Source organism: Amycolatopsis sp. NPDC114505 (genome assembly GCF_055633615.1).
On the sequence record NZ_JBVKDV010000004.1, the window covers coordinates 1 to 222,678 of the forward strand.

At 71.5% G+C, this 222,678-nt stretch carries 215 protein-coding genes, 1 tRNA gene and 1 pseudogene (1 of these 217 only partly in view); 110 read left to right on the plus strand and 107 right to left on the minus strand.

Going from position 1 to position 222,678, the window contains the following annotated elements; translation table 11 throughout:
- Window positions 1-268: 268 nt before the first annotated feature.
- Complete coding sequence (gene tyrS / locus ACZ7OU_RS38185) at window positions 269-1,543, minus strand: tyrosine--tRNA ligase (protein ID WP_470259050.1); 1,275 nt, start codon at window positions 1,541-1,543, stop codon at window positions 269-271.
- A 32-nt stretch (window positions 1,544-1,575) separates the two neighbouring features.
- Window positions 1,576-2,214 carry a DNA-3-methyladenine glycosylase gene (locus ACZ7OU_RS38190; RefSeq protein ID WP_470259051.1) on the minus strand — a complete coding sequence of 213 codons (639 nt, stop codon included), beginning with the start codon at window positions 2,212-2,214 and terminating at the stop codon, window positions 1,576-1,578.
- A 104-nt stretch (window positions 2,215-2,318) separates the two neighbouring features.
- Between ACZ7OU_RS38190 and ACZ7OU_RS38195 the strand changes: the two genes are divergently transcribed.
- From ACZ7OU_RS38195 to ACZ7OU_RS38205, 3 genes are read left to right on the plus strand one after another with little or no spacing between them, the layout of a single operon-like run.
- Window positions 2,319-2,879, plus strand: a complete 561-nt coding sequence (locus ACZ7OU_RS38195; protein WP_470259052.1) for a hypothetical protein — start codon at window positions 2,319-2,321, stop codon at window positions 2,877-2,879.
- The gene (locus ACZ7OU_RS38200; RefSeq protein ID WP_470259053.1) at window positions 2,876-3,541 is read left to right on the plus strand and encodes a DUF4166 domain-containing protein; all 666 of its coding nucleotides are present in this window, start codon (window positions 2,876-2,878) and stop codon (window positions 3,539-3,541) included. The genes ACZ7OU_RS38195 and ACZ7OU_RS38200 overlap by 4 nt, the downstream gene beginning before the upstream one ends.
- Window positions 3,541-4,191 carry a TetR/AcrR family transcriptional regulator gene (locus ACZ7OU_RS38205; RefSeq protein WP_470259054.1) on the plus strand — a complete coding sequence of 217 codons (651 nt, stop codon included), beginning with the start codon at window positions 3,541-3,543 and terminating at the stop codon, window positions 4,189-4,191. Before ACZ7OU_RS38200 ends, ACZ7OU_RS38205 begins: the two co-directional genes overlap by 1 nt.
- On the opposite strand, the gene argH is transcribed toward ACZ7OU_RS38205, so the two are convergent.
- Genes argH through argC form a run of 8 tightly spaced genes read right to left on the minus strand, consistent with a single transcriptional unit; the run spans window position 4,184 to window position 11,611 of the window.
- Window positions 4,184-5,599 (minus strand): argininosuccinate lyase, encoded by a 1,416-nt coding sequence (argH, locus tag ACZ7OU_RS38210; protein WP_470259055.1) that lies wholly within the window; start codon window positions 5,597-5,599, stop codon window positions 4,184-4,186. The two genes, ACZ7OU_RS38205 and argH, sit on opposite strands and share 8 nt — an antisense overlap.
- 30 nt (window positions 5,600-5,629) lie before the next feature.
- Window positions 5,630-5,893, minus strand: a complete 264-nt coding sequence (locus ACZ7OU_RS38215; RefSeq protein WP_470259056.1) for an argininosuccinate synthase — start codon at window positions 5,891-5,893, stop codon at window positions 5,630-5,632.
- The gene (locus tag ACZ7OU_RS38220; RefSeq protein WP_155546218.1) at window positions 5,890-6,390 is read right to left on the minus strand and encodes an arginine repressor; all 501 of its coding nucleotides are present in this window, start codon (window positions 6,388-6,390) and stop codon (window positions 5,890-5,892) included. Before ACZ7OU_RS38220 ends, ACZ7OU_RS38215 begins: the two co-directional genes overlap by 4 nt.
- Window positions 6,387-7,313 carry an ornithine carbamoyltransferase gene (gene argF / locus ACZ7OU_RS38225; protein ID WP_470259057.1) on the minus strand — a complete coding sequence of 309 codons (927 nt, stop codon included), beginning with the start codon at window positions 7,311-7,313 and terminating at the stop codon, window positions 6,387-6,389. Before argF ends, ACZ7OU_RS38220 begins: the two co-directional genes overlap by 4 nt.
- Window positions 7,313-8,515, minus strand: coding sequence for an acetylornithine transaminase (locus ACZ7OU_RS38230; protein ID WP_470259058.1), 1,203 nt, complete (start codon window positions 8,513-8,515; stop codon window positions 7,313-7,315). Before ACZ7OU_RS38230 ends, argF begins: the two co-directional genes overlap by 1 nt.
- Complete coding sequence (gene argB / locus ACZ7OU_RS38235; RefSeq protein ID WP_470246465.1) at window positions 8,512-9,429, minus strand: acetylglutamate kinase; 918 nt, start codon at window positions 9,427-9,429, stop codon at window positions 8,512-8,514. Before argB ends, ACZ7OU_RS38230 begins: the two co-directional genes overlap by 4 nt.
- A complete protein-coding gene (gene argJ / locus ACZ7OU_RS38240; RefSeq protein WP_470259059.1) occupies window positions 9,426-10,586 on the minus strand; it encodes a bifunctional glutamate N-acetyltransferase/amino-acid acetyltransferase ArgJ in 1,161 nt (386 codons plus the stop codon). Before argJ ends, argB begins: the two co-directional genes overlap by 4 nt.
- Window positions 10,583-11,611 carry an N-acetyl-gamma-glutamyl-phosphate reductase gene (gene argC / locus ACZ7OU_RS38245; RefSeq protein ID WP_470259060.1) on the minus strand — a complete coding sequence of 343 codons (1,029 nt, stop codon included), beginning with the start codon at window positions 11,609-11,611 and terminating at the stop codon, window positions 10,583-10,585. The genes argJ and argC overlap by 4 nt, the downstream gene beginning before the upstream one ends.
- A gap of 209 nt (window positions 11,612-11,820) precedes the next feature.
- On the opposite strand from argC, the gene ACZ7OU_RS38250 reads away from it, so the two are divergent.
- Window positions 11,821-12,786, plus strand: coding sequence for a helix-turn-helix transcriptional regulator (locus tag ACZ7OU_RS38250; protein WP_470259061.1), 966 nt, complete (start codon window positions 11,821-11,823; stop codon window positions 12,784-12,786).
- A gap of 197 nt (window positions 12,787-12,983) precedes the next feature.
- Here the strand turns inward: ACZ7OU_RS38250 and ACZ7OU_RS38255 are convergent, their stop codons facing one another.
- Window positions 12,984-13,481 (minus strand): helix-turn-helix domain containing protein, encoded by a 498-nt coding sequence (locus ACZ7OU_RS38255; RefSeq protein WP_470246461.1) that lies wholly within the window; start codon window positions 13,479-13,481, stop codon window positions 12,984-12,986.
- A gap of 213 nt (window positions 13,482-13,694) precedes the next feature.
- Entirely contained in the window at window positions 13,695-15,278 is a 1,584-nt protein-coding gene (locus tag ACZ7OU_RS38260) for an alpha/beta hydrolase (protein ID WP_470246460.1), read from the minus strand.
- Between the two features lie 193 nt (window positions 15,279-15,471).
- On the opposite strand from ACZ7OU_RS38260, the gene ACZ7OU_RS38265 reads away from it, so the two are divergent.
- Window positions 15,472-16,161, plus strand: coding sequence for a DNA alkylation repair protein (locus ACZ7OU_RS38265; protein WP_470246459.1), 690 nt, complete (start codon window positions 15,472-15,474; stop codon window positions 16,159-16,161).
- A gap of 305 nt (window positions 16,162-16,466) precedes the next feature.
- Here the strand turns inward: ACZ7OU_RS38265 and pheT are convergent, their stop codons facing one another.
- The 7 genes from pheT to infC all read right to left on the minus strand — a co-directional run bounded on the left by pheT (window position 16,467) and on the right by infC (window position 23,255).
- Window positions 16,467-19,037, minus strand: coding sequence for a phenylalanine--tRNA ligase subunit beta (pheT, locus tag ACZ7OU_RS38270; RefSeq protein WP_470259062.1), 2,571 nt, complete (start codon window positions 19,035-19,037; stop codon window positions 16,467-16,469).
- Window positions 19,037-20,098 carry a phenylalanine--tRNA ligase subunit alpha gene (gene pheS, locus ACZ7OU_RS38275; RefSeq protein ID WP_470259063.1) on the minus strand — a complete coding sequence of 354 codons (1,062 nt, stop codon included), beginning with the start codon at window positions 20,096-20,098 and terminating at the stop codon, window positions 19,037-19,039. Before pheS ends, pheT begins: the two co-directional genes overlap by 1 nt.
- Before the next feature lie 135 nt (window positions 20,099-20,233).
- A complete protein-coding gene (locus ACZ7OU_RS38280; RefSeq protein WP_470259064.1) occupies window positions 20,234-21,067 on the minus strand; it encodes a DUF6159 family protein in 834 nt (277 codons plus the stop codon).
- A 49-nt stretch (window positions 21,068-21,116) separates the two neighbouring features.
- On the minus strand, window positions 21,117-21,932 hold the full coding sequence (locus tag ACZ7OU_RS38285; protein ID WP_470259669.1) for a TrmH family RNA methyltransferase: 816 nt from the start codon (window positions 21,930-21,932) through the stop codon (window positions 21,117-21,119).
- Entirely contained in the window at window positions 21,929-22,306 is a 378-nt protein-coding gene (rplT, locus tag ACZ7OU_RS38290) for a 50S ribosomal protein L20 (protein ID WP_004559056.1), read from the minus strand. The genes ACZ7OU_RS38285 and rplT overlap by 4 nt, the downstream gene beginning before the upstream one ends.
- A 69-nt stretch (window positions 22,307-22,375) precedes the next feature.
- Window positions 22,376-22,570: a 50S ribosomal protein L35 gene (gene rpmI / locus ACZ7OU_RS38295; RefSeq protein WP_220241959.1), complete on the minus strand. Its 195-nt coding sequence runs from the start codon at window positions 22,568-22,570 to the stop codon at window positions 22,376-22,378.
- Window positions 22,571-22,637: 67 nt separating this feature from the next.
- Window positions 22,638-23,255 carry a translation initiation factor IF-3 gene (gene infC, locus ACZ7OU_RS38300; protein WP_364630984.1) on the minus strand — a complete coding sequence of 206 codons (618 nt, stop codon included), beginning with the start codon at window positions 23,253-23,255 and terminating at the stop codon, window positions 22,638-22,640.
- A 205-nt stretch (window positions 23,256-23,460) separates the two neighbouring features.
- On the opposite strand from infC, the gene ACZ7OU_RS38305 reads away from it, so the two are divergent.
- The 3 genes from ACZ7OU_RS38305 to ACZ7OU_RS38315 are packed head-to-tail and all read left to right on the plus strand — an operon-like array spanning window position 23,461 to window position 25,506.
- Window positions 23,461-23,820, plus strand: coding sequence for a DUF1844 domain-containing protein (locus tag ACZ7OU_RS38305; RefSeq protein ID WP_470246455.1), 360 nt, complete (start codon window positions 23,461-23,463; stop codon window positions 23,818-23,820).
- Between the two features lie 49 nt (window positions 23,821-23,869).
- Window positions 23,870-24,514, plus strand: a complete 645-nt coding sequence (locus tag ACZ7OU_RS38310; RefSeq protein ID WP_470259065.1) for a GntR family transcriptional regulator — start codon at window positions 23,870-23,872, stop codon at window positions 24,512-24,514.
- Window positions 24,511-25,506: a 1-aminocyclopropane-1-carboxylate deaminase gene (locus ACZ7OU_RS38315; RefSeq protein WP_470246454.1), complete on the plus strand. Its 996-nt coding sequence runs from the start codon at window positions 24,511-24,513 to the stop codon at window positions 25,504-25,506. Before ACZ7OU_RS38310 ends, ACZ7OU_RS38315 begins: the two co-directional genes overlap by 4 nt.
- Before the next feature lie 34 nt (window positions 25,507-25,540).
- Here ACZ7OU_RS38315 and ACZ7OU_RS38320 read toward each other — a convergent pair whose 3' ends face one another.
- The 3 genes from ACZ7OU_RS38320 to ACZ7OU_RS38330 are packed head-to-tail and all read right to left on the minus strand — an operon-like array spanning window position 25,541 to window position 27,653.
- The gene (locus ACZ7OU_RS38320) at window positions 25,541-25,924 is read right to left on the minus strand and encodes a RidA family protein (RefSeq protein WP_086672334.1); all 384 of its coding nucleotides are present in this window, start codon (window positions 25,922-25,924) and stop codon (window positions 25,541-25,543) included.
- A complete protein-coding gene (locus tag ACZ7OU_RS38325) occupies window positions 25,924-26,682 on the minus strand; it encodes an IclR family transcriptional regulator (RefSeq protein WP_470246453.1) in 759 nt (252 codons plus the stop codon). Before ACZ7OU_RS38325 ends, ACZ7OU_RS38320 begins: the two co-directional genes overlap by 1 nt.
- Window positions 26,679-27,653, minus strand: coding sequence for a sugar kinase (locus ACZ7OU_RS38330; RefSeq protein WP_470246452.1), 975 nt, complete (start codon window positions 27,651-27,653; stop codon window positions 26,679-26,681). The genes ACZ7OU_RS38325 and ACZ7OU_RS38330 overlap by 4 nt, the downstream gene beginning before the upstream one ends.
- 113 nt (window positions 27,654-27,766) lie before the next feature.
- Here ACZ7OU_RS38330 and ACZ7OU_RS38335 point away from each other — a divergent pair, with 113 nt between their 5' ends.
- The 8 genes from ACZ7OU_RS38335 (at window position 27,767) to ACZ7OU_RS38370 (ending at window position 37,736) form a co-directional block, all read left to right on the plus strand.
- Entirely contained in the window at window positions 27,767-29,065 is a 1,299-nt protein-coding gene (locus ACZ7OU_RS38335; protein WP_470246451.1) for an amino acid deaminase, read from the plus strand.
- Window positions 29,065-30,660, plus strand: coding sequence for an N-acyl-D-amino-acid deacylase family protein (locus ACZ7OU_RS38340; protein ID WP_470259066.1), 1,596 nt, complete (start codon window positions 29,065-29,067; stop codon window positions 30,658-30,660). Before ACZ7OU_RS38335 ends, ACZ7OU_RS38340 begins: the two co-directional genes overlap by 1 nt.
- On the plus strand, window positions 30,657-32,045 hold the full coding sequence (locus tag ACZ7OU_RS38345; protein ID WP_470259067.1) for a GntP family permease: 1,389 nt from the start codon (window positions 30,657-30,659) through the stop codon (window positions 32,043-32,045). The genes ACZ7OU_RS38340 and ACZ7OU_RS38345 overlap by 4 nt, the downstream gene beginning before the upstream one ends.
- A 48-nt stretch (window positions 32,046-32,093) precedes the next feature.
- The gene (locus ACZ7OU_RS38350) at window positions 32,094-33,221 is read left to right on the plus strand and encodes a lactonase family protein (RefSeq protein WP_470259068.1); all 1,128 of its coding nucleotides are present in this window, start codon (window positions 32,094-32,096) and stop codon (window positions 33,219-33,221) included.
- A 73-nt stretch (window positions 33,222-33,294) separates the two neighbouring features.
- Window positions 33,295-34,578, plus strand: a complete 1,284-nt coding sequence (locus ACZ7OU_RS38355) for an extracellular solute-binding protein (protein WP_470259069.1) — start codon at window positions 33,295-33,297, stop codon at window positions 34,576-34,578.
- On the plus strand, window positions 34,578-35,525 hold the full coding sequence (locus ACZ7OU_RS38360; protein ID WP_470259070.1) for a carbohydrate ABC transporter permease: 948 nt from the start codon (window positions 34,578-34,580) through the stop codon (window positions 35,523-35,525). Before ACZ7OU_RS38355 ends, ACZ7OU_RS38360 begins: the two co-directional genes overlap by 1 nt.
- The gene (locus ACZ7OU_RS38365) at window positions 35,516-36,364 is read left to right on the plus strand and encodes a carbohydrate ABC transporter permease (RefSeq protein ID WP_470259071.1); all 849 of its coding nucleotides are present in this window, start codon (window positions 35,516-35,518) and stop codon (window positions 36,362-36,364) included. The genes ACZ7OU_RS38360 and ACZ7OU_RS38365 overlap by 10 nt, the downstream gene beginning before the upstream one ends.
- Window position 36,365: 1 nt before the next feature.
- Window positions 36,366-37,736 (plus strand): beta-N-acetylhexosaminidase, encoded by a 1,371-nt coding sequence (locus tag ACZ7OU_RS38370; protein ID WP_470259072.1) that lies wholly within the window; start codon window positions 36,366-36,368, stop codon window positions 37,734-37,736.
- Here the strand turns inward: ACZ7OU_RS38370 and ACZ7OU_RS38375 are convergent, their stop codons facing one another.
- From ACZ7OU_RS38375 to ACZ7OU_RS38385, 3 genes are all read right to left on the minus strand, one after another.
- Entirely contained in the window at window positions 37,737-39,485 is a 1,749-nt protein-coding gene (locus ACZ7OU_RS38375; protein WP_470259073.1) for a M64 family metallopeptidase, read from the minus strand.
- A gap of 68 nt (window positions 39,486-39,553) precedes the next feature.
- A complete protein-coding gene (locus tag ACZ7OU_RS38380) occupies window positions 39,554-40,222 on the minus strand; it encodes a response regulator (protein ID WP_284750118.1) in 669 nt (222 codons plus the stop codon).
- On the minus strand, window positions 40,219-41,856 hold the full coding sequence (locus tag ACZ7OU_RS38385; protein ID WP_470259074.1) for a sensor histidine kinase: 1,638 nt from the start codon (window positions 41,854-41,856) through the stop codon (window positions 40,219-40,221). The genes ACZ7OU_RS38380 and ACZ7OU_RS38385 overlap by 4 nt, the downstream gene beginning before the upstream one ends.
- Before the next feature lie 91 nt (window positions 41,857-41,947).
- On the opposite strand from ACZ7OU_RS38385, the gene ACZ7OU_RS38390 reads away from it, so the two are divergent.
- The gene (locus ACZ7OU_RS38390; RefSeq protein ID WP_470246441.1) at window positions 41,948-43,315 is read left to right on the plus strand and encodes a cation:dicarboxylate symporter family transporter; all 1,368 of its coding nucleotides are present in this window, start codon (window positions 41,948-41,950) and stop codon (window positions 43,313-43,315) included.
- Between the two features lie 99 nt (window positions 43,316-43,414).
- On the opposite strand, the gene ACZ7OU_RS38395 is transcribed toward ACZ7OU_RS38390, so the two are convergent.
- Window positions 43,415-43,816, minus strand: a complete 402-nt coding sequence (locus ACZ7OU_RS38395) for a winged helix-turn-helix transcriptional regulator (protein WP_285479989.1) — start codon at window positions 43,814-43,816, stop codon at window positions 43,415-43,417.
- Between the two features lie 122 nt (window positions 43,817-43,938).
- Between ACZ7OU_RS38395 and ACZ7OU_RS38400 the strand changes: the two genes are divergently transcribed.
- Window positions 43,939-45,354, plus strand: coding sequence for an MFS transporter (locus tag ACZ7OU_RS38400; protein WP_470259670.1), 1,416 nt, complete (start codon window positions 43,939-43,941; stop codon window positions 45,352-45,354).
- A 128-nt stretch (window positions 45,355-45,482) separates the two neighbouring features.
- Here ACZ7OU_RS38400 and ACZ7OU_RS38405 read toward each other — a convergent pair whose 3' ends face one another.
- The 4 genes from ACZ7OU_RS38405 to ACZ7OU_RS38420 form a co-directional block, all read right to left on the minus strand.
- Window positions 45,483-45,926, minus strand: a complete 444-nt coding sequence (locus ACZ7OU_RS38405) for an SRPBCC family protein (protein ID WP_470246439.1) — start codon at window positions 45,924-45,926, stop codon at window positions 45,483-45,485.
- Window positions 45,923-46,648, minus strand: a complete 726-nt coding sequence (locus ACZ7OU_RS38410; RefSeq protein WP_470259075.1) for an anti-sigma factor family protein — start codon at window positions 46,646-46,648, stop codon at window positions 45,923-45,925. The genes ACZ7OU_RS38405 and ACZ7OU_RS38410 overlap by 4 nt, the downstream gene beginning before the upstream one ends.
- Window positions 46,645-47,196: a sigma-70 family RNA polymerase sigma factor gene (locus ACZ7OU_RS38415; protein ID WP_410597193.1), complete on the minus strand. Its 552-nt coding sequence runs from the start codon at window positions 47,194-47,196 to the stop codon at window positions 46,645-46,647. The genes ACZ7OU_RS38410 and ACZ7OU_RS38415 overlap by 4 nt, the downstream gene beginning before the upstream one ends.
- Before the next feature lie 144 nt (window positions 47,197-47,340).
- Window positions 47,341-47,850 (minus strand): hypothetical protein, encoded by a 510-nt coding sequence (locus ACZ7OU_RS38420; protein ID WP_470246437.1) that lies wholly within the window; start codon window positions 47,848-47,850, stop codon window positions 47,341-47,343.
- Window positions 47,851-48,071: 221 nt separating this feature from the next.
- On the opposite strand from ACZ7OU_RS38420, the gene ACZ7OU_RS38425 reads away from it, so the two are divergent.
- Window positions 48,072-48,614 carry a fibronectin type III domain-containing protein gene (locus ACZ7OU_RS38425; protein ID WP_470259076.1) on the plus strand — a complete coding sequence of 181 codons (543 nt, stop codon included), beginning with the start codon at window positions 48,072-48,074 and terminating at the stop codon, window positions 48,612-48,614.
- 4 nt (window positions 48,615-48,618) lie between these two features.
- Here ACZ7OU_RS38425 and uvrA read toward each other — a convergent pair whose 3' ends face one another.
- Together uvrA and ACZ7OU_RS38435 are read right to left on the minus strand one after the other, a co-directional pair.
- Window positions 48,619-51,480, minus strand: coding sequence for an excinuclease ABC subunit UvrA (uvrA, locus tag ACZ7OU_RS38430; protein WP_470259077.1), 2,862 nt, complete (start codon window positions 51,478-51,480; stop codon window positions 48,619-48,621).
- Between the two features lie 75 nt (window positions 51,481-51,555).
- Window positions 51,556-52,761 carry an acyltransferase family protein gene (locus ACZ7OU_RS38435; RefSeq protein WP_470259078.1) on the minus strand — a complete coding sequence of 402 codons (1,206 nt, stop codon included), beginning with the start codon at window positions 52,759-52,761 and terminating at the stop codon, window positions 51,556-51,558.
- 110 nt (window positions 52,762-52,871) lie between these two features.
- Between ACZ7OU_RS38435 and ACZ7OU_RS38440 the strand changes: the two genes are divergently transcribed.
- From ACZ7OU_RS38440 to ACZ7OU_RS38450, 3 genes are all read left to right on the plus strand, one after another.
- On the plus strand, window positions 52,872-53,549 hold the full coding sequence (locus ACZ7OU_RS38440) for an MBL fold metallo-hydrolase (RefSeq protein ID WP_470259079.1): 678 nt from the start codon (window positions 52,872-52,874) through the stop codon (window positions 53,547-53,549).
- A 266-nt stretch (window positions 53,550-53,815) separates the two neighbouring features.
- Complete coding sequence (locus tag ACZ7OU_RS38445) at window positions 53,816-56,416, plus strand: protein kinase domain-containing protein (protein WP_470259080.1); 2,601 nt, start codon at window positions 53,816-53,818, stop codon at window positions 56,414-56,416.
- A 208-nt stretch (window positions 56,417-56,624) separates the two neighbouring features.
- Window positions 56,625-57,107, plus strand: coding sequence for an AMIN-like domain-containing (lipo)protein (locus tag ACZ7OU_RS38450; RefSeq protein ID WP_470259081.1), 483 nt, complete (start codon window positions 56,625-56,627; stop codon window positions 57,105-57,107).
- Window positions 57,108-57,122: 15 nt separating this feature from the next.
- Here ACZ7OU_RS38450 and ACZ7OU_RS38455 read toward each other — a convergent pair whose 3' ends face one another.
- The 4 genes from ACZ7OU_RS38455 to ACZ7OU_RS38470 form a co-directional block, all read right to left on the minus strand.
- Window positions 57,123-57,905, minus strand: a complete 783-nt coding sequence (locus ACZ7OU_RS38455) for a DUF1684 domain-containing protein (protein WP_470259082.1) — start codon at window positions 57,903-57,905, stop codon at window positions 57,123-57,125.
- A gap of 20 nt (window positions 57,906-57,925) precedes the next feature.
- Complete coding sequence (locus ACZ7OU_RS38460) at window positions 57,926-58,531, minus strand: hypothetical protein (RefSeq protein ID WP_470259083.1); 606 nt, start codon at window positions 58,529-58,531, stop codon at window positions 57,926-57,928.
- 4 nt (window positions 58,532-58,535) lie between these two features.
- The gene (locus ACZ7OU_RS38465) at window positions 58,536-59,501 is read right to left on the minus strand and encodes a hypothetical protein (RefSeq protein ID WP_470246428.1); all 966 of its coding nucleotides are present in this window, start codon (window positions 59,499-59,501) and stop codon (window positions 58,536-58,538) included.
- Window positions 59,502-59,907: 406 nt separating this feature from the next.
- Complete coding sequence (locus ACZ7OU_RS38470; RefSeq protein ID WP_470259084.1) at window positions 59,908-60,609, minus strand: Crp/Fnr family transcriptional regulator; 702 nt, start codon at window positions 60,607-60,609, stop codon at window positions 59,908-59,910.
- A 176-nt stretch (window positions 60,610-60,785) separates the two neighbouring features.
- On the opposite strand from ACZ7OU_RS38470, the gene rnhA reads away from it, so the two are divergent.
- The 5 genes from rnhA (at window position 60,786) to ACZ7OU_RS38495 (ending at window position 66,544) form a co-directional block, all read left to right on the plus strand.
- Window positions 60,786-61,247, plus strand: coding sequence for a ribonuclease HI (gene rnhA / locus ACZ7OU_RS38475; RefSeq protein WP_470246426.1), 462 nt, complete (start codon window positions 60,786-60,788; stop codon window positions 61,245-61,247).
- A 41-nt stretch (window positions 61,248-61,288) separates the two neighbouring features.
- A complete protein-coding gene (locus ACZ7OU_RS38480) occupies window positions 61,289-61,669 on the plus strand; it encodes a YchJ family protein (RefSeq protein WP_470246425.1) in 381 nt (126 codons plus the stop codon).
- A complete protein-coding gene (locus ACZ7OU_RS38485; RefSeq protein WP_470246424.1) occupies window positions 61,669-62,088 on the plus strand; it encodes a hypothetical protein in 420 nt (139 codons plus the stop codon). The genes ACZ7OU_RS38480 and ACZ7OU_RS38485 overlap by 1 nt, the downstream gene beginning before the upstream one ends.
- Before the next feature lie 32 nt (window positions 62,089-62,120).
- Window positions 62,121-63,353 carry a hypothetical protein gene (locus ACZ7OU_RS38490; RefSeq protein WP_470259085.1) on the plus strand — a complete coding sequence of 411 codons (1,233 nt, stop codon included), beginning with the start codon at window positions 62,121-62,123 and terminating at the stop codon, window positions 63,351-63,353.
- A gap of 119 nt (window positions 63,354-63,472) precedes the next feature.
- Window positions 63,473-66,544 carry a glycosyl hydrolase 2 galactose-binding domain-containing protein gene (locus ACZ7OU_RS38495; protein ID WP_470259086.1) on the plus strand — a complete coding sequence of 1,024 codons (3,072 nt, stop codon included), beginning with the start codon at window positions 63,473-63,475 and terminating at the stop codon, window positions 66,542-66,544.
- 33 nt (window positions 66,545-66,577) lie between these two features.
- Here ACZ7OU_RS38495 and ACZ7OU_RS38500 read toward each other — a convergent pair whose 3' ends face one another.
- A complete protein-coding gene (locus ACZ7OU_RS38500) occupies window positions 66,578-67,963 on the minus strand; it encodes a carboxylesterase/lipase family protein (RefSeq protein WP_470259087.1) in 1,386 nt (461 codons plus the stop codon).
- 73 nt (window positions 67,964-68,036) lie between these two features.
- Here ACZ7OU_RS38500 and ACZ7OU_RS38505 point away from each other — a divergent pair, with 73 nt between their 5' ends.
- The 3 genes from ACZ7OU_RS38505 to ACZ7OU_RS38515 are packed head-to-tail and all read left to right on the plus strand — an operon-like array spanning window position 68,037 to window position 71,058.
- Window positions 68,037-68,444, plus strand: a complete 408-nt coding sequence (locus ACZ7OU_RS38505; RefSeq protein ID WP_470246420.1) for a nuclear transport factor 2 family protein — start codon at window positions 68,037-68,039, stop codon at window positions 68,442-68,444.
- A gap of 33 nt (window positions 68,445-68,477) precedes the next feature.
- Window positions 68,478-70,361: a Na+/H+ antiporter gene (locus tag ACZ7OU_RS38510; RefSeq protein ID WP_470246418.1), complete on the plus strand. Its 1,884-nt coding sequence runs from the start codon at window positions 68,478-68,480 to the stop codon at window positions 70,359-70,361.
- Window positions 70,362-70,371: 10 nt separating this feature from the next.
- Window positions 70,372-71,058 carry a histidine phosphatase family protein gene (locus tag ACZ7OU_RS38515; RefSeq protein ID WP_470259088.1) on the plus strand — a complete coding sequence of 229 codons (687 nt, stop codon included), beginning with the start codon at window positions 70,372-70,374 and terminating at the stop codon, window positions 71,056-71,058.
- A gap of 10 nt (window positions 71,059-71,068) precedes the next feature.
- On the opposite strand, the gene ACZ7OU_RS38520 is transcribed toward ACZ7OU_RS38515, so the two are convergent.
- A complete protein-coding gene (locus tag ACZ7OU_RS38520) occupies window positions 71,069-71,533 on the minus strand; it encodes an MmpS family transport accessory protein (protein ID WP_470259089.1) in 465 nt (154 codons plus the stop codon).
- Between the two features lie 168 nt (window positions 71,534-71,701).
- Between ACZ7OU_RS38520 and ACZ7OU_RS38525 the strand changes: the two genes are divergently transcribed.
- From ACZ7OU_RS38525 to ACZ7OU_RS38540, 4 genes are all read left to right on the plus strand, one after another.
- On the plus strand, window positions 71,702-72,994 hold the full coding sequence (locus ACZ7OU_RS38525; protein WP_470259090.1) for a helix-turn-helix domain-containing protein: 1,293 nt from the start codon (window positions 71,702-71,704) through the stop codon (window positions 72,992-72,994).
- 105 nt (window positions 72,995-73,099) lie between these two features.
- Window positions 73,100-74,077, plus strand: coding sequence for a LacI family DNA-binding transcriptional regulator (locus ACZ7OU_RS38530; RefSeq protein WP_470246414.1), 978 nt, complete (start codon window positions 73,100-73,102; stop codon window positions 74,075-74,077).
- A 509-nt stretch (window positions 74,078-74,586) separates the two neighbouring features.
- Window positions 74,587-75,168 carry a MerR family transcriptional regulator gene (locus ACZ7OU_RS38535; RefSeq protein ID WP_470246413.1) on the plus strand — a complete coding sequence of 194 codons (582 nt, stop codon included), beginning with the start codon at window positions 74,587-74,589 and terminating at the stop codon, window positions 75,166-75,168.
- Between the two features lie 51 nt (window positions 75,169-75,219).
- Window positions 75,220-75,876, plus strand: a complete 657-nt coding sequence (locus ACZ7OU_RS38540) for an RES family NAD+ phosphorylase (RefSeq protein WP_470246412.1) — start codon at window positions 75,220-75,222, stop codon at window positions 75,874-75,876.
- On the opposite strand, the gene ACZ7OU_RS38545 is transcribed toward ACZ7OU_RS38540, so the two are convergent.
- Genes ACZ7OU_RS38545 through ACZ7OU_RS38555 form a run of 3 tightly spaced genes read right to left on the minus strand, consistent with a single transcriptional unit; the run spans window position 75,858 to window position 79,461 of the window.
- Window positions 75,858-76,502, minus strand: a complete 645-nt coding sequence (locus ACZ7OU_RS38545; protein WP_470259091.1) for an HAD family hydrolase — start codon at window positions 76,500-76,502, stop codon at window positions 75,858-75,860. The genes ACZ7OU_RS38540 and ACZ7OU_RS38545 overlap by 19 nt on opposite strands.
- Window positions 76,503-78,446 carry a S9 family peptidase gene (locus ACZ7OU_RS38550; protein WP_470259092.1) on the minus strand — a complete coding sequence of 648 codons (1,944 nt, stop codon included), beginning with the start codon at window positions 78,444-78,446 and terminating at the stop codon, window positions 76,503-76,505.
- Window positions 78,447-78,498: 52 nt separating this feature from the next.
- Window positions 78,499-79,461 carry a TerC family protein gene (locus ACZ7OU_RS38555; RefSeq protein WP_470246409.1) on the minus strand — a complete coding sequence of 321 codons (963 nt, stop codon included), beginning with the start codon at window positions 79,459-79,461 and terminating at the stop codon, window positions 78,499-78,501.
- A 304-nt stretch (window positions 79,462-79,765) separates the two neighbouring features.
- On the opposite strand from ACZ7OU_RS38555, the gene ACZ7OU_RS38560 reads away from it, so the two are divergent.
- From ACZ7OU_RS38560 to ACZ7OU_RS38575, 4 genes are read left to right on the plus strand one after another with little or no spacing between them, the layout of a single operon-like run.
- Window positions 79,766-82,630 carry an alpha/beta fold hydrolase gene (locus tag ACZ7OU_RS38560; RefSeq protein WP_470259093.1) on the plus strand — a complete coding sequence of 955 codons (2,865 nt, stop codon included), beginning with the start codon at window positions 79,766-79,768 and terminating at the stop codon, window positions 82,628-82,630.
- The gene (locus ACZ7OU_RS38565; RefSeq protein WP_470259094.1) at window positions 82,627-83,550 is read left to right on the plus strand and encodes an ABC transporter permease; all 924 of its coding nucleotides are present in this window, start codon (window positions 82,627-82,629) and stop codon (window positions 83,548-83,550) included. Before ACZ7OU_RS38560 ends, ACZ7OU_RS38565 begins: the two co-directional genes overlap by 4 nt.
- The gene (locus tag ACZ7OU_RS38570) at window positions 83,550-84,023 is read left to right on the plus strand and encodes a hypothetical protein (RefSeq protein WP_470246406.1); all 474 of its coding nucleotides are present in this window, start codon (window positions 83,550-83,552) and stop codon (window positions 84,021-84,023) included. The genes ACZ7OU_RS38565 and ACZ7OU_RS38570 overlap by 1 nt, the downstream gene beginning before the upstream one ends.
- 32 nt (window positions 84,024-84,055) lie before the next feature.
- A complete protein-coding gene (locus ACZ7OU_RS38575) occupies window positions 84,056-84,796 on the plus strand; it encodes an enoyl-CoA hydratase/isomerase family protein (protein ID WP_470259095.1) in 741 nt (246 codons plus the stop codon).
- Here ACZ7OU_RS38575 and ACZ7OU_RS38580 read toward each other — a convergent pair.
- A complete protein-coding gene (locus tag ACZ7OU_RS38580; protein ID WP_470259096.1) occupies window positions 84,793-85,296 on the minus strand; it encodes an SRPBCC family protein in 504 nt (167 codons plus the stop codon). The two genes, ACZ7OU_RS38575 and ACZ7OU_RS38580, sit on opposite strands and share 4 nt — an antisense overlap.
- A gap of 226 nt (window positions 85,297-85,522) precedes the next feature.
- Between ACZ7OU_RS38580 and ACZ7OU_RS38585 the strand changes: the two genes are divergently transcribed.
- Both ACZ7OU_RS38585 and ACZ7OU_RS38590 read left to right on the plus strand, forming a co-directional pair.
- Window positions 85,523-86,914 (plus strand): S28 family serine protease, encoded by a 1,392-nt coding sequence (locus tag ACZ7OU_RS38585; protein WP_470259097.1) that lies wholly within the window; start codon window positions 85,523-85,525, stop codon window positions 86,912-86,914.
- A gap of 74 nt (window positions 86,915-86,988) precedes the next feature.
- A complete protein-coding gene (locus ACZ7OU_RS38590; protein WP_470246402.1) occupies window positions 86,989-87,378 on the plus strand; it encodes a VOC family protein in 390 nt (129 codons plus the stop codon).
- Here ACZ7OU_RS38590 and ACZ7OU_RS38595 read toward each other — a convergent pair.
- The 4 genes from ACZ7OU_RS38595 to ACZ7OU_RS38610 are packed head-to-tail and all read right to left on the minus strand — an operon-like array spanning window position 87,375 to window position 92,022.
- Window positions 87,375-87,722 carry an MmcQ/YjbR family DNA-binding protein gene (locus ACZ7OU_RS38595; protein WP_470259098.1) on the minus strand — a complete coding sequence of 116 codons (348 nt, stop codon included), beginning with the start codon at window positions 87,720-87,722 and terminating at the stop codon, window positions 87,375-87,377. The two genes, ACZ7OU_RS38590 and ACZ7OU_RS38595, sit on opposite strands and share 4 nt — an antisense overlap.
- On the minus strand, window positions 87,722-89,878 hold the full coding sequence (uvrB, locus tag ACZ7OU_RS38600; RefSeq protein WP_470246400.1) for an excinuclease ABC subunit UvrB: 2,157 nt from the start codon (window positions 89,876-89,878) through the stop codon (window positions 87,722-87,724). Before uvrB ends, ACZ7OU_RS38595 begins: the two co-directional genes overlap by 1 nt.
- A 46-nt stretch (window positions 89,879-89,924) precedes the next feature.
- On the minus strand, window positions 89,925-90,530 hold the full coding sequence (locus tag ACZ7OU_RS38605; protein WP_470259099.1) for a carboxymuconolactone decarboxylase family protein: 606 nt from the start codon (window positions 90,528-90,530) through the stop codon (window positions 89,925-89,927).
- Window positions 90,531-90,543: 13 nt separating this feature from the next.
- Window positions 90,544-92,022: a DUF5685 family protein gene (locus ACZ7OU_RS38610; RefSeq protein WP_470259100.1), complete on the minus strand. Its 1,479-nt coding sequence runs from the start codon at window positions 92,020-92,022 to the stop codon at window positions 90,544-90,546.
- A 100-nt stretch (window positions 92,023-92,122) separates the two neighbouring features.
- Between ACZ7OU_RS38610 and ACZ7OU_RS38615 the strand changes: the two genes are divergently transcribed.
- The 7 genes from ACZ7OU_RS38615 to ACZ7OU_RS38645 all read left to right on the plus strand — a co-directional run bounded on the left by ACZ7OU_RS38615 (window position 92,123) and on the right by ACZ7OU_RS38645 (window position 99,390).
- Entirely contained in the window at window positions 92,123-92,641 is a 519-nt protein-coding gene (locus tag ACZ7OU_RS38615) for a ribonuclease FAU-1 family protein (protein ID WP_470259101.1), read from the plus strand.
- Between the two features lie 117 nt (window positions 92,642-92,758).
- Window positions 92,759-93,664: an ABC transporter ATP-binding protein gene (locus tag ACZ7OU_RS38620; RefSeq protein ID WP_470259102.1), complete on the plus strand. Its 906-nt coding sequence runs from the start codon at window positions 92,759-92,761 to the stop codon at window positions 93,662-93,664.
- Between the two features lie 11 nt (window positions 93,665-93,675).
- Entirely contained in the window at window positions 93,676-94,419 is a 744-nt protein-coding gene (locus ACZ7OU_RS38625; RefSeq protein ID WP_470259103.1) for an ABC transporter permease, read from the plus strand.
- Window positions 94,410-95,906, plus strand: coding sequence for an ArnT family glycosyltransferase (locus ACZ7OU_RS38630; protein ID WP_470259104.1), 1,497 nt, complete (start codon window positions 94,410-94,412; stop codon window positions 95,904-95,906). Before ACZ7OU_RS38625 ends, ACZ7OU_RS38630 begins: the two co-directional genes overlap by 10 nt.
- Before the next feature lie 87 nt (window positions 95,907-95,993).
- A complete protein-coding gene (locus ACZ7OU_RS38635) occupies window positions 95,994-97,502 on the plus strand; it encodes an ArnT family glycosyltransferase (protein WP_470259105.1) in 1,509 nt (502 codons plus the stop codon).
- Complete coding sequence (locus ACZ7OU_RS38640; protein ID WP_470259106.1) at window positions 97,499-98,770, plus strand: histidine kinase; 1,272 nt, start codon at window positions 97,499-97,501, stop codon at window positions 98,768-98,770. Before ACZ7OU_RS38635 ends, ACZ7OU_RS38640 begins: the two co-directional genes overlap by 4 nt.
- Window positions 98,767-99,390, plus strand: a complete 624-nt coding sequence (locus ACZ7OU_RS38645; protein ID WP_470259107.1) for a response regulator — start codon at window positions 98,767-98,769, stop codon at window positions 99,388-99,390. Before ACZ7OU_RS38640 ends, ACZ7OU_RS38645 begins: the two co-directional genes overlap by 4 nt.
- On the opposite strand, the gene coaE is transcribed toward ACZ7OU_RS38645, so the two are convergent.
- Window positions 99,387-100,571, minus strand: coding sequence for a dephospho-CoA kinase (gene coaE / locus ACZ7OU_RS38650; protein ID WP_470259108.1), 1,185 nt, complete (start codon window positions 100,569-100,571; stop codon window positions 99,387-99,389). The two genes, ACZ7OU_RS38645 and coaE, sit on opposite strands and share 4 nt — an antisense overlap.
- Before the next feature lie 204 nt (window positions 100,572-100,775).
- Here coaE and ACZ7OU_RS38655 point away from each other — a divergent pair, with 204 nt between their 5' ends.
- A complete protein-coding gene (locus tag ACZ7OU_RS38655) occupies window positions 100,776-101,024 on the plus strand; it encodes a hypothetical protein (protein WP_470246391.1) in 249 nt (82 codons plus the stop codon).
- Between the two features lie 22 nt (window positions 101,025-101,046).
- Here the strand turns inward: ACZ7OU_RS38655 and ACZ7OU_RS38660 are convergent, their stop codons facing one another.
- Together ACZ7OU_RS38660 and ACZ7OU_RS38665 are read right to left on the minus strand one after the other, a co-directional pair.
- A complete protein-coding gene (locus tag ACZ7OU_RS38660; protein WP_470259109.1) occupies window positions 101,047-101,493 on the minus strand; it encodes an OsmC family protein in 447 nt (148 codons plus the stop codon).
- Between the two features lie 5 nt (window positions 101,494-101,498).
- Entirely contained in the window at window positions 101,499-102,119 is a 621-nt protein-coding gene (locus tag ACZ7OU_RS38665) for an HD domain-containing protein (RefSeq protein ID WP_470259110.1), read from the minus strand.
- A gap of 160 nt (window positions 102,120-102,279) precedes the next feature.
- On the opposite strand from ACZ7OU_RS38665, the gene ACZ7OU_RS38670 reads away from it, so the two are divergent.
- A complete protein-coding gene (locus ACZ7OU_RS38670; RefSeq protein ID WP_470259111.1) occupies window positions 102,280-102,915 on the plus strand; it encodes a TetR/AcrR family transcriptional regulator in 636 nt (211 codons plus the stop codon).
- 95 nt (window positions 102,916-103,010) lie between these two features.
- Here the strand turns inward: ACZ7OU_RS38670 and rpsA are convergent, their stop codons facing one another.
- A complete protein-coding gene (gene rpsA, locus ACZ7OU_RS38675; protein ID WP_470246387.1) occupies window positions 103,011-104,510 on the minus strand; it encodes a 30S ribosomal protein S1 in 1,500 nt (499 codons plus the stop codon).
- Between the two features lie 305 nt (window positions 104,511-104,815).
- On the opposite strand from rpsA, the gene ACZ7OU_RS38680 reads away from it, so the two are divergent.
- The 6 genes from ACZ7OU_RS38680 to ACZ7OU_RS38705 all read left to right on the plus strand — a co-directional run bounded on the left by ACZ7OU_RS38680 (window position 104,816) and on the right by ACZ7OU_RS38705 (window position 110,942).
- Window positions 104,816-105,667 carry a class I SAM-dependent methyltransferase gene (locus ACZ7OU_RS38680; RefSeq protein ID WP_470259112.1) on the plus strand — a complete coding sequence of 284 codons (852 nt, stop codon included), beginning with the start codon at window positions 104,816-104,818 and terminating at the stop codon, window positions 105,665-105,667.
- Complete coding sequence (locus ACZ7OU_RS38685; RefSeq protein WP_470259113.1) at window positions 105,664-106,575, plus strand: GNAT family N-acetyltransferase; 912 nt, start codon at window positions 105,664-105,666, stop codon at window positions 106,573-106,575. The genes ACZ7OU_RS38680 and ACZ7OU_RS38685 overlap by 4 nt, the downstream gene beginning before the upstream one ends.
- Window positions 106,576-106,596: 21 nt before the next feature.
- A complete protein-coding gene (locus ACZ7OU_RS38690; protein ID WP_470259114.1) occupies window positions 106,597-107,517 on the plus strand; it encodes a GNAT family N-acetyltransferase in 921 nt (306 codons plus the stop codon).
- A 274-nt stretch (window positions 107,518-107,791) separates the two neighbouring features.
- Complete coding sequence (locus ACZ7OU_RS38695) at window positions 107,792-108,481, plus strand: P-loop NTPase family protein (protein ID WP_470259115.1); 690 nt, start codon at window positions 107,792-107,794, stop codon at window positions 108,479-108,481.
- Complete coding sequence (locus ACZ7OU_RS38700) at window positions 108,478-110,373, plus strand: YhgE/Pip family protein (RefSeq protein ID WP_470259116.1); 1,896 nt, start codon at window positions 108,478-108,480, stop codon at window positions 110,371-110,373. The genes ACZ7OU_RS38695 and ACZ7OU_RS38700 overlap by 4 nt, the downstream gene beginning before the upstream one ends.
- A complete protein-coding gene (locus ACZ7OU_RS38705; RefSeq protein WP_470259117.1) occupies window positions 110,370-110,942 on the plus strand; it encodes a TetR/AcrR family transcriptional regulator in 573 nt (190 codons plus the stop codon). The genes ACZ7OU_RS38700 and ACZ7OU_RS38705 overlap by 4 nt, the downstream gene beginning before the upstream one ends.
- A 324-nt stretch (window positions 110,943-111,266) precedes the next feature.
- Here ACZ7OU_RS38705 and ACZ7OU_RS38710 read toward each other — a convergent pair whose 3' ends face one another.
- From ACZ7OU_RS38710 to polA, 3 genes are all read right to left on the minus strand, one after another.
- Window positions 111,267-112,877, minus strand: coding sequence for a S1 family peptidase (locus ACZ7OU_RS38710; RefSeq protein WP_470259118.1), 1,611 nt, complete (start codon window positions 112,875-112,877; stop codon window positions 111,267-111,269).
- Window positions 112,878-113,086: 209 nt separating this feature from the next.
- Window positions 113,087-113,620 carry an EF-hand domain-containing protein gene (locus ACZ7OU_RS38715; protein WP_470259119.1) on the minus strand — a complete coding sequence of 178 codons (534 nt, stop codon included), beginning with the start codon at window positions 113,618-113,620 and terminating at the stop codon, window positions 113,087-113,089.
- 97 nt (window positions 113,621-113,717) lie between these two features.
- Window positions 113,718-116,459 (minus strand): DNA polymerase I, encoded by a 2,742-nt coding sequence (gene polA / locus ACZ7OU_RS38720; protein ID WP_470259120.1) that lies wholly within the window; start codon window positions 116,457-116,459, stop codon window positions 113,718-113,720.
- Window positions 116,460-116,521: 62 nt separating this feature from the next.
- Between polA and ACZ7OU_RS38725 the strand changes: the two genes are divergently transcribed.
- Together ACZ7OU_RS38725 and ACZ7OU_RS38730 are read left to right on the plus strand one after the other, a co-directional pair.
- The gene (locus tag ACZ7OU_RS38725) at window positions 116,522-116,962 is read left to right on the plus strand and encodes a PaaI family thioesterase (RefSeq protein WP_020646636.1); all 441 of its coding nucleotides are present in this window, start codon (window positions 116,522-116,524) and stop codon (window positions 116,960-116,962) included.
- Window positions 116,963-116,966: 4 nt separating this feature from the next.
- A complete protein-coding gene (locus ACZ7OU_RS38730; RefSeq protein ID WP_470259121.1) occupies window positions 116,967-117,938 on the plus strand; it encodes a LysR family transcriptional regulator in 972 nt (323 codons plus the stop codon).
- On the opposite strand, the gene ACZ7OU_RS38735 is transcribed toward ACZ7OU_RS38730, so the two are convergent.
- Entirely contained in the window at window positions 117,904-118,674 is a 771-nt protein-coding gene (locus ACZ7OU_RS38735; protein WP_470259122.1) for an alpha/beta hydrolase family protein, read from the minus strand. The two genes, ACZ7OU_RS38730 and ACZ7OU_RS38735, sit on opposite strands and share 35 nt — an antisense overlap.
- Window positions 118,675-119,224: 550 nt before the next feature.
- Here ACZ7OU_RS38735 and ACZ7OU_RS38740 point away from each other — a divergent pair.
- The 5 genes from ACZ7OU_RS38740 to ACZ7OU_RS38760 all read left to right on the plus strand — a co-directional run bounded on the left by ACZ7OU_RS38740 (window position 119,225) and on the right by ACZ7OU_RS38760 (window position 124,060).
- Entirely contained in the window at window positions 119,225-120,379 is a 1,155-nt protein-coding gene (locus ACZ7OU_RS38740; protein WP_470246375.1) for a branched-chain amino acid ABC transporter substrate-binding protein, read from the plus strand.
- A 112-nt stretch (window positions 120,380-120,491) separates the two neighbouring features.
- The gene (locus ACZ7OU_RS38745; protein ID WP_155546125.1) at window positions 120,492-121,463 is read left to right on the plus strand and encodes a branched-chain amino acid ABC transporter permease; all 972 of its coding nucleotides are present in this window, start codon (window positions 120,492-120,494) and stop codon (window positions 121,461-121,463) included.
- Window positions 121,460-122,587, plus strand: coding sequence for a branched-chain amino acid ABC transporter permease (locus ACZ7OU_RS38750; protein ID WP_470259123.1), 1,128 nt, complete (start codon window positions 121,460-121,462; stop codon window positions 122,585-122,587). Before ACZ7OU_RS38745 ends, ACZ7OU_RS38750 begins: the two co-directional genes overlap by 4 nt.
- Window positions 122,584-123,357 (plus strand): ABC transporter ATP-binding protein, encoded by a 774-nt coding sequence (locus ACZ7OU_RS38755; protein WP_470246373.1) that lies wholly within the window; start codon window positions 122,584-122,586, stop codon window positions 123,355-123,357. The genes ACZ7OU_RS38750 and ACZ7OU_RS38755 overlap by 4 nt, the downstream gene beginning before the upstream one ends.
- Complete coding sequence (locus tag ACZ7OU_RS38760) at window positions 123,347-124,060, plus strand: ABC transporter ATP-binding protein (protein ID WP_470246372.1); 714 nt, start codon at window positions 123,347-123,349, stop codon at window positions 124,058-124,060. The genes ACZ7OU_RS38755 and ACZ7OU_RS38760 overlap by 11 nt, the downstream gene beginning before the upstream one ends.
- A 42-nt stretch (window positions 124,061-124,102) precedes the next feature.
- Here the strand turns inward: ACZ7OU_RS38760 and ACZ7OU_RS38765 are convergent, their stop codons facing one another.
- Window positions 124,103-124,627 carry a DUF4352 domain-containing protein gene (locus ACZ7OU_RS38765; protein WP_470259124.1) on the minus strand — a complete coding sequence of 175 codons (525 nt, stop codon included), beginning with the start codon at window positions 124,625-124,627 and terminating at the stop codon, window positions 124,103-124,105.
- 33 nt (window positions 124,628-124,660) lie between these two features.
- Window positions 124,661-125,275 (minus strand): ANTAR domain-containing response regulator, encoded by a 615-nt coding sequence (locus ACZ7OU_RS38770; protein WP_155546120.1) that lies wholly within the window; start codon window positions 125,273-125,275, stop codon window positions 124,661-124,663.
- 172 nt (window positions 125,276-125,447) lie between these two features.
- On the opposite strand from ACZ7OU_RS38770, the gene ACZ7OU_RS38775 reads away from it, so the two are divergent.
- Window positions 125,448-125,521 (plus strand) — tRNA-Leu (locus tag ACZ7OU_RS38775).
- A gap of 144 nt (window positions 125,522-125,665) precedes the next feature.
- Here ACZ7OU_RS38775 and ACZ7OU_RS38780 read toward each other — a convergent pair.
- The 3 genes from ACZ7OU_RS38780 to ACZ7OU_RS38790 form a co-directional block, all read right to left on the minus strand.
- Window positions 125,666-126,061, minus strand: a complete 396-nt coding sequence (locus ACZ7OU_RS38780) for a DUF6069 family protein (protein ID WP_470259125.1) — start codon at window positions 126,059-126,061, stop codon at window positions 125,666-125,668.
- 501 nt (window positions 126,062-126,562) lie between these two features.
- Complete coding sequence (locus tag ACZ7OU_RS38785; RefSeq protein ID WP_470259126.1) at window positions 126,563-127,228, minus strand: TetR/AcrR family transcriptional regulator; 666 nt, start codon at window positions 127,226-127,228, stop codon at window positions 126,563-126,565.
- Entirely contained in the window at window positions 127,225-128,448 is a 1,224-nt protein-coding gene (locus ACZ7OU_RS38790; protein ID WP_470259127.1) for a cytochrome P450, read from the minus strand. The genes ACZ7OU_RS38785 and ACZ7OU_RS38790 overlap by 4 nt, the downstream gene beginning before the upstream one ends.
- A gap of 240 nt (window positions 128,449-128,688) precedes the next feature.
- Here ACZ7OU_RS38790 and ACZ7OU_RS38795 point away from each other — a divergent pair, with 240 nt between their 5' ends.
- The 3 genes from ACZ7OU_RS38795 to ACZ7OU_RS38805 all read left to right on the plus strand — a co-directional run bounded on the left by ACZ7OU_RS38795 (window position 128,689) and on the right by ACZ7OU_RS38805 (window position 130,396).
- Entirely contained in the window at window positions 128,689-129,078 is a 390-nt protein-coding gene (locus ACZ7OU_RS38795) for a hypothetical protein (RefSeq protein WP_470259128.1), read from the plus strand.
- A 68-nt stretch (window positions 129,079-129,146) separates the two neighbouring features.
- A complete protein-coding gene (locus ACZ7OU_RS38800; protein ID WP_470246366.1) occupies window positions 129,147-129,458 on the plus strand; it encodes a PadR family transcriptional regulator in 312 nt (103 codons plus the stop codon).
- Window positions 129,455-130,396: an HD domain-containing protein gene (locus tag ACZ7OU_RS38805; protein WP_470259129.1), complete on the plus strand. Its 942-nt coding sequence runs from the start codon at window positions 129,455-129,457 to the stop codon at window positions 130,394-130,396. The genes ACZ7OU_RS38800 and ACZ7OU_RS38805 overlap by 4 nt, the downstream gene beginning before the upstream one ends.
- Here ACZ7OU_RS38805 and ACZ7OU_RS38810 read toward each other — a convergent pair whose 3' ends face one another.
- The 9 genes from ACZ7OU_RS38810 to ACZ7OU_RS38850 all read right to left on the minus strand — a co-directional run bounded on the left by ACZ7OU_RS38810 (window position 130,397) and on the right by ACZ7OU_RS38850 (window position 139,303).
- Window positions 130,397-131,344, minus strand: a complete 948-nt coding sequence (locus ACZ7OU_RS38810; protein ID WP_470259130.1) for a PDR/VanB family oxidoreductase — start codon at window positions 131,342-131,344, stop codon at window positions 130,397-130,399.
- Window positions 131,341-132,369: a phosphotriesterase family protein gene (locus tag ACZ7OU_RS38815; RefSeq protein ID WP_470259131.1), complete on the minus strand. Its 1,029-nt coding sequence runs from the start codon at window positions 132,367-132,369 to the stop codon at window positions 131,341-131,343. The genes ACZ7OU_RS38810 and ACZ7OU_RS38815 overlap by 4 nt, the downstream gene beginning before the upstream one ends.
- Entirely contained in the window at window positions 132,366-133,154 is a 789-nt protein-coding gene (locus tag ACZ7OU_RS38820; RefSeq protein ID WP_470259132.1) for an HpcH/HpaI aldolase family protein, read from the minus strand. The genes ACZ7OU_RS38815 and ACZ7OU_RS38820 overlap by 4 nt, the downstream gene beginning before the upstream one ends.
- The gene (locus ACZ7OU_RS38825; protein WP_470259133.1) at window positions 133,151-134,254 is read right to left on the minus strand and encodes an amidohydrolase family protein; all 1,104 of its coding nucleotides are present in this window, start codon (window positions 134,252-134,254) and stop codon (window positions 133,151-133,153) included. The genes ACZ7OU_RS38820 and ACZ7OU_RS38825 overlap by 4 nt, the downstream gene beginning before the upstream one ends.
- Entirely contained in the window at window positions 134,251-134,748 is a 498-nt protein-coding gene (locus tag ACZ7OU_RS38830) for a Rieske (2Fe-2S) protein (protein ID WP_470259134.1), read from the minus strand. The genes ACZ7OU_RS38825 and ACZ7OU_RS38830 overlap by 4 nt, the downstream gene beginning before the upstream one ends.
- On the minus strand, window positions 134,745-135,962 hold the full coding sequence (locus tag ACZ7OU_RS38835; RefSeq protein ID WP_470259135.1) for an alpha-hydroxy acid oxidase: 1,218 nt from the start codon (window positions 135,960-135,962) through the stop codon (window positions 134,745-134,747). The genes ACZ7OU_RS38830 and ACZ7OU_RS38835 overlap by 4 nt, the downstream gene beginning before the upstream one ends.
- A complete protein-coding gene (locus tag ACZ7OU_RS38840; RefSeq protein ID WP_470259136.1) occupies window positions 135,959-137,116 on the minus strand; it encodes an amidohydrolase family protein in 1,158 nt (385 codons plus the stop codon). The genes ACZ7OU_RS38835 and ACZ7OU_RS38840 overlap by 4 nt, the downstream gene beginning before the upstream one ends.
- Window positions 137,117-137,132: 16 nt before the next feature.
- Window positions 137,133-138,449 (minus strand): MFS transporter, encoded by a 1,317-nt coding sequence (locus tag ACZ7OU_RS38845; RefSeq protein WP_470246357.1) that lies wholly within the window; start codon window positions 138,447-138,449, stop codon window positions 137,133-137,135.
- Between the two features lie 140 nt (window positions 138,450-138,589).
- Window positions 138,590-139,303, minus strand: coding sequence for a GntR family transcriptional regulator (locus ACZ7OU_RS38850; RefSeq protein ID WP_470259137.1), 714 nt, complete (start codon window positions 139,301-139,303; stop codon window positions 138,590-138,592).
- Between the two features lie 160 nt (window positions 139,304-139,463).
- Between ACZ7OU_RS38850 and ACZ7OU_RS38855 the strand changes: the two genes are divergently transcribed.
- Window positions 139,464-140,498, plus strand: coding sequence for a helix-turn-helix domain-containing protein (locus tag ACZ7OU_RS38855; protein ID WP_470259138.1), 1,035 nt, complete (start codon window positions 139,464-139,466; stop codon window positions 140,496-140,498).
- On the opposite strand, the gene ACZ7OU_RS38860 is transcribed toward ACZ7OU_RS38855, so the two are convergent.
- From ACZ7OU_RS38860 to ACZ7OU_RS38880, 5 genes are all read right to left on the minus strand, one after another.
- Complete coding sequence (locus ACZ7OU_RS38860; protein WP_470259139.1) at window positions 140,485-144,186, minus strand: S8 family serine peptidase; 3,702 nt, start codon at window positions 144,184-144,186, stop codon at window positions 140,485-140,487. The genes ACZ7OU_RS38855 and ACZ7OU_RS38860 overlap by 14 nt on opposite strands.
- A gap of 83 nt (window positions 144,187-144,269) precedes the next feature.
- Window positions 144,270-145,004, minus strand: a complete 735-nt coding sequence (locus ACZ7OU_RS38865) for an SWIM zinc finger family protein (protein ID WP_470259140.1) — start codon at window positions 145,002-145,004, stop codon at window positions 144,270-144,272.
- Window positions 144,997-148,017, minus strand: coding sequence for a DEAD/DEAH box helicase (locus tag ACZ7OU_RS38870; protein WP_470259141.1), 3,021 nt, complete (start codon window positions 148,015-148,017; stop codon window positions 144,997-144,999). Before ACZ7OU_RS38870 ends, ACZ7OU_RS38865 begins: the two co-directional genes overlap by 8 nt.
- Before the next feature lie 60 nt (window positions 148,018-148,077).
- On the minus strand, window positions 148,078-151,983 hold the full coding sequence (locus ACZ7OU_RS38875; protein WP_470259142.1) for a family 78 glycoside hydrolase catalytic domain: 3,906 nt from the start codon (window positions 151,981-151,983) through the stop codon (window positions 148,078-148,080).
- Between the two features lie 146 nt (window positions 151,984-152,129).
- Window positions 152,130-152,480, minus strand: a complete 351-nt coding sequence (locus ACZ7OU_RS38880) for a TraR/DksA family transcriptional regulator (RefSeq protein ID WP_470246350.1) — start codon at window positions 152,478-152,480, stop codon at window positions 152,130-152,132.
- Between the two features lie 123 nt (window positions 152,481-152,603).
- Between ACZ7OU_RS38880 and ACZ7OU_RS38885 the strand changes: the two genes are divergently transcribed.
- Genes ACZ7OU_RS38885 through ACZ7OU_RS38895 form a run of 3 tightly spaced genes read left to right on the plus strand, consistent with a single transcriptional unit; the run spans window position 152,604 to window position 154,893 of the window.
- Window positions 152,604-153,314, plus strand: coding sequence for a dihydrofolate reductase family protein (locus ACZ7OU_RS38885; RefSeq protein ID WP_470259143.1), 711 nt, complete (start codon window positions 152,604-152,606; stop codon window positions 153,312-153,314).
- A 23-nt stretch (window positions 153,315-153,337) separates the two neighbouring features.
- Window positions 153,338-153,691: a YciI family protein gene (locus ACZ7OU_RS38890; RefSeq protein WP_470259671.1), complete on the plus strand. Its 354-nt coding sequence runs from the start codon at window positions 153,338-153,340 to the stop codon at window positions 153,689-153,691.
- Window positions 153,688-154,893 (plus strand): RNA polymerase sigma factor, encoded by a 1,206-nt coding sequence (locus tag ACZ7OU_RS38895; RefSeq protein WP_470259144.1) that lies wholly within the window; start codon window positions 153,688-153,690, stop codon window positions 154,891-154,893. The genes ACZ7OU_RS38890 and ACZ7OU_RS38895 overlap by 4 nt, the downstream gene beginning before the upstream one ends.
- Window positions 154,894-154,912: 19 nt before the next feature.
- On the opposite strand, the gene ACZ7OU_RS38900 is transcribed toward ACZ7OU_RS38895, so the two are convergent.
- The 8 genes from ACZ7OU_RS38900 to ACZ7OU_RS38935 all read right to left on the minus strand — a co-directional run bounded on the left by ACZ7OU_RS38900 (window position 154,913) and on the right by ACZ7OU_RS38935 (window position 165,992).
- Window positions 154,913-157,279 (minus strand): penicillin acylase family protein, encoded by a 2,367-nt coding sequence (locus ACZ7OU_RS38900; protein ID WP_470259145.1) that lies wholly within the window; start codon window positions 157,277-157,279, stop codon window positions 154,913-154,915.
- A 92-nt stretch (window positions 157,280-157,371) separates the two neighbouring features.
- Entirely contained in the window at window positions 157,372-158,205 is an 834-nt protein-coding gene (locus ACZ7OU_RS38905) for a DUF3592 domain-containing protein (protein WP_470259146.1), read from the minus strand.
- A 9-nt stretch (window positions 158,206-158,214) separates the two neighbouring features.
- Window positions 158,215-158,742, minus strand: a complete 528-nt coding sequence (locus tag ACZ7OU_RS38910; protein ID WP_470259147.1) for a hypothetical protein — start codon at window positions 158,740-158,742, stop codon at window positions 158,215-158,217.
- A gap of 52 nt (window positions 158,743-158,794) precedes the next feature.
- Complete coding sequence (locus tag ACZ7OU_RS38915) at window positions 158,795-161,755, minus strand: ATP-binding protein (protein ID WP_470259148.1); 2,961 nt, start codon at window positions 161,753-161,755, stop codon at window positions 158,795-158,797.
- A gap of 1 nt (window position 161,756) precedes the next feature.
- On the minus strand, window positions 161,757-162,758 hold the full coding sequence (locus ACZ7OU_RS38920) for a hypothetical protein (RefSeq protein ID WP_470259149.1): 1,002 nt from the start codon (window positions 162,756-162,758) through the stop codon (window positions 161,757-161,759).
- The gene (locus ACZ7OU_RS38925; protein WP_470259150.1) at window positions 162,755-164,065 is read right to left on the minus strand and encodes a hypothetical protein; all 1,311 of its coding nucleotides are present in this window, start codon (window positions 164,063-164,065) and stop codon (window positions 162,755-162,757) included. Before ACZ7OU_RS38925 ends, ACZ7OU_RS38920 begins: the two co-directional genes overlap by 4 nt.
- Window positions 164,066-164,112: 47 nt before the next feature.
- Window positions 164,113-165,135 (minus strand): ferritin-like domain-containing protein, encoded by a 1,023-nt coding sequence (locus ACZ7OU_RS38930; RefSeq protein ID WP_470259151.1) that lies wholly within the window; start codon window positions 165,133-165,135, stop codon window positions 164,113-164,115.
- 62 nt (window positions 165,136-165,197) lie between these two features.
- Window positions 165,198-165,992: a GntR family transcriptional regulator gene (locus ACZ7OU_RS38935; RefSeq protein ID WP_470246340.1), complete on the minus strand. Its 795-nt coding sequence runs from the start codon at window positions 165,990-165,992 to the stop codon at window positions 165,198-165,200.
- Between the two features lie 133 nt (window positions 165,993-166,125).
- Between ACZ7OU_RS38935 and ACZ7OU_RS38940 the strand changes: the two genes are divergently transcribed.
- The 3 genes from ACZ7OU_RS38940 to ACZ7OU_RS38950 are packed head-to-tail and all read left to right on the plus strand — an operon-like array spanning window position 166,126 to window position 168,923.
- A complete protein-coding gene (locus ACZ7OU_RS38940) occupies window positions 166,126-166,995 on the plus strand; it encodes a Cgl0159 family (beta/alpha)8-fold protein (protein WP_470259152.1) in 870 nt (289 codons plus the stop codon).
- A 32-nt stretch (window positions 166,996-167,027) separates the two neighbouring features.
- Window positions 167,028-168,518: a CoA-acylating methylmalonate-semialdehyde dehydrogenase gene (locus tag ACZ7OU_RS38945; RefSeq protein ID WP_470259153.1), complete on the plus strand. Its 1,491-nt coding sequence runs from the start codon at window positions 167,028-167,030 to the stop codon at window positions 168,516-168,518.
- Between the two features lie 39 nt (window positions 168,519-168,557).
- Window positions 168,558-168,923 carry a hypothetical protein gene (locus tag ACZ7OU_RS38950; protein ID WP_470246337.1) on the plus strand — a complete coding sequence of 122 codons (366 nt, stop codon included), beginning with the start codon at window positions 168,558-168,560 and terminating at the stop codon, window positions 168,921-168,923.
- On the opposite strand, the gene ACZ7OU_RS38955 is transcribed toward ACZ7OU_RS38950, so the two are convergent.
- Window positions 168,920-169,486 carry a TetR/AcrR family transcriptional regulator gene (locus ACZ7OU_RS38955; RefSeq protein ID WP_470246336.1) on the minus strand — a complete coding sequence of 189 codons (567 nt, stop codon included), beginning with the start codon at window positions 169,484-169,486 and terminating at the stop codon, window positions 168,920-168,922. The two genes, ACZ7OU_RS38950 and ACZ7OU_RS38955, sit on opposite strands and share 4 nt — an antisense overlap.
- A gap of 193 nt (window positions 169,487-169,679) precedes the next feature.
- On the opposite strand from ACZ7OU_RS38955, the gene ACZ7OU_RS38960 reads away from it, so the two are divergent.
- From ACZ7OU_RS38960 to ACZ7OU_RS38990, 7 genes are all read left to right on the plus strand, one after another.
- Complete coding sequence (locus tag ACZ7OU_RS38960) at window positions 169,680-170,132, plus strand: (2Fe-2S)-binding protein (protein WP_470246335.1); 453 nt, start codon at window positions 169,680-169,682, stop codon at window positions 170,130-170,132.
- The gene (locus ACZ7OU_RS38965) at window positions 170,119-171,081 is read left to right on the plus strand and encodes an FAD binding domain-containing protein (RefSeq protein ID WP_470259154.1); all 963 of its coding nucleotides are present in this window, start codon (window positions 170,119-170,121) and stop codon (window positions 171,079-171,081) included. Before ACZ7OU_RS38960 ends, ACZ7OU_RS38965 begins: the two co-directional genes overlap by 14 nt.
- Window positions 171,078-173,252 carry a xanthine dehydrogenase family protein molybdopterin-binding subunit gene (locus tag ACZ7OU_RS38970; protein WP_470259155.1) on the plus strand — a complete coding sequence of 725 codons (2,175 nt, stop codon included), beginning with the start codon at window positions 171,078-171,080 and terminating at the stop codon, window positions 173,250-173,252. Before ACZ7OU_RS38965 ends, ACZ7OU_RS38970 begins: the two co-directional genes overlap by 4 nt.
- Before the next feature lie 179 nt (window positions 173,253-173,431).
- A complete protein-coding gene (locus ACZ7OU_RS38975; protein ID WP_470259156.1) occupies window positions 173,432-174,862 on the plus strand; it encodes a carboxylesterase/lipase family protein in 1,431 nt (476 codons plus the stop codon).
- A 99-nt stretch (window positions 174,863-174,961) separates the two neighbouring features.
- Window positions 174,962-176,239 (plus strand): sensor histidine kinase, encoded by a 1,278-nt coding sequence (locus ACZ7OU_RS38980; protein WP_470246331.1) that lies wholly within the window; start codon window positions 174,962-174,964, stop codon window positions 176,237-176,239.
- Window positions 176,240-176,666: 427 nt separating this feature from the next.
- Window positions 176,667-176,966 carry a hypothetical protein gene (locus ACZ7OU_RS38985; protein WP_470259157.1) on the plus strand — a complete coding sequence of 100 codons (300 nt, stop codon included), beginning with the start codon at window positions 176,667-176,669 and terminating at the stop codon, window positions 176,964-176,966.
- Window positions 176,918-177,535 carry an amino acid permease gene (locus tag ACZ7OU_RS38990; RefSeq protein ID WP_470259158.1) on the plus strand — a complete coding sequence of 206 codons (618 nt, stop codon included), beginning with the start codon at window positions 176,918-176,920 and terminating at the stop codon, window positions 177,533-177,535. The genes ACZ7OU_RS38985 and ACZ7OU_RS38990 overlap by 49 nt, the downstream gene beginning before the upstream one ends.
- On the opposite strand, the gene ACZ7OU_RS38995 is transcribed toward ACZ7OU_RS38990, so the two are convergent.
- Window positions 177,532-177,888: a hypothetical protein gene (locus tag ACZ7OU_RS38995; RefSeq protein WP_470259159.1), complete on the minus strand. Its 357-nt coding sequence runs from the start codon at window positions 177,886-177,888 to the stop codon at window positions 177,532-177,534. The genes ACZ7OU_RS38990 and ACZ7OU_RS38995 overlap by 4 nt on opposite strands.
- A 135-nt stretch (window positions 177,889-178,023) precedes the next feature.
- On the opposite strand from ACZ7OU_RS38995, the gene ACZ7OU_RS39000 reads away from it, so the two are divergent.
- Window positions 178,024-178,449 (plus strand): DUF2269 family protein, encoded by a 426-nt coding sequence (locus ACZ7OU_RS39000; protein WP_470259160.1) that lies wholly within the window; start codon window positions 178,024-178,026, stop codon window positions 178,447-178,449.
- Between the two features lie 1,087 nt (window positions 178,450-179,536).
- On the opposite strand, the gene ACZ7OU_RS39005 is transcribed toward ACZ7OU_RS39000, so the two are convergent.
- The 5 genes from ACZ7OU_RS39005 to ACZ7OU_RS39025 all read right to left on the minus strand — a co-directional run bounded on the left by ACZ7OU_RS39005 (window position 179,537) and on the right by ACZ7OU_RS39025 (window position 183,223).
- The gene (locus ACZ7OU_RS39005; RefSeq protein ID WP_470259161.1) at window positions 179,537-180,214 is read right to left on the minus strand and encodes a GNAT family N-acetyltransferase; all 678 of its coding nucleotides are present in this window, start codon (window positions 180,212-180,214) and stop codon (window positions 179,537-179,539) included.
- A 61-nt stretch (window positions 180,215-180,275) separates the two neighbouring features.
- Complete coding sequence (locus tag ACZ7OU_RS39010) at window positions 180,276-180,914, minus strand: hypothetical protein (protein ID WP_470246325.1); 639 nt, start codon at window positions 180,912-180,914, stop codon at window positions 180,276-180,278.
- Between the two features lie 57 nt (window positions 180,915-180,971).
- On the minus strand, window positions 180,972-181,382 hold the full coding sequence (locus tag ACZ7OU_RS39015) for a VOC family protein (RefSeq protein WP_470246324.1): 411 nt from the start codon (window positions 181,380-181,382) through the stop codon (window positions 180,972-180,974).
- A gap of 71 nt (window positions 181,383-181,453) precedes the next feature.
- Window positions 181,454-182,011, minus strand: a complete 558-nt coding sequence (gene pspAB / locus ACZ7OU_RS39020; protein WP_470246323.1) for a PspA-associated protein PspAB — start codon at window positions 182,009-182,011, stop codon at window positions 181,454-181,456.
- 222 nt (window positions 182,012-182,233) lie between these two features.
- Window positions 182,234-183,223: a zinc-dependent alcohol dehydrogenase family protein gene (locus ACZ7OU_RS39025; RefSeq protein ID WP_470259162.1), complete on the minus strand. Its 990-nt coding sequence runs from the start codon at window positions 183,221-183,223 to the stop codon at window positions 182,234-182,236.
- A gap of 85 nt (window positions 183,224-183,308) precedes the next feature.
- Here ACZ7OU_RS39025 and ACZ7OU_RS39030 point away from each other — a divergent pair, with 85 nt between their 5' ends.
- The 5 genes from ACZ7OU_RS39030 to ACZ7OU_RS39050 all read left to right on the plus strand — a co-directional run bounded on the left by ACZ7OU_RS39030 (window position 183,309) and on the right by ACZ7OU_RS39050 (window position 187,878).
- On the plus strand, window positions 183,309-183,629 hold the full coding sequence (locus tag ACZ7OU_RS39030; protein WP_470259163.1) for an ArsR/SmtB family transcription factor: 321 nt from the start codon (window positions 183,309-183,311) through the stop codon (window positions 183,627-183,629).
- A gap of 70 nt (window positions 183,630-183,699) precedes the next feature.
- On the plus strand, window positions 183,700-184,140 hold the full coding sequence (locus ACZ7OU_RS39035) for a MarR family winged helix-turn-helix transcriptional regulator (protein WP_470246320.1): 441 nt from the start codon (window positions 183,700-183,702) through the stop codon (window positions 184,138-184,140).
- A complete protein-coding gene (locus tag ACZ7OU_RS39040; RefSeq protein WP_470259164.1) occupies window positions 184,137-184,940 on the plus strand; it encodes an ABC transporter ATP-binding protein in 804 nt (267 codons plus the stop codon). The genes ACZ7OU_RS39035 and ACZ7OU_RS39040 overlap by 4 nt, the downstream gene beginning before the upstream one ends.
- A complete protein-coding gene (locus tag ACZ7OU_RS39045; RefSeq protein ID WP_470246318.1) occupies window positions 184,900-185,721 on the plus strand; it encodes an ABC transporter permease in 822 nt (273 codons plus the stop codon). The genes ACZ7OU_RS39040 and ACZ7OU_RS39045 overlap by 41 nt, the downstream gene beginning before the upstream one ends.
- 36 nt (window positions 185,722-185,757) lie before the next feature.
- The gene (locus ACZ7OU_RS39050) at window positions 185,758-187,878 is read left to right on the plus strand and encodes a transglycosylase domain-containing protein (RefSeq protein ID WP_470259165.1); all 2,121 of its coding nucleotides are present in this window, start codon (window positions 185,758-185,760) and stop codon (window positions 187,876-187,878) included.
- On the opposite strand, the gene ACZ7OU_RS39055 is transcribed toward ACZ7OU_RS39050, so the two are convergent.
- Window positions 187,875-188,300 carry a nitroreductase/quinone reductase family protein gene (locus ACZ7OU_RS39055; protein WP_470259166.1) on the minus strand — a complete coding sequence of 142 codons (426 nt, stop codon included), beginning with the start codon at window positions 188,298-188,300 and terminating at the stop codon, window positions 187,875-187,877. The genes ACZ7OU_RS39050 and ACZ7OU_RS39055 overlap by 4 nt on opposite strands.
- 101 nt (window positions 188,301-188,401) lie before the next feature.
- Here ACZ7OU_RS39055 and ACZ7OU_RS39060 point away from each other — a divergent pair, with 101 nt between their 5' ends.
- On the plus strand, window positions 188,402-188,803 hold the full coding sequence (locus ACZ7OU_RS39060) for a zinc ribbon domain-containing protein (RefSeq protein WP_470259167.1): 402 nt from the start codon (window positions 188,402-188,404) through the stop codon (window positions 188,801-188,803).
- A gap of 49 nt (window positions 188,804-188,852) precedes the next feature.
- Here the strand turns inward: ACZ7OU_RS39060 and ACZ7OU_RS39065 are convergent, their stop codons facing one another.
- Window positions 188,853-189,470 (minus strand): PhoU domain-containing protein, encoded by a 618-nt coding sequence (locus tag ACZ7OU_RS39065; RefSeq protein ID WP_470259168.1) that lies wholly within the window; start codon window positions 189,468-189,470, stop codon window positions 188,853-188,855.
- A 125-nt stretch (window positions 189,471-189,595) separates the two neighbouring features.
- Here ACZ7OU_RS39065 and ACZ7OU_RS39070 point away from each other — a divergent pair, with 125 nt between their 5' ends.
- The 3 genes from ACZ7OU_RS39070 to ACZ7OU_RS39080 all read left to right on the plus strand — a co-directional run bounded on the left by ACZ7OU_RS39070 (window position 189,596) and on the right by ACZ7OU_RS39080 (window position 192,033).
- Window positions 189,596-190,039, plus strand: a complete 444-nt coding sequence (locus ACZ7OU_RS39070; RefSeq protein ID WP_470246313.1) for a single-stranded DNA-binding protein — start codon at window positions 189,596-189,598, stop codon at window positions 190,037-190,039.
- 140 nt (window positions 190,040-190,179) lie between these two features.
- Window positions 190,180-190,476 (plus strand): hypothetical protein, encoded by a 297-nt coding sequence (locus tag ACZ7OU_RS39075; RefSeq protein ID WP_470246312.1) that lies wholly within the window; start codon window positions 190,180-190,182, stop codon window positions 190,474-190,476.
- Between the two features lie 552 nt (window positions 190,477-191,028).
- On the plus strand, window positions 191,029-192,033 hold the full coding sequence (locus ACZ7OU_RS39080) for a pirin family protein (RefSeq protein ID WP_470259169.1): 1,005 nt from the start codon (window positions 191,029-191,031) through the stop codon (window positions 192,031-192,033).
- Here the strand turns inward: ACZ7OU_RS39080 and ACZ7OU_RS39085 are convergent.
- Window positions 192,007-192,849: an alpha/beta fold hydrolase gene (locus ACZ7OU_RS39085; protein WP_470259170.1), complete on the minus strand. Its 843-nt coding sequence runs from the start codon at window positions 192,847-192,849 to the stop codon at window positions 192,007-192,009. The genes ACZ7OU_RS39080 and ACZ7OU_RS39085 overlap by 27 nt on opposite strands.
- A 220-nt stretch (window positions 192,850-193,069) precedes the next feature.
- A complete protein-coding gene (locus tag ACZ7OU_RS39090) occupies window positions 193,070-193,744 on the minus strand; it encodes a GntR family transcriptional regulator (protein WP_470259171.1) in 675 nt (224 codons plus the stop codon).
- A gap of 2 nt (window positions 193,745-193,746) precedes the next feature.
- On the opposite strand from ACZ7OU_RS39090, the gene ACZ7OU_RS39095 reads away from it, so the two are divergent.
- Entirely contained in the window at window positions 193,747-195,417 is a 1,671-nt protein-coding gene (locus ACZ7OU_RS39095) for a thiamine pyrophosphate-dependent enzyme (protein WP_470259172.1), read from the plus strand.
- Here the strand turns inward: ACZ7OU_RS39095 and ACZ7OU_RS39100 are convergent.
- Both ACZ7OU_RS39100 and ACZ7OU_RS39105 read right to left on the minus strand, forming a co-directional pair.
- A pseudogene (locus ACZ7OU_RS39100) lies at window positions 195,414-196,867 on the minus strand (pyridoxal phosphate-dependent decarboxylase family protein). The gene ACZ7OU_RS39095 and the pseudogene ACZ7OU_RS39100 overlap by 4 nt on opposite strands.
- A gap of 339 nt (window positions 196,868-197,206) precedes the next feature.
- Complete coding sequence (locus ACZ7OU_RS39105) at window positions 197,207-198,112, minus strand: phosphatase PAP2 family protein (RefSeq protein ID WP_470259173.1); 906 nt, start codon at window positions 198,110-198,112, stop codon at window positions 197,207-197,209.
- A 110-nt stretch (window positions 198,113-198,222) separates the two neighbouring features.
- Between ACZ7OU_RS39105 and ACZ7OU_RS39110 the strand changes: the two genes are divergently transcribed.
- The 3 genes from ACZ7OU_RS39110 (at window position 198,223) to ACZ7OU_RS39120 (ending at window position 200,842) form a co-directional block, all read left to right on the plus strand.
- On the plus strand, window positions 198,223-198,924 hold the full coding sequence (locus tag ACZ7OU_RS39110) for a response regulator (RefSeq protein ID WP_470259174.1): 702 nt from the start codon (window positions 198,223-198,225) through the stop codon (window positions 198,922-198,924).
- A gap of 65 nt (window positions 198,925-198,989) precedes the next feature.
- Window positions 198,990-200,351, plus strand: coding sequence for an ATP-binding protein (locus ACZ7OU_RS39115; protein ID WP_470259672.1), 1,362 nt, complete (start codon window positions 198,990-198,992; stop codon window positions 200,349-200,351).
- Window positions 200,348-200,842 (plus strand): hypothetical protein, encoded by a 495-nt coding sequence (locus ACZ7OU_RS39120; RefSeq protein WP_470259175.1) that lies wholly within the window; start codon window positions 200,348-200,350, stop codon window positions 200,840-200,842. Before ACZ7OU_RS39115 ends, ACZ7OU_RS39120 begins: the two co-directional genes overlap by 4 nt.
- 7 nt (window positions 200,843-200,849) lie before the next feature.
- On the opposite strand, the gene ACZ7OU_RS39125 is transcribed toward ACZ7OU_RS39120, so the two are convergent.
- Together ACZ7OU_RS39125 and ACZ7OU_RS39130 are read right to left on the minus strand one after the other, a co-directional pair.
- Window positions 200,850-201,635, minus strand: coding sequence for a methyltransferase domain-containing protein (locus tag ACZ7OU_RS39125; protein ID WP_470259176.1), 786 nt, complete (start codon window positions 201,633-201,635; stop codon window positions 200,850-200,852).
- 34 nt (window positions 201,636-201,669) lie between these two features.
- Entirely contained in the window at window positions 201,670-202,263 is a 594-nt protein-coding gene (locus ACZ7OU_RS39130; protein WP_470246301.1) for an NADPH-dependent FMN reductase, read from the minus strand.
- Window positions 202,264-202,361: 98 nt separating this feature from the next.
- Here ACZ7OU_RS39130 and soxR point away from each other — a divergent pair, with 98 nt between their 5' ends.
- On the plus strand, window positions 202,362-202,841 hold the full coding sequence (gene soxR / locus ACZ7OU_RS39135) for a redox-sensitive transcriptional activator SoxR (RefSeq protein WP_470246300.1): 480 nt from the start codon (window positions 202,362-202,364) through the stop codon (window positions 202,839-202,841).
- Here soxR and ACZ7OU_RS39140 read toward each other — a convergent pair.
- The 3 genes from ACZ7OU_RS39140 to ACZ7OU_RS39150 all read right to left on the minus strand — a co-directional run bounded on the left by ACZ7OU_RS39140 (window position 202,838) and on the right by ACZ7OU_RS39150 (window position 204,638).
- Window positions 202,838-203,347, minus strand: coding sequence for a mycothiol transferase (locus ACZ7OU_RS39140; RefSeq protein ID WP_470246299.1), 510 nt, complete (start codon window positions 203,345-203,347; stop codon window positions 202,838-202,840). The two genes, soxR and ACZ7OU_RS39140, sit on opposite strands and share 4 nt — an antisense overlap.
- 71 nt (window positions 203,348-203,418) lie before the next feature.
- Complete coding sequence (locus ACZ7OU_RS39145) at window positions 203,419-203,931, minus strand: hypothetical protein (protein WP_470246298.1); 513 nt, start codon at window positions 203,929-203,931, stop codon at window positions 203,419-203,421.
- A 2-nt stretch (window positions 203,932-203,933) separates the two neighbouring features.
- Window positions 203,934-204,638, minus strand: a complete 705-nt coding sequence (locus ACZ7OU_RS39150) for a hypothetical protein (RefSeq protein ID WP_470259177.1) — start codon at window positions 204,636-204,638, stop codon at window positions 203,934-203,936.
- 245 nt (window positions 204,639-204,883) lie between these two features.
- On the opposite strand from ACZ7OU_RS39150, the gene ACZ7OU_RS39155 reads away from it, so the two are divergent.
- Both ACZ7OU_RS39155 and ACZ7OU_RS39160 read left to right on the plus strand, forming a co-directional pair.
- Window positions 204,884-205,624: an SDR family oxidoreductase gene (locus ACZ7OU_RS39155; RefSeq protein WP_470259178.1), complete on the plus strand. Its 741-nt coding sequence runs from the start codon at window positions 204,884-204,886 to the stop codon at window positions 205,622-205,624.
- A 29-nt stretch (window positions 205,625-205,653) separates the two neighbouring features.
- Window positions 205,654-206,541, plus strand: a complete 888-nt coding sequence (locus tag ACZ7OU_RS39160; RefSeq protein ID WP_470259179.1) for an SDR family NAD(P)-dependent oxidoreductase — start codon at window positions 205,654-205,656, stop codon at window positions 206,539-206,541.
- Here ACZ7OU_RS39160 and ACZ7OU_RS39165 read toward each other — a convergent pair.
- Window positions 206,522-206,962 (minus strand): DUF6314 family protein, encoded by a 441-nt coding sequence (locus tag ACZ7OU_RS39165; RefSeq protein ID WP_470246294.1) that lies wholly within the window; start codon window positions 206,960-206,962, stop codon window positions 206,522-206,524. The two genes, ACZ7OU_RS39160 and ACZ7OU_RS39165, sit on opposite strands and share 20 nt — an antisense overlap.
- A gap of 50 nt (window positions 206,963-207,012) precedes the next feature.
- Between ACZ7OU_RS39165 and ACZ7OU_RS39170 the strand changes: the two genes are divergently transcribed.
- Together ACZ7OU_RS39170 and recQ are read left to right on the plus strand one after the other, a co-directional pair.
- Complete coding sequence (locus tag ACZ7OU_RS39170; RefSeq protein WP_470259180.1) at window positions 207,013-207,609, plus strand: hypothetical protein; 597 nt, start codon at window positions 207,013-207,015, stop codon at window positions 207,607-207,609.
- A 65-nt stretch (window positions 207,610-207,674) separates the two neighbouring features.
- Window positions 207,675-209,510, plus strand: a complete 1,836-nt coding sequence (recQ, locus tag ACZ7OU_RS39175; RefSeq protein WP_470259181.1) for a DNA helicase RecQ — start codon at window positions 207,675-207,677, stop codon at window positions 209,508-209,510.
- 1 nt (window position 209,511) lies between these two features.
- Here recQ and ACZ7OU_RS39180 read toward each other — a convergent pair whose 3' ends face one another.
- Window positions 209,512-209,736 carry an antitoxin gene (locus ACZ7OU_RS39180; protein ID WP_470246291.1) on the minus strand — a complete coding sequence of 75 codons (225 nt, stop codon included), beginning with the start codon at window positions 209,734-209,736 and terminating at the stop codon, window positions 209,512-209,514.
- 128 nt (window positions 209,737-209,864) lie between these two features.
- On the opposite strand from ACZ7OU_RS39180, the gene add reads away from it, so the two are divergent.
- Window positions 209,865-210,830 carry an adenosine deaminase gene (gene add / locus ACZ7OU_RS39185; protein ID WP_470259182.1) on the plus strand — a complete coding sequence of 322 codons (966 nt, stop codon included), beginning with the start codon at window positions 209,865-209,867 and terminating at the stop codon, window positions 210,828-210,830.
- Here add and ACZ7OU_RS39190 read toward each other — a convergent pair.
- Window positions 210,808-212,175 carry a vWA domain-containing protein gene (locus tag ACZ7OU_RS39190; protein WP_470259183.1) on the minus strand — a complete coding sequence of 456 codons (1,368 nt, stop codon included), beginning with the start codon at window positions 212,173-212,175 and terminating at the stop codon, window positions 210,808-210,810. The genes add and ACZ7OU_RS39190 overlap by 23 nt on opposite strands.
- Entirely contained in the window at window positions 212,172-213,053 is an 882-nt protein-coding gene (locus tag ACZ7OU_RS39195) for an AAA family ATPase (RefSeq protein WP_470259184.1), read from the minus strand. Before ACZ7OU_RS39195 ends, ACZ7OU_RS39190 begins: the two co-directional genes overlap by 4 nt.
- Window positions 213,054-213,116: 63 nt before the next feature.
- Between ACZ7OU_RS39195 and mgrA the strand changes: the two genes are divergently transcribed.
- The 4 genes from mgrA (at window position 213,117) to ACZ7OU_RS39215 (ending at window position 216,059) form a co-directional block, all read left to right on the plus strand.
- Entirely contained in the window at window positions 213,117-214,145 is a 1,029-nt protein-coding gene (gene mgrA, locus ACZ7OU_RS39200; RefSeq protein ID WP_470259185.1) for an L-glyceraldehyde 3-phosphate reductase, read from the plus strand.
- A gap of 90 nt (window positions 214,146-214,235) precedes the next feature.
- Window positions 214,236-214,901, plus strand: a complete 666-nt coding sequence (locus tag ACZ7OU_RS39205) for a TetR/AcrR family transcriptional regulator (protein WP_470259186.1) — start codon at window positions 214,236-214,238, stop codon at window positions 214,899-214,901.
- Between the two features lie 16 nt (window positions 214,902-214,917).
- Window positions 214,918-215,787, plus strand: a complete 870-nt coding sequence (locus ACZ7OU_RS39210; protein WP_470259187.1) for a TIGR03564 family F420-dependent LLM class oxidoreductase — start codon at window positions 214,918-214,920, stop codon at window positions 215,785-215,787.
- A complete protein-coding gene (locus tag ACZ7OU_RS39215) occupies window positions 215,784-216,059 on the plus strand; it encodes a cyclic-phosphate processing receiver domain-containing protein (RefSeq protein WP_470246284.1) in 276 nt (91 codons plus the stop codon). Before ACZ7OU_RS39210 ends, ACZ7OU_RS39215 begins: the two co-directional genes overlap by 4 nt.
- On the opposite strand, the gene ACZ7OU_RS39220 is transcribed toward ACZ7OU_RS39215, so the two are convergent.
- Together ACZ7OU_RS39220 and ACZ7OU_RS39225 are read right to left on the minus strand one after the other, a co-directional pair.
- Complete coding sequence (locus ACZ7OU_RS39220) at window positions 216,056-216,607, minus strand: sigma-70 family RNA polymerase sigma factor (protein ID WP_470259188.1); 552 nt, start codon at window positions 216,605-216,607, stop codon at window positions 216,056-216,058. The genes ACZ7OU_RS39215 and ACZ7OU_RS39220 overlap by 4 nt on opposite strands.
- Window positions 216,608-216,695: 88 nt before the next feature.
- Window positions 216,696-217,208, minus strand: coding sequence for a PadR family transcriptional regulator (locus ACZ7OU_RS39225; RefSeq protein WP_470259189.1), 513 nt, complete (start codon window positions 217,206-217,208; stop codon window positions 216,696-216,698).
- A 92-nt stretch (window positions 217,209-217,300) separates the two neighbouring features.
- On the opposite strand from ACZ7OU_RS39225, the gene ACZ7OU_RS39230 reads away from it, so the two are divergent.
- Together ACZ7OU_RS39230 and ACZ7OU_RS39235 are read left to right on the plus strand one after the other, a co-directional pair.
- Complete coding sequence (locus ACZ7OU_RS39230) at window positions 217,301-217,861, plus strand: hypothetical protein (protein ID WP_470259190.1); 561 nt, start codon at window positions 217,301-217,303, stop codon at window positions 217,859-217,861.
- Window position 217,862: 1 nt separating this feature from the next.
- On the plus strand, window positions 217,863-219,143 hold the full coding sequence (locus ACZ7OU_RS39235; RefSeq protein WP_470259191.1) for a carotenoid oxygenase family protein: 1,281 nt from the start codon (window positions 217,863-217,865) through the stop codon (window positions 219,141-219,143).
- Here the strand turns inward: ACZ7OU_RS39235 and ACZ7OU_RS39240 are convergent.
- Complete coding sequence (locus ACZ7OU_RS39240; protein WP_470259192.1) at window positions 219,140-219,880, minus strand: DUF427 domain-containing protein; 741 nt, start codon at window positions 219,878-219,880, stop codon at window positions 219,140-219,142. The genes ACZ7OU_RS39235 and ACZ7OU_RS39240 overlap by 4 nt on opposite strands.
- Window positions 219,881-220,022: 142 nt before the next feature.
- Here ACZ7OU_RS39240 and ACZ7OU_RS39245 point away from each other — a divergent pair, with 142 nt between their 5' ends.
- Window positions 220,023-221,180 carry an ROK family protein gene (locus ACZ7OU_RS39245; protein WP_470246278.1) on the plus strand — a complete coding sequence of 386 codons (1,158 nt, stop codon included), beginning with the start codon at window positions 220,023-220,025 and terminating at the stop codon, window positions 221,178-221,180.
- The gene (locus tag ACZ7OU_RS39250; RefSeq protein ID WP_470259193.1) at window positions 221,180-221,470 is read left to right on the plus strand and encodes a hypothetical protein; all 291 of its coding nucleotides are present in this window, start codon (window positions 221,180-221,182) and stop codon (window positions 221,468-221,470) included. The genes ACZ7OU_RS39245 and ACZ7OU_RS39250 overlap by 1 nt, the downstream gene beginning before the upstream one ends.
- A gap of 10 nt (window positions 221,471-221,480) precedes the next feature.
- Here the strand turns inward: ACZ7OU_RS39250 and ACZ7OU_RS39255 are convergent, their stop codons facing one another.
- Window positions 221,481-221,942, minus strand: coding sequence for a pyridoxamine 5'-phosphate oxidase family protein (locus ACZ7OU_RS39255; RefSeq protein WP_470259194.1), 462 nt, complete (start codon window positions 221,940-221,942; stop codon window positions 221,481-221,483).
- On the opposite strand from ACZ7OU_RS39255, the gene ACZ7OU_RS39260 reads away from it, so the two are divergent.
- Together ACZ7OU_RS39260 and ACZ7OU_RS39265 are read left to right on the plus strand one after the other, a co-directional pair.
- Window positions 221,941-222,423 carry a MarR family winged helix-turn-helix transcriptional regulator gene (locus ACZ7OU_RS39260; RefSeq protein WP_470259195.1) on the plus strand — a complete coding sequence of 161 codons (483 nt, stop codon included), beginning with the start codon at window positions 221,941-221,943 and terminating at the stop codon, window positions 222,421-222,423. The genes ACZ7OU_RS39255 and ACZ7OU_RS39260 overlap by 2 nt on opposite strands.
- Window positions 222,424-222,474: 51 nt before the next feature.
- A protein-coding gene (locus ACZ7OU_RS39265; RefSeq protein WP_470246274.1) for a nuclear transport factor 2 family protein crosses the window boundary here: on the plus strand, window positions 222,475-222,678 show its 5' portion. It continues 114 nt past the right edge of the window; the window shows 204 of its 318 coding nt (coding positions 1-204); the start codon lies at window positions 222,475-222,477; the stop codon falls past the right edge of the window.

The window sequence follows — 222,678 nt, forward strand, 5'->3', positions numbered from 1 at the left end:
AGTTCACTAGCACACTGTTGAGTTCTCAAGCAACACACCTCGAGTCGCACCGCTTTCACGCGGCCTTACTCGAAGCGAGTATTCCTAGCAGTTTTTGGTGGGACACCCACTCAATCGCGGTGAGCGAGAGCTTGGTTCGTGTCCCGGCGGCCACCCGGTTTCCCTGGCGACTTGGAGAACTTTACACCCCGGATGAGGGCCCGAAACAGGGGGGTACCTTAACCGCGTTCCCGCAGGTCAGGCCCCTGTTTCGGGCCACCGGAGCCGGTCAGCCGCCGAGGGCGACGCCGGCGACGTTGCGGCGGCCCCGGCGGACCACCAGCCACTTGCCGTGCAGCGCGTCCCCGAGGGACGGCTTCCACTCCTCGTCGGCGACCTTCACGTTGTTCACGTACGCGCCGCCCTCCTTGACCGTCCGGCGTGCCGCGCCCTTGCTGTCCACCAGTCCCCCGGCGAGCAGCAGGTCGACGATCGTCACCTCGCCCGACGGGTCGACCTTGCCGTTCGGCACCTCGGCCATCGCCGCGTCGAGCGTGCGCTCGTCCAGCTCGCCGAGTTCGCCGCGGCCGAAGAGCGCCTGGCTGGCGTTGATCACCTGCCGGGTCTGCTCCTCGCCGTGGACGAGGATCGTGAACTCCTCGGCCAGCCGCTTCTGCGCGGCCCGCAGGTGGGGACGCTGTTCGGTGTCCTCGGCCAGCGAAGCGATCTCCTCCTGGCTCAGGAACGTGAACATCCGCAGGTAGCGGATGACGTCGGCGTCGCCCACGTTCACGAAGTACTGGTACCAGGCGTACGGCGAGGTCATCTCCGGGTCGAGCCAGAGGTTCCCGCCGCCGGTGGACTTGCCGAACTTGCGGCCCTCGGCGTCGGTGACCAGCGGCGCGGTCAGCGCGTGCGCGCCCGCCGCGTCGGTCCGGCGGATCAGGTCGACCCCGCCGACGAGGTTGCCCCACTGGTCGGAGCCGCCGACCTGCAGCTTGCAGCCGTACTTGCGGTGCAGCTGCAGGTAGTCCTGCGACTGCAGCAGCAGGTAGCTGAACTCGGTGTAGGACATGCCGTCACCCTCGAGCCGGCGCTTGACCGTCTCCCGGTTGAGCATGACGTTGACCGAGAAGTGCTTCCCGACGTCGCGCAGGAACTCCAGGACGTTCTGCTCGCCGGTCCAGTTGAGGTTGTTCTCGACGATCGCACCCGTCGGCGAGTCGTCGAAGTCGACGAACCGTTCGAGCTGGCCGCGGATGCGCCCGGCCCACTCGGCGACGACGTCGAGCGTGTTCAGCGTGCGCTCGCCGGTGTCGCGGGGGTCGCCGATCATCCCGGTCGCGCCACCGGCCAGCACGATCGGCCGGTGCCCGGCGCGCTGGAAGCGCTTGAGCATGAGCAGCGGGACCAGGTTGCCGGCGTGCAGGCTGGGTGCGGTGGGGTCGAAGCCGCAATAGAGCGTCACGGGACCCTGGTCGAGCTCGCGCCGGAGGGCGTCGATGTCGGTGGACTGCGCGATGAGGCCGCGCCAGGACAGCTCGTCGAGGATGTGTTCGCTCACGCCTGTAGATCCTCCCGCACCAGGTCAACCGACTAAACGGCGGGTCGGACCCGGCGCTTCCCGCCCCGGCGGTAGGTGGACACGGCCGGCGACGCGCCGTCCCAGAAGCGCCACGGCGTGTCCATCGCCATCGCGACGCCGACCCGGGGACCGACGCGGATCCGCTCGGGCGGCACGCGCTCGCCGACGCGCAGCCGGACCGGGGATGCCGGGTCGGTCAGGTCGACGCCGTTCTGCGCGCGGTCGACGCGCAGCACCGACGTCAGGATGGCCGGGCCCTTGGCCAGTTCACCGGTTCCCCGGGCGTTCGGGCGCCGCTTGCGGACGACGTCGAGACCCTCGACGACCTCGCCCGCGCGCAGCAGCACCGCGCCGGGCATGCCCTCGTGGGTGCCGACGACGTTCGCGCAGAAGTGCATCCCGTAGACGAAGTACACGTACAGGTGGCCTGCGGGCCCCCACATGACGGCGTTGCGCGGGGTGCGACCGCGGTAGCAGTGCGACGCCGGGTCGTCCTCGCCGCGGTAGGCCTCGACCTCCACGAGCCGGACGCCGACGGTGCCGTCGGGGCCGGTGGCCTCCAGTACCGAGCCGAGCAGCAGGTGCGCCAGGTCGACGGGGTCGAGCGCCAGCTCCTCACGGGTGAACAACCGGCTTGCGTCGCCGCTCAAGCGAGCCTCCCTCGGGGTCCCGGTCACCCTAGTACTTGAGCGATCGCTCAAACTTCACTACAGTCGGATTGAGCAGTCGCTCAAACTCTGAGGGGAGCCGGCAGATGCGACCGAACGCGCTCTACGTCGAGACCGTGATCCGCACGGACCTGGACACGTTGTGGCGGCACACGCAGGACCCGGACCTGCACCGTCGCTGGGACCTCCGCTTCGCCGACATCAGCTCGCTCGCCGGGCACGACGGCCACTTCCGCTACGCCTCGCGGTTCCTCGGGGTCACCGTCACCGGAGTCGGGGTGAGCGCGGCGTCGCGCACCTGGCCGGACGGCTCGCGCACATCGGTGCTGCGGTTCGCCTCCGCCGACCCGCTGTCGCTGATCAGCGCGGGTGCCGGGTTCTGGCGCTACACGCCGGTCGACGGCGGCGTCCGCTTCGTGACCGGCTTCGACTACGGCACCCGCTGGGGACGCTCCGGACAGCTGGCAGACCGGGTGTTCCGGCCGGTCTTCGGGTGGATGACGGCCTGGTCGTTCGACCGGTTGCGGCTCTGGCTGGAAACCGGGACCCCACCCGAGGACCAGCCCCTGACCGCGCCCTCGGCCGCCCGCTGCGGCCGGACGCGACCGCGTGACCGCGCGGACGGACCGGTCGGAGTGCCGGCATGAGCGTCTTCGCACGCGCGCTCGGCACGGACTTCGCGCTCCTGCACCCGCGGATGCGGGAACGGCTCGCCCTCGCGGACGGGCGCGGCATGATCGGCCACGGCGTGATGGACCGGATCTGGCGCGGGCCCGGGTTCACCCTGCCGTTCCTGTGGCTCGGGTCGACGCGGCACATCCTGTTCCCCGAGCGCGGGCGGAACGTGCCGTTCACCATCGAGAACTACCCGTACGTGGACAGCCACGGCCGCGAGACCGTGTCCTTCGTACGCACTTTCGAGCTCCCGAAACGGCGAAGGCGCTTCGACGCGCAGATGGTCTACAGCGCCGAGCGCGGGCTCGTCGACTACCTGGGGACGCACCAGCATCTGGCGGTGGACCTCGCCGTGTCGGCCCGGCCGGACGGCGGGTTCCGGATCCGCTCGGGCGAGTTCCGGCTGCGGGAAGGACCGTTCCGGGCCGGCCTGCCGCAGGCGCTTACCGGTACCGCGCAGGTCGAGGAGTGGTTCGACGAGTCGAGCGGGCAGTTCCGGATTGAAGTCGCGGTCGTGCACCCGCGGTTCGGGCCGCTGTTCGGCTACGAAGGCGGCTTCACCCCGAGATTCGTCGATGTCCGCGGCGGGGTCAGCGGGGCGGTCAAGCCGCTTCGTGAGAAGGTCATGGACTGATGGGCACCGGCCGGAACTCCAGCTCGCGGGACACGAAGCAGAAGCTCGTGGACGGCGTGCTCGAGATCGTCCGGCACCAGGGCATCACCGCGGTCTCCGCCCGGTCGGTCGCGACCGCGGCCGGCGCGAACCAGGCCCTGATCTTCTACCACTTCGGCAGCGTCGAGGAGCTCGTCGCGCAGGCGTGCATCCTCGCGACCGAAGCCCGGGTCTCGCTCTACCGGGAGCGCTTCGCCGCCGTGAACTCGGTCGGCGACCTGCTGCAGCTCGGCCGTGAGATTCGGGTCGCCGAACGCGCCGAGGGCAACCTCGCCGTGCTGGCCCAGACCCTGGCCGGGGCGCAGGGCAGCGAACGGCTCTCGGAGGCCACCCGCGAAGGCCTGGACAAGTGGATCACCGAGGTCCGGACGGCCCTCGAGCGCGTGCTCGACGGGTCGCCGCTGGCCGAGCTGGCGGACCCCGCCGGGCTGGCCCACGCCGTGTCGTCGGGGTTCCTCGGGCTGTCGCTGTTCGAGACCGTCGACCCCGAGGGCGCCGAGCAGGCCGTGACCGCGCTGGAGCAGCTGGCCGTGCTCGTCGACGTCCTGGACGGGCTCGGCCCGGTGGCCACGCGGGCCGTCCGGGCCAAGCTCCGCAAATCCCTCAGTTGAGCCACTGACGAGCGGCGGTCACGCGCTCTTCGAGCCGCGCGCGCTGCTCGGCCACGCGGACCGGCGCGGTGCCGCCGCGGGCGTCGCGGGACTTCACCGAACCTTCGACGGTCAGCACGGCCCGCACCTCCGGGGTGAGCGCCGGGTTGATCTTTTCGAACTCCTCGTCCGTCAGCTCGTCCAGACCGGCGCCGCGGGCCTCGGCGACACGGACGCTTTCGCCCGCGGCTTCGTGCGCGACGCGGAACGGGACGCCTTGGCGCACCAGCCATTCCGCGATGTCCGTGGCCAGCGTGAAGCCGGCCGGGGCCAGCTCGGCGAGCCGGTCGGTGTGGAAGGTCAGCGTGGCGAGCATGCCGGCGATCGCCGGGAACAGGAGCTCGAGCTGCTCGACCGAGTCGAACACCGGCTCCTTGTCCTCCTGCAGGTCGCGGTTGTAGGCCAGCGGCTGCGCCTTGAGCGTGGCCAGCAAGCCGGTGAGGTTGCCGATCAGCCGGCCCGCCTTGCCGCGGGTCAGCTCCGCGACGTCCGGGTTCTTCTTCTGCGGCATGATCGAGCTGCCGGTCGCCCAGGCGTCGTCCAGCGTGACGTAGCCGAACTCGGCGGTGTTCCAGATGATCACCTCTTCGGCGATCCGGGACAGGTTCACCGCGAGCATCGCGACGGCGAAGGCGAACTCGGCGACGAAGTCACGGGAAGCCGTGCCGTCGATGGAGTTCTCGACACTCGTCGCGAACCCCAGCTCCTCGGCGACGGCCTCGGGGTCGAGGCCCAGCGACGAGCCGGCGAGCGCGCCCGAGCCGTACGGCGACTCGGCCGTGCGCGCGTCCCAGTCCTGCAGCCGCGAGACGTCGCGCAGCAGCGCCTGGCCGTGGGCCATCAGGTGATGCGCGAGCAGCACCGGCTGGGCGTGCTGCAGGTGGGTGCGCCCGGGCAGGATCGCGTCCGGGTTCCGCTTCGCCTGCGACACCAGCGCGTCGATGACGTCGAGCGTGCCGGCGACGACCCGGCGGGACGCGTCGCGCAGCCACATCCGGAACAGCGTGGCCACCTGGTCGTTGCGCGAGCGGCCGGCGCGCAGCTTGCCGCCGAGGTCGGTGCCCGCCCGCTCGAGGAGGCCGCGTTCGAGGGCCGTGTGCACGTCCTCGTCGGCGATCGTCGGGGTGAACTCCCCCGCCGCGACGTCCTGCGCGAGCGTGTCCAGCGCGGTCAGCATGCCGGCCAGCTCGTCCTCGCTGAGCAGGCCCGCCTTGCTCAGCACGCGGGCGTGCGCGCGGGACCCGGCGATGTCGTAGGGCGCCAGTCGCCAGTCGAAGTGCGTCGACGCGCTCAGCGCCGCCATGGCCTCCGCCGGACCACTGGCGAACCGGCCGCCCCACAGCTGCACCGGCTGCTCGTTCCCGCTCACTGTTCTCGCTTCTCCTCGGTGTTCGTGTGTTCAGGCGACCGTGATCCGGCCGTCGTACAGGACCAGGCGGACACTGGCATATCCGCGGCAGGCCCGCCGTTCGAGCGCGGCGCAGGCTTCGCGGCGGCCGATTCTCTGTGCTTCACCGCGTGCGCCCAGCATCCGGTGTGCTTCGGCGACGGAGACGGTCTCGCCGTCGATCGCGACCGGCACCCCGCTGTCGTAGGTCACGACGACCTCGTCCGGCGCGAGGAATTCGCCCTCGGCCGGGAAGATATCGCCGATCGTGATCATGGTGGTCCCTCGTCCGCCGATCGTTGGGCGAGGGCGGCGAACCGTTCGGCCAGGCCCTTGCCCGTCAGGGGTTCGCGCGCGATCACCGCTACGGTGTCGTCACCCGCGATCGAGCCGACGACCTCTTCGAGCGCCGCCCGGTCGATGGCGCTGGCCAGGAACTGCGCGGCACCGGGTGGGGTCCGCAGCACCATCAGGTTGCCGGACGAGTCGGCCGAGACCATCAGCTCCGCGAGCAGCCGGGAGAGCCGCGACGTACCGCCCTGCACCCCGCGGACCGGGCTGCCGTCCTCGGGGATGACGTAGACCGGCGCGCCCGAGTCCGGCCCGCGCAGCTTGACCGCGCCCAGCTCGTCGAGGTCGCGCGACAGCGTCGCCTGGGTGACCTCGATGCCCTCGGCCGCCAGCAGCTTGGCCAGCTCGGTCTGGCTGCGGATCGTCATCGTCGACACGAGTTCGGTGATCCGCGCCTGCCGCCCCACCCGGCTGCTGGTCATCGCCGGCTCTCTTCGAACAACCAGACCAGCAGGGCCTTTTGGGCGTGCAGCCGGTTTTCGGCTTCGTCCCAGACCGCGCTGGCCGGACCGTCGATCACCTCGTCGGTGATCTCCCAGCCGCGGTGCGCGGGCAGGCAGTGCAGGACGATCGCGTCGTCCGCGGCCTTCTTCAGCAGCTCGGTGTTGACCTGCAGAGCCCGGAACGGGCCCACCCGGTCGAGCCCGTCGTTCTCCTGCCCCATCGACGTCCACGTGTCGGTGACGAGCACGTCCGCGCCGGCGACCGCCGCGTACGGGTCGGTGAACATCGTGGCGGTGCCGCCGGTCTCCTCGCCGCGCGTCTTGGCGTCGAGCATGACCTGCTGGTCGGGCTGGAACCCGAGCGGCGAGACCACGCGGACGTGCATCCCGGCGGTGACCCCGGCGAGCAGCAGCGAGTGCGCCATGTTGTTGGCGCCGTCACCGAGGTAGACGAGGGTGAGGCCCTCGAGCTTCCCCTTGCGCTCCCGGATGGTCATCAGGTCGGTGAGCGCCTGGCACGGGTGGAACTCGTCGGTCAGCGCGTTGACCACCGGGATCGACGCCGCCGACGCCATCGCCTCGATGCGCTTCTGCGCGAAGGTCCGCCACACGATCCCGTCGACGTAGCGCGACAGGACCCGCGAAGTGTCCTCGATCGTCTCTTCGCGGCCGAGCTGCATCGAACGGCCGTCGACGATCACCGGGTGCCCGCCGAGCTGGCTGATGCCCACCTCGAACGAGAACCGGGTGCGGGTCGAGTTCTTCTCGAAGATGGCCGTGATCGACTTGCCGGCCAGGGTCTTGGTGCCCAGCGGGTCGGCCTTCAGCGCGTCGGCGAGGTCGAGGATGGCCTTCTGCTCGGCGGGACTGACGTCGTCGTCGCGGAGGAAGTGGCGGAGCATCAGTCGGCGTCCTTCGTGGTGGAGTCGAGCGCGTTCGGGAGTGCGGCGAGGAAGCCGCCGGCCTGCTCGGCGTCGAGCACGAGCGGCGGCGCGAGCCGGATGGTGTCGGGCGCGACCGGGTTGACGAGGTAGCCCGCGTCCTGCACGGCCTTGGCGACCGCGCCCGAGACGGGCTTGCGCAGGGCGATGCCGAGCAGCAGGCCGGCGCCGCGCACCCCGGCGACGAGCGGGTGGCCGAGCGCCTCGACGCCCGCCGCGATGTCCTTGCCCAGCGTCGAGACGTGGTCGAGCAGGCCGTCCGCGGCGATGGTCTTCACCACGGCCAGGCCGGCCGCGCAGCACACGGGGTTGCCGCCGAAGGTGGTGCCGTGCTGGCCGGGCTTGAGCAGGTCGCCCGCCGCGCCGACGCCGATCACCGCGCCCAGCGGCAGCCCGCCGCCGAGGCCCTTGGCCAGCGTGATCACGTCCGGGACGACGCCGGCCTGCTGGAAGCCGAACCAGGTGCCGAGCCGCCCGAGGCCGGTCTGCACCTCGTCGAGCACCAGGAGCGTGCCGGTGGCCTTGGTGATCTCGCGGGCCGCCTGCAGGTAGCCGTCCGGCGCCGGGATGACGCCGGCCTCGCCGAGCACCGGCTCCAGGAAGACGGCCGCGGTCTCGGTGTCGACGGCCGCCTTCAGCGCCGCGACGTCCCCGAACGGCACGTGCTCCACCCCGGGCACCAAGGGCTTGAACGGGTCGCGCTTGCCGGGCTGGCCGGTCAGCGTCAGCGAGCCCATGGTCCGGCCGTGGAACGCGCCCTCGGCGGCGATCACCTTGGTGCGCCCGGTCAGCCGGCTGATCTTCAGCGCGGCTTCGTTGGCCTCGGCGCCGGAGTTGACGAAGAGCACCTTGCCGTTGCCGGTCAGGCCGGCGACGTCGAGCAGCGTCTCGGCGAGCTCGACGGCCACCGGGTTGACGTACAGGTTCGAGGTGTGGCCGAGCTGCCTGATCTGCGCGGTGACGGCTTCGACGACCGCCGGGTGCGCGTGGCCGAGCGCGTTGACGGCGATGCCGCCGACCAGGTCGAGGTACTCCTTGCCGTCGGCGTCCCACACCTTCGCGCCTTCGCCGCGGACGAGCGTCAGGCTGGGCGTGCCGTAGTTGTCCATGAGCGCGGACTGCCAGTGCTGCTGGCCGTCCACATTGGACTTGAGGTCGGTCACGGGAGCTCCGTTTCGGGGAAGACCATGGTGCCGATGCCGCGGGAGGTGAAGACCTCCAGCAGCACCGAGTGGGCGAGGCGGCCGTCGATCACGTGCGCCCGGCGCACACCGCCGCGGATGGCGCGCACGCACGCCTCCATCTTCGGGATCATGCCGCTGGCCAGGGTGGGCAGCATCGGCTCGAGGTGGTCGACGCGGATGCGGTCGATCAGCGACGACCGGTCCGGCCAGTTCGCGTACAGGCCTTCGACGTCGGTGAGCACGACGAGCTTTTCGGCGCCCAGCGCGGCCGCCAGCGCGCCCGCGGCGGTGTCGGCGTTGACGTTGTGCACCACACCTTCGACGTCCGGCGCGACGGTGGACACCACCGGGATGCGCCCGGCGTTGACGATGTCGAGCACCGCGTCCGGGTTGACCTCGGCGACCTCGCCGACGAGCCCGATGTCGACCTGCTCACCGTCCACAGTGGCCTGCTTGCGCTCGGCGGTGAACAGCCGGGCGTCCTCGCCGGAGATGCCGACCGCGTACGGCCCGTGGGCGTTGATCAGCCCGACCAGCTCGCGGCTGACCTGCCCGGTGAGCACCATCCGGACGATGTCCATTGTCTCCGGCGTGGTGACGCGCAGCCCACCCTTGAACTCGCCTTCGACGCCGAGCCGCTTGAGCATCGCGGTGATCTGCGGGCCGCCGCCGTGCACGACCACCGGCCGCAGGCCGGCCAGCCGGAGGAACACCATGTCCTCGGCGAAGGCCGCCTTCAGCTGGTCGTCGATCATGGCGTTGCCGCCGTACTTCACCACCACGGTGGCGCCGTGGAAGCGCTGCAGCCAGGGCAGCGCTTCGATGAGGACCCCGGCCTTCTCGGCCGCCGTCGCGAGTCTTTCGTCCGCGGAAATCAGTGCCTCCTGGGTCATGAGGAGTACGCGCTGTTCTCTTCGACGTAACCGTGCGAAAGGTCCGTGGTGTAGATCGTGGCCGCCTCGCCGCCGACCCCGAGGTCGACGACGATCTCGATGTCGCGCGCGGTGAGGTCGGCTTCCGACCGGTCGGCGGCGGGCATCCCCTGGGCGAAGAGGGTGACGCCGTTGATCGCGATCGACACGGTTTCCGGGTCGATGCGGGCCGGCACCCGGCCCAGCGCCATCGCGATCCGGCCCCAGTTCGGGTCGGAGCCGAACAGCGCGGTCTTGACCAGGTTGTCCTCGGCGATCGTGCGGGCGACCGCGATCGCGTCGGCCTCGGACTCGGCGCCCTGGATGGTGATGTTGACGTCCTTCGTCGCGCCTTCGGAGTCGGCGCGCAGCTGGAGGACGAGGTCGAGGCTGACCTTCGTGAGCAGCTCGGTGAGCTCCGCTTCGGTCGGCTCGACACCGCTCGCGCCGGAGGCGAGGACCAGGACGGTGTCATTGGTGGACGTGCCGCCGTCGACGTCGAGGCGGTCGAAGGTCACGTGCGTGGCCGCGCGCAGGGCCCGGTCGAGGGCTTCCTTGCTCACCACGGCGTCGGTGGTCAGCACCGAGAGCATGGTGGCGAGGTTCGGCGCGAGCATGCCCGCGCCCTTGGCGAAGCCGCCGACGCTCCAGCCGTCGTCGTGCTTCGCGAAGGCCTGCTTGGGCTTCGAGTCGGTGGTCATCACGCCGGTGGCGGCGTTCAGGCTCGCTTCGGCACTCGCGTCGAGGGCCTTGAACGCGGTGTCCACGCCGGACAGGACCGCGTCCATCGGCAGCCGTTCGCCGATCAGGCCGGTGGAGCAGACGGCGACCTCGATCGCGCCCGCCTGCAGCACTTCGGCGACCTTTTCGGCCGTGGCGTGGGTGTCCTGGAAGCCGCCGGGGCCGGTGGCCGCGTTGGCACCACCCGAGTTGAGGACGACGGCCTTGAGCCGCTGCTGCTTGAGCACCTCCTGCGACCACAGCACCGGCGCGGCCTTGATGACGTTGCGGGTGAACACGCCGGCCGCGACGTCGAGCGGGCCGTCGTTGACGACCAGCGTGAAGTCGAGCGCGCCGGATGCCTTGATCCCGGCGGCGACGCCGGCGGCGCGGAAGCCCTGGGGGCCGGTGACGGTCACGGTGCCACTCCTACGGTGGAAAGGCCGGTGGTCTCGGGGAGACCGAGGGCCAGGTTCATCGACTGGACGGCACCGCCGGCGGTGCCCTTGGTGAGGTTGTCGATCGCGGCGACGACGACCAGGCGCCGCGCGTCGGCGTCGACCGTGACCTGCAGCTGGACGTTGTTCGAGCCGAGCGTGGCCGAGGTGGTCGGCCAGGCGCCCGCGGGCAGCAGCTGGACGAACGGCTCGGCGTCGTAGGCCTTCTCGTACGCCGCGCGGGCGGCGGCCTCGTCGACGTCGGCCTTCAGCGGGGCACTCGCCGTGGTGAGGATGCCGCGGGGCATCGGCGCGAGCACCGGGGTGAAGGACACGGTGACCTTCTCCCCCGCGACGGCCGAGAGGTTCTGCGCGAACTCGGGGGTGTGGCGGTGGGCGCCGCCGACGCCGTACGCACTCGCCGAGCCCATCACCTCCGAGCCGAGCAGGTTCGGCTTGAGGCTCTTTCCGGCGCCGGAGGTGCCGGTGACGGCGACGACCGTGACGTCCGGCTCGATCAGCCCGGCGGTGAACGCGGGCGCGAGGGCCAGCGAGCCACCGGTCGGGAAGCAGCCGGGCACGGCGACGCGCTTGGTCCCGGTGAGCTTCTCGCGGGCGCCGGGGAGTTCGGGCAGGCCGTAGGGCCACTGGCCGGCGTGGTCGCCGCCGTACCAGCGGTGCCAGTCGGCCGGGTCGGCGAGGCGGTGGTCGGCGCCGAGGTCGACGACCAGGACGTCCGGGCCGAGCTGCGCCGCGATCTCCGCCGAGTGCCCGTGGGGCAGGGCGAGGAACACGACGTCGTGACCGGCCAGGGTCTCCGGTGTCGTCTCCGCGAGGACCCGGTCGGCGAGCGGGACGAGGTGTGGTTGGTGGACGCCGAGCTTCGTGCCGGCGCTGCTGGCGGCCGTGAGCGTGCCGATCTCGACCTCGGGATGGGCCAGGAGCAGACGCAGGAGTTCGCCGCCCGCGTACCCGCTGGCTCCGGCCACCGCGATGTTCACCGTCATACGCATGATTATGCACGCCCTTGCAAGGCTAAACAAACAGGATTACCGGGAAGTGGTGCCCGCCACCTCGGGGAGTTCGGGCCGCGAGTCGTCGCGCGCGCCCCACCGGCGACCTCCTTCGACGTGCCGCACCTCGTCGGGCGGGCCCGGCCTGGCGAGCCGCTCACCTCGCCGGCAGCATCGAGCCGGGGCCTTGGGATGCTGGGCGGATGACGGACACCCCGGCGCGGCTGCTCGGCCTGCTCTCGCTGCTCCAGACGCCCCGGGAGTGGCCGGGCAGCGAGCTCGCCGACCGGCTCGGCGTCAGCCCGCGGACGATCCGCCGCGACGTCGAGCGGCTGCGCGAGCTCGGCTACCCGGTCGAGGCCAGCCGCGGGGTCGCGGGTGGCTACCGGCTGGTGGCCGGCACCGCGATGCCGCCGCTGGTGCTCGAGGACGACGAAGCCGTCGCGATCGCGGTGGGGCTGCGGACCGCCGCGGGGCAGACCGTCGCCGGGATCGAGGAGGCGTCCGTGCGGGCGCTGGCCAAGCTGGAGCAGGTCCTGCCGGCGCGGCTGCGCCGCCGGGTGGGCACGATCGGCGCGGCGACGGTCGCCGTGCCGGCCGCGGGACCGGCGGTCGACCCGGCCCAGCTGACGGTGTTCGCCGGCGCGATCACCAACCACGAGACGGTCCGCTTCCGCTACCGCGCGAGCGACGGGGCCGAGACGCGGCGCCGGGCCGAACCGCTCCGGCTGGTCGCCACCGGGCGCCGCTGGTACCTGGTGGCCTACGACCTCGACCGCGCGGACTGGCGCGTCTTCCGCGCCGACCGGGTCCGCGACGCCCAGGCGACCGGCGGCCGTGCTGTTCCGCGGAAGCCACCCGCGGCGGACCTGGCCGCGTACGTCGTCGAACGGCTCTACGACCTCGTGCCGACGTACCGCGCGGTGGCCGTGCTGGCGGAACCCGCGGCACTGGTCGCACCCCGCCTCGGCGCGGCGGCCGGCGAGCTGACCGACCTGGACGGCGGCCGGTGCCGGTGGCGGAGCTCCGGGGACACGCTGGACTGGCTCGCGTTCCGGTTGCTGGGGGTGGGGTGCGCGTTCACCGTCGAGGAGCCACCCGAGCTGGTGGCGCACCTGCGGGTGCTCGCGGACCGCGCGACCGCAGCCGCCGGCGCGCGAAGCCGATGACACCTGGACGACACGAGCCCGGTCCGCGACCTCGACACAGAAATGCCGGGCGGGAGTACGCCGCATCGCTTGCGCCGCGGTGACGACCGCGGGTTCGAGCCACACAGCGAAATCGAAAGACATCGGGACGACTCCGTTCGAAGGGGGCGAAGGACGACGGAGGCGGGCCGGTCCACTGTGGACCGGCCCGCCGTCGGTCAGGTGGGCTCCTCCCCGTCCAGGTCCGTGCGCCTGCTCGGGGGCACGGGGAGGTAGCAGGCCGGGTTCTCCGGGTCGCAGCCCACGCGGGGCAGCCGGGCGCGGATGCCGCCGGGGGTGCGCTCGAAGAACGCCGCGATCTGCGCGACGCTCTCGCCCGCGATCCACCGGTTCTCCAGCTCCGCGTCCATCTCCTCGTTCCACGGGCGGCCCTGCTGGGCAGGACGGCCCGCGGATCTTCGTCTCGGCCCCCGGTTTCCGCCGGTCGCCGACAGCAGACCGTCGGCGACGAGGTCGGCGACCGTGGCCGCCACCGCGACGTCCAGGTCGAGGCTGCCCTCGGCGACCGGTTCGCCGCCGGGACCGCCGGCTTCCAGGGTGATCATCACCCGCGGAGTCGGTTCGGCGCGGTCGTCGTCCGTCCTGGTGGCGACCGCGATCTGGTAGGTGATTTCCTGTGCCCGGATCTCGGTCCGGCGCTCTTCGATGATCGACATGCCACGAAGCTAGCGCGCACCCCCGACAATTTTCGGCCACGCACTGCTCACGGGCGGTTTCGCTCCGAAACTGTCGGACCCCTCGCCTAACGTCCCTCCTCGACCACACCACGTGATCGGGAGGCCACGATGGACCAGCGGCGGATGAGCCGGCAAAGACACTGCCCCGGTCCGGGCGAACCGGACCGGGGCAGCGGACTGCGTCGATTTAGCTCAGAAGTGCAGCAGCTGGGCCAGCGTGCTCTGCTTCTCCTGCGCGGCCTTCGCGGAGCTGTCCGACTTCTGCGCCGAGGCACCGTCGGGCACCGGCGCCGGCACCGGGTCGCACTGGACGTCCGAGTGGTTGCCGGGCTGGCGCTTCGGCAGCTTGCCGGTCGCCAGGTAGTCGGCGATCTTGTCGTCCACACAGGACACCCCGGACAGCGAGCCGGCGTGCGTCGTGCCACCGGGCGCGCTGATCAGGCTCGAGTTCGGGAACCGCTTCCGGACCTCGAGGCTGCCGGCGTACGGCGTCGCCGCGTCCAGCTCCTCGCTGATCAGCAGCGCCCCGGCCACCTTGCGGCCGTCGATGTCCACCGGCTTGCCCGCCTTCGCCGGCCAGAACACGCAGGGCGCGTTGAACCAGGCGTTGCCCCAGGTCTCGAACGGGGCCTTGAAGTAGGTCAGCCAGTTGTCGGCGCGCCACTTGTTCCAGTTCGTCGGCCACTGGACGTCCGTGCACTGCACGCCCGCGTACACGGCGAAGCCGTTGTCTTCGCCGGGCGGGTTCGAGTCGTCGTAGAGCGACTTCAGCGTCTGCCAGTCACCCTTGTGGACGAAACCGTCGAAGGCCTCGGCCATGTCGACCCAGCCGAAGACGTAGTAGCCGGCCTGCAGGAAGATGTCCGTCCACTCGTCACCGCCGATGACGCCGCCCGCCGGCTTCTTGGTGAGCTTGCGCTGCGTGTCGTACCAGAGCTTCTCGACGGCGGAGCCGGTCTTGCCGAGGTGGTAGACGCTGTCGTAGGACGCGAGCCAGGCGAAGTAGGTCCTGATGTTCTTGTCGAACGCGACGTCCTGGTCGAGGTTGGCCTCGTACCAGACCTTCCGGGGGTCGACGTTGCCGTCCAGCACCATCCGGCGGACGTTCTTCGGGTACAGCGTGCTGTACACCTGGCCGAGGTAGGTGCCGTAGGAGAAGCCGTAGTAGTTGATCTGCTTCTCGCCCAGCGCCTTGCGCAGGCTGTCCATGTCCTGCGCGACGTCGGTCGTCTTGAGGTGGTCGAGGATCGCGCCGTTCTTCTTGCAGGCGTCGGCGTAGCCCTTGGAGCGGTCGAGCCAGGTCTTCTCGAGTCCCGGCTTGTTCGGCACGTACGCCGGGCGGTTGTAGCTGAAGTAGTTCCCGTCGCAGCTGACCGACGGCTTGCTGGACCCGACGCCCCGCGGGTCGAAGCCGATCCAGTCGTAGTTGTCCCCCGCGTGGTTCGGCACGTACTTGCCGAGCACCGAGAGCCCGAGGCCGGATCCGCCGGGGCCGCCCGGGTTCACCAGCATGATCCCCTGCGACTGCGGGGTCTTGTGCTTGATCCGCGACACCGCGACGGAGACCTTCGCCCCGCCCGGCTTCGCGTAGTCCATCGGCACGTCGAGGAAGCCGCACTCGGCACCCGCGGCCTTCAGGCTCGCCGACGCGCAGGGCCCCCAGGCGATCGGCGCGGGGCTGAACTGCACCCCGGGGTCCGCCGAAGCGGCGGGCGCGGCGGCCATCAGCCCGGCCGCGAGCCCCGCGGCGGCGACAGCGGCAACGATTCTCTTCACAGTCGTCCTTTTCATCCTCATCGGACAGAGTTCGCCGGATTCCGGCGAAACTACCGGCAACCTTCGCCAATCTCGTCGACCGGCGCGACTTCCGCCATCCGTCTTTCGTCGGGACCTGCGCCGGTCTCGGCGCACCGAAACTGTCGGTGCGCGGCAGTACGCTCCGGACCGCCGGAGCACGACGGGAGGGCGCATGAGCGCAGACGAACAGCTGGTCAAGGCGGTCCGCACCGGGCTGGCCGACCTGGCCGACCCGGTGAAGGCGCCGGCGATGCAGGCGTACATGAAGTCGGCGATGCCGTTCCGCGGGGTGGCTTCACCCGAGCGAAGCGTGCTTCTCAAGCGGGTCCTGGCCGACCACATACTGCCCGATCGGGTGACATACACGGAGACCGTGCTGGAGTTGTGGCGGGCAGCGGAATTCCGCGAAGAGCGCTACGCGGCCATCGCGCTTTCCGGGCACCGGGCGTACCGGCAGTGGCAGGACCCGGACCTGGTGCCGATGTACGAGGAGATGATCGTCAGCGGCGCGTGGTGGGACCACGTGGACGAGCTCGCCATCCGCCGGATCGGCCCGATCCTGCGCGCCGACCGGGACCGGGTCACGCCGATCATGCTGAGCTGGGCGGCCGACGAGGACCTGTGGCGCCGCCGCACGGCGATCATCTGCCAGATCGGCGCCAAGGAGGAAACGGACACCGACCTGCTCACCCGCGCGATCGAGCCGGCGATCCCCGAGCCGGAGTTCTTCCTGTGCAAGGGAATCGGCTGGGCCCTGCGCGACTACGCGAAGACGGCACCGGACTGGGTCCGGCCGTTTGTGGACGATCATCCCGGATTGTCGGGACTGTCCCGGCGGGAGGCGCTCAAGCACATCGGCTGAGGATCGGGCGCGGTCGGGCGGCGGATCCGGATGGACGACATGCGTACCTGAGCGGACGACTCGCGTACCCGGCTGGACGACACGCGTACCGGAGCGGACGACACGCGTACCTGGATGGACGACACGCGTACGTGGGCGGTAGGGGCGCGGGCCTGGGCGTCCCGGGATCCGGGTGGGGCGGCCGCGGTTGGCGGGGCGCGTCTTTGTGCGGGTTGGCTGGTGCGAAAGCCGGGGCTCGGTGGGTGGTTGGGGAAATGGCGGGAGGGGCCAGTTTCCTGGCCCCTCCCGGTGTGGCTTGCCGCTGGTCAGGCGCGCAGCGTTGCCTCGAAGCGCTCGCCGGCCGCTGCCACTGCCGCGTCGCGGGCCTTGGTTGCCTCGTCGACCGTCAGGGTGCGGTCCGCCGCTCGGAAGCGCAGCTTGTACGCCAGGGATCGCTTGCCCTCGCCGACCTGCTCGCCCGCGTACACGTCGAACAGCGTGATGTCCTCGAGCAGCTCGCCCGCGCCTTCGCGCAGGACCGCCGCCAGGTCCGCCGACGGCACGTCCGCCGCCGCGACCAGAGCCACGTCCAGCAGGACCGGCGGGTACCCCGACACGCTCGGCGCCGGGCGGGAGTCCGGCAGCGGGATCGCGTCCAGGTCCAGCTCCATCGCCACCGTCCGCGGCGGCAGGCCGAGGGCCTCGACCACCTTGGGGTGCAGCTCGCCGGCGTGGCCGACCGGCCAGTCGCCGACCCGCAGCTGGGCGCAGCGGCCCGGGTGCCACGGCGGCAGGTCGGTGGCCCGCACCGTCAGCTCGATCCCGGCGGCCTCGGCGATCGTCCGGGCGGCCTGCACCGCGTCGGCCCAGTTCGCCGGCTCGCCGGCGCCCCACCAGCCGGCGCGGTGACGCTTGCCGGCGAGCACCACGGCGACGTGCAGCGGCTGCTGCGGCACCGCGGCCTCCAGCAGGGCCAGCTCCTCGTCCGACGGCCGCCCGTCGACGCCGAGGTCCGGCACCTTCAGCGGGTTCGGCGCGGGCAGCACCACCTGGCCGATGTGGTAGAGCGCGACGTCCTTCATCCCGCGGGACACGTTGCGCTGCAGCGTGTCCAGCAGGCCCGGCAGCAGCGTGGTGGCCAGCCGGTTGCGGTCGGCCTCCAGCGGGTTGCGGACCACGACCGTATTGCGGCGGACGTCGTCCGCCGGCAGGCCGAAGGCGTCCCACACCGTATCGCTGATGAACGGGAACGGGCGCACCTCGACGTACCCGGCCTCGGCCAGCGCGCGGGAAACACTGCGGACGCGGCGCTGGACGTCGGTCAGGCCGCGGCCGGCCGGGGCGGCGGGCAGCGTCGACGGGATGCTGTCGTACCCCTCCAGCCGCAGCACCTCCTCGACGAGGTCGGCGGGCTGGCGCAGGTCGCCGCGCCAGCTCGGCGGGATCGCCGTGACCAGGCCGGTGCCGTCGTCGCCCGTGCTGACCGAGACCTTGCAGCCGATCTGGGACAGGCGCCGGACGGTCACGCCGCGCTGGTAGTTCACGCCCGCGACCTTGTCGGGCATGTTGATCGGCATCTTGACGGCCGGGTTCGGCTCGACCGAGCCCTCGTCGGTGCGGCCGGGCCGGATCGAGGCGTCGCCGTACTGGCGCAGCAGGCGCGCGGCCAGCTCGACGGCGGCCGCACACAGCTGCGGATCGGTGAACCGCTCGAACCGCTTCGCGGCCTCCGAGAACAGCTTGTGCCGGCGGGCGGTGCGGCTGATCGCGGCCGGGTTCCAGTGCGCCGCCTCGAGCAGCACGTCGGTGCTCTCCGGCGTGATCTCGGTGCTCGCGCCGCCCATCGTGCCGGCGAGCGAGATGACGCCACTGTCGTCGGCGATGACCACGTCGTCCGGGTCGAGCGTGCGCTCGACGTCGTCGAGCGTGGTCAGCTTCTCGCCCGGCTTCGCCCGGCGGACCACCAGGTCGCCCTGGATGGCCTTGGTGGCGAACGCGTGCAGCGGGTGCCCGAGCTCGAGCATCACGTAGTTGGTGACGTCGACGGCCAGGGAGATGGAGCGGATGCCGGCCAGCATCAGCCGCCGCCGCATCCACCACGGCGTCGGCGCGGTCGCGTCCAGGCCGGTGACGCGCCGGAGCACGAACCGCGGGCAGCCTTCCGGGTCCTCGACGTGGACCGGCCAGGCGTCGCCCTCGGCCGCCGGGACCTCCAGCAGCGCCGGGTCGCCGAAGGGCACGTCCAGCGCGTTCGACAGCTCGCGCGCGAGGCCGCGGACCGACAGCGCGTAGCCGCGGTCCGGGGTCGGCGTCAGCTCGATCACGGTGTCGCCGAGGCCGAGCAGCTCGGCCGCGTCGTCACCCGGGCTCGCGGTACCGGAAGGCAGCACGAGGATGCCGGTGTGGTCGTCGCCGAGGCCCAGCTCGCGGGCGGAGCAGATCATCCCGTCGCTGACCCGGCCGTAGGTCTTGCGGGACGCGATCGTGAAGTCGCCGGGCAGGACCGCGCCCGGCAGCGCGATGACGACCAGGTCGCCCTCGGTGAAGTTGCGGGCGCCGCAGACGATGCCGCGGGTCCGGATGCCGTGCGGGCCCTCGTCGAACTCGCCGGCTTCGTCGTCGTCCTCGTCCTCGTCGTCTTCGTCGACGACCGCCGCTTCGGGTTCTTCGGCCTCTTCGCCGACGTCGACGCGGCAGAACCGGATCGGCTTCTTGAACTCGGTGAGCTCCTCGATCTCGGCCACCCGGCCGACGACCAGCGGGCCGGTCACCGGCCCGAGCTGCTTCAGGTCGTCGACCTCGATGCCGATCCGGACGAACGCGTCGGCCAGGTCCTGCGGCGTGACCTCCTCGCCGATGTCGAGGTGCTCGGTCAGCCAGCTGACGGGGACTCGCACTACGCCTCCGTTCCGAAGGGAAGGGTGAAGCGGACGTCGCCCTCCACCATGTCGCGCATGTCCGGGATCCCGTTGCGGAACTGCAGGGTCCGCTCGATGCCCATGCCGAAGGCGAAGCCCGAGTACACCTCGGGGTCGACGCCGCAGGCGCGCAGGACGTTCGGGTTGACCATGCCGCAGCCGCCCCACTCGACCCAGCCGGGGCCGCCCTTCTTCTCCTCGAACCAGACGTCCACCTCGGCGGACGGCTCGGTGAACGGGAAGAAGTGCGGACGCAGCCGCGTCTTCGAGCTCTCGCCGAACATCGCGCGGGCGAAGGCGTCCAGCGTGCCCTTGAGGTGCGCCATGGTGATGCCCTTGTCCACCGCGAGGCCTTCGACCTGCGTGAACACCGGGGTGTGCGTCGAGTCGAGCTCGTCGGTGCGGTACGTCCGGCCGGGGCAGACGACGTACACGGGCAGGTCGCGGTGCAGCAGGGTGCGGGCCTGCACCGGCGAGGTGTGCGTGCGCAGCACCAGGCCGGAGTCCTCCTCGCCGACGTAGAACGTGTCCTGCAGCTGGCGGGCGGGGTGGTCCTTGCCGAAGTTCAGCGCGTCGAAGTTGAACCACTCGGCTTCGAGCTCCGGCCCCTCGGCGACCTCGTAGCCCATCGCGACGAACGCGTCGGCGACGCGCTCGGAAATGGTGCTGATCGGGTGCCGGGCGCCGCGGGGGACGCGGTCCCACGGGAGCGTGACGTCGACGGCCTCCTCGCGCAGCACGTGCTCGTCGCGCTCCACCTGGAGCTCGGCACGGCGCTTGTCGAAGGCCGCCTGGACGGCCTGGCGGGCCTCGTTGACGCGCTTGCCCGCCTCGGCCTTCTCCGACTTGGGCAGGGCGCCGATCTCACGGCGAGCCAGGCCCACCGGGGACTGGTCGCCGAGGTGAGCCGGCTTGACCTCGGCCAGCGCTTCGAGCCCGGTGGCGGCGGCGAACGCGGCTTCGGCGGCCTTGACCGCTACCTGCAGCGTCTCGGGGGCGAGCACCGCGCCCTGGGCTTCGTTCTCCTTGGCTCCGGACATAACTCCTCGGCGTCCGCTGGGACTGGTTCGTTCGCGCACCGCCGGACACGCGGCGCACGAGAGGTCAAAGGTGGGAAAAGTCTATGGGATCGGGTCCGCGTGCCCCCGGTCGCCCCGGGCCGCGCGGATGCGCGGTCAGCGCTCGCGGAACGCGTCCGCGAAGTCGACCGACGCAAATTCGCCGGGCACCACGCCGTCGGCGGCGTAGCGGTACAGCGCCGTCTGGTAGATACCGGACAAAGTCGTGGTGAAGACGGCGACGAGCAGGGTCCAGACGATCGCCAGCCCGACCGCGACGAACACGGTGGCCGTGCCGCCGAGCAGGAAGCCGGCGCCGAGGAACACGACGTACCCGGCCAGGGTGAGCAGGAAGCCGACCAGGCCGATGCCCGCGGTGCCCGCGACGTTCTCGCCCCAGGTGCGCCGGAACAGCTCGACCGAGCGCTTGACGCCCGCCTTCACCCCGACGCCCTCGAGCATGACGACTGGCAGCACGAGGAACGTCGTGAGTCGCCAGGCCAGGCCGACCAGGCCGCTGACGATGCTGCCGAGGAAGCCGAGCCGCTCCTCGATCGTGCGCAGCACCAGGCTGACCGTCGCGGTGAGACCGGCCCAGCCGAGCAGCGCCGGCCAGCGCCGGGCCGCCGCGGCCAGGCCCGTGCCGACGCCCGGGACGCCGCCGTCGCCGCGCAGCGCGAGGTCCGCCTGGGAGATCAGGGCGGCGTTGAAGAAGATCGTGGTGAACGCCGAGACGAGGTAGAACGCCGCCAGCAGCACGTACGTGTCGACGCTGGGCCGGAAATGCTCGCCCGCGAGATCGAGGGTGAAGAACGCCGGGGTGAGGAACGCCGCGGCGACCAGCAGCCCGGTGATGCCGGCGAGCACCGGGAACCACGCCAGGCCCTTGTGGGCGCGCAGCACCTTCAGCGAAGCGGAGAACAACGCGAACGAACGGGCGAGCCTGCCCATGATTTCCCCCAGGTGACCACAGTGGATACCGGGGCAGCCTAGCGGCTGGTCAGCGACGTGCCGCCATCGCGCTCGTGTACACGCAGACGGCCGCCGCGGTGGCCAGGTTGAGGCTTTCCGCCTTGCCGTACAGCGGGATCCGGACGGCGAGGTCGGTGCGCTCGAGGACGTCGGCGGGCAGGCCGTGGGCCTCGTTGCCGAAGACCCACGCCGTCGGCTCGGTGAGATCCACCCGATCGAGTTCGGCGTCGGCATAACCGTGCGCGGCGAACGTCCGCAGGCCCGCCGCCGAGCAGGCGGAGAGGGCGGCCGGGACGTCCCGCACGCGCGCGATCGGCAGGTGGAACAGGCTGCCGGCGGCCGCGCGGACGCACTTGCCGTTGTGGGGGTCGACGGTGTCGCCCGCCAGGACCACGGCGTCGGCGCCCGCCGCGTCGGCGACGCGGATCACCGTGCCCGCGTTGCCGGGGTCGGCGACGTCCACCAGCACCACGACGAGCCGGGCACCCGGCGTCACGGCCTCTTCGAGCGGACGGTCGAGCAGCGCGCAGACGGCCACGATGCCTTGGGGCGTCACGGTTTCGGACAGGCCGTCGGCGGCGCGGTCGGTGATCGGCGAAACCGGGACGCCGGCCGCGCGGGCCGCGTCCACGAGGTCCGCGTGCTGCTCCGCCGCGCGGGACGTGACGAACAGTTCGCGCACCGAGCCGCCGGCCAAGGCGGCCTCGACGGCGTTGGCGCCCTCGGCCAGGAAGCGGCCGGTCTTGTCGCGTTCCGCGCGCCGCGTCAGCTTGCGCGCAGCAACGACCCGGGGGGTCCGTTCGGTGAACGGATCCGCCCCGGGTCGGGGAAAGCTGCCGGTCAGGCCGACTTCGCTTCGCCGGTGTTCACGTTGGCCTTGGCGAGCTCGGCCAGCGCGGTGAAGGCGGCGGCGTCGTTGACGGCGAGGTCCGCGAGAATCTTGCGGTCGACCTCGACACCAGCGGCCTTGATGCCCTGGATGAACCGGTTGTAGGTCACGCCGTTCGCGCGGGCCGCCGCGTTGATGCGGGTGATCCACAGCTGGCGGAAGTCACCCTTGCGGGCACGACGGTCCCGGTAGGCGTAGTTGAGCGAGTGAAGCGTCTGCTCCTTGGCCTTGCGGTACAGCCGCGAACGCTGGCCGCGGTAGCCGCTGGCCAGTTCGAGAGTTGCGCGACGCTTCTTCTGGGCGTTGACCGCCCGCTTGACGCGTGCCACGGGTCCATCCTGTCGATCTCAGGGGGCGAGGGGGAAACGCCCCGGGTGGTTACAGCAAGTTCTGCGGGATCAGATGCCGAGAAGGCGCTTGACCCGGCCGGCCTCGGTCTTCGACAGCTCGGTGGTGCCCTCGAGCCGGCGGGTGAGGCGGTTGGACTTCTTCTCCATCAGGTGCCGGCGACCGGCCTTCTGGCGACGCAGCTTGCCCGTGCCCGTGACGCGGATCCGCTTGGACGTCCCACTGTGGGTCTTCATCTTCGGCATTTCAGTCCTCTTTCGTGCGGCGGCTCACCGGAGACTCCGGTGAGCCGCTGACTGTGCTGGTCGGCGCCTACGCCTCGGGGACCGGCTCGGGAGCCGTCTCTGCCTTGGCCTTCGGCTTCACGTTCTTGTGCGGGGCCAGCACCATGATCATGTTGCGACCGTCCTGCTTGGCCGACGACTCGACGAAGCCGAGCTCCGTGACGTCTTCGGCGAGCTTCTGCAGCAGCCGGTAGCCGAGCTCCGGCCGGGACTGCTCGCGGCCGCGGAACATGATCGTGACCTTGACCTTGTTGCCCGCCGCCAGGAACCGCGACACGTGACCCTTCTTGGTCTCGTAGTCGTGCTGGTCGATCTTGGGACGCAGCTTCTGTTCCTTGATGACGGTCAGCTGCTGGTTGCGACGCGACTCGCGGGCCTTCTGCGCGCTCTCGTACTTGAACTTGCCGAAGTCCATGAGCTTGCACACCGGCGGGCGGGCCTGCGGCGCGACCTCGACGAGGTCGAGATCGTTCTCCTGCGCCAGGCGCAGCGCATCCTCGATCCGGACGATGCCGACCTGTTCACCGGCGGGTCCGACGAGTCGGACCTCCGGCACCCGGATTCGGTCGTTGATGCGTGTCTCGGAGCTGATGGGGCCTCCTTGGTCCGAGGAATGTTTCCTGTTCTCGTTCGACCTGGTGCCCACATAGCGAAGGCCCCGACACCATTCCGGTGCGCGGGGCCCACTCTGTTTCCGATCGTGCTCGGCCGTGAGGCCTGGCACTTCACCCTGGACTTGCGTCCTGGCGAGACCGGACCCGGACACCTGTACGGTGACGCGGGTGGGAGCGGGGCTCCACTTGCGGCCCCCGATCGCTCAGGGGCTGGTCGCTCGTGGAAGGGTACCAGACGTGTCGGAACAACCTTCCCAACAGCCCCCGTATTCCCCGGACGACCGCCACCTGGAGGACATCCCCAGCGTGGAGGTGATCAGCCGCGCGGCCGTGATGCTGCTGTCGGCCGGCGCCGAACGGCTCGGCCTGGCCGACGCCGACCCGGACAACTCCCCGCACCGCGACCTCGACGAAGCGCGCCGGCTCATCACCGCGCTGGCCGGGCTCGTGACGGCGTCCGCCGAGTACCTGGGCCTGCACGCCGGGCCGTTGCGCGACGGGCTGCAGTCGCTCCAGAAGGCCTTCCGGGAGGCTTCGGCCGTCCCGGACGAGCCCGGCAAGGGCCCCGGCGAGAAGTACACCGGCCCCGTCTACTGACCCTCTCGACCCGCTCGGCTCTTGCCGGACGGGCTCGCCGACATCTAACATGTTAGATGTGAGTCTCTCAAAGGTCACTCGCCCGCTCCTGCGGGACGAGGCGTACGACCGCATCCGGCAGGCCATCGTCGACGGCACGCTGCCGCCCGGCACTCCCCTGCGGGACACCGACCTCGCCGAGCAGCTGGGCCTGTCCAAAGCCCCCGTCCGCGAGGCGCTCCGGAAGCTGGCCGACGACGGCCTCGTCGACTCCAAGCCGCAGAGCTACACGCGCGTCTCCGACGTGATGTCCCGCGACGTCATCGACGCCCGGCAGATCGTGCGCGTGCTGCACGAGTTCGCCGTGCGGGAGGCGGCCCGGAGGTGCCGCCCGGCCGACGTCGCCGCGATGCGCGCCGCCAACGACCGGTTCGCGAAAGCCATCGAAGCCGGCGACATCGCCGCCGCCGTCAAAGCGGACGACGAGCTGCACGACGTCCCGGTCCGGCTGGCCGGCAACGCCGCGGTGGCCGCGACCCTCGACCGCTACACGCCACTCCTGCGCCGCCTGGAGCACGCCCGCTTCAGCTCCGCGCTGGCCTGGAACTCCGTCGAGCGCCACACGAAGCTCATCGACGCGCTCGAAGCGCACGACACCGGCACCGCCGTCTCCGTGATCTCGACCATCTGGACCGACCTCCTGGAGGACCGATGACCCTCGCCGACTTCCCGCGCTACCCCCTGCTGTTCGGCCCGTCGCCGGTGCACCCCCTCGAACGCCTCACCGCGCACCTCGGCGGCGCGAACGTCTGGGCCAAGCGCGAGGACGTGAACTCGGGCCTCGCGTACGGCGGCAACAAGACCCGCAAGCTCGAATACCTCGTCGCGGACGCCCTGAAGGAGGGGGCCGACACGCTCGTCTCCATCGGCGGTGTCCAGTCCAACCACACCCGGCAGGTCGCGGCCGCCGCCGCGCGCGCCGGGCTGAAGGCCGTGCTGGTGCAGGAAAGCTGGGTCGACTGGCACGACCCGCTCTACGACAAGGTCGGCAACATCCAGCTCTCGCGGATCCTCGGCGCGGACGTCCGGCTCGTCGACGCCGGCTTCGGCATCGGGTTCAAGCAGGCCTGGGAGGACGCCGTCGCCGAGATCGAGGCCGGCGGCGGGAAGCCGTACGCCATCCCGGCCGGCGCGTCGGACCACCGGCTCGGCGGGCTCGGCTTCGCGAACTGGGTCGTGGAGCTGGAACAGCAGGAGAAGGAACTGGGCGTCTTCTTCGACACCGTGATCGTCTGCTCGGTCACCGGCAGCACCCAGGGTGGCATGGTCGCCGGGACGGCCCTGGGCAAGAAGCGCAGGATCCTCGGCATCGACGCCTCCGCGAAGCCCGACGAGACCCGCGAGCAGGTCACGCGCATCGCGCGCAACACCGCCGAGCTGATCGGCGCCGGGGAGATCGCGGACGTCGAGCTGGACGACCGCTACCACGCCGGGATCTACGGCATCCCGGACAAGTCCACTGTGGACGCGATCGAGACGTGCGCCCGGCTGGAAGGCATGATCACCGACCCGGTGTACGAAGGAAAATCCATGGCCGCGCTCATCGACCTGGTCGGCCGCGGGGAGATCGGCAAGGACTCGAACGTCCTCTACGCCCACCTCGGCGGGCAGCCCGCGCTCAACGGCTACACGAGCGTCCTCGGCTGAGCGCCCCGGGGCCCGCGGGCCCCGGGGCAAGACCTCAGTCCAGCACGCAGAGCACGTCGATCTCGACGAGGAGCTCGCCCGGGAGGCCGACGTACACCGTCGTGCGGGCGGCGTGCGGCGCGTCGCCGATCAGCTCGTTGTAGACCTCGTTGAACGGCGCGAAGTGCGCCGTGTCGGTCAGGTACACCCGCACCATGATCGCGTCGGCGAGGCTCGAGCCCGCCTCGGCGAGCACGGCTTCGATGTTCTTGAACGTCTGCCGGGTCTGGCCCACGACGTCGTCGCCGACGATCTCGTTCGTGGCCGGGTCGAACCCGACCTGGCCGGCGACCTGCAGCAGGTTCCCCTTGCGGACGGCCTGCGAGAACTTCGCCGGCGGCTTCGGCGCGTTCTCGGTGGAAACTGCCGTCTTGCTCATCAGTGCCCCTTTCCGTTCTCCGTCCATCCACTGTGGACGGAAGCTTCCGTGGTCGCCGCGCGCAGGTCCGGGACCAGCGCCAGCAGGCCTTCGTAGTCGAGCAGCACCTTCGGCACCGACATCGACGCGGCGGCCAGCACCTCGCCGTCGGCGCCGCGGACCGGCGCCGCGATGCAGTGGATGAAGTCCTCGTGCTCGGCGTTGTCGACGGCGTACCCCAGGCGCGCCACGCGTTCCAGCTCCGCCAGGTAGTCCGACGGTGTCGTGATCGTGTTCGGCGTCAGCACCGGGTACTCGATCGAGTGCGCGATCTCCTCGCGTCGCACCTCCGGCATGGCCGCGACCAGCACCTTGCCGACGGCCGTGCAGTGCAGCGGCGCGCGCTTGCCGACGCGCGAGTACATCCGCACCGAGTGCCGGCCCTCGTACTTGTCGATGTAGACGACTTCGCCGTCGTCGTAGCTGGCCAGGTGCACGGTGTGCCCGGTGCGCGCGTTGAGCGCGGCGAGCGCGGGCTGGGCGCTGCGGCGGACGTCGATCGAGTCGAGGGCCTGGTTGGCCAGGTCGAACATCGCGCTCCCGAGCCGGTAGTACCGCGTGCCTTCGCGCCGGACGAAGTGGTGCTGTTCGAGGGTGCGCAGCAGGCGCAGCACGGTCGACTTGTGGACGCCGATCTCCTCGGCGAGGTCGTCGAGCGTGCGCGCGTCCTTCGCGATGGAGTTCAGCAGCGTCAAGGCGCGGTCCAAGCTCTGACTCACGTGCGCACCAGACCTTCCCCGGTCAGCCGGGCCGAACGCCACTCGTCCGGATCCGCCCGAAGCAGGCTATCCACGACCGTGCGCGGCAGCGGCACCCCGACGTCGTCATGGGTCAGCAGGGTCGCGGCGGCCTGCAGGTGGCCCTGCCGCAGCCGGGCCAGGGGTGCGGCGCCCCGCAGCGTCGCGGCCAGGAAACCGGCGGCGAACGCGTCCCCGGCACCGACCGGCTCGACGACGTCGACGGCCAGCGCGGGCGCGAACAGCGGCTCCCCCTCGACGAGCGTCGCGCCGCGTTCGCCGTGCTTGACGACGAGCGTGCGCGGCCCCGGCAGCAGCGCGCGCAGCTCGGCCGGGTCACCGGTCCCCCAGACGTGCTGGGCTTCGTCGTCGCCGGTCAGGACGATGTCGGCCTGTCCGGCCAGCTCGGCGAGCAGCCGCGGGTCCCGGCCGGCCCAGAGCGCGGGGCGCAGGTTGACGTCGAACGAGATCAGCCGGTCGCCGCGGGGCATTTCCAAAAGCGCCCGGACGAGCGCGAGGCAGCTCCCGGACAGCGCGGGCGTGATGCCGGACAGGTGCAGGACGCGGACGCCGTCGAGGTCGAGCCGGTCCAGCAGCGACGGGCCCATCCCGGACGCCGCGGAGCCCGCCCGGTAGTAGCGCACCGGGCTGCCGCCGGCGCCGCTTTCCTTGATGTAGAGCCCGGTCGGGCGGGCCGGGTCGACGTAACAAGCGCTGACGTCGACGCCATGGGACGCGATCTCCCGCAGCATCGCGCGGCCGAACGGGTCGTCGCCGACCGCGCTGACCCAGCCGCTCGGCACACCGAGGGCCGGCAGGTGACTGGCCACGTTCGATTCGGCGCCGCCGATCGTGCGCAGCCACTGCTTCACCTCGTCCGGCGGACCGGGCTCGGCGGGCACGAACAGGGCCATCGTCTCGCCGACACAGAGCACTTCGGGCCCGCTTGTCACTTTCCGTCTCCCCTGTCCGTCACCCCGTTGACCTGTGGCGACCCGGATGCTACACCTATGGCACTCAAAATGCGCAACAGTCGTTGCAACATACGCAACCGAGGTCGCCGCCGATGAACCCTTGCCTGATGAACCCCGCCGCGCTCGCCGCCCTTCGCGACGAGCGGATCGACTGGCGCTTCCGTTCGGCCGCCCCCGCCCTGACCGGGCTCACGCTCACCGAAGCCGCGGACCGGCGGCTGAACCTGTTCACCGACGGGTTCTTCGCGCCGTTCGTCGTCCTCGACGACGACGCGCTCGAGCACAACCTGCGGACGATGGCCGCGTGGTGCGCCGACCGTGGTGTCGTGCTCGCCCCGCACGGCAAGACGACCATGGCACCGCAGCTGTTCGCCCGCCAGATCGAGCACGGCGCGTGGGGCATCACCTGCGCGAACGCCGGCCACCTGCGGATCTACCGCGCGTTCGGCGTCTCCCGGATCCTGCTGGCCAACCAGTTCCTGGACCCGGCGGGCCTGCGCTGGCTGGCCGCCGAACTGGCCGCGGACCCGACGTTCGAGTTCGTCTGCTGGGTCGACTCCGTCCGCGGTGTCGAGCTGATGACCGAGGCTCTCGAAGGCACCGAGCGGCCGGTCGACGTCCTCCTCGAACTGGGTGCCGACGGCGGCCGCACCGGAGTTCGCGACACCGCGACCGCGCTGGCCGTCGCCGAAGCCGTGCACGCGAGCCCGGCCCTGCGGCTGCGCGGCACCGGCGGCTACGAAGGCGCGCTCTCCCACCACACCGACGAAGCCGCGCTCGCCAAGATCAGCTCCTATGTGGACGGACTGCGCGACCTCGCGATCACGTTCGCGGACAAGGGGATGCTCGACGGCCAGATCATCGTCACCGCCGGCGGCAGCGCGTACTTCGACCAGGTCGCCAACGAGCTGACCAAGCCGTGGCCGGACGGCCTCGACGTGCTGCCGGTGCTGCGCAGCGGCGCGTACGTCACCCACGACGACGGCTTCTACCGCGAGATCTCCCCCCTCGGCGACCACCCGCGCATCGACGGCGTCGCGTCGTTCCGGCCGGCGTTGCGGGCGTGGGCACAGGTGACGTCGAAGCCGTCGGACGAGCTCGCGCTGCTGACCATCGGCAAGCGCGACACGTCCTTCGACGAGGGCATGCCCGAGCCGCAGCTGCGCCGCACCCCAAACGGCCCCGCCGAACCCCTCGACGGGCACGTCGTCGCGAAGATGAACGACCAGCACGCGTTTCTCACGCTGCCCGCCGGGTCGCCGGTCGAGGTCGGCGACTGGATCGGGCTCGGGCTCTCGCACCCGTGCACGGTGTTCGACAAGTGGCCGCTGCTGCCGGTGACCGCGGCCGACGGCGAAACCGTCGTCGACCTCGTGCGGACGTGGTTCTGATGGACGTCGTCATCAAGAACGCGCTGGTCGCCGACGGCACCGGGGACGCCATGACGCGCCACGACGTCGGCGTCACCGGCGGCCGGATCGCCAGCGTCGCCGAGGCGGGCTCGCTGGACGGGCGCCGGAACATCGACGCCGGCGGGCTGGTGCTCGCGCCCGGGTTCATCGACATGCACTCGCACTCCGACCTGCAGCTGCTGGCCAACCCGGACCACCCGGCCAAGATCACCCAGGGCGTCACGACCGAGGTGCTCGGGCAGGACGGGCTGTCGTACGCGCCGGTCGACGACGCGGTTCTCGAGGCACTGCGGCAGCAGCTCGCGGGCTGGAACGACGACCCGGCCGGCTTCGACTGGAACTGGCGCTCGGTCGGCGAGTACCTCGACCGGCTCGACCAGGGTGTCGCGGTCAACGCGGCCTACCTGGTACCGCAGGGCACGGTCCGGATGCTCGCCGTCGGCTTCGACGACCGGCCCGCGACCGACGCCGAGCTGACCCGGATGAAGGAGCTCGTCGCCACCGGTCTCGCGGAGGGCGCGATGGGGATGTCGTCCGGGCTGACCTACACGCCCGGGATGTACGCGGAGACGAGCGAACTGGTCGAGCTGTGCAAGGTCGTCGGCGAGGGCGGCGGCTTCTACAGCCCGCACCACCGCAGCTACGGCAAGGGCGCGCTGGAGGCGTTCGCCGAGATGATCGACGTCAGCAGGCGGTCCGGCTGCCCGCTGCACCTCGCGCACGCGACGATGAACTTCTCGGTGAACAAAGGCAAAGCGCCCGACCTGCTCAAGCTGCTGGACGACGCGCTCGACGACGGCTGCGACATCAGCCTCGACACCTACCCGTACCTGCCGGGCGCGACCTACCTCTCGGCGCTGCTGCCGAGCTGGGCCACCGAAGGCGGCCTCGAACCGACCCTCGCCCGGCTGTCCGATGTGGACGAACGTGAGAGGATCCGCGCCGCGATCGAAGAGTCCGGTTCGGACGGTGCCCACGGCGTCCCGATCGACTGGGACGCCATCGAAATCAACGGCGTCCGGAACGAGCACAACGCCCACCTCGTCGGGCACAGCGTCGCCACGTCCGCGCGTACGCAGGGCACCGAACCCGCCAAGTTGTACTTCGACACGCTGCTGGACGAAAAGCTCGGGACGTCGTGCCTGATGCACGTCGGGCACGAGGAGAACGTCCAGGCGATCATGCGGCACCGCACGCACACCGGCGGCAGCGACGGCCTCCTGGTCGGCGCCCGGCCGCACCCGCGCGCGTGGGGCACGTTCCCCCGCTACCTCGCCCGGTACGTCCGCGAACTGGGCGTGCTGGACCTCGCCGAGTGCGTCGCCCACCTGACCGGGCGGGCCGCGCAGCGGTTGCGGCTCACCGACCGCGGGCTCGTCCGCGCCGGGTACGCCGCCGACCTGGTGCTGTTCGACCCGGACGCGGTCGCCGACACCGCCACCTTCGACGACCCGCGGCAGCCCGCCGCGGGGATCACCCACGTCTTCGTCAACGGCGTCGCCGCCCTCGACGACGGCCGTCCCACCGGCGCCCTCGCCGGACACTCCCTGCGCAACCCCCGGAGAGCCCGATGATCCACTGGCTGCAACACACCACGGGTGGCCTGCTCACGCTCGCCGCCGTCTCGATCGCCGTCCTGCTGCTGTTGATCGTCAAGCTCAAGGTCGAGCCGTTCATCGCGCTGATCGTGGTCGGCCTGCTCACCGCGCTGGCCGCGGGGCTGCCGGTCGGCACGATCGTCGGCACGGCCCAGAAGTCGTCGGACTCCTTGCTGGAAAAGGGGTTCGGCAGCATCCTCGGGCACATCACGGCGATCATCGGGCTCGGCACGCTGCTCGGGTCGATCCTGGAACGCTCGGGTGGCGCGAAGGTGCTCACCGGGGCGCTGCTGCGGGGCTTCGGCGAGAAGCGGGCGCCGCTGGCCATGGGTGTCGCCGGGTTCATCTTCGGCATCCCGGTGTTCTTCGACATCGGCATCTTCGTGCTGGCGCCGCTGGTGTACGTCGCGGCGAAGCAGGGTAAGCGCTCGCTGGTGCTCTACGCGATGCCGCTGATCGCGGGCCTGTCGATCACGCACGCCTTCCTGCCGCCGCACCCCGGCCCGGTGGCCGCGGCCGGACTGCTGCACGTCGAGCTCGGCTGGATCATCCTGATGGGCCTGGCCTGCGGCATCCCGGCGTTCCTCGTCGGCGGCGTGCTGTACGCGACCTGGATCGGCAAGCGCATCAACGTCGAGGTGCCCCAGGAGATGATCGTCGCCGAAGAAGAAGGCGAAGAAGAGCAGGACGTGCCGTCGCTGGCGCTGGTCGGCTCGATCATCGCGGTGCCGCTGGTGCTGATCCTGGCCGGCACGTTCGGCAGCATCTGGCTGCCGAAGGGCTCCGCGCTTTCGGGTGTCGCCGCGTTCATCGGCACGCCGGCGGTCGCGCTGACGGTCGCCGTGCTGCTGGCGTCCTGGCTGCTCGGGCTGCGCCGCGGGTTCACCGGCAAGGACCTCAACGAACTGGCCTCGAAGTCGCTGCGGCCGGTCGCGATGATCCTGCTCGTCGTCGGCGCGGGCGCGTTCTTCGGCGCGGTGCTCTCGGCCACCGGTATCGGCAAGGCGGTCGCCGACTCGCTGCACGACGCGGGACTGCCGGTGCTGCTCGCGGCGTACGTCATCAGTTGCGGAATGCGCATCGCCCAGGGTTCGGCGACGGTCGCCATCGTTACCACGAGCGGGATCATCGCGCCGACCGTGGCGCAGCTCGGGTATTCGCAGGTGCAGCTGGCCTTGCTGGTCATGGCGATCTCCGCCGGCTCGATCATCGCGTCGCACGTCAACGACGGTGGTTTCTGGATCGTTTCGCGGTACTTCAACATGAGCGTGGTCCAGACGCTGAAGTCGTGGACGGCGCTGGAAACCGTGCTTTCCGTTTCCGGTTTCGCGGTTTCGGCATTGCTCATGGCCGTGGTCTAGACCATACTGGAGGGAAGCCGCCGCCCGAACCGTTGGGAGACAATGACGATGACCGGACTTTCCCGTCGTACGTTCCTCGGTGCCGCCGCTGGGGCCAGTGCCGCGACCGTGCTCGGCGCGCAGCTCGCGTCCGCGGCCACCACTCCGAAGGGCTGCATCGCCGGAGGGACCGTGTACATCGGCAGCTACACCAGCGGGGCGGGCGGCCACGGCCTCGACGTCTCGAGCCGGTCGGGCGCCACCCTGGGCCCGGTCCGGACGGTGCCGGGCATCACCGACACGTCGTGGTTCGACCGCGGCGCGGACGGCAAAACGTTGTACGTCACCAACGAAGGCGATCCGAACGGGTTCGTCTCCGCGCTGAACGTCAGTGACGCGGCGAACCCCAAGCTGCTCAACAAGGTTTCGTCGAAGGGCGGCGCGCCGACGCACCTGAGCGTGCATTCGAGCCAGAAGTACGTGCTGGCGGCGAACTACAGCTCGGGCAGCGTCGTCGTGCTGCCGATCCTGGCCGGCGGCAAGCTCGGCGCGGCCACGGATCTCGTGATGCACAAAGCCGGCTCCGGGCAGGCCCACGCCCACCAGGTCGTCAACGACCCGACCGGGCGCTGGGTGCTGTCGGTCGACCTCGGCGCCGACTCGGTGTACGTCTACTCCCTCGACGTCGGCACGGGAAAGCTCGCGCTGCACCAGCAGCTGAAGCTGCCCGCCGGTGCCGGGCCGCGGCACCTCGCGTTCGACAAGACCGGAGCGTTCGCCTACATCCTGCAGGAGCTGCGCCCGGAGGTGACGGTCGCGAGCTGGGACGCGGCCACCGGGAAGCTGAAGGCGCTTTCCGTCGTCCGCGCGGTGCCGCCGGGCAGCACCGGCGACCTGTTCCCCGGCGAGATCACCCTGTCGAAGGACGGGAAGTTCGCCTACGCGACCGTCCGCGGACCCAACACCCTGGCGACGTTCTCCGTCGCCGGTCCGACGCTGAAGCTGGTGTCCACTGTGTCCAGTGGTGGCAACTGGCCGCGGCACGTCGCCCTCGACCCCGGGGAGAACTGGTTCTACGTCTCGAACCAGCGTTCCGGCACCGTCACGTGGCTCCCGCGCGACCCGGCCACCGGCCTGCCCGGCGCGGTCGCCGGCAGCCTGGCCGTCCCCGACGTCAACTCGGTCTACTTCGCCTGAGCACCGGTCGTGAGTGCGTAACAGTGTTCTAGCACTGTTACGCACTCACGACCCTCCCCACTGGAGGATTCCCATGAGACTGCGCCGCACCCTGCCCGTCGTCGCCGGGCTGGCCCTGCTGGCCGGCTGCGCGCCCACCCAGTCCGCGCCCGCGGGCTCCGGCGGGGACGAGAAGACCGGCACCGTCCGGGTCTGGCTGTTCGACGAGGCCAACCGCGCGCCGAAGGAGGCCGCGGTCAAGGACGCCATCACCGAGTTCAAGGCCGCGCACCAGGGCGTCGAGGTCGACGTCCAGTGGGTGCCGGTCGAAGGCCGCGCCGACAAGTTCTCCGGCGCCTTCACCGACCAGGCCAGCGCCCCGGACGCCGCCGAGTTCGGCAACACCGACGTCTCCAGCTACGCCGCCACCGGCGCCCTCGCCGACCTGACCGGCGACCTCGCGTCGTGGAGCGAGGGCAAGGACCTGATCCCGACCGTCGTCGACACCGCGAAGTCCGGCGGCAAGACCTACGGACTGCCCTGGTACACCGGCATCCGCGCGTTGTACTACCGCACCGACGTCTTCACCGAGCTCGGTCTCAAGCCGCCGACGACGCTCTCGGAGCTCACCGAAGACGCCCGGAAGATCCGCGCCGCCAAGCCGGACCTCTACGGCATCTCCGTCGGCGGCAAGTACACCTACGCGATGCTCCCGTTCCTCTGGGCCAACGGCGGTGAGCTGGCGCAGGAGACCGACGGCAAGTGGAAGTCCGCCGTCACCGGCGAGCAGGCCAAGGCCGGCGTGACGCAGTACGCGAACCTGCTCAAGGACGACATCTGCCCGCCCGCGCAGTGCGCGAACCTGACCGGCACGCAGAGCGTCACCGCGTTCGCCGGCGGCAAGGCCGGGATGACCATCGGCGGCGACTTCAACCGCAAGGCCGTCGAGCAGGGCGCGGTCAAGGGCAAGTACGCCGTCGTCCCGATCCCGGGCACGGCCGCGGGCAGCGTCGCGCCCGCGTTCGCCGGCGGCAACCTCCTCGGCGTCTTCAACGCCTCCAAGCACCGCGGCCTGGCGCTCGAGTTCATCGAGCTGCTCGGCGGCGCGAAGTACCAGGAGAAGATGTACACGGCGATGGGGAACCTGCCGACGCTGAGCACCGTGCAGCAGAAGCTCGCCGCGAACGACCCGTTCCTCAAGCCGTTCGTGGACACCCTGAAGGCGGGCACGAAGTTCGTCCCGGCGACGCCGGCGTGGTCGAAGATCGACAGCCAGAACGTGCTGCCCACGGCCGTCCAGCAGATCGCGACCGGCGGCAAGGACCCGGCCGCCGCACTGACCGACGCGGCCGCGGCGATGGACAAGGCCTTCGGGTAGTGGTGACCGTCCAGGAAGCCCCTTCCGTCACGGCCCCCGCCCGGCGGCCGCGGCGGAAGGGGGACGGCCGGGCCGCCGCGCTCTACCTCGCCCCGGCGGGCATCCTGCTCGCGGCGATGCTGGCCTACCCGATCTACCAGCTGATCCTCATCTCGTTCTACGACTACGGCCAGCCCCAGGCCGCGGGCAACGCACCACTGGTGTTCCTCGGCTTCGCGAACTACACCGACCTGCTGTCCCAGGTGCAGTTCTGGACCGTGCTCGGCAACACGGTCGGGTTCGCCGCGGCCTGCGTCCTCGGTTCGCTCGTGCTCGGCACCGGGCTCGCGGTGCTGGCTTCGCGCGTGCGTTCGCTCCCCCGGACGCTGCTGTTCCTGGCCGCGCTCGGCGCGTGGTCGACCCCGGCGATCGCCGGCTCCTACGTCTGGCTCTTCCTCTTCGACACGGACTTCGGCCTGGTCAACGAGGTGCTCTCGGGGGTCGGGCTGCCGTTCGAGCACCACTCGTGGACCTTCGGCACGGTCGGCGCGTTCGGGCTGGTCGCCGCCGAGGTGATCTGGTGCTCGTTCCCGTTCGTGCTGGTCACGATGTACGCCGGGATCAAGGGCGTCCCCGACGAGGTGCTCGAAGCCGCGTCGCTCGACGGCGCGTCGGTGTGGCGGACCAGCTGGTCGATCGTGCTGCCGATGGTGCGGCCGCTGCTGATGATCGCGACCGTCCAGTCGATCATCTGGGACTTCAAGGTGTTCACCCAGATCTACGTGATGACCAACGGCGGCGGGGTCGCCGGCCGCAACCTGGTCCTCAACGTCTATGCGTACCAACAGGCTTTCGCCGGGCAGGAGTACGGCCTCGGCTCGGCGATCGGAGTCGTCATGACGCTGTTGCTGCTGTCGATCACCGGGCTGTACGTCCGGTCGCAGCGCCGGAGCGCGGCATGGTTGTGAAGCGTCCCGGTCGGCTGATCGCCGAGGTCATCACCGTCGTGATCGCCGGGATCGTCGCCTTCCCGCTGTACTGGATGCTGCTCTCGGCGTTCAAGCCGCCGGGCGAGATCCAGTCGGCGAACCCGAAGCCGTGGACGTTCAGCCCGTCGTTCGACAGCTTCCAGCGCGTGCTGACGGTGTCCGGCTTCGGGCGGTTCTTCGTGAACAGCCTGGTGGTCGCGCTGGTCGTCGTGGTGTTGTCGCTGCTGCTGTCGTTCCTCTCGGCGGTGGCGCTGACGCGGTTCTCGTTCAAGGGCCGGACCGTGCTGCTGGTGATGATCCTGGTCGCGCAGATGGTGCCGGTGGAGGCGCTGACCATCCCGCTGTTCTTCCTGATGCGCCAGATCGGCGGCGTCGCGCCGGCGTTCGGGCTCAACGAGCTGGGCTCGCTGGTGCTGGTGCACCTGGCGTTCAGCCTGCCGTTCGCGATCTGGATGCTGCGCGGGTTCGTCGCCGCGGTGCCGGTGGAGCTCGAAGAGGCCGCGAAGCTCGATGGCGCGTCCCGCATGCGGTTCACCTGGCAGATCCTGTTCCCGCTGGTGGCGCCCGGGCTGGTCGCGGTGAGCGTGCTCGCGTTCATCCACGCCTGGAACGACTTCCTCTTCGCCAAGACGTTCATCATCTCCAAGACCGAGAACCAGACGCTGCCCCAGGCGATCCTGGTGTTCTTCAAACCCGAGGACACCGACTGGGGCGCGGTCATGGCGTCTTCGACGCTGATGACCATCCCGGTCCTGGTGTTCTTCATTCTCGTCCAACGACGGCTGGTGTCCGGGATGGCCGGCGCCGTGAAGGGCTGACATGTCTTTCGATACCTTGCTCCCCCGCCCGGTTTCCGTGACACCCGGCGCGGGTTCGTGCCCGTGGCCGTCCACTGTGGACGTCCAGGCCGCGTCTTTGCCGGCCGAGGGCTACCGGCTGGAGATCTCTCCATCCGGGGTCGTGCTGCACTGCGGTGATCTTGCCGGGGAGGTTTACGGACGGCAGACGCTGCGGCAGCTAGCCGGGCCTTCCGCTTTTCGGGCGGCTTCTTTCGGCGAAGCGTTGTCGCTGCCGTGCGGTGTCGTCGAGGACCACCCGCGGTTCGGCTGGCGCGGGTGCCTGCTCGACGTCGCCCGGCACTACCGGACCAAGGCCGAGGTGCTGCGGTTCGTCGACCTGCTGGCCGCGCACAAGCTGAACGTGCTCAACCTGCACCTGACCGACGACCAGGGCTGGCGCTTCGAGGTCCCCGCGTATCCGGGGCTGACGTCGGTGGGCGGCTGGCGGCCGTCGTCGATGACGGGCAGCGGGGGCGAACAGGACGGCCGTCCGCACGGTGGCTTCTACACCGGCGAGGACCTGCGGGAGATCGTCGCTTACGCGGCGGCGCGCGCGATCACCGTGGTGCCGGAGATCGACATCCCCGGCCACGCCCGGGCGGCGCTGGCGGCCTATCCCTCGCTGGGGACTTCGCCGTCGTATGAGGTCTGGACCGGTTGGGGCATCAGCACTTCCCTGCTCGACCCGTCGGAGTCCACTTTGGACTTCTTCCGGACCGTGTTCGACCACCTGCTGGAGATCTTCCCGTCTCAGGTGATCGCGCTGGGCGGCGACGAAACGCCGGGCGCGACCGACGAGCACCGCACGTTCGTCCGGCTGCTCGCCGAGCACCTGGTGTCGCGCGGCCGCACGCCGATGGGCTGGGACGAGGTCCTCGACATCCCGGACCTGCCCCCGATGGTGATCGGCTCGTGGCAGAACGAAGAGGCGGGCGTCCGCGCCGCTTCGGAAGGGCACGACGTCGTGATGTGCCCGGAGCAGCACGTCTACCTGGACCACCGGCAGTCGTCGCACCCGGACGAGCCGATCCCGGTCGGCATGGTGCACACCCTGGAAGACGTGTACGCGTACGAGCCGGCGCTCACCGGAGAGCGGCTGCGCGGGGTGCAGGCGCAGGTGTGGAGCGAGCACCTCGACAGCGTGCGGCGCGTCGACTACATGGCCTTCCCGCGGCTGTCGGCGTTCGCCGAGGTGGCGTGGAGCGGCGGAACCCGGGACTACGCCGAGTTCCTGCCGCGCCTGCGCGACCACCACCTGCCCCGGCTGGACGCCCTCGGCGTCGAGTACCGGCCGCTGGACGGGCCACTCCCCTGGCAGACCCGGCCCGGGGTCCCGGGCCGGCCGCGCTGATCAGGGCAGCAGCGTCACCGTGAACGACCGCGTCGGGCCCACGTTGCCCGCCGCGTCGATCGAGCGGTACTCGACGCGGTGGCGGCCGTAACCCGGGGTGCGGTCGCTGAACGGGGACACCGTGAGCCCGCCCGAACCGAGGTTGCCGTACGCCAGGCCGTCGATCTCCGTGCCGCGCGGCGTGAACAGGTACGGCGCGTTCGGGTCCGTGGGCCAGCCGTAGTACTTGTGCCAGCCGTCGCCGTCCACGCGGAACTCCGGCATTCCGTCCGGTGACGTCAGCCGCATCGTGAACGAGCCGTGGAACACCGTGCCCGGTGGCAGTTCCGCCGTGGTCGTCGGGCCCGTGGCGTCCACCGTCCAGGTCAGCGTGGTGCCGCCGGTGGTCGCGGTGAGCCGGTGCGTTCCGCGGGACTCGTCGAGCGCGAAGTCCGGGCCGCTGCCGGCCGGCCGGCCGTCAAGGGCCCAGCGGACCGGCGGGACGGACCCCGTCGGCTCCCCGGTTTCGACGTAGACGACGTCGTGCCCGCCGACCGGCGCGGCGGTGGACGTCGATCCCTCCACTGCCGGGCCGCCGGTGGGCGGGGTGACGACCGAGGTGTCGACCGTCCACGTGCGCGTCGCCGTGGGCCGGACGGCCGGGTCGCGGACGAACGGCGTCGGGTCGGTCACCGTCGCCGTCAGCGCGTGTTTGCCCGGCTTCACGTGGGCTTGGCGCAGGTCGAGGGAGTCGGAGCCGCGCACAGGGACGCCGTCGAGGGTCCAGGTGACGTCGAGGCGGTGGCTGACCGGGTGCATCGGGCGCACCCACACGACCCGGTCGGCGCCGACCGTGCCGGCCGGGGTGCCGCCGGCGATCAGCGGGACCTTCGCCGAGATCCGCTGGGTCATCCGCTCGCGGCCGACCTGGTCGAACGCGTAGCCGAGGGTCTTCATCATCGAGTGCGCACTCGGCCGCCAGACGCCGGTCTGGGTGTAGAGGCCGCCTTCGTACCGGCCGAGCCGGCCGCCGGACTCGCTGGGCTCGCCCAGCCACCGGTACCACTTCGCGTGCTGGTCCCGCATCTGCTTCTCGGTCAGCAGCGTGTGGTGGATCGAGTCGGGCTCGCCACCTTCGTAGGCACCGCCCGGGACGTTGCGGGCGTAGTAGTCGTACTCGTCGTCGAGGCCGCCGAGCGAGTGGCCCAGCTCGTGCGGCGAGATGAGCGCGGAAAGCGCGTTGCCACCGGACGCCGTCGCGTACGCGCCGCCCGCGCCGCCGTAGGTGTCGCTGTTGGCGAGGGCGAGGATCTGCCGGTTGGCCCGGGTGGTGCCGGGCACGAGGTCGGCGTACCGCTGCGCGGCGTCGTCGTCGACAGTCAACAGCCGCTGGACGCTCTGGGCGTTGCAGCCGCCCCAGAACCCCATGTTCAGCGGGGTGTCCTTCTTCGGCGCGTCGAGCGAAGGGTCACAGTCCACACCGGACTCGGGCGAGGCGATCGACACGGCGTAGACGTTGAAGTAGCTGCGGTAGGACTTGAACGGCTCGAGCGACCACAGGGTGCTGACGTGCCGCTGGACGTCGGCGAAGAACTTCGGCTGTTCGGCGGCGGTGTACCCGTCCCCGAGGACGACGAGGTTGAACCGCTGAGCGGCGGGCCCGCTCACTTGGACGTCGGTGACACTCGCGGCCGGCTCGTCGGCGTAGGCCGGCGTGGCGATTCCGACGACGATCAGCAGCGCTGCGAAGAACCCGGCCCACTTCGACATGGTCCGGTTCTACCGCAACGGAAACACCCCCGGAACCGCCGGAAGTCGGAGGCTCGCGGTATAGGGCGTTATACGCGGGTGAGCCGGTACCAGACCTCGGGCCGGCCGACCTGGCCGTAGTGCGGCTCGCGGTGTGCCATCCCGTTGTCCGCCAGGTACTCCAGGTACCGCCTCGCCGTCACCCGGGACGCTCCGATCGCGCTCGCCGCCGCTCCCGCGGACAGGCCTTCCGCGGCTCCCGACAGCGCGTCCGTGATCGCCTCCAGGGTCTGGACGCTCATCCCCTTCGGCAGCGGGGGCTGCTCCGTCGTGCGCAGCGCCCCCAGTGCCCGGTCGATCTCGGCCTGGCCCGTCACCTCGCCCGACGCGTCGCGGAACTCGCGATAGCGCTCCAGCTTTTCGCGCAGTGTCGCGAACGTGAACGGCTTCAGCAGGTACTGCACCACCCCCACCGACACCGCCGCCTTCACCAGGCCGAGGTCGCGCGCCGACGTCACCGCGATGACGTCGATCGGGAGGCCCGCCGCGCGCAAGGAGCGGCACACCGCCAGACCGTGGGTGTCGGGCAGGTAGAAGTCCAGCAGCACCAGGTCGACCGGCTCGCGTTCGCAGAACCGCAGGGCGTCGCCGCCGGAATGGACGACGCCCGCCACCGAAAACCCGGACAGCCGCTCGACGTAGACGCGGTGCGCCTCGGCGGCCACCGGCTCGTCCTCCACCACCAGCACCCGGATCACCGGTCCGCCTCCTGTCGCGGCAGGCGCACGGTGAACACCGCGCCCCGGTCCCGTCCGACGTCCACGGTGCCGCCGTAGCGGCGCACCGCCTGCCCGACCAGTGCGAGGCCGAGCCCGTGGCCGTCTTCGGCCTTCGTCGACCAGCCGCGGCGGAAGACGTCCACGTCCTCGGGGACGCCGGGTCCGGTGTCGGCGACGCGCAGCAGCAGCTCCCCGGGCCCGGAGCGGGCGGTGACGACCACCGCGGGCTTGCCGGTGCCGCGCACGGCCGCGTCGATGCCGTTGTCGATCAGGTTGCCGAGGATGGTCACCAGGTCGCGGGACGCGACGCCGAGCGAGATGTCGTCGATCACCGTGTCCGGCGTGATCGTCAGCTCGACGCCGCGCTCGCTCGCCTCCGCGGCCTTGCCCAGCAGCAGCGCGGCGAGCACCGGCTCGGCCACGGCGCCGACGACGCGGTCGGTCAGCTCCTGGGCGAGCGCGAGCTCGGCCGTCGCGAACTCGACGGCCTGCTCCGGCTGCCCGATCTCCACCAGGGAAACGACGGTGTGCAGCCGGTTCGCCGCCTCGTGCGCCTGCGACCGCAGTGCCTCGGCGAGGCCGCGGGCGGTGGTCAGCTCACCGGTCAGCGTCTGCAGCTCCGTGTGGTCGCGCAGGACGACGACGGTGCCCTGCGAGCGGCCGCCCGAGCGGACCACCGACGTGCTGACCAGCAACACGCGCGAGTCCGTCAGGTGCAGCTCTTCGGCGCGGTTCTCGGCCGACCCGAACGCTTCGACCAGCTCGGCCGGCAGGCCCAGCGACGTCAGCTCGCGCCCGACCGGCTCGGCGTCGAGGCCGAGGAGGGCGCGCGCGCCGTCGTTGCACAGGCCGATGCGCCCGTCGCGGCCGACGAGCAGCACGCCCTCACGGACCGAGTGCAGCACGGCTTCGTGGTACTCGAACAGGTTGCTCAGCTCGTCCGGCGCGACCCCGCGCGTCTGGCGGCGCAGCCGGGCGCTGATCAGCCAGCCGCCCAGCGCCCCGACCACCAGCACCCCGGCGGCGACGCCGAACAGCGGCCAGAGCCGCTCGCGCAGCTCGGCCGAGATCGCCGCGACGATGATCCCGACGGCGACCAGCGCGACCACCCGCTGCCCCGGCCCGAACACCGGGACGACCGTGCGCACCGACGGGCCGAGCGAGCCGGTGTAGGTCTCGGTGTACTGCTGCCCGCGCTGCGCCTGCTCGATCGTGCCGATGTAGTGCTGGCCGATCAGCGCCGGGTTCGGGTGGGTGTAGCGGATCCCGGCCGGGCTCATGATCGTGATGAAGTCGACGCCGGTGTCCGCCTGCACCCGGACCGCGAACGGCTGCAGCGTCACACTGGGGTTCGGGGTCGCCGCGGCCGCCGCGACGGTCGGCGCGTCGGCCACCGCCGAGGCGATCGCGCGGACCTGGTCGCGCGCGTTCTCGTCCACCGCCCGCGACGCGTCCAGGTAGGCGAACGTGATCCCGGCGCCGGCGAGCACGCAGAGCACCACCAGCTGCAGCACGAGCAGCTGGCGCGCCAGGCTCCAGCGGGACGACGTCGCGGACACCTCCTCATACCAGCACACCGGCAGGCGGCTGTCCGAACAGGACGGGGCGATCATCGCGCGAACTCAATGAACACAAGTGAGCCGGGTCACCCGAATGCCCCTACAGTGTGCCGCAACCTGGAACACCCCTGAGCTGGAGGCAACGGTGCCGACCCCACCGACAACCGACGAGACCCCGCGTCGGCGGGACAAGACCCACTACCTGTACCTGGCCGTGATCGTCGCGGTCGTGCTCGGGATCCTGGTGGGCTTCCTGTTCCCCGGCTTCGCCAAGGGCCTCAAGCCCCTCGGCGACGGCTTCGTCAACCTGATCAAGATGATGATCACGCCCATCATCTTCTGCACCATCGTCATCGGCGTCGGCTCGGTCGCGAAGGCGGCCAAGGTGGGCCGGGTCGGTCTGATGGCGTTGTTCTACTTCATCATCATGTCGACGTTCGCACTGGCGATCGGCCTGGTCGTCGGCAACATCCTGCACCCGGGCACCGGCCTGCACCTGAACCCGGCCGACGTGAAGAGCGTCCAGAAGTCCGCCGGTGGCGCCGAAGCCCCGGTCGACTTCATCCTCGGCATCATCCCGAAGACGCTCGTCTCCGCCTTCACCGAAGGCGAGGTCCTGCAGACCCTGCTGGTCGCGCTGCTCGTCGGGTTCGCGCTGCAGAAGCTGGGTCCGACCGGCGCTCCGATCCTACGCGGCATCGAGCACATCCAGCGCCTGGTGTTCCGCATCCTCGCCATGATCATGTGGGCCGCCCCGATCGGCGCGTTCGGCGCCATCGCCGCGGTGGTCGGCGCGACCGGCTGGGCCGCGTTGAAGAGCCTCGCGGTGATCATGATCGGGTTCTACGTCACCTGCCTGCTGTTCGTGTTCGTCGTGCTCGGCCTGGTCCTGTGGCTCGGCGCCCGCGTCAACATCTGGCACCTGCTGCGCTACCTCGGCCGCGAGTTCCTGCTGATCCTGTCGACGTCGTCGTCGGAGTCGGCGCTGCCGCGGCTGATCGCGAAGATGGAGCACGTCGGCGTCAGCAAGTCGGTCGTCGGCATCACCGTGCCGACCGGGTACTCGTTCAACCTGGACGGCACCGCGATCTACCTGACCATGGCGACATTGTTCATCGCCGCGGCCCAGGACGAGCCGCTCTCGCTCGGCTCGCAGATCGGCCTGCTGGTGTTCATGATCATCGCGTCGAAGGGCGCGGCCGGCGTCAGCGGCTCGGGCATCGCCACCCTGGCGAGCGGCCTGCAGTCGCACCGGCCGGAACTGGTCAACGGCGTCGGCTTCATCCTCGGCATCGACCGGTTCATGTCCGAGGCCCGCGCGCTGACCAACTTCGCCGGCAACGCCGTCGCGACCGTCCTCATCGGAAACTGGACGAAGGAGTTCGACCGCGAGAAGGCCGAACGGGTCTTCGCCGGGCAGGAACCCTTCGACGAGGCCACCATGCTCGACGAGCACAGCCCCGCGGCCGGCACCGACGACATGGACGAGACCAGCCCGCAACCCGCCCGGTAACACCAAAACGTTCGTGCTCACGCCCCCGCTGAGCACGAGCCACGCGGGCCGCTGTGCGAGTTCCCCGACTTCGCGCAGCGGCCCGTTTCCACGTCCGCGTCAGCAGGCGGCATGGCCGTCGTAGACGACGCGCGCGGCGGCGATGTCTTCGCGGTGCCGCTCCGCCCAGCCGAGCAGGCCGCTCAGCGACTGGTACAGCTCCTTCGCCATCGGCGTGGCTTCGTACTCCACGCGCGGCGGGACCGTCGGGTAGATCGTGCGCTCCAGCAGGCCGTCGCGCTCGAGGTTGCGCAGCGTCAGGGTCAGCATCCGGCGGCTGATCCCGTTGACCGCACGTTCCAGCTCGGTGAAGCGCACGGGGCCGCGGATGGCCTCCAGGAGGATGCCGATCGCCCACTTGCCGCTGATCCGGTTGATGACCTCCAGCACCGTGCAGACGTCGAGTTTCTCCGGGTCGATCTCGGTGACCTGGACAGGTACACCGATGTTCCCCTGGGACATGAAAGTGCCTCCTTACGAGCGCACCCATGGTCACACATGATGGGCACTGTTACAAGAAGTGCCCTGGCAACGACCAGGGGGAACGCTCGACTGGAGGGTCTGCTGTGCCGTTCGACACCAACGTGGCCGAGAACCATCCCACCCGCTCCCGCGGCCTCGCCCTGGCGGTGCTGTGCGCCGCCTCGCTGATGGTCGTGCTCGACAGCAGCATCGTCGCGGTGGCGCTGCCCGCCATCCAGGCCGACCTCGGCTTCACCGCCGCCGGGCTCGCCTGGGTCGTCACGGCGTACCTGGTCGCCTTCGGCGGCCTGCTGCTGATCTCCGGCCGGCTCGGCGACCTGCTCGGGCGCCGCCGCGTCTTTCTCGGCGGGCTCGGCCTGTTCACGGCGGCGTCGCTCGTCGCGGGACTGGCTCCGGACGCCGGCGTGCTCGTCGTTTCGCGGTTCGCGCAGGGGGTCGGCGGCGCGCTCGCGTCGGCCGTCGTGCTCGGCATGATCGTCACGATGTACCCCGAGCCGGGACCCCGCGCGAAGGCGATCGGGGTGTACAGCTTCACGCAGGCCGCGGGCGCGTCGATCGGGCTCATCGCGGGCGGCGCGCTGACGCAGGCGCTGAGCTGGCACTGGACGTTCTACGTCAACCTGCCGATCGGCGTGGTCGCGCTGGTGCTGGCGGTCCGGGTGCTCGAAGCCGACCGCGGCCCGGGCCTGCGGGCCGGCCTGGACGTCCTCGGCGCGGTGCTGGTCACCGCGGCGGTGATGCTCGGCGTGTACGGGATTTCGTCCTACGCCTGGGGTGCGGTGGTCGCCGCCGCCGCGCTGCTGGCCGCGTTCGTGGTGCGGCAGGCGAAGGCGCGCACGCCGCTACTGCCGCTGCGGCTGTTCCGGATCCGCGCGGTCACCGGCGCGAACGTGGTGATGGTGCTGATGGTCGCCGGGATGCTGGGCTTCCAGTTCGTCACGGCGTTGTACCTGCAGCAGGTGCTGGGCCTCGACGCGCTGCGCACCGGCGTCGCGTTCCTGCCGGTGCCGCTGGTGATCGCGGTGGCGTCGCTGGGCTTCGCCGACAAGCTGGCCGCGCGGTTCGGGGCACCGGCGGTGCTGCTGTCCGGGCTGGGCCTGGTGATCGTGGGGTTGCTGCTGCTGACGCAGGTGTCCGGCAGCTACTTCACCGGCGTCCTGCCGCCGCTGCTGGTGATGGGCCTCGGCGCGGGCGTGGCGATCCCGGCGCTGATGGGGCTGGCGATGTCGGACGTCGCCGACGCCGACGCGGGCGTGGCATCCGGCCTGATCAACACGACCCAGCAGGTGGGTGCGGCGATCGGCACGGCGGTCCTGGCGGCGGTGGCCGCGTCCCGCACGGCGAGTCTGGGCTCGCTCGGCCACCGCGAAGCACTGGCGTCCGGCTTCCGGCTGGCGTACGGCGTCAGCGCGGGCTTCCTGATCGCCGCGGTGACGCTGGGAGCGGTGGTCCTGGCCCGCCGCCCCCGCCCGGCCGCCACGCCTGCCCCGGAGGTCTGCGTGGCCGGCCGGCCGTGAGTGAAGGGTCGACACGCGTGATCAGAGGGTCGACACGCGTGATCCGGGGGGTCGACACGGCTTCCCCGACCGTGTCGACTCCGCAATCACGCGTGTCGACCCTTCACTCACGCTAGTTGGCGCTTCGATCACGCCAGGTAGGCCGAAAGGCCGCGGTGGCCCCGCCGCATCATCAGCGCGTGGTTGGCGCGGAAGAGCGGCCGGGCCACCGCGTCGAGCCGCCGCAGCAGCTCCTTGCGAGCCTGGACGTCCTGGGTGATCCGCAGGAGCGTGCCCGCGCCCGCCGCGCGGACCGCTCCCGCCAGTACCCCGTCCAGGTCGCCGCTCAACCGGACCCGCATGAGGCCCGCCCGTTCGTCCTGGTGTTCCCGGTGCATCCGGACCACCAAGCGGAACGGGAGCCGGGACCGGCAGATCAGCTCGGCGGTGTCGTCGTCCACCCGGCGCACCGTGCGGACGTCCGACCACCACCGCGGGTAGCCGGCGAGGTCGGTGACCGCGTCGAACACCCGATCGGGCGCGGTACCGGGCAGCAGCCACGTGCTGCTGAACCGGTAGCGCGCGCCCGTCATACCTGGGCCGAGACCAGCTTCCGGCCGTCCACCGTGACGATGTCGACCGACTTCACGTCGTCAGGCGCCACCAGAGCGGAACCGTCGAGCGAGAAGCCCGAACTCTCCCACTTCTCGGACACCTTCCAGCTGCCGGCGGTGACCGCCTGGCCTTCCTTCGTGACGACCTGCAGGAGGCACTGCTCCCCGGCCTTGACGCCCTTCACGGCGACGTTCACCCGGACCCAGCCCTGGAAGGGGCTCACCGACGCGGCCAGCTGCACACCGGTCGTCGGATCACGCCCTTCGACGCTCTTCGTGCCGGGCACATCGGTCGGCGGCGCGGGGATCGCGAGGGGCTCGCTTCCCCCACCCGTCTGCCGGCCGACCAGGACTCCGCCACCGAGCGCCGCCACCACCAGCACCGCCGCCGCGACCAGGGCGAGGCCCCGGCGTGACGTCGTGCGGCCCGAAGAGCGGACCGGCAGTGCTTCTTCTTCGTCGCGCACCCGGCGCAGGGTCTTCTGCAGCAGCAGATCCCCGCCCTCGGGCGGCCCGTCGAGGAACGCCTCGGGCGGTACCTCGTCGAGCGACTCGCGCAGAGCCACGAGCTCGTTCAGGTCGAACCGGCACTGCGCGCAGGTCTGCAGGTGCCGCCGCTCGAAGTCGGCCGCCTCCCCGGGATCGAGCGCGCCGAGGGCGTACGCGCCGAGCTGCGTGTGACTCTCATCGACCGCGTTCATCGCGCCACCTCCGTTCCGCTCGAAATCATCGCTGCTCTCAATGCTCTCAGTGCGTAGTACGACCTTGATTTCACGGTACCCGGTGCGACGCCGAGTGTTCTCGCCGCTTCGGCCACCGTCCGTCCCCGGTAGTAGATCTCCACCAGGACCTCTCGGTGCTCGTTAGAAAGACCGTCCATCGCGCCGAGCACCGTCATCGAGTCGACCACGCCCTGGGCGTGATCGCGCTCGACGGCCGGCGTCGGCGCGCCTTCGGCCGGTTCGGCCACCTCCTGTGGCCGGGCCGCCCGGGCACGTGCCCGGTCGGTGACCAGGTTGCGCGCGACGGTCAGCAACCAGCCGCGCACCGAGCCCTTCCCGTCGTTCTGCAGGTCGTCCGCGTGTTTCCACGCTCGGACCAGCGTCTCCTGGACCACGTCCTCGGCTGCCGCCCGATCACCGGTCAGCCTCGTCGCGTAGGCCAGCAGGCTCCGGCCGTGTTCGGCGTAAAGCTGCCGAATCAGGTCCTCGCCTTTGGCCTTCTTAGGCCGCCTGCCTCCTATGGCCACCCTCGTCCTCCCGACGGTGTTCTGAGTCGTCGAGGACAGTAGTGCAACCCTCAGCTCCACCGGCGGTGCGTGCGCCGAGCGCAGCGCGACCATGGTGTTCATCGGCTGCCCGTCCTTCCTCGTGCTGCCCGGAATCCGTCGGTTTCAGTAGCCGGAGCCACCGGCCGCGGGCTGTGCCGCGGTGATCTTGCTGCCGTCCGGGGCGACGGCGAACCAGGTGCCGTTGGCGCCCTGGCCGTTCATCTGCCCGGGGGCCTTGTCGCCCGAGAACTCGTAGAGCGCCCAGCCGTTGAGCGTGAGCTGCTTGCTGCCGTCCGGCCGCGCCAGCGTGCCGACCTGGCTGTCCTGGATGCCCTGGAGCATCGGCGAGGTCTCCCCGGCCAGCGCCGGCGGCCAGGTCGTGGCGCACTCGGCCTCGCAGTGGGACATCGGCGGCGTGGCCATGTCCTTGTCGAACCGGTAGAGCGTCTTGCCCGCGGCGTCGGTGACGACCGTCCCGACCCCCGCCACCTCCGTGGCGGCCAGCATCACGTGTCCGGGCTGCCCGTGCTCCGGGTTCCCGCCCCCGGCGGAGGCCATGTCGCCACAGGCCGACAAGGGGGCGACGACGGCGATCGCGGCGGCACACAAACTGGCCGTCCGGATACGGTTCATGGCGTTTCTCTCCTCGGTGAGGGCGGCACCGCCGTCCGGCGGACCTCGACACCTGAGACACGGACGGTTGCGGGAAACGGTTCAGCGGGCTTTCGCGCGGTTCGGTGCCGGTCCGGGGCCGGATTGGTGCGTTCCGGTGATCGGCACGACCTTGTCGCCGTGCGGGCGGGTTCCTAAGCTGATCACGATCGCCGCCGCCCCCGCTTCACCCGGGAGCCGCCGTGTCCGTGAAACCCCTGCTCTGCGTGGCGCTGCTGGCCGCGGGCTGTGCCACCGCCGCGCCGGCGCCCTCGTTCACCGCTTCGCTGACGTCACCGACCGACGTGCTGTTGACGTGGCCGGACGACGAGGCCGGCCACCGCGTCGAGTACGCGAACGACCCCGCCGGGCCGTGGACGACGCTGCGGTTCCTCCCCGCCCACACGACGAGCTACCACCACCCGGACCTGATCCCCCGGACGCCGTTCTACTACCGGGAGCAGCCGTTCACCGGCCCGGTGACGACCGAGCTGCACGAAGTGACGTCCGGCGACACAGTGACGTTCACGTGGGCCGACCGCACGAGCGACGAAGCCGGGTTCCTCCTGGAGATCCGGCGGCCGGGCACGCCGGACTTCGACCCGGTCGAGGTGACCGACCCGGACACGACGACGTGCACCTTGTCCGTGCTCCCCGGCGAGGCGGGCTCGGCCTACCGGCTCCGGGCCCTGCACTACGGCCCGCTCTCCCCGGTGGTCCACCAGACCACCGGGGAGGAGCGGTGAGCCGCTATTCGGCCGTGAGGACGGTGCGCAGGAACTCGCCCGTGTAGCTCTCCTCGACGCTCGCGATGTGCTCCGGCGTGCCCTCGGCGACGATCGTGCCGCCGCCGTTGCCGCCTTCGGGGCCCATGTCGATGATCCAGTCGGACGTCTTGATCACGTCGAGGTTGTGCTCGATCACGATCACCGAGTTGCCCTTGTCGACCAGCCCGTTGATCACGCCGATCAGCTTGTTGATGTCCTCGAAGTGCAGGCCGGTCGTCGGCTCGTCGAGGATGTACACCGTCTTGCCGGTCGAGCGCTTCTGCAGCTCGCTGGCCAGCTTGACGCGCTGCGCCTCGCCGCCCGAGAGCGTCGGCGCGGGCTGGCCGAGCCGGACGTAGCCGAGGCCGACGTCCACCAGCGTCTGCAGGTGGCGGTGGATGGCCTTGATCGGCTCGAAGAACTCCGCGGCCTCCTCGATGGGCATGTCGAGCACGTCCGAGACGGTCTTGCCCTTGTAGTGCACCTCGAGGGTTTCCCGGTTGTACCGCGCGCCCTTGCAGACCTCGCAGGGGACGTAGACGTCCGGCAGGAAGTTCATCTCGATCTTGATCGTGCCGTCGCCGGCGCACGCCTCGCAGCGGCCGCCCTTGACGTTGAACGAGAACCGGCCCTGCTGGTAGCCGCGGACCTTCGCCTCGGTCGTCGCGGCGAACAGCTTCCGCACGTGGTCCCAGACGCCGGTGTAGGTGGCCGGGTTGGAGCGCGGGGTCCGCCCGATCGGCGACTGGTCGACGCGCACCAGCTTGTCGACGTTGCCGAGGCCGTTGACCCGGGTGTGGCGGCCCGGCACCTGGCGGGCGCCGTTGAGCTTGTTCGCCAGCACCGTCGCCAGGATGTCGTTCACCAGCGTCGACTTGCCCGAGCCCGAGACGCCGGTGACCGAGACCAGCGCGCCGAGCGGGAACGAGACGTCCAGCCCGCGCAGGTTGTGCTCGCGCGCGCCCACGACGGTCAGCTGCCGCTTCTTGTCGATCGGCCGCCGGATCGCCGGGATCTCGATCCGCCGCCGCCCGGACAGGTACTGCCCGGTGATCGACTCCTTGCTCTTGAGCAGCTTCTTGTACGGTCCACTGTGGACGATGTGGCCGCCGTGCTCGCCCGCGCCCGGGCCGATGTCGACCACCCAGTCGCTCGAGCGGATCGTGTCTTCGTCGTGCTCGACGACGATCAGCGTGTTGCCCAGGTTCCGCAGCCGCGTCAGCGTCTCGATCAGGCGGTGGTTGTCGCGCTGGTGCAGGCCGATCGACGGCTCGTCGAGCACGTACAGCACGCCGACCAGGCCCGAACCGATCTGCGTCGCGAGCCGGATCCGCTGCGCTTCACCACCCGAAAGAGTGGCCGACGCGCGGTCGAGCGAGAGGTACGTCAGGCCGACGTCGAGCAGGAAGCGCAGGCGGGCCTGGATCTCCTTGAGCACCGCGCCGGCGATCATCGACTCGCGCTGCCCGAGCTCCAGCTCGTCGAGGAACTGCGACGCCTCGGCGATGGACAGCGCGCAGACCTCGGCGATCGACATGTCACCGCGGGACTTGTGCTGCAGCGTGACGGCCAGGATCTCCGGCTTGAGCCGCGTGCCCTGGCAGGCCGGGCACGGCACCTCGCGCATGTAGCCCTCGTACCGCTCGCGCATGTACTCGGACTCGGTCTGCTCCTGGCGCCGCTCGAGGAACGGGATGACGCCCTCGAAGGCCGCGTAGTACGACCGCTGGCGGCCGTAGCGGTTCTTGTAGCGGACGTGCACCTGCTCGTCGACGCCGTGCAGGACGGCCTTCTGGGCCCGCGCGGGCAGCCGGCGCCACGGCGTGTCCATCCGGAAGCCGATGGTCTCCGACAGCGACTCCAGCAGCCGGATGAAGTAGTCCGCGCTCTGCCCGCCCGACCACGGCGCGATCGCACCCTCGCCCAGCGACAGCTCGTCGTCCGGGACCACCAGCTCCGGGTCGACCTCCTTGCGGATGCCGATGCCGGTGCACTCGGGACAGGCGCCGTAGGGCGAGTTGAACGAGAACGAGCGGGGCTCGAGGTCCTCGATCGCCAGGGGGTGGCCGTTGGGGCAGGCCAGGTTCTCGGAGAAGCCGCGGATCCGGTGCGGGTCGTTCTCGGGCAGGTCGACGAACTCGAGCTCGATGAGCCCGTCGGCCAGCCGCAGCGCCGTCTCGACCGAGTCGGTGAGCCGCTGGCGCGAAGACGACTTCACGCTCAGCCGGTCGATGACCACGCCGATCTGGTGCTTTTCCTGCTTCTTCAGCTTCGGCGGGTCGGTCAGCGCGTGGACCGTCCCGTCGACGACCACGCGCGCGTAGCCCTGCTGCTGCAGGTTCTCGAACAGGTCGACGTACTCGCCCTTGCGCCCGCGCACCACCGGCGCGAGCACCTGGAAGCGGACGCCTTCGTCCATCTCCAGCACCTGGTCGACGATCTGCTGCGGGGTCTGCTTGCTGATCGGCTCGCCGCACTTGGGGCAGTGCGCCTTGCCGGCCCGCGCGTAGAGCAGCCGCAGGTAGTCGTAGACCTCGGTGATCGTGCCCACGGTCGAGCGCGGGTTGCGGGAAGTCGACTTCTGGTCGATCGACACCGCGGGCGAGAGGCCCTCGATGAAGTCGACGTCCGGCTTGTCCATCTGCCCCAGGAACTGGCGGGCGTACGCCGAGAGCGACTCGACGTAGCGGCGCTGCCCTTCGGCGAAGATGGTGTCGAAGGCGAGGCTCGACTTCCCGGACCCGGACAGACCGGTGAATACGATCAGGCTGTCGCGGGGCAGGTCGAGATCCACGCCGCGGAGGTTGTGCTCGCGGGCACCGCGAACAACGAGGCGATCAGCCACGCCAGGGTCCCTTCAGTGTCATTCTCAGCTGCGGTCGCCGGCCCGGTGGGAGGCTGCACGGGCGGCCTCTCCATGCTACGAGCCACCACCGACAGAAACTGGCTCCACGTCTTTGACCTGCGGTTCTTCCGGCTTTCGCCGAGTGGTGAGCCACCGGTGGACCGGCCGTTCGACCCCCGCGGTGACCGCCCAGCCCGCCAGCACGGCGGCACCGACGACCACGGGGAGCCGCAGCCAGCCGGGCAGGCCGGCGTCGAGCAGGGCGCGGGCCAGGACGTAACCCAGTTCCTGGTGCACCAGATAAAGACCATACGAGATGCCCGCGAGCCAGGTGACGGCCGGGGCGATCCTCGCGAGTCCGGGGAACCGCCAGTCCGGGCCGCGGGCGGCCAGGCAGACCAGCAGCAGGAGCACGGCGAACCCGATCGTGGACGGCCAGCGCAGGGCGTCCTGCGGCAGCGCGACGTGGAACGGGAAGACCTGCAGGTCCTGCGCGGCGACGGCGGCGAGGACGAACAGCGCGGCGTGCCACGTCCGGAGCCGCCGCTGCGACCAGAGCCACAGCGCGACGCCGATGGCGAAGACGTGCAGCCGGTGCAGGCCGAGGCCGTAGTAGAAGGTCTCCACGACCGGGCCGGCCGTCCCCGGTGGGAAGACCAGGAAGCGGAGCGCGAGCGGGACGAGGATCAGGGCCCACAGCAGGGCGACGGTCAGCCGGTGGGTGCGCCACGACCGCGGCCACAGCAGGGCTGCGCCGGTGAAGGCCAGCAGCTGCACCGGCAGCGTCCAGTAGGAGCCGTCGAGGTAGTAGAACGTCTCCGACCGGACGCCCCACTCCTGCACCATGCCGAGGTTGGCGACCAGGTCGAGCCCGGTGGGGATGTACCACGGCGCCGGGTTCGCCGGCGGCCCCTGCGGCACGCCGAAGAGGAACCCGAGGACCCCCGACGGGTACGGCAGACCGCTGAAGGAGATGGCCGCCCACCGCGTCACGACGTAGGTCACCAGGACGGCGACGAGGTAGGCGGGCACGAGGCGCGCGACGCGGTTCCACAGCCACCGGCGCGGATTGCCCTTGCGGAGGCTCGCGCAAACGAAGAAGGCGGAGATCACCAGCAGGATCGCGGCGCCGAACTGCGCTGTCACCCTTACGGGGTACCCCGTCAGTTCCGGGTGCAGAAGAGCACCCTGGTGGGTGACGTGCCCGAGGATCACCGCGAGGACGGCGACGACGCGGAGGAGGTCCCAGCTGATCCGGCGCGGCGTCGGGGAGGTGGGCACGGTCGTCCTGAGGTCGGCTGGGCTGGGGGTCGGCGTGAGCCTACGTGTCTTGTCGCCACGGCGCTTGTGCGGGTGGAACCGGTTGGGGCGAAACGACTACCGTGTGCCAGGTGAACATCGTGGAGACCTACACGGGGCACGTCGACCCGGGCGGCGACGCCTCCCGGCGCACCCTGGACGCGCTGACCATCACCAAGCTGTCCGTCGGCCCGATGGACAACAACACGTACCTGCTGGTGTGCCGGGCGACCCAGGAGGCCCTGCTGATCGACGCGGCGGCCGACCCGGAGCGCATCTCGGACTTGATCGGCCACGGCCCGGACCGGCCCGCGTTGAAGACGGTGGTGACCACCCACCAGCACGGCGACCACTGGCAGGCACTGGGCGCGGTGGCGGGGGCGAACGGGGCGAACACGGCGGCGCACCCGCTGGACGCATCGCCGTTGCCGGTGCCGCCGGACTTCCTGGTGGAGCACGGGGACACGCTTTCGGTGGGGCAGGCCACTCTTTCGGTGATCCACCTGAGGGGGCACACACCGGGGTCGATCGCGCTGCTGTACCGCGATCCTTCGGGGCACCCGCATCTCTTCACGGGGGACTCGCTGTTCCCGGGTGGGGTGGGACGGACCACGTCGCCTGAGGACTTCGCGTCGCTTGTGGACGACGTCTCGTCGCGGATCTTCGACGAGCTGCCGGACGAGACGTGGTTCTACCCGGGCCACGGGGATGATTCGACGCTGGGAGCGGAGCGCCCGAAGCTGAAGGAGTGGCGCGACCGCGGCTGGTGAGATCATTAGCCACAGACATGGACCCCGCCATTCCCCCTATTGACCTACCGCCAATAGAGGGAATGGCGGGGTCCATCACCGTTCACCGCGGGACGCCACGGCATCTCCATTAGCAACGGAAACCATCTCCGAAAGTAACAAGAGCGCAACGCCGTCAAGCCGATTCGTCCGATGCGTAACAAGCAACACGTCGCAGGCGACGACGTATCTACGCATCAGAAGCAAGCGGCAGCCAAGACGAACTTTGCTACTCGGGGAGACGCGAGATGGACATCGAGGATATCTGCGAGCATCTCGGCACCGAGTACGCCCACAAAGGGTATTCCGAAGCATGGACTCATGAAGGCCCGAAACTCCAATCAACCTTGCGTTCCTTCGTCGAAAAATATGGGAATCTGTACAAGTTAACAGAAGCTCTCAGCCTGGGAGGTAGCGGTATAGCACTCGCCGCCGAGTTCATACCCCTTGGCAACGAGCCGCAGGTGATTAAATTCCCCCGCCCCGTACTCGGACAAGAAGAAGCCCTCAACCAGACGATCGCCAAGGAAACCGAAAAACTTAGAACTCTTCGTCATCAGAACATCATTCGCATCACATTTCAGGGCGAAGTCGAAGGACCCGAGGCTACACAATTCTACGCCATGGAGTATCTCGAAGGAGTGCGGGACGCCGACGACTATTTGCTTCACTTGACGGATGTCCACAGATTAACAGTCAACCTTATCGAGATCGTCCAGGGATCCCTGAGCGGACTGTCTTACCTCCACGACAACGGGATCGTGCATCTCGACCTGAAGCCGGCCAACCTCTTCGTGAACACAAAAGGCAAAGTAGTCGTAGCCGATTTTGGGTTCGCCAAAAAATTCGCCAACTCGGGCCAGACCGCAAATATAGGCGGCACAGACGGGTACATGCACCCCGAATACGCCCAACTCATGGTCAGAACCAGTGATCCAAATCGAAACCAGGGTGGAACTACCCTAAGAGACCAGCTGAAGCCAATTTGGGATATTTTTAGCCTTGGCCAGACCTACCTCAGACTACTCGAAATTGCTGATAAGCGCGACCCGAAGGGAGCGTCCGACTACCAGCGACAGTACATCCGCTTGATGTCCTATCGAATGCTGGACGGACACTTTCCCTTTGGACCACTGCCCAACGGGCTGCCGCGCGCCGTATTCACCGCAACATCCTATAAAGATGCACACGATGTTCTTGTCGATCTCGGAAAGCTGACCGGCACACACAACCTGGCTGTTCAAGTCCCAGAAATATCGCGATATCAGAAACACACAATCCAAGCGGCGAGCCATGGCCCAGTCCCATTCACTCCGCGTGTAGAAAAATTGATCGACTCTCCCGAGGTGCGCCGACTTGGACAACTTCCACAACTTGGCTTGGTTCAGTTCATCTACCCGACAGCCACTCACAGCAGGCTTGAGCACAGCCTCGGCACGTTCGCCATGGCGTGCAGGTACATTCGATCCCTTTACAACGATCCGTTCAATCCGCTGTTTCGCCAGATAGTCACAGATCGAGATATCGAAGCACTACTGGTAGCAGCGCTCGTTCACGATGTCGGACACTACCCACTCGCCCACGACTTGGAGGAGGCGGACGAGGACGTATTCGGCCACGAGCGCCGCACTCTTGAAATACTCCATGATACACACAGTGAAGTTTCGGCGGTCATCAACTTCCAGAACGGATCCACCACCGACGAACACTGGGCAATCACCGTTGATGACGTTACATCTATTTTGGATCGAACCACTACCGGCATCAAGAGCCAGGTACTGCGATCGTGCCTCGATGGCCCCATAGACGCCGACAAGCTCGACTACCTATTACGCGACTCCGAGAACTTGCGACTACCTTACGGACGCGGCATCGATGTCGAAAAACTAATCCAATCACTAACAGTAATCGCCGAAATGAAGCTCGGCAAGACCACCGCCAGAGTAGGTATTCACGAGCGCGGCAAGATCGCCGCCGAAAGTCTGGCATTTGCGCGATATGCGATGTACGGATCAGTATACTGGCACCATGCCCATCGATCGGCGAAATCGATGCTGAATGCACTGGCATTCGAAGCCCTTCATCAAGCGGAGCAAGCAGACCGGACGTCGAAAGCTGGATACAAAAAAGCCCTCCGAGAGGACTTATATGACTTTCTGTCCGCCGCCAGCAAAAACCAAACGGAGCTCGCTCTCCTCGCCAGGGTTCCTCAGGACAATAGTGCAGCATTTCTAGACCACGGCAGCGAAGACTTGATACATTGGCTCGATGAACGTGGGAAATTGAGGGCCCACAGCCTAGCGGATTCGTTGATAAGCCGAGATCTCTTCAAGAGAGCCCTGGTTATTTCCCGGGTTCACGATGGAGCCTTCGACTGGAGCGCCGTCGAAGACGTATACGGGCATCTCGGCAAGAACTGGCGAATACGGCGCCGTGTCAATGAAATCCTCCAAGGATTTGTAGTCGACCAGTTGCGGTCCTCGACACCCGGAACAAGCAGCGCACTCGCGGCAAACAATGTCACCCGCGCCATCGCGACGTCAGCCGAAGGGCCGGTGATCTTGGTGGACTACCCGCCCGACAAAACAGGTGTATTGCACGGCTCGAGTCTTGATTATTTGCGGGAAGGCGCACTCCGACGAGAAGATGGGGACGACACCGGCATCGAAGGTCTCGAACAGTCTCCCGTCTGGCGATCTCTACGGAACGACTCCCGGCGCTCTCTGGCAAAACTGAGAGTTTTTTGTCACCCGTTGCTACAAGCACCGATTTCGGCCGCAATCTCCAGGCCTGACTTCGAGAAAGCGATTCGAGACGCCATCACACAGGCTCAGCATGACGTGCGTTAGAACGAGCGACGAGCGTGTACTCGAGTCGAACGCTGCCGAACACTCCAGGGCGGTCCACCTCGGCCAGTCAGCCTGAACAGGTCCTCCCGGCCCCGTTCGGAGCAGCCGGGTAACGATAAGGGACTTCCGCGCAACTTCCCGGACGAACCGGGCGTCCCCAGCAGACCCAGCGCTGGGACTTCCACCGGTTCGCTCCAGGAGGTCCACCATGTCCAGACCCGTCAGACGTACGCTCCTCGCCGTCACGATCCTGCTCGCGGGAACCGTCGCCGCCGCCGCGCCGGCCCACGCCGCTCCCACCATCCCGGCCATGACGAACATCCGGACCGGGAACAACCCCACCTTCGACCGGATCGTGCTCGACCTGACGTCCGGACCCGCGCCCGCCGTCAGCTACCAGCTCACCGACGAGCTCACCGCCGACCCGAGCGGGGAAGTCGTCTGGCTCACCGGCGAATACTTCATCAACGTCTCCGCGACTCCCGCCGCCGCGCACGATGATGCCGGGAGCCCCACCTACACCGGGCCGCAGAAGTTCCGGACGCGGAACCTCGCCAACGTCATGGCCGTCGCCGTCACCGGGGACTTCGAAGCCCACCTCACCATCGGGCTCGGCGTGCGGTCGCGGACCGCGGTGAACGTCTTCACGCTCACCGGGCCCAACCGCGTCGTCATCGACGTGGCCCACTAGGGGAACGCGGGGGAGTCACCCGCGCTCGTACGGGATCTTCTCCCCCGCCTCCACCGCGACCGGCAGGTGGTTGCCCGCCGGCGGCAAGGGGCACGTCGCGAAGTCCGTGAACGCGCACGGCAGGTTCACCGCCCGGTTGAAGTCCAGCGTCACCGTTCCGTCCGCCGAAGGCGCGCTGACCGGCAGCGAACGGTTCGCCGCGTACGTCGTCACGCCGCTCGTCTCGTCCGTGAACAGGATGCTGAAGCCGCCGTCCCTGCCATTGAACGCGGTCAGCGTGTGCGACGCTCCATCCAAAGAAAAGTGCACCAACCCCGGCGCCGTGTACACGTGGCTGAGGCCCTCCACCACCGCGCCGACCGTCGTGGGCCGCGGTGCGTCGAACGGCTCGAAACGCCCCTCGATCACCCAGGACGGCGATGGCTCGAACGCCGGGATGCCGTGGAACTCGCGCAGGACCTCGGCCTTCGGGTCGTGCACGCGGATCAGGTACCCGGACCGGCGGGCGACCTCGATCTCGACGTCGCCGGCCAGCACGCGCGTGCCCGCGCCGCTGTTGACCAGCTCGAACCGGCGGGTCCCGGTGATCGGCGAACCCTCGTGCGTCAACGTCGCGCCGGCCGGGTCGACGTACGCCGCCTCCGCGTCCTGCCACCAGCGGCCCGGGATGCCCGGGTACTCGCGCGGGGCGTCGGTCAGCCAGTCGAGCGACACCAGCGCCAGCCAGCCGTGGGGTGCCGCGAGGTCCTCCTCGCGGTGGGTCTTCCAGTCCTGCCACTCGCTCGTGAACGTGCTCATCGCGGGCCCCTTCTGCTCGGCTACGACGGTGCCAACCCGCCGCCCGCGCCGGTATTCCGCGTCCCAGTATCCGGACCGGTCCGCAGCCACGCGATTTCACGCTCGCCGCCGGCGGGGACGACGACGCGCCGGAACCCCGGCTCGTCCGGGAGAGCGGTGTGGAACCGGTCGGAGAGGATCAGCAGCTGGTCGCGCTCCGGGGCCGCGGCCATCGCCGCCTTCAGCACCTCCGCGTCGCACAGCCAGACCGCCAGCGCGATCGCCGCGCCGCCGAAGTTCGGCGGCCGCAGCACGACGTCGCCGTGGTCGGCGGCGAGCCTCAGCCGCAGCCTGCCGAACTCGTTGAGGTGGCGGTTGCGGCGCCGCAGCGCCTCGCCCAGCCCGTCGGCGAACTCCGTCGCGACCCACCGCAGCGGCACGGTCGGCGGGATGACCAGCGTCGTGTTGTCCCCCTCGGCCCGGCGGTACCAGGTCGGCGTCCGGTACGGCACCGGGACGTGGTCGAACACCTCGTCCAGCACCCCGTCGAGGGTGGTACCGAGGTGCACCGCGCGGGCGGTGCCGCCGCGGCTCGGGGAGACGATCCCGAGCCGGACGACGGTCGCGGCCACCGGGACGGTGCGCATGGCCTCAGTCCTCCCGGGGGTCGAAGGACCACTGCAGGCCGTAGCTCAGCCCCTGGTGCAGGTCGTGGAACTCGAGCGCCACCTCGCCGACGCGGTTGACCGTCAGCGCGTCGCCCGAGTCGACGCCGTCGTCGACGACCCGGCCCGGCACGCCGTTGAGCCGCCACACGCGCGGCGGCGGGTTCGCGCGGTCGAACCGGACCCGCACCGAGAACTCTTCGCAGCGGCGCAGGGGCGTCATGACGTAGTACGGCCGCAGCGACGTGCGCCGCGGCGCGAAGCGGATCCCGTACTCGTGCCGCTGGCCGAGCCGCAACGGGCTGGGGAGCCGCATGACGAACTGCGCGTGGCTCACCGAAACCTGGCGCGCTTCGACGATCTCGCCGCCGAACAGGACCTCGGCGGCGATGTCCGGCACCGGGTCGCTGCCCGGCTCGGCCGGGACGCTGAACGAGAGGACCAGCTCGTCGAGCTCGTCGACCTCCGCGACGATCCGGCGCTCCTCCTGCAGGTCCGGCGGGTCGCGGTCGAGGCGGAGCACCGCCTTCGCCGACTCGGCGTACCAGCCGGCCAGCGGGTGCCGGTCACGGTCCGGCGGGGGTGCGCCGAGCAGCTCTTCGAGCCGGCGGAACGCGAGGTCGATCCGCCGGCGCGCGGTGCGCGGGTCGCGGTCCAGGACGCTGGCCAGCCACGAGATCCGCCGGTCGAGGAACTCCCCCGCGGCCTCTTCGTGCAGGCCGAGCGCCGCGAGCGCGGCCAGGCGCAGGTCGGCGGGCAGCCGGCCGCAGAGCTCGGTCAGGCGCAGCACGAGCTTCTGCCGGGCGGCGGAGGGCTGGTCGGCGCCGGTGATCTCGCACGCCTCGCGCAGGCAGGGACCGATCCGCTGGTGCAGGTCGGCCGCATCGAGCCCGCGGCCGCGGCGCAGTTCGTTCAGCTCGCGCACGAACGGGAAGGAGCTCTCCGGCCGCATCCCACCCCCTCCCGGCGCCGCGGTGAAAATGACGGTCCAGATTACCAAGAATCGGTTCCGCGCGACGGGTGACAGATCGCGGACACCCGCATTTCCGGAAATACCCGGCCGGCCGGCCCCCCACGAGCCGGCCGACCGGGCGCCGCGGGTCAGTTCGCGCCGAAGATCAGCGCCCAGATCGAGTGGCTCTCCATCACACACACCTCCTCATCGCTGCGCCCAGGCCGAGACGGGGAACGAGGAATCGCCGTGTGACGCCGGCGCGGCGGCGAAGATCCGTTGCGGATTTCACGGCAAAGCGTTCCCCGAGCTCGCTTCGAAAGGGAATCCGGCCGGTCGGCATCTGATTCTTTTCCGGCCGGAACCCAGGATCGCGCCTGGGTGGGGTCCGCTCAGAGGTCTGCTGTCACGGGCGTTGTGTGCCGTTTGGCTCAGAACGGGCGAAGGCCCGCAAGACGCGCAGCTCGCGGATGACGATCCGGCGGCGGCCGGTTTCGACGATCCCCCGCTCCCGCAGCATGCGCAACGCCCGGGCGACGGTACGCCGGGCCGCCCCGATCTGCGCGCCGATGTCCTCCTGCGAGCCCTCGATGAGCACGCCCCCGGGGACGCGCCGGCCGTGTTCCTCGGCCAGCCGGACCAGGACCACCGCGACGCGGCGGCTGACGTCGAAGGCCGCGGCGTCGACCCGGGCCGACTCGGCGCTGCGCAGCCGGGCCGCGACGGTCTTGATCGTCGCGATGGCGATCTCCGGCCGGGCGTGCAGGACGTCGACGAACTCCGCGCCGGTCAGCTGGAAGACGGTGCAGGGTTCGATCGCGCGCACCGACGCCGACCGCGGCAGTCCGGTCACGGCGGCGAGGTCGCCGAGCACCTCGCCGGGGCCGCGCAGGCCGAAGAGCACCTCGCGGCCGTCCTCGACGATCGTGGAGACGCGCACCCAGCCGGCGACCAGCACGTGGACGTGGTCGGACGGGTCGCCCTCCATGAGCACGACGTCGTTCGCGCGGAACCGGCGGCGGGTGCCCCTGGCGAGCAGGTAGTCGCGATCGGCGTCGGCGAGATAGGCCAGGAGCGCTCCCTCGGCCTTGTCGTCATGCCCGCCCATGGCTCCCCTCCGGATCTCCACCGTACTGTGCCGTTCGTTACTGATCCGACCACAGTCACAGCCGGATGGCTTTCGTGGCAATCGCACGTACCGCTCGAGGGCCGGCCTACTTTCGGTCGGATCAGTAACGCGGCGTGGCGGGCCGGGGCGAGAGCCGGGACCGGTAGGGTCGCCGCGTGGACGTGGAGATCTTCACCGACGGCGCGTGCAGCGGGAACCCGGGACCGGGCGGCTGGGGCGCGGTGCTCCGCTACGGCAAGCACGAGCGCGAGCTGTACGGCGGCGAAGCCACCCCGACGACGAACAACCGGATGGAGCTGACGGCGCCGATCCGGGCGCTGGAGACCCTGACCCGGCCGTCGCAGGTCCGCGTGTACACCGACAGCACGTACGTGCGCAACGGGATCATGCAGTGGCTGCCCCGCTGGAAGAGCAACGGCTGGCAGACGGCGGCGCGCGAGCCGGTGAAGAACGCGGACCTGTGGCAGCGCCTGGACGCGGCGGCCGGCGCCCACGAGGTCGAGTGGCTGTGGGTGAAGGGCCACGCGGGACACCCGGAGAACGAGCGCGCCGACCGGCTCGCGGTGCGTGGGGCCCAGGAAGCGAGGGAGACCGGGAAGCCGGTCAACGCGGAATAGTCCTCAGTAGACGGTCGCGGCCGCCGTGGGATGCTTTCCCCATGACTCCCGCTTCGTGCCCGTGCGGCCTCGCCGAGTCCTACGCCGCCTGCTGCGGCCGGTTCCACGACGGCGCCCTCGCGGCGCCGACCGCCGAACTGCTGATGCGGTCACGGTTCAGCGCCTTCGCCGTCGGGGACACGGCGTACCTGCTGCGCACCTGGCACCCGGACACCCGCCCGCGCCGGCTGAGCCTCGACGCCGGCCAGGAGTGGACGCGGCTGGAGATCCTCGGCCGGACGGGCGGCGGGCTGCTGCACACCGAAGGCACGGTCGAGTTCCGCGCGCACTACCGCGACCACGGCCGCGACGGGTTCATGGAGGAGAACAGCCGCTTCCGCCGCGCCGACGGCCAGTGGGTCTACCTCGACGCGGAAGCCTGATGGGCACCGCACTCGTCGGCGTGGGCGGCGCACTGCTCGGCGTGCTCGTCGGCGGCTTCCTCCAGCTGCTGCAGGCGTCGCGCAGCCGCCGGTGGCAGCGCGAAGACGCGCTCGGGAAGCTGAAGCAGGCCATCTACGCCGAGTACCTGCGCTCGATCAGCGCGAGCTACGGCCAGGCGATGGCCGGCGAGCGCAGCCACGGCGAAGACGCCCGGTTGCACGCCGCCACCGCCGAGATCGAGGTGCTGGCCGGGGCCGAGGTCTCCGGATCGGCGCGGGATCTCGCGAACACGGTGATCGAGGTGCACACGAAGATAGCCGCGGGCGACGGCGTCGAAGAGGCGACCGTCGCCGCGGTCGACACCCGGCGGCTCGCGGTGATCGCCCTCTTCAAAGCCGATCTCGGAATAACCGCGTAACGGGCCCCGACGCCGTGCTAAACAGTGCTGCGATGGGAAAACTGACGCGCCGCGCCCGGGCCAAAGCCGACTACTTCGGCTTCATCGGCGCCCGGGAGTGGCCGCTCGCCGCCTCCGGGCTGGGTGTTGTGCTCGGGGTCGTCACCCTCCTGCCGAGCGCCGTCGGGGTCGTGCTCTCCGTCGTCGCGCTCGGGCTCGGGGTCGCCACCTTCACCCGGGACGTCCGGTTGCTGCGCCGCCGCTGGGCCGGGTTCGCCTTCACCACCATCGCCGCGCCCTTCCCGACCGCCGAGCTGCCGCCGCCGTCGGCGTATCCGGCGTCGGAGTACCTCGCCGTGCCCGCTCGCGGGACCGCGCTGGTCAGCGCCGCGATCGACCGGGACCTCCGGACCGAGCGGCACACGATCACCGTCGCCGAGGAGCCGTACCGGCTGCCTCCCGCGCTCAAAGCCACCGCGCCGCACGTGCTGCCGCTGCGGGCGCGCGGGAGGCTGCTCTTCAACGGCCCGATCGTCGGCATGCGCGGCGATCCGCTGCCCGCCGCCGGCGCGCGGCCCGCGCCGATCCGGCTGCACCGGGCCCGGTTCTTCGACGCCGTCTGCTCCAACGAGCTCGGCACGCTCCGCATCACCCGCGCCGACACCGGCGAGGAGTACGACCTCCGCAGGGCCGAACTGACTGACACCGACGGCGCGCTCCGTGAGCTCGGCAGCAGCACGCTGGCCGACCTCGTCGGCGTCTCCACCGTCGCGTTCACCACCGACGGCAAGCTCGTCACCGTCCGGCAGTCGTCGCTGAACGCCGTGAGCGGGCTGCTGCTCGCGCCGTCGGGCAGCGGCTCGCTCGAGCCGCGGGACCTGCGCACGGCGGACGGCGGCTCGCGCCGGTCGCTCCACACCGCCGTTTGCGCCGGGATGGAACGTGAACTCCGCGAGGAGAGCGGTCTCAAGCCCGACGACGTCCGCGAGACCAAGCTGGTCGGGTTCGCGCGCTGGATGGAGCGCGGTGCCAAGCCCGAGTTCTTCGGCGTGACCGAGCTGGCGGTCGACAGCACCGAGATCGCCGCGCGCCGCCCGGTCAGCGGCGAGCGCCTCTACAGCGCCGGGCTGACGCTCTTCGACGTCGACCTCGCGGCCATCGGGGCCGCGCTGGCCGACGGTGTCCCGCTGAGCGAAGCACTTCCGCAGCGGATCTGGGAGGACGGTTCGCTGCCGCTCCTGCTGGCACTGCGCGCCGCGGCGGTGTGGCGGGCGACGCGGGTCTGACCGATTCGCCCCTGTTCTCCGGGTGACCGGACCGCTACGATCGTCCGCAATTGTTAGGAAAGTTCCCTAACGATGGTCCGCTGTCCCCCACGCCGCCGCGGTGCCTAGGAGGCGCGCTAGTGAGCTATCGGCTGAGAAGAACCCGGACCCTCGTGGCGGCGGCGGTGCTCGCCGTCGCCGTGAGCGGGGCGACCGTTCCCGCGGCGACCGGACAGGAACAGGTGCGGGTGCAGGCGACGGGCCCGGCCACCGCCGTCCCCGGCTTCCTGATCCAGACGTCGGCGCAGGTCAGTGACGACTCGGCGGTGTCGAAGCCCGGCTTCAACACCGCCGGCTGGTACCCCGTCGGCCCCCGGTCGACCGTCTACGCCGGGCTGCTGGCCAACGGCAAGTACGCCGACCCGTTCTACTCGACGAACATGAAGAACGTGCCGACCGCGGACTTCAAGGTCCCCTGGTGGTACCGCACCGACCTCACGGTCACCGACACCACCCAGCGCACCTACCTCGACTTCAGCGGCGTGCTGTCCAAGGCCGACGTCTGGGTCAACGGGACGCGGATCGCGGACAAGACCCAGGTCACCGGTGCCTACACCCGCCACGACCTGGACATCACCGCGCAGGTGAAGGCCGGGACGAACAGCATCGCGTTCAAGGTCTACCCGAACGACCCGAACAAGGACCTGTCGATGGGCTGGATCGACTGGGCGCAGACCCCGCCGGACCAGAACATGGGCATCGTGCGGGACGTCCTCGTCCGGCGCAGCGGCCCGGTGGCGCTGCGCGGCGGTCACGTCGTCACGAAGCTGACCGGCCTCAGCCACGCCGACCTCACGGTCAAGGCCGATGTCCGCAACGACTCGGCGGCCGCGGTCTCCACGACGGTATCCGGCACGGTCGCCGGGAAACCGATCAGCCAGACCGTTTCCCTGGCGGCCAAGGAGAAGAAGACCGTCACGTTCCCGGTGACCGGGATCGACAACCCGCAGGTCTGGTGGCCGGCCGGGATGGGCGGGCAGCCGCTCTACGACCTCGACCTGACGGCGAACGTCGGCGGCGCGGCGTCGGACTCCTCCCACGAGAGCTTCGGCGTGCGCCAGGTGACGGCGAACAAGAACTCCAGCGGCGGCCGGTCGTACACGATCAACGGGCGCCCGCTGCTGATCAAGGGCGGCGGCTACTCGCCGGACCTGTTCCTGCGCTGGAACGAGCAGTACGCGGCCGACAAGCTGGCCTACGTCAAGGACCTCGGGCTCAACACCGTGCGCCTGGAAGGGCACATCGAGCCGGACGAGTTCTTCGACCTCGCCGACCGGATGGGCGTGCTGACGCTGCCCGGCTGGGAGTGCTGCGACAAGTGGGAAGGCCAGGTCAACGGCGACGAGAAGGGTGACCCGTGGACCGCCGCGGACTACCCGGTCGCGAAGGCGTCGATGACCGCGGAGGCCGAGCGCCTGCGCGACCACCCGAGCGTCATCTCGTTCCTCATCGGCAGTGACTTCGCGCCCGACGCGACGATCGAGAAGAACTACCTCGACGCGCTGAGCGCCGCGGACTGGCCCACCCCGGTGGTCCCGGCCGCGTCGGCGAAGTCGTCGCCGCAGCTCGGGTCGTCCGGCATGAAGATGAACGGGCCGTACGACTACGTCCCGCCGAACTACTGGTACGACAAGGCGCACACCGACCTCGGCGGCGCGTGGAGCTTCAACTCCGAGACCAGCGCCGGGCCGGACATCCCGACGATGGACACGCTCAAGCGGATGATGTCCTCGAGCGAGCTGGACACGATGTGGAAGAGCCCGTCGACCGCGCAGTACCACCGGTCGTCATCCTCCACGTTCGCCAACCTGAAGCTCTTCGGCGACGCGCTGACCAGCCGCTACGGCAAGCCGGCCAGCCTCGACGACTTCGTCCGGAAGGCGCAGCTGTCGCAGTACGAGAACGTCCGCGCCGAGTTCGAGTCGCACTCGCGCAACTTCAGCGACAGCTCGAACCCGTCGACCGGGATCATCTACTGGATGCTCAACAGCGGCTGGACGTCGTTGCACTGGCAGCTGTTCGACGCCTACCTCGACCAGAACGGCTCCTACTTCGGGGCCAAGAAGGCGAACGAGCCGCTGCACATCCAGTACTCGTACGACACCAAGTCGGTCGTCGTGGTGAACCACAACCACGACGCGGCGTCGAACCTCACCGCGTCCGTCAAGCTGTACAACCTCGACGGCACGGAGAAGTTCAACCAGTCGAAGGCCGTATCGGTCGGCGGTGACGGCGCGAAGACGACCGCGCTGACCATCGGCTCGGTGAGCGGCCTGTCGACGACGTACCTGGAGAAGCTGGTCCTGACCGACGGATCGGGCAAGGAGGTCAGCCGCAACGTCTACTGGCTGTCCACCAAGGCCGACACGCTGAACTGGGGCGCCAGCGACTGGTACTACACGCCGCAGTCGGCCTACGCGGACCTGTCCGGGCTGAACGGCCTGGCCCAGGTGTCGCTGGGGTCGACCGCGACGTCGACGGCCAACGGTGACGGCACCACGACCACCAAGGTGACGCTGACGAACGGCTCGTCGAACAAGGTGCCGGCGTTCTTCGTCGACGCGCACGTCCTCGGCGCGGCGAACGCGCCGGTGCTGCCGGTGCGGTGGACCGACAACCAGGTCACCCTCTGGCCGGGCGAGTCGACCACGCTGACCGCGACGTACCGGACCGCGGACCTCAAGGGCGCCAAGCCGTCCGTGCGGGTCGCGGGCTGGAACACCGGGACGAAGACGATCCCGGCGGACGGCACGGTCGATCCCGGCCCGGGCGACCCGGTCGACTACCAGGCCGAGAACGCCACGATCACCAGCGGCGTCGTGGAGTCGAACCACACCGGGTTCACCGGCACCGGGTTCGTCAACTACGACAACGCGACCGGCAGCGCGGTGGAGTTCTCCGTCGACGCGGCCGCCGCGGGCTCGGCGAACGTCGTCCTGCGGTTCGCCAACGGCACCACGGTGAACCGGCCGATGGACGTCACGGTGAACGGCACGAAGGTGGCCTCCGCGGTGGCGTTCGGCGGAACGGGCAACTGGGACACCTGGCAGACGGTCACGATTCCCGTGACGCTGACCGCCGGGACGAACAAGATCAAGGCGACCGCGACGACCGCCAACGGCGGCCCGAACGTCGACAAGATCACCGTCTAGGTCCGAGCCGGGGCGGTGTCGTGCCGCCCCGGCTCAGTCCCAGAGCAGGCGCTGCTCGCGGTCCGGATCGGACACCGTCGTGGAGACGTCGTCGAAGAGGCGCGTGACGCGGTCTTCGCGGGTGTAGCGCGGCCAGCCCGGGTCGCCGGTCGCGATGAACCGGACCCACGCGTCGCACATCTCGGTCGCCATCGCCTGCATCCGCTCGGCCGGGAAGGTCCGGCCGGCGAAGAGGAACCGCCAGTTCTTGTTGCGGATGTCGTCGAACACGAGCGGCAGGTCGAGCCCGTGCGGCGCGCCGAGCCCTTTCCCGCGCGGCGCGATCCGCCAGTCCAGCCGGTACATCCACGCGTCCGGCTGCTTCTCGGCGAAGCGGATCGCCGGGATCCACCAGTCCCCCGCGGTCAGGGCGCGGTTGCGGACCTGGTCTTCGGGCCAGTCGAACAGTTCGCCGTACGCCGCGACGGCCTTTTCGATCTCGGCGGCGTCCAGCACCGTCGAGCCGACGCCCAGGAGCTTCGCGCCGCCCGACTGCAGCCAGCTGAACAGGTCTTCCTCGTCGGCCGTCGTCCCGATGAGCAGCGGGACGGCGCGGACGGCGTCGATCGGGCGTTCGGGCAGCAGGTCGCCGTCGACGACCACGCGGTAGGTCACCTTGGTCCCGGAAGCCGCCGAAACCCGTTGCTGCGCTTCGAGAATCCGCTTCACGGGCAGGGTGGCGAGGTCGTCCGGCGCCGCGTCCAGTTCGGACAAAACGGCCGAAGCGATCGCCGCGCCCTCGGCCGGGGTGTGCACGACCGAGCCGACGCCGGTGCCGCTCTGCACGATCGCCTGCCGGACCAGGCCACGCGTGGCGGGCACGGCCAGCAGCGTCCCGACCGTGCGGCCGCCGTTGGACTGCCCGGCGAGCGTCACGCGGTCCGGGTCGCCGCCGAACGCACCGACGTTGTCGCGCACCCACTCCAGCGCGGCGACCTGGTCACGCAGCGAAAGGTTCGAGTCGGCGACGCCGGGCAGGTGCAGCATGCCGAGCACCCCGAGCCGGTAGCCGACGGTTACGACGACGACACCCCGCCGCGCGAACGCGGACCCGTCGAACTGGTGCGGCGCGCCCATCACGCCACCGCCGCCGTGGATCCAGACGAGCACGGGGTACGAGCCGGGTTCCGCAGGCGCGTGGACGTTCAGATAGAGGCAGTCCTCGTCGCCGGTGAAGCCCCGCCCGGTCAGCTCAGGCTGCGGTGCCCGGGCGGCCCACTTCGTCGCGTCGCGCTCCCCGGCCCAGCGTGGCGCCGGGCGGGGCGCGCGGAACCGCAGCTCCCCCACCGGCGGTTGCGCGTACGGCACGCCGAGGTACGTCCGGACGCCGTCCTGCTCGGACCCGCGCAGGGCGCCCGTCGTGATCTCCACCGTCGTCACGGACCCAGCCTAGGAGCTTGCCCTGGAGTGCGCTCCAGCGTGTTGACTGGGCCACACACACTGGGAGGGAACCATGAGCGCGTCCGAAAACAAGCAGCTCCTGAAGACGGCGTTCGACGCCTGGGGCACCGGCGACATCCGGCCCCTGATCGCCGCCATGGCCGACGACGTCACGTGGACGGTCAGCGGCCACAACAGCTGGTCCGGCCGCTTCCGCGGCAAGGACTCGGTCCGCCGCGACCTGCTCGCCCCGCTCGGCGCGCAGTTCGACGGCACCTACACCAGCACCGCGAGCCGGTTCGTCGCCGAGGACGACGTCGTGGTGGTCGAGACGCGGGGCAGCGTCGCCACGAAGGCCGGCGGGCGCTACGACAACCGGTACTGCTTCGTCTTCCGGCTCGAAGGCGGCAAGATCCGCGAGATCACCGAGTACCTGGACACCCAGCTGGTCGCCGAAGCGCTCCCCGAGCTGGCCAGGTGACACGCGCCGCGAGCGGCGGGTAATGATTACCCCGTGCACATAGCGGCAGAGATAGTGGCGCTGGTCGTGACGGTCCTCGTCGTCAGCGCGGTGGCGCGGCGGCTGGACTGGTCCGCCCCGCTGTGCCTGATCGTCGTCGGCGTCGGCGCGTCGTACGTCCCCGGCGTGCCCGAATACCACCTCGACCCCGAGGTCGTGCTGCTCGGCCTGCTGCCGCCGCTGCTGTACTCGGCGGCCATCCAGACGTCGCTGATCGACTTCCGGAAGAACCGCTCGGCGATCGGGCTGATGTCGGTCGGGCTCGTCGTGTTCACCGCCTTCGGCGTCGGCCTGGTCGCCTGGGCCGTGATCCCCGGCCTCCCGCTGGCCGGGGCGATCGCGCTCGGCGCGATCGTCGCCCCGCCGGACGCCGTCGCGGCCAGCGTCGTCGCCCGCCGGGTCGGCATGCCGCGCAAGCTGATCCGGCTGCTCGAGGGCGAAAGCCTGTTCAACGACGCGGCCGCGCTGGTCGCCCTGCGCACGGCCATCGCCGCGCTCGCCGGCTCGGTCAGCTTCTGGCAGGTCGGCGCCGACTTCCTGCGCGCGGCCATCGGCGGGATCGTGCTCGGGCTGGTCGTCGGGTTCGTGGCCGCGTTCATCCGCGCCCGGCTGAACGAGCCGGTGCTGGACACCGCGCTCTCGTTCGCGGTGCCGTTCATCGCCTACATCCCGACCGAGGCGATCCACGGGTCCGGGGTGCTCGCCGTGGTCGTCGCCGGGCTCATCCTGGGGCACAAGGCGCCGAAGATCCTCTCCGGCTCGGCCCGGCTGGCCAGCAGGCTGAACTGGCAGACCATCGCGTTCCTGCTGGAGAACATGGTCTTCCTGCTCATCGGGCTGCAGCTGCGGCGGATCCTGTCCGAAGTCGGCGAGTCCGGGCTGTCGCTGGGCATGCTGACCTGGATCTGCGTAGCGGTGCTCGCCGCGACGATCCTCACGCGGATGCTGTGGCTCATCGGGATCGGCACCGTGAAGCGGCTGGAACGGCGGCTGCTGCCGAACCGGGCGAAGGCCAAGATCTGGCCGTGGCGCTACTCGGCGGTGATCTCCTGGGCGGGCATGCGCGGGGTCGTCACGCTCGCCGCGGCCTTCGTGCTGCCGGCCGACACCCCGCAGCGGGCCGTGCTGGTGCTCGCCGCGTTCGTCGTCGTGGCCGGCACGCTCGCCGTGCAGGGCATGACGCTGCCACCGCTGATCCGGCGGCTGCGCCTGCCGCGGCCGGACCCGGCGGAGGACGCGCTGCAGGAGGCGTCCGTGCTGCACGACATGACCACCGCGGCGCTGGCGAAGCTCGAGGAGATCCAGCAGCCGGACGACCCGCCGGAGATCATCCAGCGCATCCGCGACCGGCTGCAGAACCGCTCCGACTCCGCGTGGGAGCAGCTCGGCAGGCAGAGCGTCCTCGCCGAGACACCCAGCGACGCCTACCGCCGCCTGCGGATCCAGCTGCTCGAAGTAGAACGCGAGCAGTTCCTGAAGGCCCGTGACGCCGGCAGCGCCGACGACGACGTCCTGCGCAAGGTCCTGGAACGGCTCGACATCGAAGAGTCCATGCTGGACCGCGACGAAGCGGAGCCCGACGTCGAAGGCCGCGAACTGCGCACACCGGCCGCGACGGCCGGTTCGTGCAAGCACCTGGCCCACGAGTGGACCGAGAAGGAACCCAGCTCGCCGGACACGTGCGCCGCCTGCGTCGAGGAAGGGACGTCCTGGGTGCACCTGCGGATGTGCCTGAAGTGCGGCAACGTCGCCTGCTGCGACTCCTCGCCGCGCCGGCACGCCACCCGGCACTTCCACGAATCCCGGCATCCGGTCATGCGGAGCTTCGAGCCGGGCGAGACGTGGCGATGGTGTTTCGTGGACAAGCAACTCGGCTAACCTCGGGGCCATGAGCACGCCCGAGCAGGAGATCGAATACCGCCAGCACCGCTTCAGCCCGCCGCCGGGGGCGACGGAGATCTTCCTGGTGCGCCACGGCGAGTCGGCTCCCGCCCGTGGCGAAAACCCGTTCGCGCTGGTCGACGGGCAGGCCAACCCGGAGCTCGCGCCCGACGGCCGCGACCACGCCCGGCGCGTCGGCGACCGGCTGGCCGGCGAGCGGATCGACGCGATCTACGTGACGACGCTGCGTCGCACGGCGGAGACCGCCGCGCCGCTGGCGGAGAAGCTCGGGCTGACCCCGGTCGTCGAGCCGGACCTGCGCGAGATCCACCTGGGCGACTGGGAGAACGGGCTCTTCCGGAAGTACACGGCCGAAGGCCACCCGATCGTCGAGCGGCTGTGGACCGAGCAGCGCTGGGACGTCATCCCGGGCGCGGAGTCCGACGAGCGGTTCGGCGCCCGGCTGCGCGGCGCGCTCACCCGGATCGCCGCCGCGCACCCGGACCAGCGCGTCGCGGTGTTCACCCACGGTGGCGTCATCGGCGAGGTGTTCGCGCAGGCCAGCCGGTCGGTCGAGCGGTTCGCGTTCCTGGGCGCCGACAACGGGTCCGTGTCGCACCTGGTGCTCCACGGCGACAACTGGATCATCCGGCGCTTCAACGACACGGCGCACCTGGCCACGCCGCTGGGCTGAGCTTCCCCTGCTAGACGGCGCAGCTGAACTGGCGCCCCGGCTCGGCGACGGTCTTCTCGGCGACGACGACCCCGTCGACGACGATCCGGCAGCGCAGCTCGCCGGGCCCGGGGTTGCGGGCGGCGATGCTGTAGAACTCGGTACGCCCGGCCGGGCCGACGCGGGTGAACTCCGCCGACCAGGGCGTCGTCACCTCAGGCTGCTGGGCCAGCGCCGAACCCGCGGCGGCGTAGGTGACGTCCTGGGCACCGTGCGCGCCGAGCAGCTCGTAGACGACGGAGTGGCTCGCGGTGGCGACCGCGGCCGGCACGACGACCGGCGCGGCCACCGGCTCCGCCTTGGCGGGCCCGCGCGAGGACCGGGGCACGACGAACGCCGTCACCGCGACGGCGGCGGCGAGCACGCCCAGGACGACCACGACACTGCCGGCCGCCCTGGCGCGGCGCGGGCGGTCACGGTCGGTGGGAACACCCATGGAGAGGTCTTCTCTCGTCGCGCGCACTTCCGTCGAGTGCGTCGACCTCTATCTCGCCGTGACCTCACTGCGCGTTAGCCGTCGTTCGCGAGATGTCCAACTTTCACCCAATCGGGTGCCCGGGTCCGGCCCGCGGTTTTGTCGGACCCGAGGTGCATCATCGGGGGTGTGTACGAAGAGACGGCACCCCCCGGCGCACTGGCGGGCGTGGCGCGCTGCGTGTGGCGATCGGCTTCGGCGGGACCGAAGCGGATAGTCCCCGACGGCTGCCTGGACCTGGTGGTCGGCGACGGCGGGGTGTTCATCGCGGGCCCGGACACGTCGGCGTGGTCCTCGGTGACCCGGCCGGGAGCCGAGCTCCGAGGGGTGCGGTTCACGCCGGGCCGGGCGTCGGCGGTCCTCGGCGTGGCGGCGGACGAGCTGCACGACCGCCGGGTGCCGTTGGGTGAGCTGTGGGGGCGGGCCGGGGAGGTGCTGGCGGAGAGGCTGTTGTCGGGCGAGCTGACGCCGGCGCAAGCGGTTGCGTCGCGGTTGCCGGAGGTACCACCGGCGGATCCGGCGGTGGCGGCGCTGATCGCGGAGATGGACGCGGGGGCGGCGCGGGTGTCGGAGGCAGCGGCGATGGTGGCGGGGGCGATGGTGGCGGGGGCGGCGGCCGTGGTCGGGCGGGGAGGTGGGCGTTCGGCGGCGTTCGCCGGAGTGCTTGCCCGGGGCGGCGTCGACCCGGCACCGATCGCGGCTGCGCTCGCCCGGCAAGGCGCCGGCCCCGCTCAAATCGCCGCGGAGCTCAGCCGGGGCGGCGTGGATGCGGCCCAAATCGCGGCCCTGCTCGCCCACGGCGGCGCCGACCCAGCCCAAATCGCGGCCGTCCTCGTTCGGCAAGGCGCCGGCCCCGCTCAAATCGCCGCCACACTCACCCGGCAAGGCGCCAGCCCAGCCCAAATCGCCACCGCACTCGCCCGAGGCGGCGCAGGTCCGGCCCAAATCGCCGCCACACTCACCCGAGGCGGCGCAGGCCCAGCCCAAATCACCGCCGCCCTCGCCCGGCAAGGCGTCGACCCGGCGCAGGTCCAAGCGCTCCTCGCCCCGCATGGCGCCCCGGCCGGCGTCGCTCGAACCGCGCTGATCGACCGGCCCGACCCCACCCGGGCCGCGCCCGATGTCGTGGCCGCGCGGGTCGAAGAGCCCTTCGCCGTGAGTGAGCGGCGGCTGCGGCGGCGGTTCGTCCAAGCCGTCGGGTACGGGCCGGCCACCTACCTTCGCGTCGCCCGCTTCCAGCGTGCCGTCGCGCTGGCTCCGTGCGTCGCGGGGCTGGCCGCGCTCGCCGCCGCCGCGGGTTACTCCGATCAGGCGCACCTCAGCCGCGATTGCCGGACACTGACCGGCCTGACCCCGCGCGTCTACTTCCAAGGACCCTCCACTGTGGACGAGACGGTGCGTGATCGACTCCGTTCGGCGTAACCCGTGCGGGCAACCGGAAGTGGGCCCTCACCCGAGAGGGTAAGCGGACGGTAAACGACTACCAAGAGCGCTATCCTCCCTTCGACCAGTGATCAGGGAGGGCGTGTGGCCACCATCAGCGACGTCGCGGCCAGGGCCGGCGTCTCCACGGCGACCGTGTCGCGCGCGCTCAACGGCAAGTCCACTGTGGACCCGATGCTCGCCGCGCGCGTCCAGGAGGCGGCCGCCGAGCTCGGGTATCACCCGAACGGGCTGGCGCGGAACCTCCGCCGTCAGGAGACCGCCGTCCTCGCGCTGATCATCTCCGACGTCGAAAACCCGTTCTTCACGGCCATCGCGCGCGGCGTCGAGGACCTCGCGCAGCGGTCGGGCTACTCCGTCGTGCTCTGCAACTCCGACGAGAACGAGGACAAGGAGCGGCGCTACATCGAGGTCGCGCTGCAGGAGCGGGTCGCCGGGGTGGTGCTCTCACCCACCGGCCGGTCGACGAACGTCGAGGGCCTGCGCCGCCAGGGCACGCCGCTGGTGGCCGTCGACCGCCCGCTGCCGGCCGACGCGGGCGACCAGGTCCTGGTCGACACGCGCCACGCGGCCGCCGAAGCCACACGCCACCTGCTGGCGGGCGGTTACCGCCGGGTCGGCTGCCTGACCGGACCCGCCGGCGTCCGCACCGCCGACGACCGCCTGGCGGGATACGCCGACGTCGTCGGCGAAGCGAACGTCGTGTCCCGGCGGGCGGAATACCGCGCCGAGGGCGCCCGGGTGGCGGCACTGGAGCTGCTCGACGAGCCGTCCCCGCCGGACGCGCTCCTGGTCGCGAACAGCACGATGGCGATCGGAGTGCTGGAGGCGCTGTCATCGCGCGGCCTGCGTTCGGGGCGCGACGTCGGGATCGTCTCGTTCGACGACGCCCCGTGGACGACGCTCATCGACCCCCCGCTGACGGTGGTAGCCCAACCGGCGTACGAGGTAGGCCGCGTGGCGGCGCAGCTCTTGCTGGCCCGGATCACCGACAGCACCCGCGACGCGACCACCACGACGCTCGAAGCCCGGCTGATCGAGCGGAAGAGCTCCCGCCGCTGACCCGGGCGGCCACCGGTCCGCACGCCGCAAATGCCGGCTCGCGTACCTGGATGGACGACTCGCGTACCCAGACGGACGACACGCGTACCTGGAAGGCCGACATCCGTGACTGGGGAGTCGACACGCGTGATTGAAGGGTCAACTCGCGTGATTGGAAGGTCGACTCGGCTCGTGCCGTGGCGGTGGGTGGAGCGACGTGCCTGGGGGCCGGCTCGTGCCGGGCCCCCCAGGCACGCCCCACCCCCTGTGTCCCCCATGGCCGGCGCGAACCCGCCGGATCCTGTGAGCACGGAGCGGAAATCGTTTACTCACACGGAACGTAAGGCCGGGAACGCACACTGTCAAGCCTGGACAATGTCGTCCGATGCGGTCAGACTGACCGGAAGTTGCCTACTCAACGTGTTGGGTAATGTGCGGTAAGTGTCGATCTCTGGTGAATTCACCCACAGTCAGGGCAAGAAACCGCACGAACCCGCACACGCGCGCTGTTTCGGGTTAACCTGAGCCACATGTCTGTAGCGCTGGAGAACATCCTCGCCAAGGCGGGCCTGAAGGTCGACGCGAACGAGTTCCTCACGCTCGTCGAAGACGCGGCGCGCAGACTGTCCCCGCCGAATCCGGATCCCTCGCACTACTTCTCGGCCGACCAGCGCGCCGCGCTCACCGATGTCGGCCTCGATCTCTCGCCTCGCCAAGAGGGCGAACCGGACTTCCGGGCGCGGACCGTCGCCGCCCATGCCGTCCTGGCCGAGGGTGCGCTCAGCGTCAACGAGGCCGCGAGGGCCCTCGGCGTCGACGACAGCCGGATCCGCCACCGCCTCAAGGAAGGCAGGCTGACCGGCTGGAAGGACGGCGGCTGGCGGCTGCCGGCGTGGCAGTTCGCCGGCTCGGGTGTGCTGCCCGGCCTCGAAGTCGTGCTCAAAGCCCTGCCCGAAGACCAGCCCGCGCTCGTCGTGGCCGCGTTCATGAGCACTCCGCAGGCGGACCTCGTCATCAACGAGCACCCGGCGACCCCGCGCCAATGGCTCCTTTCCGGGGGTGACCCGGACCACGTCGCCCGCCTCATCGCCACGCTCGGCTCGCCGTTCTAGGCTGGACACCCCCGAGCAAGATCACCGACAAGGACGGACCACCCCCGACCCATGGCCCGGCTCCCGCTGCCGCCCGCCCGATCCGTCCTGGTCCGGCAGCTGAACCGCGCCAATGACGTGGTGACGGTCCAGCCCACGACCAGGCTCGTACGGATCTTCACCGCGCACGGCAACCACCCCCAGCAGTGGAACTCGTTCCGCTACACCGGCCCGCTCCCGCACGGCCGGTTCGACCAGCAGTCGCCCGGCCGCGGCGGCGCGCCGGTCACCGATCCCGCGAACGGAGTCCTCTACTTCGGCCTCACGGTGCGCACCTCGGTCGCCGAGGTCTTCCAGACGAGCTCGTCGGTCGATCGCCGCACACGCGGCCCCCGGCTGGTCGTCGTCCGCCCGACGCGCACGCTGCGCCTGCTCGACCTGACCAGCCTGTGGCCGACGCGGGTGGGTGCGTCGCAGGAGATCTCGAGCGGGCCGAAGAAACTGACGCAGTCGTGGGCCCGCGCGATCCGCGGCGCGTTCAGCGACCTCGACGGCCTCTGGTACCGCTCCTCGATGGACTCCGGCGACCCGGCGATCTGCCTGTGGGACCCGCCGGCGGGCGCGGCGCTGCCGATCGCGCCGGACGTGCTGCTGCCGCTCGACCACCCCGGCCTGGACGTCCCGCTCGGCCGGGTCTGCGAAGAGCTGAACTACACGCTGCTGAACTGAGCTTCGAGCAGCGGGACGATCGCGGTCAGGTCGCCGGAGTCGACGACGTGGGTCGCGACGGCGCGAGCCGCCGGCGAGGCGTTGAAGCCGATGCTCATCCCGACGGCGGCGAAGAGCGGCAGGTCGGACCGGCCGTCCCCGACCGCGACACACCGCTCGCGCGTGACGCCGTACCGGCGCGCCTGGGCCAGCGCGAAGTCCCGCTTGCCGTACTCGTCGAGGTGCTCGGCGACGTCGCCGGTGTAGCGGCCGCCGTCGGCCGAGGGCACCGGCCCACAGTACGCGGCGAACCCGAACCGCCCGGTGAGCATGCGCCCGACCGGCGTCCACGCCAGTGTCGTGAGGATCGGGCGCAGGTCGTGCTCGCGGCACCAGGCCACCGTCTCGGCGATCCCCTCGACCAGCGGCAGGGACTCCAGCCGGGCCTCGATTTCGGCCTCGGCGTGCCCGGCCCAGCCGCGGGCGTCGATCACCGACGCCTCCTGGTTCGTCATCAGGCCCGCGTCGTACGCCGCTTCGGCCGCGACGAGCTCGGCCTCGTGCCCCAGCACCGCGGCCACCCACGCGCACGAGCTCGGGCCGGGGGCCAGCGTGCCGTCGACGTCGAAGCAGACCAGGCCGCGCACTTACAGGTGCCGCCCCCACCACTCGAGGATCGCTTCGAAGCGCTGCACCCGGTGCCGCGGCCTACCCGACCGGGACAGCTCGTGGCCTTCGCCCGGGAACAGCACGAACTCCGCCGGTGCGCCCGCGCGCCGCAGGGCCACGAACATCCGCTGTGCCTGCTCCAGTGGGCAGCGCCAGTCCTGCTCCGAATGCGCCACCACGAACGGGATCTTGATCTGCGCGGCGTACGACAGCGGCGAACGGTCGCGCTGGACCTCGGGGTCGGAGCCGATGTACGCGTCGACGAACGTGTAGCCGATGTCGGAGCTGCCGACCATCGAGTCCCACGCGTTGACCGCGCGCTCGCTCCACGCCGCCTTGAAGCGCTCGCCGTGGTGGGCCGCCAGCCAGCTCGTCATGAACCCGCCGTACGAGCCGCCCATGATGCCGACGCGGGAGGCGTCCAGGTCCGGCCGTTCGAGGGCCTTGTCCAGCAGCGCCAGGACGTCGTCGACGTCGACCGTGCCGAACGCGTGCGTGATCGCGTGGCCGTGGGTCTGCCCGTAGCCCGCCGACCCGCGCGGGTTGCCGAGCACCACCGCGTAGCCCGCCGACGCGTACACCTGCGCCTCGTCGAACACCGCCCAGTCCTGCTGGGTGAACGGGCCGCCGTGCACCACGCGCAGCACCGGGTGCGGGCCGTCACCCTCGGGCAGCACCAGCCAGCCGTGCACCGGGTAGCCGTCCGGCGCCGTGGTGTCCAGCTCGATCATCGGCCGGATTCCCTTGTCGCGCAACGGCTTCGCATAGTCCGTCAGCACCTGCGGGCCGCCGTCGCGCAGCAGCACGACCTCGCCCGCGGTGTCCGGCGTGGCGATCACCGCCGCCAGCACCGAGCCCTCCAGCGTGAACGCCCGCAGCGCCGTGCGGTCCGCGTAGACCACCGGCAGGTCGGCGAGCGGGGCGTCCGCGGCGTCGACGGCCACCGCGCGCAGCTCCACCGCGCCGCGGTTGCGGACGGCCACGAGGACGTCGCCCTCGCGCGGCGCCGGCGGGCCCGCCGAGGCCTCGCAGTCGACGGTTTCGATGTCGGTGAGCCGGCGCGCCTTCACCGGGCCGGCGCCGAACTCCGGCGTCGCCGCGTAGAGACCGGTCATCCCGGCTTCGTGGTGCTCCTCGAAGGACTGTCCGAAGTAGAACAGCGTGCCGTCGGCGGCGAACACGGGGCGCTCCGAGTACCCCTCGCCCCGCACGACCAGCTCGGGCTCGCCGCCCGACGCGGGGATCGCGCAGACGTCGCGGAAGTCGCTCTCGGCCGCGCCCCAGTCCGGCGGCGCGGTGAAGACGACGCGGGTGCCGTCCGGCGTCCACACCGGGCCGGTGACGTCGTACCCGTCGCCGGTCAGCGGCTCGGGGTCCGCCGGGTCTTCGGTGAGGGCGTCGACGACGAACAGCCGCTGCGTGCGGTCGCGCAGGAACCCGATGTCGTCGATCCGGTAGTCCATGCGCGTGAACCGGCGCGGGGCCTCGGCGGCCGGCTCCGGCGTCTCGCCGTCGGCGTCCTCGGTCCCGTACCGCCCGGCCGAAGGCACGCGCGCGGTGAAGGCGATCCGCCGCGAGTCCGGCGCCCACACCGGCTCGCCGGCACCGAGGTGCAGCGACGTGAGCCGGCGCGCGTCACCGCCGTCGGCCGGCATGACGTGCAGCTGCGGGCTGCCGTCGGCGCCCTTGCCCTCCCCCGAGCGGAGGAACGCCACCCAGCGCCCGTCCGGGGAGATCGACGGCGCCGAGTCGCGCGGACCGTGCGTCCACGCGGACTCGCCGCCGTCGAGCGAGACGCGCCGCAGCGAGCTGTGCCCGGCGTTCGTCTTCAGATCGGGCTTCTTCAGCGCGGTGAGCAGCAGGTTCCCGCGCAGCGCGGGACGGCCGGGGACGACGAGGTCTTCGATGTCGGCAGGACGCACGTCCTCGACCGTACCGGAAATCCTTAGCCCTGCGAACGACCTTCGTCGGGACTTACGCGGCGACCTGCTTGCGCTCGTCGCGCCGGGCCTTCGCCAGGCTCGCCACCGTGGTCACGGTGAGCACGACGATGATGACGCCGAGGGAGACCCAGTTGTTGATGTCCAGCCAGTCCGGCACGACGTGGTACTCGTGCAGGGCGTGCAGGAACAGCTTCGCGCCGATGAAGGCGAGGATCACCGCCAGGCCGTAGGTCAGGTAGACCAGCTTCGTCACCAGCCCGCCGAGCAGGAAGTACAGCTGCCGCAGGCCCATCAGCGCGAACGCGTTGGCGGTGAAGACGAGGAACGCCTCCTGCGTGATGCCGAAGATCGCCGGGATCGAGTCGACCGCGAACAGCAGGTCGGCCGAGCCGATGGCCACGATCACCAGCAGCATCGGCGTGATCATCCGCTTGCCGTTCAGCTTCACCGTGTAGTGGTGGCCGTGGTAGTCGTCGGTGACCGGGGCGAACTTGCGCACCTGCCGGGTGACGGCGTTCTCGTGGTACTCCTCGTCCTCACCCTTGTTGCGCAGCATGCTGACCGCGGTCCAGACCAGGATCGCGCCGAAGAGGAAGAACACCCAGACGAACTGCGCGATCAGCGCGGCACCGATGGCGATGAAGACGCTGCGGAAGGCCAGCGCGAGCAGGATGCCGACCAGCAGCACGCGGTGCTGGTGGATGGCGGGCACCTTGAACGACGCCATGATGATCATGAAGATGAACAGGTTGTCGACGCTCAGCGAGTACTCGGTGATGTACCCGGTGAAGAACTCGACGCCCGGCTCGTGCCCGGCGAAGAACCACACGCCCGCACCGAAGAGGACCGCGCAGGAGACGTAGAAGATCACCCAGCGAGCGGCTTCCCCCGTGGTCACTTCGTGCGGCTTGCGATCGACGATGACCAGGTCCAGTGCGATGAGCACCAGCAGGCCACCGATCGTGGCGATCCACAGCCACAGGGGGACATTCATGGAACCAGAACCTCCGGATAGTGCGCATGAGCAACTAACCGGAGGTCTCTTCCGCCGGTGAAACCACCGGCCGACGGTGCCGGGGGCGCAGGGCCACCGTGCTGACGACACCGCCGCGAAGGAATACTCCCCTCACAGCGCGTCCAGTTTGCCGGTTCTCCCCGGCAAAGCGCCAGCCGGAATCGCCCACGTCACCAGGTTGGTCCTGTAATTTCGGTCACCTCGGTCCACCAGGCGGTCACGAGCGTGTGATCGATGTGAGCCGTTGAAGGCACTCTCAGGAAACTTCACATACGGTCACCTCGTGCCCCGACTCCCGCTCCCGCGAACACGCGGAGCCCGCCTCACCGCGCTCGCCGCCGTCGTCGTGGTCCTGGCCGCCGGCGCGGTCTTCTGGATCACGCGCCCGGCCGCGCCCGCGCCGGTGCCCACGCAGGACGCGCTGATCGACATGCCCGCCGCCCCCGGTTCGGCGGAGCAGGTCAAGATCGACACGACCACCTACCTGCCCGCCACCGTGCCCGCACCCGCGGTGCTGCTCGCGCACGGCTTCGGCGGCGACAAGAACAGCGTCGCCGACGACGCGCGCGAACTCGCCCGGAAGGGCTTCGTCGTCATGACGTGGTCCGCGCGCGGGTTCGGCAAGAGTACCGGCAAGATCGGGCTCAACGACCCGGACGGCGAGGTCGCCGACGCGAGCCGCCTGATCGACCGGCTCGTCGCGCAGCACCAGGTGACCACGGACGCGGGCGGTGACCCGAAGGTCGCCGTCACCGGTGCCTCCTACGGCGGCGCGCTCTCGCTGCTGCTGGCCGGCACGGACAAGCGCGTCGACGCGATCGCCCCGGTGATCACCTACAACGACCTCGCGCAGGGCCTGGTCCCGAACGCGGCCACGCCCGGCCTCACCGCCTCGGGCACCCCGGCCGCCGGCGCCTTCGCGACCGACGGCGTGTTCAAGAAGAGCTGGGCCGGCATCTTCTTCTCGGCCGGCTCCGGCGCGGCCTCCAGCGGCTCGCCGTCGGCCGAGGCGCCGGAAGCCGGGCAGCAGACGGACGCGGGCTCGACGGGAGCCGCCGGCGCTGCCGCGGCCGCCGTCCCCGCCGTGCCCCCGGGCGCGGGCGGCGGCCGCCAGAGCGCGCCGGCCGACCCGTGCGGCCGGTTCACCGCCGCCGTCTGCCGCGCCTACACCGAGCTCGGCACCACCGGTCAGGCGAGCCAGGCGAGCGTCGACCTGCTGCGCCGCGTCTCCCCCGTTTCGGTGACGGGCAAGATCACCGTCCCGACCCTGCTGGTCCAGGGCGAGAGCGACACCCTGTTCGGCCTCGACCAGTCCGACGCCACCGCGCGCCAGATCACCGCGGCGGGCGGCAAGGTGCGCACGATCTGGTACACCGGCGGCCACGACGGCGGCAAGCCCGGGCCGCAGCTGCGCGGCAAGATCGCCGACTTCCTCTGGACGGCCGTCGACGGCGGCGACCCGGGCACCGGGTTCAGCTACGACGTCCAGGGCACGTTGCGCGCCAACGGAACGCCGTCGGTCCGCACGGTCAACGCCGCCACCTACCCGGGGCTCACCGGTCCGGCCACCGAACGGCGGCTGCTGGCGATGGCCGGGCCCGCCCAGTCGATCGTGCGCCCGGCCGGGGCGAACCCCTCGGCGGTGAGCGGGATCCCCGGCCTCAACGGCGTCGCGAGCAGCACGTCGCGCCTCGGCGCGTTGTTCAGCAACGACCCGCCGGGCCAGGCCGCGCAGTTCACGACCGCGCCGGTCGACGGGCAGATCGTCGTCAGCGGCTCCTCCACCGTGCGGCTGCGGGTCGCGGCCGACCCGGCGCACCCGCAGCCGGACGCGGTGCTGTTCGCGAAGCTCTACGACGTCGGTCAGGACGGTTCGCGGGTGCTGCCGGCGAACGCGATCGCCCCGTTCCGGGTGAGCGGCCTGCCCGCCGACGGCACCCCGGTCGACGTCACCGTGACGCTGCCCGGCGTCGTCCGGCCGATCGAGGGCGGGCACTCGCTGCGCCTGGTCGTCGGCACGACCGACCAGGCGTTCGCGACCCCGGCCGCGCCCGCGGTGTTCCGGGTCGCGCTGGCCGGCGGGACGGCGCTGGCCGTGCCGGTCGTCCCCGGGACGTCCGTCGGCTCGCCGGCCCCGGTCGGGCAGCTGGTGGGCATCGGCGTGACGCTCGCGATCGCCGTGGCCGCGGTGCTCTTCGCGGTGCTGCGCCGCCGCCGGGCCACCGACATCGACCCCGAGCTCGCCACCACCCCGCTGGTCATCGAAGGCCTGCGCAAGGAGTACCCGGGCGGGTTCGTCGCGGTGAACGACCTGTCCTTCCGCGTCGAGCCGGGCCAGGTGCTCGGCCTGCTCGGGCCGAACGGCGCGGGCAAGACGACCACGCTGCGGATGCTGATGGGCCTGATCACGCCGACGAGGGGCCACATCCGGGTCTTCGGGCACAAGATCACCGGGGGCGCTCCGGTGCTCTCGCGCATCGGCTCGTTCGTCGAGGGTTCCGGGTTCCTGCCGCACCTATCCGGCCGGGCGAACCTCGAGCTGTACTGGGCGGCCACCGGACGGCCGGCGGAGAAGGCGCACTTCGGCGAGGCGCTGGAGATCGCCGGGCTCGGCGCGGCGGTCGACCGCCGGGTGCGGACCTACAGCCAGGGCATGCGGCAGCGGCTGGCGATCGCCCAGGCGATGCTCAGCCTGCCGGAGCTCATGGTCCTCGACGAGCCGACCAACGGGCTCGACCCGCCCCAGATCCACCAGATGCGCGAGGTGCTGCAGCGCTACGCCGCGACCGGCCGCACCGTGGTCGTGTCCAGCCACCTGCTGGCCGAGGTCGAGCAGACCTGCACGCACGTCGTGGTCATGCACCGCGGCGCGCTGGTCGCCTCGGGCGAGGTCGGCGAGCTGGCCGCGGCCGGCGGCGAGGCGACGTTCCGGGTCGACGATCCGGCAGCCGCCGCCGCGGCGCTGAAGGCCGCTCCCGGCGTCACCTCGGTCGACGTCGACGGCGACCTCGTGCACGCCGACCTCGACGGGATGCCGCGCGCCGAGGCGGTCGCGGCGCTGGTCCGCGCCGGCGTCGCCGTGGAGCAGGCCGGGCCGAGGCGCCGGCTGGAAGACGCGTTCCTGCAACTGGTCGGAGAGGAATCATGAGCGAGGGTGTGCACACCGACCCGCACGCGCTGGACGAGCTGAGCGACGTCGCGTCGCACGAGCACGCCGGGGTCGGGCCGGACGGCGCCGTCGAGGGCTACCAAGCCCGGCGGACGCTGCGGCTCGGCGTCGAGCTGCGGCGCCAGCTCAAGCGGCGGCGCACGCAGTTCCTGCTCGGGTTCGTCGCGATCCTGCCGTTCATCCTGGTGCTCGCGTTCGAGGCGGGGCAGTCGAACCCGAACCGGCGCAGCGGCGGGTTCGTCGACCTGGCCACGGCGTCCGCGCCGAACTTCGTCGTGCTGGCGCTGTTCGTGTCGGGGACGTTCCTGCTGCCGATGATCGTCGCGCTGTTCTTCGGCGACACGATCGCGAGCGAGGCGTCGTGGTCGAGCCTGAAGTACCTGCTGGCGATCCCGGTGCCGCGGCAGCGGGTGCTGCGGCAGAAGGCGATCGTGTCCGGGCTGCTGTCGGCGGCGGCGCTGATCCTGCTGCCGCTGGTGTCGCTCGGTGTCGGCGTGATCTGGTACGGGGCGGGCGACGCGATCAGTCCCACCGGCGACGCGGTGTCCTTCGGCGACAGCCTGCTGGCCATCGCACTGTCCACTGTGTACATCATCCTGCAGCTGGCCTGGGTGGCCGGGCTGGCGCTGGCGCTGAGCGTGTCGACCGACGCCCCGCTCGGCGCGGTCGGCGGCGCGGTGCTGGTGGCGATCCTGTCGCAGATCCTCGACCAGATCACGGCGCTGGAGGGGCTCCGGAACTACCTGCCGACGCACTACGCGTTCTCGTGGATGGACCTGATCTCGACCGACGTCGACTGGACGAACCTGGCGAGCGGCATGCTCTCGGCGGTCATCTACGGCACGGTGTTCTTCCTCTACGCCGGGCGCCGGTTCGCCCGCAAGGACATCACCAGCTGATGTCCGCCGTGGTCGAGGGCCACCAGCCGCCCGCACCGCTGGTGAAGGCGTTCAACGGGGTGCTGCGCGCGCTGCTGCCGAGCCCGCTCGGGCGCGGCGTGCGCGAGTTCATGCTGCTCGCCTTCACCGGCCGCCGGTCCGGACGCCGCTACCGGGTCCCGGTGACCGCGCACCGCGACGCCGGCGGGCGGTACGTGCTCACGCCCGCCGGCTGGCGGCTGAACTTCACCGGCGGCGCGGACGCCGACGTGACGTTCGCCGGGCGGACCACGCCGATGCGCGGCGTGCTCCTCGACGACGAGGCCGCCGTGGTGCGGCTCTACCTGGACCGGATCACGGAACTCGGGCTGCGCGGGGCCGCGCGGCAGATCGGCCTGAAGTTCCCGGCCGGCCGCCTGCCGACGCTCGACGAGGTCACCGAGCTGGTGCGGCGCGAGCACTTCGGCGTCGTCCGGTTGAGCGCCAGGACCTGAGCGGACCGCCTCGCCGGGGTACGGTCGGGCGCGTGCCGATCACCCTGGAGCACCACCACGACGTCGCCGTGCTGCGGTTCGACCACGGCAAGGCCAACACCCTCGACAGCGACTCCTGCCGCGAGCTCGTGTTCCGGCTGGAGGAGGCTTCGCAGGCCCGTGCGGTGGTGCTCACCGGCGCCGGGCGCATCTTCTCCGCGGGGGTCGACCTCAAGCGGATCCACGACGGCGGCGCGGCGTACGTGTCGGAGTTCCTGCCGCTGCTGTCCGACGCGCTGCTGGCCGTGTTCGGCTTCCCGCGTCCGGTGGTCGCGGCGCTGAACGGGCCGGCCATCGCCGGCGGCGCCGTCCTCGCCGCGGCCTGCGACCACCGGGTGCTCGGACCGGGCGCCATCGGCGTGACGGAACTGCTGGTCGGGGTGCCGTTCCCGCTGTCCGCGCTGGAGATCCTGCGCTGCGCCTACGGCACGGCGCCGCTGCCGGCGCTCACCTACTCGGGTTCGACGTGCGGCGGCGAGGACGCCCTGGCGCGCGGCCTGGTCGACGAGCTGGCTCCACCGGAGGACGTGCTCGAGCGGGCGCTGGCCGTCGCGACCCGGCTCGGCGAGCTGCCCGCCGAGGCGTTCGCGCACACCAAGGCCCAGATCCGCCAGCCCTTCCACGAGCGGATCGCCGAGCACCGCCACACCGACGACCCCGAGGTCGAACGGCTGTGGCGCTCCCCCGCCGCGCTCGCCGCCGTGAAGTCCTATGTGGACAAGGTGCTCCGCTAGGCGGCGTGGACCCCGCTTTCGGCGAGGGCCTTGATGCCTTCGACCGTCTTCTGCATGTTGGCCTGCAGCTCGCCCAGGCGCATCGCGACGATCTCCTCCTCGTGCTCGGGCATCGAGCCGATGATCGCCGTCAGGTTGGACGGGCCGGGGCCGATCTGCGCCCACTGGCGCAGTATCGTGCCGTCGCCGTCGGGGACGAGCTCGAAGCGCCACGACGCGGCCGGGTTCGTCACGTCCATCACGGCCCACGCGAACAGCCGCTCGGGCTCGTAGCCGGTCACCGTCGAGACCGTCTCCCACTCCCCGGCGACCGGGTGGGAGTTGCGGCCGCGGAACCGCGCGCCCAAGCCGGGCTCGGCGTTCCCGACCCAGCCCCCGCCCTGGAACTCGGTCGAGAACCGGGCCGGCAGGTCGATGTCGAGGAGCCAGGACCAGACCTCGGCCGGTCGCGCGGCGATGCGGACTTCGACCTGGGTCGTAGGGCAGTCGGAAACCTTCATGGCGGACCCCTCGCTCGATGCCGGTGCCTACGGGTTCGGACCGTAACGTGGCGCTGATCAGCCGGACAACTCGCACGGTGCCCGCGGTTGCGCACGGCGGAGGACGCGCGCGCCACCCGACGAAAGTCGGAACCTGACCGATTCTGCGCCCGGACAGCCGATTGCCGACCGCCGCCGGTTCTGTGAGGGTCCCACGGTGGGATCCGAAGCCGGGGAGGGTGCGTCCATGCGCAGACTGTTCACCGCTGTGGCGGCCGTGCTGATGGTGGTGGGCCTGGCGCCCGCCGCGAGCGCGGCGACCGACATCGAAACCGCCTTGGCGCGGATACCGGGGCTCACGGTCGTCAAGGAGGACCCGGCGCCGGCCGGGTACCGGTTCTTCGAGCTGACCTTCACCCAGCCCGCCGACCACCGCCACCCCGGCGCGGGCACGTTCCAGCAGCGGTTCACCCTGCTGCACCGCGACTTCGCCGCGCCGACGGTCGCCTTCACCAGCGGCTACAACGTCAGCACCGCGCCGAACCGCTCGGAGCCGACGCAGATCGTCGACGGCAACCAGCTTTCGATGGAGTACCGGTACTTCACGCCGTCGCGGCCGCAGCCGGAGAACTGGGCGAAGCAGCTGACGATCTGGCAGGCCGCAGCCGACGAGCACCGCGCGGTGCAGGCGTTCAAGGCGATCTACCCGGGCAAGTGGCTGGCCACCGGCGGCAGCAAGGGCGGCATGACCGCGACGTACTTCCGGCGCTTCTTCCCCGACGACGTCGACGCGACGATCCCGTACGTCGCGCCCAACGACGTCATCGACCCGGTCGACGTCTACAACCGGTTCCTCTCCCGCGTCGGCGACGACCCGGGCTGCCGGGACGCGCTGAAGGCGATCCAGCGGGACGCGCTCAAGCGGCGGGCCGAGCTGGGCGTGATCGCGGCGGCGGACGCGGCTCGCCGGGGGTTGACGTTCTCGATCGTCGGCTCGGCCGACAAGTCCCTCGAGATCTCGGTGATCGACTCGTACTTCGCGTTCTGGCAGTACCAGAAGCAGGCGGACTGCGCGACGGTCCCGAAGGCCGGTGCGCCCGCGGCCGACGTCTACGCCTGGTACGAGAAGGTCGAGAGCCTCAACACCTACTCGGACCAGGACCTCGAGCCGTTCGTCCCGTACTACTACCAGGCGGCCGCGCAGCTGGGTTCGCCCGAGGCGTACGACGGCTACCTGCGCGACCTGCTCCGCTACCCCGGCGCCGACCAGCCGAAGACGTTCGTGCCGTCGTCGGTGAAGATCCCGCGTTTCGACTACCTGGCCATGCCGGACATCGACTTCTGGGTGAAGTCCCGCGGCACCCGGCTGCTGTTCGTGTACGGCTCGAACGACCCGTGGGGCGCCGAGCCGTTCGAGCTGGGCTTCGGCAGCCGCGACTCGTACCGCTACTACGTACCGGGCGGAAACCACGGGTCGAAGATCGCGCAGCTGCCCGCGGCCGACGCCGCCGCGGCGACCGCGACGGTCCGGCGCTGGGCAGGACTGCCGGCCGCTTCCGCTTTGACGGCGCGCAGCGCCCCGGCCGGGTTCCCGGACTTCGACGCCGACCTCACCCTTGCGGCGCGTCCGCCGCTGTAATTTCCCGGCTGTGACTTTCCTCAGGCCGGGCGTAGTCTCACGGCACCTTGACGGCCCGGCCTGAGGAGGCGCGCATGCCTCGCCCTGTCCACTTCGAGATCCACGCGGGCGACCCCGAACGCGCGGTGGCCTTCTACACGGCGGTGTTCGGCTGGAAGTTCGAGCGCTGGGGCGACATCCCGTACTGGGTGATCACGACCGGCGAGGGCGACGGCATCGACGGCGGCCTCGTACCGCGGGTCGGCCCGGCGCCCGAGGAGACGGCCCCGGTGCACGGGTTCGTGAACACGATCGACGTCGCCGACCTCGACCGGTCGCTCGACGCGGTGACCGACGCGGGCGGAACGCTGGCGCTGCCGAAGAACCCGGTGCCGGGCGTCGGGTGGCTGGCGTACGTCAAGGACACCGAAGGCAACATCTTCGGCATGCTGCAGCCGGACTCGAACGCGCCGGCGCCCTCCTAAGGACGTTTCGCTTTCGGCAGCCGCCGGACGACGTCGTCGTAGGAGACGTCGATGAGTTCTTCGAGCTCGGCGTCGGGGACCCCGGCGCCGAGCCCGACGCGGTTCCAGCCGTAGCGGCCGAGGTAGTCCATGACGGTGACCGAGTCCGGGTACCGTTCCCGGACTTCGGCCGCTTCGTCCTTGGTGGACCCGCACTTGACGGCGACGGAGCCGGGCTCCTCCTGGCCGATGAAGGCGAAGCCCTTGCCGCCGACCTTGGCGACGAGCACGTGGTCGCCGAAGGGGTAGGTTTCTTCGGCGCCCGGCTTGCCGAGGCAGTAGGCGACAACGGCTTCGACGTTCACTACTTGATGCCGGCCGCGTCCATGCCCCGGAGCTCCTTCTTCAGGTCCTGGACCTCGTCGCGCAGCCGGGCGGCCAGCTCGAACTGCAGGTCGCGGGCCGCCTGCATCATCTGGTCCGTCATCTGCTGGATCAGGTCGGCCAGCTGGGCGCGCGGCATCGCCGAGACGTCCTTGTCGACCAGCATCCCCGAGCTGCGGACCCGGTCGCCCTGCTCCGGCTTCTTGCCGCGGGAGGAGTTGCGGCCCGAGCCGCCCACCGAGACCTGCTCGGTGTCTTCGGCCTCGCTGTACACCCGGTCGAGGATGTCGGCGATCTTCTTGCGCAGCGGCTGCGGGTCGACCCCGCGCTCCACGTTGTAGGCGACCTGCTTCTCGCGGCGGCGGTCGGTCTCGTCGATCGCGTGCTTCATCGAGTCGGTGATCTTGTCCGCGTACATGTGGACCTCGCCCGACACGTTGCGCGCCGCGCGGCCGATCGTCTGGATCAGGGACGTCCCGCTCCGGAGGAAGCCTTCCTTGTCCGCGTCGAGGATCGCCACCAGCGACACCTCCGGCAGGTCGAGACCCTCGCGCAGCAGGTTGATGCCGACCAGCACGTCGAAGTCGCCCGCCCGCAGCTGCCGCAGCAGCTCCACCCGGCGCAGCGTGTCGACCTCCGAGTGCAGGTAGCGCACCCGGATGCCCAGCTCCAGCAGGTAGTCCGTCAGGTCCTCGGACATCTTCTTCGTCAGCGTGGTGACCAGGACGCGCTCGTCCTTCTCCGCGCGCTCGCGGATCTCGTGCACCAGGTCGTCGATCTGGCCCTCGGTGGGCTTCACGACCACCTTCGGGTCGACCAGGCCGGTCGGCCGGATGACCTGCTCGACGAACTCGCCGCCCGCCTGGCCCATCTCGTACGGCCCCGGCGTCGCCGACAGGTACACCGTCTGCCCGATCCGGTCGGAGAACTCCTCCCAGGTCAGCGGCCGGTTGTCGACCGCGCTCGGCAGCCGGAAGCCGTACTCCACCAGGTTCCGCTTCCGGGACATGTCACCTTCGTACATGCCGCCGATCTGCGGGACCGTCTGGTGCGACTCGTCGATCACCAGCAGGAAGTCGTCCGGGAAGTAGTCGATCAGCGTCGCCGGAGCGGTGCCCGCCCCGCGACCGTCGATGTGGCGCGAGTAGTTCTCGATGCCGGAGCAGAACCCGACCTGCCGCATCATCTCGATGTCGTAGGCCGTGCGCATCCGCAGCCGCTGCGCCTCCAGCAGCTTGCCGGACTTCTCCAGCTCCGCCAGGCGATCCTCGAGCTCCTTTTCGATGCCCTGGATCGCCTTTTCCATCCGCTCCGGGCCCGCGACGTAGTGCGTCGCCGGGAAGATCCGGACCTCGTCGACCTCCTTGACGATGTCCCCGGTCAGCGGGTGCAGGTAGTACAGCTTCTCGACCTCGTCGCCGAAGAACTCGACGCGGATCGCCAGCTCCTCGTACGCCGGGATGATCTCGACCGTGTCCCCGCGCGCCCGGAACGTGCCGCGCGCGAACGCGATGTCGTTGCGCGTGTACTGCACGTCCACCAGCGCCCGCAGGAAGACGTCCCGGTCGAGCTGCATGCCGACCTTCAGCATCGACGACCGGTCGAGGTAGGACTGCGGCGTGCCCAGGCCGTAGATGCACGAGACACTGGCGACCACGATGACGTCCCGCCGCGACAGCAGGTTCATCGTCGCCGAGTGCCGCAGCCGCTCGACGTCGTCGTTGATCGACGAGTCCTTCTCGATGTAGGTGTCCGTCTGCGCGATGTACGCCTCGGGCTGGTAGTAGTCGTAGTAGCTGACGAAGTACTCGACCGCGTTGTGCGGGAACAGCTCGCGCAGCTCGTTGGCCAGCTGCGCGGCCAGGGTCTTGTTCGGCGCCATCACCAGCGTCGGCCGCTGGACGCGCTCGATCAGCCACGCGGTCGTCGCCGACTTGCCGGTGCCGGTGGCGCCCAGCAGCACGACGTCCTTTTCGCCCGCCCGGATCCGGCGTTCGAGGTCGTCGATGGCCGCCGGCTGGTCACCGGCGGGCTGGTAGTCACTGACCACCTCGAAGCGGCCGCCGGTCCGGGGGATCTCCGAGACGGGCCGGAAGTCGGACTGGGCGAGCACGGGGTGTTCGGTTGCGAAAGCCACGTCGACCAGAGTACGACGCACCACCGACAATTTCCGTCGGGCCTGGTCAGCGGGGTCGGAACACCGTGACGGAGGTGACTTCGCCGCCGGTCACGGCGCAGTGCACGACGGCCCCGGGCACCGGCTCGTCCCCGAAGCACGAGACCAGGACCCGGTCGGGTCCGGTCGCCTGGACCTCGGTGCGCGGGAACTCCCCGAGCACCTCGGCGACCGCGGTCCCGGGGTCCGCGAGGTAGGCCAGCACCACCTCACGCGGCGACGGCGGCGGCGGGATCGGGAGGCCGTGGCCTTCGAAGAGGCGGTTCAGCTGGTCGGCGGCCGAAACCGCGCGCGGGAAGCCCGCGAACGCCGCCGTCTGGACGACGACCTCGCAGACCTCGGCGGGCGACAGCCCCGAGGCGAGGCCGGTGCGGAGGTGGACGCTCAGCGGCGGGCCGACCATGCCCGAAGCGACGATCGCCGCCAGGGTGGCGGCTTCCCGCGTCCGGCCGTCCAGCGCCGGGCGTTCGTGCAGGTGGCCGTAGACGGTGCCGACCGCCAGCTCACCCAGCGCCGGGACGGTGGCGAACAACGCGTCGAGCCGTTGCGCGCCGCCTTCGACAAGCCCGGCGAAGTTCTCGCGGCCCCGGTCGTGCAGCTCGTCCATGGTCATTTTCGGTCCCCCTTCAGCAACTGCAGTCACAGCAGTCGCAGCAACCACAGTCGCAGTCGCAGCAGTCGCAGCCCCCGGTCGAGTGCGGCTTCCCGCTCCACGGCCCAGGATAGGGATCGCGGCAGCAGAATTGGCAGGTGCAGCACATGTAGGGGGTCAGCGCGCAGCCGAGGAAGAAGTTGCGCTTCTTGGGCGGGACGGCGAACTTCGGGTACCAGAGGCCGCCGCCTTTGCCGTCGAGCGATTCGGGGCCGTCGGAATCGCCGGGGCCTCCTGGGCCACCGGGACCTCCTGGGCCACCCGGTCCGCCGGGGCCACCCGGTCCGCCGGGGCCACCCGGTCCGCCGGGACCTCCGGGGCCACCGGGCCCGCCGGGGCCTCGGCCGCCGGGGCCACCCGGACCGGGCGCACCCGGCGGCGGAACCGGACCTGGCGGCGGAAAGCCCTGCGGCGCACCGGATCCCGGACCGCCCGGAGGCTGGTGCGGGTACTGCTGGGGAGCCGGCCCCCGGCCGATCCACCCCGGCGGCGCCTGGTGCGGGTGCTGCTGCGGGGTCGGCCCCGGCCCGATCCACCCGGGCGGCGGCTGCTGCCCGGCGATGCCACCGTGCCCATGTCCCGCGCCATGCACATGTCCCGAACCATGCCCGAAGGCGCGCCGAACCGCCTGGCGCAACTCATGGACCAGCAGCGCGTGCACCAGACCCGGCCGCGCGAACTCGGCCTCCCGCAACGCCAGCTCCACCCCGAGCACCGCGTCATCGCACAGCCGGCGGGCCTCCTCCAGCGAGGTTCCGGTCGCCCGCAACGGGTTCCACGCACCCGCCTCAGCGTCCGCCGCGTGGTCCTCGACCGCGTCCAGCAGGTGGGCCACCCGGCCGAACAGCCTGCCCGCCTCCGCCAGCGGGGCCACGTTGCCCGGCCGTCCGGCCAGCTCCGCCGTCCGCGCGAACGCCGCGGACGTGGCCACCTCCGCCGGCTCGGTCGCGAGGAGCGCCGAGTCGCCCAATCGGACCGAATGCTCCAGCGAGCCCTGCCGCGAGACGGCCTCCACCAGCACCGACGTGTCGAACCCGACCCGGCCGCCGGTGCTGCTGCCCTGCGATGCCCACCGGGACGCGACCCGGCGCGCCGCCATCGCCACCGGACGGCGGCCGAACGCGCCGTCGCGGTCCTCGACGTGGTCGTCCACCTTCGCCGCGGCCAGCACCAGCGATACCGCCGCCGCGAGCTGGGCGCCCTCGCCGCGGGCCACCGATGCCGTGCGCATCCCCCGCAGGGGGCAGGGTCCGGCGTCACGGCGCCCGCCGACACCCGGCGTCTGCGCCTCGACCAGGGCCGAGATGATCAGCCCGTCGTAGTTCGTGACGACGCGGGCGAACTGCCCGTGTTCGTCGCGCAGCGTGAGGCAGAGCCCGCACAAGTGCGCCAGCCAGTCCGCGTGCAGGCTCTCGGACAGCCGATGCCGGCACGGTCTGATGATTCCGAACATGCCCGGCTCCCCTCACACACAGTCGGCAGACCTTAGCCCGAACGTGTGGCTCGCGCGTCGCGTCTGCGCGATTCGTGACCCGCCGGGCAGGATGAGCCCCATGGCCGAACTGCACCCGCCGAAGGTCGAGATCTTCGACCCCGCCGCGCGCGCGAACATCGACCCGAAGGGCATCCTCCGAGAGGTCGAGGAGTACCGCGAGGAGCCGTTCGGCCTGTACCTCGCGCGCCCCACGCCCGGACGCGCCCAGTTCCACTACCTCGAGTCGTGGCTGGTGCCCGGGCTCGGCCTGCGGTTCACCGACTTCTGGTTCACCCCCGGCCACGAACGCGACCAGGACTTCTACCTCGACGTCGTCCGCGTGCGCCGCGACGGCCCGCGCTGGGTCGCCACCGACCTCTACGTCGACCTGGTGCTCAAGGACAAGCTGTCGCTGCGCGTGATCGACACCGACGAGCTGCTCGAAGCCCACGCCGCCGGGCTCGTCACCGGCGAAGACGCGCAGTACGCGCTCGAGACCACCTACGCGGCGGTCGAAGGGCTGGCCGCCCACGGCTACGACCTCACCGCCTGGCTGTCCACGAAGGACATCACGCTGACCTGGCGCCGGCACCCCTAGGGGCCACCGCATCCTCCGAACGGTGGATGCGACGGTGACCGGTTCGACGACGTGCCGGACCGGCGCGGCGCGGGATTCTCGATCCAGCGAAAACGGATCGAGAAGGGGGACGGCGCCATGCCGGTCATCGAGGTCGAGCACCTCCACAAGCGGTACGGGGACAAGGTCGCGGTCGACGACGTGTCGTTCACCGTCGAGCGCGGCGAGATCTTCGGGATCCTGGGCCCGAACGGCGCGGGCAAGACCACGACCGTCGAATGCCTGGAAGGCCTCCGGACGCCCGACGGCGGCCGGCTTTCGGTGCTGGGTCTCGACCCGCGCCGCGACCGGGCCGAGCTGCGCCAGCGCGTCGGCGTCCAGCTCCAGGAGGGCCGGCTGCAGGACAAGCTGCGGGTCGGCGAGCTGCTCGACCTCTACGCCGCCTTCTACCGCACCCCGGCGGACCCGGACCAGCTGCTCGCTACGCTCGGCCTGACCGAGCACCGCACCAAGGCCTACAAGAAGCTCTCCGGCGGTCAGCAGCAACGGCTGTCCATCGCGCTCGCGCTGATCGGGAGCCCGGAGCTGGCGGTGCTCGACGAGCTCACCACCGGCCTCGACCCGCAGGCCCGCCACGACACGTGGGACCTGATCGAGGCCGTGCGCGCCCAGGGCGTGACGATCCTGCTGGTCACGCACTTCATGGCCGAGGCCGAACGCCTCTGCGACCGGATCGCGGTGATCGACGCCGGCCGCGTCGTCGCGGTCGACTCACCGGCCGGGCTGGTCGCGCGGGTGAGCGACGAGCAGGTCGTGCGGTTCCGGCCGTCGGCGCCGCTCGACCCCGGTGTGTTCGAGGCGCTGCCCGAGGTCCGGACGGCCGAACGGAGCGGCGACCGCCTCGTGGTCTGTGGGAGCGGGAACGTGCTCCACGCGGTGACGTCGCTGCTCGCCCGGCTCGGCGTGATCGCCGGGGACCTGCGTGTCGAGCAGGCCGGCCTCGACGACGCCTTCGTCGCGCTCACCGGCCACCGGCCGGAATGAAGGGGGAATCCATGTCCGTCCTGACCAAGCTGACCACCGCCGAGGCCAAGGTGTTCCTGCGCGACCCGGGCGCTCCGGCCGTCGTCGTCGGCATCCCGCTCGCGCTGCTGCTGGTGTTCGGGCTCATGCCCGGCGCGAACGAGCCCGACCCGAAGTACGGCGGGCACAGCGCGCTGGCCACGGTGATCGCGCCGATGGCCGTCACGATCCTGCTGGCTATGCTGGCGCTGACGCTGTTCCCGAACGCGATGGCCACCTACCGCGAAAAGGGCCTGCTGAAACGCCTTTCCGCGAGCCCGGTGCCGCCGAGCCGGCTGCTCACCGCGCAGCTGCTGGTGAACCTGGCGGCCGCGGTCGTCGTGGTCCTGCTCATCGCGGGGGTCGGCGGGCTGGTGCTCGGCATTCCGTTGCCGGGCAACCCCGGCGGCTTCCTGCTCTCGATCGTCCTCGGCGCACTGGCGCTGTTCTCCGTCGGGCTGCTGGTGGCGGCGCTGGCGCCGACCGGCCGCGCGGCCAGCGGCATCGGCAGCGCGCTGTTCTTCCCGATGCTGGCGCTCGGCGGGGTCTGGGTGCCGAAGGAGCAGCTGCCGGTCTTCCTGCAGCACGTCGCCGACGTCCTGCCGCTGGGCGGCACGCTCAACGCGCTGCGCGCCACCTGGGCCGGCGACGCGCCGGAGCTGCTGCAGCTCGGCGCGATGGCGGCGTTCGCCGTCGTCTGCACCACGATCGCGGTGCGGGTGTTCCGATGGGAGTGACGACCGCGCCCGCACCCGCCGTCGTCCGGCCGGTAGCTGTAAAGCCGGTGGCGGTCGTGACGGCGCTGATGGCGATCCCGTTGCTGCTGACGGCGAACAGCTACGGCTACTTCGGCGACGAGCTGTACTTCCTCGCCGCCGGGCGCCACCTCGCGTGGGGATATGTCGACCAGCCCCCGCTGCTTCCGTTGCTGGCCAAGGCGATGGACGCGCTCGGGCACTCGCCGTTCGTGCTGCGGATCCCGGCGATGCTGGCGGTGCTCGCCGGGGTCGCGCTCACCGCGCTGATCGCCCGCGAGCTGGGCGGCGGCGCGAAGGCCCAGACGCTCGCCGCCGCGACTTTCGCCGTCTCGACGGAGTTCCTGGCGGGCGGGCACTACCTGGCGACGTCCACAGTGGACCCGTTTCTGTGGACACTGGTGCTGTGGCTGCTGGTCCGCTGGCTGCGCACCCGCGCCGACGGCCTGCTCGTCTGGGCCGGCGTCGTGACGGCGGTCGCGCTGTACACGAAGTTCCTCATCGGCGGTTTCTGGCTCGCCGCCGGGGTCGCGGTCCTCGTCTGCGGGCCACGGGAGCTGCTGCGGCGTCCCGCGTTGTGGCTCGGCGCGGCGATCGCCGTGGTGGCGCTGGTGCCGACGCTGCTCTGGCAGGCCACGCACGGCTGGCCGCAGCTGGGGATGGGCGCGGCGATCTCGCACGAGGTCGACGGGACCTGGGGCGGCCGGCTGACGTTCCTGCCGACGGCCCTGGTCACTGCCGGTCTCCCGGTGGGCGCCGTGCTGCTCTGCTACGGCCTGTGGCGGCTCCTGCGCAGCCGAGAGCTGCGCTTCCTCGGCTGGACGACCGTGCTGCTGACCGTCGTGTTCCTGGTGGTCAACGGCCGGTTCTACTACGTCGCCGGGATGTACCCGGTGTGCTGGGCGATGGCCGCCGTCGCGCTCGAACGCCGGGAACCGGCGCGCTGGTGGCGGCGGGTCGCGACCTGGCCGTGCTACGCGCTGGCCGTCGTGCTCGTCGTTCCGGTGGCGCTGCCGGTCTGGCCGCGGGCGTGGCTGACCGAGCACCCGTCGCTGCCGTCGCCCGTGTTCGCCTTCGCCGAGATCGGCTGGCCGGAAGGGGCCCGCTCGGTGGCAGGCGCGTTCGCCCGCCTGCCCGACCGGGACCGGACCGCGGTGGTGACCGGGACGTACTGGCAGGCGAGCGCGCTCGACCGCTACGGCCGCGACCTCGGTCTCCCCGAGCCGGCCAGCGGGAACCGCGGCTACGCGACGCTGGTCGTCCCGCCGGAAAGCACGACCGACGTGCTGTTCGTGGGCGAAGATCCGCGGCCGCTGCTCGGGCACTTCGCCGACCTGCGGCCGATCGGGGAGGTGGACACCGGCGCGGCGAAGCCGAGCCACTTCGACGGCGTGCCGCTGTGGCTGGCGACCGGCCGGACCGAGCCCTGGTCCGAGCTGTGGCCGAAGCTGGTGAACACGCACACGTGAGCCCGGCGTCACCATCCGCACGGTCACCCCGCACAGGCCCACGTAGGGTGCGGGAAGGACCGGCGCCGACCACGGACAAGGAGCATGATGGACGCCGTAGCCACGGCCCCCGACCAGGCGAAAGCCGAGCTCGCCCCCTTCGCCCGGCTGCCGGTCGCGCTGCTGGCGCTGGGCACGGCCACCGCCCTGCTGCTGACGGCCGGCCGCTACGGCTACTTCGGTGACGAGCTGTACTTCCTCGCCGCCGGGAAGCACCTGGCGTGGGGCTACGCCGACCAGCCGCCGCTCGTCCCGTTCCTGGCCTGGGCGATGGACTCCCTGGCGCCCGGGAACCTGGTCGTCTTCCGGCTGCCGGCGATCGCCGCGACCGCGGCCGGGGTGGTCGTCACCGCGCTGATCGCCCGGGAGCTCGGCGGGCAGCGCAAGGCGCAGGCACGCGCCGCGGCGGCGTACGCGATCTGCGGGCAGTTCGTCGGCAGCGGCCACTACCTGGCGACGTCGACGATCGACCCGCTGCTGTGGGCGCTCGTGCTGTGGCTGCTGGTCCGCTGGGTCCGCACCCGGGCCGACGCGCTCCTGGTGTGGCTCGGGGTCGTGACGGCGGTGGCGCTCAACGACAAGCTGCTCATCGGCGCGTTCTGGGTGGTGGCCGGGCTCGCGGTCCTCGTGGTCGGACCGCGGGAGCTGCTGCGCCGCCCGAAGCTCTGGCTGGGCGCGCTGATCGCCGCCGGCTCGCTGGTGCCCACGCTGCTGTGGCAGCGCGCGAACGGCTGGCCGCAGCTCGGCATGGGTGACGCGGTCGGCGCCGAGGTCGACGCGGCGGGCGGCCGCGAGAGCTTCGTCCCGAACCTCCTGGCCGGCGCCGGCTGGGTGATCGGCGCGCTCGGCATCCTCTACGGCGTGGCCGTGCTGCTCGGGAGCCGGCAGCTGCGGCCGTACCGGTTCCTCGGCTGGACGGCGCTGGGCGTCGTCGCGGTCTTCCTGGTCGCCAACGGGCGGTACTACTACGCCGCCGGGATGTTCGGCGTCCTGTGGGCCGCGGCCGCCGTCCACCTCGAGGCGCGGGAACCGGCTCGCTGGTGGCGGTGGGTGCCGACGTGGCCGGTCTTCGTGCTGTCCGCGCTGTTCAGCCTGCCGTTCACGCTGCCGCTCTGGCCCGCGCAGTGGCTGGCCGACCACCCGGGCGCGCCGCGGCCGGCCTACGCCGCCGAGGAGATCGGCTGGCCGGACCTCGCCGGCGACGTCGCCGCGCTGTACCGGACGGCACCGCCGGGCACGGCCGTCGTCACCGGCGGCTACTGGCAGGCGGGCGCGCTCGACCGGTACGGGCCCGAGCACGGCCTGCCCGAGGTCTCCAGCCCGAGCCGCGGCTTCTGGTACTTCGGCCGGCCCGCCGACGACGCCGACACGGTGCTCTTCGTCGGCTACGACCCGTCGAAGCTCGCGAAGTACTTCGGGAACGCGCAGCTCGCCGGGCAGGTCGGCAACCGGCTCGGCGTCGCGAACGCGAGCGAGCACATGCCGGTCTGGCGGCTCACCGGCCGGACCGCGACCTGGGCGGAGATCTGGCCGCGGCTCAAGGACATGAGAGCGTGAGCCTCGAGGTCGACTGGAGCCGGCCGATGTGGCCGCCGGAGTCGGCGCGGACCCCGGATGGCTGGCAGCCGTGGCTGTTCCGGGCCGAGCGCGTCCTGGCCATCGCGCTGCTGGCCGTCGCGACGGTGGTCACCCTCGGCGTCGGCGGGCACGACGCCCGCTGGTGGGCGACCACCGGCGCCCTGGTCGCCGCGACCGCGCTCTGGGTGCTCGCGACGGTGGTCTTCGCGCCGCCGCGGCTGCGCGAACGGCCGGGCTTCGCCCTGCTCACGTTCCTCGGCGTCATCGGGCTGGGCAGCGCCCTCGAAGTCCGGGACATCACGTTCCTCATCTTCATGATCTTCGCGTTCCTGGCCGCCATGCGGCTGCGGCCCACGTGGCTGGCCTTCGCCGCGCTGGCGGTGACGTCGCTGCTGATCAACACCCTCGGCAACGGCGGCCCGGTGCACGCCCTGCGGGAGCGCCCGGCCATCTGGGTCACGATCATCGTCGTGCAGACCGCGGCGATCGGGGGTGGCGGCCTGCTCTCGACGGCCATCGCCCGGCAGAACGAGGAACGCCGGCGCATGCTCGACGACCTCGCCGCGGCGCACGCGGAAAACGAAGGCCTGCAACGACAGTTGCTCAGCCAGGCCCGGGAAGCCGGGATCCTCGACGAGCGGCAGCGGCTGGCCCAGGAGATCCACGACACCCTGGCGCAGGGCTTCACCGGCATCATCACGCAGCTCGAGGCCGCCGCGCTGGCCCAGGACGAGCCGGCGGAACGGCAGCGGCACCTGGACTCCGCGACCGCGCTCGCGCGGGAGAACCTCACCGCCGCCCGGCGTTCGGTGCGCGCGCTGCACCCCGAGCCGCTGGACACCGCGACGCTGCCCGACGCGCTCGCCGGCGTCGCGGCGCGGTGGAGCGGGCGGACCGGCGTGCCCGCGGCGTTCACCACCACCGGCGACCCGCGGCCGCTGCACCCCGAGATCGAGTCGACCGTCCTGCGGGTCACCCAGGAGGCACTGTCCAATGTGGACAAGCATGCCGCGGCGAGCCGGGTCGGCCTCACGCTGTCCTACATGGACGACGAGGTGACCCTCGACGTCCGCGACGACGGCGCCGGGTTCACCCCCGGGCCCGGCCCCGGCTTCGGGTTGCCCGGGATGCGACGGCGCGTCGAGCGGCTCGCCGGTACGCTCCACGTCGAGTCCGAACCCGGCGGCGGCACCGCGATCTCGGCCGTCCTGCCCGCCGTCCCGTCCCCGCCGGAGGCCTCCGCATGACGATCACCGTGCTCATCGCCGACGACCACCCGATCGTCCGCGACGGGCTGCGCGGCATCTTCACCGGCCGCGGCTTCGAGGTCGTCGGCGAGGCGGCGAACGGCGCCGAAGCCGTGGCGCTGGCCGAGCGGCTGCGCCCCGACGTCGTGCTGATGGACCTGCGGATGCCGGGCACCGACGGCGTCGCCGCGATCACCGAGCTGGCCCGGCTGGGCAACCCGGCGCGGGTCCTGGTGCTCACGACCTACGACACCGACTCCGACGTCCTGCCCGCCGTCGAGGCCGGCGCGACGGGCTACCTGCTCAAGGACGCCCCGCGCGAGGACCTCTTCCGCGCCGTCGAAGCCGCCGCCCGCGGGGAGGCCGTGCTCTCCCCCGCGGTCGCGAGCCGGCTGCTGGGCCGGATGCGCGCGCCGGTGCGGGAAGCGCTGTCGCAGCGCGAGCTCGAAGTGCTCACCCTGGTCGCCCGCGGCTCGACGAACAAGGAAGCGGCGAAGAAGCTCTTCATCAGCGAAGCGACCGTCAAGACGCACCTGATCCACGTCTACGCGAAGCTCGGCGTGAAGGACCGCGCGGCGGCCGTCGCGGTCGCGTTCGAACGCGGGCTGCTGGGCTCCTAGAGCGTCCAGCCGGTGGTCCCGGCCCACTTCTCCGCGCGGCCGAACACGCCGTTGACGAACTCCTGCTTCTCCTCCGCGTAGGACGCGACGTTGCCGTCCCCGGCGTGCGCGCCGGCCAGCCGCAGCTTCACGTCGCGGTAGTCGTCGCGCTCGTCCGGGTTCGCGCGCAGGTAGTCGCGGAACAGCAGCGCGAGCCGCCACGCGGGCGTCTCCTCGGACCGGACGTGCAGGTTCACCGCGCGCTTCGGGTCGGCGCCGACGTGCAGGCGCTTGGGCCAGGGGTCGCCGCCGTCCGGGGCGTCGTCGTACCAGTCACCCTCGAGCCGCGGGAACCCGGCGTCGGACAGCAGCTCCTCGAGCGTGTCGGCGTCGGCCAAGGTGGCCACCGTGAGCTGGAGGTCGAGGACGTCCTTGGCGGGCAGGCCGGGGACCGCGGTGGAGCCGATGTGGTCGGCGCGGCGGGCCAGCTCCCCCGCCACCGCGCGGACCCGGGCGAGCACCCGCTCGGCCTGCGCCGGCCAGGTGAGGTCGTACTCGGCGATCTTCGGGGACACCGGCGGCCGCGGCCGCCTCAGCCGGATGTTCGCCTCGAACGGCACGAGCCGGTCGGCCCACAGCGCGTCGACGTCGGCGAGCACGGCGTCTTCGGCACCGCCGTTGTCCAGGAACACATCCGCGACGGCGCGGCGCTGCTCGTCGCTCGCCTGCGCCCGGATCCGGGCCCGCGCGTCGTACTCGGCCATGCCCCGCGCCGTCACCAGCCGCCGGACCCGCACCTCGACCGGCGCGTCGACGACCACGACCAGGTGGTACGCCGTCGCGAGGCCGTTTTCGACCAGCAGCGGGATGTCGTGGACGATGACGGCGTCCGGCGCGGCGGCGGCCATCAGCTCGCCGGTGCGGGCGCCGACCAGCGGGTGCACGATCGCGTTCAGCCGGCGCCGCGACTCGTCGTCGGCGAACGCCTTCGCGGCGAGCGCCGGCCGGTCGAGCGAACCGTCGGCGGCCAGGATCTCCTCGCCGAACTCCTCGACGAGCCGGGCGAGCCCCTCGGTACCGGGCTCGACCACCTCGCGGGCGATCCGGTCCGAGTCGATCAGGACGGCGCCGTGCTCGGCGAGCCGGTTCGCCACGGTCGACTTGCCGGCCCCGATCCCACCCGTCAACCCCACACGCAGCATGCCGATCACCCTAGTCAGCCCGGATCCGGCCGCCGGTCACCGGCCCGCCCGCGCCACGGCGTGGTCAGTGCACACGGACGGGTGACCCGCAAGTGATCGTGACGCGTGACTCAACCGATATCCGGACACGCCGCGTTGCTTACTCACCTTGACCGGGCCGAGTGCGTACCGTCCGCGCGACAGGGTCGCCCACACGGAGGAACGATGGCGGACAGCAAGCACGCCGGAAAGCACCGGCTCGGCACGCCGGGGCTGGTGCACTGCCTTCTGCACCGCACCGTGGCCGACGCGCTGGCGGGCTACCGCCGGACCTGGCTCAACGCCCTGCTCGTGCCGGCCAGGCACAGCTTCGCCGGACTCCGCCGCAAGGCCCGCGCCGCCGCCCTCGAGCGCATCTGGGTCCCGGCCGTCGGCACCGCGACCGTGCGGCCGCTGACAGCCCGCGCCGCCTGACCGTCCCCCGCTCAGCCCCTGCTCAACGCCCGGTTTCGCGCGTCTCGATCGCGATCTCCGACGACAGCGTCCGGTGCACCGGGCACTTGTCGGCGATCAGCATGAGCTTCGCGCGCTGGTCGTCGTCCAGCTCGCCCTCCAGCTCGATCTCCCGCGTGATCCGGCTCAGCATCCCGCGTTCGGTCTCGCACTTGGCGCAGTCCTCGGCGTGGATGCGGTCGTGCCGGAGCCGGATGGTCGCCCGGGTGAGCGGGAAGCCCTTGCGGTCCGCGTACATCCGCAGCGTGATCGCCGTGCACGAACCCAGCGACGCGAGCAGCAGCTCGTACGGGTTCGGGCCGGCGTCGGCGCCGCCGACCGCGACCGGTTCGTCGACGAGCAGCTCGTGGGTCGCCGTCGTGACCCGCTGCGTGTAGGTGCCGTCGCCGGTCGCGGTGACGACGACCGTGCCGGGCTCGGGGTGCTCCATCCGCGTCAGTCCTCCCAGGGTGAGTCCAAGATCGTGGTGACGAAGTCCGTCCGCTCGAAGCCTGGCACGAACCGGGCCAGTACATCGGCTTTGACGTTCCCGAACGCCGTGTCGGGCCGGTCACGGATGCCGTCGGTGAACGCCGCGAGGATGCGCCGCTTGAAGTCCGGCCGCGGGTGCGCGGCCACGATCGCGGCCCGCTCCTCGGCGGGGAGGTCGTGGTAGCCGATGCCGAGGACGTCGTACTCGACCCCGGCCGTCACCAGCGCGATCTCGGGTTCCATGTGCTCGGGGATGCCCGGGGTGGTGTGCAGCGCGACGGCCGTCCAGGCGATCCGGGCGCGGTCGGCGTCGACGCCGTGGTCCAGCAGGAAGCGCCGGGCCTCGTCCGCGCCGTCGAGCTCGAAGCGCCGGTCGGAGCGGTGGCCCTCGACCAGCCCGAGGTCGTGGAACAGGGCCGCCACGTAGAGCAGTTCGGCGTCGAAGGCGAGGCCGCGGCGCCGGCCCTGGAGAGCGCCGAACCGGTAGACGCGGGCGGAGTGGTCGTACAGGAGCGGGCCCGCGGTGTCGCGGACGTACTCGGTGGCTTCGCGGGCGAGCGCGGTGCCGGGGACGTCGATGGTCATGACGCCGACGATGCCCGCCCGCGCGGTGCTCGGACATGCGTCCGGCGGACGGGAATCCCGCACATCCGGACATCCGGCGCATTCCCAAGACGCGCCGGATATCGTATCTTTTGCTGCGGGTGGGTCACCCGGACGTCGTTGTGCGCGAAGGGGGTGCGCCGTGGCCACCAGGCATCTGTCGACGCGCCCCGTCGAGCAGGGCCACCGTGAGCGTTTCCTGGACACGGCGTTGGGGGTGCTGCTCGACCGGGGTGTCACGGGGCTGACCGTGCGCGGGGTGGCCGAGGCGGCCGGCGCGTCGACGATCTCGGTGTACGCCCGCTTCGGCGGCCGCGCGGGCCTGCTCGACGCGCTGTACGAGCGCACGTTCGACTCGCTGCGGGAGCTGCTCGAAGGCCTGCCGGTGGCGACCCCGGACGGGATCGCGGACCTGATGCACCTCGCGCTCGAGTACCGGCTGTTCGCCCGGGAGAGCCCGGTCCGCTATTCGCTGATGTTCGAACGCCCGGTCCCGGGGTTCGACCCGGACCCGGCGCTGCGGTCGGCGGTCGTGCGGACGACGTTCACCCTGTTCATCGCCCGGGTCCAGCGGGTGTGCCCACCGGAGGCGGACGCCCGCGAGACGGCGTACCAGCTGTGGACGGCGATGCACGGCCTGGTCGGGGCGGAGCTGATGCTGGCTTCGCGGACGCCGTTGCCGGACTGGTTCATCCCGCCGACCGAAGAGGCGAACGAGCGGATGTACCGCCGGGGAGTCGCCGCGATGATGACCGGCCTGGGCCTGCGCAACCGCTGAGCCGAGCCCGAAACCCGAGCCTGGAACGCAGCGAACCCCCGGTCCACTCGGGACCGGGGGTTCGCTGTCAGCTCAGACGCTCAGAGCGCTGGTGCTCACGCACCACCGGAGAGCTTCTCGCGGAGCGCCGCGAGCTGCTCGTCGGAGGCGAGGGTGCCGCCGGTGCTCTTCGTGTCGGTCGAGGTCGAACCCGAGGTGTAGCTCTCCGAGCCACCCTCGACGCCGGTCGCGGCGTCGGCCGCCGCTTCCGCGTCGGCCTCGACGGCCTTCTGGACCTGCTTCATGTGGGCCTCGTAACGAGTGTGGGCCTGCGCGTACTGGCCCTCCCACTCCTCACGCTGCTTGTCGAAGCCTTCCTGCCACTCCTGCGTGTCCGGGTCGAAGCCCTCGGGGTAGATGTAGTTCCCCTCGGTGTCGTACTCGGCCGCCATGCCGTACTGGGCCGGGTCGAACTCGGTGTCGGGCGTGACACCCTCGTTCGCCTGCTTCAGCGACAGCGAGATGCGACGACGCTCGAGGTCGATGTCGATGACCTTGACCATGACGTCGCCGTTGACCTGGACGACCTGCTCCGGGATCTCGACGTGGCGCTCGGCCAGCTCCGAGATGTGGACCAGACCCTCGATGCCCTCTTCGACGCGCACGAACGCACCGAACGGAACCAGCTTGGTGACCTTGCCCGGCACGATCTGACCGATCGCGTGGGTGCGGGCGAACTGACGCCACGGGTCTTCCTGGGTCGCCTTCAGCGACAGCGAGACGCGCTCGCGGTCCATGTCGACGTCCAGAACCTCGACCGTGACCTCCTGGCCGACCTCGACGACCTCGGACGGGTGGTCGATGTGCTTCCAGGACAGCTCGGAAACGTGCACCAGGCCGTCGACGCCACCCAGGTCCACGAAGGCACCGAAGTTGACGATGGACGACACGACGCCCTTGCGGACCTGGCCCTTGGCGAGCGCGTTGAGGAACTCGCTGCGCACCTCGGACTGGGTCTGCTCGAGGTAGGCGCGACGGGACAGGACCACGTTGTTGCGGTTCTTGTCCAGCTCGATGATCTTCGCCTCGAGCTCGCGGCCGACGTACGGCTGCAGGTCGCGGACGCGGCGCATCTCGACCAGCGACGCGGGGAGGAAGCCGCGCAGGCCGATGTCCAGGATGAGGCCGCCCTTGACGACCTCGATGACGGTGCCCTTGACGGGCTCGTCCTTCTCCTTGAGCTCCTCGATCGTGCCCCAGGCGCGCTCGTACTGCGCGCGCTTCTTGGACAGGATCAGACGGCCTTCCTTGTCCTCCTTCTGGAGAACCAGGGCTTCGACCTCATCGCCGACGGTGACAACCTCAGCCGGGTCGACATCGTGCTTGATGGACAGCTCACGCGAGGGGATGACGCCCTCGGTCTTGTAGCCGATGTCGAGCAGGACTTCGTCGCGATCGACCTTGACGATGGTGCCCTCGACGATGTCGCCATCGTTGAAGTACTTGATCGTCTTGTCGATAGCCGCGAGGAAATCTTCCTCCGACCCGATGTCGTTGATGGCGACCTGCGGGGCCGCGTTCGGGGCGGTCGGGGCGGTGGCGGTGTCGATGGTCATTAGGCGGGTTGCTCCGGTGGATGGGATCGAGGGTTGGCAGTTGTCGGCGCGATGGGCTGTTGTGAGCATGCGACGACCCTGCGAGCAAACGTCCACCAGTGAACGACCGCGGCATGACCCGCATAACGGTGCGCGACCCCGAGCCCGACCTGGAAAGCTGAGCGGAAGGCAGCGCGAACCCACTGCGCTAACACTTATCCTACGCGGCGGCCGCTAGGCGGCACAATCAGGGTCCCCCACGATCGCTAAGGTCCTCGCGGAAGCAAACCGCACGCACCAGGACGCAGGGACCGGAGACCACCATCATGCCACCGGAGGACCCGCCCGCGCCGGGGCGCCACGACGCGGCCGAGCACCGGCTCGGCACCACGGCCGTCGCCTACCGCACGGTCGGGGGCCCCGAAGCCGCCGCCGCGAACCTCGCCTGGTGGGACGCCGACGCCGACGACTACCAGGCCGAACACGGCGGTTTCCTCGGCGACGCCGACTTCGTCTGGTGCCCGGAAGGGGTGCGGGAGGCCGACGCGCGGCTGCTCGGCGACGTACGCGGCAAGCGCGTGCTGGAGGTCGGCTGCGGGCAGGCCGCGTGCTCGCGCTGGCTCGCGGCGCAGGGCGCCCGCGCCGTGGCGACCGACCTGTCCGCCGGCATGCTGCGCCACGCCCGCGCGGGCAACGACCGCACCGGCGCCGCCGTCCCGCTGGTGCAGGCGAACGCCGAGTACCTGCCGCTGGCGTCGGGCAGCTTCGACGCGGCCTGCTCGGCCTTCGGCGCGATCCCGTTCGTGGCCTCGGTCGGCGCCGTCTTCGCCGAGGTGCACCGGGTGCTGCGGCCGGGCGCGCCGTGGGTGTTCTCGGTGACCCACCCGATGCGGTGGATCTTCCCGGACGACCCCGGCCCGCAGGGGCTCACCGTCACCCAGCCCTACTTCGACCGCACGCCGTACGTCGAGGTCGACGACGAGGGCACCGCCACCTACGTCGAGTACCACCACACCCTCGGCGACTACGTGCGCGCGCTGGCCGCGGCCGGGTTCACCCTCGTCGACCTGGTCGAGCCCGAGTGGCCGGAGGGGCACACGCGGGTCTGGGGCCAGTGGAGCCCGTTGCGGGGCCGGCTCTTCCCGGGCACCGCGATCTTCCGCACGCGCCGCCCGTGAACCCCCTCGAGCGGGAGCAGAACGCGCGGTTCGCCGCGCTCGACCCGCAGCTGCCGCCGATCGCCGCCCCGCCGGCGGCGAGCGAGCCGCTGGTGGTGACCACCGGCGGGCGCCGGGCGGGCGGCCTGCTGACGCACGTCGTGCACGCGCCGGGGGCGTGGCCCGCGCTGTGGGGGCCGCTGGAGATCTGGGACCTGACCGCGGTCCCGGGCGACAGCGGCGCGGCGGGCCTGACCGCGTTGCTCGGGGCCTGGCGCCACCGGCTGCGCGGCACGCGGCCCGGCCTGGACTCGGGCTGCACGGTGGCCTGGCCGAGCCGCGACGCCGAGGCGTCGGCGGTCCTGCTGGCCCACGGCTTCGCGCCGATGACGTGCCTGGCGGTGCGGCCGCCCGGGCCGCCCACCGGCGAAGGTCCGTCGCGGGTGTCCGTCCGCCTCGCCGGCGAGGGCGACGTCGAAGCCCTCACCGACCTGCGCCTGGCCGAGTGGCGCTACACGTCGATGGTCGGCACCGCGGTACCGCGGCCCGGCGCGCGGGCGCTGCTGCGCGCGGAGGTCGTGCGCGCGCTGCGCTTCACCGGCCTGGTCTGGCTCGCGGAGGACGACGGCGTCCCGGTGGGCCTGGCCGCGTGCGCGCCCGCCTCGCCCCGGCCGGGCGACGGCATCCACGGCCGGCTGCACCCGGGCCGCTGGGGGTACGTCGACACGCTGTCGGTCGCGCCCGGCGCGCGGGGCGGCGGCGTGGGCCGGGCGCTGATGGCGGTGGCCCATCGCGAGCTGCTCGGGCCGGAGGTGCGCGGTACGTTCCTCTTCTACCACCCGGCGAACCCGCTCTCGCCGGTGTTCTGGCACCGGCAGGGCTATCGTCCACTGTGGACGATGTGGATCCGGCGACCCGCCTGGTCCTGACCGATCGCAGCAGGGGGACCCATGGAGATCGCCGAGCCGCTGCTCGCCGCCCACCGCGCGCGCTTCGCGGCGGTCGACGCGCTGCTGCCGCCCGCCGCGCCTCCGGCCGAGGGACGGCGGCTGGACGCCGCGACCGCGGACGGCACCCGGGTCGCCGGCGTGCTGCAGCGGCACCGCGTGGCGCCCGGCGACGTCACGACGCTCTGGGCCGCCGCCGACACCTGGCAGCTCTTCCCGTACATCGGCGCCACCGGCACCGAAGGCGTCGATCTCCTGCTTCGCGCGCTCAAGGGCACGCTGGAGACGGAGGAGACCGGCGACGACTCCGCGTGCGTCGTCTTCTGGCCCAGCCGCGACGCCGAGGCGATCCGCGCCTTCCTCGACCACGGTCTCGTCCCGCTGTCCGCGGTCGGCGTGCGCACGGCTCCCCCGGCCGAGCCGGACCCGGCGGTCGCCGTCCGCCGCGCCGGGCCCGGCGACTTCGCCGTGGCGCTGGCGCTGGCGGCCGCGACGTTCGACTACACCGGTCTCGTGGCCGTGGCCCGCCGGGCGGACACGGCCGAGCTGCTCGCCCCCGCGCTGCGCGCCGCGCTGGCCGAGGACGAGCCGGCGGTGTGGCTGGCCGAGGAGGACGGCGAGGCCCGCGCCCTCGCGCACTGCGCGTGGGTCGACGCGACCCCGGGGAGCGCGGCGGCCGAGCTGCTCCCGCCGGGCCGCTGGGGCTACGTGAACAACGTGGTGACGGCGCCCGGTGAGCGCGGCAGCGGCTTCGGCCGGGCGCTGATGGCCCACGTGCACCGGGAGCTGCACCGCGGCGGCGCCACCCGCACGTACCTCTACTACAACCCGACCAACCCGCTGGCTTCGGTGTTCTGGCACCGGCAGGGTTATCGCCCGCTGTGGACCAGCTGGGAGGTCCGCCCGGCGTCCGCGCTCCGCTGAGCAGGGCAGCGACCGGTCGGAGGTCTGCCGCGGCGGTCGTGAGTGGAAAACAGGGTTAGAACACTGTTTCCCACTCACGACCTCCCCGCGGCAGCGCTCCGCTGAGCGGGATCGTCTCCCCCGCCCGGGTTCTCCGAGGGGCGCCGCGACCGGCGAACTGCGACAGTCACCCACGGGTGTGACGTGCGTCCGGTGATCTTGCCCCGCGACTCCGCGAGGACTAGCTTTTTGAACTGACCGGTCAGTTCAAAAAGTTCCCGACGCTGGAGTAACCGTGCAGGTCCGCGCCGATCGGGTGTCCCTCGAAGGACACCACGGCCCCTTGTTACCGCCCACCTCGCTGACCGTCGGCGAGGGCGACCTGGCGATCGTGCACGGCGAGCCCGGCGTCGGCGTCACCGCGTTCGGCCTGGCACTGGCCGGGCGGCTGAAGCCGACCACCGGCACGGTGCACGCCGAAGGAACCGACGCCGGACTGCCCGAGCTCGTCGCGGTCGTCGACGCCCCCGGCGTCAGCGAGCCCGACGACGCCCTCCCCCTGCGCGTGGTCGCCGGCGAAGAGCTGGCGCTCGCCCACCGCCCGGTCGGCAAGGAAGACGTCGCCCGGTGGCTCGCCGCGCACGACGCCGCCCCGTTCGCGGGCACGCGGTTCGAGAACCTCGCCCCGGCCCTGCGCACGCGGCTGCTGACCGAGCTGGCCGCCGAGCGCAAGGGCGTGCGGCTGCTCGTCCTCGACACCCCCGACCGGCACACCTCCGACGTCGAAAGCTGGGCCGGCCTGGCACGCGAGCTGGCCGAACGCGGGCTCGCCGTCGTCGTGCTCGCCGCGACGACGCCGTTGTCCGCACTGCCCTTCACGCCCGCGCGCCTCGGCTCGGCCGAGCAGCCCGAGCCGCAGCACCACGCCCCCGAACCCGCCCCCACCGAAGAGCTCCCCGAGAGCACCGACGGAGTTTCCGAATGAACGCCTTCCGGATCGCGCGCAACGAGCTGCGCCGCCTCTCCACCGGCACGATGCCGAAGCTCGCGCTGGTCGCGCTCGTACTGGTGCCGCTGCTGTACGCGTCCTTCTACCTCTACGCGAACTACGACCCGTACGGCCGGCTCGACAAGCTGCCCGCCGCCGTCTTCACCAGCGACACCGGCGCGCAGGACTCGAGCGGCCAGCAGCGCAACGTCGGCCGCGAGGTGACCGACGAGCTGGTCAAGTCCGGCACCTTCCAGTGGCACGAGGTGTCCGAGCAGGAGGCGCGTGACGGCGTCCGCGACGACAAGTACTCCTTCGCCATCGGCATCCCCAGCGGGTTCTCCGCCGCGCTGCTCTCGGTCGGCAACTTCCAGCCGCAGCAGGCGACGATCACGCTGACCACCAACGACGCCAACAACTACCTGTCCGGCACCATCGCGAAGCAGGTGGCCGAGCAGGTGCGCAAGACGATCGCGGAGAAGGTCGGCAGCGAGGCCGCGGACCGGTTCCTGGTCGGCTTCTCCACGATCTACGCCAAGATCCAGGAAGCCTCGACGGGCGCGTCCCAGCTCGCCGACGGCGCTTCGCAGCTCAAGTCGGGGCAGCAGCAGCTGGCCGACGGCGCCGCGAAGCTCGCGGACGGTTCGTCGACGCTGGCGACCGGCCTGGGCACGCTCAAGAGCGGCACCGCTTCCCTGCCTTCGCAGACGCAGCAGCTCGCGAGCGGCGCTTCGCAGGTGGCCGCCGGGGACCAGAAGGTCGCCGACGCGGCTTCGATCGCCGCGACGGCGTCGTCCGACATCCAGGGCAAGCTCGACTCCTACCGGAGCCAGCTCCAGACCGACCTGCGCAACGCGGGTGTGCCGGACGCCCAGGTCCAGGAGATCCTGGCGCGCGCCGACCAGCTGCGCTCCCCCGTCGACCAGGCGAACAGCAAGATCCAGCAGGCCAACGGCGACCTCGCGAAGCTGGCCGACGGCGCCCGGCAGGTCTCCGACGGCGCGGCCAAGCTCGCCGCCGCGTCCCCGCAGCTGGCCAGTGGCATCGCACAGGCGTCCGACGGCGCGAACCAGCTGCGTGACGGCGCTTCGCAGCTCAACGACGGCGAGAAGACCGCCGTCACCGGCACCAACCAGCTGGCGGACGGCGCGGTGAAGCTGCGCGACGGGCTGGCCGCCGGGCTCCAGCAGATCCCGAACCCGGACGACCCGACCCGCAACGCGACCGCCAACACGATCGCGGACCCGGTGGCGGTGAACGCCAACGGCGAGGCGTCGGCGGGGACGTACGGCGCGGGCCTGGCGCCGTTCTTCATCTCGCTGGCCACCTGGATCGGCGCGTTCGTGCTGTTCCTGATCCTGCGGCCGCTCTCGACGCGGGCACTGACCGCGGGCGCGTCGCCGTTCCGGGTCGCCGTCGGCGGCTGGCTGTCCTCGGCGCTGCTCGGCGTCGCGCAGGTGGTCGTGCTGTTCGGCGCGGTGACGTGGCTGGTCGGCATCCACATCGCGCACCCACTGGGCGCGATAGGGTTCGCCGTGCTGGTTTCCCTGACCTTCACCTCGGTGGTGCACGCGCTCAACGCGTTCTTCGGCGCGGTCGGGAAGTTCCTCGGGCTGGTGCTGCTGGTGCTGCAGCTGGTCAGCGCGGGCGGGACGTTCCCGTGGCAGACCATCCCGGACGCGCTGTACCCGCTGCACGTGGTGCTGCCGATGGGCTACGCGATCGACGGGTTCCGCCACCTCTTCTACAGCGGGGCGACGGTGAACCTCTTGGGTGACATCGGAGTGCTCCTGGCCTACCTCGTGGGTGGGGTCCTGGTGTCCACACTGGCCGCGCGCAAGCGTCGCGTTTGGACGGTGTCCGCGCTCAAACCCGAGCTGAGCCTGTGAGCGGCGGGACGAAGCAGAAGCTCTTCGAGGCCACCCTGCGGCTCTCGAAGAGCCGGGGCCTGCTCGGCCTGACGGTCGACGACATCGCCGCCGAGGCGGGCGTCGCGAAGGGCACGGTCTACTACAACTTCGGCTCGAAGGACGGCCTGGTCGACGGCCTCCTGCGGTACGGAGTGGACATGCTCGCGCTTCGGCTGCGTGACGCGGTTTCGGAGGCGGATCCGCTCGACGTGATCGAGGCACAGGTCGACGTGACGCTGGAGTTCATCGCGGCGTACCCGGGGTTTTCGCAGATCCTGGTGAGCGAGCTGTGGCGGACGCCGGGCCAGTGGCACGACACGCTTTCGCTGCTGCGCGAGGAGATCATCTCGATCGTGAAGGGGCAGCTGTCCCGGTTGGAGTCGGCGGGGCGGCTGCCGGACGGGGTGGAGATCCCGACGGCGGCGGCGGGCTTGTTCGGCACGATGCTGGTGGTGGCGCTGGACTGGCAGGTGTTCGGGCCGCAGCGAACGCGAGCCGAGGTGCGGGAAGCGGTGATGGTGCTGATCCGTGGTTTGGGTCGCAAGTAGCCGAAGCTTGGGGCAGCCCGCCGGCACCGCGCCCAGATCCCTCCCACCACCCCGATCCGAAGCCAGAACACGGCCGGCGGTTCCGGGTCAAGGCACGCTTTCCCGCCTTGACGCGGTGCCGCCGGCCGTAGTCACAATCAGGCGTCGGGGTGGTCGGTGCACTCCAACGCCGACAGGGCCGCACCGACTTCACGGCGACGGGCACTCCCCAACACAGGCAGGCCGCCGGGCCGGTCAAGCGCAGTTATCGGCGCAAGCCCGCCGGGGCGCCCCCCGTTCTCTACTTTACCGGCCGCCACCGACAGTTCTGGCGGCCGAAAGGGGTCAGGCGCGGTCTTCGATGCGGGCCCGGACCGCCGCCGCGTACGTGTCCACCGCTGTGGCCGCCGCCGTCAGTTCGCAGGGGCCGTCGATCAGCAACCTCTTCGCCGGTACGTACGCCTGCTCCAGCTCCGGGTCGCTCGCCAAACCGTGCTCTCGCGTCAGCTCGTTGTCCGCTGCCAGGCGCGCGCGCAGTTCCTCGCGGCGGGCGACCAGGCCGTCCAGGACCGCTCGCTGGCGGCGGCCGTCCTCGACCGCCGGGGCTACCGCGTGCTCGTGGCCGCCGATGTGCTTCTCCACCCACTCCGCGTCGCCGTCGACCTCGGCCGAGCGCAGCTGCTTCAGCGCGCCGCGCAGGCGCTGGGCGCGGGCCGGCAGCATCGCGACGCCCGTGAACCGGGTTGCCACGCGCAGCTGGTACGCCTCGATCTCGGCGAGCTCCTCCACGGACTGGGTCAGCACGTCGAGCCGGCCCGCGAGGTCGTCCGGCGCCGGGCGGGCGCCGTTCGTGCTCGCGCGGACCGCCGCGACCCCGGGCGAAGACTCCTCCCGGAAGCCGAGCAGCAGGCGGATGCCGAGCTCGGCCGCGCGGCCGGCGAGCGGGGCCAGCACCTCGCCGACGAGCCGGTCGGGCTCGGCGGAGTCGTCGATCGCGTCGACGACGAGGGTGCGGCCCGCGACGCCGGTCGTGAGCCGGTCGGCGATCCGGTGGCGGACGGCGTCGGCGGTGCGGCCGGTGGCGTCGACGGCGAGGTCGACGCTGCCCGCCGGCGGCATCTCGCCCAGCGCCGGCGGCAGGCCGGGCACGCCGAGGGAGCGTTCGCGGTCGGCGAGGACGATCCCGAACCGCAGGGCCGCCGCGACGGGCGAGCCGGCCTCGCCGGTGTCGACGACCCAGACGGTGCCGGGCTCGGCCTTGGCGAACCAGTCGGCGACGCGCTGCACGAAGGAGACGTCGACGGCTTCGCCGACGGGGCGCGAAAAACTGGCGTCGACCGCCGGGCTGCCCGAGGTCCAGATGCTCAGCTGCGGCAGGTGCCCGAGCATGCTCTCGACCGGGATCATCCAGGTGCCGGTGTCCTTGCCGACGACCACGCCGACGAGGTGACCGGTCGCCTCGTCGAGCACCGCCGTGCCGCCGAAGCCGGGACCGAGCGGTTCGGCTTCGGACGTGCGGAACAGCCGGACCCACTCGCCGCCGGGACCGCCGGGGTGCTCGGGGCCGCCGAGCCGGGCGTGGGTCCAGCGGCCGACCGAACCCGGCGGGAACCCGAAGGCGCGCACGAGCTGGTGTTCGCCGAGCGGCATGCGGTGCAGCGGCGCGCGGAAGACGCGGGATTCGGGGCGTTCGAGGCGCAGCACGGCGAGGTCGCCGCGGCCGCCCCCGTCGGAGGGCACCCAGCAGCCTTCGACGACGGAAGCCGTGCCGGGCATCGCCTCGGCCAGGCCGACGAAGTCGACGCTCAACGAGGACCGCGGACCGCCGGCGGTCTCGACGACGTGCGCGCTCGTGAGGACGTGGTACTCGTCGAGAACCGTGCCCGCACCGCACACCCGGCCGAGTTCGTCGTGCAGCCGGACCCGCCAGCGTCGTCGCTCACGCTCGAACCCCATTCGGCGGACCCTACGCCGTGATCTCCGCGCCTCGGGCGCCGACCTCCCTACCCAGCGGTAACGGCTCACCCGAACGGAGTCAGCCCTTCGTAGCAATGCCAACGGTTTCTGCGTCCGAGTGAGCGGATGAGCACGCTCGGAGACCGTTCAGCGGGACAACGGCCCGCTGAGCGACTGCCCGAACGATCACCGAAGAGTGCCCCGGCGCGTCAAACGCGGCCGAACACCCAGCTGCCCGGTGCCGCCGGGTCGTCACCCGCCCAGAACTCGTACCAGTGGCCGGTGAACTCGTCGTGGGACAGGCGGCCGTCGCCGTCGGTGTCCAGGAGGGCGAACACCTCGTCCGTCGGCGTTTCGACGCCGTTCCACGCCTGGATCAGGCGCCGGTACTCGCCGGCGGAGATGGTGCCGTCGCCGTTTTCGTCCACCGCTTCGAACATCGCCGCGGCGGTTCCGGTGACGGCGCCCGGCATCTTCGGGAGTTCGTCGACGACGGTGAGGACCTCGTCGAGGGAGACCTTGCCGTCACGGTCGCGGTCGGAGGCGTCGCGCAGCGTGGCCCACCAGCCCATCATGATGGCGGCGAGCTTCTCCCCCTCGGGCGTGCCGCCGTCGGTGCCGCGGACGTCGAGCCACCTCGCCGTGAGCGCCCGGAAGTCGGACTCGGTCAGGTAGCCGTCGTCGTCGGCGTCCATCGCACCGAACACGCCGGAGATCTTGCGTCGCTGAAAGTCACTGGCCATGACCGACAGCTTCGCCGCGACCGGCGGCGTTCCACGACGTCCGCCCGAGTACACCCGCGCCACGACCCGGTGATCCGGGTCGCGACGCAGAGTGAACTCAGTGCGCGGCGTCGTTCCAGGACCGGCCGTAGCCGACCGAGACCTCCAGCGGCACGGCCAGATCGTAGGCCGACCCCATGCCGTGGCGCACCAGCTTCTCCAGCTCGTCCCGCTCGCCGTCGGCGACCTCGAGCACCAGTTCGTCGTGGACCTGCAGCAGGATCCGGCTCTTCAGCTTCGCCTCGACCAGCGCGCGGTGGACGTTGAGCATCGCGACCTTGATGATGTCGGCCGCGCTGCCCTGGATCGGGGCGTTCAGCGCCATCCGCTCGGCCATCTCGCGGCGCTGGCGGTTGTCGCTGTTGAGGTCCGGCAGGTAGCGGCGGCGGCCGAAGACCGTCTCGGTGTACCCGTTCTTCGCCGCGACGCCGACGACCGAGTGGAGGTAGTCGCGCACCCCGCCGAAGCGGTCGAAGTACGCCTCCATCTGGGACTTGGCGTCCTCGGTCGAAATCCGCAGCTGCTGCGAAAGCCCGTACGCCGACAGCCCGTACGCGAGGCCGTACGACATCGCCTTGACGCGGTAGCGCAGCTCCGGCGTGATCTCCTCCGGCGGCATCGAGAACGCGCGCGACGCGACGAACGTGTGCAGGTCCTCGCCGGAGTTGAACGCCTCGATGAGGCCCTCGTCCTGCGACAGGTGCGCCATGATCCGCATTTCGATCTGGCTGTAGTCCGCGGTCATCAGCTCGGTGAAGCCCTCGCCGACGACGAACGCGTCGCGGATGCGGCGGCCTTCCTCGGTGCGGACCGGGATGTTCTGCAGGTTCGGCTCGGTCGAGGACAGCCGCCCGGTGGCCGCGATGGTCTGCAGCAGCGTGGTGTGGATGCGGCCGTCGTCGGCGACGGACTTGATCAGGCCCTCGACGGTCGTGCGCAGCTTCGTCGCGTCCCGGTGCTCCAGCATATGCTGCAGGAAGGGGTGCTCGGTCTTCTCGAACAGGCCCTGCAGCGCCTCGGCGTCGGTGGTGTAGCCGGTCTTGGTGCGCTTGGTCTTCGGCATGCCGAGCTCGTCGAACAGCACGACCTGCAGCTGCTTCGGCGAGCCGAGGTTGATCTGCTTGCCGATCACCGCGTACGCCTCTTCGGCCGCCTGCGTGACGCGCGAGAGATAGTGCGCCTCCAGCGTGGTCAGCTGCTCGAGGTCGACGGCGACGCCGGCGATCTCCAGCTCGGTGATGACCTCCAGCAGCGGCAGCTCCAGCTCGGCGAGCAGCCGGGCGCCGCCGATCTCGTCGAGCTCCTTCTCGAGCGCGCCGGCCAGCTCGAAGATCGCGCGGGCCTTGACCAGCTCCTCGTCGATCTCCTTCTGCTCCAGGCCCTCCGCGCCGCCGTCTAGCAGGGACAGCTGGCCGTCGCCGCCGTCGGTCTCCGAGCGCAGCTCGCGGTGCAGGTACCGCAGCGCGAGGTCGTCGAGCTCGAACGTGCGCTGCCCGGGCCGCACGAGGTACGCGGCCAGCGCGGTGTCCATGGCGAGCCCGGCCAGCGTCCAGCCGCGGGAGCGGATCGCGTGCAGCGGCGCCTTGAGGTCGTGGCCGGTCTTGCGGATCTTCGGGTCGGCGAACCACGCGGCGAGCGCCGAGTCGTCGGCCTGGTCCATCGCCGTGACGTCGACGTACGCGCCTTCGCCGTCGGCCGACGCGAAGGCGACCGCGCGCAGGTCGGCCCGGACCGACGTGCCCACGGCGCGGAAGGACAGCGCCACCGGCTCGCCCTCGCCCGCGTGCGCGGCGAGCCACGCCGGAAGCGCGCCCGGCGCGAGCGCGGACCCCGAGACCTCGAAGCCCTCGTCTGCCTCCGGCTCGGCGCTCTGCAGCGTCGCGAACAGCCGGTCGCGCAGGACGCGGAACTCCAGCTCGTCGAACAGCGCGTGCACGGCCTCGCGGTCCCACGGGCGCAGCTCCAGCCCGGACGGGCCGACCTCCAGCTCGACGTCGCGGATCAGCTCGGTGAGCTGGCGGTTCAGCTGGACCGAGCTGAGGTGCGCGCGCAGCGCCTCGCCGGCCTTGCCCTTGACCTCGTCGACCCGGTCGATCAGGTCGTCGAGCGAGCCGAACTGCTTGATCCACTTGGCCGCGGTCTTCTCGCCGACGCCGGGGATGTTCGGCAGGTTGTCCGAAGGGTCGCCGCGCAGCGCGGCGAAGTCCGGGTACTGCCGCGGGGTGAGCCCGTACTTCTCCTCGACGGCGTCCGGCGTGAACCGCGTCATCTCCGAGACGCCGCGCTTCGGGTACAGCACGGTGACGTGGTCGGTGACCAGCTGCAGCGCGTCGCGGTCGCCGGTACAGATGAGGACGTCGAAGCCGTCCGCCGCGGCCTGCGTCGTGAGCGTGGCGATGATGTCGTCGGCTTCGAAGTTCTCCTTCGTCAGCGACGGGATGCCGAGCACGTCGAGGACTTCCCGGACCAGGTCGACCTGGCCGCGGAACTCATCCGGGGTCGCGCTGCGGTTCGCCTTGTAGTCCGCGAAGGTCTCCGAGCGGAAGGTCTTGCGCGAGAGGTCGAACGCCACCGCGAGGTGGGTCGGCGCTTCGTCTCGCAGGAGGTTGATGAGCATCGAGGTGAACCCGAAGACGGCGTTCGTGACCTGCCCGGTCTTGGTCTTGAAGTTTTCCGCGGGCAGGGCGAAGAACGCCCGGTAGGCCATCGAATGGCCGTCGATCAGCAGCAGCTTCGGCCGCTCGGCGACAGTGGTCGTTCCTGTGGCGTTGGCAACGGTCGTCTTCTCACTCGGGCTCACGGGGCCGAGTCTAGGCTGAGGGTCCGACACTCTTACGTGTCGCATAGGAACAGGAGCATTGCGTGACCGAAAGTGCCGCCCCCATCGACGTGGACCGGCTGTCGGGCATCGACCCGGCGGCTGCGGACCAGCAGCTGAACGACAAAGTCGGGATGAAGCTGCTCGAAGCGACGGCCGAACGCGTGGTCGGCACCATCCCGGTCGAGGGCAACCTCCAGCCGTACGGCCTGCTGCACGGCGGCGCCAACGCCGTGCTCGCCGAAGCGCTGGGCTCGACGGTCGCCGCGCTCAACGCGGGCCCCGGTCGCGCGGCGATGGGGCTGGAGCTGTCCTGCACGCACCACCGCGCGGTCCGCTCGGGCACCGTCACCGGCGTCGCGACGCCGCTGCACGTCGGGCGCGGCACCATCACCGCGGAGATCGTGCTGACCGACGACGAGGGCCGGCGCACCTGCACCGCGCGGCTCACCTGCGTCGTCCGGGACCGCCCGCCGGGCGCCTGAGCCGGTGGACCTCGACCTGGCCCAGGTCCGGGCGTTCGTCGTCACCGCGGAACAGCGCCACTTCGGGCGCGCGGCCCAGTCGCTGTTCCTCACCCAGCAGGCGCTGTCGAAGCGGATCCGGAAGCTCGAGGAGGCGCTGGCGACGCCGTTGTTCCTGCGCACCAACCGGTCGGTCGAGCTGACCGCCGACGGCGAGCGCTTCCTCCCCCACGCCCGCGAGCTGGTGCGGGTGGCCGACGCGGCGGTGGCCGCCATGGGCGCCGACGACCGGCCGCTGCGCCTCGACGTCGTCGACTTCCGGCTCTCCCCCATGTTCCTGCTGCGCCGGCTCGCCGCGCGGGAGCCGGCGCTGCGGATCGACCGGGTCGCCGGCGGCGGGTTCGCCCACACCGTCGAGCCGCTGCTGACCGGGGAGCTCGACGTCGCCATCGGCCGCGTCACCGGCTTCGGCCGGCCGCTGCCCGACGAGCTGGAGCACCGCCCGATCCGGCTCGAACCGCTGGTCGCGCTGCTCGCCCCGGAGCACCCCCTGGCCCAGCAGGCCGTGCTGCGGCTCGACGAGCTGCGCGCCGAGGGCATCTGGCTACCCGGGTCCGGCGGAGCCGCCGAATGGCTGTCCTACCTGCAGGCGATGTGCACCCGGTTCGACGTGCCGATCGACGACTCCGGCGTCAGCTACGACCTGCGGCACACGCTCGAGCAGACGCGGTACGGCAAGCGGCGCGTCACGCTCGCCGGCGCCGACATGGAGCTCGCGCCCGACCTCGACCTCAAGGTGCTGCCGTTCGAGCCGTCGCCGCTGTTCCCGTGGTCGCTGGTCTGGCGGCGCGGGAAGCCGCACCCGGCGCTGCGGCGGCTCCTGGCCCTGGCCGGGCGCACCAGCCGTGAAGAGGACTGGTGCGCCTACGACCCGGAGCGCGCCTGGCTGCCGGAGGACGACCTCAAGCTCGCAGCCGCCGCGCGAACCACTCGCTGAACGCCGCGTCGACGCGCTTGGCCTCCGGCGTCCCCGGCGCGAACTCGTGCGCCATGTCGTCGACCGTGACCAGCTCGGTCCCCAGCTTGTCGCGCAGCGCCGCCGCGGGCTCGCGCACGGCGATGTCGTCGTCCGCCCCGGCGACCAGCAGCAGGGGCGCGGTCAGCTCCCCGGCCCGGCGCACGAAGTCGTAGTGCCCGGCGACCTCGCGGGACCGCGGGGTCCAGGGATAGGTGACGTCGAAGAGCCGCTCGTTGCGGCCGATCACCGGCGTGAGCTGCGCGACCGGGCTGACCACCGCGGCGGCCTCGACGGCGACGTCCCCGCGGGCGAGCACCTCCAGGGCCACCAGCGAGCCCGCCGAGCCGCCGAAGACGCCGAGCGGGCCGTCCGCGCCGGGGAGCCGGTCCCGCAGCTCGGCCAGTGCCGCCGGGAACTCCGCCACCGCCTGCTCGGTGACCGGCCCGAAGACGTTGAGCACCGCGTCCTCGCTCGCCAGCCGGAACAGCTCCGCCGGCCCGCCCGCCGGCAGCCGGGCCCCGGTCAGCGGCAGGCCGAAGTACACCCGCCACGCCTGCAGCCCGGCCATCGGCACCGCCTCGGCGAAGGCCTGCTCGCTCGCGGGCACCTCCATCAGGTGCCAGCCGGCCACCAGCGCCGCCGGTGCGTCCGGGTCCGCCGGGGCCAGCGCCACGAACGGCACGCCCGCCGCGACACCCTCGACCACTTCCCGCATCCTTCTCTCCCTGTCTCTCGGCTGCCTCCAGCGAACAGCCGGGGAGGGGTGCGGGTCCAACAGCCGTTCCGGCGGCCACGACAACCGGTGGTTGTCACAGCCGGGTGCCCCTTCGGGCAGACCTGGTTTCCCGGTGAGCGGGGGGCTGGTCCGTTCGGCCGCCCGAACCGGACGTAAGGTGCATCCCTACGGCGGTGCCCGCTCCGCGGAACCCCCGCCAGGGTGAACACCGGATCGCCGGGAAACCGGCCACGCACCGCCCGCCGAAATGGGCCATGACATACCGTGGAAACACGGCTGTCACCCATTCGCAGAACGTGCCCCGATACTTAGCATCGCTGCGTGACCAGCGGCAGGCCGTAACGAAACGTCGTTCGCCTTTTCGTGCAATTCGTGTCGGTTGCGATCGTCACGATGTGGACACAGAGTAGTGAGGCCGCCTGTGCACATGATGGGCGAGAGGGATATCTTCCTGCCCTAACCTAGCCCCTGTGTCGGGGGCAACGCCTACCGGCGGCTGGTTGGTCATGGGAGGTAGTCGGTGTCAGGAGTGCGTTTTGGACGGGTTCTCGCCCTCGCAGCGGCGACGTCGCTCGCGCTGGCGGGCTGCGCCGGCGGCGGGTCGTCGAGCAACAGTGGTGACGGCAGCACGCTGAAGATCGGGTTCATGGGCGACCTGACCGGGGAGAACTCCGGGATCGTGATTCCCCCGAACAACGGTGCCAAGCTCGCCATCGACGAGTACAACGCCACGAACCCCAGCGTGAAGCTCGAGCTGAAGAACTACGACAGCCAGGGCAAGCCGGAGCAGGCCACCTCGCTGGTGCAGACCGCGATCGGGACGGACAAGATCACGGCCCTGATCGGCCCCGCGTTCTCGGGTGAGTCGAAGGCCGTGGGCGGCGTCCTCGAGCAGGGCAAGGTCCCGAGCGTGTCGCCGTCGGCGACCAACCCGGGCCTGGCCGCGAACGGCTGGAAGTACTGGCACCGCGTCGTCGCGAACGACAACGACCAGGGCCCCGCGATCGCGAACTTCCTCATCACGGCGAAGTCGCCGAAGAACGCGTACGTCCTCTCGGACGACCAGGAGTACAGCGTCGGCCTCGCGGACGCGTTCGAGAAGACCTTCAAGGACAAGGGCATCACGACCGAGCGCGACAAGTTCGCCAAGGACGCGTCGGACTACTCGTCGACCGTGCAGAAGGTCAAGGCCGCCAACCCGGACGTCATCACCTTCGGTGGCTACTACGCCCAGGGCGGCCGGCTGCTCAAGCAGCTCCGTGACGGCGGCGTGAAGGCCATCTTCGCCACCGGTGACGGTTCGCTCGACCCGCAGCTGGTCTCGGGTGCGGGTGCCGCGGCGGCCGACGGTGCCGTCATCGGCTGCCCGTGCAACATCCCGGACGCCGGCGCGACGAACGAGTTCGCCACCAAGTACAAGGCCAAGTTCAACGTCGACCCGGCGATCTACGCCACCGAGGGCTACGACGCGGCGACCGCCATCATCAACGCGGTCAAGGCGGGCAACACCACCGGTGAGAAGATCAACGACTTCCTGAAGACGGAAGACTTCAAGGGCGCGTCGAAGCAGGTCAAGTTCAAGGAGAACGGCGAGCCGCAGACGAACGCGATCTACGTCTACCAGGTCGTCGGCGGGGTCATCAAGAACCTCGGCGACTCGACCACCGCCAAGATCACCGGCTGACGGAGCAGTAGAAACACCTAACGGGAGCGGGGGCGCTGTGCTCGGACACAGCACCCCCGCTCCCCGCCAATGTGGCGACCATCCTCGCCCCGTCAGGTAAGGCAACTACGTCATGTTCCAAGATCTGCAGAGCCAGTTTCTGGGCAGCACCATCGGCGGCCTGGTAGCCGGCTCCATCTACGCCCTCATCGCCCTCGGCTACACGATGGTCTACGGCGTGCTGAGGCTCATCAACTTCGCGCACTCCGAAATCTTCATGATCGGGACGATGACGTCCCTGTTCATCCTCATCGCCATCGCCGGCGGAACCGCCCCGATCACCGTGGGCGTGTTCGGGATGATCGGCATCCTCCTGCTGATCGCGGTGGCCTCCGCGATCACGTCCGGCGGCTCGGCCATCGTGCTGGAGCAGCTGGCCTACCGGCCGCTGCGCAAGAAGGGCGCCACCCGGCTCGCCGCCCTGATCTCCGCGATCGGCGCCTCGCTGTTCCTGCAGGAGCTGTTCGGCCTCGCGATCATCCCGGCGCTGTCGGACAAGGCGGGCAAGGTCCAGCAGAACGCGCCCCGGTTCGTGCCGCACGACGAGCTGTTCCGCATCGGCAACGGCGTCGTGCGCACCGACCACGTCTTCGTCATCATCGCCGCCGTGGTCGTGATGGTCGTGCTCGACCAGCTGGTCAGCCGCACGCGCATCGGCCGCGGCATCCGGGCGACCGCCCAGGACCCCGAAGCCGCCGTGCTCATGGGCGTCAGCATCGACCGCATCGTCCGGATCACGTTCCTGCTCGGCGGGGCGATGGCCGGTGTCGCCGCGGCGCTCTACGTCATGGAGTACGAGAACACCGACTACCGGGTGGGCTTCCTGCTCGGGATCAAGGCGTTCACCGCCGCCGTCCTCGGCGGCATCGGCAACCTGCGCGGCGCCCTCCTCGGCGGCATCGTGCTGGGCCTGGTCGAGAACTGGAGCTCCATCTTCCTCGGCTCCGAGTGGAAGGACGTCACCGCGTTCGTGGTTCTCGTCCTCGTGCTCATGCTCCGGCCCACCGGCATCCTCGGTGAATCCCTGCAGCGAGCACGCGCATGAAAGGCGACGGAGTGGCTGACAACAAAGAAACCCCGGCGCGCAAGGGTTTCCATCCCGTCGACGGGATGCGTGACTGGTGGGCCGACGCGCCCGTGTGGCAGCGCTACGGCGTCTACATCGCCCTGATCGTCCTGGTCCTGATCCTGCCCGCGCCGTGGATCGGCTCGTTCATGTCGCCGTACTCGGACTGGACGACCGTCCTGATCTTCCCGGTCGGCACGTACATCCTGCTCGCCGTCGGCCTCAACATCGTGGTCGGCCACGCGGGCATGCTCGACCTCGGGTACGTGGCGTTCTTCGCGATCGGCGCCTACACGTGGGCGTCGATCGGCACGACCTACGGCTGGTCGTTCTGGCCGACGGTGCTGATCGGCATCTTCCTGGCCTCGGTGTCGGGCGTCATCCTCGGCGCACCGACACTGCGGCTACGCGGCGACTACCTGGCCATCGTCACTCTGGGCTTCGGTGAGATCGTCCGGATCACGGCGAACAACACCGACGGCATCGGCGGCGCGCGCGGCATCACGAACGTCCCGCACCCCGAGCCGCTGTTCGGCATGGAGTTCTTCCTCGACCCCGCGCCGTACTACTACCTGATGGTGTTCGCGATCGCGCTCGTCATCGTCTTCTCGGTGCGGCTCACCAAGAGCCGGGTCGGGCGGGCGTGGGCGGCGATCCGCGAGGACGAGGACGCGGCCGAGCTGATGGGCGTGCCGACGTTCAAGTTCAAGCTCCTCGCCTTCGCCATCGGCGCCATGATCGGCGGGTTCGCCGGCACGATCTACGCGAGCAAGGCCGTGTTCATCGAGCCGAACAACTTCCCGTTCATCCTGTCCGCGACCATCCTGGCCGCGGTCGTGCTGGGCGGGTCCGGCAACCTCCCGGGCGTCATCCTCGGGGCGTTCGTGATCGCGTGGCTGCCGGAGCGCTTCCGCCAGTTCAACGACTACCGCGTCCTCATCTTCGGTGCCGTGCTGGTGCTGATGATGGCGCTGCGGCCGGAAGGCCTGCTGCCGTCGCGGCAGCGCAAGGCCGAACTACGGGAAGGAACCGGCGGCATGGGCGCCATGGGCGCGGAAGTGGCCGGCCCCGACTCCGAGGCTTCGGCGGAGGTGACGAAGTGAGCGCGCTGCTCGAATTCGACAACGTGACGATGCGCTTCGGCGGCGTCACGGCGTTGCGCGAGGTCAACCTCACGATCAACGAGGGCGAGATCTTCGCCCTGATCGGGCCGAACGGCGCGGGCAAGACCACGGTGTTCAACGTGGTCACCGGCGTCTACCAGCCGACCGAGGGCGAAGTCCGTTTCGACGGCGACCGCATCGACGGCATGAAGCGGTTCAAGGTCACCAAGCGCGGCATCGCCCGGACGTTCCAGAACATCCGGCTGTTCCACAACATGTCGGCGCTGGAGAACGTCATGGTGGGCGTCGACGCGCACCACAAGACGGGCGCGATCGGCGCGACGCTCGGCCTGCCGTGGCACCGCAAGGAAGAGAAGCAGGGCCGTGAACGGGCCCGGGAGCTGCTCGACTTCGTCGGCATCGGCCGGGTCGAGCACAACGTCGCGAAGAACCTCTCCTACGGCGACCAGCGCCGGCTGGAGATCGCGCGAGCCCTCGCCACGGACCCGAAGCTGCTCCTGCTCGACGAACCGGCGGCGGGCATGAACCCGGCGGAGAAGAACTCGCTGCAGGCGCTGATCCGCAAGATCCGGGACGACGGCCGCACCGTGCTGCTGATCGAGCACGACATGGGCCTGGTCATGCACATCAGCGACCGGCTGGCGGTGCTCGACTTCGGCCAGAAGATCGCAGAAGGGCTGCCGCACGAGGTGCAGAACAACCAGAAGGTGATCGAGGCGTATCTGGGGGTGTCCGAAGATGCTTCTTGAGGTCGAGGACATCAACGTCCACTACGGCAAGATCGCGGCCCTGAAGGGCATGAGCATCCAGGTCGGCGAGGGTGAGATCGTCTCCCTCATCGGGGCCAACGGCGCCGGCAAGACCACGACGCTCAAGACGATCTCCGGGCTGCGGCCGCTCACCAGCGGCCGGATCCTGTTCAACGGCCAGGACATCTCGAAGACCCCGGGGCACAAGCGCGTGCTGCTCGGGATCGGCCAGTCGCCGGAAGGCCGGGGCGTGTTCCCCGGCATGACGGTGCAGGAGAACCTCCTGATGGGTGCCTACACCCGCAAGGACGACCTCCAGGCCGACCTCGACGAGGTCTTCGAGCTGTTCCCGCGGCTCGCGGAGCGGAAGAACCAGTTCGGCGGCACCATGTCCGGCGGCGAGCAGCAGATGATCGCCATCGGCCGGGCGCTGATGACGAAGCCGAAGGTGCTGCTGCTCGACGAGCCGTCGATGGGCCTGGCGCCGATGCTGATCGCGCAGATCTTCGACATCATCCGCGAGATCAACAAGCGCGGGACGACGGTGCTGCTGGTGGAGCAGAACGCCCAGCAGGCGCTCAAGCTGTCGGACCGGGCGTACGTGCTCGAGACTGGCCGCGTGGTCCAGAGCGCGCCCGGGGCCGAGCTGCTGAACGACCCCAAGGTGCGGGCCGCCTACCTCGGTGGCGACCTCGGCGTCTGAGTTTCTTTAGTGAGGGGCCCGGCATTCGTGCCGGGCCCCTTTTCACAGCTTGATGTCGGTGCCGTTGACGTTCTTCATGTCGGTGATGGTGGGGCCGCCGAACGCCCTGAGCGCGACCGGTTTCCGGTCCTTGGGGAGGTCCCAGTAGAGGTCGAACTCGACGCGCACGCTGTGCCCGAGGTCGAACTGGGCGGGCTGGCGCTTGATCAGCATGGCCTGCTCGTCCGGCGGGTGCGGGGCGCCCTGGTCGTCGACGAGCAGCTGCCGTTTCGGGTCGAACAGGACGCTCGAGGTCCCGGTGTTGGTCACGACGAGCCGCAACCGGACGTACTGACCCTTGGGGAGCATTTCGGCGTGACTGCCGGTGATGCTGGGCAGGCCGGCGGCCAGGCCGATCAGGGTGAACTCGGTGTCGCCGTTCTTCGCGGGCGGCACCTTGAGGGCGGTCTCGTCGGGCCGGACCGGCCGCGGCGGCAGCTCGTAGGTGGTCGTCGGCGCGGGCGTGCTGGGGGCCGCTTCGCACCCTGTCAGCAGCAGAAGGGCGACGACGGCCGGCAGCAGTTTCACGCTCGTGATTCTGCCCGCCGGCCGCCGGTCCGGCTAGGTTCCGATGCTTTCGACGACGGCCTCGGCGACGGCCTTCATGGTGGTCCGGCGGTCCATGGCGGTGCGCTGGATCCAGCGGAAGGCGTCGGGTTCGGTGAGGCCCTGGCGGCTCATGAGCAGGCCCTTGGCGCGGTCGATGACCTTCCGCGTCTCGAGCCGGTCGGTGAGCCCGGCAACCTCGGCCTCGAGGGCCTGCAGCTCGGAGAACCGGCTGACGGCGAGCTCGATGGCGGGCACGAGGTCCCGCTTGGCGAAGGGCTTGACGAGGTAGGCCATGGTGCCGGCGTCCCGCGCCCGTTCGACGAGGTCCCGCTGGCTGAAGGCGGTGAGGATGACGACGGGCGCGATCCGGTCACCGGTGATCTTGGCCGCGGCCTCGATCCCGTCCAGCTTGGGCATCTTGACGTCGAGGATCACGAGGTCGGGCTTGAGATCGGTGGCGAGCGAGATGGCCTGCTCCCCATCCCCGGCCTCCCCGACGACCTCATAGCCCTCTTCACGCAACATTTCGACGAGGTCCAGCCGGATGAGCGCCTCGTCTTCGGCGACGAGTACCCGACGCTGCGGCACGGTGGCGGCACCGTTGGCCTCGGTAGCCTGATCGGTCACCGGGGTCCTCCTGAAGACTCGGCGGGACGGTGGTTTCGCGGCTTCCCGCGAACCTGAAGCCTACCGGGAACGATCCAGAAGAAGAGATGGCGTTCACCACGTAGTGGCGGGCGCGACACTCCCGCCCCGGTAGCTCGCCGGACTCGGTGATCCCGTAGGGTTGCAGCGTCGCGCCCCCGTAGCCCAACTGGCAGAGGCAACGGATTCAAAACCCGTCCAGTGTGAGTTCGAATCTCACCGGGGGCACTCCTTTTCGCAGGTCAGCGGCTCGCAGGCACAATTCTGCACCGCCTCGGCTGGGTCGAGCGGTTCCTCGACCCAGCCGATGCCGCCGGTGGCATTCAGCCGTTCTGTATCCACAGTGGACTACGTGGTCAGCTCTTTTCCGGATCAGGCGGACAGACGACGAGCCACGGCCGGGATCACGATCGCCGCTGCGGCCAGGTGGGCCACCATCAGCAGCACCTTCGTGGCCGCCGAGGCGTCCGCGAGCACGTCCGGGACCAGCGACAACGCCGTGAGCGTGACCGTGGCGCGGATGAACGCCACTCGGGGGTGACGCACCCAGCGGGCCAGCGCCAGGGCGAGCACCAGGCCGAGAGCGGAGAACAAGGCGGTCAGCACGGCGAACCCGGAGGCGGGGATCACCGCGCCGGCGACTTCGGCGTCGAGACCGGCGATGTGTGCGGCCGCGGCGATGGCCGACGTGGCGACAGTGGCTCCAGCGACAGCCGTCAGACCGGTGGTGACCAGGGACTTCACGGGAGCGGTGGTGGTGACGGACAACGGGACCTCCAGGGCAGGCGACCGGCTCGGTAGCCGGTCTCTCACCGTGACTACGAACCGGGAAGACGCCATCCGACATCGCCTGCGAAAAATGTTGGGAAGTTTCCGCCGTCGGCGCGGGGACCCCGACACCTCCCGTCGAGGCGTGAGTTCCCCGGGCCCGGCCCGGCTCGAACGGGCGGCCACCCTTACCGGCTAGTCCGGTCATGCCGAAGGGCTGATGGACGAGCGGAGGCTCCGGATAACAGCACCCGGACCACGGCGCTGCTTCGAGCCCGGCTGGGTTTGGCGTTGGAGGCGGTGACCGAAGGGTGGCACTGACACCAAGGCCGGCGGAGCGCGCTGCTGAGGTTCTGGCTGCACTTTCACCGCGTGCCCGCTCTGGGGCATCAGAAGTTGCTGCCGTCTGGCGTGGTGCAACCGCGCCACGCTGGTCGAGCACGGAGTTCCCGGCGAAAACGTCCACGTCGAGGTGTTCGGCCCCGATCTGTGGGCTACCGGCTAGCGGGCGTCCGAGCGGGTCCGCTGTGGCGTGGTCAGCAGGGCCGTGATCCCGTCGACCAGGATGTCGCCCGTCTCGGCCCAGCCGGGGATTCCCGAGCGGTCCCCCGCCTCGGCCAGCTCGGCTTCGCGCTCGGCGCAGGTGTGGACGATCGCGTGCCGGGCCATCGTCGAGCGGGTCAGGATCGCGGGGTCGGTGGGATCGCCGGCGTGGGCGGCCACCGCCAGCAGGGCCCGGTGCATCACCGGTGTCGACGTCGTGACCGACAACGCCCGCCCGCGCAGGACCGGGTCGCTGACGACGTGTGCGGCGAAACGGGCGTAGTAACTGGGGACGCCGAGCTCCGCTAGGTGCAGGGTCGTGGGCAGCACGAGTGCGGCCACGTGGTCGCGCAGCCGCGGCGAGCCCGCCGCCTCGTCCACCATCGTGGCCCGGATGCGGTCCATCGCCTCGCCGTGCTCGCGCAGCACGGCGAGGATCACCTCCTCCATCGTGCCGACGTGGTAAGCGACCGCGGAGTTGTTGGCCTGCCCGGCTTCCTGGGCCAGCCGGCGGCTCGACACCTGGGCGACGCCGTCCTCGGCGATCAGCCGCTCCGCCGTCGCCAGCAGGCGGGCCCGGGTGGCCGCCGAGCGCCCGCCGCTCTGCGGCCGCGGCGCCGTCACCACCGCACCAGGACCCGGTCGATCCCGCCGACGATCAGCCCTTGCCGGGCACGCAGGTCCGCGGCGTCCCCGACGAGCTCCAGGGTGGGCAGGCGGCGCAGCAGCACTTCGAGCACGGTCTGCAGCTCCACGCGCGCGAGCTGCTGGCCGACGCACGAATGCGGGCCGACGCCGAAAGCCAGGTGCGCGTTGGGCCGGCGGGCGAGATCCATGTCGTCCGCGCCCTCGAACGCGGCGGTGTCGCGGTTGCCCGACGCCATGCTGCACACGACGGTCGTGCCGCGCGGCAGGGTGGTGCCCCCGACCACGGTCTCTTCCGAGACGTAGCGCGGCATCCCGAACCCGGGGTTGGCGTCGAACCGCAGCGCTTCCTCGACGGCGGAGGGCACCAGCGACGGGTCGGCCAGCAGCCGCTCCCAGCGGTGCTCGCGGTCCGCCAGCAGCATCGCGACCATCTTGCCGATCATGTTGGCCGTGGTTTCGTGGCCGGCGATGAGGAGGCCCTGCCCGGTCATGACCAGCTCGGTCGCGCTCATGTCGGCGGCGAGGTCGCTCAGCAGGTCGTCACCGGGCCGGGATCGCTTGGCAGCGACCAAATCCGTCATGTACTGGTAGAACTCGCGGCCCGACCGGTCGATCTCGTCCTGGGTGAACCGGGTCAGGTTGAGCATCGTGTCCGACCAGTGCGCGAACCGGCCGCGGTCGTCGCGGGGCACTCCGAGCAGGTCGCAGATCACGAACACCGGCAGCGGAAATCCCAGCGTGGGGCCGATGTCGGCGGGCGCGCCGGCCTCGACCAGGTCCGTGACCAGCTGCTCGGCCAGTTCCACCATGCCCGGGCGCAACGCCTGCACCCGCTTGACGGTGAACGCTTTCCCGACCAGCCGCCGCCAGCGCCGGTGCCCGGGACCGCCGAGCATCGACGCCTCCGGCTCGTCCGCGTCGCCGCCGGCCGACGACGAGGGCCGGCTGAACACCCCGCCGTCGTCGCTGTCGGAGACCCGGGACGCGTCGGCGGCGTCGAGCTGACGGGTGAACCGCGGGTCGGACAGCATCTCCCGGACGTCGTCGTAGCGGGTCAGCAGCAACGCCTCGTCGCCGCTGGCCAGCTCGATGCGCGCCACCGGGCACCGCGCACGCAGCCGCTCCCACTCCGGCGGCGGCTCCAGCGCACTGGGGTTGGGAAACGGGTAGGGCGGCAGTGCTCCGTTGTCGGGCATATCAGCAGCCTAGGTAAGTCGTTTGACTTAATCAAGACACCTGCCTTAATCTCGACCGGTTTGGAGGCTCGCCGAAGAAGGCGCACGCGTCGTCGGGGACATCGACATCGCGGGCTCGCGGGCAACCGCAGTCCGGCCGACTCAGCGACGACACCGAGTGGGTCAACGGGCAGACTTGGTCCATCGACGGCGGCGGCAGTCTGCACGACTGATCCGCGAAACGGACAAGGACCCTCCACTGTGGACTACCGGAAACTGTTCGCCGAGATCCACCGGCGCCCGCAGCTCTACGGGCTGGACGGCAGCTATCGCGACTACTGCACGTTCCTCCTCGGCGTCGACGCGGGCAACGACGGGCAGCTGCTCACCGGCTTCACCGAATCACTCGTGCCGCGGGTCGGTACCGGGACCAACCTGACCTGGACGTCTCTCGTGCTGTACCTGGCCTTTCCCGGTCGCACCTCGGGCTGGCACGACGAAGCCGCGGGCGAGGGGCGGCAGCGCTCGGTCGATTTGCTCTTCGTCCTGCTCGACGAGTTCCTCGAGCGGCGGGCCGCGACAGGCGGAACCGCGGCGATCTTCGACGAGTACCTGACGTGGCTCAAGGCGCAGCCGTGGTACCGCTCCTGAGTGTTTTCCCTCGTTTGGCCGCTGTTCCAGCAGGTCACCGGCTATGTAGAGTACGACATATGGTGAGGATGACGCTTCAGACGCAGCTCGTCCTGCGGGCGCTGCTCGAGAATCCTCAGCAGGAGCGCTACGGCCTCGAACTCTGCGAACTCCTCGGACTCGCCTCCGGGACGATCTATCCGATCCTGGCGCGGCTGGAGCACGTCGGCTGGGTCGAAAGCACCTGGGAAGACCCCGCGCTGCACGAACCGTCCGGACGGCCTCGCCGGCGGCTCTACCGGCTCACCACCAGTGGCACGGCCCAGGCGGGCCACGCGTTGGCGCGGACGAAGAACCGGCTGGTGTGGGGCAAGCCGATCCTGGGAGGGCAGTCGTCATGACGGAGGACAGGCTCGCCCCGGTGCTCGCCGCGGCGCCGGCGGATTGGGACGAAGACGACGTCCGGCGCGTCGTGCGCGCCTATCGGGCCGCCGAGTGCCTGCACCGCGGGCAGCTGCGGCGCAGCGGTGATCCCTACATCCACCACCCGATCGAGGTCGCCACGATCGTCGCGCGCCAGGGTGCCCGGCCGGACACCGTCTGCGCGGCGCTGCTGCACGACGTCGTCGAGGACACCTCTTATACGGCCGAGCAGCTGCAAGCGGACTTCGGACGCTGCATCGCCGCGCGCGTGACCGCTCTGGCCGAGCTCACCGCCGCCGATCTCGCCGGCGCGGATCGTGACGTCCTGCTCCTCAAGCTCGCCGACCGGCTGCACAACATGCGCACGATCCGGTTCGTGGCCCCGGACGCGCAACGGACCAAGTCCGACGAGACCCTCCGGACCCTCGTCCCGCTGGCGAACCGTCTCGGCATGCCGGATCTCGGCGCCGAGCTCTCCGATCTGGCCTCGCAGGTCCTGCGTGGCGGCCAAAGCGCACTCGGGCCGGCGTTGCTCCAGACGACAGCCGTCCTGCTGCCGCGCACGGTCCGCACGCGGTGGCTGGCCGAGTGGACCGCCGAACTCGCCACCCTGCCGACGAAACGGTCCAGGATGCGGTTCGTGGCCGGGCTGGTGATCGGCATGCCCCGGTTCGCCTCGGTGCTCCGCTCCTCGTCCGGCACCCGCCGCCGCACCGCGACCGTCGGGAAACTGATGATTTCGGCGACGCTGGGCGGGACCTGGGCGTCGGTCGCCATCAGCCCCACGATGGCCTGGATCTTCCTCGCGGCGATCCTCGGCTGTCTCGCCCTGGCCACCGCCGTACTCTTCGCCACCAGCGACAAACCCGCACAGCGGCTGCGGGAACTCATCGAAAGCTGGCGGAACTCCGGCTGATCAGAGGTCGAGGACGAGGCGAGCCGACCGGGACCGGGAACAGCACGGCATCATGACCTCACCGGATGCCCGCTCCTGCGCGCTGAGGTAGGAATCGCGGTGGTCCGGCTCGCCCTCGAGGACGAACGTCTCGCAGGTGCCGCACGTGCCTTCGCGGCACGACGTCGGAAGGTCGACCCCCGCCGCCTCGATCGCCTCGGCCAGGGTCTGGTCGGCGCCGACGGTCAGCGTGATGCCCGACGCGTCCAGCTCGACCTCGAACGCCGCGTTCACGCCGTCGAGCGCGCCTTCCTTCGGGCGGAAGCGTTCGACGTGCAGCGCGCCCGCCGGCCAGGACGCGCACCGCTCCTCGACCGCGTCGAGGAGCACCCCGGGTCCGCAGCAGTAAACCGCCGTGCCGGGGCCCGGGGTGCCCAGGATCGTGGCGAGCTCGAGGAGTCCGTGCGTGTCCTGCGGCCAGGGGGTGACCTTGTCGCCGTAGCGCGCCAGCTCGGCGCGGAACGCCATGGACGACGTCCGGCGCCCGCCGTAGAACAGCCGCCACGGCCGGTCCGCGGCCTCACACGCGGCGATCATCGGCAGGATCGGCGTGATCCCGATCCCGCCCGCGACGAACAGGTACTCGGCCGCCTCGGCCAGGGCGAAGTTGTTGCGGGGCCCGCGACACGTCACCCGATCGCCGACGGCGAGGGTCTCGTGGACGTACGACGACCCGCCGCGGCTTTCGGGCTCGCGCAGGACGCCGACCCGCCAGTGCGACAGGTCGGCCGGGTCGCCGCAGAGCGAGTACTGCCGCTCCAGACCGGGTGCGAGGACGAGGTCGACGTGCGCGCCCGGTTCCCACGCGGGCATCTTCTCGCCCGCCGCGGGTTCCAGGCGCAGCGAGACGATCCCGTCCGCCTCGGCCTCGATCGCGGCGACGACCGCGGTCACGTCCGGTTCCGTCACGAGATCCCCGCCTTCGCCGCCACGGCCTTCGTGGCCTCGGCGTCCCCGGTGAGCACCTGGACCGGGTTGACGACCATGATCTGCGTGATCTGGTCCTCGGTGACCCCGCGCTCGCGCAGCTTCGGCAGCACGTAGTCGGAGATGCGGTGGTGGTGCCAGTTCGGCGTGTGCTTCGCGCGCCACGACGGCGGCGTGTTGATCGAGAAGAACCCGGCGTCGTGGGAGATCGTGATCCGGTCCGCGTAGCCCTGCGCGATCAGCTTCGCCAGGGTGTCGACGCGGGACTCGTCGTCGAGCACGAACTCCATGCCGAAGCGGTCCATGCCGATGAAGGAGCCGTTGTCCATCAGCTCCTTGAGGTAGTCGAGGTCGGTGGAGTCGCCGCTGTGGCCGATGACGGTGCGTTCGAGGTCGACGCCGTTGGCCTTGAACCACTTCTGCTGGTCGCGGCCGTTCGCGAAGTGGACGTTGGTGTGGGTCGAGATCGGCACGCCGGTCTCGGCCTGGGCGCGGGCGGCGGCGCGGTAGACGCGGTCGAGGTCGGGGGTGATGCCGTGCTCGTCGGTGACGATCTTGATGATGCCGGCCTTGACGCCGTCCGTGCGCGGGATGCCCTTCGTGAGGTCGTCGAGGAACAGCGTCTCCAGCACGTCGGGGCCGCCGAGGGTCCGGCCGACGAGGCCGTCCGGGCCGTGCGTGTGGAAGTAGGTCGGCAGGTCCTTGGCCGTGTAGTAGCCGGTGGCGACGACGATGTTGAGCGGCACGTTCTCGGCGAGCCGTTGCACGGTCGGGACGTCGCGGCCGAGGCCGAGCACGGTGAGGTCGACGAACGTGTCGATGCCCTTGTCCTCGTGCAGCGAGGTCAGGCTTTTGCGCGCCCGCTCGAAGATCGCGGCTTCGTCGTACTCGGGGTGCACGATGTTCCGCTCGAGTTCCGGGTTGCGGGCCATGATGTGCTCGTGCATCAGCGCGGTGCCGATCTTCGAGCTGTCGATCGGGCCACGCAGGGTGTTGACGGTGCTCATTTCGCTCCTTGGTTCGTGAGTGCGGCACGGCGGACGCGGGCGGCGGCGAGGCCCGCCTTGAGGAAAGCCGCGTCCGAGCCCGCCGTGACCATCCGGAAGCCCCGGCCTGCCTCGGTGACCGGGTCGCCGGTGATGCCGGCCGCGATCCCCGCGGTCGCGCACGCTCGGCGGATCTCCGCGACGGCGGCACGGTGCCGTTCTTCTTCGGGCCCGGTCACGGGGTCCAGGCCGAGGCTGACCGCGAGGTCGCCCGGCCCGACGTACACCCCGTGCACCCCGGGCACCGCGGTGATTTCCTTCGCCCGCGCGACGCCTTCCGCGGTTTCGATCATCACCAGGCACAGCACCTGGCCGTTGACCGTCGCCGGATCGGAGCCGAGGCCGAAGGCCGACCGGGTCGGCCCCCAGCTGCGCCCGCCGAGCGGTGGGTAGTGCGTGGCCGCGACGGCGCGGGCGGCTTCTTCGGCGGATTCGACGTTGGGCACGATGACGCCCTCGGCGCCGGCGTCGAGGGCCCAGCCGATGAGCACCGGGTCGTTGGCCGCGACCCGGACCAGCGCGGTGGTGCCGGTGCGGGCCGTGGCCCGCAGCATCTCCACCGGGCTGGCCAGTCCGCCGACGCTGTGCTGCTGGTCGAGGTAGAGGTAGTCGAACCCGGCCATCGCCAGGGTCTCCGCGACGTGCGGATCGCCGGTGTGGCAGGCCAGGCCGACGGCCGTCCCGCCGGATTCCAGGAGCGCCCGGAGCCGGTTGGGGTGGGCCTCGGTGACGGCGGCGTAGCTCATCCGAGCGCCTTGTCGAGCCGGTACCAGTGACGCGCGGACTCGTGCATCACCTTGGGGCGCATGGACTCCGGCATGACGTCGAGGACGGCGGCCAGGTCGTCGGTGTGCAGGTGCGGGTAGTCGGTGGCGAACAGCAGGATGTCTTCGGACCCGAGCCACTCGATGATCCGACGCGCGTGCGGGGCCGGGCCGAGGTCGGCCGGGGCGATGGAGAACCGGAAGTGGTCGCGGATGATGTCGGTCGGCAGGCGGTCGACCCAGGGGATCTCGCGGCGCAGGCCCTTCCACTTCTTGTTGATGCTCCAGCTCCACGTGGGCACCCACGCGAACCCGCTTTCCAGCATGGTCACGCGCATGCCGGGGAACTTCTGGAAGATTCCCTCGTAGATCATGCTGGTCAGCTGCGCGCCGTAGACCTGGATCTCCGCCGCGTACTCCTCGGCGTACCAGGAGGCGTAGCCGGTGGGCGACGGCGCGTCCTCCGACGTGCCGCCCCAGCTCAGGCCCATCACCAGGTCGTGACGAGTCATGGCTTCGTAGATCGGCCAGAAAACCCGTTGCCCGTACAGCCTTTCCGACCGGACGGGCATGGTGACCTGCACGATCCGCGGGTGCGAGCCGACGCGCTCGATCTCGGCGGCGGCCGCGGCGGGGTCACGCGCCGGGATCACCATCGAGCCGACGAGCCGCGGGTCGCGGTCGAGCCATTCGGCGATCAGCCAGTCGTTCACGGCCCGCGCGAGGGCGGCCGCCCAGTCCGGGTGACGCAGGGAATCGACGCCGTACGCGGTGTTGACGATCGCCGCGTCCGTCCGCCACGGGTCGAGCACGTGCCGTTGCAGATCCTCCACTTGGGACGCGGGTGGGCGACCTTCGGGCCGCCACTCGTCGCGTGCCGTGGTGGGCGCGTTCGGCGGGTATGCCAGCGCCTGGCCGTTCGGGCCCTTCCAGCCGCGCTCCCGCGCGCCCTGCACCCATACCGGGTCCGTGTAGGGGAACAGCGCTTCGAGCGACGGCGGGGTGGCGTGGACGTCGCAGTCGACGACGGGGCCGGTCCACAGTGCGTCCCTTGTGGACTCCCGGAGCAGCGGAGCGCTCATGACTTTCCTCCTCGGGCCGGCCGCAGGGACAGCACGACGTAGTCGGACTCGACCGTCACGTCGACGGTCTCGGCGGTGTAAGGGCCGGGAATGCGGCCCAGCTCGCCGGATTCGAGCGCGGCCTTCACCTCGTCGGCGCCTTCGAGCGCGACGGCGAACGGCCGGGCCCGCAGCCGGGGGTTCCAGTAGGACTGGCCGGTTTCGACGTCGAACTCCCAGTTGTGGTACGGGCACGTGACGAACGTCCGGCCGGTGTCGAGGCTGACGTCACCCGGCACCGGCGAGTCGATCTGGTTGACGACGCCGCCTTCGCAGAGCGGCGCGCCGAGGTGCGGGCAGCGGTTGAGCATCGCGTAGAACTTGCCGCCGATGTTGAACACGCCGATCTCGCGGCCGTTCGCCTCCACGATCCGGCGCTGTCCCGGCGGGATCTCATCGACGCGGCCGACCACGAAACGGGTCGTGCGGGCCGGGCGGGTGGGTGAGGTCGTCACCGTGCCTCCTTCGTTCGCGGGCCGGGGACGGTGGCGGCGTCCAGCCAGGTCGGGTCCAGGTCGGTGACGGCTCGGCAGCCCATCAGCCGCATCGTGCGGACCATCTCGGCGCGCAGGATCTCCAGCACCCGCTCGACGCCCGCGGTGCCCGCCGCCGCCAGTCCCCACGCGGGGAGCCGGCCGACCAGCACCGCGCGGGCGCCGAGGGAGAGCGCTTTCAGGACGTCGCTGCCGCGGCGGATCCCGCTGTCGCACAGCACCTCCGCGCGGTCGCCGACGGCGTCGACGATCCGCGGCAGTGCGGTGAGCGTGGCCGGTGAGCCGTCGAGCTGGCGGCCGCCGTGGTTGGACACGATCACCGCGTCGGCCCCGGCGTCGACCGCGCGCACCGCGTCCTCGGGCGTGATGATCCCCTTGACCACCAACGGGCCGTGCCAGTGCGCGCGCAGCCAGTCGAGGTCGGTCCACGTCGGCGAGTGGGAGCCCGCGCCGCCCTTGGTCATCTCGGTGAGCACCATCGGCTTGCCGTCGACGGTGACCTCGGCGGTGTTCGGGATCTCGAACGGCAGCCCGTCGAGCAGGTACCGGGTCAGCCACGCCGGCTTCGGCAGCAGCTGGGGCGCGAGCTTCACGGCGTTGCGGGCGTTGACCCGCATCGAGTAGCTGAAACCGTTCTTGTAGTCCCGGGGCCGGAATCCCGACACAGCCGTGTCCACAGTGGCCACCAGTGCCGAGTACCCCGCCGCCCGCGCGCGGCCCACCAGGTTCTCCATGGTGGCCTGCGAGGAGAAGCGGTAGAGCTGGAACCACTGCGGGCCCTCGACCTCGGCGATCTCTTCCAGGGTGTACCCGGCGGCCGACGAGGCGACGTGGATCGTGCCCGCGCGGGCCGCTCCGGTCGCGAGGCCGAGGTCGCCGTCCGGGTGCACGAGACGCATCCCGCCGCACGGGGCGGTGAGCACCGGCAGGTCGATCGGCGAGCCGAGCACCTTCGTCGACAGGTCCGGCTCGTCGACCCAGGTGGCCATCCGCGGCGCGAACGCGACGTCCTGGAACGCCTGCGCGTTGCGCCGCAACGTCACTTCGCCCTCGGAGCCGCCGTCGACGTACTCCCGGATGCCGCGGGGCAATGCCCGCGCCGCGGCCCGCTGGGCGTCCGCGGCGTCGAGCAGCCGGGCCGCGCGCTTGCGGCGGGCGTTCTCCACGACGGTCATGCGCCGGCCGCCGGGATGCCGTGGCCGGTGCGCAGCGGGATCTTGTACAGCGCGCTCGCGTTCGCGCCGAGGATCCGGCGGCGCCGCTCCAGCGGGAACGACTGCGGCACCGACTCGTACGGCGAGTCGAAGTCCCAGTGCGGGTAGTCGGAGGAGAACATCAGCCGGTCCGCGAAGCCGGTCTCCTCGAACATCTCGTACACCGCCGGTGTCCACTTCGGATCTTCCGGCTCTTCGATCGGCTGGGTCGAGAACCAGAAGTGCTCGCGCAGGTAGTCCGACGGCTTGCGCGTCAGGTGCGGCAGCTCGTCGCGCAGCTTCCCGTACGTCGCGTCGAGCCGCCACGCGTAGGGTGCGGCCCAGTCCCAGCCCAGCTCCAGGAGCGCGATCTTGAGCTTCGGGAAGCGCTCGAAGACGCCCTCGAAGACCAGGCTGGACACCATCGAGATCGGCAGCACCGCGAACGCCGCGTGCATCTCGGCGTAGAAGTTCTGCCGCCCGGCGCCGGTCGGCTGACGGCCCATGCCCGGCACGTGGAAGGCCAGCGGGATGTCGTAGTGCTCGCACGCCTCGAAGATCGGCCAGTACCGTTGCTTGCCGAGCGGGTCCTGCCCGGCCGGGGACATCAGCACCTGGACGTAGGAGTCGCCGTTCGGGCCCTCCTTGCAGCGCACGATCTCGTCCGCGGCGCCCGCCAGGTCGCGGGGCAGCGTGATGCTGGCCTTGAACCGGTCGTCGGCGCCCGCCCAGGTGTGCGCCAGGGCGTCGTTGTAGGCGCGGTAGATCGCGAACGCGCACTCGTGGGGCATGTTCGCGCCGCCGTGCGTGATGATGTAGGTCTGCGGGCAGGTCAGCACCACCGCGGACATGTCGAACTTGTCCACCACCTGCTCGACCGCCAGGTGCGGGTCGACGCCGACGCGGCCCTGCTCGTCGATCGCGTCCAGCCGGTGGGTGAACTCCCGCTGGGACGGCGCGATCCCGCCGCCGAAGCTGCCGAGCCCGTAGCGGGCGATGTAGTCCTTCCACTTCCGCGGCAGGTGCTCGGCGACCTGCGGGTCGGTCGGGAGCGGCATCGGGTGGAAGTCGGTGTCGATGATGCCGAGCTTCTCCCCGGCCGGGGTCCCGGCCGGACGCTCGTCGGTGAGGGTCATGGTCTTTCCTCCGGGGTTACAGCGCGATCTTGCTGGTCTCGCGGGCGAAGAACACCGCGATCACCGTGAGCAGGCAGGTCGCGCCCATGAACAGGGAGATGCCGGCGGTGCTGCCGCCCGAGCCCGCGAGCAGCGACGCGCAGATCAGCGGGGTGAAGCCGCCGCCGATGGTGCCGGCGATCTGGTAGCCGAGCGACGCGCCGGTGTAGCGCTGGGTCGTCGGGAACAGCTCGCCCAGCCACGCGCCGAGCGGGCTGTAGACGATGGCGTGGGTGAACGCGGCGAGCGAGATGCCCAGGTACATCTCCCCCACGCCGCCGCCGGCCATGAGCGCGAACATCACCGGGATGCTGAGCGCCTGCAGCACCGCCCCGACCCCGACGACGACGCGGCGGCCCCAGAGGTCGGACAGGTAGGCGAAGACCGGCTGGAAGACCAGGCCGATGGCGGCGGAGACGAGCACGGCGTTGAGGATGTCCGCGCGGGGGAAGCCCGCGGTGATGCCGTAGCTGACGATCCACGTGCCGTACACCGCGCTGGCCGCGAACGCGCCGAGCACCAGGAAGACCGACAGCAGCAGGTTCTTGGGGCGACGCAGCACCTCGACGATCGGCAGCTTCGCCGGTTCCGCGCGCTGCGCCTTCTCACGGGCTTCCTTGAAGATGGGGCTTTCCTCGACGCCGAGCCGGATCCACAGGCCGATCACGACCAGCACCGCCGAGATGAGGAACGGGATGCGCCAGCCCCAGGACAGGAAGGCGTCCCCGGTCAGCGCGGACGTCAGCGCGAAGACGCCGTTGGCGAGCAGGATTCCGCCGTACAGCCCCATTTGCGCGACCGAGCTGGACAGCCCGCGGCGCTTCGGCGCGTGCTCCATGGACATGAGCACGGCGCCGCCCCACTCACCGCCCGCGGAGACGCCCTGGATCAGGCGCATGACCACGAGCAGGATCGGCGCGGCGATGCCGATGGTGGCGAAGGTGGGCAGGAGGCCCACGACGACCGTCGAGAGTCCCATGAGGAGGATCGACAGCACGAGCATGCCCTTGCGCCCGACGCGATCGCCGAAGTGGCCCCAGATGACGCCGCCCACCGGCCGGGCGATGAAGCCCGCGGCGAGGGTGGCGAAGGCGGCGAGCGTGCCGGCCGTGGCACTGGCGCCGGGGAAGAACAGCTTGTTGAACACCGCCGCCGAGGCGATGCCGAAGAGGTAGAAGTCGTACCACTCGATGACGGACCCGATGAAGCTCGACACGAGCACCCGGTTCCGCATCCGCCGGCTGGATCTCGGGGTGACGCCGGCGCCGCGAGCGGCAGTCTGTGAGTCGGTCACCGTTGACCTCCGTGGTGGGGAGCAGGAGCAGGTGCCTGCAAAACGTATATTCTCTGAGCCAAGAATATACGTTTTGTGCCGACAGTTGTCCATAGCGGATCTCGACGAGAGGTTTGCGCAGGTAGCGGCGGGAAACGAGGTCAGCCGGCGAGCCGGCCCGGGCCCCCGTGATCGCGTGGTGTGTCGGGCTCGCTCCAGAAGTCGAGCGAGTCCAGCCACTTCATGAGCAGGTCGCCCGTACCCGTGAAGTGGTCCTTGGCCAGCGTGCGCGCCCGGTCGACGTCGCCGGCCGCGATGGCGTCGATCAGCGGGGTGTGCTGGGTGCGGTTGACGTCGGACCAGCCCGGCACGACGTGGAAGTTCTCCGGGAACTGCAAGGGGACGAGCCTGCTCGCCGCTTCGGCGAACCACTCCAGCTTGGGCGCGTCGGCGATCACCGAGACGTAGTGGTGCAGCTTCGCGTTCAGCGAGGTGGCCAGGTGCCCGTCGGACGGGTCCGCGGTGCGGATCCGGTCGTCGAGCCGGCGCAGCTCGTCGACGTCCCGGGAAGTCGCCCGCGTGGCGGCCCGCGCGGCGAGCTCGCCCTCGGCCGTGCCCCACATCAGGTACGTGTCTTCGACGTCCTTGCGCCGCACGGCCGACACCCGGAAGCCGCGGTTCGGCTCGTGCGTCACCCAGCCATCCTGGCTCAGCAGCAACAGGGCCTCACGGACGGGCGTCACGCTGACTCCGAGCAGCTCCGCCAGCTGACCCAGCCGCAACGGCTCGCCCGGCTGCACGGTCCGCGCCATGATCTGGTCACGGATCGCGCTCGCGACGTTGCCGCGCAGCTGCTCCTTCCCCGTCCGGCCCACGCACCGATCGTACCGGGCCACCCGATGACCGTCAGCCGAGGTGCGGCGACGCTCCGCAGCCGAACCGACCCGTTCACTGGTCTGCACCACGCGTTGTACCTTGTCCACAAGCCGTCAGCGCCGATGGAAACCCTTTGGCCGTGCGTGGCTAGGAGGCACTGTGCTGGAAGCGCTGGGCATGACTCCCGACGAAGAACGGGTCTACCGCGTGCTCGTCGGCGGGTACCGGACCACTCCCGCCGAGCTCGCGGGCAAGGCCGGCGTGAGCCGCCGCGAGGTGGAGCCGATCCTGGAGGTCCTGCTGGCGAAGGGGCTCGTCAGCAAGGCCGGCGAGCACTACGTCTCCGCGCCGCCGGACGTCTCGCTCGGCCCGCTGCTGGTGCGGGGCCAGGAGAAGCTGGAGGCCGCCCGGGCCGCGGTGACGCAGCTCGCCGAGGAGTACCGCGGGAGCGCGCGGCGGCGGGACTCCGCGCAGCTCGTCGAGGTCATCACCGGCGTGGACGCGATCCGGCGGCAGGCGCTCAGCATCCAGCGCGGTGCCCGCGAAGAGTCACTCTGGTTCTGCCTGGAGGGCAACGTCGCGATGGCGGCGTCGGAGAACATCGAGGAAGCGCTGGCGCTGGCCCGCGGCGTGAGCTACCGCGTGATCTACGAGACCGGCCTGCTCGAAGAGCCCGGCCGGATCGTCAACGTCCTGGAGGGGATCGAGGGCGGCGAGATCGCCCGCTCGATCTCGAAGCTGCCGGTGCGCCTGGCCATCTCCGACCGCCGGGTGGCGCTGTGCCCGCTGGTCAGCCACGACAGCACGGGCGAGCCCACCGCCGCGCTCGTCCGGGAAAGCAGCCTGCTGTCCGCGCTGGTCGCGTTGTTCGAGGTCTACTGGGAACGCGCGTCGCCGCTGCGGATCGGCGACACCGCGCCCACGAGCCACCTCGACGCCGACGAGCGACGGCTGCTGTCCCTGCTCATCGGCGGGGTCAGCGACAAGTCGATCGCGACGCAGCTCGACGTCAGCTACCGGACCGTCCAGCGGCGCCTGCAGGACCTGATGCGCCGGGTCAACGCCCACACCCGGATGCAGCTGGCCTGGCAGGCCAGCAAACTCGGCTGGCTGGACGAGCCGAGCCCCGGGCACCTCCTGCCGCGAACCGGCGGGAGGCACCCGGAGCCCGTGCACGACGCTATTTCGAGCTGAGCCCGTACGCCCGGAGCACCGTCTGGTCGACGGCGTTGCCCGCGCTGTCGGTGGCCTGCACCCGCAGCGCGACGTACTTGTTCGTGGCGCCGAGCGCCGGGTGGTCGATCGTGGCCTCGTAGGACTTCCCGCTGCGCTTGACGTCGACGGCGCGCCAGGTCCTGCCGTCGTCGTAGGACGCCCAGGCCTTCATCGACCGCACGTCCGGCGCGGCCATCCCGTCCTGGAACCGCGCGGTCAGGCCGATCCTGGCCTTGCGACCGGCCGGGAGACGGTTGCCGGAGTCGGCGTCCACCGCGTAGTCCAGCTGCAGCAACGGAAGCAGCGCCGGCGACGCCGACCGCGCCGAGCGGAACGTCCACGACGTCTGCGTGCTGGTGCCGAACAGCCACTCCGGCGAGTCGCGCCGCACCGCCAGGTCGAGCCGGTAGGTTGCCGGGGCCGCCCCGGCGGGGAAGGTGCCCCACGCGTAGGGCTGTTCCGACACGAGCTTGCCGTCGTGGAACAGCTTCGCCGACGTCGTGGCCGGACCGGCCTGGTCGTCGCCTTCGTTGAACCCGTAGTGGCCGGCCTGGCTGTCGACGAACTCCGGGATCCTGATCCGGAGGTTGTCGCCCTCACGGGTCGAGTCCATGCCCGGCACGCCGCGCGGGATGGCGGGCCGGACGACCGGCGCGAACCAGTCCTCGGTGACGTTTTCCTTGCCCGTGTACGTGCGCGGTGCCGTGGTCATGCCGCCGTCGAGTGGCGACATCTCGTCCCAGATCAGGCCGTGCTTGACCCGGTGCTGCCACTGGATGTCCCCGGAGCTGACGTACTCCTCCCGGGTCGACGGCGTCGCCACGTACCGCTGGTACTCGTTGACGGCGAAGTCCTGCCACGGCTTCCAGGCGAACCGCTGTTCCTTGGCCTCGCCGCCGCTGCCGGTCTGGCGGTAGTGGGTGGTGACGGTCGCGGTGTTCGCCGCGGTGACCTTGTGGACGATCTTCTCCGGGATCCGGTCGCGCTCGGTCTGCACCACGTCGTAGAGGTACGGGCTGACCGCGATCCCCTCCAGGCTCAGGAAAGCCGGGAAGCGCTTGATCTTGGCGAGGAGCGCCACACCCTCGTCCCGGTCGAGCTGGACGGTCGGGATCGTCAGGAACGGCGCCGCGCTGACCGACGGCACCGAGGCGGTCCCCCAGCCGTCCGGCACGACGATGAAGACGATCGCCGCCCCGGCGTCCGCGGCGGCGCGGGAGACCTCGTCGCGGTTGTAGTCCGCCGGGTCCGGGTCGACGATCGCGGCCTTTCCGCGCACGTTCTTGAAGTCCGCCGGTTTGCCCTGCCCCGCGGACACGGCCTGCAGCAGCCGCCAGCCGTCCAGCTTGGGCGACCCGGCGAGGTAGCGGGTCGTGAGCGGTTCACGGCTGCCGAGGACGTTCGCCGTCAACGGCGGGGCGATCCTCGACCAGCGGGAGCCGAACTCGAAGGCGCCGGTCGTCACCTTCGGCGTCGGGGTGACCCGGAGTTCGCGGGTGTAGTCGAACTGCATGGCGTAGTTCGCGATCTTGCGCGGACCGAGCTCCCGGTAGGTGTAGTAGCTCCAGATCCCGGCCTGTTCCGACGGTTTCGGGGTCTCGATCTCCACCTTCACCGCCTTGCGGGCGTCCAGCACGACGGTCGTGTCGCCGGTGACCCGGATCTCCGGCTGGACGACCTGGTAGGCGGTCAGGCCGTCTTCGGTGCCGTTGACCTGCGCGGTCAGGTAGTACACGCCCGCGCCGACTTCGACCGTCAGACCGTCGCCGGCCAGCCAGGTGTTCACGTCGAAGCGGTAGTCCTCGCCGTACATCAGCAGCCACGGCGCGACGGCCGGCTTGCCGTGCACGTCGAGAGCGGTGAAGGTGACCTTGTGCTTCGGCGCGGTCTTGTCCGCGCCGAGCGCGGTGTGCGCGACCACGCCCGCCGCGGTCGCGGTGAGCCGCCCGCTGTAGGTGCCCGCCGCCAGTTTCGCCGGGTCGCCGGTGATCGTGACGGTGGTCCGGCCGCCGGCCGGAACGTCCACAGTGGATTTGTCGATCCGGATCCCGTCGGCGGCCGGGACGCCGGCGAGGGACTTCGCGTCGAGGGCGAGCTTCAGCGAGACCGGCGTGGTGCCGACGTTGGTGTAGGTGACCTCTTGGGACACCGGCGCCTTGCCGTCCTCGACCGCGCCGAGGTCGACCGTGCCGGTGGCGAAGACCTGCTGCTTCACCGCGCGGGCCACGTCGACCCGGCCGCCGCCCTGCTCGAACACCGAGAGCCCGTTGGCGGTCAGGGAAGTGCTGGCCAGCGCGTCCTTGAGCCGGCTGCCCGGCCAGTCGGGGTGCTGCTGGGCGAGGATCGCCACCGCGCCGGCGACGTGCGGCGTCGCCATCGAGGTGCCGGACGCGGCGGTGTAGTGGTCGTCGACGACGTCGCCCATGGCGGTCCCCGCGGCGCGGGCGGCGACGATGCCGACGCCGGGCGCGGTGATGTCGGGCTTGACGGCGTTGTCGCCCAGGCGCGGACCGCGGCTGGAGAACGACGCCAGGCTCTCGTCGCGGCCGACGGCGCCGACCGTCAGCGCGGCTTCGGCGGTGCCGGGCGAGCCGATGGTGTACGCGCCCTGTTCGCCGTCGTTGCCGCCGGCCACCACGAAGAGCGTGCCGGTCTGCTCGCTGAGCGCGTCGAGACCGAGGCTGAGCGCGTCGGTGCCGTCGGTCGGACCGCCGCCGAGGCTCATGTTGACCGCCTTGGCGCCGGAGTGCGCCGCCCACTCCATCCCGGCGAGGACCCAGGACTCGTAGCCGAAGCCGTCGTCGTCGAGCACCTTGCCGACGAGCAGTTTCGCGCCCGGCGCGGCGCCCTTGAGCCGGCCGCCCGACGCGGCGCCGGAGCCCGCGATCGTCGAGGCGACGTGCGTGCCGTGGCCGAAGTGGTCGGTGGTGTCGGGGCTGGTCGTGAAGTTGACCGCCTCCTTCACCCGGCCGGCCAGGTCGGGGTGAGTGGGGTCGTAGCCGGTGTCGAGCACGGCGACCGTGGTGCCGGTGCCGTCGTAGCCCGCGGCCCACGCTTCGGGGGCGCCGATCTGCGGGACGCTCCGGTCGAGGGACGCGCGGACCTTGCGGTCCAGGGAGATCCGTTCGATCGCGGTGCCCGCGGACGAGGCCCAGAACGCGGTGGCGTTGGCCTTGCTGGCCCGCGCGGAACGGCCGTTGACGCTGGTCAGCGTCGCGCCGAGCTCGGCGGCCGCCGGAGCTGCCTCGGCGGTGCGGAGGTCCGCGCCCTTCCGGTAGGTGAGGATCAGCGGGAGCGTCTTCGACTGCTCGTCGGCGTAGCCCTCGGCGATCAGTTCGGTGACGTCGAAGAGGTTCCGGTCGACCTGCTTCGAGCCCAGCCGCGGGGCGACGTCCTCGGGGAAGACGCTGAGGTGGCCGTCGACCTCCTGCTGGTGGAAGCGGATCTTCTCCCGGCCCGGCGCGGGCTGGACGGTGGCCGCCTGCTTGCCGCCGGGCTGCCGTTCGACCTGGACGACGTCACCGGTGAGCAGGGTGACCGAATGCCGTTCGACGCCCGCGGGAGACGGTGCCGCTTGCGGGCCGGGGGTCGCGTTCGCGACGCCGGCGGTGCCCGCGGCCAGGGTGCCGGCGCAGGCCAGGACCAGAACACGTGATCTCCAGTGCATCGCACCAGGCTCGCGCCGGCACCGTCGTTCGTCACTAGGGCGGCGGCGTCCGAATCACGACACGTCGCATCTTCGTCAGCCGGTCACGGGCCCCGGCGTCCGTCGCCGAGCACCCGGTACACCGGCCGGAGCAGCTCGGCGACGGCTTCGCCGCCCACCGTGATCGCGAACGGCGGGGCCTGGTCCAGGAGCGCGTCGGACGACGTCCGCGGCCCGTGCAGCGGCGCCGCGCCACCGAGACCCGGAGCCTCACCGCAGTCGAAGAACGTGTCCATGACCTCGGTCAGGGCCGGCGACCGGTCGTCGGGATCGAGTGGCTCGGCGGAGACGAGCCGGTTCTTCAGCTCTTCGAGCAGCGTTTCGCGGTCCCGGCCGCGCAGCGCGAGGAGGGTGAACGGGTCGTCGCCGACCCGGGCCACGAGCGCGGTGAACACGGCGTTCAGGTGGCCGCACGGCACCTCGGCGTCCGGGCAGGTGCAGTCCAGGGACACCTCCCGCGCCGACGACGGGAACAACGGCAGCCGGACCGCCTTGAAGATCTGCTCGACGTCCCGGGGCAGCTCGCCGCTGAGCAACTGGACCGTCGCCGACGCTTTCGCGGCGAGGGCATGGGTGATCGCCGCCCAGTCCGCTTTCCCGAACGCCGTCAGCCCGATCCGCACCTGGTAGGAGCGCTCGTCCCGCACCTCGGCGTCGACGCGCCCGGCGCCGACGGCCAAGGACACGACGCTCCCCCGGCCCCGAGCGGGCAGGAGGACGCCGACCGCCGTCAACGCCCGGATGAACCGGGTCGCCCACCACGGGAGCGGCTCAGTCATCGATCGCCTCCTCCCCCAGGGTCAGCACCCCGCGCAGCGCGTCCGCGGACAGTTCGGTGAGCCCGCTTTCGCCCTCGCCGACGACCATCCCCGCGAGCGCGCGCTTCCTGGTGATCAGGGTGTCGATGCGGTCCTCGATGGTGCCCGGGCAAAGGAACTTCCGGACCTGGACGGTCCGGCCCTGCCCGATCCGGAACGCCCGGTCGGTGGCCTGGTTCTCGACGGCCGGGTTCCACCAGCGGTCCAGGTGCAGGACCTGGCTGGCGGCGGTCAGCGTGAGCCCGGAGCCGCCCGCTTTGAGCGAGAGCAAGAGGATCCGCGGCCCGTCGCCGGCCTGGAAGCGGTCCACGATCGCGTCGCGCGCCCCTTTTGCCAAGCCACCGTGCAGAAACGCGACTTCGGCGTCGAGCCGGTCCGTCAGGTGGGGCACGAGCAGGTGGCCGAATTCGGTGTACTGCGTGAAGCACAGCACCCGGTCCCCCGATGCCAGGATTTCCGCCAGGATCTCTTCGAGACGGGTGACCTTGCCGGAGCGGCGCCCGATCGGGGACCCGTCGTGCAGCAGGTGCGCGGGGTGGTTGCAGACCTGCTTGAGCTTCGTGATCGCGGCGAGGACGTTGCCGCGGCGCTTGATGCCCTGGCTGTTCTCGATCTTCTTCATCATCTCGTCGACGATCGCGCTGTAGAGCGTGCCCTGTTCGCGGGTGAGCCGGTACTCCTGCCGGATTTCGATCTTGTCCGGCAGCTCCGGGACGATCGCGGGGTCCGTCTTCACCCGGCGCAGCAGGTACGGCTGCGTGAGCCGGCGCAGCGTGGCGGCCGTGGCGGTGTCGCCGCCGCGCTCGATCGGGGCCGCGAACCGTTGCCGGAACTCGAACCTGCTGCCGAGCAGCCCGGGGTTGAGCAGGTCCAGCACCGACCACAGGTCCGCCAGCCGGTTTTCGACCGGGGTGCCGGTCAGCGCGAGGCGGTGCCCGGCCGGGAACCGCCGCACCGCCTTGGCCGTCGCGGTGTCGGCGTTCTTGACGGCGTGCGCTTCGTCGAGCACCAGCCGTCGCCAGGTGAACGTCTCGAGTTCGTCCGCGTCCCGGGCGGCGGTCGCGTAGGTCGTGACGACGAGGTCGGCCGCGGCGACCTGCTCGGCGAGCAGGTCGCCGTGTGCGCGGGCGCCGCCGTGGTGGGCGAGGACACGCAGCTCCGGGGCGAAGTTCGCCGCCTCCCGCTGCCACATGCCGACCAGCGACATCGGGCACAGCACCAACGTCGGCTTGCGATCGCCCTCGGAACGCTCGAGCGCCTCGAGAGCCAGCGTCTGGACGGTCTTGCCGAGGCCCATGTCGTCGGCCAGGCATGCCCCGAGTCCCAGCGACGCCATGAACGCCAGCCAGGCGACACCCCGCTGCTGGTAGGGGCGCAGCGTGGCGCGGAACGTCGGCGGCAGCTCGACCGGCCGCAGCCTCTGGGGAACCCGCTCGGCCAGGACGTCCCCGACCCAGCCGTCGGCGCTGACGCCGGTGACCGGGAGCGGCGTCTCCGGCCCGGCGTGGACGAGCTCCAGCAGCTCGGCCGCGGTGGGGCCCCCGGTGTGCCGGTGCGGGTCGCGGCGCAGGAACTCGAGGCCGGCGCGGAGGCGGTCGGCGTCGACGCTGATCCACCTCCCCCGCAGCCGCACCAGCGGAGTCTTGGCCGCGACGAGCCTGGCCAGCTCCTCCTCGCCGATTTCGGCGTCGCCCACCGCGATCGACCAGCGGAACGCGGCCAGCTCGTCGCGGCCCACCCGGCTGCGGGTGACGACCTGCTCCGACGGCGTGCTGCGGACGGAGAGCCGGAGCCCGAGCCGGCGCCTGCCATCCCAGGTGGCCGGCAGCTGCACCTCGAACCCGGCCTCGACCAGCCGGGTCGCACCCGAGGTGAGGAACCGTTCGGCTTCCTCGACGGTCAGGTCGTACTCGGCCGGCCGGGTCCGGCGCACGGCCGGCGCCAGCATCGGCTCGACCAGCGCGGCCCGGCCCAGTTCGGCGACCAGCAGCCCCTTCGGGTCCCGGACCAGCCCGTTGGCCTCGCCCGACCAGATCTGCCCGGCCGACAGCAGCAGGCTCGGATCGGCCGTCGACCGCAGGAGGAACTGCAGCTGCCACTTGGTGCCGTCGCCGGTCTGGTCGTCGGGGTCGTCCTCCGCCGGCCGACGCAGGGTGCCGACTTCGGCCAGCCGGAAGCAGGCCCGGCCGTCGACGACGTCGGTGTCGGCGACCTCGTCCCACTTCGCGACGGCGTCGGCCAGGACACCGAGCTCACCCAGCGGGAGCTCGACGCGGGGAAGGCCGCCCTGCAGAGCGGCCAACCACACGCCGGCCGCACCCTGGCCCCCGCCCAGGTCGACGGGCGGATCCGCGCGCGCCAGCCGGTCCCGGACCGCCGTGTCGACCAGGGTGTGCAGGGCATCGGTGACGAGCGCACGCGGCGAGGCCCCGGTGAGCGGCGCGACCTGCTCGGCCCGCCCGACCGGCGGCATGGCCGCGACCAGCGCGTCGAACGCGACGAAGTCGACGCCCTGCAGCACCGGGCGCCACCGGGCCTCCGCCGCGTCGCCCTGGCGGACCAGCGTCGGCAGGACCCGCCCGCGCCGCACCAGATCCGCGGCCAGGCGGGCGACCGCCCGCAGGTAGGTGACCGAAGCGCCGTACGACGCGGAGTCGTCGAGGTCGTCCAGCTCGGTGGCGTCCACGATCAACGCCGGCACCGACCACGGCCGCAGCGACGGCGCCGGGCCACGCCGCTTACCGCCCGTCGCCTCCGAGGAGGCGAGCGGCCGGTTCGCCCGCGACGGCAGCAGCAAGGTCGCCGAGGTGGGCTTGCCGGGGTGCAGAGCGGTCAGCTTCGCGCTGGAGACCGCGAAGGGATGCGGGAGCGCGATGTGCGCCGACCGGCTCGACGTGCCGGCCGGACCCCGGTCGTGCTCCGCCCACAGCAGCAGACCCCGGCCCGGGGACCACAGTGCGTGCACCAAGGGCAAGGTCGGGGGCTCCTTCGTCCGATCGGGGTTCCCCCAGATCGTCGCACGGCGGACGCCGCGTCACGGCGTCACCTCCGCGATCCTCGTGAAGGTGTTCTGCGCGGCCGCGACGACGATGCGCACCTGAGCCGTGGTCACGGGCGCCGGGAACGGGATCCACCGGGAGACGGCGGTGTTGCCGGTCACGTGGACCTGGTCGGCCCACTGGCCGCCGTCCCAGGTCTGGACGGTGAAGTCGGTCGGGACGCCGTCCGGGTTGGACGCGAAGCCGACGCCGGTCAGCGCGGTCGCGGCGGGCGCCGTGACGGTCAGCGTGTCGGGGTACCGGTTGTCGGTGTCGTCGTTCCAGAACGTCGCGAGGTCGTGGTCGATCGCGTTCGACGCCCCGTACGTCCGGGTCGCGCCGTTGACGACGTTCGGCGCGTGCTCGCTCGACGCCGCAGCCGTCGTGCCGCTCGCCCAGCTGCCGAACACCGGCACGGTCACCATCGTCTTCACCGCGTCTCCGCGAGGGGGCTTCACGGTGATGGTCACCGGGTACAGGCCGCTCTTGGTTCCGGCGGGCACGGTGATCCGCACGCTCCCCGGCGTCTCGGAAGTGGCCGGGGTCAACGGGATCGCGGTCGTCGTCGCGGTCCAGCCCGCGGGCACCTGCGCGCCGAGCGTCGCCTGACCGGCCACAGTGGACCGTCCTTCGACGACCACCGGGACGTCGCCGCTGCCGCCCGCGGTGATGGCGGCCGGGGTGCCCGTGGTGAGCGCGAGCCGGGTGAACGGCGTGCGCGGCGGCGTCACGGTGAACGTGTAGTCGCCCGAACCGGCGGTCAGGGTGAGCGTCTCGTCGTCGGCCCGGCCGACCGTCAGGCCGGGGTCGGACTGGGCGGCGTGGCCGTCGGCGAAGATCGTCCGCCCGCTCTCCCGCACCGTCGACTGCTTGCCGCCGAGCAACGGCAGCCGGATCGTCGCTTTCGCACCGACGGGAACCACCGCGTGGTAGGTGAGGGTGCTGCCGTCGCGCTGCCACGAGCTGGCGACGGTCCCCCGCACGGTCTGCTGCGACGCCGTCACGTGCGTGAGGTTCCCGGCGACGGCGGGTGCGAGGGTGAACTCGCGCCAGCCGGGCGAGCCGGGCTGGATGCCGGCCAGCTGCTGCTGGAACCACTGCCCGATCGCGCCGCCGAGGCCGATGTGGTCCTTCGACGACGTGCCGTCCGGCGCCGAGGAGTTGTCCCACTTCTCCCAGATGGTCCCGGGGCCCTGGTTCACCATGTAGCCGAAGCTCGGGTAGTCGGTGCGCTGGGCGATCGCGAGCGCGACGTCGTTGCGCTGGTACTTCCCCAGCGCCTGGAACACGAGCGTCGTGCCGACGAACCCGGTCGTGACGTGGTTCTGGTGGGCGGCGATGTCGCCGACCAGGCGGTCCACAGTGGACTGTTCGCGGCCGGCCGGGACGAGCCCGAAGACCAGCGGCAGGGCGTAGGACAGCTGCGTCCCGGTGCCGAAGACGCCGGTGTCGGCGGAGTAGAACCGCTTGAGGAAGCCTTGGGCGATCTGGCCGGACAAGGCGGTGTACTTCGCGGCGTCGGCCTGCTTGCCCAGGACTCCGGCCATCTTCGCGAGCAGCGTCGCGTCGAAGTACGAGAACCCGGTCTGGAAGTAGCCGTGCGGGGTGCTGACCGTCGAAAGCCAGTCGTCGCCCCAGGACGTCGGCGGGTCGACGACGACGTGGTCGGCGTCGCTGATCGTGCCGAGGTAGTCGACCCACGCCTTGACGTGGTCGTAGTGCGTCGCGAGCAGCTGCGTGTTTCCGTACTGGGTGTAGGAGTCCCAGATGATCTGCGGGTACGCGGTGCCCCACGCGGGGTCGGTGGACCAGTCGGTGCGGCCGTTGACCGGCGCGACCGAAGGGAGGCTGCCATCGGCGTTCCGGCTGGTCACCATGTCACCCAGCCACTTCGTGTAGAACGCCTGCATGTCGAAGTCGGCCATCGCCTCCTGGTCGGAGTCGGCGGCGTCGCCGAGCCAGCCGTGGCGTTCCCGCGTCGGGCAGTCCATCTGGATCGACTCGAGGTTGTTCAGCTGCGTCTGCGTGACGGCGGCCTGGATCCGGTCGAGCCCCGGGTCCGAGGTGCCGAACCGGCCCGTCGAGGCGACATCGGTGTGGATCTCCTGCGCGGTCACGGTGACGGCGGCGTCGTCGGGGACGCCGGTCAGCTCGGCGTAGCGGAAACCGGCGTAGTTGAAGTGCGGCAGGTAGGTCTCCGTGCCGATGCCGCTGAACGTGTAGTGGTCGGTCTGCCGGGGTGGTTCTGAGCCGTTGAAGCTGATGTTCGCGGTCGAGACGCGGCCACCGGCGTCGAGGATCTCACCCTTCTTCAGCGTCGCCGTCGTCCCGGCGGGCTGGGCCGCCCGCAGCGTCGCCTGGCCGGTGCGGTTCTGGCCGAAGTCGTAGACGCGCACCCCCGGCGCGGGTCGGGTTTCCTTGACCGGCGCGAAGTTCGCGACGATCCGGGTCGGCGGCGTGATGTCGGCTTGCAGCCGCGTGACGCCGCTGTCGACCACCGCGGGGTCCGGGCCGTGGACGCCGATCTCCGCCAGCCTGAACGTGCAGCTCGAGCCGGCGCAGGCGAGCTTCGTCGCGGTCACCCGGACGTACCGGCCGGTGACGTTCGCGGGCAGCGTGACGGCCGCGGTGCCCGGGTTGGCCTGGTCGGAATCCGTGCGATCGGCGACCGTGGTCGCGGTGGCGAACGCCGGGTCGTCGCTGACCTGGACGCGGTAGCGCACCGGGAAGCCGGCGCCGGGGAAGTCCCCCGCGGGGTCGTTGGTCGGCCGCGCCGGGAACAGCGCCACCGAGCCGATCTGCTGGGCCGAGCCGAGGTCGACCTGGGCCCATTTCGTGGTGTCGGCACTGGATTCGATGGCGGAGTGGAAACCCTCCGAGGCGTCGATCGAGCCGTCGATGCCGTCGGTCGCGGCCGCCGGGGACCAGCCGCAGCAGGAGGTCGTGTCCGACGCCGTCACCGGCTTGCCCTGCGCCAGGCTCTGACGGTGGGACGCGGGGGCGACGGCGTGCGCGGTGGGCCAGGCGGTGGCGTCGAACCCGGCCGCGTCCCAGCCCGCGATCTCCTTGCGGGCGTCGTAGGTTTCGCCGTAGTAGAAGTCGTCGCCGGTCACCGGGCCGGCGTGCGCCTTCCAGTCGGTGCCGGTGCCGAAGCGCGCGGTCGAGCCGTCGGTGTAGGTGACGTCGACCTGGGCGACGAGCGCCGGCCGGCCGGTGTACTGGCCCTTCCCCGCCATGAACGCGAGCGCGTTGCGGCCGGGCTTGAGCAGCTTCGTGACGTCGAGGTCGCGGTAGAGCACGCGCGCGGCGTAGTCGGTGACGGCGGAGTCGAGCACCTGCTCGGGCCGGACGCGGGCGCCGTTGACGTGCGGCTCGGCGACCCCCTGCGCGCCGAAGTACAGCCGGGCGCGGGCGACCGGCTTGGCGACGTCGAAGGTGCCGCGGACGAGCGCGCCGTCGTCGACCTGCAGCCACCACGCGGACCAGTCGGCCGGCTGGAGCAGGCCGGTGTCGAAGCGGGCGGGCGCCGACCACGGCGACTGCCGGCCTTCGCTGTTCCAGGTCCGCACCGACCATTCGTAGGTGCGGTCGCTGTCGAGGGCGGGTCCGGCGTAGGCGACGTCGACCGAGTTGCCCGAAACCACGCGACCGGAGTCCCAGTGGGAGCGCGGGCCGTCGACGCGGATTTCGTACGCCGTCTGGGTTTCCGCGCGGCCGGTGTCGTTCACCGTCCACGCCAGCGTCGGCCGTGGACTCCCCACCAGGACGTCCGACGCCTGGCCGTCGGCACGCAGCGCGGTCGGCGGCAGCAGGCCGCGGTGCGCGGGCTCCGCGCTCGCGGCCGTGGCGGGCACGACCGCCGCGGCGAGCGCGAGCGCGACGACGACGGCCCGTCTCTTCATCGAGGTTCCCGACCGCCGCATGACCGTCTCCCGCCGCTACTAAAACGTTTCAATCAGCCGAGGGACTGTCTACCGACAACTTCGCGGGGAAACAAGAAACGGCGTCGATCCTGTCCGGCTGACGCCGGAGAAGACACTCGATCAGCTCAGCGCGCCTTGTTCGCGCAGGCGATGCAGATCCGCGTCGCCGGGAGGGCCTCGAGCCGCTCTTCCGCGATCGGGCCGCCGCAGCGTTCGCAGGTTTCGTAAGTGCCGGCGCGGACGCGTTCCTCGGCGCGGTCGAGGTCCGCGAGGTCGTCCTGGGCCTGCCTCAGGAGGGCCTGGACCTGCGCCCGCTCGAAGGCGATCGTCACGCCTTCCGGGTCGTGCTCGTCGTCGTTGCTGGTGAACTCCGACGCCTCGACGATCCCGTCCCGCTGCCGGGCGAGGGCGGCGGCCAGCCGCGCGGTCTCGGCCCGCGCCCGCGCGATCAGGTCGAGCTGCTCCGCCTCCGTCATACCCCCAGCGAACCACGAAAGCTCATTTTTTCTCGCCGGCCCGTGTCGAGAACGGGCGATCGGCTCCGACCAGTGGGCATCGGCGGCCGAGATGGGCCGCCCACCACGACAGGAGCACGAACGATGACCCAGGTGACCGCCCAGATGTCGGTGTCCCTCGACGGCTTCTACACCGGACCGCGCGACCCGCGGCACCCCCACGACATGAGCGGCTGGATGCGCGGGCCCGAAGCGCCCGGCTTCTTCCGGGTCACCCGCTGGGCCGTCGACGCCGCGGCGTGGCGCGAGCGGCAGGGCTTCGCCGGCGGCGAGCGGTCGGCCGACTCGGAGATCGTCGAGGAGACCTTCGCGGCGGCCGGCGCCTACGTGATGGGCCGGCGGATGTTCGACGCCGGCGAGGTCCCCTGGGGCGACGAGCCGCCGTTCCACGCCCCGGCGTTCGTCGTCACCCACCGTCACCGGGAGGTGCTCGAACGCCAGGGTGGCACGTCCTTCACCTTCGTCACCGAAGGGCTCGAGCGGGCCGTCGAGCTGGCCCGGGACGCCGCCGGCGACAAGGACGTGGCGATCGCCGGCGGTGGGGAGCTCCTGCGCCAGGTGCTGGCCGCCGGGCTGCTCGACCAGCTCGACCTGCACATCGCCCCGGTGCTGCTGGGTGACGGCCAGCGCCTGCTCGGCCCCGGTCTCGGCCTCGGCCCCGACGAGGGCATCGAGCTGGTCCCCGTCCGGGTCGTCGAGTCGCCCGGGGTCACCCACATCCGCTATACCGTCACCGGGCGGTCGAAGCTGGTGCTGGACGATCGCGGGGCCAGTGGCGAACTGGTCGGCCGGTGAGAGAGGAACGAGCCGTGAAATACATGCTGCTGATCTACGGCAACGAGGAAGCCTTCACCTCGATCGGCGCGGAGAACCTCGCCGAGCTCATCCGCGAGACCGATGCCCTCAACCAGGAGCTGTTCGAGTCCGGTGAGCTGGTCGGCGCCTACGGCATGGCCGACCAGATGAACTCCAAGATGGTCCGGGTCGACGGCGGGACGCCGGTGGTGACCGACGGCCCGTACGCCGAGGCCAAGGAGTACCTCGGCAGCTTCACGATCCTCGACTGCGACAGCCTGGACCGGGCGCTGGAGATCGCGGCCCGCAACCCGTCGGCGCGCCACTGGGGTGTCGAGGTCCGGCCGCTCATGCACGAGGCCAACGTCGAGCCGTGACCGACTGGCAGGCCGTCCGGCGGCTCGTCCCGGAGGTGCTCGGCGCGCTGGTGCGCCGCTACGGCCAGTTCGACGCCTGCGAGGACGCCGTCCAGGAATCGCTGGCGGCGGCCGCGGCCCAGTGGCCGGCGGAGGGGTGGCCGGAGAACCCCCGGGCCTGGCTGGTGACGGTGGCGTCGCGGCGCCTCGCCGACCAGGTGCGCAGCGACGCGGCCCGTCGCCGGCGGGAGGAGGCCGACGCCCTCCGCACTCCGCCCGCCGGCGACGCCGGCTCCGCCGACGACGACACCCTCACGCTGCTGTTCCTGTGCTGCCACCCGGCGCTGACGCCGCCGTCGCAGGTCGCGCTGACCCTGCGGGCCGTCGGCGGCCTGTCGACCGCCGAGATCGCCCGGGCCTTCCTCGTGCCCGAGGCGACCATGGCGCAGCGCATCAGCCGGGCGAAACAGCGCATCAAGGCGGCCGGCGCCGGCTTCGACCTGCCGCCGCCGGCCGAGCAGGCGCAGCGGCTCGGCGTCGTGCTCCAGGTCGTCTACCTCGTCTTCAACGAGGGCTACACGGCGACGTCGGGGACACGGCTGGTGCGGGCCGAGCTGACGGCCGAGGCGATCCGGCTGGCCCGCGAGCTGCACCGGCTGGTCCCCGCCGACGGCGAGGTGGCCGGGCTCCTGGGCCTCCTGCTGCTGACCGACGCCCGCCGCCGGGCCCGGACGGCTTCCGACGGGTCGCTGGTGCCGCTGAGCGAGCAGGACCGGTCGCTTTGGGACGCCGAAGCCATCACCGAGGGCGTGGCCCTGGTGACCGCCACTCTGGCGAAGGGCCCGATCGGTCCGTACCAGCTCCAGGCCGCGATCGCCGCCGTCCACGACGAGGCGGCTACCGCCTCAGCCACCGACTGGCCGCAGATCCTGGCCCTCTACACGGTGCTCGAGCGCGTGGCCCCCAACCCGACGGTGACGCTCAACCGGGCGGTGGCGGTGGCCGAGGTCCACGGCGCCGCGGCGGGGCTGGCCCTGCTCGACGCCCTCTCGGCCGACGAGCGGATTTCCGCTTCGCACCACCTGGTGTCGGTGCGAGCCCACCTGCTGGAGCTGGCCGGCGACCACGACGCGGCGCGCACGGGCTACCGCGAGGCGGCCCGCCGCACCACGAGCGAACCCGAGCGCCGCCACCTCCTGACCCGCGCCGCCCGGCTGGGGTGACCGGCCGCCCGGCACGTCGTCACGCCGGCATCAGCCGGATCCGCTGGTCCAGGTTGCGTTCGACCTCGCCGCGGCTGTACAGCAACGGGAACGACCCGCCCGAGGCCCACAGCGCGTTCAAGTCGCTGTAGTGCGGGCTGCGCGGGTCTCCCGACTGCCCCGGTGCGTTGATCGCCGCCGAGCCGTTCCAGTTGCCGACGTCCAGGGCCATCTTGAACGTCGCCCCGATGATCTGGGCGTACGTCAGCGGGTGGAAGAACGACGGGTGGATCGTGTGGTAGTCGCCGCCGATCGGGGTGGGACCGACGTTCGGGCTGCCCAGGGGGTGCTTGAACTCGTTGTGGTGCAACGTGCCCCAGTGCCACGTCGAGGGGTCCGGGCCGAGCTGGCCGGCGACGTCGCGGAAGGCCACCGGCAGCGAGGTCAGGATCAGCTGGTCGCGCACCGCCGCGCCGTCCGGGCCGAGCCAGTTCGCCGGGTCCTTGAAGGACGCGATGATCAGGCTGAAGTCGGGGTTGATGGTGCGGACCAGTGCGTCCGCCGCGGCCTGCGGCAGCACCGCGTGCGCCCAGACGTAGTGCAGGTACTTCATGATCCACGTCTCGTACAGCGCGGCCGCCGGCGAATCCGCCGACGCGACGCCGTCCCAGCCGCGCAGCAGCTCCAGTGCCTTCGCGGTGTCCGGGTCCGTCGACGACAGCCCGCGCACGAACTCCACGAGTTGCGTGGCCACCAGCGACTTCTCGTCCTTCTGCAGCGCGAGCGAATCGGCGACGGTCGCACCCGGCTTCGACTCGATCAGCTCGTCGATGCGCTGCTTGCGGTAGGGCAGCTGCCATTCGTAGTTGGACACCACCGGGTGCCCCGGCGGGATGTTGAAGTCGTTGGCCGAGGCGAAGTACCCCGACGGCGGGTTGTACTGGCCCGGCAGCTCGCTGTTCGCGTAGAAGCCGTTCCAGTCGTAGCGGCCGTCGCCGGGGACGGGCAGCAGGCCGTCGTAGTCCGCGCCGGTGCGACGCGGCGTCAGCCCCGCCGGGACGTAGCCGATGTTGCCGCGCACGTCGGCGTAGGCGAGGTTCGAGCCCGGCGTCCCCCAGGTCCGCATGCCCGCGGTGAACTCGCCGAAGTTCTTGGCCCGCTGGTAGTTCAGGCTACCCAGGTAGGCCGACGCGCCCGGCTGCGTCCACGCCGTGCGGACCGCGAACGCCTTGTGCGCCGCCTCGTCGACCTTGACGATCGGGCCGTGCCGGGTGAAGGACAGGTCCTTGGTGACCGGCGTGCCGCCGCGCACCGCGATGGGCTCGGTGACCGTGGTCATCTTCTCCCAGCCGGTGCCGTAGCGGTAGCGGGTGGGGTCGTCCGGGTCGAGGTCGTAGACGTAGAGGTCGGTCTGGTCGATCGGCAGGTTGGTCAGGCCGAACGCGATGTTCTCGTTGTGCCCGATGGCGATTCCGGGGTTCCACGGCTCGCCCGCGCCGGCGAGGTTCAGCCCGGGGGCCGACAGCTGCGCGACGTACCGGCCGGACGGCAGGGCGTCCGCGCCGCGGTGCGGGTCGTTGGCCAGGATGGGACGCCCCGACGCGGTGCGCCCCGGCCCGATCGCCCAGGCGTTGCTGCCAGCGGTCGCGTCGGCGATGTCCTTGGTCTCGGTCCGGAAGCCGCTGCCGGTGAAGTTCACCGCGGCGGTCGCGAGGTCGTACACCTTGAGCACGTCGTCGGGCACCGAGCACGGGTCGAGCCCGGCGGGCACCGCGGCCTCGTGGTCCGGGTGGAGGGAACGCAGGTAGCGGCTCGCGCCGGGGCCGGCCAGGCAGACCAGCTTCGCGCGGGCGACCTCCCACATCAGGTTCTCGCCGATGGCGTGCGTGCGGATCCGCACCACGTCCTGCGGGCGCCAGTGGGCGGGCTGGTAGCCGAGCTTCGCGAACTCCGGCGGGAGCGCGGACGGGTTGCGGCCCAGCCAGTCGACGTAGGAGTTGATGCCCTCGGCGAACCGGGTGGCGGCCAGCCTGCCCTCCGGACCGTAGGACGCCCACTCGGCGTCCATGTCACCGCGGTAGAGGAACAGCCGGGCGGCGCGATCCTGCTCCACATAGGACGGACCGAGCACCTCGCTGAGCATCCCGAGCCCGCGGCGGCGCCAGGTGTCGACCTGGAACAGCCGGTCACGGGCGATGTTGAAGCCCTGGGCGAAGAAGAGGTCACTGGTGTCGGCCGCGTAGATGTGCGGCACGCCCCACTTGTCGACGAGCAGGTCGACCGGCCGGTGCAGCCCGGCGACGGCGTACCGCGGCCCGGTCGCGGCTGCCACGCCCGGAATCGGCGCCAGGCAGAGCACGACCAAGGCGAGGATCAGGCCGCGGAAGACCGGCCGGCGTGGGGACATGGGAATCTCCTCGTTCGGGAGTCGAGTCCGGGTTAGTCCGATATGTCTACCGGCCGCCGGCCCGCTCCCACGAGCCCCTTAGGGGTTGGCGGCTAGCCGGATGCCGGCCCCGGAAACGCCGTCCCAACCGGTTCCACCAGCACACTTTCCGGGTCCTGCGGGTCGTACCGCACCGTCACCGCCGCACCGCGGGACGGTGCCTGGAACAGCGAGGTCACCATCGTCGCCACGACCGTGCGGTCCCCCGTCTCCGTCGGGAAGCGGACGTGGACGACGAACCGCGGGTTGCCCATCACCCAGACGTTGGTGAACTCGACGTGCACCACCTGACCGGTGACCTGCCGCCCCCGCTGCCGCAGCCCTTCCACCCGGTCGTCCGCCTCCGCCTGCCGCAGGAACGCCCGCAGCAGCACCACGATCGTCACCAGCGCCACCAGCGCGGCCACCGCCGGGACGAGGTACGGCTCGTAGTAGACGACCCAGTCCACGTCCGACCACGGCTCCGCCTCGCCGTCGAGGAACGGCAGCCGCTGTCCCACCGACTCCGGCGGGGTCCACGACGGGATCGCGACGCCGCCGCCCAGCGCCACGCCCAGTGACGCCGTCAGCGAGCCCGCCCGGAAGCCGAGGCCGACGCCGTCCAGCGACAGCCCGGCGCTCCAGAGCATCGCGAACCCCAGTGACGAGGCCACCGTCACCGCCACGCTGAAGAACAGCACCAGTGATGCCGCCGAGCCCGCGTCGGCCCCCCACGCGTCGAGGCGGTTCAGCGACATCAGCCGGAAGCTGTCCAGGATCCCGAGCGACCCGGACCAGCCCGCGGCGGCCCAGGCGAGCGTCGTCGGGATCCCGAGCAGCCACAGCCGCCGCGCGGACCGGCGGCCCCGCCGGGGCGGGTCCACGAGCCCGGGAACGAATCCGAACACGGCGGCCGCCTAGTCGATCGGGCCGAACACGGCGACCTTCGCCGGGTCGGCGGGGTCGACGCGGGCGTCGTGCCGGGTGCCGGGCGCGTACTGCTGGATCGTCGCCTGCGGCGTGATCAGCGGGGTCACCGTCCGGTAGGTGGTGCCGTCGGCGCGGGTGACCTCCAGTGTCGCCGTGTACCGCGCCTGCCCGGCAACGGTCCGGCCGGTCGGCTCCAGTGCGCGGATCACCAGCGTGGCCGGCTCGCACGTGTCGTACAGCCGTCGCAGCTCGGAGCCGTAGGCCTGCAGCTCCTGCTGCTGGCGCAGCTGCTCCTCGGGCGGCAGCGCGATGAACGCCGCCAGGTCCGGGTCGGCGGCCATGCCCCGCATCGCCTGCGCGGCCAGCTGCGGCGTCGGCAGCTGCGGGGTGATGTCGTACCCCTGCGCCGCCGCGGCCTGCCGGAACTGCTCCGCGTGCTGCCGGAAGTCCTGTGCGCCGCGAGCCATGCCCTGCTGGGTGGCCTCGTTGACCTTGTCGCGGATCTTCTTGAACATCGGTCCCGCCTTTCGCCGTGTGGTGTGCACACAGCTTCGGGCGGGCCGGCCGCTACCGAACCCAGGTTTGCCCGTCGTCGGAGGCATCGAGGCAGGTCAGAGCGGCCCAGAAGACCGGCGAGCAGTCCGGCTCGGCCCGTTCGCGCCACCGTGCGAGCCGGGTCCGCTGCCACGCGCAGAGCTCGGCGACCGGGTCGTCGCCGGCCAGTGCCGTGTCGACGGCGATCACCAGCTCGGCCATCGGGTCCGCGCCGGGCACCGCCGCCGACGTCGGCAGCGCCCACACCGTCGCGGCCGCCAGCCGGGCCCCGGCCGCGACGGCCGCGAGCAGCACGCCGAACGGCTCGGCCAGGCCGAAGTCACTCGCACTGGCACAGCCGATCAGGGCCACCCGCGCCGGCATCGCGACCACTTCGGACAGGGCGAGGTCCGCGGCGGTGAAGGGCCGGTGCGCACCGATCGGCGCGGCGGTACCTGGCAGCTCGGCCGCACAGGACAGGTGCAGCGCCGTCTGCGCGCCGTGGTCGTCGCGGACCTGGCTGACGTGCCCCACGAACACCAGCCGCGAGCACGGCTCGGCCAGCAGCCGCGCGAGCAGCCGCCGGTCGGTGTCGGTGCGGCGGACCAGATCGAGGCCCCGGGTCGCGGCCGGCCGGACCGGACCGCCGGCGAGCCGCGCGTCGAGGTGGCGGATCAGCGGCGACGCCGGATCCTGCTTGCCCAGCACCGAGCCCAGCTCACCGAACGCGCTCTGGCCGGGGATCCGCGGGTCGAGCAGGTAGACCGGTGGCCCGGGCGGCGCCGGTGTCCGTCGCGGGATCCCGACGGGAGCGAGCAGCGAAACGTCGGCGACGTCGAGGACGCGCTCGTCGCCGTCGAAGCAGCTGCCTTCCGCGCCGGGTTCGAGCGCGTGGTCCGGCCGCCGGTCGGGCAGGGCGAGCAGCCCCCACGGCACCGCGGCGAGGCTCGGCGACGGCTGGACGCGCAGCAGCGGACGCCGTCCGTCGGCGGCGGCTTCCCGCAGTCGTGAGACGAGGTCGGCCGGCAGCAGGTTCAGGCCGAGCACCCGGGCCAGCCGTTGTTCGCCGGCGAACGCTGTCAGCGCTCGCCCGACGGCGTCGGGGACGCTCTCGCCCTCGTGCGGCGTCGGGGACGCGGCGTCCAGGTACTCCCGCGCCGTCGCGACCAGGACGGCGTCGACCGGGTGCGTGTGGACGTCGTCGAGGTCACCGGTGGTCCGCCAGGTGAGGTAGGTGTGCCCGGCGTCGGCGTAGCGCAGGAGGAACGTCTCCCGCTCGGTGTCCGGCCAGGTGCGCACGACCGGGGTCTCCTCGCGGGACAGGGAGTATCGCTCGGCGGCGACGTCGAGCCAGCGGTCGAGCTCCATCGGCGAGCCCGGGGACCACCGCAGGGCGGGCGGCGGGGCCAGGCGCAACGGCAACGACGCCGTGACGGTGCCCAGTGCGGCGAGCGGAAGCCGGTCACCGGTGGGCGCCACCTCGAGCGAAGGCACCGTCCCGGTGAGGTCGAGCGACGGTCCCTCCGTGTAGGCCCCGACGGCGCAGGTGCGTTCGATCAGCTCCGCCGCCAGCCTCGGCTCCTTCAGCCGGGCCAGCACCGCCATCAGCAGTGCGGTCGCCGGTCCCGCGACGTCGCGCGCCCACGCCGTGCGAGCCCGCGGCGACGTGAACTCGAAGCGGTAGTCCGCCGCCGCCAGTGCCAGCGGCAGCAGCAGGTCGAGCAGCCCGCGCGGGTCGTCGCCGCGGGCGTAGCCGATCGTGGCCGCGACGAAGTCCGTGTGCAGGCACTCCAGCCACTCACCGGACGCGCGCGCCGACTCTCGCGCTCGCGTCGCGTGGTCCTCGGCCGTCTTCCAGTCACCCTCGGCCGCGGCGCACCGGGCCAGCGCCACGTCGAGCCGGCGCAAACCGGGCGTGTCTTCGTGGGCCGTCCAGATCTTCCCCGCGTGCTCGAACTGGTCCCGTGCCTGCCGGGCGTCGCCCGCGAGCAGCAGCACCGTCCCCAGCGCGTGGCTCGCCTCCGCCACGTCGCCGGTCGCGCCCGCCGCCGCGAGCTCGTCGCGGGCGGCGACGATCGCCGCCACCGCGCCCGGGAAGTCGCCGCCCGACGCCCGGTCGGCGGCCAGTTCGATGGCGTACTTGGCCGAGTGGCCGGTGGCGAGCCGGACCAGATCGGCGCGCGCGTCGGCGTCCTGACCGCCGGCCCGGCGCAGGCGGGCGCGTTCGGCCTGGGCCATCGCCTTCAGGGAAGGCTTCCGCTCGCAGGCCGGCTCGCTCAGGATCTCCTCGAGCGCGCTCAGCGCCCCGGCCGGATCCCCGGCGGCGACTCGGACGCGCGCCTCGAGGATCCGCAGCTCCAGCTCGTCCGTGCCGTCCGGGTCGAGCAGTTCGGGCGGGTACTGCTCCGGTCCGGCCGCCTTCCGCAGGGCCGCCCGGTGCCGCTGTCCCGCGATCAGCTCACGAGCCCGTGCGACGTCACCCTCCTCGGTGGACAGCGAGATCAGCACGCGATCGGCCACCTCGCGGGACCCTTCGAGCATCCTGATCTCGGCGTACTGTCCGAAGTGGACGGCAGCGGCCGTGCTCACCCGGAAGGCCGCGAGGACGGCTTCGGCGCACTGCCGGGCGTTGCGCAGGTCGCCCGCGGAGTAGCAGACCGTCGCCAGGTCGCTGACGGCCGCGAGTTCGAGATCGCTGCGGTCCAGCTGGTGCGCGAGCTGCCGCATCCGGCCGTACAACCGTTGTGCGCCAACGATGTCCCGGGCCGCGGCGAGCCGCTTGGCCTCCTGCTGGACCTCGACGGCCTCGCCGTGCAGTTGCCGGTACTCGGCCTCGGTGAGCGAGCACGCGGGCAGTTCGCTATAAGCCGCCGGGTCCAGGCCGAAGTGCACAGCGACGCAGCGGCAGTTGTAGCCGTGCGAACTCGCCCCGGCCAGCTCGTCCGGCAGGGGCCGGTCCGGCGGGGTGAGCGGCGGCGGCAGCCCGGCGAGCACGTCAGAACTCCCCGTCGGCGGCCGCGCGCTCGGCCAGTGTCCGAGCCTCCGGCGGCAACGCCTCGCGTGCCCGCGCCAGCGACACCACCGCGGCCCGGTCCGCCGCCGTCGTCCCGATGAGGTCTTCGGCCGTCACGCCGATGACGAGTCCGAAGTGGACGGAACGCGCGTCGGCCAGGTCGACGGCACCGGCGAACCGCCCGACTCCCAGCTGCAGAGGGACTTCCGCGACCACCTCGCCGTCGCGGGTCGCGAACGCGGACAGCGTCGCGTCGGCGAACGCCCCGGCGACCTCGACCTCGAGCCGGACAGCCGTCGGCGCCGCGACGACCCGCCAGGTCACGGTGTCGTCCGCGGCATCGAGGACGCCCGGCGGCACCCGCGCCCAGTCGACGCTCGCCCGGCCTTCGGCGACGACGCCCTCCCTGGCCGGGCCGGAACCGGTGCCCGCGGCCAGTGCGTACGCGCGCTGACCCGGCATCGCGGCGGCCGCCACCCGACCCGCGGCTTCGGCGCGTTCGACGTCGTCCTGCTCGTCGAACCAGGCCGACAACCGCGTGCACAAGTCACGGACTTCGTCGGCGACGGGCGTCGCGGCGAGTCCTTCGACGGCCGCGTCGAACAGTTCCGCGGGCGTGGCTTCGAAGCCGTCGAGCATGCCTTCGGCCACGGCCGAGGTGGCGACGGCGGCTTCGAGGTCCAGCAGCGCCGGGTCCAGCGCGGGAATGCCGAGCGCCGGGCTCGCGGGCCACCACCGGCGGGCCCACAGCAGAAGCGCGAGAGTCGCCAGTTCGGGCCTAGTGGGAACCTCGACGTGTCCGGACGCGAGCGCCTCCAGGGCGTGTTCCTCCCCGACTAGCCGCGTCAGCCACGGCTCCGCGGCCGCCGCGTCGGTGAGCTCGACGCGCATCGAGCCGGGCACGCCGGCGAGCAGGTCGGCGAGGGCGAAGCGGACGAGGCCGCCGTCCGCCGCGACGACGGGTGTGTGCACGGGGTGCGTCACGAGACGGCCTCCAGGTCCGGCAGGCGGGCCACGAGCGCGCGGCGCACCTTCGTCCGCAGGTCCAGCGAGGTCGACCGGACGACGCCGGTGACGAGGTCCCGCACGTCCGCGGCGTCGGCCGGGAGGTCACCGCGCACGTCGAAGCCGTGCAGGCGGATCCACAGCCGGCCGAGGAACTGCTTGCCGAACTCCCGCAGCTCGCGCACCAGCTCGGCGTCGGGACGCGGGGTGAGCGGCGTGGTGCCGGCCAGCGCCCGGCGCGCGTGGAGCACGTACCCCTCGCGCGCGACCTGGGCGTTGAGCTGCCGCGCGAATCCGGGGGCCGGTCCGGGCGCGACGCCGTCGAGCGGCCGGAGGGCGGGCGCGAGGACGACGCCGAGCGCGAAACACGTGGCCAGGGCGGGCATCCCGAGCCCGAACCCGGCGACGACGCGGCGGGCTTCGTCGTCGACGAGGCCGGCGACGTCACCCCGTTCGCCGGCGGGCAGCCGCCGCAGGGTGGCGCGCACCCGCCGTTCGACGCTGCGTTCGAGCAGTTCCGGACCGGCTTCATCTTGCCGCCGCAGCGGCGGGACGGCGGTGCGATCCCCGCGCTGCAGACCGAGATCCGGCGGCGGCGAGCCGGACACGACCTCGGCGGCCCGGGCGAGCGCGCCGGCTCCCCCGGGCTGCCGCAGCGCGAGGCCGAGCGCGTGCCCGGCGGCGGAACCCGCCAGCCACGCGGCATCCGTGAGGCTGTCCGCGAACTCGCCGAGCAGCACGGCGGCGTCGTCCGGCGCGAGACCGGCGTCGGCGTGCCAGCGGCGGTGCAGCCCGGCCGTCAGGTCCGCGGCCGCCCGGGGATCGGCGAGGTACGCGGTGAGCTGCGTGACGCCGGCTTCATCGCCTTCGCCGTGCAGCTCGCGCAACGCCGCCGCCGCGGTCTCCGGTGCTTCCGGTCCGGGCATGCCGAGTCCCGTCGCGAGCTCGTACGCCAAGGGGAAGCACACGTCCTGGACGTTGCCCGCGGTGATGCGCAGGGCCCGGCGCTGCCGCTTGAGGTGCCCGAACCACGCGGCGGTCGCCCGCAGCCGCGGCGCGTCGGCGAGGATCAGCTCGATGAGCTCGGCCGCCGCGGCGGGCTCGAGCAGCGGCCGGCCCAGCTTCGGCCGCGCGGCGGTGCGGACGACGAGGGGGTCGACGATCTTCTTGACCGTGCGGGTCAGCGGGCCGCCGTCGCCGGCCGAGAGGACGTCGAGGCCGGGAATCCGCTGCCACGCGGCGGCGAGCACGGCCGAGCGCGGCCGGGGCTTGCCCGATCCCGTCACCGCCGTCCCCTCCCCACGACCGCACCTTACGTGATCGGGACCCCGGCTCAGACGCGCTGCTCCGGCGGCACGTACTCGAAGGTCGGCCCCGCGGTCGTCCGCCCGTCGCCGCTGGGCAGCTTCATCAACGCCACCGCCTGCGCCCGCAGCGCGTACATCGTGCCGACCGAGGCCCCCAGCTGCCCCGGGTCGCCGGTGAAAGCCTGCTCCAGCTGGTAAAGCAGCAAGCTGTAGGTCTGGTTGAAGGCCTCCTGCGCCACCCGGACCACGCTGCCCTCCGGGTAGTCGGCCGTCCGCGGGTTCGGCCGCATCGGCAGCACCCCGTCGAGGTCGACCTCGATCTTCTCGCCCGTCGGCCCGGACGCCGGCGTGTCCCCGGTGCGGTACCGGCGGCCGAGGCTCAGCTCCCGGAAGCGGTAGTAGTGCGCCACCTCCTCGCGCTCGGGGTGGAAGACGTCGCGGTCGCCGTCCCAGACGTCGGTTCGGGCCGCGCCCTCGCCCTGCTCGACGACCTCCGCCAGCGCCGCCAGTGCGGTCTTCAGGTCGTGGACGGCGATGACCTCACCGCCGCCGCCCCGGAGGTGGAACGCGTCGACCTGCCGGGCCGGGTCGCCCGTGAAGACCGCGGCTTCGCCCAGCTCGTCGCACAGGTCGCGGAAGCCGGCCTCGATGGCGGCGTAGAACTGGCCGATCGTCTCGTACTCGTCCGATTCGGGCGGCGCCTCCGCCGACGCGGGCTGCTCGATGCGCAGGAACAGGTCGAGCGCTTCGGGGCCGAACGGCGCCAGGTGGACGTGCACGGAACGGTCGCCGTGCGGCAGCGGATGCGGGTAGGGCGGCAGGAGCGCGGGGGTGTCGAGCTGGGGCGACCCACCCACGGCGTTGAGCAGGTTCGCGGCCAGCGCGAGGTGCAGCATCTCCTCCGCCAGCACCGACCCGACCACCCGCACGGCTTCGGGGTTGCGGCCCGGGTCCAGCGAGTACAGCGCGCACAGGTACGGGGGAATGGTCGCGTGCTCCAGCTCGATCGCCCACTGCAGGTGGCGGCGGAGATCGTCCAGCGTGTCCATGGCTACCTCGGTTCGTCAGGTCGGTTGCGGCAGCTGAGACAAGACGCCGCCCCGGCTTGTGACTACTGAGGGCCGTTGGTCAGGGAGAGGTTGAACGCGTAGCGGGACGCGCGGTAGACGTGCCAGCCGTACTCGACCACGCGTCCGGTGTCGTCGTACGTCGTGCGCTGCATGGTCAGCAGGGCCGCGCCCGGCGGTTCGTCCAGCAGCTCCGCGTCCTCTTCGGTCGCCAGCCGGGCGCCGATGTGCTGCTCCGCCGCGTGCAGCCGGACCCCCGCCGAGCGCAGCAGCTGGTAGAGGCCCTTGGCGCGCAGCTCCTCGTCCGTCGGGTCGATGACGCCGTCGGGCAGGTAGTTGTTCATCAGGGCGAGCGGCTCGCCGTCGGTCGAGCGGATGCGCGTCAGCCGTCGCACCCGCGTCAGGCCCGGCGCCTCCAGCAGCGCGGCCACCTCGGCGTCAGCGTCCTCGACGTTGTTGGCCAGCACCACCGACTCCGGCTTGCCGCCGAGCCCCGAGAGGTCGTCGAACAGGCTGCTCAGCCGCAGCGGCCGCGCCACCTTCGTCCGGACGACCTGGGTGCCGACGCCGCGCCGCCGCACCAGCAGGCCCTGGTTGACCAGCGTCTGGATCGCCTGGCGCACGGTCGGGCGCGACAGCCGCAGGTTCGCCGCCAGGTCCACCTCGTTGCCCAGCCGGGCCCCCGCCGGAAGCCTACCGTCCTCGATCGCGGCGTGCAGCTGCTGCGAGACCTGGTGGTAGAGCGGTTCGGGGCTGCCCGGGTCCAGCACGATCTCCCGGCCGGGGTCCCAGGCCGGGTGCGTGACGTCCACGCGGGACGACGGCGGAGGGGTGCTCACCGCCGGAAGCCTACCGCCATCCGCGTCACCGGTAGGGATGACCTGTTGTCCATATGTCTTGACAAAGTCTCCGGCCGCTGGCACCGTCGATTCCGGGCCGATCGACGGTCCCGAGCGAGCCGAGGGAGCGACTGTGACCGACCTGGTGCGGCGTCTCGTCGCCAAGCGCGTGCACGACCCGGGAGCGATCGCCGAGGCGGCCACGAACCGGGTCCGGGCCACATCGCTCTTCAACCACAGCGACCGCATGATGATCATCGCCGCGGACCACCCCGCCCGCGGCGCCAACGCCGTGGGCGGCAATCCGTCGGCGATGGCCGACCGGGGCGAGCTGCTGGAGCGGCTGTGCCTCGCGCTGGAACGCCCCGGCGTCACCGGCGTGCTGGCGACCGCCGACGTCATCGACGACCTGCTGCTGCTCGGCGTGCTGGACGGCAAGACCGTGCTGGGGTCCATGAACCGGACCGGGCTGGCCGGGTCGAGCTTCGAGATCGACGACCGTTTCGCCTGCTACGACGCCGAAACGATCGAGCGGATGCGGTTCGACGGCGGCAAGACGCTCACCCGGATCTGCCTCGACGACCCCGCCACGCCCAGCGTCCTGGAGAACACCGCGAACGCCGTCAACGCACTGGCCGACCGCAAGCTGATCGCCATGGTCGAGCCGTTCCTGTCGGTCTGGACCGACGGCCGGGTCAAGAACGACCTCTCCCCCGACGCCGTCATCAAGTCGATCACGATCGCCGCCGGGCTCGGCCGCTCGTCGGCCTACACCTGGCTCAAGCTGCCGGTGGTGGACGACATGGAGCGGGTGCTCGCGTCGTCGACCCTGCCGGCCGTCCTGCTCGGCGGCGAGGTCAAGGACCCGGACGCGGCCTTCGCCGCCTGGCAGCGCGCGCTGACCCAGCCCACCGTGCAAGGCCTGGTCGTGGGGCGCTCGCTGCTCTACCCGCACGACGGGGACGTCGCCAAGGCCGTCGACACCGCGGTGGGGCTGTTGTGAACCCGCCTCGCGCCACTACCGGTAGGAGCACCGTGAACACCATCGAACACTGGATCGACGGCACCGCCACGCCCGCGGGCTCGACCCGCACGGCACCCGTCTTCGACCCGGCCACCGGGAAGCAGCAGGCTCAGGTCCTGCTCGCCGAAGCGTCCGATGTGGACACCGCGGTCGCGGCCGCGGGCAAGGCCTTCGAAGCGTGGGGCGACTCCTCGCTGTCCCAGCGGACCAAGGTGATGTTCGCCTTCCGCGAGCTGCTGGTGAAGCACGAGGACGAGCTCGCGCGGATCATCTCGAGCGAGCACGGCAAGGTCGTCGACGACGCCCGCGGCGAGATCGTGCGCGGCCGCGAGGTCGTCGAGTACGCCTGCGGCATCGCCGACGCCCTCAAGGGCAGCTTCTCCGACCAGGTCTCCCGCGACGTCGACGTCCACGACTTCCGCCAGCCGCTCGGGGTCGTCGCCGGGATCACGCCGTTCAACTTCCCGATCATGGTCCCGCTGTGGATGCACCCGGTCGCGATCGCCACCGGCAACACGTTCGTCCTCAAGCCGAGCGAACGCGACCCGTCGGTGTCGAACTTCGTCGCGCGGCTCTACGCCGAAGCCGGGCTGCCCCACGGCGTGTTCAACGTCGTGCACGGCGACAAGGTCGCGGTCGACGCGATCCTGGACCACCCGGACGTCGCGGCGGTGTCGTTCGTCGGCTCGACCCCGATCGCGAAGTACGTCCACGAACGCGGAACCTCGGCCGGCAAGCGCGTGCAGGCCCTCGGCGGGGCGAAGAACCACGCGGTCGTCCTGCCCGACGCCGATCTCGAGTACGCGGCCAACCACCTGACGGCGGCGGCGTTCGGCTCGGCCGGGCAGCGGTGCATGGCGATCTCGGTCGGCGTGGCCGTCGGGGCGGCGGGCGACAAGCTGGTCGAGGTCCTCGAGCGCAAGGCCCGTGAGGTCAAGGTCGGTCCCGGCGGCGACCCGGCCAGCGACATGGGCCCGGTGGTCACCGAGGCCGCCCGCGAGCGCGTGGTGAACTCCGTCGCGCGGGGCGCCGAGCAGGGCGCGACGGTGGTGGTCGACGGCCGCGGCCTGACGGTCGAGGGCCACGAGGAAGGCTTCTTCGTCGGCCCGTCCCTGCTGGACAACGTCACCACGGAGATGGACGCCTACCGCGAGGAGATCTTCGGCCCGGTGCTGGCGGTCGTGCGCGCGGAGACGGTGGACGAGGCGATCGCGATCATCAACGCCAACCCCTACGGCAACGGCACCGCGATCTTCACCGGCAGCGGCGAGGCGGCGCGCAAGTTCCAGCGCGAGGTCAAGGTCGGCATGATCGGCGTCAACGTGCCGATCCCGGTCCCGATGTCGTACTACTCGTTCGGCGGCTGGAAGGACTCCCTGATCGGCGACAGCCCCATCCACGGCCCGGCGGGCGTCCGCTTCTACACCCGCGCGAAGGTGGTGACGACGCGCTGGCCGCACACGAGCACCTCAGCCGCCTTCAACTTCCCCACGTCCAGCTAACCGGAACACCTGTCTCCGTTTCTTGGTATCGTGGCCGTCATGGGTTACCGAGGTCCGCTCCCGAAGAACGCCGTCGACCGCGTCAACACCTGCGTGGGCTCGCTCCGGACGTCCCCGCGCTGGGGCCGGCTGGTCCGCCGCCACCTCACCCAGGTCACGTACACGGGACGCCGGTCGGGCCGCACGTTCACCACGCCGGTCGGCTACCGGCGGGCCGGTGACGTCGTCACGATCGGCGTCAGGCTGCCGGACGCGAAGAACTGGTGGCGCAACTTCACCGGCGACGGCGGCCTGCTGGCCCTCGAGCTCGACGACGCGGAGCGCACCGGCCACGCGGTGGCGCACCGCGACGAGAAGGGCCGCGTCACGGTGACCGTCCGGCTGCACGACGACGAAACCGCCTAGCGGGCCATCCCGTGCCAGAGCAGTTCGGCGAGACCGGCCGCGTCGCCGCGCCAGTCGCCGTCCGGGTCGAGCAGGAGCAGCCCGGCCAGGCCTCGCAGCACCACCATCGGGTCGAGGTCCGGCCGCACGGTCCCGGCCGCCTCGTTGGCCTTCAGCAACGTCGAGACCGCGCCGACCATCGCCTCGTAGGCGCTCGCCGGCAGCTCGCCGCGGGACGCCGTCGCGCGGCGCAGCGCGTCAGCGAGTCCCTTCTTGGTCATCATGTAGTGCGCCAGGTGGTCGGTCACCCACGCCCGGAACGCCTCGTCGGCGGCGTACTTCTCCAGCAGTACCGGCACGATGTCGACGATGTGCCGCACCTCGCGCTCGTACACCGCGAGGATCAGCGACTCCGGCGTCGGGAAGTGCCGGTACACCGTGCCGACGCCGACCTCCGCCTGCTTCGCGATCGCGTTGAACGAGACCTCGCCCGTCTTCGCCAGCGACTCCGCGGCGGAGACGAGGATGCGCTCGTGGTTACGCCGGGTGTCCGCGCGCCGGGGGCTGACCGATCCCGTCGTCATCGTCCTCCCGTTCCTCGTGCCGTCGCGCCGAATCTAACCCAGACCTGGAGCGACTCCAGCATGTCCGGTTCGTTGCGAACCGGATTGTAATCCGCTAGCCTCGCGAACGGGTGAAGCGGATGAGTATCCGCTCCCCGATCGCCGCCACCACCACCGTCAGGTACCCATCCGGACGAGCTGCGGAAAGAGACCAGTGGAAATCTCACTCGAAGTCAATGGCAGTACCGAACACCTGGACGTCGATCCGGGGGTGACCCTGCTCGACGCGCTGCGCGAGCGCCTCGACGTCACCGGCCCGAAGAAGGGCTGCGACCGCGGGCAGTGCGGCGCCTGCACCGTGCACGTCGGCGGCCGGCCCGTGCTTTCGTGCCTCACGCTGGCGGCCACCGTCAGGCAGCCGGTGACCACCGTCGAAGGACTGTCCACAGAGGACCGTCTGCACCCGGTGCAGCAGGCCTTCGTCGACCAGGACGCCCTGCAGTGCGGGTTCTGCACCGCCGGGCAGGTCATGTCGGCGGTCGCCGCCGTCGAGCAGGACGTCGAGGACGTACGGGAGTTCATGTCCGGCAACCTCTGCCGGTGCGCGGCCTACCCGAACATCGTCAAGGCCGTCGAGCAGGCGAGGCGGGCCGATGCGTCCCTTTGAGCTGACCGCCCCCACCACCGTCGAAGACGCCCTCGCGACCCCCGGCACGTTCCTGGCCGGCGGGACGACGCTGGTCGACCTCATGAAGCTCGACGTCCTCACCCCGCGGCACGTCCTGGACATCAACCAGGTCCCGCTGCGCGGCATCGACACGAGCGACGGCCTGCGTTTCGGCGCGCTGGAGCGGATGAGCGCCATCGCCGCGCACCCGCAGGTGTACCCGGCGATCTCGCGCGCGCTGCTGCTGAGCGCGTCCCAGCAGATCCGGAACATGGCCAGCATCGGCGGGAACCTGCTGCAGCGCACGCGCTGCTCGTACTTCCGCGACGTCGCCACCCCGTGCAACAAGCGCGAGCCCGGCAGCGGCTGCTCGGCGCTCGGCGGCGCCAACCGGATGCACGCGATCTTCGGCTCCAGCGACTCGTGCGTCGCCACGCACGCCAGTGACGTGGCCGTCGCCCTGGTCGCGCTCGACGCGCGCCTGCGGCTGGCGGACGCCGAAGGCACCCGCGAAGTCGCCCTGCGCGACTTCTACCAGGTGCCCGGCGACACCCCGGCGCTGGAGAACGACCTGCGTCCCGGTGAGCTGATCACCGAGGTCACCGTGCCGCGGCTGGACTGGGCGGCCAACTCCACCTACGTCAAGGTGCGCGACCGGCAGTCCTATGAGTTCGCGCTGTGCTCCGCCGCCGTCGCGCTCGACGTGCGGGACGGCGTCATCGCCGACGCGCGGGTCGCGGCCGGCGGCGTCGGGACGGTGCCGTGGCACCTGCCCGCCGTCGAGGACGCCCTGCGCGGCGCCCCGGCGACCCAGGCCTCCTTCGAGACCGCCGCGGCCGTGGCCGCCGACGGCGCGCGCCCGTTGTCCGACAACGGTTTCAAGGTGTCGCTGCTGAAGCGGACGCTCGTCCGCGCCCTGCTCGAACTGACCGAGGGGAGCTCCCGATGATCACCCGGCTCGACGCGCCGCTGAAGGTCACCGGCGGGGCCAAGTACGGCGCCGACCACACCTTCCCCGGCCAGGTCTACGGCTACGTCGTGCTCAGCACGGTCGCCCACGCCGAGATCGAGGCGATGGACTTCTCCGCCGCGCGGGACGCCCCCGGCGTCGTCGGCGTGTACTCGCCGTTCGACCCGCTGGAGCTCAAGACGGCGACCTCGCCGCTGTTCGGCGAGACGTGGGTCCCGCTGCAGACCAAGGAAGTCACCTACTACGGCCAGCCGATCGGCTTCGTCGTCGCGGAGACGTTCGAGCAGGCCCGGGACGCGGCGGCGCTCGTCACGGTCGGCTACCGCGAGCTGCCGGCCAAGACGTCGCTCTCCGCCGGCCTCGCCGAGGCCGAAGACGCGCCCCCGGGCCGCGACGGCGAGGGGTCGACGCTGGAGATCCTCAAGGACGGCGTCGAGTCCATCGACGACGCGTTCGCCGCGAGCCCGGTGGTCGTCGAAGCGACGTACTCGACCGCGACGCAGAACCACGCCGCGATGGAGCCCCACTCCGCCGTCGCGGTGTGGGACGGCGGCGAGGTGACCGTCTACAGCGGCAACCAGGCGTCGAACCTGCAGGCGATGGAGCTCGCCAGCGCGCTCGACGTGCCGCTGGAAGCCGTGCACTGCGTGAACCCGTTCGTGGGCGGCGCGTTCGGCGGCAAGGGACGCACGTCGTCGCCGGCGTTCCTGGCCGCCGCGGCGGCCCGCGCCCTCGGCCGCCCGGTGAAGTCCACGCTCGCCCGTGAGCAGGTCTTCACCGCGACCGCCGGCCGCGCGGCGACCGTCCAGACGATCAAGCTCGGCGCCGAGCGCGACGGCAGCCTGGTCGCCCTGAGCCACGACTCCTGGTGCAGCACGGACACCGCGCGCTCGTTCGTCGAACCGACGTCGCACGGCACCTCGCGCGAGTGGTACGCGACGCGGAACCTGGCCATCAGCCAGAAGATCGTGCCGCTGAACGTCCCGCCGACGACGTTCATGCGCGCGCCCGGCGAGGCACCCGGCTCGTTCGCGCTGGAGAGCGCGATCGACGAGCTCGCCGAGGCGCTCGGCATGGACCCGATCGAGCTGCGGATCAAGAACAACTCGACCGCCCCGCCGGGCAAGGACCTGCAGTGGTCGAGCAAGCACCTCGACGAGTGCTTCCGCGTCGGCGCGGCCCGGTTCGGCTGGCAGCACCGCCGGCCCGGCGGCCACACCGACGGCGACTGGCTCGTCGGGATGGGCGCGGCGACCGCGATGTTCCCCGCCCTGCGGTTCCCGGCCACCGTCGGCGTCACGCTCAACGCGGACGACACGGCTGTCGTCGCGACGAGCGGCGCGGACCCCGGCACCGGCCTGCTCACCGTGCTTTCCCTCGTGGGCGCGGAGTCGCTGGACATCCCGGCCGACCGGATCACCCCGAAGCTCGGCGACTCGTCCCTGCCGCCGGGTGGTCTCTCCGGCGGTTCGACGGCGACGGCGAGCGCGGGCACGGCGATCATGATCGCCGCGACCAAGGCGATCGACGAGCTGGTCGCCCTGGCGTCCGACCCCGGCGCGCCGTTCGAAGGCGCCGAAGTCACCTACGCCGACGGCCGCGTCTTCGCGAACGGGCAGACCATGACGTTCGGCGAGCTGCTGCGGACGCTGGGCCGGGAGACACTCGAGGTGACCGGCTCGTCGGCCCCCGGCGAGGAGCTGACCAAGCACTCCTTCAGCTCGTGGGGCGCCCAGTTCGTCGAGGTCCGCGTGCACAAGTGGACGCGCGAGGCCCGGGTGTCGCGGATGCTCGGCGTGTTCGACGCGGGCCGGATCATCAACGACAAGGCGGCCCGCAGCCAGCTGATGGGCGGCATGATCTGGGGCATCTCGGCCGCGTTGCACGAGGGCCTGGAGATCGAGGCCAACGGCCGGCTCGCGAACGGCGACTTCGCGAGCTACCTGCTCCCGGTGAACGCCGACATCCCGGAGGTCGACGTCCAGCTCGTCGAGTACCCGGACACCCTGCACAACGCGGTCGGCGCGCGCGGGGTCGGCGAGATCGGCACGGTCGGCATGGCCGCGGCGGTCGCCAACGCCGTCCACAACGCCACCGGTATCCGGGTCCGGCACATCCCGATCACCATCGAAGATCTGCTCGAAGACTGACGCCGGGGGCGGGGCGCGCACGCGTGTCCCGCCCTCGGCGTTCGGCCACCTGGCGCAACGGGCCCGGCGCCGTTATCCATCCGCGACAATTCCCGCGACGGTTCGCCCATGACGGCGGTCCGTCCCCGGTCCTAGGCTGACGGGCGCTCGTCCGATCTTCCTCGAAGGGACCCCCCGGCATGACCGACCCCGTCGTCCCCACCACGTCCGGCGCGGTCCGCGGTCACGTCACCGCCGCCGGCTTCGCGCTGTTCCGCGGCATCCCGTACGCCGCCGCGCCGGAGGGCGACCTGCGCTTCGCCGAACCCGTCCCGGCCCCGCCGTGGGAGGACGTCCGCGACGCGAGCAGACCGGGGCCGACCGCACCGCAACGCCGGCACGACGTGCCCGGGCTCGACCTCGCTCCCCTCACCGGCACCGGCTGGCGGCCGGGCCCGGAGTACCTGACGGTCGACGTCTGGACCCCGCAGCTCGGCGCGGCCGGCCTGCCCGTCCTCGTGTTCGTGCACGGCGGCGCGTTCCTGGGCGGCACCGGGTCGGCGCCGGTCTACGACGGCACGTCGTTCTCGCACGCGGGCGCGGTGCTCGTGACCGTCCAGTACCGCCTCGGCGTCGACGGCTTCCTGCCGCTGGACGGCGGCGCGACGAACCTCGGGCTGCGCGACCAGCTCGCGGCCTTGCGGTGGGTCCAGGAGAACATCGCCGGCTTCGGCGGCGACCCCGGCAACGTGACCTTCTTCGGCGCGGCCTCCGGCGCGGTCAGCGTCGCCTGCCTCCTCGGTTCTCCCCTCTCGGCGGGGCTCTTCCGCCGGGCCATCGTCCAGAGTGGACACCCGGACATGGTGCGCGACTTCGTCCAGGCGCGCCGCCTCGCCCGGGTGATCGCCGACGAGCTGAAGGCCGAACCGACCGCCGAGGCGTTCCGGAAGGTCTCGACCGAGCAGCTGCTCGACGCGCAGGACGCCGTCCTGCGGCCCGGTGGCGCCCCCGACCTGCGCGACGCGCTCGGCTACGACCGCGGCTACGGGCTCAGCCCGTTCCTCCCGGTGTTCGGCGACGACGTCCTGCCGCAGCACCCGGCCAAGGCGATCCGGGCCGGCGCGGGCCGCGACGTCGACCTCGTCGTCGGCAGCTGCAGCGAGGAGATGCGGCTCTACCTCGTGCCCACCGGCGCGCTCGACGCGGTGACCGACGACCAGGCCGTGGCGTCGCTGGCGGTGTCGCACCCCGACCCGGCCGGCGTGCTCGTCCGGTACGGCCTCGGCGCGGACCGCTCGGCGGGCGAGGTCCTCGTCGCCGCCCTGACCGACCTGGTCTTCCGCGACGGCGTGCGCGACCTGGCCGAGCACCACGGCGGCCGGACCTTCCGGTACGAGTTCGAGTGGGGTTCGCCGCTGCTCGACGGCAGCCTGGGCGCGTGCCACGGGCTCGAGCTGCCCTTCGTGTTCGACGCGCTGGGGCCGGTGTCCGGGCCGCGGGGCCTGCTGGGCGAGCACCCGCCGCGGGAGCTGGCCCGCGACCTGAACAGCGCCTGGTACCGCTTCGCGGCCACCGGGTCGCCGGGCTGGGCGGAGTACACGGGCGAGGACACGATCTTCCACACCTACTGACGAACACCCCTGCCCCCACCCCGGGGGCGGTTGACGACGCCCCCGCCGCGCTGCCAGGCTCAGACCGCCCGGACGGCCGGACGAAATGGGGACCAACCGATGCCCGAGGCGGGCTCCGCCGCGCCGCCGCGCGCGCTCGTTCGCACGTTGTTGCGCAGCGGCACACCCGCGGAACCGGCCGAGCCCCCCGACGAGCACGGCGACCTCGCCGCCATCGGGGACGCGACGCTCGCCCGCGCCGCGCGCTACTGGGTCGTCGTGCCGCTGGCCTACCGGATCGCGGCGTTCGTCAAGGTGTTCATCGGGTTCGCCGCGGCCAACGGCAGGCTCGGGCTGGGGCCGGTGCTGGCCGCCACGGTGTTCGCCGTCGCGGCCAACACCGCCGCGGTGGCCTGGGTGCTGCGCTCGGGCGGGCTGCGGGCCCGCGTCACCGGCCGCGCACTGGGCCTGGACCTGGCCGTCGGGGTGGCGCTCAACTTCGCCGTCGCGGCGACGGCCCCGGCGTCGGTGCAGCCGTTCGCCGTCGACGTGTCCTGGACCTGGCTGGTCGGCGCGGTGGCGATGTGGGCGGGCACGTCCGGGCTGCCCTCGGCGCTGTGGCTGGTGGTGGCGGCCGTCCCGCTCCGGGCGGCGCTCACGCTGGCCGGCGGCCTCCCGCTGACCGACCAGCTCTCCGTGACGCGGTCGATCGGCTGCATGGTCGCGCTGGGCGTGGCGATCGTGCTCGCCGCGGGCATCCTCATCCTCCTCGGCGCCGGCACGCGGTTCGCGGTCGACATCGGGATCCGGCGCGGGCGCGAGGCCGAGCGCCGCCGGACCCGGCGCATCATGCACGACAGCGTGCTGCAGACGCTGGAAGCGCTTGCCATCTCGGCGCCGGGCGACGACGCGCACGCCGTGAGCCGGCTGTCGGAGGTGCGGTCGGTGGCCAAAGCCGAGGCCGCCGAGATCCGCCGCCAGATCACCGAGCCCATCCCGAACGGGACGACGCGCGGGTTCGCGGTCGAGCTCGCCGACGTCGCGACCGAGATGGCCCGCGACGGCCTGCGCACCCAGCTCGTCGCCGCGGACTTCGCCGACGACGACAAGCTCTCCCAGGACCGCCGCACAGCGATGTGCGAAGCGGTGCGGGAAGCGTTGCGCAACACGGTGAAGCACTCCGGGACGAAGCAGGTCGTGCTGCGCGTGGAGGAGCGCGACGGCGGGATCGCGGTGGTGGCGCGCGACCAGGGCGAGGGCTTCGACGTCCGCGAGCGGCCGCCCGGCTTCGGCATCACCCAGTCGATCGTGGCCCGCCTGGCCGAGGTCGGCGGCCACGGCACGGTGGACTCCCAGCCGGGCCGCGGCACCCGCGTGACGATGTGGGTGCCGAGCTAGTCAACACTTCTGCGCCGGCAGGCAAGACCGCGGTGGCGTCCGGGGCGCACCATGCCCGGACCAAGCCATCGCGGGAGGAGAATCCCATGTCCGACGCACTGCGCCGGGACGCGCTGGGCACGCCGGGTGTCGTGTTCCTCGTGCTGGCCGCCGTCGCGCCGCTCACCGGCATCGTCGTCATCGCCGCACTGGGCATCGCGCTCGGGAACGGCGGGGGCATGCCCGGCGCGTTCCTGCTCGCCGCCGTGATCCTCGTGCTCTTCGGCGTCGGCTACGCGCAGATGAGCAAGGTCGTCACCGGCGCGGGCGGGTTCTACGTCTACGTCACCAAGGGGCTGGGCCGCCCGCTCGGCCTGGTCGCGGCGCGGATCGCGCTGCTGGGCTACAACTGCTTCGTCGCCGGCGCGGGGTCGACGTCAGCGCGAAGATGCTCGGGGTCTCGCTGGTCCTGGAGGTGTCGATCCTGCTCGTCCTGGACGTCGCGATCGCCGTCCGGACCGGCCTCGACGTCCACGCCTTCGCACCCGGCGTGGTCTTCTCCGGCTCGGTCGGGGTCGCGTTCCTGTTCGCCTTCAACGCGTTCGTCGGTTTCGAGGCCACCGGGCTGTTCAGCGAGGAGGCGCGTGACCCGCACCGCACGGGAAGACTACCCAGGACCACCTCGCGACCGGCGACCTCGTGTTCTCGATCAGCCACACCTACCTCGGCTCGTTCCTCACCGACGTGATGATGCTGCTGCTGGTCGTCAGCCTGTTCGCGGCCCTGCTGGCCCTGCACAACTCCGCGACGCGCTACCTGTTCGCGCTCGGCCGGGCCCGGGTGCTGCCCGCGGTCGTCGGCCGGACGAACGCGGCCAACGGCGCGCCGTACGTCGCCGGCGGGACGCAGATCGGCGTGGCGACGCTGATCGCGGCGGTGTACGCGCTGGCCGGGCTGGACCCGCTCGCCGACCTCACGGCCAGCATGACCGGCATCGGGACACTCGGGGTGATCGCCTTGCAGGCACTGGCCGGGGTCGCCGTCGTCGCGTTCTTCCGCAAGCGGCGTGACTCCCGGATCTGGCGCACCGCGGTGGCTCCGGGCCTCGGCGGGGCGGGCCTGATCGCGGTGACGACGCTGGCGTTCCTCAACTTCCCCACCCTCGCCGGGTCCGAAGCGCCGGCGATCGCGCTGCTGCCGTGGCTGCTGGCGGTGGCGGTGGCCGGCGGGCTCGCGCTCGCGGTGTGGCTGCGGAGTCGCCGCCCGGACGTCTACGCGGGCCTGGACGAGCTCGGCCTCGAAACGGTCTCGGGCTAGGCCGCACGCCGGGCGTCGCGCTCGGCGGCCAGGCTCGCGCGGCAGGCCGCGGTCAGCCGGGTGGTGGCGGCGCTGCCGCCGTGACCGCACCGCGGGCAGGTCATCGAAACCCCGAGCGACAGCTCGTCGACGGCGACGCACAGCTCGGTCCGGCAGCCCCGGCACCAGCGGTGCCGGGTGACCGGGCTGACGTGCGCCGGCGAGGCGACGCACTGGTGGATCCACCGGCCGTGCACGTGGCAGGTCAGGCGGTCGTCCGGCGCCAGCAGGCCGACGTCTTCGGCGTCGTCCTCGGTGGCGAGCAGGACCGGCAGGCTGCGGACCCGGGTGGTGGTGCACGTCGTGGCGGTCATCGCGATCCCCTTTCCTCACCTGTTCGTCGAAGGGGAACCACCCGGATCGACTTCCGGACCTGATTGGCCGGATCTCGGCGGTTCTTGGCATTCCAGCCACTGCCGGTGCCGCGCGAAGATCGCTAACTTCGGCGGGTGTCGAAATTCCTGCTCTCGGTCCACGTCCTGGCGGCGATCGTCGCCGTCGGCCCGGTCGCCGTCGCGGCCAGCATGTTCCCCGCCGCCGTCCGGAAGGGTGATCTCAAGATCGCGAAGACGCTGCACCGGATCTGCCGCGTGTACGCCTACGCCGCCATCGCGGTCCCGGTGTTCGGCTTCGGCGTCGCGGGCACGATGCACGTCATGGGCGACCCGTGGCTGCTCGTGTCCATCGGGCTGACCGCCATCGCGGCCGCGGTGCTCGCGGCCCTGGTACTGCCGCGGCAACGGCGCCTGCTGGCCGAGGAGTCCACTTCGGACAAACTGAGCAGGCTCGCGATGGTCACGGGGGTGTTCAACCTGCTGTGGGCGGCGGTGACGGTGCTGATGATCGTCCGCCCCGGCTCCTCGACCGGCGCTTAACCGGGTCGAGCATCTACAGGAAGCCGTTCTCCGCCTTCGCCGAGCCCACGTTCAGCGCCGGGTGCCTTCCAGGGGAATGAGCGTCCCCGAATATCACCGGCACGGTCGACAAACGAGACAGAACTCATGACAGAAGGTTCCACGGCACAAATCTGCAACAAACTACGCGCAAATCGTTCATAACACATACGCCCGCAGCTCATACCAGCGAGTCGATCAGGTTCGACGCCCTCAACCTGGGACGACATGGTCCCGCAGCAACGAACTACACAGATCAAAGTACGCGTCGCAATCCCCTGGGAACAAAGATCGCAGTTACTTGAATTTTCAGCCTAACTTTCCCTCAGGACCCCGCATAGGTACCATTGCAACAGACAGACCGAGGCAGCGGCCAGTGCTACCGACACCGACCGCTGCGCACGGCTGTTCAACGAGGGTTACCGGCGAACCAGCTTCGCGGCCATCCGGAGCCCGATCGCAGCGAGCCTGGCAGCCTTGGCTGCCAGGCCGTTGCCATCTTCGAGGCAGCCCGCCGAAGCGGTGACCTCCAAGAACAGCGCAAGACCGTCAAGCAGCCCCCGCCAATCGCTTCCGGATATACCAGTGGTCCTCGTCGGCATCCGCGCCGCTCATGATCGTCTCCTCACCCGGTGTGGGTGGCCCCGCGGCGCAGAGCCGTTGACCCCGCGCCGGATCCGATCACGCGCAGGGGCAACCCGAGCGATGCGGAAACGATCACTGAGACTCGAATGCTGAACGAAGAATACAACACTCCACGCCCGACGACTATCCAACGCGGGCGGAGCAGAGCCCAACGGACGCGATTTCGCGCGCCGTGCGACGCAGGGTAATCGTAAGGACCTCATGCCGCATCAGTCCAGATTTCAACGACCAATACCCCGCTTGCAGCAGCAGTTGTTATCGCCACGAGACTTGATCAGTTGGTTGAGCACTTAATGGCACCACGGCGAGCAGCCGAGCACAACGGTAGCCGGGAGTTCTGCACAGCCGCATCTTCCGGCCTGGCTACGCCAATGCACCACCGCCACTGTCCTCCGCTAGCTCAGTTGCCTTACAAGACCGGCGCCTAACCCGGCACCCGGACCGCGACGAAGTCCGGCCGCTGCCGCAGGACGAAGCCGAGCGAGAGGTAGAGACGGATCGCGGAGGTGTTGCTCGCGGCCGCGTGCATCATCGGCGTCTCGCCGCGCTCGACGATTCCCGCCGCCACCGCGTGCACGAGCCGCGTCGCGAGGCCCTGCCCGCGGTACGCCGGGTCCGTGCACACCGCGCTGATCTCGGTGTGGCCCGGCGGGTGCAGCCGCTCCCCGGCCATCGCGACCAGCGCGCCGCCCCGCCGGATCCCGAGGTACGTGCCGAGCTCGATGGTCCGCTTGCGGAACGGCCCCGGCTTCGTCCGCTCGACGAGGTCGAGCATCTCCGGCACGTCCGCGAGCCCCAGCCGGACGGCCTCCGGGTCCGGCGCGGCCGCGACGCTCTCGGCGACGAGCTGGACACCGGGCAGCGCGTCGAGCACCTCCCAGCCCGACGGCGGGCGCGCGGCGGTGGCGGCGAGCACGACGACGGCTCCCGGCCCGGCGAGCTCGGCGACGTCGAGCCAGTCCTGCTCGTCGGGCGCGTCGGGAAGGCCCAGGAAGGGAGCCACGTCCTCGGGGTAGCGCACCGCGCGCCCGCGCCGTTCCGCGAAGCGGGCGTGTGGACCGGTCAGCGACGCCCAAGTCGGGTTGTCGAGCGGAGAAGCCATGTCGCCAGGATGCTCGAAACCGCCGTTCGCGCGGCGGCGCTCCCACATCCTGAGCGGGCGCTCAGCCGACCGTCGTCAGCTCGTCGTCCGAGAGCACGCCGGACCCGGCCGACACGATCAGCCTGCCGCCGTCCACCTGGTAGGTGTAGTCGCCGTTCTTCGCGACGAAACCGTCGCCCGAAGCCTGGGCGGGCAGCACGATGTGGGTGTCGTCCGAGGCCGCCTGCCCGCGCGCCTGACCGTCGTAGAAGACCCGCCCGTCGGGTACCTGGCAGATCGTGATCAGCGACTTCGCCGTCTGCGCGACCAGCAGCGCCGTCCCCTGGCCGCCCGGCAGGTACCGCGCCGCGTCCCCCGGGCACGGCTTCCCCGCTGGCGTCGACGACGGCGAAGCCGACGTGGACGGCGTCACCGGCGGGGTGACGGCGTTCGCGGTCGTGACGACGGTCTTGGTCGTCGGCAGGGCGGGCGTCGTGTACGCCGGGAACGGCCCGGAGGCGTCCGGCGAGGGCTTCGAGCGGGCGGTGAACAGCAGGACCCCGCCGATCGCGACACCGGCGACCAGCATCAGGGTCAGCAGCACCCACAACGCCCGCGCCCGGGCCCGGCCCGGGGCCAGGCTCGAGCAGGTGCCGCACCGTCCGGCCGCGGGGTCGTTGACCGCGCCGCACTGCGCGCACATCCAGGGGGCACCCGCCATCGGGCCTCCTTCTCCCCCCTCATCGTCACCGACGCGGGCGCGGGCTGCAACGCCCCGTTACGCCCGCTGGACGACGTTGACCATCCACGGGATGCCGAACTTGTCGACGCAGGCACCGAATTCGTCGCCCCACATCTGCTTTTCGAACGGAACCGTCACGGTTCCGCCCTCGCTCAGCTTGTCCCAGTAGCCGCGCAGATCGCCCGCGTCGTCGCCGCTGAGGCTGACCGTGATGTTGGTGCCCGGGTTGTAGTCCATCCCGGTGGGGGTGTCGGACGCCATGAGCGTGTAGCCGTTGTCCGTCTCCAGCTGGGCGTGCATGATCTTGTCCGCGTCCGCTCCTTCGGGTGAACCGAATTCCCCGAAGGTGTTCACCTTCAGGGTGCCGCCGAAGACGCTCTTGTAGAACTCCATGGCCTGCCGAGCTTCGGCGCGGAAGCTCAGGTACGGGTTGAGCACGGTAGCCACTGCGATCTCCTACTCCTCGAACGAGAGCAGCATCTTCGCAGAAGCCCGTGACCTCGACAAACGCGAGAATTTCAGACGACGAACCGGCGGTGCGCGTGCGGTTCCAACGGCAGCGCGCCGTGCAGCGCGGCACGGGCGCGCAGTTCCAGCGCGCGGTCGAGGGGCGCGGCTCCGGCGGCCGGCGCGGTGTGGAACGTGCCGCGGTCGAAGAGGTACACGAGCGCGAGCTTGCGGTCGCGGCGCCCGCCCGGCTCGGCGAACTCGACGGTCGCCGACCGCAGGCAGCCGCCGTAGCCCGCCCGGGCCAGCCGGTCCGCGACGTCGACCAGGTCGCCGGTCAGCACGCGCAGGTCGTGGTTGCGGCGCCAGCACCGGACCGTCGAGCGGCCGTAAAGGTCCTGCGTCACCAGCGGGTGCACCGGCAGCCGCGCCGACGTCGCGGCGATCAGCTCCGCTTCGGTGCGGGCCAGGGCGTCCCCGTCCACCTTGAAGCCGACCGTGCCGCCGCCGGTGGGCGTGAGGCCGAGCGCGGCGCGCATCCGCGGGGCGGCCGCGGCGAGGGTGTACAGGGACTGCAGGTGCGGACGGGACGTCCAGTAACGGACGAGCTTGTGGTCCAGCAGGGTCACGGGCGGTGTGTCCTTTTCCGGTCGAGAAGGCCGCCGGGCCGGGCGCTCTGGCAATGTCCACAGTGGACGTCAGGCGCGGGGTCGCGGGGTCGGAAAGGACAGCATGCGCCCGCGGCACCGGTTCCGTCCCGGAACCACGCCGGCACGCGGCGAACGGCAGCACTTCGCCGCCGAACGGTCACTCCGGGTCAGGTTCAGCCGATCAGCGGTATCCCTTTCGCCTCACGCGGAGGTGATCACGACCTTCCCGAAGTTCTCGCGGCTCCGGAACCGCTCGCAGGCTGCCCCGGCGTCGTCGAAGGAATGAACGCTGTCGACGACCGGCTCGATCGGCCGCACCGCCAGCTGCCGCAGGAGGTCTTCGGTGTCCTCGCGGCTGCCGACCCAGATCTTCCGCACGGTCGCACCGCTGCGGAACAGGTCCATGAACTCGACCGGAGCACCGCCGGTGCCGACGAACCCGACGAGCGCGATCTCGGCGTGGTGCGTCCCGGCGGCGACGAGCGACTGCGCGAACGTGCCGGGCCCGCCGACCTCGACGATCCGGTCCGCGCCGCGGCCGCCGGTGGCGTCGAGGACCGCCTTGCCCCACTCGGGGGTCGCCCGGTAGTCGATCACGGTGTCGGCGCCGAGCTCGGTCAGCTTCACGGCCTTCTCCGGGCTGGACGTCGTGGCAACCACCCGCGCGCCGAGCACCTTGGCCAGCTGCAGGGCGAACAGCGACACCCCGCCCGTGCCGAGGGTGAGCACGACGTCGCCCGGCCGCACCCCGGCCAGCGACGTCCACGCGGTGACGGCGGCACACGGCAGCGTCGCCCCTTGTTCGAAGGTCAGCGAATCCGGCAGCGCGACGAGCGCGTGCTCGGAGACGGCGCGGTACTCGGTGAGCCAGCCGTCCTGGCCGTTCCCGTAGCCGACCAGCGAATCCGGCAGCCGTCCCGCGATCCAGTTCGAATGGAAGGCGTTCACGACCCGGTCACCGACAGCGAAGCGCGTCACGCCGTCACCGACCGCGGCGACCTCGCCCGCGGCGTCGGACACCGGGATCAGGCTCCCGGGCCCGTTGGTGAAGTGGTCGCCGTCGAGGATGAGCAGGTCCCGGTAGTTCAGCGACGTCGCCCGGACCCGGACGAGCACCTCGCCGCGCCGGGGCTCCGGAACAGCCTCTTCACGCTGGACCAGCTTGCCAGCTTCGGGGCGATAGACGCGCACCGCCGACCTCCTCATGTTAATCGATTGGCTAACATCGACCATGGCACAGCCGCCCGCGCTCCGGCAACCAAGGGATACTCGGACCATGGCCAGCCGCACCGCGACCCCCTTGGACCACCCGGCCCTCGAGGACGTCACGTTCGCCGAGGCCCTGGAAGCCCTGCGCGACCCGTATCGGCTGGCCATGGTCGCCGCACTCGCGCGTGAACCCGGCCAGTCGTGCGGCGCGATCATGCCGCCGGTCAGCAAGCCCGCCGCGTCCCGGCACTTCAAGATCCTTCGCGCGGCCGGCCTGCTGAAGCAGTGGGACAGCGGCACGCAGCGGCTGAACGCGTTGCGCCGAGAGGAGTTCGACGTGCGCTTCCCCGGTCTGCTCGACCTGGCTCTCGCCGAAGCCGCCCGCTGAACCAGGAGCTTCTTCGCCAACCAGACATTTAGCGTTGCTAATAGATCTGAGTCAGAGCTACCTTGGCGACATGACCGAACTCGCCGAACGACTGCTCGGCGCCGTCCAGGGGATCCGCCGGGTGGTGCGCCGCCGCGTGCGCGCCGAGGTGCCTGGCTTCCCCCTGCCCGGCGCCCAGGTCGAGGTCCTGCGCGTCGTGGCCGATCAGCCCGGCATCGGCGTCGCCGCGGCCGCGCGCGAGCTGCACCTGGCCGCCAACTCGGTCAGCACGCTGGTGAACCAGCTCGTCGACGCCGGCCTGCTGCGCCGCGAAGCCGACCCGGCCGACCGGCGCGCGGCCCGGCTGGAGGTCACCGGCGCCGCGCGCGACCGGATGGCGTCGTGGCGGCGCGCCCGGACCGGGCTCGTCGCCGAAGCGCTCACCGGACTGTCCGAAGAGGACACGGCAGCGATCGAACAGGCGTTGCCCGCCCTCGAAAAGCTCATGGGCATCCTGAAGGAGCAGCCATGACCGAACCCGCGGTGCGGTGCACCGGCCTGAGCCACTCGTTCGGGACGACCCGCGCGGTGGACGGCGTCGACCTGGAGATCCCGCCCGGCGAGGTGTTCGGCCTGCTCGGCCCGAACGGGGCGGGCAAGACGACGACGCTCCGGATGATCACCACGCTGCTGCCCACCGCGGCGGGCCGCATCACGGTCTTCGGTGTCGACGTCACGCGCCGCCGGATGGCCGTGCGGCGGCTCATCGGCTACGTCCCGCAGCAGCTGTCGGCCGACGGCGCGCTGACCGGCCGCGAGAACGTCGCGTTGTTCGCCCGGCTCTTCGACGTGCCGCGCGCCCGGCGCGACGGCGAGGTGCGGCGCGCACTGGACCTCGTCGGGCTGGCCGGCGAAGCCGACCGCGTCGCGAAGGGTTACTCCGGCGGCATGATCCGCCGGCTCGAGCTCGCCCAGGCCCTGGTCAGCTCGCCGCGGCTGCTGATCCTCGACGAGCCGACGATCGGGCTCGACCCGGTCGCCCGCTCGGCCGTGTGGGAGCGGATCACGCAGATCCGCACCGACACCGGCATGACCGTGCTCGTCACCACCCACTACATGGACGAGGCCGAGCAGTACTGCGACCGCGTCGCGCTCATGCACGCCGGCCGGATCCGGGCGCTGGGCACCCCCGCCGACCTCGAGACCGACCTCGGCCCGGGGTCCACATTGGACGACGTGTTCCGGGCGGTCACCGGCGACCGCCTCGAAACCGACGAAGGAGGGATCCGCAGTGTCCGTGCCGCTCGCCGCACCGCCCGCCGTCTCGGCTGACCCCGGCCCGCTGCGCCAGGTGCGCATCCTCGCCGCCCGCGTCGGCGCGATGTGCCTGGTGGAGCTGCAGAAACTGCGCCGCGACCAGACCGAGCTGCTCACCCGGGCGATCCAGCCCGCGCTGTGGCTGCTGATCTTCGGCGAGACGTTCACCCGGCTCAAGGCGATCCCGACCGGCTCGACGCCGTACCTCGACTACCTCGCGCCCGGCATCCTCGCGCAGTCGGCGTTGTTCATCTCGATCTTCTACGGCATCCAGATCATCTGGGAACGCGACGCGGGCGTGCTCGCCAAGCTCCTCGTGACGCCGACGCCGCGGGCCGCGCTCGTCGCCGGGAAGGCTTTCGCCGCCGGCGTCCGCGCGCTCGTGCAGGCCCTGATGGTGCTGATATTGGCCGCGATCCTCGGCGTCGGGCTGACCGTGAACCCGCTGAAGCTGCTCGCGATGGCCGTCGTGCTCGTGCTCGGGTCGGCGTTCTTCTGCTGCCTGTCCATCGTGATCGCCGGGATCGTGCTGTCGCGCGAGCGGCTGATGGGCATCGGCCAGGCGATCACGATGCCGCTGTTCTTCGGCTCGAACGCGCTGTACCCGGTGGACCTGATGCCGTCGTGGCTGAAGGTGCTCAGCCACGTCAACCCGCTGAGCTACCAGGTCGACGCGCTGCGCGGGCTGCTGATCGGCACCCCGTCGCACCTCGGGCTCGACTTCGCCGTGCTGACCGCGGCGACGGTCGCCGCGATTTCGGTCGCTTCGGCCCTGCTCGGCAGGTTGGCCCGTTGAGGCACATGTCTCACCGAACGGAAGCTTCATTCCCGGATGGCTAATCTCGGATTCGTGAATGGTCGCCCTGGCGTGGTCTCTTTTGCCGGTTTGTGTGTTCTCGCCGGAATTCTGGTGGCGGGCACGATGGCGCCCGCCGCCATCGGCGCCGGCCTGCTGTCGAATCAGGTCAGCGATTCGGTGGACGCCATTTCCGCCCAGCTCGCCGCCGCCGACCCGCCGCTGACCACGACGGTGACCGACCGGGACGGCACGCCGATCGCGACGCTCTACGCGCAGTACCGGCTGCCGGTGACCTCGGCCGGGATCGCGACGACGATGAAGGCCGCCATCATCGGGATCGAGGACCGCCGCTTCTACACCGAAGGCGGCGTCGACATGCAGGGCATGCTGCGCGCGGCGGTCAACGACAGCGCCGGCGGCGCGCTGCAGGGCGCGTCGACGATCTCGCAGCAGCTCGTCAAGAACTACCTCGTGAACGTGGTCGACCGGACCAACCCGATCGCGCAGCAGGAAGACCGCGAGGACTCGCTCGCGCGCAAGCTGCGCGAGGCGAAAATGGCCGTCCAGCTCAACGACACCATGAGCAAGGACGACATTCTGGCGAATTACCTCAATGTGGTCGAATTCAGCGGAACGGTGTACGGGGTCGCCTCCGCCGCGAAAGCCTACTTCGGGACGACGGCGGACAAACTGACCGTGCCGCAGGCGGCGTTGCTCGCCGGAATGGTGAACAACCCCAGCGTCTACAACCCGTACACCCACGCGGACAAAGCACTGCAGCGCCGCAACCTCGTCATCGACGCCATGGTCAGCAACGGCTCCCTCCCGGCGTCCTACGCGGCGACGGCGAAGGCGGCGCCGCTCGGGCTGCTGCCGGACGGACCCGTGACACCGTCCGCGACGTGCATGGGCGCGGCGCCGGACGCGGGGTTCTTCTGCGCCTACGCCGAGAACTACCTGGTGCACGCCGGTTTCACCGCGGACCAGCTGGCCACCGGCGGCTACACGATCAAGACCACGCTCGACCCGCACGTCTCCCAGGTCACGAAGGACGCCGTCGACGCCAACGTGCCGACCACCCAGGACGGCGTGGCGAACACCTTCGCCGTCGTCCAGCCGGGCTCGGCCGGCCACCAGGTGCTCGCCATGGTCGCGAACCGGAACTACGGCACGGATCCGGCGCGGGGCGAGACGTCCACGGATATCGTCGCCGACGCGAGCAACGAGTTCGGCGCGGGCTCATCGTTCAAGATCTTCACCTCGGCCGCGGCGCTCGTCACCGGCAAGGCGGGTCTGGAGACGCCATTGCCCAACCCGGACAGCCAGTGCTTCGCGCCGCCGAACGCCAACGCGCGCACGGCCTGCTACACCGTCCACAACGACGGCCACTACGCCGATCCGATCAGCCTCGCCGACGGTCTCGCGACGTCGCCGAACGTCGCCTTCGTCGGGCTGGAGAGCCAGGTCGGGATGCCGGCCGTGCTGGACATGGCGTACAAGCTGGGGCTGCGGAACACCCTCGCGACCAACGACGCGGGCGCGGCGCCGGACCCCGCTTCGGCCAACCCGCAGTACAACCAGCCGCAGTCGAAGTACTTCCAGAACCTGCTGTCGTTCACCCTCGGCAACAGCCCGGTCAGCCCGCTGGAGATGGCGAATGTCTCGGCGACGCTGATGAGCGGCGGCGTCTGGTGCCCGCCGAGCCCGATCCTGTCGGTGACCGACCGGAACGGGACCGCCGTCCCGGTGGCGCAGCAGGCGTGCGAGCAGGTCATCCCGACCGGCGTGGCGAACACCCTCGAAGCGGGCCTGAGCAAGGACACGACGGCCGGCACGTCGGCCCAGGCCGCCCACGCCGCCGGCTGGACCCGCCCCGACATCGGCAAGACCGGGACGACGCAGCAGAGCGAGTCCGTGGCGTTCGTCGGCGGCGTCGACGGCTACGCGGTTTCGTCGATGGTCTTCGCCGACGGCCCACACCCACGCGAGATCTGCCCCGGCACACCCGTGCACCTCGGCAACTGCGGCCACGGCGCGTTCGGCGGCACGGTCGCGGCGCCGCCGTACTTCCACGCGATGAGCCAGCTGCTCGCGGGTGTGCCGGACCAGCAGATCCCCGGCCCGGACCCGGACTACCTGACCGCGCGGAGCTAGCGCGGTTCGAGGAAGACGAGCGGGATCTCGCGCTCCGTCTTCGTCTGGTACTGCGCGTAGTTCTTGAAGTCGCCGGAGATCTTCGGCCAGAGCTTCGCACGCTCGTCGGCGTCGGCGACGCGGGCGTGCATCGGCCGCTTCGCGGCGCCCTTGAGCGACACCTCGACCTCGGGGTTGTCGCGCAGGTTGAGGAACCACGCGGGGTGCGTGTCGTCCCCGCCGCGCGAAGCGACGACGACCAGCGTGTCGCCGTCCTGGTGCGGCGAGGTCAGCAGCACCGACCGCGGCTGCCCGCTCTTGCGGCCGGTCGTGGTGAGCTCCAGGACGGGCATGGCGGCGTGCCAGCCCACCTTCCCGCCGGTGAGCTTGATCAGGCCGCGGTGCACGGCGTTCATGGTCTTGAGGGCGAAATCGCTCGGCATGATCACAATCTAGTCCCCGAGTTCGGCGAAACCGCCACGCGGCGGCACGCCGGTGTGCGACGCTGCGCGGCGGACAGAAGACCTGGGAGAAAGAAGTACCGATGCTGATCTGGGGCTGGCGGACACGGATCTACGTGCTGGCGATGACGACCTTCCTGTGCGGCCGGTGCGGCAACCCCGCCTCGCACGCGGTGCGCAAGGCGGTCACGAAGTTCACGCTCTTCTTCATCCCGCTCTTCCCGATCAGCGTGAAGTACTCGGCGCAGTGCACGTTCTGCGGGATCGAGAACCGGATCCCGAAGGAGGACGCCGTCCGCCTGCAGGCGCAGGAGGAGCAGGGCCAGCAGCCGCCGACCGGCGGGTACCCGCAGCAGCAGGGTTTCCCGCAGCAGGGTGCGCCGCAGGGCTTCCAGCCACCGCACCCGTCCCAGCCGCAGGGTTTCCCGCAGCCGCAGCACCCGTCGCAGGGTGGCGGGCAGCAGTACCCGCAGCAGGGCAGCTGAGCCGTCCTTTTCGGACAATCAGGGATAAATCGGCGTAACCCTCGCTCGGTCAGGCACCCATCGGCGCGAACGCCGCGGCCCGGCGCGCGATCACGGCCACGGTCCCGGCGAACCGCCCGTAGACCGCCGCGAGCAGCACCACGTCGACCGCGGCGTGCCCGCGTACCTCTTCACGCAGCGCTCGCTCCGCCGCCTCGGCGAGCGCGACGGCGTCGGCCACCCCGGCGCCGCCCGCTCCGGCGCCGCCCGCTCCGGCGCCGCCCGCTCCGGCGAGCAGCCCCTGAAGCGCGCGGGCCGCGGCCACCGCGTGCCCGCCCAGCCGCCCGAGCGCCGGTCGCACCTCCACCGGCACCCGCCGCGGCTCCGCGACCTCCCGCGCAAGACCACCCATCCGAGTGAGATCCGCGGCGGTGTGGACGGCGGCGACGACCACCTTCACGTCGTCGGCCCGCGGCGTGTGCAGGGCCAGCAGCGCACACGCCTGGTCCTCGCACGCGGCCCCGAGCGCGACGACCGCGGCGACGTCTTCCCGCACCCGTCCGCCCAGCGTGTGGTCACTTTCGAGGACGGAACGCGTGGCGCCTTCGAGCGCGCGCACGACCAGCGCGCACAGGTCCGCGAGCCGGTGGGCGAGCGTGCCCAGCTCCTTCTGAAACGCCGTCGGCATGGCGGCAGGAAACCAGCCCGGCCGGGTACCGGCATCTCGTCGCCCGGCCCGGAACTGTCGGACCCCCGTGCTCTCCTCGTCGGCGAGAGCGGTGCACCCGCACCCGGAGGAGAAGGAGGAGACCGATGGCAGGCGAAACGCTGGTCACCGTGGTCGGCAACCTGACGTCCGACCCCGAGCTGCGGTTCACGCCGTCCGGCGCCGCGGTCGCGAACTTCACGGTCGCGTCCACGCCGCGCACGTTCGACCGCGAGTCCGGCGCCTGGCGCGACGGCGAGGCGCTGTTCCTGCGCTGCAGCCTGTGGCGGCAGTACGCGGAGAACGTCGCGGAGTCGCTCGGGCGCGGCACCCGCGTGGTCGTCCAAGGCCGGCTGAGACAGCGGTCGTACGACACGAAGGAGGGTGAGAAGCGCACCGTGACGGAGCTCGACGTCGACGAGATCGGCCCGGCCCTGCGCTACGCCACGGCGAAGGTGACCAGGCTCAGCCGGGCCGCCGGCGGCGAGGAGAGCAGTTCGTGGACACCGGAGCCGGTCCCGGTGGCCGCCGGCGCGGAGCCTCCGTTCTGAGTCGACCCGGGCTCGACCGCCGGCGGTGACGATGGACGGACGCTTCAGGTCAGGCCGGTTCCGCCTGTGCTGTCGAAATCCCGTCACCTGGTTCGACGCATGGGTAGGAAGAGGTCGAACCACGAGCGGGAGGGACCGAGATGACCAGCGACGAACAGACCGGAACACCGGCCGTGCACCCCCTGGTGAACCACCGCATGCTGGCGATGCTGCGAGCGGTCGGCGCGGGCCGCGGCCGGGTGTCCTGCAGCAGCGAGCCGGACCTGTTCATCGACGGAGTCTCGTGCGGCGACCAGTTCGCGGCCCACACACTGGCCCACCAGGGCCTCCTCCGCGCGGCCCGCCCCGGTCTCCCGGGCGAGCTGGTCCCGGCCACCCTGACCCCCGACGGCCAGGCGATCCTCAAGGCGCAGCATCAGAAGCACCACGCCGCCTGACCCGGCGACGCGAACCTTGACAACTCCACAACGACGGCGCCATCGCAGCCGCGACCTACTCCGGCTCACCCCGGCGCGGTGCCCGATCCCGACGAGCTGCTCAGCCGCGCCTGCAAGCATCGCCCGAGGACCTCGTTCTCGGCGGCCGGGTCGGCGGCCCCGCCGACCCGGGCCCCCGCCGCGCGGGCACACCCCCGCCCCCGGCGAGGTACGCAGCCACCCGGCCGCCCTGTCGCGCAGGCACACCCCGGCCCACCCGACCGAGTCGGTGCCACCAGCCCGCCCCTGCCTACCCGGCGAGGTCGCTGCCACCCGGACGCCCGAGACCCCGTGTCGCGCAGGCACACCCCGGCCCACCCGACCGAGTCGGCGCCACCAGCCCCGTCCGCGCAGGCCCCCCGCCCACCCGGCCGGGTCGCAGCCACCAGCCGGCGAGACCCCTTGCCGCGCAGGCACCATCCCGGCCAACGAACCCCGCGGGAACCATCTCCACCTGTCCCGCCCCTCCACCAAGGCCGAGCCCGGGCGGGGATCGCGACTACCGTGGCGGCCATGAGCAACACCGAGGCCGCCCCCACCGAGCTCGCCTGCGGCGACCGGCCCGCGACGGCCGACCCCGAGCACCCGGCCGTCGAGATCCTCACCCCGCGTGAGGTCCCCCTGGGCGGCCCGCGGGCGATGCGGGTCCGGCGGACGCTCCCCCAGCGCTCCCGGTCCCTGATCGGCGCCTGGTGCTTCGCCGACCACTACGGCCCGACCGAGGTCACCGGCGCGATGGACGTCGCCCCGCACCCGCACACCGGCCTGCAGACGGTGAGCTGGCTGTTCGCCGGCGAGATCGAGCACCGCGACAGCCTGGGCACGCACGCGATGATCCGCCCCGGCGAGCTGAACCTGATGACCGGCGGCGACGGTATCTGCCACTCCGAGGTCTCGACCGAAGCCGCGAAGACGCTGCACGGCGTCCAGCTCTGGGTGGCCCTGCCCGAGCGGCACCGCCACACGGCCCGCGCCTTCGACCACTACGTGCCGTCGGTGAACCGGATCGAAGGCGCCGAGATCCGGGTGTTCCTCGGGTCGCTGGCCGGGCGCACGTCCCCGATCCCGACGTTCACCCCGCTCCTGGGCGCGGAGATCGTGCTGGGCCCGGACGCCCACATGTCCCTCGGCGTCGACCCCCGCTTCGAGCACGGCGTCCTGGTCGACTCCGGCGACGTCGTCGTCGCGGGCACCCGCGTCCGCGCGGCCGAGCTGGGCTACGTCGGCACCGGCCTGCGCTCTCTGACGCTGAGCAACCGGGGCGCGACGCCGGCCCGGTTCCTCCTTCTGGGCGGAACCCCGTTCGACGAAGAAATCCTGATGTGGTGGAACTTCGTCGGCCGGACCCACGAGGAGATCGCGGCTTTCCGCGAAGCCTGGCAGGCGGAGTCCGACCAGTTCGGCAGCGTCTCGGGCTACACGGGCACCCCGCCGCGGCTGCCGGCACCGGAGCTGCCGGCGGTCCGCATCAAGCCGCGCCGCAACCCCGCCTCAGCCCAGGAACCCGGCCACGGCTGAGACGAACGCGGGCGCGTCGTCCAGCCACGGGTAGTGCGCGGCACCGGGCAGGACGACGACCCGCGCATCCGGGAACAGGCCGGCGAACTCGCCGGCGACGCCCGGGCTGGCGATCCAGTCCAGCTCGCCCGCGAGCACCAGCACGGGAGCCTCGACACCACCGAGCGCGACCCGGGTCAGCTCGGGTTCGAAGGCACCATCGGCGTTGTAGACGCGCGCGGCGGCACCGTTGCGCTGACCGGCCTCGGCAGCCTGGTGCCGCCGGGCGGCGTCGTCCCAGCGGCCGTAGTACATCGGGGCAACGGCGGCCCAGTCGGCACTGGTGGCGGTCCGGGCGGCAATCGCCTCATAGGCCGCGGCGGCGGCCTCGAACCAGGGCGCACCGGCCCGCCGCGCCATGATCAGCCGCCGATCGCCAACGGGCAGCTGCAACCCGACGGCCCGCGGACTGGGAGCGACGAGCGCAAGCCGCCGCAGCCGCCCGGGATAGCGAGCGGCATAGAGGGTGGCAAGGCTCGCCCCGGCCGAGTGCCCCAGCAGGTCGAACCGCTCGAGGCCAAGGTGCTTGCGCAACGCTTCGACGTCCTCGACCTGCCGATCGCACCGATAGGTCGAGGGGTCATCGGGTACCTCGGAGTCCCCGGTCCCCCGCGAATCCAGCACGGCGAGCTGCCGCCGAGCCCCAAGCCCGCCAAGATCCCCCAGATAGGCACCGGCCCGCATGGGCCCACCAGGCAGGCAGACGACGGGCTCACCACCGGAACCGAAAAGGCGAAAGGCAAGCGCGGTCCCATCCGGCGCGGAGAAGATCGGCATCCCCGACCCTGACACTCCCCAGGCGGCCCAGGCAACCCTCAGCCGAGCAAAGGACCGCCGCCCCCGAACACCACCGGATCAACCGCGCCCACCCAACGCACCAAGCGAGCGCCCTCGCCCGCCCAGCACGCCACACGAGCGGCCCCCCGCCCGCTCTCTCACGTCGCGTCAACCGGGCGCCGCCCAGCCGGCGCAACCCGTCAGCCAATCCCGCCGACCATCACCGCCCCCGCGCGAGATAAGCCTCCAAGGTCGCCAGCCGATGCTCCCGCGCGAACCGCTCGACCTCCGCCGCCTCACCCCCACCCTCGATCAGCGCAAGCAACCGCTCGTGCTCTTCAACCGACTCCGGAGCCCGCCCCGGCACCGACGCGAACGTACTGTCACGGACCGCGGCCAGCCGAGTCCAGCAGCGCCGCACCAAGTCGACCAGGTTCGGGTTCGGGCAGGCGCCGAACAGCACCTCGTGGAACTCCGCGTTCAGCGCCGTGAACGTGAGCGGGTCGAACTCGGCGAGACTCCGGCGCATCCGCTCGTTCAGCGACCGGGCGCGCGCCAGATCCGCCGGCGTCAGCAGCGGCGCGGCCAGCCCGGTCGCGGCACCCTCGACGATCGCCACGGTCTCCATCGCGTGCCGGTACTCCGTGGGGTCGATGGCCACCACCCGGGCCCCGACGTTCCGCTCGAACTCGATCAGCTCCTCGGCCTCGAGCCGGCGCAGGGCCTCGCGGACCGGCACCGCGCTGACCTCGATCTCCCGGCCGATCTGGTCGAGCACCAGCCGGTAGCCGGGCCCGTAGCGGCCGTCGAGGATCCTGGCCTTGATCGTCTCGTAGGCCAGCTGGGACTTCGTGACCGGTCTTCCCGAGGACGCGCTGATCATGTAGGAAACCATATATGGTCCCGCCGACGGACGACGCCCAGGAGGCCGTGCCGATGCCGATTCCCCCGCCCGCCCCCACCGCGGCCGACCTGATCGTAGACGGGCTGCGAGCCCACGGTGTCGACACCGTCTTCGGCCTGCCCGGCGTGCAGACCTACGACCTGTTCGACAGCCTGGCCCGCGCGGGCGACGACATCCGGGTGATCGGCGCCCGGCACGAGCAGACCGTGGCCTACATGGCGTTCGGGTACGCCCAGGCGACCGGCCGCACCGGCGTCTACACCGTCGTGCCCGGCCCCGGCGTCCTCAACGCCTCGGCCGCGATGCTCTCGGCTCACGGGGCCAGCGCACCCGTGCTGTGCCTGACCAGCGAGATTCCCCGCGCGTACCTCGGCCGCGGGCTCGGGCACCTGCATGAGATGCCCGACCAGCTGGCCACCCTCCGGACCTTGACCAAGTGGTCGGCGCTGGTCGAGCACCCGGTCGAGGTCCCGGACGCGCTGGCGACCGCCTTCCGCGAAGCCGCGGGCGGGCGGCCGCGGCCGGTCTCCCTGGCGGTGCCCTGGGACGTGCTGGGCCTGCGCGCGCCCGCCGAGGTGGCCGGCCCGCGGCCGCTGCCCCGCCCGGCCGTCGACCCGGCGGCCGTCGCCGAGGCGGCGGAACTGCTGCACGGCGCGAAGAACCCGATGATCATGGTGGGCGGCGGCGCCCGGCACGCGGCCGCCGAGGTCCGGGCGCTGGCCGAGCGGCTGCAGGCGCCAGTGGTGCCGTTCCGCGGCGGGCGCGGCATCGTGGGCGACGACCACCCGCTGGGCTTCACCTGCGTCTCCGGCTTCGAGCGGTGGGCCGAAACCGACGTGGTGATCGGCATCGGGTCGCGGATGGAGCTGTCCTGGTTCCGCTGGCCGGAGAAACCGGCGGGGCTCAAGACGATCCTGCTCGACATCGACCCGCGGCAGGCGACCCGGCTGCAAGCGGACGTCGCGATCATCGCCGAGGCCGCCGACTCGACGGCCGCGCTGACCGAGGCTGCCGGCCCGCGACGGACGGACCGGACCGCGGAGTTCGCCGCGCTGAAGGCGACCGTGGCCGGGCAGTTCACCGATGTCGGGCCCGAGCTGGAGTACCTGCGGGCGATCCGGGACGTGCTGCCGCGCGACGGGTTCTTCGTCGAAGAGATCTGCCAGGTCGGCTTCGCGTCCTACTTCGGGTTCGACGTCTACTCGCCGCGCACCTTCGTCACGTGCGGCCACCAGGGCACGCTCGGTTTCGGCTACCCGACGGCGCTCGGCGTGCAGGCGGCCTTCCCCGACCGGCCGGTGGTTTCCGTGGCCGGCGACGGCGGTTTCATGTTCGCCGCGCAGGAGCTGGCCACGGCCGTCCAATATGGACTGAACGTGGTGGCGGTCGTGTTCGACAACGGGTACTACGGCAACGTCCACCTCGACCAGGAGCGGCTGTTCGAGGGCCGCGCGCTGGGCGGGCGGCTGCGGAACCCGGACTTCGCCCGGCTCGCCGAGACGTTCGGCGCGCTCGGCTTGACCGCGCGCACGCCGGACGACCTGCGCGGCGCGCTCGACAAGGCGTTCGCCGCGGGGCGGCCGGCGCTGGTGCACGTGCCGTGCGAGCTGGGCGTCGGTGCCTCGCCGTGGAAGTACCTGATGCCGAAGTCGGACCGCAGCTAGCCGGCGGCCACGCGCTCGAGCACGGCGAAGACGCGGTCGACGTCGGCCGCGGTCGTCCGCCAGTTGCTGAAGGCCGCACGCAGCGCCGGGTGGCCGTCGTACACGGTCGGGGTGAGGACGGTGGTCCCGTCCTCGGCGATGGCGTCGACGAGGGCGTCGATCCGGTCCTGGGTGACGTCCTCGGCCGGGGCGAAGCACACGACGTTGAGCCGCACCGGCGCGAGCAGCCGCCAACGGGGCGAGCCGTCGAGCCGCGCGCCGAGGTCCCGGGCGAGCGACACGCAGCGCTCGACGATCTCGCGGTGCCCGTCCCGGCCGTAGGCCACGAGCGAGAACCAGGCAGGGAGGGCGCGCAGCCGCCGGGAGTTCTCCGGCGTGAGGTGCAGGAAGTCCGGGGTTTCGCCGATTTCGCCGAGGTAGGCGGCGTTGTTGCTGAACACGCGCAGCTGAAGGTCGCGGCGGCGGGTGAACTGGACGGCGGAGTCGTAGGGCACGTTGAGCCACTTGTGCAGGTCGACGACCACCGAATCGGCCTGGTCGAGACCCGCGACCAGGCCGCGTGCTCCGGCGCGAGCGCGGCGAACCCGCCGAACGCGGCGTCGACGTGCAGCCAGAAGTCGTACCGCTGCTTGAGCGCGGCGATCGCGCGCAGGTCGTCGAAGTCGACGGTGTTCACGGTGCCGGCGTTCGCGACGACGACGGCCGGCCCATCGAGCGATTCGAGCGCTTCGGCCAGCTTCGCGGCGTCGACGGCCTCACGGCCCGGCAACGTCGGCACCTTCCGGAGCGCCGAACGGCCCATCCCGAGGAACGACAACGCCTTCAGGATGCTCGAATGCGGCGAGCCGGACAGCACGGTGACCGGGCCGAGCGCGGCGGCGCCGTCGTCGGACACCGACACCCCGGCGCGCTCGCCGAGCCACTCGCGGGCGATGGCGAGACCGGTGACCGTGGACATCGTGGCGCCGGTGACGAACGCGCCGGAGAACTCCGCGCCGAGCCCGAACAGCTCGGCCAGCCAGCCGACGGTCTCGCGCTCCAGGTCCTGGGCCGAGGAGTCCATGCCGCTGGCGGGGTTCTGGTCGTAGGTGGCGGTGAGCCAGTCCCCGGCCAGTGACGCCGGGGTCGCGCCCCCGGTGACGAACCCGAGGTAGCGGGGCCCGGCACTGCCCGCGAAGCCGGCTTCCCAGCGTTGCGAGAACTCCTCCAGCGCGGCCCGTCCCCCGGCACCTTCGAGCGGCAGCGGCGCCCGGGCCAGGTCGCCGGGCGGGACGGCGGCGGGCCGCTCAGGCAACCCGGCCAGCGCCTCACCGGCAAGTTTCCGCGCGGCGTCGAGCAGTTCGGGCAGGGACTTCAGGTCTTCGGCAAGCCTCGGATGCACCCCACCGACGCTAGGCGCGACGACCGGCCGCTGTCGCGGTCCAATCCCCCGAAACTGGCCCGCGGGCACCGTGTCGACCCTCAAATCACGCGAGTCGACCCGCCAATCACACGTGATGCCCCTTCAATCACGCGAGATGCCCGCCCAAGCACGCGAGATGCCCCGCCAATCACGCGAGATGCCCGCCCAATCACGCGAACCGGCCGTCCGGGCACGCCAACTCGGCCGCCCAGATAGGCGAGCCGACGCCCAGGTACGCGAGCCGACTGTCCAGGTACGCGAGCCGACTGTCCGAGTACGCCAGCCGACGCCCAGATACGTCGGCCGACCCGCAGGCAAGCCGGCCAGGCACGCGAACCGCCCCGCCAAGCACGCCGGCCGACCATCGCGGAACCCGCACCGGCCCGGTCAGCGACGCCGGAGCCGCCGGATCCGGACCTCCGCCGGGTCGAACGCCACCCGCCTCAACGGCACCACGAGCAGCAACACCACCGCCATCGCCGACAGCGCGGCGAGCACCATCGCGGCGACGAACTGGGCCGCGCCCGACGTCGCCGTCCCCAGGACCAGATACCCCGCCAGCACCAACGCGACCGGGGCGAGCAAACCGCAGAGCACCGGCACCGGTGGCACCCGGTCACCGTCGGGGCGGCGGGCGGACACCACCGCCGCCCCGGCGCAGGTGACCGCGGCGACCAGGAGACAGCCGCCGACGGTGTCGCTCAACCGGTGCCAGCCCAGCGCCACGGCCGCGGCCGCGACCCAGGCGACGCCGACCCCGCCGGCCACCAGGGCCTGCGGGCGGAACCGGCGTGGCAGGACGATCGCGAGCGCCACCAGCACGGCCATCGCCGCGCTGACGTGCCCGCTGGGAAAGCTGTTGTGGCTCGCGACGCCGAACCGGTCGCCCGTGCTCGGGCGGTCCAGGACGTACAGCTTGAGCAGCTGCGCCACCATCAGCGGCGCGGCGAGCATGAGCAGGGCCGTCACGCCGAGGGCGAACCGCCGGCGGGCCAGTGCGATCACCACCAGCAGCACCGCGACGCCGCCGAGGACGACCACCAGGTCGGCGTCCCGCAGCGGGGCCGCCCACTCCACCGTCGTCCCCGCGGACTGGGCACTGCGGACGACGCCGTTCTCGACGCCTCTCCCCGCCTCGGTGCGGACGAAGAGCAAGTAGGCCGCGATGAACGCGAGCGCGAACCCGGCCGCGCCCGCCGCCAGTACCGCGGTGCGGGACACGGCCCGGGTCACGAGCGCGTGGCGGCCGGCCGGCGGGGTTACGGGACGTACGTCGGAGATGATCACTGCCATGTCTTCGAGTCTGGCTCCGGCATTTCGAGATCCCGTCAGGGCGATGTCATGGTTTTGCTACAAGATCCGCCCGGGTCGCCATGACGTGCGCTTTTCCGAATAATGGCGCCGTGGCCGAGGTACTGGTGGTGGAAGACGACGCGGCGGTGCGGGAAGGACTGCAACTGGCCCTGCGCCGGCAGGGACACGTGGTGCACACCGCGGAGTCGGGTGAGCTCGGCATCGAGGTGCTCGTGCGCCGGCATCCCGACATCGTGGTGCTCGACCTCATGCTGCCCGGCATGGACGGCTTCGAGACGTGCCGCCGGATGCGCGCGTCGGGACCGATCCCGATCATCATGCTGACCGCGCGCAGCGACGACTTCGACGTCGTGGCCGGGCTCGAAGCGGGTGCGGACGACTACGTCGCCAAGCCGGTCGAACCCCGCGTGCTGGACGCGCGGATCCGGGCCGTGCTGCGCCGGGCCGTCGCGGAGCGGCCGGCCGAACGGCCGGGCGAGCAGCCGGCGCCCGAAGAACGCCACGGCGACCTGGTCATCGACCGGGCCGGGCTCGAGGTGACCAAGGGCGGCGTCCCGGTGTCGCTGACCCCGACCGAGCTGAAGCTGCTGCTGGAGCTCTCGCGCACGCCCGGCCAGGTGTTCAGCCGCCAGCAGATCCTCTCGGCCGTCTGGGACCACGACTACCTCGGCGACTCGCGGCTCGTCGACGCGTGCGTGCAGCGGCTGCGCGCGAAGATCGAAGACGTGCCGGCGAAGCCGGACCACGTGCAGACGGTCCGCGGGTTCGGCTACCGGTTCGGCCGGTCGTGATCCGGCGGATCCGCTCGTGGCTGGCCGGGCTGCGGCCCCGGCTGGTCGCCGCCTTCGCGGTCATCATGATCCTCGGCGCCACCGCCGCGGCCGGCGCGAGCTACGTCTCCGCGCGCAACGCCATCCTCAAGGGCATCCAGGACCAGACGATGCTGAAGCTGCGCGACCAGATCGTCGCGTACCTGCCGACCGTGTCGCTGCCGCCGACCCAGGCCACCCTCGACGCGTTCGCGGCCGCGCTCAAGCCCAGCGGCGCGCTCGTCGTCTACCACGACCTGCACTCGACCTCGGGCATGTCGCTGGAACAGGTGCCCGCCGAGCTGCGCCGGGCCGTGGCGACCAGCACGTACACGCAGTTCCAGCGGGTCGACGCCCAGGGGTTCCCGCAGTTCTACGTCGGGATCCCGGTGCAGACGGCGTCGGGCACGCCGAGCGGCCTCGATGTCTTCGCGGGGACGTCGCTCGACCAGCAACAGGCCGCGATCGACGAGCTGGCCCGCCAGGCCTGGCTGGTCTCCGCGCTCGCTCTCCCGTTCGCGGTGGGGGTGGCCCTGCTGGCCGCGCGGCAGGTGCTGCGGCCGGTCCGCGCGCTGAACACCGCGGCCGACCAGCTCGGCCGGGGCCGCCTCGACGTGCGGCTGCGGGTCAAGGGCTCCGACGAGCTCGCGCAGCTGGTCACGACGTTCAACCACACCGCGGCGGAGCTGGAGCGCACGGTCGGCACGCTGCGCTCGATGGAGGCCGACGCGCGGCGGTTCGTCGCCGACGTCTCACACGAGCTGCGGACGCCGCTCGCGGCGATGAACGCCGTCACCGACGTCCTCGACGAGGACGCGCACCAGCTGCCGGCGGACACCGCCGTCGCCGCTCGGCTGGTGTCGGCGGAGACCAAGCGGCTGACAAGGCTGGTGCAGGACCTGATCGAGATCTCCCGGTTCGACGCCGGCCGGGCGGAGCTGCGGCGGGAGATGCTGGACGTCGCGGCCGCCGTCACCGACAGCCTCGGCGCACGCGGGTGGGAGCCCGGTTCCGGCAACCCCGACGTCGTCGCCGACCTGCCGCCCGGGATCACGGCGGCGCTCGACCGGCGGCGGCTGGACATCGTCGTGGCGAACCTCGTCGGCAACGCGCTGCGGCACGGCGCGCCCCCGGTCGAGGTGGTGCTGCGGGCGGAAGACGGCGACATCGTGCTGACCGTCACCGACCACGGGCCGGGCATCCCCGGCGAGGTGCTGCCCCGGGTCTTCGACCGCTTCGCCAAGGCGGACACGGCCCGGGCGCGGTCCGAGGGCAGCGGGCTCGGGCTGTCCATCGCGCGCGAGAACGCGCGGTTGCACGGCGGCGACATCATTGCGGTCAACACCGGCACGGGCGCGCGCTTCGAGCTGCGCCTGCCCCGGGCGGCCCCGATCGTGGAGGTGCGGTGAAGAAGCTCCTGGTCCTGGTCGTGCTGCTGCTGGTGAGCTCGTGCGGCATCAAACCGACCGGCGCCGTCCCGGCCGGGCCGGCGCCGACGCTGCGCAACACCGCCGGCAGCGGACGCGGGACCGACGTGATCCTCTACCTCGTCATCGACGGCCGGGTGGCCCCGGTGACGCGATCGACCGGTGGTGGCAGCGTGAGCGTCGAGACGGCGCTGTCGATGCTGCTGGCCGGACCGACGTCCAGCGAGGCGGCCGAAGGGTACGTTTCGGCCCTCCCCCGCCAGGCCGAGCCGGTCGTACTGGTGGCCTCCGGGCCGCCCGCGGCGATCACCTTCCCGTTCCCGCTGAAGTCCATCGCCGGAGTCGGCATCAACCAGCTGGTCTGCACGGCGGTCGCGGCGCTGGCGACCGACGGGCAGTACTCGAACGACGGCACGATCTCGATCTCCGGAACGGACGTCCAGCTGCCGTACCAGACGTGCCAGGCGTTCTGAGCGCTGTCTACTGTGGACGCTCGGGTGCCGTGGCCGAGGCGACGAAGATCGGGACGGCGAGGAAGAACCGTCCCGCGGTGGCCCGCGCCGTCTGCTCCCTCAGCCAGGCTTCGAGCTGGGCTTCCGTCGCGACCCCGGCGGCCCCGGCCGCGGCGGCGAGGCCGTCCAGCAGGGGCCGGAGGCCGCCGTCGGTGTCGACCAGGGTCCTGACCTCGACCGCGATCTCGGTGAACCCGGCATCGACCAGCAAGGTCCGGTACTGCCGCGCCGCCCGGGGGCCGGCGATCGCGTCGGCGCGGGCGTGGACGATCGCGCGGGTCAGCGCCGGCCGGTCCGAGTCGAGCACGAGGGTGTCCCAGTCCTGCCCGCACAGCACGACCCGGCCCCCGCCGGCCAGCACCCGCCGAGCCTCCGCGACGGCCGCGGCCCGGTCGGCCAGCTCGTGCAGCACCTTGTCCGCCCGGTAGCCGCGGAACTCACTGTCGGCAAACGGCAGCCGGAGCACATCGGCCTCGACAAACCCGGCGGCCGCGGACGGCGAGCCAGCCGGCGCGGGCAGGCCCGCGCTTCGTGCCCGAGCCGCCGCCAGCATCCGCGGATCGCGATCCACCCCCACCGCGTGCACCCCGCGCCCGCGCAGCTCCGCGACCGCCCGGCCACCCCCACAACCGACGTCCAGGACCCGGTCGCCCGGCTCGCACCGCAACAGCTCGTACGTCGCTTCGCGCAGCTCCGCCGCCCCCGGCAGGGCATCCGCCCGGTCGAGGCGGGCGAGCAACTGGTCCGTCGTCATGCCCGCCATCGTCGGCCTTCAAGCCGACCTGAAGTCAAGCTCCGGGATACGGCCGGACCGACCGGGCCTCGGTCAGCGAGCGGGCCCACCAGCCCAGCTGGTCGAGCATCGCCTTCGCCGCGACCGCCGCCGCGTCGTCGGTCGGCGCGCCGTCCGCGCCGAAGCGAGCGTGGGCGCCGTGGAAGCTGACCGTGTCGCGGATCGTCACCGCGTGGAGCTCGGCGAACACCGCCCTCAGGTGCTCGACCGCGCGCAGGCCGCCCGACATCCCGCCGTACGACACGAACGCGACCGGCTTGGCCGTCCACTCCGCGCGGTGCCAGTCGATCGCGTTCTTCAGCGAAGCCGGATAGCTGTGGTTGTACTCCGGGGTGACCACGACGAACGCGTCGGCCGCGAGAAGCCGCGGAGTCACCTTCGCGATCTCCGCCACAACCGCCGCCGACGGGGCCGAGCCGAACGCCGGCAGCACCATCGGGAGGTCGGGCTCGGCGAGGTCGACGACGTCGACCTCGAAGCCGCCGTGGTCGCCCGCGACGCCGGCCAGCCAGTCCGCCACCACCGGGCCGAACCGTCCTTCCCGGACACTTCCCACGATCACCGCGACCCGCACGGGAGCTTCGGACACACTTCCTCCTTGGCACAGCGGCGTTGTTGCCGTCCGGGCCAGGATCAGACTTCAAGCTCGCTTGAAGTCAAGCGCGCGGCTGTGGTTGGCTGGGAAGCATGGTCAACGCCACAGTCCGGACGCTGCCCGAACTCACCGTCGGCGAACTCTCACGGCGCAGCGGGGTGCCCGCGTCGGCCCTGCGCTTCTACGAGGACGAAGGCCTCATCCGCAGCCGCCGCACCGCCGGCAACCAGCGCCGTTACTGCCGCGACGCGCTGCGGCGGGTGACGTTCATCCGGATGTCCCAGCGGGTCGGCATGCCGCTGTCGGCGATCCGGGAGGTGCTCGCCCTGCTGCCCGACGACCGCACGCCGACCCGGGCCGACTGGGCCCGGATCTCCCAGTGCTGGCAGCACGACCTGAACGCGCGGATCCGCCAGATGGAACAGCTGCGCGACCAGCTCACCGACTGCATCGGCTGCGGCTGCATGTCCCTGGCCAAGTGCCGGCTCGCCAACCCGGGCGACCGGCTGGGCTCCGACGGGCCCGGCCCGCGGCGCTTGGCCGACCACCGCGGGGAAGGTTACGAAGACTAGCGGCGCTCCAGCACGCCGCGGACGAACATCGCCTGCCCGGCGTGCTGGATGTCGTCGTCGAGGACGCTCACCAGCCGCACGCCCAGGGTCACGGGCGGATCCCAGGCCTTGTCGACGATCCGGTCGAGCGCCTGCTCGTCGAGGCCCCGGACGAACCGGACGGTCTGCTCGTGCACGGCGTCGTAGTAGCCGGTGAGCAGACCGGGCTCGTCGACGCGGACCGCCTCGACGTCGGCCGGGCGGTGCCCGTAGCCGGTGTCGCCCGCCGGGAACGGGAGACCGAACCGCGAAAGCCAGTCCTGGCCGGTCCACACCTGGCCGGTCCCGGCCACGTCGGAGACGTGGTCGTCCTGGACCCGGGTCAGGTGCCACACCAGCCAGGCGATCGAGTTGGCCTCGTCGTCCAGCCGGGTCCGGAGCTGCTCGGCGGTGAGGCCCTCCACCGCCGCGTGCACGTTCTCCCGGACCCGGCCGAACCCGTCGACGAGCAGATCGGCCACGTTCATCGGCTGCCTCCCGTTGCTGAACCCGTTCACCGGCGTGCTACCCGATCATGCCCGCCGGCAAACGGATCCGGCTACCGCGGGAGCAGCTGGTCGAAGAACGAGCGGTAGCGCCGCAGCGCGATCCGCAGCTCCTCGGTAGCTGGCTCGCCCTGCCGCCACTGGCCTTCCAGCTCGCTCTTGTGCTCGGCGAACGTGGTGGCCAGCGCGCTGATCACGGCCGCGACCAGCTCGTCGGCCTCGCTGACCGCCTGCTTCGGGTCGTCGACGAAGCCGGTCTGCACGTTCTGCCAGCGGTCGCGGAAGCCGGTGACCTTGTCCTCGTCGATCAGCGGCTGGGCCTCGACGTCACCACCCGACCGCGCGGGCGTGTCCTCCGCACGGGGCTCCTCGGCGGCCGGCTGGGCCGACGCCGAAGCGAGGTCGGCCGTGCTCAAGCTCTGGCCGCCGTCGAACCCCTCGTCGGTGCCGGGTTCGCGGAAGTCCGCGTGGTCGCCGCCGGCGGCGGTGTCCGGCTCGTGGACGTCCTCACGCCCGGTGAAGTCGTCGTCGTGTTCGGCGCTGTGCCGGGTCAGGTGCTCGGTCATGGTCAGCGACCTCCGTTCCACTCGGTCCGCGGCTGCGCGGACGCCTGGTGCTCGTGCTGGGCGGTGTCGTCACGACGGTCGTCGCGGTCATGGTCGTCACGGTCACGGTCGTGCCCGTTGCGGTCGTGCCCGTTGCGACGGTCGTGGTGTTCGTGTTCGTGGTCCCGGTGCTCGTCGTCCGCGCCGTCGGTCAGCAGGTCCTCGAAGACGGTGCGGTAGCGCACCATCGCGTCGCGAAGGTCCTCAGTGGACGCTCCGTCGCTCTTCTGCTGCGTGGTGTGCGCGGCACGGTAGTTCTCGAGGGTCTTGGCGTGCCGCACGGAAAGGTCGGCCACCTGCTGCTCGTACCCCTCGGTGGGGTACCCGCGCTCACCCATCAGCGCCACGAGGAGGCGGTCCGCCTCGCCGACCGCGGTGGACGGCTCGTCGACGAACTTTTCCTGTACCTGCGCCCATTCCCGGGCGTAACGCTCACGCGCCGACGCCGACAGCGGGCGGATGTCGAGCTCCTTGTGACGGCGCTCGCGCTCGGCGAGTTCCCGTTGCGCGGCACGGGGGTTGTCACTCTCCTCGACCGTCCGGTCGTACTCCGGACCGAACCGCTGCTGCAGCCGCTTTCGCTGCATCTCCTGTGTCACAAGCCAAATCACGGCGCCGAGCACCGCGATGGCCACGACGACGATCACGACGATCAGCCATGTGGGCATTGCACAAACTCCTTCACGGACGTCGCCCCCGACGCGTCCGGAGTTCCCGCCCGCCGGGGCCGGAAACCGTGTTCGGGTGCGATTCGGCCGACCGGCCGCGCGGATACGGCCGGATGCCGACCACCCCGGGAGATGTAACGACGATAACACCAGATCACTAGCGTTGTTACCATCGAAGTGCTATCGTCGATAACAGAACGACGGAAGCGGTGATACAGCCACCGCCCTGACCGGAAGAAGGAACCATGAGCACCACCGGAACCCGCGTCGCGATCGTCACCGGCGGCTCCCGCGGCATCGGCCGCCAGGTCGCCGAGCGCCTGGCCGCCGACGGCATGGCGGTCGTCGTCAACTTCGCCGGCAACGAGAAGGAGGCCCAAGCCGCCGTCGACGCCATCACCGAGCGGGGCGGACAGGCCGTCGCCGTCCGCGCCGACGTGGCCGACCCGGCCGCGGTCGCGGAGCTGTTCGACACCGCGGAACGCACATACGGCGGCGTGGACGTCGTCGCCCACCTGGCCGGCGTGATGAACGCGCCGACGTCGATCGCCGACACCGACTTCGAGGTCCTCGACCGCGTGCACCGCACCAACATCCGCGGCACGTTCGCGGTGGCCCAGCAGGCCGCGAAGCGGGTGCGCGACGGCGGCGCGGTGATCACCACCTCGACGTCGGTGCTCGGGCTGAACCTGCCCGGCTACGGCATCTACAACGCGACCAAGGGCGCGGTCGAGGCGATCACCATGATCCTGGCGCGCGAGCTGCGCGGCCGCGACATCACCGTCAACACCGTCGCGCCGGGCCCGACGGCGACCGCGCTGTTCCTCGACGGCAAGGACGAGGAGACCATCGGCCGGATGGCCAAGCAGCCGCCGCTCGAGCGCCTCGGCCGGCCCGAGGACATCGCCGAGGTCGTCGCGTTCCTCGCCGGTCCGGCCCGCTGGGTCAACGGCCAGGCGCTGCGCGCCAACGGCGGAATCGTCTGAGCACCCCGGCCACCGGAAAGGACAGAGCCATGATCATCGTCGTCACCGGCGCCTCCAGCGGGATCGGCGCCCTCTCCGCCCGGGCGCTGGCCCGGGCCGGGCACACCGTCTACGCGGGCATGCGCGCCACCGCCGGCCGCAACGCGCCCCAGGTCGAAGCCGCCGCTGCCTACGCCCGCGACCACGGCGTGGACCTGCGGTCGGTCGAGCTGGACGTCTCCAGCCAGGAGTCCGCCGACGCCGCGATCGCAGCGATCGTCGCCGAGCGGGGCCGGCTGGACGCCGTGGTGCACAACGCCGGGCACATGGTGCTCGGCCCGACCGAAGCGTTCACCCCCGAGCAGCTGGCCGGGCTGTACGACACGAACGTGATCGGCGCGCAGCGGGTCAACCGCGCCGCCCTGCCGCACCTGCGCGCCCAGCGCGACGGGCTGCTGGTGTGGGTGTCGAGCAGCAGCGTCCGCGGCGGCACCCCGCCGTATCTGGCGCCGTACTTCGCGGCGAAGGCGGCCATGGACAGCCTCGCGGTGTCCTACGCGGCGGAGCTGGCGCGGTTCGGGATCGACACCACCATCGTCGTGCCGGGCGCGTTCACCTCGGGCACCAACCACTTCCCGAACTCCGGGCACCCGGCCGACGAGGCGGTCGCGGCGGCCTACGAAGAGCGGTACGCGGGCTTGAGCGACCACGTCGCGGCGAAGCTGGCCGAAATCACCCCGGCCGGCGCGGACGTGGCGAAGGTGGCCGAAGAGCTGACGCGCGTGGTCGGCCTGCCGAAGGGGCAGCGGCCGTTCCGGGTGCACATCGACCCGGCGGACGACGGCGGCTGGCTGGTCGCGGAGGTCGGCGACCGGATCCGGAGCGAGTTCCTGCGCCGGATCGACCTGGGCGACCTGCTCAGCCCGGCGGCCGGCTGAACCGCGTGACGATCACGTGGTCCTTCGCCGGCCCGCGGACCGCCCACTCCTGCCGCCACCGCCGGGCATCGAGCACGCGGTAGCTGCCGCGGTAAAGGTCGGCGCGGCAGGGATGGTCCGTCTCCCAGTGGCCGGCGCGCAGGTCGACGGCGTGGAAGAACCCGCCGTGGTCGAAGTGCACATCGGCGCGGCCGGGCGCGGTGGGCCGGTAGTGGAGCGTCCGGGTCACCGGACCGGTGTACGTGCCGAGCCGCATCTCACCGGCTTCGCGGTAGACGAGGACGCCGTTCTCCTCGGTGAAGGTGGCGGTGCCGGTCACCTCCCCCGCCGGGTCGCCGCCGGCGGTGCGGATTTCGCGGTCGAGCCGCCACTCACCGGCGAAATGCGCGGCCAGGTCGGGAACCGGGAAGTGCTCGTCCATCCCGGCCAGTGTGTCATCCGGCCGTGACCGGCAGCGGCTAGGTTCGGCTCATGCGACTTCCGAGGGGGATGGCCGCGGTGTTCGTGGCGGCCTGCCTGACCGCCTGTTCCGGCCCGCCCGCACCCGCCGCGCCCGCGCCGGCCACCACGACTCACACGACGACCGCCTCGCACACCACCACCGCGCCGCCGACGCCGGTGTTCGTGACACCCGCGAAGGTCACGGCGGCGTGCCCGTTCGTCACCGTTCCCGACATCATGCAGGCCGTGGGCGGTGCCTGGGCGGCCACGGCGGTCGAAAAGCCGCCGCAGAAGGGTTCGTTCCTCTGCACCTACCAGAGCAAGTTCCACGACGCGGCCGCGTTCCAGCTGCGGATCCTCGTCCCGAGCCGGAAGACGCCGCAGGCGCTGGCGGGCGAGGTGGCGAAGACGTGCGGGAAGCCCGCGGTGGCCGTTCCGGGCGCCGGTGCTGCCGCGTTCTACTGCGATGGCCCCGACCAGGACGTCGACGGCATCCCCGAGCAGCAGACGCGGATCGTCGTCGCCAAGGCGAGCCACGGCGAGACCCGGGCGGGTGTGCTGGACGTGCACAGCATCCGCGAGGGCGTCTACACGAACCTGGCGCACCTGCTCGGCGAGCGGCTGTAGGCGGATCCCGCCGCGCCGGAGAGGGCGGCCGGAAGTTGTCGGACCCCGGCTCTAGACTCGGCCGGGTGGCAGCCCCCGAGACGGCAACGGTGTCCGAAGCGCAGGAAACCCTCCAGCGTGTGTTCGGCTACGACAGCTTCCGCGGCGACCAGGCGGCGATCGTCGAGCACGTGATCGCCGGCGGCGACGCGCTCGTCCTGATGCCCACCGGTGGCGGGAAGTCGTTGTGCTACCAGATCCCCGCGCTGGTGCGGCCCGGGGTGGGGGTGGTCGTCTCGCCGCTCATCGCCCTGATGCAGGACCAGGTCGACGCGCTGCGCAACGCCGGGGTCCGCGCCGGTTTCCTCAACTCCACGCAGGACTACGCGGCCCGCCAGGAGGTCGAGTCGGCGTTCCTGTCCGGCGAGCTCGACCTGCTCTACCTGGCCCCGGAACGGCTTTCGGTGGAATCCACCGTGCGGCTGCTCGACCGCGGCAAGATCTCGCTGTTCGCGATCGACGAGGCGCACTGCGTCGCCCAGTGGGGCCACGACTTCCGGCCCGACTACCTCCAGCTCTCCGCGCTGCACGAGCGCTGGCCGGACGTGCCGCGGATCGCGCTCACCGCCACCGCGACCGAGGCCACGCACCAGGAGATCGCGACCCGGCTGAACCTCGACGAGGCCCGCCACTTCGTCGCGAGCTTCGACCGGCCGAACATCCAGTACCGGATCGTCGGCAAGAACTCGCCGCAGCGGCAGCTGCTGGAGCTGCTGCGCACCGAGCACCAGGGTGACGCGGGGATCGTCTACTGCCTGTCCCGGAACTCGGTCGAGAAGACCGCGGAGTTCCTGGTGCAGAACGGGATCCCGGCGGTGCCGTACCACGCGGGGCTCGACGCGCGCACCCGCGCGAAGCACCAGTCGCGGTTCCTGCGCGAGGACGGCCTGATCGTGGTCGCGACGATCGCGTTCGGCATGGGCATCGACAAACCGGACGTCCGGTTCGTCGCGCACCTCGACCTGCCGAAGTCGGTCGAGGGCTACTACCAGGAGACCGGTCGCGCGGGGCGTGACGGCCTGCCGTCCACCGCCTGGCTCGCGTACGGGCTGCAGGACGTCGTGCAGCAGCGCAAGATGATCGACACGTCCGAGGGCGACGACGCGCACCGGCGCCGGCTGGGCGCCCACCTGAACGCGATGCTCGCGCTGTGCGAGACGGTGGAATGCCGGCGCGTGCAGGTCCTCAACTACTTCGGGCAGAAGGCCGAGCCCTGCGGCAACTGCGACACGTGCCTGAGCCCGCCGGAGAAGTTCGACGGCACGATCCCGGCGCAGAAGCTGCTGTCGACCATCGTGCGGCTGCGCAACGAGCGGCGGCAGAAGTTCGGCGCGGGGCAGGTGATCGACATCCTGCTCGGCAAGTCCACGCCGAAGGTCACGCAGTTCCAGCACGACACGCTCAAGACGTTCGGCATCGGCACCGAGCTGCGCGAGCCGGAGTGGCGCGCGGTGGTGCGGCAGCTGCTGGCCCAGGGCCTGCTCGCGGTCGAAGGCGACTACGGATCGCTGGTCCTCACCGAGGCCAGCGCCGAGGTGCTGGGCGGCGACCGCGAGGTGATGCTGCGCCGCGAGCCCGAGCGCGCGGCGGCCGCCAAGGTCCGCGGCACCCGGAAGTCCGCCCCCGCGGTGGACATGCCCGCGGAGGCGGCCCCGGTGTTCGAGCGCCTGCGTGCCTGGCGGGCCGGCGTCGCGAAGGAGCAGGGCGTCCCCGCCTACGTCATCTTCCACGACGCGACCCTGCGCCAGATCGCCACGCAACAGCCGTCCTCGCTGGCCGACCTGGGCACGGTCAGCGGCGTCGGCGAGAACAAGCTCGCCAAGTACGGCGAGGGCGTCCTCGAGGTGCTGGCGGCCGAGTGACCTAGCGGGCGGCGGCCGGCCCCGGCCGGTCGTCCGGCCCGGTCACGGAGTTGACCTTGCGGACCGCCCCGGCGATCTGCTCGTGGTACTTGCCCTTGGTCTTGTCGTCGACGAACTTGGCCGCCTTGCCGACGGCCCCGTTCACCTTTTCGGGGTTCTTCTTGGCGTACGCGCGGGCGGCGCCGGCCGCGCCCGCCAGCACGGTGAGCTTGCGCAGGAAAGCCATGGTCGTCTCCCTAGTCGGTGTGCGGTCATCCTGACAACGCGGACGAACCACCCGGAGGTTCCCCGTGTGACGAGGGCCAAACAAAATTGCCGCGCGAGCGGCGCCCGGCGGCCTCTAGGGTCGGGCTCATGCGCGACCTGGCGGCCCTGCCGAAGGCCCACCTGCACGTCCACCTGGAGAGCACGATCCGGCCGGGCACGCTCCGTGAGCTCGGCGAGGCGAACAGCGTCGCCGTCCCGGCCGAACCGCCGGAGTTCGCCGGTTTTCGCGCGTTCGCCGACTACAACGCGCTCGTCCGGGCCTGTCTCCGGCAGCCTGAGGACTTCGAGCGCATCGCCCGCGAGTACTGCGAAGACGAGCTCGCCCAAGGTACGCGGTACGCCGAAGTCACGTTCACCGCGGCCTCGCACGGGGAACGGCTGGGCGACCTCGAAATGCCGCTGGCGTCCGTCCTCAAAGGACTGTCCGGGCTCGAAACCCGGCTTGTGCTCGACCACTCGCGACGCCGCTCGGTCGACCGCGCCGAGCGCACCCTCGACCTCGCGCTGAAGTACGGCGAAGTCTTCGCGATCGGCATGGCCGGCGAGGAAAACCACTCGCTCCGTCCTTTCGCGACGGTCTTCGAGAAGGCCCGCGCGGCCGGCCTCCACCTGCTGCACCACACCGGTGAGGACGCCGGCCCGGACAGCATCCGCGAGGCCATGGACGTCGGCCTGACCGAACGGCTGGGCCACGGCATCCGCGTCCTCGACGACCCCGCGCTGGTCGCCGAGGTCCGCGAGCGGGGCCTCGCGCTGGAGGTCTGCCCGTCGTCGAACGTGACGCTCGGGCTGGTGCCGTCCCTGCCCGAGCACCCGCTCCCCCGGCTCCTCGACGCGGGGCTGACGGTCACGCTCAACACCGACGTCCCGTCGATCACCGGCGCGAACCTGGCCGGGGAGTACGCCCGCGTCCGGGACGCGTTCGGCTACGACGACGCCGTGATGGCGGACTTCGCGCGGGCGAGCGTCACCGCGTCCTTCGCCCCCGAAGCGACGAAACGACGAATCCTCGAAGACATCGACGCGTGGCTCACACCGGCAGCAGGCGCGTGACCAGCGTGCCGAGCTGGTGCACCGTGCGGCACTCGTGCATCTCGACGACGTCGGCGTACTCCAGCGCGGCCGAGTCGCCGGTCGACCACAGCGAGCGCCGCTCCGGGTTCAGCCAGTAGACGTGCCGGGCGCGGGCCTTGATCTCGCGGACGGCGTCGAGGTTCGGGTCGCCGCCGTTGGTGCGGGCGTCGCCGAGGATCAGTACCGACGTGCGCGGGCCGATGGCGTCGAGCCAGTTCGCCGTGAACTGGCGCAGTGAGCCGCCGTAGTCGCTGTGGCCGTCCCAGCGCACCAGCGCCGCTTCGGACAGCATGCGCGCGCCCAGGTGCTCGGGGTCGGCGGTACCGGTGGTGACCAGGTGGGTGATCTCGTCGGCGCTGTCGACGAACGCGAACACGCGGATCTTGCTGAACTGGTCGCGCAGGGCCTGGACCAGCAGCATGGTGAAGTTCGCGAACCCCGCGACGGACCCGGAGAGGTCGCACAGCAGCACGATCTCGGGCCGGCCGGGACGTCGGTGGCGGTAGGCGGGGCGCAGCGGCACCCCGCCGGTGGACAGCGACCGCCGCAGCGTGCGGCGCAGGTCGATCTGCCCGCGCGTCGTGCGCTTGCGGCGGGCGGCGAGGCGCGTCGCGAGCTTGCGGGACAACGGCTGGATCGTGCGCCGCAGCTCGGCGAGCTGGGCGCGGCTGGCGATGAGGAAGTCGACGCGGTCGGGCGCGGGCGCGATGGCGTGCTTGGCGACGCGCTCGCGGCCGCGGACCTCGGCCGCGCGGCGGCGCGCTTCGGTGCGGACCCGGCCGCGGAACCCTTCGACGCGGCGGCGGATCTCGTCGCGGTCGAGCCGGTCGGTGAACTCGCCGCGCGCGCCACCGCCGCGGACCGCGGCCAGCACCCGGGCGATCAGCGTCTGCGGCTGGAGCCGCTCCAGGGTCTGGTGAGCGCTGAACCCGCCACCGGGACCGGAGGACGAGCCGTACTGGCCGAGCATGTCCACCGCGAGCCCGGCGAGCTGGGACAACGCCTGCTCGTCACCGTCGGCCAGCGCCGTCGCCAGCTCGGAACGCAGCTCCTCCAGCGTCGACGGCTGCTCTTCGCGGGCGCGCTCGGGCGTGCCGATGCCGGCCGGGAAGTACAGGTCGAACGCGGCGTCGAACACCGCGCGTTGCCCGCCGCGCCTGACCAGCGCCGCGGCCAGTCCTTCGCGGACCAGCGAACGGTCGTCCATGCCGAGGACTTCCAGCGCGGCCGCGGCGTCGACGGTCTCGGCGGGGCCGGCCGGGATCCCCTGGGCCCGCAGTGCCTTGACGAACGACGCGAGCCGCTCCGGCACGCCGCCGGTCACGACGCGTCCAGGACCTGTTCGAGCTTCAGGCCGGCGCCGGCCTTGGCGATGTCGTCCTGGTGCTTGAGGACGACGCCGAGGCTCTCCCGCACGACCCGCTCGTCCAGCGTCGACGCGCCGAGCGCGAGCAGCGTGCGCGCCCAGTCGATGGTCTCGGCGACCGACGGCAGCTTGCGCAGGTCCATCGCGCGCAGCGCGGCGATCACCCGGACGACGGAATCCGCGAGCGCGGCGTCGATGCCCGGGACCTTGAGCCGGACGATGTCGCGTTCGAGGTCTTCGTCCGGGAAGTCGATGTGCAGGAACAGGCAGCGGCGGCGCAGCGCCTCGGACAGCTCGCGCGTCGCGTTCGACGTCAGCACGGCGAACGGCGCGCGGGTGGCGGTGATCGTCCCCAGCTCCGGCACGGTCACCTGGAAGTCGCCGAGCACCTCCAGCAGCAGGCCCTCGACCTCCATGTCGGCCTTGTCGGTCTCGTCGATGAGCAGGACGGTCGGCTCGTCCGAGGAGATCGCGGTGAGCAGCGGGCGGCGCAGCAGGAACTCCTCGCCGAAGATGTCCGTGCGGGCGTCTTCCCACGTCTCGTCGCGGCCGGCGGTGATCCGCAGCAGCTGCTTCGCGTGGTTCCACTCGTACAGCGCGCGGGCCTCGTCGATGCCCTCGTAGCACTGCAGCCGCACCAGCCGCGAGCCGCTGACCTGGGCGACGGCCTTGGCGAGCTCGGTCTTGCCGACGCCGGCGGGGCCTTCGACCAGCAGCGGCTTGCCGAGCCGGTCGGCGAGGAACACCGTGGTCGCCACCGCCGTGGACGCCAGGTAGCCGGCTTCGGCCAGCTTGGCCGACACGTCGTCGACGGAGGTGAAGAATCCGGTGCCCACCACGTGCCTCCTAAGCGGTCGCTCACCCGGAGCGTACCCGACCGCCGGGCTAGCATCGGCCGCGTGACCTACGTTGCGGCTTCCGGCCGATACGAATCGATCCCTTACCGGCGCTGCGGGCGGTCCGGGCTCAAGCTGCCCGCGATCTCGCTCGGGCTGTGGCACAACTTCGGCCACGACAAGCCCCTGCAGACCCAGCGCGACATCACCCGCCGCGCCTTCGACCTCGGCATCACGCACTTCGACCTGGCGAACAACTACGGCCCGCCGTACGGCTCGGCGGAGGAGAACTTCGGGCGGCTGCTGGCGTCCGACTTCAAGCCGTACCGCGACGAGCTGGTGATCTCCACCAAGGCCGGCTACGACATGTGGCCCGGCCCGTACGGCGAGTGGGGCTCCCGCAAGTACCTGCTGTCGTCGCTGGACCAGTCGCTCGGGCGGCTGGGCCTGGACTACGTCGACATCTTCTACTCCCACCGGTTCGACCCCGAGACGCCGCTCGAGGAGACCGTCGGCGCGCTCGACTCAGCGGTCCGCGCCGGGAAAGCGCTCTACGTCGGGATTTCGTCGTACAACTCCGAGCGGACCGCCGAGGCCGCGCGGATGTTGCGCGAGCTCGGCACGCCGCTGCTGATCCACCAGCCGTCCTACTCGATGCTGAACCGCTGGATCGAGGAGGACGGGCTGCTGGACACCCTGGAGGAGGTGGGCGCGGGCTGCATCGCGTTCTCGCCGCTGGCGCAGGGGTTGCTTACTGACAAGTACCTGACGGGCGTCCCCGCGGATTCGCGGGCGGCGCAGGGCAAGTCGCTCGACCCGGACACGCTCGACGACGACCGGCTGGGCCGGGTCCGGGCGCTGAACGAGATCGCGGGGCGCCGCGGGCAGTCGCTGGCACAGCTGGCGCTCGCGTGGGCGCTGCGCGACCACCGGGTGACGTCGGTGCTGATCGGCGCGAGCAGCGTCAAGCAGCTCGAGGACAACGTCGGCGCCCTCGGCAACCTCGACTTCAGCTCCGAGGAGCTGACCGAGATCGACGGCCACGCCACCGACGCGGGCATCAACCTCTGGAAGCGGTCCTCGGACGGCTGAACCCGGACGACGGCGGGGCGCCCGGCGCGTCCCGCCGTTTTTCCGGCCTGACGTTTGACCAGATTTCGTATTTAGTCATATGATGGCGTCATGCCTCCTGCCGAAGACCGCGCCGAGCGGGCCGAGCGGATCCTGGACGCGGCCGCCGAGCTGCTGCTGCGAGCCGGCTACCGGCGCACGACGATCGAGGACGTCGCCGAGCGCGCGGACGTCGGCAAGGGGACCGTCTACCTGCACTGGAAGAACCGTGAGGAGCTGTTCCTCGCGGTGCTGCTCCGGGAGTCCGTCCGCAGCATCGAAGACCTCGTCGGGGCGCTCGAAGCCGACCCGCTCACCGCGCGGCTGTCGCGGCTGACCGAGGTCCTGTACACCACCGTGCTGGGGCGCCCGCTGCTGCGCGCGGGGTACGTCGACGACGCCGACACGCTCGGGAAGCTCCTGCCGAAGGTGCACGCCAAGCTCGACCCGCGGCACGACGAGGCGTTCGTCGAGTACCTCGAGCTGCTGGCGGAGAACGACCTGCTGCGCGCCGACCGGCCGGCCCGGCAGCTCGCCGTCGCCTACCAGGCGGTGCTGCACGGCTTCCTCGTCAGCACTCCGCCACTGGAGCCCGCGCTGATCGCCGACACCGTCGCGCACGCCTTCGAGCCGGTCGCCGTCTCGACGATGCGGCTGCGCGAGGTGGCGCCGCGGGTCGTCGCGCTGTTCACCGAATCCGTCGCGCTCGACCGGAAGCAGCTCGAGCGCGCTTACTGAAGGTCCGGGAGGACACATGCGTACGGGGATCCTGATCGACGAGCTGGGCGTCGGCTTCGACGACATGACCGCGCAAGCACGCGAAGCCGCGAAGCTCGGCTACAAGACGCTTTGGCTGGCGCAGCGCGGGGGCTGGGACGCGCTCACGGCGTTGCCCGCGCTCGGCGCCGCGGCACCCGGCGTCGAGCTGGGCACCTGCGTCGTGCCGACCTACCCGCGGCACCCGATCACGATGGCGGCGCAGGCGCTGACCGTCCAGGCGGCGACCGGCGCGCCGGTCCACCTCGGCGTCGGGCTGAGCCACCGGTACGTCGTCGAGGGGGAGTTCGGGTACTCCTACGACCGGCCGCTGCGGCACCTGCGCGAGTACCTCGAGGCGCTGAACCCGTTGCTGCGCGGGGAAAAGGCGGACGTCCACGGCGAGACGCTCACCGCGGCGGGCGGCCTGACCACCCCCGGAGCGGCCCGGCCGGCGGTCCTCGTGGGCTCGGTCAGCCCGCGCTCGACGCGGCTGGCGGGCGAGCTGGCCGACGGCGTGATCACGACGTGGGCGGGCCCGCGGGCGCTCGGCGAGTTCGTGGTGCCGGCGCTCGGGACGGCGTCGCGGGTCGTGTCGGGCCGGCTGATCTGCGTGACGTCCGAAGTGGACGAACGGCGCGCGTGGGTCGAAGAGACCTACGGCGCGGCGGCAGGCGTTCCGGCCTATCGGTCCATTTTGGACCGCGACGGTTACGCGCGCGTGTCGGACAGCGCGATCATCGGCGACGAGGAAACTGTGCGCCGCCAGGTGAAGTCCCTGGAGGACGCGGGCGCGACCGAGCTGCTGGTGATGCCGTTCGGCTCGGCGGCCGAGCAGTCCCGCACCCGCGAACTGCTGGCCGCGTGACCGGCCTCTGGGTGGACGACCTGCGCCCGGCACCGGCGGGGTGGACGTGGGCGAAGTCGAGCGCCGAGGCGATCTCGCTGCTCGGCGCCGGGGAGTTCACCGCGATCTCGCTGGACCACGACCTCGGCGGCGACGACACGACCCGCCCGGTCGTGCGGTGGCTGTGCGAGCACGACCGCTGGCCACCGGAAGTACGCGTCCACACGGCCAACCCGGTGGGCCGGGAGTGGCTCACCGGCATGGCGCGGCGGTACGGGCCCGGCGTCCGCTAGCCGGCACCGCGCGCGCGACGGGCTTGGATCAGGTCGTCGCGGGCGCGGGCGACGCGGGAGCGGACCGTGCCGACCGGGCAGCCGCAGACCTCGGCGGCCTCGGCGTAGGACAGGCCGAGGACCTGGGTCAGCACCAGGACTTCGCGCCGTTCCGGGTCGAGGCCGTCGAGCAGCAGGCCCAGCTCGACGAGCTCTTCGAAACCGGCCGCGGGGTCGCGGGTGCGCTCGGCCGCGGCTTCCCAGTCGGTGTCGGCGATCTTGGGCCGGGCACCCGCGGCGCGGATCTGGTCGACGACGACCCGGCGCGCGATCGACAGCAGCCAGGTGCGCGACGACGAGCGTCCGGCGAAGCGGCGAAGGCTGCCGAAGGCGCGAAGGTAGGTCTCCTGAGCCAGGTCGTCGGCTGCGGCGGCGTCGGTGAGGTGGGCGAGGAAGCGCCAGACGTCGGCCTGCGTCGCGCGGACCCACTGCTCCAGGGCGAGCCGATCGCCGCGACCCGCCGCCATCGCCAGGGCCGTGACGCGCTCGTCGTCCTCACCGCGGGTCATGATCCGGAACCTATCAGTGAGAGGCACCTCCCGGATCCGCCGTCCGGCTGCCGGGAGGCGAGCCGCCGTGCAGGGCGTTATACGACCCTCACTCGACCTGCTTGACCGCCCACTCCGCCCACTCGCGCTGCATCGCCGAGAACCGCTTGCCCCACTCCAGGACCAGGCGGCCGTAGAGCGACTGGTTGTCGTCGCCCCAGTCGATCGAGCCCTCCAGCTCGTCCAGCCGCTCTTCGCGCGCCCGGGCCGACTCGCCCATCGAAGCGACGTAGCCGCGCGCCTGCGCCGGCGAGACCGAGCCGAGGAAGTACACGCGCAGCAACGCGGCGCTGCGCGGCGGGCCACCCGGGTCGACGTCGACCAGCCAGTGCCGCAGTTCCGCGCGGCCGGCCTCGGTGATCTCGTACTCCTTGCGCCCGCGCGGCCCCTCGGCGAGTACGTGGATCATGCCCGCCGCCTCCAGCTTGCCGAGCTCGCCGTAGAGCTGGCTCTGCGTCGCGGGCCAGACGTTGGCCATCGCCCGCTCGAACCGCTTGAGCAGGTCGTAGCCGCTTCCGGGCTCGTCGGCCAGCATGCCGAGCACCGCGTGTCGAAGGCTCATGCCACCCAGTCTGACATTCCACTCTTGACATGTCTACCTAGGAGCTTCTAATTTCGACATGTCAAAGTTGGAACGTCAGGGGAGAGACCGGCATGAACTACCTGAAGAGCTTCCTTCCGTGGATCGCCTTCGCCGTGGTCGCGACGCAGTTCGACTGGCGCTGGTCCGGCTTGACCGGGCTGGTCATCTCGGCCGTGCTCCTGCTGCTCGCCCGCCGCGAAGGCCGCAAGAACGACGCGCTGATCATCGAGTGGAGCGCGCTCGCCTTCTTCGCCCTGCTCACGGCCGTCGCGTTCACCTTCCCCGCGTCGCCGCTGAAGACGTATACCGGCGCGCTCACCGACGCCTGGCTGGCGCTCACCGCCTGGGGCTCCCTCGCCCTGCGACGCCCCTTCACCCTCGGCATCGCCCGCACCATGACGCCGCCGGAGCTCTGGGACAACCCGGTCTTCAAGCGCGTCAACGTCGTCATCACGCTCGTCTGGGCCGTGAGCTTCACCGTCACCGGCCTCGCCGGCATCGCGCTGCTGAACTTCGCCCCGCACGCGACGGCCGCGTTGATCACGCTCAAGGTCCTCGGCTTCGCCGTGCCGGTCGCCTTCACCATCCGTTACCCGCGCATCGTGCGCGCCCGAGCCGAGAAGGCCGCCTGACATGACCACCAGCGACTTCCACCTGAGCGGGGTCTACTCGCCCGTCCACGACGAGCTGACCGCGTTCGACCTCCCGGTGACCGGCGCGCTGCCGCCCGAGCTGACCGGCTGGTACCTGCGCAACGGCCCGAACCCGCGCGAGGACAGCAAGCACTGGTTCACCGGCGACGGCATGGTCCACGGCGTCCGGCTCGAAAACGGCCGCGCCGCCTGGTACCGCAACCGGTGGGTGCGCACCGACAGCTTCGACGACCCGGATCTCAAGCTCTACAACGAAGACGGCACGCGCAACCTGCACGCCAGCGTCGCGAACACGCACGTGGTGAACCACGCCGGCCGCACGCTCGCGCTCGTCGAATCCTCGCTGCCGTACGAGATCACGACGGATCTCGAAACCGTCGGCGCCTACGACTTCGGCGGCGAGCTGGCCGACTCGATGACCGCGCACCCGAAGATCTGCCCCACGACCGGGGAGCTGCACTTCTTCGGCTACGGCAGCATCACCGCGCCGCATGTCAGCTACTACCGCGCCGACGCCGACGGCAAGCTCGTCGTCAAGCAGCCCATCGACGTCCCGGGGCTGACGATGATGCACGACTTCGCGCTCACCGCGCAGCACGCCGTCTTCTACGACCTGCCCGTGGTGTTCGACCACGCGTCGGTCGGCAAGGGCATGCCCTACCGGTGGGACGCGGGCTACGGCGCCCGGCTCGGCGTGCTGCGCCGCGACCGGCCCGAAGCCGGCGTGCGCTGGCTGGAGATCGAGTCCTGCTACGTCTTCCACACGCTCAACGCCTTCGACACGCCGGACAGCCGGATCGTCGTGCACGTCATGCGGTACGACCACCAGTGGTGGGCCGGGCACGAGGACCCGCCGGCGTCGCTGTGGCGCTGGACGATCGACCTCGCCGCCGGCACGGTCACCGAGGACCGACTCGACGACCGGCAGGGCGAGTTCCCCCGCATCGACGACCGGCTCGCCGGGTCCGACGCGCGCTTCGGGCACGTCACCGGCCGCGACGTCCTGCGGCGCCACGACCTGCACGCCGGCACCGCCACCGAGCACGTCTTCGGGGAAGGACACGTCCCGGGCGAAGCGGTGTTCGTCCCGGCGGAACACGGCGAAGGCTGGCTGCTCTCCTACGTCTACGACAAGGCCGAGGACCGCAGCGACCTCGTCGTGCTCGACGCCGGGAACGTCGCCGCGGCGCCCGTGGCGACCGTCCACCTCCCGCAGCGCGTTCCCGCGGGCTTCCACGGGAACTGGCTGCCGGACGCTTAGGCGAACTTCGTCTTCGGCCGCTCCTGCCGGACGTCGTCGACGTAGACGTCGACCTTCTCGTCGAGGAACGCCACCAGCCCGGCGACGCGCTCGCTCTCCGGCAGCGGCGTCGGGTAGCTCCACGCGAGGTCCTCGTGCCCGGTGACGTCGAAGTGGTCGGCCGCCCCCTTGTACGGGCAGTGCGTCACGGCGTCGATCTTCTCGAGGAGATCCATCCGGACGTCGACGCGGGGCAGGTAGTAGCGCGTCGGCAGGCCGGTCTCGAACAGCAGGTGCGGCCGCACGGTGTCGGCGACGGTGACGCCGTCGACCTCGATCCGCACATGGCGCGAGCTCGGCAGGATGTCGACCCGGACCCCGGGGTCGCGCGGGTGCGTGAAGATCTGTTCGTCCTCTTCGAACCAGTCGAAGGCGCCGAACTCGAAGCGGACGTGGTCCCGGAGCTCCTCGATGGGCGAATCCGGGTATTCCAGCGCGGCGTCCACCGCCTCGGCTCCGCCACCCTTTATCGTCGACAGAACGCCTTCTCCGCGGCTGGGCGAGTGCGACGTCCGGCCGGAGGGGGCGACAACGCCGCTCACGACGTCCGCGCGCGGGAAGTAGTAGGTCGGGTAGTAAGGAACTTCCCACACCAGAAGGGGGTGCACCGTGTCCGCGACGACCTGCCCGCCGAGGAACACGCGTACCCGTTTCGCGCCTTGTGCCACGCGGACCCGGCCGCGTACCGGAGTGCTCATGCTCCGGTCAACGGGTCCCGAAGCGGGCGTATTCCGGCGGAACCGGGGCTCGGGCGGCTAGCGTGGCAGGAAGTACGAGGACGACTGGAGGCGGGCACGGGTGGCCGGCGTAGATGTTCCAACGGTCGGGACCCCCGCCGGGATGCGCAAGATCAACCAGCGGGCGGTGCTCGACCTGCTGCGCCGCAGCGGACCGGCGACCCGGCCGCAGGTGGCGAAGGACACCGGGCTGTCGAAGCCGACGGTGAGCCAGGCGCTGCTGGCGCTGGAGGCCGCCGGGCTGGCGCGCCCGACCGGGCACACCTCGACCGGCACCGGGCGCTCGGCCGTGCTGTACGAGGCCGACCCGACCGCGGGGTACGTGCTAGGTGTCGACATCGGGCGCGAGCACATCCGGGTCGCGGTGTCGGACCTCGGCCGCACGATCGTCGCGCGCCGCGACGAGCGCAACACGGCGCGTTCCGGCGCCGCGCTGGTCACGGCGGTCGGGAAGATCGCGGCTTCGGCCGTCGCGGAGGCCCGGTTGTCGCAGGCCGACATCGTTGTCCGCGTGGTCGGCTCCCCCGGCGTCGCCGACCCGGAGAAGCGCTGCTTCCGGCACGCGCCGAACCTGCCGGGCTGGGGCCGGGCCGGGCTGATCGACGACCTCGAGGCCGCGCTGGGCCCGGACCTGATGGTGGAGAACGACGCGAACCTGACGGCGGTCGGCGAGGGCGAGAGCGGCGCCGCGCGCGGGGCGTCGGTGTTCGGCTGCATCACGATCGGCACGGGCGTCGGCATGGGCATGATGGTCGACGGCCGCGTGTTCCGCGGCGCGACGGGCGCGGCGGGCGAGATCGGCTACCTGCCGTACGGCCGCACGCGCTCGTCCTTGGAGGACGGCGCCCCACCGGCCCGCGGCCACCTCGAAGAGGCGACGGCGGCCCAGTCGGTCGTCCGCGGCGCGCGCGAACTCGGCCTGGGCACGGCGAAGTCGGCCCGCGAGGTGTTCCGCTTGGCCCGCGAAGGCGACGAACTGGCCCGCCGCGCGCTCGAAGCGGAAGCGGACCGGCTGGCGTACACGGTCGCGTCGGTGGCGGCGGTGATCGACCCGGAGCTGATCGTCCTGGGCGGCGGCATGGGCACGGCCGCCGACCTGTTGCTGGAGCCCTTGGACCGCGCACTGCGGGCGTTCACGCCGTTGGTGCCGAAGGTGGTCCAGGGCGAACTGGGCGAGGACGCGGTGCTGGCGGGGGCGATCAGCGTCGGGCTGCGGGCGGCTCAGGGCCTGGTCTTCGACCGCCGCGTGGGTGCCGCTTAGTGGACTCCCCCGGGCGCGAGATCCGGCTGCCGCTCGACGAAGCCGTCGAGGTGCTCTGCGACCTGAACGAGTTCGTGGTCTCGTTGGACCGCATCGGCTCCCGGCAAGCCGGCGGTGTCGCCGACGACGCGACGGCGGGCCGGTTCGTCGCCGAGTGGGACCTCGCCCGGCGACTGGCCTGCGCCCGGCGTGTCCTCTCGATAGCCCTCGACGAACAGCTGACCGCCGCCGAGAACGCGCGGATCGACGAGCGGTGCGCGCGAGGGCGGTTCTTCGGCGACTCCGCCTGAGCCGGCGCCGCTAGGCCGCGCGCCAGGCTTCGCCGCCGGTCGAGACTCGCCACGGGGTCAGCTTCAGGACCGTGATCTTCGGGTCGCGGAAGTCCTCGCCGCCCAGGATCTTCGGGTCGTAACCCAGTGGCTCCGGGGCCGACGCGAACAGGTCCCACAGGTACCTGCGCGTCTCCTCGTCGTCGGCGAACTCCGCGCGGCACTCCGCCACCGCCACCTCGTGCCGCGGATCCCAGTACGAGCACGACACGTACGGCGAGGCCGTCAGGTGGGCCACCTTCAGCGGCGTCGGCCGGGTGAACAGCCACCCCGTCAGCCCGTCCGGCCCCCGCTGCCAGATCGGGTGGACCACCCGCGACCGCGGCCGGCCCCGTCGGTCCACGGTCACCAGGGTGCACCACACGATCCGGTGCGCCACGCCCACGAACGCTCCGGCCAGTTCGGCCGGCACTCTGCTAGATTTCACAACCATGGTTGTGCATTCTAGGCCGGACACCCTCGATCTGTCACTCACCGCCCTCTTCGCGGGCTGGGCGATGACCGACGAGGTCCAGCGGCGGCTCGCCGGACAGGACTTCGGCGACCTGCGCTTCAACGACGGCGTCGTGATCCAGCACGTCCTCGCCGCGCCGCTGTCGATCACCGCGCTGGCCGAGCGGATGGGCGTGACGCAGCAGGCCGCGTCGAAAGCCGTCGCCGACCTCGAACGCCGCGGACTCCTGAGCCGCGAACCCGACCCCGACGACGCGCGCAGCAAGCTGCTGCACCTGACGGACCACGCACGGGAAGCCGTCGAAGCGACCCGGAACCTAAGGAGGGAACTTCAGGAGGAACTCGAGGCTGAGTTCGGCGCGGCCCGCGTCGAGGACGCGAGAACGTTGCTGGCGGCGGTCATCGGCCGCTTCGGCGGCGGCGACGCGATTCGCGCGCGAAGGGTCCGGCCGCCGAGGTGATTACCTCCCGCGTAATCGACCGCGAAGCCCCGGCGCCCGACGATGGGACCCATGAGCGAAACGAACCGCATGATCGTCGTCGACTGCCTGGAAAACCTGTTCGTGCACAAGGACTTCGACGCCGCGAAGGCCGCGCTGCACCCCGACTTCGTCACCCACAGCCCCGGCCTGCCGAACGGCCGCGACGCGTTCGCCGACGCCGTCAAGAACTCGCCGCTCGCCGGCGCGACCGCCGAGATCAAGCACATCGCCGCC

What these genes read in the sequence shown, in the direction of transcription:
- ACZ7OU_RS38680 (WP_470259112.1), top strand. Translation starts at nt 104,816, where the DNA reads ATGCCACCGGAGGACCCGCCCGCGCCGGGGCGCCACGACGCGGCCGAG.
- ACZ7OU_RS39140 (WP_470246299.1), bottom strand. Translation starts at nt 203,347, where the DNA reads ATGAACGTGGCCGATCTGCTCGTCGACGGGTTCGGCCGGGTCCGGGAG.
- ACZ7OU_RS39240 (WP_470259192.1), bottom strand. Translation starts at nt 219,880, where the DNA reads ATGAGCACTCCGGTACGCGGCCGGGTCCGCGTGGCACAAGGCGCGAAA.
- ACZ7OU_RS38840 (WP_470259136.1), bottom strand. Translation starts at nt 137,116, where the DNA reads ATGACCCTCACCGACGAGCGTCCGGCCGGGACCCCGGCCGGGGAGAAG.
- ACZ7OU_RS39055 (WP_470259166.1), bottom strand. Translation starts at nt 188,300, where the DNA reads ATGCCGAGCGATTTCGCCCTCAAGACCATGAACGCCGTGCACCGCGGC.
- ACZ7OU_RS38885 (WP_470259143.1), top strand. Translation starts at nt 152,604, where the DNA reads ATGACCCAGGTGACCGCCCAGATGTCGGTGTCCCTCGACGGCTTCTAC.
- ACZ7OU_RS38900 (WP_470259145.1), bottom strand. Translation starts at nt 157,279, where the DNA reads ATGTCCCCACGCCGGCCGGTCTTCCGCGGCCTGATCCTCGCCTTGGTC.
- ACZ7OU_RS38910 (WP_470259147.1), bottom strand. Translation starts at nt 158,742, where the DNA reads ATGTTCAAGAAGATCCGCGACAAGGTCAACGAGGCCACCCAGCAGGGC.
- ACZ7OU_RS38195 (WP_470259052.1), top strand. Translation starts at nt 2,319, where the DNA reads ATGCGACCGAACGCGCTCTACGTCGAGACCGTGATCCGCACGGACCTG.
- ACZ7OU_RS38615 (WP_470259101.1), top strand. Translation starts at nt 92,123, where the DNA reads ATGGCCGAACTGCACCCGCCGAAGGTCGAGATCTTCGACCCCGCCGCG.
- ACZ7OU_RS38320 (WP_086672334.1), bottom strand. Translation starts at nt 25,924, where the DNA reads ATGAGCAAGACGGCAGTTTCCACCGAGAACGCGCCGAAGCCGCCGGCG.
- rpsA (WP_470246387.1), bottom strand. Translation starts at nt 104,510, where the DNA reads ATGACCATCGACACCGCCACCGCCCCGACCGCCCCGAACGCGGCCCCG.
- ACZ7OU_RS38875 (WP_470259142.1), bottom strand. Translation starts at nt 151,983, where the DNA reads ATGAAGAGACGGGCCGTCGTCGTCGCGCTCGCGCTCGCCGCGGCGGTC.
- ACZ7OU_RS38370 (WP_470259072.1), top strand. Translation starts at nt 36,366, where the DNA reads ATGTCTTTCGATACCTTGCTCCCCCGCCCGGTTTCCGTGACACCCGGC.
- rpmI (WP_220241959.1), bottom strand. Translation starts at nt 22,570, where the DNA reads ATGCCGAAGATGAAGACCCACAGTGGGACGTCCAAGCGGATCCGCGTC.
- ACZ7OU_RS38890 (WP_470259671.1), top strand. Translation starts at nt 153,338, where the DNA reads ATGCTGCTGATCTACGGCAACGAGGAAGCCTTCACCTCGATCGGCGCG.
- argB (WP_470246465.1), bottom strand. Translation starts at nt 9,429, where the DNA reads ATGACCCAGGAGGCACTGATTTCCGCGGACGAAAGACTCGCGACGGCG.
- ACZ7OU_RS39235 (WP_470259191.1), top strand. Translation starts at nt 217,863, where the DNA reads ATGACCACCAGCGACTTCCACCTGAGCGGGGTCTACTCGCCCGTCCAC.
- ACZ7OU_RS39010 (WP_470246325.1), bottom strand. Translation starts at nt 180,914, where the DNA reads ATGGCGGGTGCCCCCTGGATGTGCGCGCAGTGCGGCGCGGTCAACGAC.
- ACZ7OU_RS38660 (WP_470259109.1), bottom strand. Translation starts at nt 101,493, where the DNA reads ATGGAGCACCCCGAGCCCGGCACGGTCGTCGTCACCGCGACCGGCGAC.
- ACZ7OU_RS38470 (WP_470259084.1), bottom strand. Translation starts at nt 60,609, where the DNA reads ATGGGCGGGCATGACGACAAGGCCGAGGGAGCGCTCCTGGCCTATCTC.
- ACZ7OU_RS38445 (WP_470259080.1), top strand. Translation starts at nt 53,816, where the DNA reads ATGGACATCGAGGATATCTGCGAGCATCTCGGCACCGAGTACGCCCAC.
- ACZ7OU_RS39205 (WP_470259186.1), top strand. Translation starts at nt 214,236, where the DNA reads ATGCCTCCTGCCGAAGACCGCGCCGAGCGGGCCGAGCGGATCCTGGAC.
- ACZ7OU_RS38635 (WP_470259105.1), top strand. Translation starts at nt 95,994, where the DNA reads ATGGACGCCGTAGCCACGGCCCCCGACCAGGCGAAAGCCGAGCTCGCC.
- ACZ7OU_RS38760 (WP_470246372.1), top strand. Translation starts at nt 123,347, where the DNA reads ATGCTTCTTGAGGTCGAGGACATCAACGTCCACTACGGCAAGATCGCG.
- ACZ7OU_RS39090 (WP_470259171.1), bottom strand. Translation starts at nt 193,744, where the DNA reads ATGGTTTCCTACATGATCAGCGCGTCCTCGGGAAGACCGGTCACGAAG.
- ACZ7OU_RS38200 (WP_470259053.1), top strand. Translation starts at nt 2,876, where the DNA reads ATGAGCGTCTTCGCACGCGCGCTCGGCACGGACTTCGCGCTCCTGCAC.
- ACZ7OU_RS38520 (WP_470259089.1), bottom strand. Translation starts at nt 71,533, where the DNA reads ATGGGTGTTCCCACCGACCGTGACCGCCCGCGCCGCGCCAGGGCGGCC.
- ACZ7OU_RS38820 (WP_470259132.1), bottom strand. Translation starts at nt 133,154, where the DNA reads ATGAGCTACGCCGCCGTCACCGAGGCCCACCCCAACCGGCTCCGGGCG.
- argC (WP_470259060.1), bottom strand. Translation starts at nt 11,611, where the DNA reads ATGACGGTGAACATCGCGGTGGCCGGAGCCAGCGGGTACGCGGGCGGC.
- ACZ7OU_RS38625 (WP_470259103.1), top strand. Translation starts at nt 93,676, where the DNA reads ATGTCCGTCCTGACCAAGCTGACCACCGCCGAGGCCAAGGTGTTCCTG.
- argF (WP_470259057.1), bottom strand. Translation starts at nt 7,313, where the DNA reads ATGCTCCGCCACTTCCTCCGCGACGACGACGTCAGTCCCGCCGAGCAG.
- ACZ7OU_RS38350 (WP_470259068.1), top strand. Translation starts at nt 32,094, where the DNA reads ATGACCGGACTTTCCCGTCGTACGTTCCTCGGTGCCGCCGCTGGGGCC.
- ACZ7OU_RS38950 (WP_470246337.1), top strand. Translation starts at nt 168,558, where the DNA reads ATGGGTTACCGAGGTCCGCTCCCGAAGAACGCCGTCGACCGCGTCAAC.
- soxR (WP_470246300.1), top strand. Translation starts at nt 202,362, where the DNA reads ATGGTCAACGCCACAGTCCGGACGCTGCCCGAACTCACCGTCGGCGAA.
- ACZ7OU_RS38410 (WP_470259075.1), bottom strand. Translation starts at nt 46,648, where the DNA reads ATGAACGCGGTCGATGAGAGTCACACGCAGCTCGGCGCGTACGCCCTC.
- ACZ7OU_RS39105 (WP_470259173.1), bottom strand. Translation starts at nt 198,112, where the DNA reads ATGGCAGTGATCATCTCCGACGTACGTCCCGTAACCCCGCCGGCCGGC.
- ACZ7OU_RS39245 (WP_470246278.1), top strand. Translation starts at nt 220,023, where the DNA reads ATGCGCAAGATCAACCAGCGGGCGGTGCTCGACCTGCTGCGCCGCAGC.
- ACZ7OU_RS38335 (WP_470246451.1), top strand. Translation starts at nt 27,767, where the DNA reads ATGAACCCTTGCCTGATGAACCCCGCCGCGCTCGCCGCCCTTCGCGAC.
- ACZ7OU_RS39210 (WP_470259187.1), top strand. Translation starts at nt 214,918, where the DNA reads ATGCGTACGGGGATCCTGATCGACGAGCTGGGCGTCGGCTTCGACGAC.
- ACZ7OU_RS38865 (WP_470259140.1), bottom strand. Translation starts at nt 145,004, where the DNA reads ATGACTGAGCCGCTCCCGTGGTGGGCGACCCGGTTCATCCGGGCGTTG.
- ACZ7OU_RS38665 (WP_470259110.1), bottom strand. Translation starts at nt 102,119, where the DNA reads ATGACCATCGACGTCCCCGGCACCGCGCTCGCCCGCGAAGCCACCGAG.
- ACZ7OU_RS39030 (WP_470259163.1), top strand. Translation starts at nt 183,309, where the DNA reads ATGGCCAGCCGCACCGCGACCCCCTTGGACCACCCGGCCCTCGAGGAC.
- ACZ7OU_RS39165 (WP_470246294.1), bottom strand. Translation starts at nt 206,962, where the DNA reads ATGGACGAGCACTTCCCGGTTCCCGACCTGGCCGCGCATTTCGCCGGT.
- ACZ7OU_RS38610 (WP_470259100.1), bottom strand. Translation starts at nt 92,022, where the DNA reads ATGTTCGGAATCATCAGACCGTGCCGGCATCGGCTGTCCGAGAGCCTG.
- ACZ7OU_RS38345 (WP_470259067.1), top strand. Translation starts at nt 30,657, where the DNA reads ATGATCCACTGGCTGCAACACACCACGGGTGGCCTGCTCACGCTCGCC.
- ACZ7OU_RS39095 (WP_470259172.1), top strand. Translation starts at nt 193,747, where the DNA reads ATGGTCCCGCCGACGGACGACGCCCAGGAGGCCGTGCCGATGCCGATT.
- ACZ7OU_RS38540 (WP_470246412.1), top strand. Translation starts at nt 75,220, where the DNA reads ATGGCCCGGCTCCCGCTGCCGCCCGCCCGATCCGTCCTGGTCCGGCAG.
- ACZ7OU_RS38480 (WP_470246425.1), top strand. Translation starts at nt 61,289, where the DNA reads ATGACTCCCGCTTCGTGCCCGTGCGGCCTCGCCGAGTCCTACGCCGCC.
- ACZ7OU_RS39050 (WP_470259165.1), top strand. Translation starts at nt 185,758, where the DNA reads ATGGCTAATCTCGGATTCGTGAATGGTCGCCCTGGCGTGGTCTCTTTT.
- ACZ7OU_RS38700 (WP_470259116.1), top strand. Translation starts at nt 108,478, where the DNA reads ATGAACGCCTTCCGGATCGCGCGCAACGAGCTGCGCCGCCTCTCCACC.
- ACZ7OU_RS38490 (WP_470259085.1), top strand. Translation starts at nt 62,121, where the DNA reads ATGGGAAAACTGACGCGCCGCGCCCGGGCCAAAGCCGACTACTTCGGC.
- ACZ7OU_RS38745 (WP_155546125.1), top strand. Translation starts at nt 120,492, where the DNA reads ATGTTCCAAGATCTGCAGAGCCAGTTTCTGGGCAGCACCATCGGCGGC.
- ACZ7OU_RS39155 (WP_470259178.1), top strand. Translation starts at nt 204,884, where the DNA reads ATGAGCACCACCGGAACCCGCGTCGCGATCGTCACCGGCGGCTCCCGC.
- ACZ7OU_RS38220 (WP_155546218.1), bottom strand. Translation starts at nt 6,390, where the DNA reads ATGACCAGCAGCCGGGTGGGGCGGCAGGCGCGGATCACCGAACTCGTG.
- ACZ7OU_RS38280 (WP_470259064.1), bottom strand. Translation starts at nt 21,067, where the DNA reads ATGGGCAGGCTCGCCCGTTCGTTCGCGTTGTTCTCCGCTTCGCTGAAG.
- ACZ7OU_RS38565 (WP_470259094.1), top strand. Translation starts at nt 82,627, where the DNA reads ATGAGCGAGGGTGTGCACACCGACCCGCACGCGCTGGACGAGCTGAGC.
- add (WP_470259182.1), top strand. Translation starts at nt 209,865, where the DNA reads ATGCGCGACCTGGCGGCCCTGCCGAAGGCCCACCTGCACGTCCACCTG.
- ACZ7OU_RS38515 (WP_470259088.1), top strand. Translation starts at nt 70,372, where the DNA reads ATGAGCACGCCCGAGCAGGAGATCGAATACCGCCAGCACCGCTTCAGC.
- ACZ7OU_RS38215 (WP_470259056.1), bottom strand. Translation starts at nt 5,893, where the DNA reads ATGATCACGATCGGCGATATCTTCCCGGCCGAGGGCGAATTCCTCGCG.
- ACZ7OU_RS38555 (WP_470246409.1), bottom strand. Translation starts at nt 79,461, where the DNA reads ATGAATGTCCCCCTGTGGCTGTGGATCGCCACGATCGGTGGCCTGCTG.
- ACZ7OU_RS38835 (WP_470259135.1), bottom strand. Translation starts at nt 135,962, where the DNA reads ATGACCGTCGTGGAGAACGCCCGCCGCAAGCGCGCGGCCCGGCTGCTC.
- ACZ7OU_RS38750 (WP_470259123.1), top strand. Translation starts at nt 121,460, where the DNA reads ATGAAAGGCGACGGAGTGGCTGACAACAAAGAAACCCCGGCGCGCAAG.
- ACZ7OU_RS38340 (WP_470259066.1), top strand. Translation starts at nt 29,065, where the DNA reads ATGGACGTCGTCATCAAGAACGCGCTGGTCGCCGACGGCACCGGGGAC.
- ACZ7OU_RS38715 (WP_470259119.1), bottom strand. Translation starts at nt 113,620, where the DNA reads ATGGCCAGTGACTTTCAGCGACGCAAGATCTCCGGCGTGTTCGGTGCG.
- ACZ7OU_RS39225 (WP_470259189.1), bottom strand. Translation starts at nt 217,208, where the DNA reads ATGAGCCTTCGACACGCGGTGCTCGGCATGCTGGCCGACGAGCCCGGA.
- ACZ7OU_RS39260 (WP_470259195.1), top strand. Translation starts at nt 221,941, where the DNA reads ATGGTTGTGCATTCTAGGCCGGACACCCTCGATCTGTCACTCACCGCC.
- ACZ7OU_RS38955 (WP_470246336.1), bottom strand. Translation starts at nt 169,486, where the DNA reads ATGACGACGGGATCGGTCAGCCCCCGGCGCGCGGACACCCGGCGTAAC.
- ACZ7OU_RS38980 (WP_470246331.1), top strand. Translation starts at nt 174,962, where the DNA reads ATGCCCGAGGCGGGCTCCGCCGCGCCGCCGCGCGCGCTCGTTCGCACG.
- pheS (WP_470259063.1), bottom strand. Translation starts at nt 20,098, where the DNA reads ATGTCCGGAGCCAAGGAGAACGAAGCCCAGGGCGCGGTGCTCGCCCCC.
- ACZ7OU_RS39145 (WP_470246298.1), bottom strand. Translation starts at nt 203,931, where the DNA reads ATGACCGAGCACCTGACCCGGCACAGCGCCGAACACGACGACGACTTC.
- ACZ7OU_RS38930 (WP_470259151.1), bottom strand. Translation starts at nt 165,135, where the DNA reads ATGGACACGCTGGACGATCTCCGCCGCCACCTGCAGTGGGCGATCGAG.
- ACZ7OU_RS39220 (WP_470259188.1), bottom strand. Translation starts at nt 216,607, where the DNA reads ATGACCCGCGGTGAGGACGACGAGCGCGTCACGGCCCTGGCGATGGCG.
- ACZ7OU_RS38630 (WP_470259104.1), top strand. Translation starts at nt 94,410, where the DNA reads ATGGGAGTGACGACCGCGCCCGCACCCGCCGTCGTCCGGCCGGTAGCT.
- ACZ7OU_RS38455 (WP_470259082.1), bottom strand. Translation starts at nt 57,905, where the DNA reads ATGAGCACGTTCACGAGCGAGTGGCAGGACTGGAAGACCCACCGCGAG.
- ACZ7OU_RS38450 (WP_470259081.1), top strand. Translation starts at nt 56,625, where the DNA reads ATGTCCAGACCCGTCAGACGTACGCTCCTCGCCGTCACGATCCTGCTC.
- ACZ7OU_RS39230 (WP_470259190.1), top strand. Translation starts at nt 217,301, where the DNA reads ATGAACTACCTGAAGAGCTTCCTTCCGTGGATCGCCTTCGCCGTGGTC.
- ACZ7OU_RS38355 (WP_470259069.1), top strand. Translation starts at nt 33,295, where the DNA reads ATGAGACTGCGCCGCACCCTGCCCGTCGTCGCCGGGCTGGCCCTGCTG.
- ACZ7OU_RS39150 (WP_470259177.1), bottom strand. Translation starts at nt 204,638, where the DNA reads ATGCCCACATGGCTGATCGTCGTGATCGTCGTCGTGGCCATCGCGGTG.
- ACZ7OU_RS38375 (WP_470259073.1), bottom strand. Translation starts at nt 39,485, where the DNA reads ATGTCGAAGTGGGCCGGGTTCTTCGCAGCGCTGCTGATCGTCGTCGGA.
- ACZ7OU_RS38460 (WP_470259083.1), bottom strand. Translation starts at nt 58,531, where the DNA reads ATGCGCACCGTCCCGGTGGCCGCGACCGTCGTCCGGCTCGGGATCGTC.
- ACZ7OU_RS38420 (WP_470246437.1), bottom strand. Translation starts at nt 47,850, where the DNA reads ATGAACCGTATCCGGACGGCCAGTTTGTGTGCCGCCGCGATCGCCGTC.
- ACZ7OU_RS38570 (WP_470246406.1), top strand. Translation starts at nt 83,550, where the DNA reads ATGTCCGCCGTGGTCGAGGGCCACCAGCCGCCCGCACCGCTGGTGAAG.
- ACZ7OU_RS38860 (WP_470259139.1), bottom strand. Translation starts at nt 144,186, where the DNA reads ATGCACTGGAGATCACGTGTTCTGGTCCTGGCCTGCGCCGGCACCCTG.
- ACZ7OU_RS39040 (WP_470259164.1), top strand. Translation starts at nt 184,137, where the DNA reads ATGACCGAACCCGCGGTGCGGTGCACCGGCCTGAGCCACTCGTTCGGG.
- ACZ7OU_RS38205 (WP_470259054.1), top strand. Translation starts at nt 3,541, where the DNA reads ATGGGCACCGGCCGGAACTCCAGCTCGCGGGACACGAAGCAGAAGCTC.
- ACZ7OU_RS38970 (WP_470259155.1), top strand. Translation starts at nt 171,078, where the DNA reads ATGATCACCCGGCTCGACGCGCCGCTGAAGGTCACCGGCGGGGCCAAG.
- ACZ7OU_RS38365 (WP_470259071.1), top strand. Translation starts at nt 35,516, where the DNA reads ATGGTTGTGAAGCGTCCCGGTCGGCTGATCGCCGAGGTCATCACCGTC.
- coaE (WP_470259108.1), bottom strand. Translation starts at nt 100,571, where the DNA reads ATGCTGCGTGTGGGGTTGACGGGTGGGATCGGGGCCGGCAAGTCGACC.
- ACZ7OU_RS38485 (WP_470246424.1), top strand. Translation starts at nt 61,669, where the DNA reads ATGGGCACCGCACTCGTCGGCGTGGGCGGCGCACTGCTCGGCGTGCTC.
- ACZ7OU_RS38825 (WP_470259133.1), bottom strand. Translation starts at nt 134,254, where the DNA reads ATGAGCGCTCCGCTGCTCCGGGAGTCCACAAGGGACGCACTGTGGACC.
- ACZ7OU_RS38735 (WP_470259122.1), bottom strand. Translation starts at nt 118,674, where the DNA reads ATGCGGGAAGTGGTCGAGGGTGTCGCGGCGGGCGTGCCGTTCGTGGCG.
- ACZ7OU_RS39060 (WP_470259167.1), top strand. Translation starts at nt 188,402, where the DNA reads ATGCTGATCTGGGGCTGGCGGACACGGATCTACGTGCTGGCGATGACG.
- ACZ7OU_RS38590 (WP_470246402.1), top strand. Translation starts at nt 86,989, where the DNA reads ATGCCTCGCCCTGTCCACTTCGAGATCCACGCGGGCGACCCCGAACGC.
- ACZ7OU_RS39035 (WP_470246320.1), top strand. Translation starts at nt 183,700, where the DNA reads ATGACCGAACTCGCCGAACGACTGCTCGGCGCCGTCCAGGGGATCCGC.
- ACZ7OU_RS39070 (WP_470246313.1), top strand. Translation starts at nt 189,596, where the DNA reads ATGGCAGGCGAAACGCTGGTCACCGTGGTCGGCAACCTGACGTCCGAC.
- ACZ7OU_RS38985 (WP_470259157.1), top strand. Translation starts at nt 176,667, where the DNA reads ATGCTCGGGGTCTCGCTGGTCCTGGAGGTGTCGATCCTGCTCGTCCTG.
- ACZ7OU_RS38805 (WP_470259129.1), top strand. Translation starts at nt 129,455, where the DNA reads ATGACGGAGGACAGGCTCGCCCCGGTGCTCGCCGCGGCGCCGGCGGAT.
- ACZ7OU_RS38880 (WP_470246350.1), bottom strand. Translation starts at nt 152,480, where the DNA reads ATGACGGAGGCGGAGCAGCTCGACCTGATCGCGCGGGCGCGGGCCGAG.
- ACZ7OU_RS39075 (WP_470246312.1), top strand. Translation starts at nt 190,180, where the DNA reads ATGACCAGCGACGAACAGACCGGAACACCGGCCGTGCACCCCCTGGTG.
- ACZ7OU_RS39085 (WP_470259170.1), bottom strand. Translation starts at nt 192,849, where the DNA reads ATGCCGATCTTCTCCGCGCCGGATGGGACCGCGCTTGCCTTTCGCCTT.
- ACZ7OU_RS38655 (WP_470246391.1), top strand. Translation starts at nt 100,776, where the DNA reads ATGGCGGACAGCAAGCACGCCGGAAAGCACCGGCTCGGCACGCCGGGG.
- ACZ7OU_RS38645 (WP_470259107.1), top strand. Translation starts at nt 98,767, where the DNA reads ATGACGATCACCGTGCTCATCGCCGACGACCACCCGATCGTCCGCGAC.
- ACZ7OU_RS38315 (WP_470246454.1), top strand. Translation starts at nt 24,511, where the DNA reads ATGACCCTCGCCGACTTCCCGCGCTACCCCCTGCTGTTCGGCCCGTCG.
- ACZ7OU_RS38465 (WP_470246428.1), bottom strand. Translation starts at nt 59,501, where the DNA reads ATGCGGCCGGAGAGCTCCTTCCCGTTCGTGCGCGAGCTGAACGAACTG.
- ACZ7OU_RS39125 (WP_470259176.1), bottom strand. Translation starts at nt 201,635, where the DNA reads ATGACGACGGACCAGTTGCTCGCCCGCCTCGACCGGGCGGATGCCCTG.
- ACZ7OU_RS38385 (WP_470259074.1), bottom strand. Translation starts at nt 41,856, where the DNA reads ATGATCGCCCCGTCCTGTTCGGACAGCCGCCTGCCGGTGTGCTGGTAT.
- ACZ7OU_RS38255 (WP_470246461.1), bottom strand. Translation starts at nt 13,481, where the DNA reads ATGTCGATCATCGAAGAGCGCCGGACCGAGATCCGGGCACAGGAAATC.
- ACZ7OU_RS39115 (WP_470259672.1), top strand. Translation starts at nt 198,990, where the DNA reads ATGATCCTCGGCGCCACCGCCGCGGCCGGCGCGAGCTACGTCTCCGCG.
- ACZ7OU_RS39255 (WP_470259194.1), bottom strand. Translation starts at nt 221,942, where the DNA reads ATGGTTGTGAAATCTAGCAGAGTGCCGGCCGAACTGGCCGGAGCGTTC.
- ACZ7OU_RS38505 (WP_470246420.1), top strand. Translation starts at nt 68,037, where the DNA reads ATGAGCGCGTCCGAAAACAAGCAGCTCCTGAAGACGGCGTTCGACGCC.
- ACZ7OU_RS38815 (WP_470259131.1), bottom strand. Translation starts at nt 132,369, where the DNA reads ATGAGCACCGTCAACACCCTGCGTGGCCCGATCGACAGCTCGAAGATC.
- ACZ7OU_RS38710 (WP_470259118.1), bottom strand. Translation starts at nt 112,877, where the DNA reads ATGGGGTTCGAGCGTGAGCGACGACGCTGGCGGGTCCGGCTGCACGAC.
- ACZ7OU_RS38620 (WP_470259102.1), top strand. Translation starts at nt 92,759, where the DNA reads ATGCCGGTCATCGAGGTCGAGCACCTCCACAAGCGGTACGGGGACAAG.
- ACZ7OU_RS38800 (WP_470246366.1), top strand. Translation starts at nt 129,147, where the DNA reads ATGACGCTTCAGACGCAGCTCGTCCTGCGGGCGCTGCTCGAGAATCCT.
- ACZ7OU_RS38995 (WP_470259159.1), bottom strand. Translation starts at nt 177,888, where the DNA reads ATGACCGCCACGACGTGCACCACCACCCGGGTCCGCAGCCTGCCGGTC.
- ACZ7OU_RS38395 (WP_285479989.1), bottom strand. Translation starts at nt 43,816, where the DNA reads ATGTCCCAGGGGAACATCGGTGTACCTGTCCAGGTCACCGAGATCGAC.
- ACZ7OU_RS39180 (WP_470246291.1), bottom strand. Translation starts at nt 209,736, where the DNA reads ATGGCTTTCCTGCGCAAGCTCACCGTGCTGGCGGGCGCGGCCGGCGCC.
- ACZ7OU_RS39170 (WP_470259180.1), top strand. Translation starts at nt 207,013, where the DNA reads ATGCGACTTCCGAGGGGGATGGCCGCGGTGTTCGTGGCGGCCTGCCTG.
- ACZ7OU_RS39065 (WP_470259168.1), bottom strand. Translation starts at nt 189,470, where the DNA reads ATGCCGACGGCGTTTCAGAAGGAGCTGGGCACGCTCGCCCACCGGCTC.
- ACZ7OU_RS38580 (WP_470259096.1), bottom strand. Translation starts at nt 85,296, where the DNA reads ATGAAGGTTTCCGACTGCCCTACGACCCAGGTCGAAGTCCGCATCGCC.
- ACZ7OU_RS38535 (WP_470246413.1), top strand. Translation starts at nt 74,587, where the DNA reads ATGTCTGTAGCGCTGGAGAACATCCTCGCCAAGGCGGGCCTGAAGGTC.
- ACZ7OU_RS38265 (WP_470246459.1), top strand. Translation starts at nt 15,472, where the DNA reads ATGAGCGCAGACGAACAGCTGGTCAAGGCGGTCCGCACCGGGCTGGCC.
- ACZ7OU_RS38405 (WP_470246439.1), bottom strand. Translation starts at nt 45,926, where the DNA reads ATGACGGGCGCGCGCTACCGGTTCAGCAGCACGTGGCTGCTGCCCGGT.
- ACZ7OU_RS38965 (WP_470259154.1), top strand. Translation starts at nt 170,119, where the DNA reads ATGCGTCCCTTTGAGCTGACCGCCCCCACCACCGTCGAAGACGCCCTC.
- ACZ7OU_RS38790 (WP_470259127.1), bottom strand. Translation starts at nt 128,448, where the DNA reads ATGCCCGACAACGGAGCACTGCCGCCCTACCCGTTTCCCAACCCCAGT.
- ACZ7OU_RS38250 (WP_470259061.1), top strand. Translation starts at nt 11,821, where the DNA reads ATGACGGACACCCCGGCGCGGCTGCTCGGCCTGCTCTCGCTGCTCCAG.
- ACZ7OU_RS38585 (WP_470259097.1), top strand. Translation starts at nt 85,523, where the DNA reads ATGCGCAGACTGTTCACCGCTGTGGCGGCCGTGCTGATGGTGGTGGGC.
- ACZ7OU_RS39160 (WP_470259179.1), top strand. Translation starts at nt 205,654, where the DNA reads ATGATCATCGTCGTCACCGGCGCCTCCAGCGGGATCGGCGCCCTCTCC.
- ACZ7OU_RS39080 (WP_470259169.1), top strand. Translation starts at nt 191,029, where the DNA reads ATGAGCAACACCGAGGCCGCCCCCACCGAGCTCGCCTGCGGCGACCGG.
- ACZ7OU_RS39005 (WP_470259161.1), bottom strand. Translation starts at nt 180,214, where the DNA reads ATGGCTTCTCCGCTCGACAACCCGACTTGGGCGTCGCTGACCGGTCCA.
- ACZ7OU_RS38310 (WP_470259065.1), top strand. Translation starts at nt 23,870, where the DNA reads ATGTTAGATGTGAGTCTCTCAAAGGTCACTCGCCCGCTCCTGCGGGAC.
- ACZ7OU_RS38975 (WP_470259156.1), top strand. Translation starts at nt 173,432, where the DNA reads ATGACCGACCCCGTCGTCCCCACCACGTCCGGCGCGGTCCGCGGTCAC.
- ACZ7OU_RS38605 (WP_470259099.1), bottom strand. Translation starts at nt 90,530, where the DNA reads ATGACCATGGACGAGCTGCACGACCGGGGCCGCGAGAACTTCGCCGGG.
- ACZ7OU_RS38690 (WP_470259114.1), top strand. Translation starts at nt 106,597, where the DNA reads ATGGAGATCGCCGAGCCGCTGCTCGCCGCCCACCGCGCGCGCTTCGCG.